The organism is Deltaproteobacteria bacterium (genome assembly GCA_016875395.1).
Lineage (GTDB): Bacteria > Myxococcota_A > UBA9160 > UBA9160 > UBA6930 > VGRF01.
On the sequence record VGRF01000001.1, the window covers coordinates 55,159 to 278,144 of the forward strand.

The 222,986-nt window shown below is 70.3% G+C and carries 226 protein-coding genes, 1 tRNA gene and 2 pseudogenes (2 of these 229 only partly in view); 139 read left to right on the forward strand and 90 right to left on the reverse strand.

Annotated features, from left to right (window positions below; genetic code table 11):
- Positions 1-761: the 3' portion of an LLM class flavin-dependent oxidoreductase gene (locus FJ091_00290; GenBank protein MBM4381781.1), read on the forward strand. Its footprint begins 373 nt before the window's first position; the window shows 761 of its 1,134 coding nt (coding positions 374-1,134); its start codon lies off the left edge, out of view; the stop codon is at positions 759-761.
- Here the strand turns inward: FJ091_00290 and FJ091_00295 are convergent.
- Positions 758-1,006, reverse strand: coding sequence for a hypothetical protein (locus FJ091_00295; GenBank protein ID MBM4381782.1), 249 nt, complete (start codon positions 1,004-1,006; stop codon positions 758-760). The two genes, FJ091_00290 and FJ091_00295, sit on opposite strands and share 4 nt — an antisense overlap.
- A 6-nt stretch (positions 1,007-1,012) precedes the next feature.
- Positions 1,013-1,399 carry a hypothetical protein gene (locus tag FJ091_00300; protein MBM4381783.1) on the reverse strand — a complete coding sequence of 129 codons (387 nt, stop codon included), beginning with the start codon at positions 1,397-1,399 and terminating at the stop codon, positions 1,013-1,015.
- A gap of 86 nt (positions 1,400-1,485) precedes the next feature.
- On the opposite strand from FJ091_00300, the gene FJ091_00305 reads away from it, so the two are divergent.
- Entirely contained in the window at positions 1,486-2,523 is a 1,038-nt protein-coding gene (locus FJ091_00305; GenBank protein MBM4381784.1) for a phosphotransferase family protein, read from the forward strand.
- On the opposite strand, the gene FJ091_00310 is transcribed toward FJ091_00305, so the two are convergent.
- Together FJ091_00310 and FJ091_00315 are read right to left on the reverse strand one after the other, a co-directional pair.
- Positions 2,520-3,704, reverse strand: coding sequence for a cytochrome P450 (locus FJ091_00310; protein ID MBM4381785.1), 1,185 nt, complete (start codon positions 3,702-3,704; stop codon positions 2,520-2,522). The genes FJ091_00305 and FJ091_00310 overlap by 4 nt on opposite strands.
- A 61-nt stretch (positions 3,705-3,765) precedes the next feature.
- The gene (locus tag FJ091_00315; protein ID MBM4381786.1) at positions 3,766-4,941 is read right to left on the reverse strand and encodes a cytochrome P450; all 1,176 of its coding nucleotides are present in this window, start codon (positions 4,939-4,941) and stop codon (positions 3,766-3,768) included.
- 206 nt (positions 4,942-5,147) lie between these two features.
- Between FJ091_00315 and FJ091_00320 the strand changes: the two genes are divergently transcribed.
- Together FJ091_00320 and FJ091_00325 are read left to right on the forward strand one after the other, a co-directional pair.
- Positions 5,148-6,383 carry an amidohydrolase family protein gene (locus tag FJ091_00320; protein MBM4381787.1) on the forward strand — a complete coding sequence of 412 codons (1,236 nt, stop codon included), beginning with the start codon at positions 5,148-5,150 and terminating at the stop codon, positions 6,381-6,383.
- 152 nt (positions 6,384-6,535) lie between these two features.
- Positions 6,536-7,558, forward strand: a complete 1,023-nt coding sequence (locus tag FJ091_00325; GenBank protein MBM4381788.1) for a hypothetical protein — start codon at positions 6,536-6,538, stop codon at positions 7,556-7,558.
- A 132-nt stretch (positions 7,559-7,690) separates the two neighbouring features.
- On the opposite strand, the gene FJ091_00330 is transcribed toward FJ091_00325, so the two are convergent.
- The 11 genes from FJ091_00330 to FJ091_00380 form a co-directional block, all read right to left on the reverse strand.
- A complete protein-coding gene (locus tag FJ091_00330) occupies positions 7,691-8,572 on the reverse strand; it encodes an adenylate/guanylate cyclase domain-containing protein (GenBank protein MBM4381789.1) in 882 nt (293 codons plus the stop codon).
- A 39-nt stretch (positions 8,573-8,611) separates the two neighbouring features.
- Entirely contained in the window at positions 8,612-8,932 is a 321-nt protein-coding gene (locus FJ091_00335) for a hypothetical protein (protein MBM4381790.1), read from the reverse strand.
- A gap of 6 nt (positions 8,933-8,938) precedes the next feature.
- Positions 8,939-9,136: a hypothetical protein gene (locus FJ091_00340; GenBank protein MBM4381791.1), complete on the reverse strand. Its 198-nt coding sequence runs from the start codon at positions 9,134-9,136 to the stop codon at positions 8,939-8,941.
- 24 nt (positions 9,137-9,160) lie between these two features.
- On the reverse strand, positions 9,161-9,532 hold the full coding sequence (locus tag FJ091_00345; protein ID MBM4381792.1) for a hypothetical protein: 372 nt from the start codon (positions 9,530-9,532) through the stop codon (positions 9,161-9,163).
- Between the two features lie 100 nt (positions 9,533-9,632).
- The gene (locus tag FJ091_00350) at positions 9,633-10,868 is read right to left on the reverse strand and encodes a cytochrome P450 (GenBank protein ID MBM4381793.1); all 1,236 of its coding nucleotides are present in this window, start codon (positions 10,866-10,868) and stop codon (positions 9,633-9,635) included.
- 148 nt (positions 10,869-11,016) lie between these two features.
- Positions 11,017-11,403: a zf-TFIIB domain-containing protein gene (locus FJ091_00355; protein ID MBM4381794.1), complete on the reverse strand. Its 387-nt coding sequence runs from the start codon at positions 11,401-11,403 to the stop codon at positions 11,017-11,019.
- Positions 11,404-11,441: 38 nt separating this feature from the next.
- The gene (locus FJ091_00360) at positions 11,442-11,681 is read right to left on the reverse strand and encodes a hypothetical protein (protein ID MBM4381795.1); all 240 of its coding nucleotides are present in this window, start codon (positions 11,679-11,681) and stop codon (positions 11,442-11,444) included.
- Positions 11,668-11,925 carry a BrnT family toxin gene (locus tag FJ091_00365; GenBank protein ID MBM4381796.1) on the reverse strand — a complete coding sequence of 86 codons (258 nt, stop codon included), beginning with the start codon at positions 11,923-11,925 and terminating at the stop codon, positions 11,668-11,670. Before FJ091_00365 ends, FJ091_00360 begins: the two co-directional genes overlap by 14 nt.
- Positions 11,816-12,100: a DUF4345 family protein gene (locus tag FJ091_00370; protein MBM4381797.1), complete on the reverse strand. Its 285-nt coding sequence runs from the start codon at positions 12,098-12,100 to the stop codon at positions 11,816-11,818. Before FJ091_00370 ends, FJ091_00365 begins: the two co-directional genes overlap by 110 nt.
- A 56-nt stretch (positions 12,101-12,156) precedes the next feature.
- The gene (locus tag FJ091_00375; GenBank protein MBM4381798.1) at positions 12,157-13,335 is read right to left on the reverse strand and encodes an amidohydrolase family protein; all 1,179 of its coding nucleotides are present in this window, start codon (positions 13,333-13,335) and stop codon (positions 12,157-12,159) included.
- A gap of 65 nt (positions 13,336-13,400) precedes the next feature.
- Positions 13,401-13,826: a GFA family protein gene (locus FJ091_00380; protein MBM4381799.1), complete on the reverse strand. Its 426-nt coding sequence runs from the start codon at positions 13,824-13,826 to the stop codon at positions 13,401-13,403.
- Between the two features lie 196 nt (positions 13,827-14,022).
- On the opposite strand from FJ091_00380, the pseudogene FJ091_00385 reads away from it, so the two are divergent.
- The 9 genes and pseudogenes from FJ091_00385 to FJ091_00425 all read left to right on the forward strand — a co-directional run bounded on the left by FJ091_00385 (position 14,023) and on the right by FJ091_00425 (position 20,780).
- Positions 14,023-15,231, forward strand: a pseudogene (locus tag FJ091_00385) (NAD(P)/FAD-dependent oxidoreductase).
- Positions 15,232-15,259: 28 nt separating this feature from the next.
- The gene (locus FJ091_00390; GenBank protein ID MBM4381800.1) at positions 15,260-16,261 is read left to right on the forward strand and encodes a cysteine synthase A; all 1,002 of its coding nucleotides are present in this window, start codon (positions 15,260-15,262) and stop codon (positions 16,259-16,261) included.
- Positions 16,262-16,307: 46 nt separating this feature from the next.
- The gene (locus FJ091_00395) at positions 16,308-16,904 is read left to right on the forward strand and encodes a Rieske 2Fe-2S domain-containing protein (protein ID MBM4381801.1); all 597 of its coding nucleotides are present in this window, start codon (positions 16,308-16,310) and stop codon (positions 16,902-16,904) included.
- A gap of 10 nt (positions 16,905-16,914) precedes the next feature.
- Complete coding sequence (locus tag FJ091_00400; GenBank protein ID MBM4381802.1) at positions 16,915-18,651, forward strand: PQQ-dependent dehydrogenase, methanol/ethanol family; 1,737 nt, start codon at positions 16,915-16,917, stop codon at positions 18,649-18,651.
- An 11-nt stretch (positions 18,652-18,662) separates the two neighbouring features.
- Positions 18,663-19,535 (forward strand): SDR family oxidoreductase, encoded by an 873-nt coding sequence (locus tag FJ091_00405; GenBank protein ID MBM4381803.1) that lies wholly within the window; start codon positions 18,663-18,665, stop codon positions 19,533-19,535.
- A complete protein-coding gene (locus tag FJ091_00410; GenBank protein ID MBM4381804.1) occupies positions 19,532-19,669 on the forward strand; it encodes a hypothetical protein in 138 nt (45 codons plus the stop codon). Before FJ091_00405 ends, FJ091_00410 begins: the two co-directional genes overlap by 4 nt.
- Positions 19,666-20,133 carry a hypothetical protein gene (locus tag FJ091_00415; GenBank protein ID MBM4381805.1) on the forward strand — a complete coding sequence of 156 codons (468 nt, stop codon included), beginning with the start codon at positions 19,666-19,668 and terminating at the stop codon, positions 20,131-20,133. Before FJ091_00410 ends, FJ091_00415 begins: the two co-directional genes overlap by 4 nt.
- A 71-nt stretch (positions 20,134-20,204) precedes the next feature.
- Entirely contained in the window at positions 20,205-20,465 is a 261-nt protein-coding gene (locus tag FJ091_00420; protein ID MBM4381806.1) for a ribbon-helix-helix protein, CopG family, read from the forward strand.
- Entirely contained in the window at positions 20,466-20,780 is a 315-nt protein-coding gene (locus FJ091_00425; protein MBM4381807.1) for a type II toxin-antitoxin system PemK/MazF family toxin, read from the forward strand. It begins immediately after the preceding gene.
- A gap of 13 nt (positions 20,781-20,793) precedes the next feature.
- Here FJ091_00425 and FJ091_00430 read toward each other — a convergent pair whose 3' ends face one another.
- Positions 20,794-20,979 carry a hypothetical protein gene (locus tag FJ091_00430; GenBank protein ID MBM4381808.1) on the reverse strand — a complete coding sequence of 62 codons (186 nt, stop codon included), beginning with the start codon at positions 20,977-20,979 and terminating at the stop codon, positions 20,794-20,796.
- Positions 20,980-21,074: 95 nt separating this feature from the next.
- Between FJ091_00430 and FJ091_00435 the strand changes: the two genes are divergently transcribed.
- Positions 21,075-22,379, forward strand: coding sequence for a thiolase family protein (locus FJ091_00435; protein ID MBM4381809.1), 1,305 nt, complete (start codon positions 21,075-21,077; stop codon positions 22,377-22,379).
- 102 nt (positions 22,380-22,481) lie between these two features.
- On the opposite strand, the gene FJ091_00440 is transcribed toward FJ091_00435, so the two are convergent.
- Positions 22,482-23,732 (reverse strand): sulfotransferase, encoded by a 1,251-nt coding sequence (locus tag FJ091_00440; GenBank protein ID MBM4381810.1) that lies wholly within the window; start codon positions 23,730-23,732, stop codon positions 22,482-22,484.
- A 47-nt stretch (positions 23,733-23,779) separates the two neighbouring features.
- Between FJ091_00440 and FJ091_00445 the strand changes: the two genes are divergently transcribed.
- Positions 23,780-24,694, forward strand: a complete 915-nt coding sequence (locus FJ091_00445) for an LLM class flavin-dependent oxidoreductase (GenBank protein ID MBM4381811.1) — start codon at positions 23,780-23,782, stop codon at positions 24,692-24,694.
- Positions 24,695-24,717: 23 nt separating this feature from the next.
- Positions 24,718-25,599 (forward strand): isocitrate lyase/PEP mutase family protein, encoded by an 882-nt coding sequence (locus tag FJ091_00450; protein ID MBM4381812.1) that lies wholly within the window; start codon positions 24,718-24,720, stop codon positions 25,597-25,599.
- Between the two features lie 8 nt (positions 25,600-25,607).
- On the opposite strand, the gene FJ091_00455 is transcribed toward FJ091_00450, so the two are convergent.
- Genes FJ091_00455 through FJ091_00465 form a run of 3 tightly spaced genes read right to left on the reverse strand, consistent with a single transcriptional unit; the run spans position 25,608 to position 28,803 of the window.
- Positions 25,608-26,864: a hypothetical protein gene (locus tag FJ091_00455; GenBank protein MBM4381813.1), complete on the reverse strand. Its 1,257-nt coding sequence runs from the start codon at positions 26,862-26,864 to the stop codon at positions 25,608-25,610.
- A complete protein-coding gene (locus FJ091_00460) occupies positions 26,861-27,952 on the reverse strand; it encodes a dihydrodipicolinate reductase (GenBank protein ID MBM4381814.1) in 1,092 nt (363 codons plus the stop codon). The genes FJ091_00455 and FJ091_00460 overlap by 4 nt, the downstream gene beginning before the upstream one ends.
- A gap of 56 nt (positions 27,953-28,008) precedes the next feature.
- On the reverse strand, positions 28,009-28,803 hold the full coding sequence (locus FJ091_00465) for an SDR family oxidoreductase (protein MBM4381815.1): 795 nt from the start codon (positions 28,801-28,803) through the stop codon (positions 28,009-28,011).
- 190 nt (positions 28,804-28,993) lie between these two features.
- Between FJ091_00465 and FJ091_00470 the strand changes: the two genes are divergently transcribed.
- Complete coding sequence (locus FJ091_00470) at positions 28,994-29,590, forward strand: CDP-alcohol phosphatidyltransferase family protein (protein MBM4381816.1); 597 nt, start codon at positions 28,994-28,996, stop codon at positions 29,588-29,590.
- Positions 29,591-29,627: 37 nt separating this feature from the next.
- Here FJ091_00470 and FJ091_00475 read toward each other — a convergent pair whose 3' ends face one another.
- The 3 genes from FJ091_00475 to FJ091_00485 form a co-directional block, all read right to left on the reverse strand.
- Positions 29,628-31,259 (reverse strand): DUF3459 domain-containing protein, encoded by a 1,632-nt coding sequence (locus FJ091_00475; protein MBM4381817.1) that lies wholly within the window; start codon positions 31,257-31,259, stop codon positions 29,628-29,630.
- Positions 31,256-32,053 (reverse strand): 5'/3'-nucleotidase SurE, encoded by a 798-nt coding sequence (gene surE / locus FJ091_00480; GenBank protein MBM4381818.1) that lies wholly within the window; start codon positions 32,051-32,053, stop codon positions 31,256-31,258. Before surE ends, FJ091_00475 begins: the two co-directional genes overlap by 4 nt.
- A gap of 395 nt (positions 32,054-32,448) precedes the next feature.
- Positions 32,449-34,122: an acyl-CoA/acyl-ACP dehydrogenase gene (locus FJ091_00485; protein ID MBM4381819.1), complete on the reverse strand. Its 1,674-nt coding sequence runs from the start codon at positions 34,120-34,122 to the stop codon at positions 32,449-32,451.
- Positions 34,123-34,224: 102 nt separating this feature from the next.
- Between FJ091_00485 and FJ091_00490 the strand changes: the two genes are divergently transcribed.
- Positions 34,225-34,548 (forward strand): hypothetical protein, encoded by a 324-nt coding sequence (locus FJ091_00490; GenBank protein MBM4381820.1) that lies wholly within the window; start codon positions 34,225-34,227, stop codon positions 34,546-34,548.
- A gap of 74 nt (positions 34,549-34,622) precedes the next feature.
- On the opposite strand, the gene FJ091_00495 is transcribed toward FJ091_00490, so the two are convergent.
- Both FJ091_00495 and FJ091_00500 read right to left on the reverse strand, forming a co-directional pair.
- The gene (locus FJ091_00495) at positions 34,623-35,387 is read right to left on the reverse strand and encodes a histidinol-phosphatase (GenBank protein ID MBM4381821.1); all 765 of its coding nucleotides are present in this window, start codon (positions 35,385-35,387) and stop codon (positions 34,623-34,625) included.
- 4 nt (positions 35,388-35,391) lie between these two features.
- Positions 35,392-36,177 (reverse strand): NUDIX hydrolase, encoded by a 786-nt coding sequence (locus FJ091_00500; protein ID MBM4381822.1) that lies wholly within the window; start codon positions 36,175-36,177, stop codon positions 35,392-35,394.
- Positions 36,178-36,205: 28 nt separating this feature from the next.
- Here FJ091_00500 and FJ091_00505 point away from each other — a divergent pair, with 28 nt between their 5' ends.
- Entirely contained in the window at positions 36,206-36,991 is a 786-nt protein-coding gene (locus FJ091_00505; GenBank protein ID MBM4381823.1) for an alpha/beta fold hydrolase, read from the forward strand.
- On the opposite strand, the gene FJ091_00510 is transcribed toward FJ091_00505, so the two are convergent.
- The gene (locus tag FJ091_00510; protein ID MBM4381824.1) at positions 36,988-37,863 is read right to left on the reverse strand and encodes a sterol desaturase family protein; all 876 of its coding nucleotides are present in this window, start codon (positions 37,861-37,863) and stop codon (positions 36,988-36,990) included. The genes FJ091_00505 and FJ091_00510 overlap by 4 nt on opposite strands.
- Positions 37,864-37,907: 44 nt before the next feature.
- On the opposite strand from FJ091_00510, the gene FJ091_00515 reads away from it, so the two are divergent.
- The gene (locus FJ091_00515; protein ID MBM4381825.1) at positions 37,908-38,435 is read left to right on the forward strand and encodes a hypothetical protein; all 528 of its coding nucleotides are present in this window, start codon (positions 37,908-37,910) and stop codon (positions 38,433-38,435) included.
- On the opposite strand, the gene FJ091_00520 is transcribed toward FJ091_00515, so the two are convergent.
- A complete protein-coding gene (locus FJ091_00520) occupies positions 38,432-38,755 on the reverse strand; it encodes a DUF971 domain-containing protein (protein ID MBM4381826.1) in 324 nt (107 codons plus the stop codon). The two genes, FJ091_00515 and FJ091_00520, sit on opposite strands and share 4 nt — an antisense overlap.
- 26 nt (positions 38,756-38,781) lie before the next feature.
- On the opposite strand from FJ091_00520, the gene npdG reads away from it, so the two are divergent.
- The 4 genes from npdG to sppA all read left to right on the forward strand — a co-directional run bounded on the left by npdG (position 38,782) and on the right by sppA (position 44,542).
- Positions 38,782-39,474, forward strand: a complete 693-nt coding sequence (gene npdG, locus FJ091_00525) for an NADPH-dependent F420 reductase (protein ID MBM4381827.1) — start codon at positions 38,782-38,784, stop codon at positions 39,472-39,474.
- A complete protein-coding gene (locus FJ091_00530; GenBank protein ID MBM4381828.1) occupies positions 39,471-40,205 on the forward strand; it encodes an inosine monophosphate cyclohydrolase in 735 nt (244 codons plus the stop codon). The genes npdG and FJ091_00530 overlap by 4 nt, the downstream gene beginning before the upstream one ends.
- Before the next feature lie 443 nt (positions 40,206-40,648).
- The gene (locus tag FJ091_00535) at positions 40,649-43,420 is read left to right on the forward strand and encodes a vitamin B12-dependent ribonucleotide reductase (GenBank protein ID MBM4381829.1); all 2,772 of its coding nucleotides are present in this window, start codon (positions 40,649-40,651) and stop codon (positions 43,418-43,420) included.
- Between the two features lie 42 nt (positions 43,421-43,462).
- Positions 43,463-44,542, forward strand: coding sequence for a signal peptide peptidase SppA (gene sppA, locus FJ091_00540; GenBank protein MBM4381830.1), 1,080 nt, complete (start codon positions 43,463-43,465; stop codon positions 44,540-44,542).
- Between the two features lie 89 nt (positions 44,543-44,631).
- Here the strand turns inward: sppA and FJ091_00545 are convergent, their stop codons facing one another.
- Complete coding sequence (locus FJ091_00545) at positions 44,632-45,021, reverse strand: hypothetical protein (protein MBM4381831.1); 390 nt, start codon at positions 45,019-45,021, stop codon at positions 44,632-44,634.
- 187 nt (positions 45,022-45,208) lie between these two features.
- Here FJ091_00545 and FJ091_00550 point away from each other — a divergent pair, with 187 nt between their 5' ends.
- The 8 genes from FJ091_00550 (at position 45,209) to phoU (ending at position 53,980) form a co-directional block, all read left to right on the forward strand.
- Complete coding sequence (locus FJ091_00550; protein ID MBM4381832.1) at positions 45,209-45,889, forward strand: winged helix-turn-helix domain-containing protein; 681 nt, start codon at positions 45,209-45,211, stop codon at positions 45,887-45,889.
- 176 nt (positions 45,890-46,065) lie between these two features.
- Entirely contained in the window at positions 46,066-47,382 is a 1,317-nt protein-coding gene (locus FJ091_00555; GenBank protein MBM4381833.1) for a PAS domain-containing protein, read from the forward strand.
- Between the two features lie 116 nt (positions 47,383-47,498).
- Positions 47,499-48,767, forward strand: a complete 1,269-nt coding sequence (locus FJ091_00560; protein MBM4381834.1) for a putative porin — start codon at positions 47,499-47,501, stop codon at positions 48,765-48,767.
- Between the two features lie 109 nt (positions 48,768-48,876).
- Complete coding sequence (locus tag FJ091_00565) at positions 48,877-49,908, forward strand: PstS family phosphate ABC transporter substrate-binding protein (protein ID MBM4381835.1); 1,032 nt, start codon at positions 48,877-48,879, stop codon at positions 49,906-49,908.
- Between the two features lie 43 nt (positions 49,909-49,951).
- Entirely contained in the window at positions 49,952-51,151 is a 1,200-nt protein-coding gene (pstC, locus tag FJ091_00570) for a phosphate ABC transporter permease subunit PstC (protein ID MBM4381836.1), read from the forward strand.
- Positions 51,144-52,412, forward strand: a complete 1,269-nt coding sequence (gene pstA, locus FJ091_00575) for a phosphate ABC transporter permease PstA (GenBank protein ID MBM4381837.1) — start codon at positions 51,144-51,146, stop codon at positions 52,410-52,412. The genes pstC and pstA overlap by 8 nt, the downstream gene beginning before the upstream one ends.
- Before the next feature lie 13 nt (positions 52,413-52,425).
- Entirely contained in the window at positions 52,426-53,190 is a 765-nt protein-coding gene (locus tag FJ091_00580) for a phosphate ABC transporter ATP-binding protein (GenBank protein MBM4381838.1), read from the forward strand.
- A gap of 124 nt (positions 53,191-53,314) precedes the next feature.
- The gene (phoU, locus tag FJ091_00585) at positions 53,315-53,980 is read left to right on the forward strand and encodes a phosphate signaling complex protein PhoU (protein ID MBM4381839.1); all 666 of its coding nucleotides are present in this window, start codon (positions 53,315-53,317) and stop codon (positions 53,978-53,980) included.
- 313 nt (positions 53,981-54,293) lie between these two features.
- Here the strand turns inward: phoU and FJ091_00590 are convergent, their stop codons facing one another.
- The 3 genes from FJ091_00590 to FJ091_00600 all read right to left on the reverse strand — a co-directional run bounded on the left by FJ091_00590 (position 54,294) and on the right by FJ091_00600 (position 59,557).
- A complete protein-coding gene (locus FJ091_00590; protein ID MBM4381840.1) occupies positions 54,294-55,715 on the reverse strand; it encodes a histidine phosphatase family protein in 1,422 nt (473 codons plus the stop codon).
- A 72-nt stretch (positions 55,716-55,787) separates the two neighbouring features.
- Positions 55,788-57,596, reverse strand: a complete 1,809-nt coding sequence (gene ppk1, locus FJ091_00595) for a polyphosphate kinase 1 (GenBank protein MBM4381841.1) — start codon at positions 57,594-57,596, stop codon at positions 55,788-55,790.
- 299 nt (positions 57,597-57,895) lie between these two features.
- Positions 57,896-59,557 (reverse strand): electron transfer flavoprotein-ubiquinone oxidoreductase, encoded by a 1,662-nt coding sequence (locus FJ091_00600; protein ID MBM4381842.1) that lies wholly within the window; start codon positions 59,555-59,557, stop codon positions 57,896-57,898.
- 196 nt (positions 59,558-59,753) lie between these two features.
- Here FJ091_00600 and FJ091_00605 point away from each other — a divergent pair, with 196 nt between their 5' ends.
- Positions 59,754-60,050, forward strand: a complete 297-nt coding sequence (locus FJ091_00605) for a YfhL family 4Fe-4S dicluster ferredoxin (protein MBM4381843.1) — start codon at positions 59,754-59,756, stop codon at positions 60,048-60,050.
- A 55-nt stretch (positions 60,051-60,105) separates the two neighbouring features.
- On the forward strand, positions 60,106-61,041 hold the full coding sequence (locus FJ091_00610; protein ID MBM4381844.1) for a hypothetical protein: 936 nt from the start codon (positions 60,106-60,108) through the stop codon (positions 61,039-61,041).
- On the opposite strand, the gene FJ091_00615 is transcribed toward FJ091_00610, so the two are convergent.
- Both FJ091_00615 and FJ091_00620 read right to left on the reverse strand, forming a co-directional pair.
- Positions 61,038-61,787 carry a prolipoprotein diacylglyceryl transferase gene (locus FJ091_00615; GenBank protein MBM4381845.1) on the reverse strand — a complete coding sequence of 250 codons (750 nt, stop codon included), beginning with the start codon at positions 61,785-61,787 and terminating at the stop codon, positions 61,038-61,040. The two genes, FJ091_00610 and FJ091_00615, sit on opposite strands and share 4 nt — an antisense overlap.
- Positions 61,788-61,833: 46 nt before the next feature.
- Positions 61,834-62,805, reverse strand: coding sequence for a HAMP domain-containing histidine kinase (locus FJ091_00620; protein MBM4381846.1), 972 nt, complete (start codon positions 62,803-62,805; stop codon positions 61,834-61,836).
- Between the two features lie 267 nt (positions 62,806-63,072).
- Here FJ091_00620 and FJ091_00625 point away from each other — a divergent pair, with 267 nt between their 5' ends.
- From FJ091_00625 to FJ091_00660, 8 genes are all read left to right on the forward strand, one after another.
- Positions 63,073-63,603, forward strand: coding sequence for a transglycosylase SLT domain-containing protein (locus FJ091_00625; GenBank protein MBM4381847.1), 531 nt, complete (start codon positions 63,073-63,075; stop codon positions 63,601-63,603).
- Positions 63,604-63,613: 10 nt separating this feature from the next.
- Entirely contained in the window at positions 63,614-64,468 is an 855-nt protein-coding gene (locus FJ091_00630) for a lysophospholipase (protein ID MBM4381848.1), read from the forward strand.
- On the forward strand, positions 64,465-64,953 hold the full coding sequence (moaC, locus tag FJ091_00635) for a cyclic pyranopterin monophosphate synthase MoaC (protein ID MBM4381849.1): 489 nt from the start codon (positions 64,465-64,467) through the stop codon (positions 64,951-64,953). The genes FJ091_00630 and moaC overlap by 4 nt, the downstream gene beginning before the upstream one ends.
- 160 nt (positions 64,954-65,113) lie before the next feature.
- Positions 65,114-65,758 (forward strand): sigma-70 family RNA polymerase sigma factor, encoded by a 645-nt coding sequence (locus FJ091_00640; protein MBM4381850.1) that lies wholly within the window; start codon positions 65,114-65,116, stop codon positions 65,756-65,758.
- The gene (locus tag FJ091_00645; GenBank protein MBM4381851.1) at positions 65,755-66,573 is read left to right on the forward strand and encodes a zf-HC2 domain-containing protein; all 819 of its coding nucleotides are present in this window, start codon (positions 65,755-65,757) and stop codon (positions 66,571-66,573) included. Before FJ091_00640 ends, FJ091_00645 begins: the two co-directional genes overlap by 4 nt.
- 43 nt (positions 66,574-66,616) lie before the next feature.
- Positions 66,617-67,819, forward strand: a complete 1,203-nt coding sequence (locus FJ091_00650; protein MBM4381852.1) for a hypothetical protein — start codon at positions 66,617-66,619, stop codon at positions 67,817-67,819.
- A 33-nt stretch (positions 67,820-67,852) separates the two neighbouring features.
- A complete protein-coding gene (gene radC, locus FJ091_00655; protein ID MBM4381853.1) occupies positions 67,853-68,539 on the forward strand; it encodes a DNA repair protein RadC in 687 nt (228 codons plus the stop codon).
- An 81-nt stretch (positions 68,540-68,620) separates the two neighbouring features.
- Positions 68,621-68,965 (forward strand): TIGR02266 family protein, encoded by a 345-nt coding sequence (locus tag FJ091_00660; protein MBM4381854.1) that lies wholly within the window; start codon positions 68,621-68,623, stop codon positions 68,963-68,965.
- 42 nt (positions 68,966-69,007) lie between these two features.
- Here the strand turns inward: FJ091_00660 and FJ091_00665 are convergent, their stop codons facing one another.
- On the reverse strand, positions 69,008-69,463 hold the full coding sequence (locus FJ091_00665) for a single-stranded DNA-binding protein (GenBank protein MBM4381855.1): 456 nt from the start codon (positions 69,461-69,463) through the stop codon (positions 69,008-69,010).
- A 95-nt stretch (positions 69,464-69,558) separates the two neighbouring features.
- Between FJ091_00665 and FJ091_00670 the strand changes: the two genes are divergently transcribed.
- From FJ091_00670 to FJ091_00720, 11 genes and pseudogenes are all read left to right on the forward strand, one after another.
- A complete protein-coding gene (locus FJ091_00670; protein MBM4381856.1) occupies positions 69,559-70,269 on the forward strand; it encodes a 1-acyl-sn-glycerol-3-phosphate acyltransferase in 711 nt (236 codons plus the stop codon).
- Between the two features lie 59 nt (positions 70,270-70,328).
- Positions 70,329-72,758 carry a DNA translocase FtsK 4TM domain-containing protein gene (locus tag FJ091_00675; protein ID MBM4381857.1) on the forward strand — a complete coding sequence of 810 codons (2,430 nt, stop codon included), beginning with the start codon at positions 70,329-70,331 and terminating at the stop codon, positions 72,756-72,758.
- The gene (locus FJ091_00680; GenBank protein MBM4381858.1) at positions 72,751-73,503 is read left to right on the forward strand and encodes an outer membrane lipoprotein carrier protein LolA; all 753 of its coding nucleotides are present in this window, start codon (positions 72,751-72,753) and stop codon (positions 73,501-73,503) included. Before FJ091_00675 ends, FJ091_00680 begins: the two co-directional genes overlap by 8 nt.
- 614 nt (positions 73,504-74,117) lie before the next feature.
- Complete coding sequence (arc, locus tag FJ091_00685) at positions 74,118-75,842, forward strand: proteasome ATPase (protein ID MBM4381859.1); 1,725 nt, start codon at positions 74,118-74,120, stop codon at positions 75,840-75,842.
- Between the two features lie 63 nt (positions 75,843-75,905).
- Positions 75,906-77,372, forward strand: a complete 1,467-nt coding sequence (locus FJ091_00690; GenBank protein ID MBM4381860.1) for a proteasome accessory factor PafA2 — start codon at positions 75,906-75,908, stop codon at positions 77,370-77,372.
- Between the two features lie 17 nt (positions 77,373-77,389).
- Complete coding sequence (locus tag FJ091_00695) at positions 77,390-77,656, forward strand: ubiquitin-like protein Pup (protein ID MBM4381861.1); 267 nt, start codon at positions 77,390-77,392, stop codon at positions 77,654-77,656.
- Positions 77,657-77,726: 70 nt separating this feature from the next.
- On the forward strand, positions 77,727-78,521 hold the full coding sequence (gene prcB, locus FJ091_00700) for a proteasome subunit beta (GenBank protein MBM4381862.1): 795 nt from the start codon (positions 77,727-77,729) through the stop codon (positions 78,519-78,521).
- A 149-nt stretch (positions 78,522-78,670) separates the two neighbouring features.
- Entirely contained in the window at positions 78,671-79,366 is a 696-nt protein-coding gene (gene prcA, locus FJ091_00705) for a proteasome subunit alpha (GenBank protein MBM4381863.1), read from the forward strand.
- A gap of 108 nt (positions 79,367-79,474) precedes the next feature.
- Complete coding sequence (gene pafA / locus FJ091_00710; GenBank protein MBM4381864.1) at positions 79,475-80,881, forward strand: Pup--protein ligase; 1,407 nt, start codon at positions 79,475-79,477, stop codon at positions 80,879-80,881.
- Between the two features lie 481 nt (positions 80,882-81,362).
- A complete protein-coding gene (locus FJ091_00715) occupies positions 81,363-82,397 on the forward strand; it encodes a rod shape-determining protein (protein MBM4381865.1) in 1,035 nt (344 codons plus the stop codon).
- Between the two features lie 279 nt (positions 82,398-82,676).
- Positions 82,677-83,928, forward strand: a pseudogene (locus FJ091_00720) (phytanoyl-CoA dioxygenase family protein).
- A 75-nt stretch (positions 83,929-84,003) separates the two neighbouring features.
- Here FJ091_00720 and mltG read toward each other — a convergent pair.
- Genes mltG through FJ091_00735 form a run of 3 tightly spaced genes read right to left on the reverse strand, consistent with a single transcriptional unit; the run spans position 84,004 to position 87,046 of the window.
- On the reverse strand, positions 84,004-85,017 hold the full coding sequence (mltG, locus tag FJ091_00725) for an endolytic transglycosylase MltG (protein ID MBM4381866.1): 1,014 nt from the start codon (positions 85,015-85,017) through the stop codon (positions 84,004-84,006).
- The gene (gene ruvX, locus FJ091_00730) at positions 85,014-85,457 is read right to left on the reverse strand and encodes a Holliday junction resolvase RuvX (GenBank protein ID MBM4381867.1); all 444 of its coding nucleotides are present in this window, start codon (positions 85,455-85,457) and stop codon (positions 85,014-85,016) included. The genes mltG and ruvX overlap by 4 nt, the downstream gene beginning before the upstream one ends.
- Positions 85,458-85,462: 5 nt before the next feature.
- Positions 85,463-87,046: a HEAT repeat domain-containing protein gene (locus FJ091_00735; protein ID MBM4381868.1), complete on the reverse strand. Its 1,584-nt coding sequence runs from the start codon at positions 87,044-87,046 to the stop codon at positions 85,463-85,465.
- A gap of 59 nt (positions 87,047-87,105) precedes the next feature.
- Here FJ091_00735 and FJ091_00740 point away from each other — a divergent pair, with 59 nt between their 5' ends.
- The 5 genes from FJ091_00740 (at position 87,106) to FJ091_00760 (ending at position 92,079) form a co-directional block, all read left to right on the forward strand.
- Positions 87,106-87,714 carry a phosphatidylglycerophosphatase A gene (locus FJ091_00740; protein ID MBM4381869.1) on the forward strand — a complete coding sequence of 203 codons (609 nt, stop codon included), beginning with the start codon at positions 87,106-87,108 and terminating at the stop codon, positions 87,712-87,714.
- The gene (locus FJ091_00745; GenBank protein MBM4381870.1) at positions 87,711-88,991 is read left to right on the forward strand and encodes a competence/damage-inducible protein A; all 1,281 of its coding nucleotides are present in this window, start codon (positions 87,711-87,713) and stop codon (positions 88,989-88,991) included. Before FJ091_00740 ends, FJ091_00745 begins: the two co-directional genes overlap by 4 nt.
- Positions 88,988-89,620 carry an RNA 2',3'-cyclic phosphodiesterase gene (gene thpR / locus FJ091_00750; protein ID MBM4381871.1) on the forward strand — a complete coding sequence of 211 codons (633 nt, stop codon included), beginning with the start codon at positions 88,988-88,990 and terminating at the stop codon, positions 89,618-89,620. The genes FJ091_00745 and thpR overlap by 4 nt, the downstream gene beginning before the upstream one ends.
- 22 nt (positions 89,621-89,642) lie before the next feature.
- Complete coding sequence (gene recA, locus FJ091_00755) at positions 89,643-90,704, forward strand: recombinase RecA (protein MBM4381872.1); 1,062 nt, start codon at positions 89,643-89,645, stop codon at positions 90,702-90,704.
- 199 nt (positions 90,705-90,903) lie between these two features.
- Positions 90,904-92,079 carry a type IV pilus twitching motility protein PilT gene (locus tag FJ091_00760; protein ID MBM4381873.1) on the forward strand — a complete coding sequence of 392 codons (1,176 nt, stop codon included), beginning with the start codon at positions 90,904-90,906 and terminating at the stop codon, positions 92,077-92,079.
- Here the strand turns inward: FJ091_00760 and FJ091_00765 are convergent.
- Both FJ091_00765 and FJ091_00770 read right to left on the reverse strand, forming a co-directional pair.
- Positions 92,076-92,501 (reverse strand): type II toxin-antitoxin system VapC family toxin, encoded by a 426-nt coding sequence (locus FJ091_00765; protein MBM4381874.1) that lies wholly within the window; start codon positions 92,499-92,501, stop codon positions 92,076-92,078. The genes FJ091_00760 and FJ091_00765 overlap by 4 nt on opposite strands.
- Positions 92,498-92,734 carry an AbrB/MazE/SpoVT family DNA-binding domain-containing protein gene (locus FJ091_00770; GenBank protein MBM4381875.1) on the reverse strand — a complete coding sequence of 79 codons (237 nt, stop codon included), beginning with the start codon at positions 92,732-92,734 and terminating at the stop codon, positions 92,498-92,500. The genes FJ091_00765 and FJ091_00770 overlap by 4 nt, the downstream gene beginning before the upstream one ends.
- Before the next feature lie 156 nt (positions 92,735-92,890).
- Between FJ091_00770 and alaS the strand changes: the two genes are divergently transcribed.
- Positions 92,891-95,530: an alanine--tRNA ligase gene (gene alaS / locus FJ091_00775; GenBank protein ID MBM4381876.1), complete on the forward strand. Its 2,640-nt coding sequence runs from the start codon at positions 92,891-92,893 to the stop codon at positions 95,528-95,530.
- A 189-nt stretch (positions 95,531-95,719) separates the two neighbouring features.
- A complete protein-coding gene (gene ispG, locus FJ091_00780) occupies positions 95,720-97,753 on the forward strand; it encodes a (E)-4-hydroxy-3-methylbut-2-enyl-diphosphate synthase (protein MBM4381877.1) in 2,034 nt (677 codons plus the stop codon).
- A 7-nt stretch (positions 97,754-97,760) separates the two neighbouring features.
- Here the strand turns inward: ispG and FJ091_00785 are convergent, their stop codons facing one another.
- A complete protein-coding gene (locus FJ091_00785; protein MBM4381878.1) occupies positions 97,761-98,423 on the reverse strand; it encodes a CvpA family protein in 663 nt (220 codons plus the stop codon).
- Positions 98,424-98,551: 128 nt separating this feature from the next.
- Here FJ091_00785 and FJ091_00790 point away from each other — a divergent pair, with 128 nt between their 5' ends.
- Positions 98,552-100,141: an NAD(P)/FAD-dependent oxidoreductase gene (locus tag FJ091_00790; GenBank protein MBM4381879.1), complete on the forward strand. Its 1,590-nt coding sequence runs from the start codon at positions 98,552-98,554 to the stop codon at positions 100,139-100,141.
- Between the two features lie 19 nt (positions 100,142-100,160).
- Here the strand turns inward: FJ091_00790 and FJ091_00795 are convergent, their stop codons facing one another.
- From FJ091_00795 to FJ091_00805, 3 genes are all read right to left on the reverse strand, one after another.
- Positions 100,161-100,532: a VOC family protein gene (locus FJ091_00795; protein ID MBM4381880.1), complete on the reverse strand. Its 372-nt coding sequence runs from the start codon at positions 100,530-100,532 to the stop codon at positions 100,161-100,163.
- Entirely contained in the window at positions 100,533-101,090 is a 558-nt protein-coding gene (locus tag FJ091_00800; GenBank protein MBM4381881.1) for a tetratricopeptide repeat protein, read from the reverse strand.
- Positions 101,091-101,372: 282 nt separating this feature from the next.
- On the reverse strand, positions 101,373-102,152 hold the full coding sequence (locus tag FJ091_00805; protein MBM4381882.1) for an outer membrane protein assembly factor BamD: 780 nt from the start codon (positions 102,150-102,152) through the stop codon (positions 101,373-101,375).
- A gap of 195 nt (positions 102,153-102,347) precedes the next feature.
- On the opposite strand from FJ091_00805, the gene FJ091_00810 reads away from it, so the two are divergent.
- The 19 genes from FJ091_00810 (at position 102,348) to FJ091_00900 (ending at position 118,267) form a co-directional block, all read left to right on the forward strand.
- A complete protein-coding gene (locus FJ091_00810) occupies positions 102,348-102,533 on the forward strand; it encodes a hypothetical protein (protein MBM4381883.1) in 186 nt (61 codons plus the stop codon).
- A gap of 12 nt (positions 102,534-102,545) precedes the next feature.
- Positions 102,546-103,130, forward strand: a complete 585-nt coding sequence (locus tag FJ091_00815; protein ID MBM4381884.1) for a CDP-alcohol phosphatidyltransferase family protein — start codon at positions 102,546-102,548, stop codon at positions 103,128-103,130.
- Positions 103,127-103,447: a DUF1844 domain-containing protein gene (locus FJ091_00820; GenBank protein MBM4381885.1), complete on the forward strand. Its 321-nt coding sequence runs from the start codon at positions 103,127-103,129 to the stop codon at positions 103,445-103,447. The genes FJ091_00815 and FJ091_00820 overlap by 4 nt, the downstream gene beginning before the upstream one ends.
- Positions 103,444-104,397, forward strand: a complete 954-nt coding sequence (locus FJ091_00825; GenBank protein MBM4381886.1) for a 4-(cytidine 5'-diphospho)-2-C-methyl-D-erythritol kinase — start codon at positions 103,444-103,446, stop codon at positions 104,395-104,397. Before FJ091_00820 ends, FJ091_00825 begins: the two co-directional genes overlap by 4 nt.
- A 133-nt stretch (positions 104,398-104,530) precedes the next feature.
- Positions 104,531-104,605 (forward strand) — tRNA-Gln (locus FJ091_00830).
- Positions 104,606-104,665: 60 nt separating this feature from the next.
- Complete coding sequence (locus FJ091_00835; GenBank protein MBM4381887.1) at positions 104,666-105,373, forward strand: 50S ribosomal protein L25/general stress protein Ctc; 708 nt, start codon at positions 104,666-104,668, stop codon at positions 105,371-105,373.
- Positions 105,374-105,402: 29 nt separating this feature from the next.
- Positions 105,403-105,987 (forward strand): aminoacyl-tRNA hydrolase, encoded by a 585-nt coding sequence (locus FJ091_00840; protein MBM4381888.1) that lies wholly within the window; start codon positions 105,403-105,405, stop codon positions 105,985-105,987.
- 106 nt (positions 105,988-106,093) lie between these two features.
- A complete protein-coding gene (locus FJ091_00845; GenBank protein MBM4381889.1) occupies positions 106,094-107,590 on the forward strand; it encodes a PLP-dependent aminotransferase family protein in 1,497 nt (498 codons plus the stop codon).
- 27 nt (positions 107,591-107,617) lie between these two features.
- Complete coding sequence (gene pdxS, locus FJ091_00850; GenBank protein ID MBM4381890.1) at positions 107,618-108,517, forward strand: pyridoxal 5'-phosphate synthase lyase subunit PdxS; 900 nt, start codon at positions 107,618-107,620, stop codon at positions 108,515-108,517.
- A 76-nt stretch (positions 108,518-108,593) separates the two neighbouring features.
- Positions 108,594-109,259, forward strand: a complete 666-nt coding sequence (locus FJ091_00855) for an FMN-binding negative transcriptional regulator (GenBank protein ID MBM4381891.1) — start codon at positions 108,594-108,596, stop codon at positions 109,257-109,259.
- A complete protein-coding gene (gene pdxT / locus FJ091_00860; protein MBM4381892.1) occupies positions 109,256-109,855 on the forward strand; it encodes a pyridoxal 5'-phosphate synthase glutaminase subunit PdxT in 600 nt (199 codons plus the stop codon). Before FJ091_00855 ends, pdxT begins: the two co-directional genes overlap by 4 nt.
- Before the next feature lie 161 nt (positions 109,856-110,016).
- Positions 110,017-110,490, forward strand: a complete 474-nt coding sequence (gene rpsF / locus FJ091_00865; GenBank protein MBM4381893.1) for a 30S ribosomal protein S6 — start codon at positions 110,017-110,019, stop codon at positions 110,488-110,490.
- Positions 110,487-110,903, forward strand: a complete 417-nt coding sequence (locus FJ091_00870; GenBank protein MBM4381894.1) for a 30S ribosomal protein S18 — start codon at positions 110,487-110,489, stop codon at positions 110,901-110,903. Before rpsF ends, FJ091_00870 begins: the two co-directional genes overlap by 4 nt.
- Positions 110,904-110,923: 20 nt before the next feature.
- The gene (locus tag FJ091_00875; protein ID MBM4381895.1) at positions 110,924-111,397 is read left to right on the forward strand and encodes a 50S ribosomal protein L9; all 474 of its coding nucleotides are present in this window, start codon (positions 110,924-110,926) and stop codon (positions 111,395-111,397) included.
- A gap of 107 nt (positions 111,398-111,504) precedes the next feature.
- Positions 111,505-114,279 carry a replicative DNA helicase gene (locus FJ091_00880; GenBank protein MBM4381896.1) on the forward strand — a complete coding sequence of 925 codons (2,775 nt, stop codon included), beginning with the start codon at positions 111,505-111,507 and terminating at the stop codon, positions 114,277-114,279.
- Positions 114,279-115,184: an LD-carboxypeptidase gene (locus tag FJ091_00885; GenBank protein MBM4381897.1), complete on the forward strand. Its 906-nt coding sequence runs from the start codon at positions 114,279-114,281 to the stop codon at positions 115,182-115,184. Before FJ091_00880 ends, FJ091_00885 begins: the two co-directional genes overlap by 1 nt.
- Positions 115,185-115,326: 142 nt before the next feature.
- Positions 115,327-116,472: a serine hydrolase gene (locus FJ091_00890; GenBank protein MBM4381898.1), complete on the forward strand. Its 1,146-nt coding sequence runs from the start codon at positions 115,327-115,329 to the stop codon at positions 116,470-116,472.
- Positions 116,473-116,521: 49 nt separating this feature from the next.
- On the forward strand, positions 116,522-117,901 hold the full coding sequence (locus FJ091_00895; GenBank protein MBM4381899.1) for a UDP-N-acetylmuramate dehydrogenase: 1,380 nt from the start codon (positions 116,522-116,524) through the stop codon (positions 117,899-117,901).
- A gap of 15 nt (positions 117,902-117,916) precedes the next feature.
- A complete protein-coding gene (locus FJ091_00900) occupies positions 117,917-118,267 on the forward strand; it encodes a RidA family protein (GenBank protein MBM4381900.1) in 351 nt (116 codons plus the stop codon).
- Between the two features lie 16 nt (positions 118,268-118,283).
- Here the strand turns inward: FJ091_00900 and FJ091_00905 are convergent, their stop codons facing one another.
- On the reverse strand, positions 118,284-118,778 hold the full coding sequence (locus FJ091_00905; protein MBM4381901.1) for a hypothetical protein: 495 nt from the start codon (positions 118,776-118,778) through the stop codon (positions 118,284-118,286).
- Positions 118,779-118,837: 59 nt separating this feature from the next.
- Positions 118,838-119,650 (reverse strand): bifunctional hydroxymethylpyrimidine kinase/phosphomethylpyrimidine kinase, encoded by an 813-nt coding sequence (gene thiD, locus FJ091_00910; GenBank protein MBM4381902.1) that lies wholly within the window; start codon positions 119,648-119,650, stop codon positions 118,838-118,840.
- A gap of 79 nt (positions 119,651-119,729) precedes the next feature.
- Between thiD and FJ091_00915 the strand changes: the two genes are divergently transcribed.
- Positions 119,730-120,380 (forward strand): hypothetical protein, encoded by a 651-nt coding sequence (locus FJ091_00915; GenBank protein ID MBM4381903.1) that lies wholly within the window; start codon positions 119,730-119,732, stop codon positions 120,378-120,380.
- A gap of 54 nt (positions 120,381-120,434) precedes the next feature.
- On the opposite strand, the gene FJ091_00920 is transcribed toward FJ091_00915, so the two are convergent.
- The gene (locus tag FJ091_00920; protein MBM4381904.1) at positions 120,435-121,088 is read right to left on the reverse strand and encodes a methyltransferase domain-containing protein; all 654 of its coding nucleotides are present in this window, start codon (positions 121,086-121,088) and stop codon (positions 120,435-120,437) included.
- Positions 121,089-121,188: 100 nt separating this feature from the next.
- Complete coding sequence (locus FJ091_00925) at positions 121,189-122,310, reverse strand: Mrp/NBP35 family ATP-binding protein (GenBank protein ID MBM4381905.1); 1,122 nt, start codon at positions 122,308-122,310, stop codon at positions 121,189-121,191.
- Positions 122,311-122,498: 188 nt separating this feature from the next.
- On the opposite strand from FJ091_00925, the gene FJ091_00930 reads away from it, so the two are divergent.
- On the forward strand, positions 122,499-122,786 hold the full coding sequence (locus tag FJ091_00930) for a lipid-A-disaccharide synthase N-terminal domain-containing protein (protein ID MBM4381906.1): 288 nt from the start codon (positions 122,499-122,501) through the stop codon (positions 122,784-122,786).
- Positions 122,787-122,830: 44 nt separating this feature from the next.
- Here the strand turns inward: FJ091_00930 and FJ091_00935 are convergent, their stop codons facing one another.
- Positions 122,831-123,799 (reverse strand): fatty acid desaturase family protein, encoded by a 969-nt coding sequence (locus tag FJ091_00935; GenBank protein ID MBM4381907.1) that lies wholly within the window; start codon positions 123,797-123,799, stop codon positions 122,831-122,833.
- A gap of 9 nt (positions 123,800-123,808) precedes the next feature.
- A complete protein-coding gene (locus tag FJ091_00940; GenBank protein ID MBM4381908.1) occupies positions 123,809-124,654 on the reverse strand; it encodes a PaaX family transcriptional regulator in 846 nt (281 codons plus the stop codon).
- A gap of 81 nt (positions 124,655-124,735) precedes the next feature.
- On the opposite strand from FJ091_00940, the gene FJ091_00945 reads away from it, so the two are divergent.
- The 3 genes from FJ091_00945 to FJ091_00955 all read left to right on the forward strand — a co-directional run bounded on the left by FJ091_00945 (position 124,736) and on the right by FJ091_00955 (position 126,627).
- On the forward strand, positions 124,736-125,248 hold the full coding sequence (locus FJ091_00945; GenBank protein ID MBM4381909.1) for a pyridoxamine 5'-phosphate oxidase family protein: 513 nt from the start codon (positions 124,736-124,738) through the stop codon (positions 125,246-125,248).
- A 63-nt stretch (positions 125,249-125,311) separates the two neighbouring features.
- Complete coding sequence (locus tag FJ091_00950; GenBank protein MBM4381910.1) at positions 125,312-126,079, forward strand: enoyl-CoA hydratase/isomerase family protein; 768 nt, start codon at positions 125,312-125,314, stop codon at positions 126,077-126,079.
- 80 nt (positions 126,080-126,159) lie between these two features.
- Complete coding sequence (locus FJ091_00955; protein ID MBM4381911.1) at positions 126,160-126,627, forward strand: PIN domain protein; 468 nt, start codon at positions 126,160-126,162, stop codon at positions 126,625-126,627.
- Positions 126,628-126,836: 209 nt separating this feature from the next.
- Here FJ091_00955 and FJ091_00960 read toward each other — a convergent pair whose 3' ends face one another.
- The 4 genes from FJ091_00960 to FJ091_00975 all read right to left on the reverse strand — a co-directional run bounded on the left by FJ091_00960 (position 126,837) and on the right by FJ091_00975 (position 131,312).
- Complete coding sequence (locus FJ091_00960; GenBank protein MBM4381912.1) at positions 126,837-128,066, reverse strand: NupC/NupG family nucleoside CNT transporter; 1,230 nt, start codon at positions 128,064-128,066, stop codon at positions 126,837-126,839.
- Positions 128,063-128,692, reverse strand: coding sequence for a thiamine phosphate synthase (gene thiE, locus FJ091_00965; protein MBM4381913.1), 630 nt, complete (start codon positions 128,690-128,692; stop codon positions 128,063-128,065). The genes FJ091_00960 and thiE overlap by 4 nt, the downstream gene beginning before the upstream one ends.
- Positions 128,693-128,811: 119 nt before the next feature.
- Positions 128,812-130,236, reverse strand: coding sequence for a sigma-54-dependent Fis family transcriptional regulator (locus FJ091_00970; protein ID MBM4381914.1), 1,425 nt, complete (start codon positions 130,234-130,236; stop codon positions 128,812-128,814).
- Complete coding sequence (locus tag FJ091_00975; GenBank protein ID MBM4381915.1) at positions 130,233-131,312, reverse strand: PAS domain-containing protein; 1,080 nt, start codon at positions 131,310-131,312, stop codon at positions 130,233-130,235. The genes FJ091_00970 and FJ091_00975 overlap by 4 nt, the downstream gene beginning before the upstream one ends.
- A gap of 366 nt (positions 131,313-131,678) precedes the next feature.
- On the opposite strand from FJ091_00975, the gene FJ091_00980 reads away from it, so the two are divergent.
- From FJ091_00980 to FJ091_00995, 4 genes are read left to right on the forward strand one after another with little or no spacing between them, the layout of a single operon-like run.
- Positions 131,679-132,911 carry a molybdopterin molybdotransferase MoeA gene (locus tag FJ091_00980; protein ID MBM4381916.1) on the forward strand — a complete coding sequence of 411 codons (1,233 nt, stop codon included), beginning with the start codon at positions 131,679-131,681 and terminating at the stop codon, positions 132,909-132,911.
- Positions 132,908-133,510: a molybdenum cofactor guanylyltransferase gene (locus tag FJ091_00985; GenBank protein ID MBM4381917.1), complete on the forward strand. Its 603-nt coding sequence runs from the start codon at positions 132,908-132,910 to the stop codon at positions 133,508-133,510. Before FJ091_00980 ends, FJ091_00985 begins: the two co-directional genes overlap by 4 nt.
- A gap of 5 nt (positions 133,511-133,515) precedes the next feature.
- A complete protein-coding gene (locus FJ091_00990; GenBank protein MBM4381918.1) occupies positions 133,516-133,878 on the forward strand; it encodes a diacylglycerol kinase in 363 nt (120 codons plus the stop codon).
- Positions 133,875-134,396, forward strand: coding sequence for a GNAT family N-acetyltransferase (locus FJ091_00995; GenBank protein ID MBM4381919.1), 522 nt, complete (start codon positions 133,875-133,877; stop codon positions 134,394-134,396). The genes FJ091_00990 and FJ091_00995 overlap by 4 nt, the downstream gene beginning before the upstream one ends.
- A 1-nt stretch (position 134,397) precedes the next feature.
- Here the strand turns inward: FJ091_00995 and FJ091_01000 are convergent, their stop codons facing one another.
- The 5 genes from FJ091_01000 to FJ091_01020 form a co-directional block, all read right to left on the reverse strand.
- Positions 134,398-136,692 carry a carbohydrate binding family 9 domain-containing protein gene (locus tag FJ091_01000; GenBank protein ID MBM4381920.1) on the reverse strand — a complete coding sequence of 765 codons (2,295 nt, stop codon included), beginning with the start codon at positions 136,690-136,692 and terminating at the stop codon, positions 134,398-134,400.
- Positions 136,692-138,980, reverse strand: a complete 2,289-nt coding sequence (locus tag FJ091_01005; protein ID MBM4381921.1) for a carbohydrate binding family 9 domain-containing protein — start codon at positions 138,978-138,980, stop codon at positions 136,692-136,694. Before FJ091_01005 ends, FJ091_01000 begins: the two co-directional genes overlap by 1 nt.
- 90 nt (positions 138,981-139,070) lie before the next feature.
- The gene (locus FJ091_01010) at positions 139,071-140,243 is read right to left on the reverse strand and encodes a steroid 3-ketoacyl-CoA thiolase (protein ID MBM4381922.1); all 1,173 of its coding nucleotides are present in this window, start codon (positions 140,241-140,243) and stop codon (positions 139,071-139,073) included.
- Positions 140,244-140,676: 433 nt separating this feature from the next.
- A complete protein-coding gene (locus tag FJ091_01015; GenBank protein ID MBM4381923.1) occupies positions 140,677-141,156 on the reverse strand; it encodes a nuclear transport factor 2 family protein in 480 nt (159 codons plus the stop codon).
- 25 nt (positions 141,157-141,181) lie between these two features.
- Entirely contained in the window at positions 141,182-142,273 is a 1,092-nt protein-coding gene (locus FJ091_01020; GenBank protein MBM4381924.1) for a hypothetical protein, read from the reverse strand.
- Positions 142,274-142,367: 94 nt separating this feature from the next.
- Here FJ091_01020 and FJ091_01025 point away from each other — a divergent pair, with 94 nt between their 5' ends.
- Positions 142,368-143,330, forward strand: coding sequence for a TIGR03619 family F420-dependent LLM class oxidoreductase (locus FJ091_01025; GenBank protein MBM4381925.1), 963 nt, complete (start codon positions 142,368-142,370; stop codon positions 143,328-143,330).
- Positions 143,331-143,420: 90 nt separating this feature from the next.
- Positions 143,421-143,906: a nuclear transport factor 2 family protein gene (locus FJ091_01030; protein MBM4381926.1), complete on the forward strand. Its 486-nt coding sequence runs from the start codon at positions 143,421-143,423 to the stop codon at positions 143,904-143,906.
- A gap of 58 nt (positions 143,907-143,964) precedes the next feature.
- On the opposite strand, the gene FJ091_01035 is transcribed toward FJ091_01030, so the two are convergent.
- Entirely contained in the window at positions 143,965-144,363 is a 399-nt protein-coding gene (locus FJ091_01035) for a DoxX family protein (protein MBM4381927.1), read from the reverse strand.
- 170 nt (positions 144,364-144,533) lie between these two features.
- Between FJ091_01035 and msrP the strand changes: the two genes are divergently transcribed.
- Positions 144,534-145,505, forward strand: coding sequence for a protein-methionine-sulfoxide reductase catalytic subunit MsrP (msrP, locus tag FJ091_01040; protein ID MBM4381928.1), 972 nt, complete (start codon positions 144,534-144,536; stop codon positions 145,503-145,505).
- Positions 145,496-146,140: a sulfoxide reductase heme-binding subunit YedZ gene (locus FJ091_01045; protein ID MBM4381929.1), complete on the forward strand. Its 645-nt coding sequence runs from the start codon at positions 145,496-145,498 to the stop codon at positions 146,138-146,140. The genes msrP and FJ091_01045 overlap by 10 nt, the downstream gene beginning before the upstream one ends.
- On the opposite strand, the gene FJ091_01050 is transcribed toward FJ091_01045, so the two are convergent.
- Together FJ091_01050 and FJ091_01055 are read right to left on the reverse strand one after the other, a co-directional pair.
- Positions 146,086-146,613 carry a hypothetical protein gene (locus FJ091_01050; protein MBM4381930.1) on the reverse strand — a complete coding sequence of 176 codons (528 nt, stop codon included), beginning with the start codon at positions 146,611-146,613 and terminating at the stop codon, positions 146,086-146,088. The genes FJ091_01045 and FJ091_01050 overlap by 55 nt on opposite strands.
- Before the next feature lie 55 nt (positions 146,614-146,668).
- The gene (locus tag FJ091_01055; GenBank protein ID MBM4381931.1) at positions 146,669-147,169 is read right to left on the reverse strand and encodes a histidine phosphatase family protein; all 501 of its coding nucleotides are present in this window, start codon (positions 147,167-147,169) and stop codon (positions 146,669-146,671) included.
- Positions 147,170-147,241: 72 nt separating this feature from the next.
- Between FJ091_01055 and FJ091_01060 the strand changes: the two genes are divergently transcribed.
- Together FJ091_01060 and FJ091_01065 are read left to right on the forward strand one after the other, a co-directional pair.
- A complete protein-coding gene (locus tag FJ091_01060) occupies positions 147,242-148,327 on the forward strand; it encodes a hypothetical protein (GenBank protein ID MBM4381932.1) in 1,086 nt (361 codons plus the stop codon).
- Positions 148,328-148,372: 45 nt separating this feature from the next.
- Positions 148,373-149,023: a transglycosylase SLT domain-containing protein gene (locus FJ091_01065; protein MBM4381933.1), complete on the forward strand. Its 651-nt coding sequence runs from the start codon at positions 148,373-148,375 to the stop codon at positions 149,021-149,023.
- Between the two features lie 62 nt (positions 149,024-149,085).
- On the opposite strand, the gene FJ091_01070 is transcribed toward FJ091_01065, so the two are convergent.
- Positions 149,086-150,162: an MBL fold metallo-hydrolase gene (locus FJ091_01070; protein MBM4381934.1), complete on the reverse strand. Its 1,077-nt coding sequence runs from the start codon at positions 150,160-150,162 to the stop codon at positions 149,086-149,088.
- Positions 150,159-151,349: an MFS transporter gene (locus tag FJ091_01075; GenBank protein ID MBM4381935.1), complete on the reverse strand. Its 1,191-nt coding sequence runs from the start codon at positions 151,347-151,349 to the stop codon at positions 150,159-150,161. The genes FJ091_01070 and FJ091_01075 overlap by 4 nt, the downstream gene beginning before the upstream one ends.
- A 98-nt stretch (positions 151,350-151,447) precedes the next feature.
- Between FJ091_01075 and FJ091_01080 the strand changes: the two genes are divergently transcribed.
- The 3 genes from FJ091_01080 to FJ091_01090 are packed head-to-tail and all read left to right on the forward strand — an operon-like array spanning position 151,448 to position 154,549.
- Positions 151,448-152,842: a sugar transferase gene (locus FJ091_01080; GenBank protein ID MBM4381936.1), complete on the forward strand. Its 1,395-nt coding sequence runs from the start codon at positions 151,448-151,450 to the stop codon at positions 152,840-152,842.
- Positions 152,843-152,873: 31 nt separating this feature from the next.
- Positions 152,874-154,013, forward strand: coding sequence for an LOG family protein (locus tag FJ091_01085; protein ID MBM4381937.1), 1,140 nt, complete (start codon positions 152,874-152,876; stop codon positions 154,011-154,013).
- 56 nt (positions 154,014-154,069) lie between these two features.
- Positions 154,070-154,549, forward strand: coding sequence for a DUF4188 domain-containing protein (locus tag FJ091_01090; protein MBM4381938.1), 480 nt, complete (start codon positions 154,070-154,072; stop codon positions 154,547-154,549).
- Between the two features lie 10 nt (positions 154,550-154,559).
- On the opposite strand, the gene FJ091_01095 is transcribed toward FJ091_01090, so the two are convergent.
- Entirely contained in the window at positions 154,560-155,051 is a 492-nt protein-coding gene (locus tag FJ091_01095; GenBank protein MBM4381939.1) for a PhzA/PhzB family protein, read from the reverse strand.
- Between the two features lie 137 nt (positions 155,052-155,188).
- On the opposite strand from FJ091_01095, the gene FJ091_01100 reads away from it, so the two are divergent.
- Positions 155,189-155,992 (forward strand): thioesterase family protein, encoded by an 804-nt coding sequence (locus FJ091_01100; protein MBM4381940.1) that lies wholly within the window; start codon positions 155,189-155,191, stop codon positions 155,990-155,992.
- 64 nt (positions 155,993-156,056) lie between these two features.
- On the opposite strand, the gene FJ091_01105 is transcribed toward FJ091_01100, so the two are convergent.
- Positions 156,057-156,935 (reverse strand): TauD/TfdA family dioxygenase, encoded by an 879-nt coding sequence (locus FJ091_01105; protein ID MBM4381941.1) that lies wholly within the window; start codon positions 156,933-156,935, stop codon positions 156,057-156,059.
- Positions 156,936-156,991: 56 nt separating this feature from the next.
- Positions 156,992-158,422, reverse strand: coding sequence for an amidase (locus tag FJ091_01110; GenBank protein MBM4381942.1), 1,431 nt, complete (start codon positions 158,420-158,422; stop codon positions 156,992-156,994).
- A 140-nt stretch (positions 158,423-158,562) separates the two neighbouring features.
- Between FJ091_01110 and FJ091_01115 the strand changes: the two genes are divergently transcribed.
- Positions 158,563-160,248 (forward strand): amidohydrolase family protein, encoded by a 1,686-nt coding sequence (locus FJ091_01115; GenBank protein ID MBM4381943.1) that lies wholly within the window; start codon positions 158,563-158,565, stop codon positions 160,246-160,248.
- An 8-nt stretch (positions 160,249-160,256) separates the two neighbouring features.
- The gene (locus tag FJ091_01120; protein ID MBM4381944.1) at positions 160,257-160,904 is read left to right on the forward strand and encodes a glutathione S-transferase family protein; all 648 of its coding nucleotides are present in this window, start codon (positions 160,257-160,259) and stop codon (positions 160,902-160,904) included.
- A 6-nt stretch (positions 160,905-160,910) separates the two neighbouring features.
- On the opposite strand, the gene FJ091_01125 is transcribed toward FJ091_01120, so the two are convergent.
- Complete coding sequence (locus FJ091_01125; GenBank protein ID MBM4381945.1) at positions 160,911-162,401, reverse strand: NAD(P)/FAD-dependent oxidoreductase; 1,491 nt, start codon at positions 162,399-162,401, stop codon at positions 160,911-160,913.
- 244 nt (positions 162,402-162,645) lie between these two features.
- Between FJ091_01125 and FJ091_01130 the strand changes: the two genes are divergently transcribed.
- The 3 genes from FJ091_01130 (at position 162,646) to FJ091_01140 (ending at position 166,121) form a co-directional block, all read left to right on the forward strand.
- On the forward strand, positions 162,646-164,097 hold the full coding sequence (locus FJ091_01130; GenBank protein ID MBM4381946.1) for an FAD-binding protein: 1,452 nt from the start codon (positions 162,646-162,648) through the stop codon (positions 164,095-164,097).
- A gap of 65 nt (positions 164,098-164,162) precedes the next feature.
- Positions 164,163-164,579 carry a TfoX/Sxy family protein gene (locus FJ091_01135; protein ID MBM4381947.1) on the forward strand — a complete coding sequence of 139 codons (417 nt, stop codon included), beginning with the start codon at positions 164,163-164,165 and terminating at the stop codon, positions 164,577-164,579.
- A gap of 87 nt (positions 164,580-164,666) precedes the next feature.
- Entirely contained in the window at positions 164,667-166,121 is a 1,455-nt protein-coding gene (locus FJ091_01140; GenBank protein MBM4381948.1) for a hypothetical protein, read from the forward strand.
- 33 nt (positions 166,122-166,154) lie between these two features.
- Here the strand turns inward: FJ091_01140 and FJ091_01145 are convergent, their stop codons facing one another.
- From FJ091_01145 to FJ091_01155, 3 genes are read right to left on the reverse strand one after another with little or no spacing between them, the layout of a single operon-like run.
- The gene (locus tag FJ091_01145; GenBank protein ID MBM4381949.1) at positions 166,155-166,406 is read right to left on the reverse strand and encodes a hypothetical protein; all 252 of its coding nucleotides are present in this window, start codon (positions 166,404-166,406) and stop codon (positions 166,155-166,157) included.
- A gap of 60 nt (positions 166,407-166,466) precedes the next feature.
- Complete coding sequence (locus FJ091_01150) at positions 166,467-167,576, reverse strand: Gfo/Idh/MocA family oxidoreductase (protein ID MBM4381950.1); 1,110 nt, start codon at positions 167,574-167,576, stop codon at positions 166,467-166,469.
- Positions 167,573-167,884, reverse strand: coding sequence for a hypothetical protein (locus FJ091_01155; GenBank protein MBM4381951.1), 312 nt, complete (start codon positions 167,882-167,884; stop codon positions 167,573-167,575). Before FJ091_01155 ends, FJ091_01150 begins: the two co-directional genes overlap by 4 nt.
- 39 nt (positions 167,885-167,923) lie before the next feature.
- Between FJ091_01155 and FJ091_01160 the strand changes: the two genes are divergently transcribed.
- The 7 genes from FJ091_01160 (at position 167,924) to FJ091_01190 (ending at position 172,687) form a co-directional block, all read left to right on the forward strand.
- The gene (locus FJ091_01160; GenBank protein ID MBM4381952.1) at positions 167,924-169,342 is read left to right on the forward strand and encodes an amidase; all 1,419 of its coding nucleotides are present in this window, start codon (positions 167,924-167,926) and stop codon (positions 169,340-169,342) included.
- Between the two features lie 51 nt (positions 169,343-169,393).
- Positions 169,394-169,792, forward strand: a complete 399-nt coding sequence (locus FJ091_01165) for a VOC family protein (protein MBM4381953.1) — start codon at positions 169,394-169,396, stop codon at positions 169,790-169,792.
- The gene (locus FJ091_01170) at positions 169,789-170,199 is read left to right on the forward strand and encodes an OsmC family protein (GenBank protein ID MBM4381954.1); all 411 of its coding nucleotides are present in this window, start codon (positions 169,789-169,791) and stop codon (positions 170,197-170,199) included. Before FJ091_01165 ends, FJ091_01170 begins: the two co-directional genes overlap by 4 nt.
- Before the next feature lie 7 nt (positions 170,200-170,206).
- A complete protein-coding gene (locus tag FJ091_01175; GenBank protein ID MBM4381955.1) occupies positions 170,207-170,599 on the forward strand; it encodes a VOC family protein in 393 nt (130 codons plus the stop codon).
- A gap of 140 nt (positions 170,600-170,739) precedes the next feature.
- Positions 170,740-171,447: an SAM-dependent methyltransferase gene (locus FJ091_01180; protein MBM4381956.1), complete on the forward strand. Its 708-nt coding sequence runs from the start codon at positions 170,740-170,742 to the stop codon at positions 171,445-171,447.
- Between the two features lie 75 nt (positions 171,448-171,522).
- Complete coding sequence (locus tag FJ091_01185) at positions 171,523-172,089, forward strand: PepSY domain-containing protein (protein MBM4381957.1); 567 nt, start codon at positions 171,523-171,525, stop codon at positions 172,087-172,089.
- 4 nt (positions 172,090-172,093) lie between these two features.
- Positions 172,094-172,687, forward strand: coding sequence for a hypothetical protein (locus FJ091_01190; protein MBM4381958.1), 594 nt, complete (start codon positions 172,094-172,096; stop codon positions 172,685-172,687).
- 69 nt (positions 172,688-172,756) lie between these two features.
- On the opposite strand, the gene FJ091_01195 is transcribed toward FJ091_01190, so the two are convergent.
- From FJ091_01195 to hemF, 3 genes are all read right to left on the reverse strand, one after another.
- Positions 172,757-173,014: a hypothetical protein gene (locus FJ091_01195; GenBank protein MBM4381959.1), complete on the reverse strand. Its 258-nt coding sequence runs from the start codon at positions 173,012-173,014 to the stop codon at positions 172,757-172,759.
- Positions 173,015-173,079: 65 nt separating this feature from the next.
- Positions 173,080-173,463: an aminoacyl-tRNA hydrolase gene (gene arfB / locus FJ091_01200; protein MBM4381960.1), complete on the reverse strand. Its 384-nt coding sequence runs from the start codon at positions 173,461-173,463 to the stop codon at positions 173,080-173,082.
- A 67-nt stretch (positions 173,464-173,530) separates the two neighbouring features.
- Positions 173,531-174,427 (reverse strand): oxygen-dependent coproporphyrinogen oxidase, encoded by an 897-nt coding sequence (hemF, locus tag FJ091_01205; GenBank protein ID MBM4381961.1) that lies wholly within the window; start codon positions 174,425-174,427, stop codon positions 173,531-173,533.
- A 145-nt stretch (positions 174,428-174,572) separates the two neighbouring features.
- On the opposite strand from hemF, the gene FJ091_01210 reads away from it, so the two are divergent.
- Positions 174,573-175,856, forward strand: a complete 1,284-nt coding sequence (locus FJ091_01210) for a metallophosphoesterase (protein ID MBM4381962.1) — start codon at positions 174,573-174,575, stop codon at positions 175,854-175,856.
- A gap of 22 nt (positions 175,857-175,878) precedes the next feature.
- Here the strand turns inward: FJ091_01210 and FJ091_01215 are convergent, their stop codons facing one another.
- From FJ091_01215 to grxD, 4 genes are all read right to left on the reverse strand, one after another.
- Positions 175,879-176,973 (reverse strand): zinc-binding dehydrogenase, encoded by a 1,095-nt coding sequence (locus FJ091_01215; GenBank protein ID MBM4381963.1) that lies wholly within the window; start codon positions 176,971-176,973, stop codon positions 175,879-175,881.
- A gap of 70 nt (positions 176,974-177,043) precedes the next feature.
- A complete protein-coding gene (locus FJ091_01220; protein ID MBM4381964.1) occupies positions 177,044-179,401 on the reverse strand; it encodes a DNA polymerase II in 2,358 nt (785 codons plus the stop codon).
- A 68-nt stretch (positions 179,402-179,469) separates the two neighbouring features.
- The gene (gene trxA, locus FJ091_01225) at positions 179,470-180,342 is read right to left on the reverse strand and encodes a thioredoxin (protein ID MBM4381965.1); all 873 of its coding nucleotides are present in this window, start codon (positions 180,340-180,342) and stop codon (positions 179,470-179,472) included.
- 5 nt (positions 180,343-180,347) lie between these two features.
- A complete protein-coding gene (gene grxD, locus FJ091_01230; GenBank protein MBM4381966.1) occupies positions 180,348-180,677 on the reverse strand; it encodes a Grx4 family monothiol glutaredoxin in 330 nt (109 codons plus the stop codon).
- A gap of 146 nt (positions 180,678-180,823) precedes the next feature.
- Between grxD and FJ091_01235 the strand changes: the two genes are divergently transcribed.
- From FJ091_01235 to selD, 3 genes are all read left to right on the forward strand, one after another.
- Positions 180,824-181,177 (forward strand): 4Fe-4S binding protein, encoded by a 354-nt coding sequence (locus tag FJ091_01235; protein MBM4381967.1) that lies wholly within the window; start codon positions 180,824-180,826, stop codon positions 181,175-181,177.
- A gap of 92 nt (positions 181,178-181,269) precedes the next feature.
- Positions 181,270-182,307, forward strand: a complete 1,038-nt coding sequence (moaA, locus tag FJ091_01240; GenBank protein MBM4381968.1) for a GTP 3',8-cyclase MoaA — start codon at positions 181,270-181,272, stop codon at positions 182,305-182,307.
- Positions 182,308-182,718: 411 nt separating this feature from the next.
- Positions 182,719-184,866 carry a selenide, water dikinase SelD gene (selD, locus tag FJ091_01245; protein MBM4381969.1) on the forward strand — a complete coding sequence of 716 codons (2,148 nt, stop codon included), beginning with the start codon at positions 182,719-182,721 and terminating at the stop codon, positions 184,864-184,866.
- Between the two features lie 63 nt (positions 184,867-184,929).
- On the opposite strand, the gene FJ091_01250 is transcribed toward selD, so the two are convergent.
- The gene (locus FJ091_01250; GenBank protein MBM4381970.1) at positions 184,930-186,132 is read right to left on the reverse strand and encodes a CoA transferase; all 1,203 of its coding nucleotides are present in this window, start codon (positions 186,130-186,132) and stop codon (positions 184,930-184,932) included.
- A 126-nt stretch (positions 186,133-186,258) separates the two neighbouring features.
- On the opposite strand from FJ091_01250, the gene FJ091_01255 reads away from it, so the two are divergent.
- Entirely contained in the window at positions 186,259-187,017 is a 759-nt protein-coding gene (locus FJ091_01255; GenBank protein ID MBM4381971.1) for a lipoate--protein ligase family protein, read from the forward strand.
- Here FJ091_01255 and FJ091_01260 read toward each other — a convergent pair.
- The 4 genes from FJ091_01260 to FJ091_01275 all read right to left on the reverse strand — a co-directional run bounded on the left by FJ091_01260 (position 187,014) and on the right by FJ091_01275 (position 191,745).
- Positions 187,014-187,511 (reverse strand): hypothetical protein, encoded by a 498-nt coding sequence (locus tag FJ091_01260; GenBank protein MBM4381972.1) that lies wholly within the window; start codon positions 187,509-187,511, stop codon positions 187,014-187,016. The two genes, FJ091_01255 and FJ091_01260, sit on opposite strands and share 4 nt — an antisense overlap.
- Before the next feature lie 4 nt (positions 187,512-187,515).
- Positions 187,516-188,430 (reverse strand): SDR family oxidoreductase, encoded by a 915-nt coding sequence (locus FJ091_01265; GenBank protein ID MBM4381973.1) that lies wholly within the window; start codon positions 188,428-188,430, stop codon positions 187,516-187,518.
- Between the two features lie 36 nt (positions 188,431-188,466).
- On the reverse strand, positions 188,467-190,587 hold the full coding sequence (locus FJ091_01270; protein MBM4381974.1) for an EAL domain-containing protein: 2,121 nt from the start codon (positions 190,585-190,587) through the stop codon (positions 188,467-188,469).
- A 150-nt stretch (positions 190,588-190,737) separates the two neighbouring features.
- Positions 190,738-191,745, reverse strand: a complete 1,008-nt coding sequence (locus FJ091_01275) for an NAD-dependent epimerase/dehydratase family protein (GenBank protein ID MBM4381975.1) — start codon at positions 191,743-191,745, stop codon at positions 190,738-190,740.
- Between the two features lie 108 nt (positions 191,746-191,853).
- Here FJ091_01275 and FJ091_01280 point away from each other — a divergent pair, with 108 nt between their 5' ends.
- On the forward strand, positions 191,854-192,948 hold the full coding sequence (locus FJ091_01280; protein ID MBM4381976.1) for a Zn-dependent alcohol dehydrogenase: 1,095 nt from the start codon (positions 191,854-191,856) through the stop codon (positions 192,946-192,948).
- Between the two features lie 21 nt (positions 192,949-192,969).
- Here the strand turns inward: FJ091_01280 and FJ091_01285 are convergent, their stop codons facing one another.
- A complete protein-coding gene (locus FJ091_01285; protein MBM4381977.1) occupies positions 192,970-193,761 on the reverse strand; it encodes a sugar phosphate isomerase/epimerase in 792 nt (263 codons plus the stop codon).
- A 26-nt stretch (positions 193,762-193,787) separates the two neighbouring features.
- Entirely contained in the window at positions 193,788-194,753 is a 966-nt protein-coding gene (locus tag FJ091_01290) for an endonuclease/exonuclease/phosphatase family protein (protein ID MBM4381978.1), read from the reverse strand.
- 111 nt (positions 194,754-194,864) lie between these two features.
- On the opposite strand from FJ091_01290, the gene FJ091_01295 reads away from it, so the two are divergent.
- The 3 genes from FJ091_01295 to FJ091_01305 all read left to right on the forward strand — a co-directional run bounded on the left by FJ091_01295 (position 194,865) and on the right by FJ091_01305 (position 198,044).
- Positions 194,865-195,971, forward strand: coding sequence for a hypothetical protein (locus FJ091_01295; GenBank protein MBM4381979.1), 1,107 nt, complete (start codon positions 194,865-194,867; stop codon positions 195,969-195,971).
- Positions 195,968-197,119 (forward strand): sulfotransferase, encoded by a 1,152-nt coding sequence (locus FJ091_01300; protein MBM4381980.1) that lies wholly within the window; start codon positions 195,968-195,970, stop codon positions 197,117-197,119. Before FJ091_01295 ends, FJ091_01300 begins: the two co-directional genes overlap by 4 nt.
- Before the next feature lie 121 nt (positions 197,120-197,240).
- Positions 197,241-198,044, forward strand: coding sequence for an SDR family NAD(P)-dependent oxidoreductase (locus FJ091_01305; protein MBM4381981.1), 804 nt, complete (start codon positions 197,241-197,243; stop codon positions 198,042-198,044).
- Here FJ091_01305 and FJ091_01310 read toward each other — a convergent pair whose 3' ends face one another.
- Positions 198,045-198,536 carry a hypothetical protein gene (locus FJ091_01310; GenBank protein ID MBM4381982.1) on the reverse strand — a complete coding sequence of 164 codons (492 nt, stop codon included), beginning with the start codon at positions 198,534-198,536 and terminating at the stop codon, positions 198,045-198,047.
- A 67-nt stretch (positions 198,537-198,603) separates the two neighbouring features.
- Between FJ091_01310 and FJ091_01315 the strand changes: the two genes are divergently transcribed.
- The 9 genes from FJ091_01315 to FJ091_01355 all read left to right on the forward strand — a co-directional run bounded on the left by FJ091_01315 (position 198,604) and on the right by FJ091_01355 (position 208,084).
- Positions 198,604-199,044 (forward strand): hypothetical protein, encoded by a 441-nt coding sequence (locus tag FJ091_01315; GenBank protein ID MBM4381983.1) that lies wholly within the window; start codon positions 198,604-198,606, stop codon positions 199,042-199,044.
- 66 nt (positions 199,045-199,110) lie between these two features.
- On the forward strand, positions 199,111-199,758 hold the full coding sequence (locus FJ091_01320) for a TetR/AcrR family transcriptional regulator (GenBank protein MBM4381984.1): 648 nt from the start codon (positions 199,111-199,113) through the stop codon (positions 199,756-199,758).
- On the forward strand, positions 199,758-201,281 hold the full coding sequence (locus FJ091_01325) for a 4-hydroxyphenylacetate 3-hydroxylase (GenBank protein ID MBM4381985.1): 1,524 nt from the start codon (positions 199,758-199,760) through the stop codon (positions 201,279-201,281). Before FJ091_01320 ends, FJ091_01325 begins: the two co-directional genes overlap by 1 nt.
- A complete protein-coding gene (locus FJ091_01330) occupies positions 201,193-202,650 on the forward strand; it encodes an aldehyde dehydrogenase family protein (GenBank protein ID MBM4381986.1) in 1,458 nt (485 codons plus the stop codon). The genes FJ091_01325 and FJ091_01330 overlap by 89 nt, the downstream gene beginning before the upstream one ends.
- A 128-nt stretch (positions 202,651-202,778) precedes the next feature.
- Positions 202,779-203,648, forward strand: coding sequence for a VOC family protein (locus FJ091_01335; GenBank protein MBM4381987.1), 870 nt, complete (start codon positions 202,779-202,781; stop codon positions 203,646-203,648).
- Between the two features lie 23 nt (positions 203,649-203,671).
- Complete coding sequence (locus FJ091_01340) at positions 203,672-204,520, forward strand: fumarylacetoacetate hydrolase family protein (GenBank protein MBM4381988.1); 849 nt, start codon at positions 203,672-203,674, stop codon at positions 204,518-204,520.
- A gap of 3 nt (positions 204,521-204,523) precedes the next feature.
- The gene (locus FJ091_01345) at positions 204,524-205,561 is read left to right on the forward strand and encodes an aromatic ring-hydroxylating dioxygenase subunit alpha (GenBank protein MBM4381989.1); all 1,038 of its coding nucleotides are present in this window, start codon (positions 204,524-204,526) and stop codon (positions 205,559-205,561) included.
- A gap of 32 nt (positions 205,562-205,593) precedes the next feature.
- On the forward strand, positions 205,594-206,646 hold the full coding sequence (locus FJ091_01350; protein MBM4381990.1) for a zinc-binding dehydrogenase: 1,053 nt from the start codon (positions 205,594-205,596) through the stop codon (positions 206,644-206,646).
- Positions 206,647-206,674: 28 nt separating this feature from the next.
- Positions 206,675-208,084, forward strand: coding sequence for a hypothetical protein (locus FJ091_01355; protein MBM4381991.1), 1,410 nt, complete (start codon positions 206,675-206,677; stop codon positions 208,082-208,084).
- A 6-nt stretch (positions 208,085-208,090) separates the two neighbouring features.
- On the opposite strand, the gene FJ091_01360 is transcribed toward FJ091_01355, so the two are convergent.
- On the reverse strand, positions 208,091-209,122 hold the full coding sequence (locus FJ091_01360; GenBank protein ID MBM4381992.1) for an alpha/beta hydrolase: 1,032 nt from the start codon (positions 209,120-209,122) through the stop codon (positions 208,091-208,093).
- A gap of 66 nt (positions 209,123-209,188) precedes the next feature.
- Here FJ091_01360 and FJ091_01365 point away from each other — a divergent pair, with 66 nt between their 5' ends.
- From FJ091_01365 to FJ091_01380, 4 genes are all read left to right on the forward strand, one after another.
- Positions 209,189-209,563 carry a hypothetical protein gene (locus FJ091_01365; GenBank protein MBM4381993.1) on the forward strand — a complete coding sequence of 125 codons (375 nt, stop codon included), beginning with the start codon at positions 209,189-209,191 and terminating at the stop codon, positions 209,561-209,563.
- A gap of 113 nt (positions 209,564-209,676) precedes the next feature.
- Positions 209,677-210,729, forward strand: coding sequence for a deoxyhypusine synthase family protein (locus tag FJ091_01370; protein ID MBM4381994.1), 1,053 nt, complete (start codon positions 209,677-209,679; stop codon positions 210,727-210,729).
- 7 nt (positions 210,730-210,736) lie between these two features.
- Entirely contained in the window at positions 210,737-211,498 is a 762-nt protein-coding gene (locus tag FJ091_01375; GenBank protein ID MBM4381995.1) for a TerC family protein, read from the forward strand.
- Positions 211,499-211,572: 74 nt separating this feature from the next.
- Positions 211,573-212,772, forward strand: a complete 1,200-nt coding sequence (locus tag FJ091_01380) for an MFS transporter (GenBank protein MBM4381996.1) — start codon at positions 211,573-211,575, stop codon at positions 212,770-212,772.
- On the opposite strand, the gene FJ091_01385 is transcribed toward FJ091_01380, so the two are convergent.
- The 3 genes from FJ091_01385 to FJ091_01395 all read right to left on the reverse strand — a co-directional run bounded on the left by FJ091_01385 (position 212,773) and on the right by FJ091_01395 (position 218,260).
- The gene (locus FJ091_01385; protein MBM4381997.1) at positions 212,773-216,474 is read right to left on the reverse strand and encodes a translocation/assembly module TamB domain-containing protein; all 3,702 of its coding nucleotides are present in this window, start codon (positions 216,472-216,474) and stop codon (positions 212,773-212,775) included.
- Positions 216,474-217,400, reverse strand: a complete 927-nt coding sequence (locus FJ091_01390) for an outer membrane protein assembly factor (GenBank protein ID MBM4381998.1) — start codon at positions 217,398-217,400, stop codon at positions 216,474-216,476. Before FJ091_01390 ends, FJ091_01385 begins: the two co-directional genes overlap by 1 nt.
- A gap of 188 nt (positions 217,401-217,588) precedes the next feature.
- Entirely contained in the window at positions 217,589-218,260 is a 672-nt protein-coding gene (locus tag FJ091_01395; GenBank protein ID MBM4381999.1) for a hypothetical protein, read from the reverse strand.
- A gap of 37 nt (positions 218,261-218,297) precedes the next feature.
- On the opposite strand from FJ091_01395, the gene FJ091_01400 reads away from it, so the two are divergent.
- The 6 genes from FJ091_01400 to FJ091_01425 all read left to right on the forward strand — a co-directional run bounded on the left by FJ091_01400 (position 218,298) and on the right by FJ091_01425 (position 222,217).
- On the forward strand, positions 218,298-218,792 hold the full coding sequence (locus FJ091_01400) for a PaaI family thioesterase (GenBank protein ID MBM4382000.1): 495 nt from the start codon (positions 218,298-218,300) through the stop codon (positions 218,790-218,792).
- A gap of 89 nt (positions 218,793-218,881) precedes the next feature.
- A complete protein-coding gene (locus FJ091_01405; protein MBM4382001.1) occupies positions 218,882-219,775 on the forward strand; it encodes an LLM class flavin-dependent oxidoreductase in 894 nt (297 codons plus the stop codon).
- 7 nt (positions 219,776-219,782) lie between these two features.
- On the forward strand, positions 219,783-220,184 hold the full coding sequence (locus FJ091_01410) for a hypothetical protein (protein MBM4382002.1): 402 nt from the start codon (positions 219,783-219,785) through the stop codon (positions 220,182-220,184).
- 131 nt (positions 220,185-220,315) lie between these two features.
- Positions 220,316-221,539 (forward strand): FAD-dependent oxidoreductase, encoded by a 1,224-nt coding sequence (locus FJ091_01415; protein MBM4382003.1) that lies wholly within the window; start codon positions 220,316-220,318, stop codon positions 221,537-221,539.
- Between the two features lie 31 nt (positions 221,540-221,570).
- Positions 221,571-221,858: a DUF2277 domain-containing protein gene (locus tag FJ091_01420; GenBank protein MBM4382004.1), complete on the forward strand. Its 288-nt coding sequence runs from the start codon at positions 221,571-221,573 to the stop codon at positions 221,856-221,858.
- Positions 221,858-222,217 (forward strand): nuclear transport factor 2 family protein, encoded by a 360-nt coding sequence (locus tag FJ091_01425; protein ID MBM4382005.1) that lies wholly within the window; start codon positions 221,858-221,860, stop codon positions 222,215-222,217. Before FJ091_01420 ends, FJ091_01425 begins: the two co-directional genes overlap by 1 nt.
- 4 nt (positions 222,218-222,221) lie before the next feature.
- Here FJ091_01425 and FJ091_01430 read toward each other — a convergent pair whose 3' ends face one another.
- On the reverse strand, positions 222,222-222,986 hold the 3' portion of the coding sequence (locus FJ091_01430; GenBank protein MBM4382006.1) for an SLC13 family permease. Its footprint extends 996 nt past the window's final position; 765 of the gene's 1,761 nt are visible here — the last part of the coding sequence; its start codon lies off the right edge, out of view; the stop codon is at positions 222,222-222,224.

Sequence of the window (222,986 nt, forward strand, 5' to 3'; positions counted from 1 at the left end):
ACGTCGGCGACATCTCGCCGCAGCTCGAAGCGAGCGCGCGCATGATTCCGCGCATGTGGCGTGAGGATATGTTCGAGCACAGCGGCGATGGCATGGAGATTCCGCGGCGCCCGATTCACCCGAAGCCGGTGCAGCAGCCGCACCCGCCGATGTTTCTCGCGTGCACGCGCGAGGCGACGCTCAACCAAGCGGGCGAGTGGGGCGTGGGAGCGCTGTGCCTCGGCTTCGCGGGCCCCGAGGACATCGCGAAGAAGAACCGCATCTACCGCGCCGCGCTGAAGCGGCGCACGAGCGCGACGCAGGTGGGCGAATTCACGAACGAGCACCTCTCGGCGCTCTGCCCCGCGATCGTGTTAGGGGATCGCGACGCCGCGAAGAAGATCGGTCACCGCGGCCAGCGCTATTTCGCCGAAGCCATCAACCACTGGTACGACCCCACCGGCCAAGCCCCGCAGCCGCGCACGTTCGTCGACGGCGACGACGCGGACGTGCTGCTGCAAACCGGTCAGGCGATCGTCGCGCGGCTCAACGAGGAGAAGATCGAAGTCGGCACCGAGACGACGGGCATGTACAACCCGAACAACGCCTACGGGAACGTCGCCGACGCGATCGAGTACGTGGAGAGGCTGATCGCCGCCGGCGCCGACGAGATCATGTTCCTGCTGCAGATGGGCACCGTCCCGCAGGACGCGATCCTCGAGTCGATTCGGAACCTCGGGAAGCACGTGATCCCGAAGTATCGGAGCGCGCAGCGCGACTAAAGGGTCGCGCTCGCGCGCTTCACGCGCGCCGCGATCCTCAGCGCCATCGCCCCTAACAACGCCGCCACGATGCCGACGTACAGCACCTGGTGGCCCACGCCGAGGTTCTCGAACGCGTGAGGGATCGTGCCTGCGTTCGTCTGCGTGAACACGAACCAGATCCACCACGCACCCGCGGTGTGCAGCGTGTTCCAGGCGCGCGCGCCGATTGCGGCGCGGGCGGCGTCGCTCGAGGTGAGCGCCATCGCGAACTAGAGCGCGAAGCCGAGGCCGCCGCCGATCAGGCCGACGAGGTCGGGCTCGTAGCTCGCGAAGCGGCTGAACAGCAGGACCAGCGAGACGCCTTGTAGGAGCTGCGCGTAGGCGGCGGAGACGCCGAGGTAGCGGCGGTTCGCGAGCAGCCAGCGCGTGGCGTCGTTCTTCACGAACTGGCGAAGCGGGCGCGCGATGAAGGTGAGCAGGAACAGCGCGACCGAGGCGCGCGCGGTGGCGCGAACCCAGGCGCGCACGCTGTTTTCGCTCACGCCGCCGCCCGCGAACAGCGCGACCGACGCGACGCTGAGCACGAGCACGATGCGCAGCGTGAGGCCCCAGCCGCGCTGGGAGGTGGAGGTGTTAGGGGCGGCAGCGCTGGTCATGTCGGCTCCGTGGCGCGCGCAGGCTACCCGCCTCGATGCGGCGCGCGAGCTTGCGGATACTGCGCCGCGATCAGCGAGGAGCGGCCATGGCGGAGGAAGTGCGCGGCATCGATCGAGAGCGCGTCTCGGGGTGGCTCGCGGAGAATCTTGCGGGCGCGAAGGCGCCGTTCGCGTTCGAGCTGATCGCCGCCGGCGGCTCCAATCTCACGTATCGCGTGAGCGACGCCGCGGGCGCGCGGTTCGCGCTGCGGCGCCCGCCCGTCGCCGCGCGCATCGCCACCGCGCACGACATGGCGCGCGAGTGGAAGATCATGGCGGCGCTCGCGAAGAGCGCGGTGCCGGTGCCGTCGATGCTCGCGTATTGCGCTGACGACGCGGTGAATGGCGCGCCCTTCTACGTGATGTCGTTCGTCGAGGGGCTGATCCTGCGCAACGCACAGCAGGCGGCCGTCCTCGATGCGCAGGAGAAAGAGCGCGCGACGTGCTCGCTGATCGCGGTACAGGCCGCGCTCCACACGCTCGACGTGGACGCGGTCGGCCTCGGCGATCTCGCGAAGCAGCGCGGCGGCTACGTGGAGCGGCAGCTCGCGCGCTGGCGCAAGCAGGCCGAGGCATCGACGATGCGCGCGATTCCGCACATGGCCGAGGTGCACGCCCGTCTCGCTCGCGCGATTCCGCGCGAAGTCGCGCGCCCCGCGCTCGCGCACGGCGACTATCGCTTCGACAACGTCGTGATGGACGCGGAGCAGCGCGTGATCGCCGTGCTCGACTGGGAGCTGTGCACGATCGGCGATCCCATCGCCGACTTCTGCTGGTCGCTCATGTACTGGGCGGCGCCGGGCGCGCAGAACACGTGGCTGCAGGATCCGCCCACGCAGGCGCCGGGCTTCTGCACCCGCGCCGAAGTGTGCGAGCGCTACGCGCGCGCGACGGGATTCGATCTCTCGAAGCTCGCTTATTACGAAGCCTTCTCGTGGTGGAAGATGGCGTGCCTCATCGAGGGCGTGTCGGCGCGCGTGAAGGCGGGCGCGACGGGCGGCATGCGCTCGGGCTCGTACGAGAGCGTGATCGAGCGCGCGGACGCGTACTTCGCGCGCGCGGAAGCGCTGTCGCGCGCGCTCTAGAACGAGATCGGCAGCCGCTCGTAGCCCTGCACGAACTCGGTGTCGTGCCGCTTCGCGCGCGAGAGGTCGACGCTGTACTCGCGCGCGCGCGCGAGGATGGCTTCGAGGCAGAGGCGGCCCTCGAGCTTCGCGACGTGCTGGCCGAGGCAGGCATGTTGGCCCGCGCCGAACGAAGCGATGCGCAGCGGCTTGCGCGTCACGTCGAACACGTCGGGGTTCGCGAACTCGCGCTCGTCGCGATTGGCCGAGGGGTAGAGCATCAGCACGCCCTGCCCAGGTGTCAGGGACTGGCCGTGCAGCGAGAGCGGCTTCGTCACGGTGCGGCACAGGAACTGCGTGGGCATGTCGTAACGCACGACCTCGGTGAACGCGTCCGCGATGCCGCTCGGATCGCGCGCGAGCGCGGCGCGCTGCGCGGGGTGTTCCCACAGCCGCACCAGCGCGCTCGCGAGCACCTTCGGGAACGTCACGCTGCCGCCGACGATCAGCTCGCTCACGTGGGATGCGGCCTCTGCGTCGGGCATGCGCGCGCCGCCGAGCTCGATCGAGGCGAGCGCATCGAGCGCGCTGCCGCTGCGAGACGGCGCCGCGCGTTCCTCGCGCACGCGATCGAGGCAGTAGTCATTCAGCTCGCCCATCGCGGCCCAGCCGTCGGCGGAGATGCCTTGCTGCGAAGGGTCGTGCGTGAAGTATCGCTCCACGAGGCGACGCAGGTACTCACCGTCCGCGAGCGGCAGCCCGATCGCGAGGCACGCCACCTTCGTCGAGAGCTTCGAGCCCACGTCCGCCACGATGTCGCAGCCGCCGCGCGCGAACGCGGGCGCGAGCAGTTCCGCGACGAGATCGCGCACGCGCGCCTCCATCTCGCGCAGCTGCTTCGGCAGGAACGCGGGGCGCACCGCGGCGCGCAGCACGGAGTGCACGGGCGGATCCGTGGAGTTGAGCATCGGCGTCACGGGCTGTTCGCGCGTCACGACCTGCGCCGACGCGGTGCCCTTCGAGACGGTGAAGCGCGCGGTGTCGCTCGAGATCGCCCACACGTCTTCGAAGCGCGAGATCGCCCAGCAGTCGTACTTCGGCAGATACAGCGCGGGCGCCTCGTCGCGCAGCTGCTTGTAGATCGGATACGGGTCGCGCAGCACCGCCGACGAGAAAGGGTCGTAGTCGATCACGCGCGTCACTCCAGCTCGGTAGGCGGGCGCGCATCGTGCCCGAGCGCGCGCGGCGCCGCCAGCGAATTTCTCAGAATGCGATCGGGAGCCTCGCGTAGCCCTGCACGAACTCCGTGTTGAAGCGCTCGGCCTGCGCGAGGTCGACCGAGTAGTTAGGGGCTGCGGCGAGGATCGCTTCGAGGCACAGCTTGCCTTCGAGCCGCGCGACGTGCGTGCCAAGGCACGCGTGCTGGCCCGCACCGAACGACGCGATGCGCTGCGGCTTGCGGTTCACGTCGAACACGTCGGGGTTCGCGAACTCGCGCTCGTCGCGATTCGCCGAGGGGTAGAGCATCAGCACGCCCTGATCGGGCCTCAGCGTCTCGCCGTGCAGCACGATCTCGCGCTTCACCGTGCGGCACAGGAACTGCGTCGGCATGTCGAAGCGCAGGATCTCGTCGTACGCGTCGGGGATCCCGCTCGGGTCGCGCACGAGCTGCGCGCGCTGATCGGGGTGCTGCCACAAGCGCACGAGTCCGTTCGCGAGCGTCTTCGGGAACGTCTCGCTGCCGCCCACGATCAGCAGCGTGAGGTGTGACGCGATCTCCTCGTCCGTGAGCTTGCGGCCGTCGAGCTCGGCGCCGCACAGCGCGGGCAGCGCCTGCGGCTCACCGCGGGGCGCGCGCCGCTCGTCGCGCACGCGCGCGAGCGAGTAGTCCGTCATCTCCGTCATCGCGGCCCAGCCGTCCGCGGAGATGCCCTGCTGCGCCGGATCGTGCTGGAAGAAGCGCTGCACGAGGCGGTGCAAGTACTCCCCGTCCGCAGCGGGCAGACCGATCGCCATGCACGCGACCTTGATCGAGAGCCGCGCGGCGACGTCGCACACGATGTCGCAGCCGCCGCTCGCGACCTGCGGCGCGAGCAGATCGGCGAGCATCGCGCGCACCGCGGGCTCGACCTCGCGCAGATGCTTCGGCAAGAAGCACTGCCGCACGACGGCGCGCAGCTTCGAGTGCGCGGGCGGGTCCATCGAGTTGAGCATGGGCGTGACGGGCTGATCCTTCGTAACGACCTGCGCCGAAGCCGTGCCCTTCGTGGCGGTGAAGTGCTGCGTGTCGCTCGACACGCTCCAGATGTCGTCGAAGCGCGAGAGCGCCCAGCAGTCGTACTTCGCCAGGTAGTACGCGGGCGCCTCGTCGCGCAGACGCTTGTAGAACGGGTAGGGATCGCGAATCACGTCGGGCGAGAACGGGTCGTAGGAAAGCATGCGGGGAGCTCCGGCAACACGGCGCTGCGCTGCAAGCGCCGTTCCCCGCACACCGCGCCAAGAAGCGCGCGTGTGAGGCTCTTCGGTGGCGCGCCGCGCCGCATCCGAGGAGCACGCGTGGCGTGCGGCCACGCGGATCGGCCCCGCGAGCCGCGCCGGCAGCGGCACGCGCACTGCAATCGCCGGTGCGCGGTGGAGGTGCTCGTGTGCGCACGATTCTTCGCAGCGTGAACCTGCTCGACGGCGCGAGCCCGCTGCGCACGAACGTCTCGCTGGTGATCGACGGCGAGCGCATCGCGGCGATCGGAACGAACGGCGCAGTCGAGACGCGCCCCGGCGACGTGGTGTTCTCGCTGACCGGCAAGACCGTGATGCCCGGCATGGTGAGCGGCCACTTCCACGCCACGTTCGACGGCGCGACGCTCGACATCTTTCCCCTCGGCGTCGATCAGCCGCCCGGCGTGCTGATGCTGCGCGCCGCCAAGAACGCGCGCCTCGCGCTCGACTGCGGCTTCACGAGCGTGGTCGGCGCCGGCGGCGGCGACGACATCGACGCGCAGCTCGCGCTCGGCATCGCGCAAGGCCTGACGGCTGGGCCGCGCATCGTGCCGTGCAGCCGCAACCTCGGCACGACCGGCGGCTACATCGATCTCGCGCCGTGGTGGTACGAGATGCGGAACATCGGGGCGTGCAAGCTCGGCGACGGGCCCGACGCCTTCCGCGCGATCGTGCGCGACGAGATCCGCCGCGGCGCGCGCATGATCAAGGTGTTCGTGACGGGCGGTCACGGCAACGTGAACACCGCGCAGCGCGAGCTCTCGCGCGCCGAGCTCGCGGCGATCGTCGACGCCGCGCACGAGCGCGGGGCGCGCGTGCGCGCGCATTGCGCGTGGAAGGAGCGCATCCTCGAGTGCGTGGAGCTCGGCGTCGACGTGATCGACCACGGCGACGAGATCGACGCCGAGTGCATCGACGCGATGGCGCGCGCGGGCACGTTCTGGGATCCCAGCGCGCTCTACCTGCAGAAGCTGCTCGAGCTGCCGGCGCTGCAGGGCCCCGAGACCGCCGCGCTGCGCGACGCGACCACGCGCGAGCTCGACAACATCGCGCGCTGGCTCGGGCCCGCGCAGCGCGCGGGCGTGCGCATCGTGCTCGGCGACGACTACGGAACCGCGTTCCTGCCGCACGGCAGCTACGCCGAGGAGCTCACTCATTATGTGAAGCGCCTGGGCGTGGCGCCGCTCGACGCGCTCGCGTGGGCGACGAAGAACGGCGGCGCGCTCGTGGGACTGCCAGATCTCGGCACGCTCGAGGTCGGCAAGCTCGCCGACCTGCTCGTCGTCGACGGCGACCCGAGCGCCGACATCGCGCTGCTCAGCGATCGCAGCAAGCTCCGCGGCGTGATGAAGAACGGGGAGTGGCAGCGCGCGCCGAGCGCATAGATCTGCCGATTCTCGCAGTGCCCTGCCGAGTTCGGCAGACGCTATTCGCCGTTCTCGCGCGAGCGCGCTCGCCGCACGCGGCACCGGCGTTGCAATGCGCGCCTCGCATCGAGCGCGCGGAATCTCCCGCGCGCTCGCACGACGAGGTCGCCATGCTCGAATCCAGCTCCATCCGCAAGATCGCGCGCGCGTCCGCGCTCGCAGCACTCTCACTCGCGCCCGGCGCTGCGCTCGCAGGCTACTGCTCGGACACCGCGGATCTGCAAGAGCTCTCCTGTGAGCACGAGGCGCGCGACGACTACTACAAGGCGCGCGCGATCTGCTTGAACATCGGCGACTCCTCCGAGCGCGCTGCGTGCGACGCCGACGCGACGGACGGCCGGCGCGAGGCGCTGCTCCGCTGCGACGAACAGTCCGACGCGCGCGAAGATCTGTGCGCGATGATCGGCGAGGCGCGTTACGACCCAGACTTCTCGCCCGCGAATTTTCAGAACCCGCGCCAGCCCACGCGCACGAACGCTTACTTCCCGCTGCGTGTCGGCAACACCAAGGCCTTCTCGGACGGAACGGAAACCGTGGACATCACGGTGCGCAACGAGACGAAGCTGATCGAAGGCGTGCAGTGCATCGTCGTGAACGACGTCGTGCGCGACCAGGGCGAGCTCATCGAGGACACCGATGACTGGTTCGCGCTGCGCAGTGACGGCTCGATCTTCTACTGCGGCGAGGAAGTGAAGGACTTCGAGACCTTCCCCGGCGATTCGCCGCCGATTCCGGAGCTCGTCGACATCGGCGGCTCGTTCAAGACCGGTCGTGACGGCGACAAGCCCGGCATCCTCTTTCCCGCGCGCCCGGTGGTCGGTCAGGTCTACGGGCAGGAGTGGTCGGCGAGCAACGCGGAAGACGCCGCGATGGTGCTCACCACGACCTACAGGTACGGCCGCGACGCCGTGCTCGACGCGCTGATGCCGCCCGCGCTCGCGCAGCGCTTCTGCTCGGCGGGCGATTGCGTGGTGACCGCCGACTTCACGCCGATGGAGCCCGGCGTGGTCGAGCACAAGTACTACGCGCGCGGCGTCGGCCGCATCCTCGAGACGAAGCCGAGCACCGGCAAGGCCGTGCAGCTCGTGGGGTGCAACTTCGACTCGCGCTGCGCAGGCCTGCCGCAGCCCTGATGAGCCGCAGCGCTGCTCCCTCGCGCCGCGGCGCGCGCTCACCAGGGGAATCGAGGCGAGTGCCTCGAGCCGGGCGCGGGCCGCGGCGCTCGTACGCTCGACCGTCACGCCGCAGCAGACGCGTGCGGATGCTCAGTCAGCGCGCGCCGAGGAGCGGCCGCGCCGCCCTCGGTTGCGCGCTGCGACGCGGCCACGCGCGCGGCTCGGCGCAGTCTCCGCGAGCCCCTTCGCGCGCACACGAAACAGAGTGATCGGGTCGGGCAAGCCCGGCAGCCGGTGCGCGCCGATGCTCGAGAGGCGAACGCTCGCGGGCCGGACTCCCGCGAGTTGATCGCGCACGTCCTTCGAGACGAGCACTTCGCCGCCACTCCCCACTCGGCAGATACGCGCGACCGCGTGGACCGACAGATCCACGTAACCCTCCTCAGTCAGCGCGGGTTCGCCCAAATGGAGCCCCATGCGCACGCGCACGAGCCCTTCTCGCCAAGCGCGCCGCTCGCCGAGCCGGCGCTGAATCGCGACTGCAGCCTCGATGGCCGCCGCCGGTTGCTCGAAGCTCGCGAAGTACTCGTCGGCGCGCGCATCGACCTCGTGGCCGCCCGCTGCGCGCACTTCGCGGCGATGAATCCTGCGCACCTCGCTGAGCAAGCTCGAGTACGCGCTGCCGAGCGACCGAAGCAACCGCGTCGAGCCCTCGATGTCGCTCATCAAGAACGTCACGACGCCGCGCGGAAGACTCGCCGTGGCGGACGCACGCGCGGCCTTCTCGGTTCGCAACTGTCCGGCGATGAACCCGACCGGCATGAGCTTGAACTTCTTGGCCGCCGTGAGCAGCCGCTTGCGCGCTCGCTCGCGCGAAGCGTCGTCTTCGAAAGCCACTCGCTCGAAGCGCGCGAGTGCGTTGCGGACGTGTGCTTCGTCGTGGATCGGCAAGCGCCGGCGACCCTTCGCATCCACGTAGGCGAATGCTCTGTCGGGGAGCTTCGCGCGTTGTGAGGCGGTCAATCGCGCCATGCGCCGACGATAAGCGTGCCCGAGCCGGACGCGAAGCCGTTAGGCCGCCGCGCTCCCGGGCTCGGCCATCACCGTCACCGGCATCCCCTCCGGCTCGAGGCCCATGATAATCAGGGCCTTCGAGAGCCCGTGGAAGAGCGTGAGGCCCGTCGCGAGCTCGGCGAGCTGCGCGTCGCTGTAGTGCTTGCGCAGCTCGGCGACGTCATCGGGCGCGAGCGCGTGCGGCGTCGTGACGATCGCGTCGGCGAGCTTCAGAGCGGCGCGCTCGTGAGCGGGCAGCGTCGAGCGCGCGTGGTCGTCGGTGATCTGCGCGACGGCCGCTTCGTCGAGCCCCTGGGTTCGCGCCCCGGCGAACCGCACTTGGCGTCAAAGCCCGCAGTCGGTGATGCGCGCGTTGCGCAGCCTCACCACTTCCTTGATGCGCTGCGAGACGACCTGGCTCTGCCAGAACTCGGCGTAGAGCGCGCCGAAGGTGGCGGCGAACTCCGGCGCGTTCGCGAACACGCTGTAGAAGTCCGCGGGCTGGCCGGGGATACCGGAGGGAACGCGGGCGACGCTGGACATGCGGCTCTCCTCGAGCGCGAGTTATCAGGGGCCGGGCCACGCCGCGCCGACGCGGCGATGCGCATCGTGCAGGCACAGCGCCATCACGAGCGGCACGACTTGCTTGTCGGGCAGCAGCGCGCGCAGGGCGACGAAGTCCCCGTCGCTGATCTCCTGGAACGCGAACGGAATCTTCTCCGCGATCGCGTTCACCGCGCGCTCGGCGTCGGTCGCCGGCTTCGGCCACGCGCCGAGCGCGTGCGCGGCGTCGATCACCGCGCGCCCGAACGCGAGCAGCTCCGGCGGCGCGAGCTTCGCTTCGTCGGGCATGCCGGCGAAGGCCTCGTACTTCGCGCGCAGCGCGGGCGTGAGGCTCGCGAGCAGCGAAGCGGGCGGCGAGGACTTCAGCGCGGCCATCGGGTGAGCTCCGTTCGCCTGCGAAGACTTCGGCTCGCTGCGCGCTTCGCTACCGCGTTTGGCTTCGCTCGCCTGCGGCTCGCTGCGCGCTTCGCTTGCATCACGCGGCCTCGTACTGAATCCACAGCTTCTCGAGCCCGCGCAGCGTGAAGCTCGGAACGTGGCGGAAGTCGTTCTTGCCGGCGGAGAAGCGCCAGTTCTTCGTGCTGTCGAAGAGCGTCTCGAACGCGATCTGCGCCTCTTTGCGCGCGAGCGACGCGCCGGGGCAGAAGTGCTCGCCGCGTCCGAACGAGAGGTGCTCGCGCGCGTTCTTGCGCGTGACGTCGAAGCGATCGGGGTCCGCGAACACCGCCGGGTCGCGGTTCGCCGCCGCGTAGCTCACCGCGATGCGCGCGCCCTGCGGAATCGCGACGCCGCCCACTTCGGTGTCGCACTTCGCCATGCGGAACAGCGTCTGCACCGGCGCCTCGATGCGCAGGCCCTCCTCGACCATGTTCGGAATCAGCGAGGGGTCGTCGCGCACGAGCTTTTGCTGGTCGGGGTTCTGGATCAGCAGCATCACGAGCGTGGCGATCAGGTTCGCGGTCGTCTCGTTCCCGGCCACGAGGAACTGCTGCAGGATCGAGAGCATCTCGGACACGTTCAGCGGCTCGACCCCGTCGAGCCGCGCGTCCACGAGATCGCTCAGGATGTCGTCCTCGGCCTTCTTCCTGCGCTCTTCGATCTTGGCCGCGAAGTAGTGCTGCAGATCGACGATCGACTGCGCGCACTCGAGCGCGCGCTCCTTCGTGATCATGCCGCCCAGCGGCGCCACCGAGTCGTCGCTCCACTTCTTGAAGAGCGGCATGTCCTTGCGCGGCACGCCGAGCTGGTCCGCGATCACCGTGAGCGGCAGCAGCACGCCGAACTGCGGCGGCACGTTCATCTCGCCCGCGTGCTTCACGCCCATCGCGAGCTCCTTCGCGACGCTGCGCACGTACGCCTCCATGCGGGCGACCGCGCGGCCCGAGAACGCGCGCGCCACCAGCGAGCGGTAGCGCGTGTGCTCCGGCGGGTCGGCGCTCAGCAGCGTGTCCACCGGCGGGTAGCCCTTGCGCATGATCGCGATCAGCTCTTCCGGCGGATTCGCATTGCCGCCCACGCCCGGTCCCGAGCGCGAAGAGAAGCGCTCTTGGTCGCCGAGCACCTCCAATAACAAGTCGTAGCGCGTGACGATGAAGAACCCGAGGCCGGGCACCTGATAAACCGGCGCCTCCTCGCGCAGCACGCGGAAGAACTCGTACGGGTTCTCCACGACGGCCGGATCGAGCGGATTCAGCGACGCGAGACGTGACATGGGGGCCCCCGAAGTGCGCGCGGTTGAACACGTGCAAGGTGCGCGAGGAGGGGGCTTGGAGTCAACCGCTTACGCGGCGATGCGACGCCGGGCATGCCGGGTTCGAGGGCCAAGCCGCGACTCGGCGTTGGGTGCGCATTTCGGGGCTTCAGAGATCGATGCCACTCAGCAGATCGAGCAAGCCCGCAGCGGCATCGGCAGCATCGAGCGGGCCGGTCAGCAGGTCGAGCCAGTGCCACGCGCCGTCCGAAGCACCGTCCGCGCGCTGCTGAATGGGCACCCAGATGCCGCGACAAGCAGGGCAGCGCGCGAGCACCATCGCGGCTGCGCGGCCTGACTCGAGCGCGGTGCCGTTGCAACGCGGACAGGCACCGGGCGACGCGGCGAGGGTCGCCTCGAAGTGGAGCTGCGCGCGGCGTTCACCCGCATTGTGCGCGCGCTGCTCGCGATGCGCCTCCAGCTCGCCGCGATCGAACCAGATGCCGCAGGTCGCGCACGCATCGAGCTCGACGCCGTGCTCGTGCCGCCGCGCCATCGGCCGGCGGCACGAGGGGCAGGGGAGGCCGGCTGCGCTCACCGCGGGCGGCGCTTGGCGGCCGCTCTTTTTCGCGCGCGAGCGGCGATCAGCCGACGCAATGCAGCATTGACGCGCGCCGACGTGGGAAACGCGCGCCGCACGTCGGGCTCCAAGAGCACGACGTTCGTGCCGGCTCGGTAACTCTCGATGTACTTGCCGACTTCTCCAGGTCCCATCGAGGCAAAGTCGTACTCCGCCCGCATCGGCTTTTCTCTTTTCCTCTTAGCCTTCTTCATGGTGGCGTCGCTCATGCGATGTGGCGGGGCGTGCGCTGATGATGCGAACTAGTTCCCCGCGGTTCGTGTGGATCACGACCAACACTCGCTGCCAGCGCGACGATTCGAAACTAGACGCTCCCGCGCGCCCTGGCTCACGCCAATAACAACCCCGCGATCGCTCCCTCGAACGCGATGCCGCCGAGATTCTTCGGCTCGGTGCTGCGATCCGCGAACACCGACACGAGCCGCCCGAGCGCCGCACCCGCCCACGCGATGCCCGCAGCCGCGAACGCGGCTTCGTGCTGCGACCACATCGCGTACGCGCCGAGCGCGAGGAAGAAGCCGCCGTAGGTGGCGCGTATCTCGGAGACGCCGAGCTTGCCGACGGGCGACATGCTCGTGAACGCGGCCGCGGAGGCCGGGCTCACGACCGCCATCACACCGAGGCCGGCGGTGATGAGCGCTCCCGCGTGGTTCGCGATCTCGGCGAGCGTCACGCGCGCTTCACCAGCCCCGCGCAGTTGTCGCGCATCACGAGCTTCTGCTCGGCTGCCGAGAACGCGCCCAGCTCGCGCACGAAGTCGATCGGGTTGGCGAGGCCCTCGGCGTGCGGCCAGTCGCTGCCCAACAACAAGCGGTCCGCGCCGATCAGGTCGCGCAAGTTCGCGACATCGTCCTCGTGGAAGGGCGAGATCCAGACGTGGCGCTTGAACGTCTCCACGGGGTCCTCGGCGAACTCCTTCGGGCTGATGCCGTAGGCGCGCTTGAAGCTCTGGATCAGCCACGGCACCCAGTTCGCGCCCATCTCGATCGAGCACACGCGGATGCGCGGGAAGCGGTGGAAGAGGCCGTGGCAGACGAGCGCCGCCATCGTGTCGAAGGGCGCGCGCGTGCCGCCGACGACGCTCTTCCAGGCGCTGCCCTTGAACGACTCGATGTCGCCGCCCTCGCCCCAGTCCGCGAAGTAGCGGCCGTAGCCGGAGTCGCCGCCGTGCATCGCGACGGTGATGCCGCTCTCGTTGACGCGCGCCCAGAACGGGTCGTAGTACGGATCCGCGAGCGAGCGCGAGATGCCGGGCAGCCGCACCGGCGCGGGGCGCATCACGATCACGCGCACGTCGCGCGCGAGCGCGCGCTCGAGCTGCGCGATCGCGTTCTCGCGGTCCATCAGCGAGATGTACGGCGCCGCGAAGATCATCTCCTTGTGCGCGTAGCCCCAGTCTTCGTGGAGCCACTCGTTGAAGGCGTTGAACGCGGCGGAGACGGCGGGCGGGTCGTCGCTCAGCGCCTCTTCCATGCCCACGCCGAGCGTGGGGAAGAAGAGCGCGCCGGCGAGCCCTTGCTGCTTCATCACTCTCACGCGCGCGTCGCGGTCGCGGTACTCGACGTGGATCGGCTCGAGCGCGCCGAAGGCGTCCTTGATCGAGAGGCCGCCCTTGTTCTTGCCCTGGTAGTAGTCGTCGAGGCAGCCGGGGCGCGCGACGGGATCGAACGTCGGGTTCGGGATGAAGCGGTTGACGGCGCCCGCCACGAGCAGCTCCTTGCGCCCGTTCACCACCGCCCAGTCCATGCAGCGCCGCCGCATCTTGCGGTCCATGTGGCGGGTGAAGGCGTCCTCGGCCTCGTAGTAGTGGTTGTCGCCGTCGAAGATCTCGTAGGGAAGCTGGGCCATGGGCGGTTCCTCGCGTGAATACCGCGACAGTAGACGCGCGCGATGCGCGCGCTCAATGGGGGGCGCTAAGCGCTCGCGAACGGCGGCAGCTCCGCATGGCGCGGCAAGTCGTCGTCGAGCTGCACCCACGAGATGCGCTTGCTGTCCCACATGTGCAGCTGCGGCGGCAGGCGCTCGGGCTCGTCGAAGCTCGCGATGGTGAGGTCGATCAGGCCCGGCATGAAGTCCGCGGCGAACGAAAGCGTGGTCCCGCAGCGCCCGCAGAAGCCGCGCTCGACTCCGGGCGACGAGGCATAGGTCGCGAGCGCGCCGACCTCGAGCGCGAACGCGTCGCGCGGGAACATCGCCCAAGCCGTGAGGGGCGCGCCGGCCGCGCGGCGGCACAGCGAGCAGTGGCAGATGATGGTCGTGATCGGCTCCGCGCTCACGCGGAAGCGGATCGCGCCGCACAGGCAGCCGCCGGCGAGTTGGTCTTCGTGGTTCGTTTGGATCACGCGGGTCTCCTTGGATTGGGCGCGGATGCAGTCGAGTGCAGCGTCGGACTCCCGCGACGGGAGGGTCGAGGGCTCGGCGCGCAGCAGTCAAAGAATCGTCAGGGTTCTCCTCCACCGGGCGCGTAGGATGCTCTTGTCGCAAGGCGCGTCGCGCCATCGCGCAGCGACGCCTCGCGCGCCCGAGGAGACCGCCATGAGCGAGAGCACCCCGCGCAGCCGTCATCACCAGATCGTCGTCGTGGGCGGCGGCACCGCCGGCATCACGGTTGCCGCGCGCCTCCGCCGCGCGCGAGCGGGCCTCGACATCGCGATCATCGAGCCGGCGAGCGAGCACTTCTACCAGCCGCTCTGGACGCTCGTCGGCGCAGGCGTGGTGAAGAAGGAAGTGAGCCGCCGCGACGAGGAGCCGCTCATCCCGCGCGGGGTGAGCTGGATCCGCGACGCGGTGGAGCGCTTCGCGCCGGACGCGAACCGAGTTGTTACGAAGAGCGGCGACGAGGTGCGGTACGACTGGCTCGTCGTGTGTCCGGGCATCCAGCTCAACTGGGACGCCGTTCCCGGCCTTTCGAAGAGCGTCGGCCGCGAAGGTCTGTGCAGCAACTACGCCTACGACCAGTGCGAGAAGACCTGGGACACGATTCGCGAATTCAAGGGTGGCGTCGCGCTCTTCACCATGCCGCCGCCGCCGATCAAGTGCGCCGGCGCACCGCAGAAGATCATGTACCTCGCCGACGATTGGTTCCGGCGCAGCGGCGTGCGCGACAAGACGAAAATCATCTACGTCGCGGGCACGCCCTCGATCTTCTCGGTGAAGGAGTTCGCCGCGACGCTCGACCGCGTGTGCTAGCGCAAAGGCATCGAGCGGCACTTCAAGCACAAGCTCGTGGAGCTGCGGCCCGAGCGGCGCGAGGCGCGCTTCGTGCACACCGAGACGCAGGAAGAGCGTGTCGTGGCGTACGACATGGCGCACGTCACGCCGCCGCAGGGTGCGCCCGACGTGGTGAAGAAGAGCGCGCTCGCGGACGCCGCGGGCTGGGTGGAGGTGAACAAGCACAGCACCCAGCACGTGCGCTTCCCGAACATGTTCGCGCTCGGCGACGCGAGCAGCCTGCCCACCTCCCGAACGGGAGCTGCGATCCGCTCGCAGGCCCCGGTGCTCGTGGCGAACCTGCTCGCCGCGCTCGACAGCAAGAGCGGCGGCGCGCACTACGACGGCTACGCCGCGTGCCCGATCCCGACGGGCTACGGAAAGCTCCTGCTGTGCGAGTTCGACTACGACCTGAAGCCGTCGCCCACGTTCCCGTTGCTCGACGGCACCAAGGAGCAGCGCCCCTACTACTGGCTGAAGCGCTACGGCCTGCCCGCTCTCTATTGGAATGGAATGCTGCGCGGAATCGCGTGAAGCTCCGCGCGATCAGCGGAGCGCGCGCGTGGAAATCAAGGACGGCCTAACAGGTTCGATCGGCAACACGCCGCTGATCCGGCTGCGCAAAGCGTCCGAGCTCACGGGCTGCACGATCCTCGGCAAGGCCGAGTTCCTGAACCCCGGCGGTTCCGTGAAGGACCGGGCGGCGCTGTCGATCATTCTGGACGCGGAGCAGCGCGGCGCGCTGCGGCCAGGCGGACTGATCGTCGAGGGCACCGCGGGCAACACCGGGATCGGTCTCGCGCTGGTGGGCAACGCGCGCGGCTACCGCACGCTGATCGTGATTCCGGAGACGCAGAGCCAGGAGAAGAAGGACGCGCTGCGGCTCGCGGGCGCGAAGCTGAAGGAAGTGCCCGCCGTTCCGTTCAAGGATCCCAACAATTACGTGAAGGTCGCGGAGCGGCTCGCGCAAGAGCTGGAAGCGACCGAGCCGAACGGCGTCCTCTACGCGAACCAGTGGGACAACCTCGCGAACAAAGACGCGCACCACCGCGGCACGGGTCCGGAGATCTGGCGGCAGACCGAGGGCAGCGTCGACGGCTTCGTGTGCGCGATCGGCACCGGCGGCACGCTCGCGGGCACCGCGGCGTTCCTGAAGGAGCGACGCCGCGAAATCGTGACCGCGTGCGCAGACCCCCTCGGCGCTGCGATGTACCACTGGTTCAAGCACGGCGAGCTGAAGAGCGAGGGCAGCTCGATCAGCGAGGGCATCGGACAAGGGCGCATCACCGGAAACCTCGCCGGCCTCACGCTCGACGAGGCGTATCAGGTGCCCGACGCCGAGGCGCTGCCCGTCGTGTTCGACTTGCTCTCGGAAGAGGGCCTCTGCCTGGGAGGCTCTTCCGGCATCAACGTCGCCGGTGCGATCCGGCTCGCGCGCGACCTCGGGCGCGGCAAGACCGTGGTGACGATCCTCTGCGATTCGGGCCAGCGGTATCAGTCGAAGCTGTGGAACCCGGAGTTTCTGCGCGGCAAGGGGCTGCTGGTTCCGAAGTGGCTGGCCTAATCGATCGCGACGGTGCCAAGCTGCCGCCTCTGCGAGGAGCGGCGGAGTGAGCAGAGACGATCCGGACAGCTCGCTCACGCCCATGCTCTGTACTCGCCGCGCGCTGCTCGGCGGCATCGCGGCCGCATCGTGCCTCGCGCCGCTGCCCGTGCACGCACAAGCGACGAATCCCGCCGCGAAGCTGCGCCCACAGCCGGGCGATCAGCTCGCGTTCGCAGCGGGCGAGCGAGCGGGGCACGCGATCGCGCCGAGTGAAATCGTCGCGCGCGCGGAGCCGCTCGTCGCGTGGCCGCGCGATGCGGCGAGCGGCTTGTTACGGGACGGCTCGCGCCTCAACCAAGTGCGCCTCGTGCGCCTCGACGCGAGCGCTCTCTCGCCGCGCACGGCGCCGCACGCGGCCGACGGCATCGTCGCGTTCGCCGCGATGTGCAGCCATGCGGGCTGCGACGTGTCGGGCTGGGTCGCGGAGACGCGCGAGCTCGTGTGCCCGTGTCACGGCTCGACGTTTCGCGCGGAGGACGGCGCGGCGGTGACGAAGGGGCCGGCGACCAAGCCGCTCGCGCTGCTGCCCCTGCGCATCGAGAACGGCGAGCTGCGCGTGGCGCGCGGCTTCACGCGCAAGGTCGGCTTCACGCCGGTGTGAGAGGAGCGAGATGATGCGAGGAGTGTTCGCTGCGGTCGCGCTGTCGTCCCTAATGACTGGCGCGGCCGGAGCGGACGATGCGCGCCCGTACTCGCCGGTGACGCAGGCGCGCCTCGAGAATCCCGAGCCGCGCAACTGGCTGATGTTCCGGCGCACGTTCGACGCGAACGGCTACAGCCCGCTCGAGAAGATCCACACGCGCAACGTGAAGAAGCTCGCGCCGGCGTGGACGTTCGCGACGGGCCTGCGCGAGGGGCATCAGTCGCCGCCGATCGTGAACGACGGCGTCATGTTCATCACCACGCCGCACAACCACGTGATCGCGCTCGACGCGCGCACCGGCGAGCAGCTCTGGCGCTACGAGCGCGAGCTGCCCGAAGACCTGATGCAGCTGCACCCGACGAACCGCGGCGTCGCGCTGTGGGGCGAGCGCGTCTACATGGCGACGGTCGACGCGTTTCTGGTGGCGCTCGACGCGCGCACCGGCGAAGTCGTGTGGGAGCAGCAGATCGAGGACTACACGCACGGTTATTACTCGACGCTCGCGCCGCTCGCGGTGAAGGGGAAGATTCTCGTCGGCGTCTCTGGCGGCGAGATGGGCATCCGCGGCTTCGTCGCCGCGTTCGACGCCGAGAGCGGCGAGCTCGCGTGGAAGACGCACACGATTCCCGCGCCCGGCGAGCCCGGCAGCGACACGTGGCCCGGCGACACCTGGAAGACCGGCGGCGTGCCGGTGTGGGTCACGGGCGCGTACGACCCGGCGCTCGGCCTGACTTATTGGGGCGCCGGCAATGGCGGCCCGTGGACGGGCGACACGCGCCCCGGCGACAACCTCTACTCGAACTCGACGCTCGCGCTCGACGTCGAGACGGGCCGCATCGTCGCGCACCACCAATACCACTGGAACGATTCGTGGGACTGGGACGAAGTCTCGACGCCGCTGCTGATCGACTACGCGCGCGGCGGCAAGACGATCCACGGCCTCGTGCATCCCGGCCGCAACGGCTTCCTCTGGTTCCTCGAGCGCGCGAAGGACCGCATCCGCTTCGTCGACGCGCAGCCGTTCGTGCGCAACGACGTGATCACGAAGCTCGATCCCGTAACAGGTCGCCCCGATTACGACCTCAGCAAGAAGCCCGCGGTGGGGAAGCCCGCGACGTTCTGCCCCTCGCTCTCGGGCGGGAAGAATTGGCCGCCCGCGGTGTTCAGCCCGAAGACGCGCCTGCTCTACATCCCCGCGAACGACAATCTGTGCGCGACGCTGAATCCCGAGCCCGCGACCTACACGCCCGGGCAGATCTACACCGGCGTCGAGCTGATGATCGGCAGCGAGACGATCGACTTCGTGCTGCACCCCGAAGCGAAGGACCACATCGGCGAGCTGCAGGCGTGGCGCGTCGACGAGAAGCCGCAGCAAGTCTGGGAGCACACGTTCAAGCAGCACCTGTGGGGTCCGCTGCTCGTCACGGGCGGCAACCTCGTGTTCGCCGGCGGCACCAACGACCGCGCCTTCCGCGCGTTCGACGCGCGCACGGGCAAAGTGCTCTGGGAGCAGCGCACGAGCTCGGGCGTCGTGGGCGTGCCCACCACGTACGAGGTGGACGGCGTGCAGTACGTGGCGGTGCTGTCGGGCTGGGGCGTCGACGCGGAGCGCATCCAGGGCGCGCTCAACGCCAAGCTCCCGAAGAGCGAGCAGGTGAGCGTGCCGCAGGGCGGCGTGCTCTGGGTGTTTGCACTCGAGAAGTGAGGAGACCCGCGATGGCGGAAGTCGCAGTTGTTACGGGCGCGAACTCCGGGATCGGGCGCGCGACCGCGATTCATCTCGCGAAGCAGGGCATGCGCGTGCTCGGCACGGTGCGCTCGGAGGGCAAGGCCGAGAAGCTGAACGCGATGGCGAAGCAGGCCGGCGCGAGCGTCGAGCTCGTGGTGATGGACGTTGCGAGCGACGAGTCAGTCCAGCGCGGCTTCGAGGAGATCCACGCGCGCGCGGGCCGCGTCGATCACCTCGTGAACAACGCGGGTGTCGGCGGCAACGCGGTGGCCGAGGAGTGCACGGTCGCGCTCTATCACGACGTGATGAACGTGAACCTCTACGGCGCCGTGCGCTGCATCCACGCCGTGCTCCCGCAGATGCGCGCGCGCAGGAGCGGCACGATCGTGAACGTGTCGTCCGTGGTGGGGAAGATCGCGGCGATCGGGCAGCAGCCGTACTTCACCTCGAAGTGGGCGCTCGAGGGCATGAGCGAGGGGCTCGCGCAGGAGGTCGCGCCGTTCGGCATCCGCGTCGCGATCGTGGAGCCGGGCCTCACCAAGAGCGCGATCTTCGCGAAGAACATCGACGGCCCTAACAAGACCGGCGCCTACGACGCGCACTACCGCCGGCTGTTCCAGTTCTACGCCGTCGGCATCGCCAACGCGACCGACCCCTTCGAGGTCGGCGCGGTCGTGCACCGCGCGATCACCACGCGCGAGCCGCAGCTCCGCTACGCCGTCTCCTGGGGCGCGCGCGAGATGATCGAGGGCCGCGCGCGCATGAGCGATCGCGAGTGGATCGCGCTCGGGGCGATCGAGGACGACACGGCTTACTACGACGCATTCGAGAAGCACTTCGGGGTGAGGATTCACCCTTGAATGCGCTGACGTTCGTCGACCAAGACGACGTGCTGTTCATGCTCGGTGGCACCGAGCGCCGCCTGCGCGAAGTGCAGGCCGCGACCCGTGCGCAGCTCGGCGCCGAACCACCCGCAGGCGAGCCGCAACCGTGACGCTCGAGCAATTAGGGAATCTCGGCGACTTCGTGGCCGCGGTCGCGACCGTGGTGACGCTCGCGTATCTCGCGCTGCAGATTCGCGCGAGCGCGAGCGCGACGCGCGCCGCTTCGCATCAGGCGACGACGGACTCGTTCATTCAGGCGAATCTCGCGATCTCGCAGAACGCTGAGCTGGCACGAATCTGGGTCGCGGGCTGCGCGCAGCGCAGCCCGCTCAGCGCCGAGGATCGGCAGCGTTTCGACACGCTGCTGCTCAGCTACTTCCACATCTTCGACTCGATCCACTACCAAGCGCACGCGGGAACCGGAGAGCGCGAGCTGCTGCGAGCCGAGGAGCGCAGCATCGCCACGCTGGTCGCGATGCCTGGCGTGCGCGAGTGGTGGGCGGAAAACCCATACGCATTCAGCACGGAGTTCCGCGCTTACATCGATGGCCTCATCGCGGGGGCGGCGCGCTGACCGCGCGAACGGCTTGTCAACCCTCGTCGATCTGGGTATTCCCCTGGTCATACCGAGGTAGGAGAGCGGCCATGGGGAAGCCCGCCGCGAAGATCGCGATCAGCATTCCGCATCCGCTCTACAAGGAGCTCGAAAAGGCGCGCCGTGCATCGCGGAAGACGCGCAGCGCAATCCTCCAGGAGGCGCTGCACGAGTGGCTGCAGCGCGAGGTACGTGCCGGCCTCGTGCGCGACTACGAGGCGGGATACGGCGCGAAGCCTGAAACGCGCGCCGAGGTCGAGGCCGCGCTCGCGGCAGCGATGGGCGTCTTCGCCAAAGACGAAGAGTGGTAGATGCGCCGCGGCGAAGTCTGGTGGGCGGAGCTGCCGGCGCCTGTGGGCCGGCGTCCCGTCGTGCTCCTCTCCCGCAACGAGGCGTACGCGGTGCGCGAGCTCGTGATCGTCGCGCCCGTGACGACGCGAGCGCGCAGGATTCCCTCGGAGGTCGAGCTCGCGCTCGAGGACGGCATGCCGCGGCGCTGCGTCGTGAACCTCGACACGCTGACGACGATTCCAAAGGCGGCATTGTCCACGCGGCTCGCTGTGCTGACGCCGCCCAAGCTCGCGGCGGTCGAGCGCGCCCTGAAGTTCGCGGTCGGGCTCGTGTGAGCCGCTCCGCTTGTTAGGGCTTCGGCAGCGGCAGGTTCATGCGCCGCGCGAGGTCGGCGAAGCGCGGGTCGGAGTGGAGCGGGCGGAGCCACGGGTAAATCGTCAGGCGCCGCAAGAGCGGGTCACGTTTCGCGTAAGCGGCCTCGTAGGAGGTGAACGCGGTCTCGTGGTCACCAAGCATCGCGCTGGAGCCCACCACGCGCGCGATTCTCTCTCGGCGCCGGGCTCATTACTAGAGCCGCGATCTCGCGCGGTTAGACTGCGCCGCTTCCTCCCACTCATTAGGAGCCTCTCATGCCCGCTCTCCGCAACGTGGTCCTCGTCGACGGCGCCCGCACTGCATTCGCGCGCGGCGCGAAGGGCAAGCTCGTGGCCACGCGCCTCGACGAAGCCGGCGCCGAAGTGATCAAGGCGCTGCTCGCCCGCAACCCGAAGGTGAAGGGCACGATGGTCGAGGACTGCGGGCTCGGGAACGTGGGCGGCTACGGCGAGTTCACCGGCCTCGGCATGATGGCGCGCCTCGCGGGGCTGCCCCTCGAGATGTGCAGCTTCAACAGCAACCGTCAGTGCGGCTCCTCGATGGAGACGCTCCACCGCGTCGCGATGTCGATCATGGTGGGCACGATCGACTGCGGGCTCGCGCTCGGCGTGGAGCGCATGGGCCGCGGACTCGGCGGCGGGCCGCAAGTTCCGCCGACGCGCGTGACGAAGATGAATCCGCGCTGGTTCCAGATGAACGAGGTGCAGAAGGCGATGGCGCACGATCACGCGCAGACCTTCTCGGTGCCGTTCCCCGACTACATCCTGAACTCGCCGCCGCTGCAGGCGATGGTGCAGACCGCACAGAACGCCGCCGAGTGTTATGGCCTCACGCGCGCCGAGCTCGACGCGTTTTCGGCGCAGAGCCACGTGAAGGCGGCGCGCGCGACTGCCGCCGGCGTCTACAAGGACGAGATCGTGCCGCTCGAGGTCGAGGATCCGGTGTTCGACGCGCAGGGCAACTGGGTCGAGGCGGAGACGGGACCGAAGGTGCTGTTCGACCAGGACGAATGCATTCGCGCGGACACGACCGCGGAGAAGCTCGGCGCACTGCAGCCGGTGAAGGGCGTGCTCAGCTTCGGCGGCAAGGAGATCGTGATCACCGCGGGCAACTCCTGCCCCACGAACGACGCGGTTTCGGCGGCGCTGCTGATGAGCGAGGAGCTCGCGCGCAAGCTGGGCCTGACACCTCTCGCGCGCATCGCGGGCATCGGCGTCGGCGGGGTGAAGCCGCAGGTGATGGGCCTCGGGCCGATTCCGTCGACGCAGAAGGCGCTGAGGCACGCGGGCATCACGGCGGACAAGATCGACCGCGTCGAGTTCAACGAGGCGTTCGCGGCGCAGGTGATCCCGAGCTGCCGCGATCTCGGGATTCCCCTGAGCAAGGTGAACGTGAACGGCGGCTCGATCGCGCTCGGTCACCCGCTCGGCGCGACCGGCGCGCGGCTGGTGACGACCGTCGCGAAGGAGCTGCGCCGCTCGATCACGCGCTACGGCCTCGCCACGCAGTGCATCGGCGCCGGCATGGGCATCAGCACGATTCTCGAGCGCGTGGACTGAAGCGCGGATCGTTCGCGCGCGAGCTCGACTCTCGCGCGCGGCCGCTTCGCGCGAGCCGAGGCACGCGACGCCGCGCACCTCGCGGCTCGCATCGCGTCTCCTTCACTCGTCCGCGATCGCGAACCGTTCCTGATAGAAGCGCAGCGCACGCCTGCGCTCTGCGGCGTCGACGCCGAAGTCCGCGAGGTCGTAGACCACCGTGCCGTGCAGCCCGCGCGGGTGCGTCGCGACGTAGCGCGCGATCGCCTCGCGGCCGGCTGCCGTGAGGGGCTGCCGTGCGAAGGCGTAGACGCGCTCGACCGTCGCGAGGTCGTCTTTCATGAACTCGCTGAAGACCACGTCGAGCGTCTGCTCCTTCGGCAGATGCACGCGCTGTAGGGCCGACGCCCGCAACAAGTCCTCGCAGCGGGCGCTCCAGTCGCGACCGATCTGGAGCGGGTCGATGTTGCGCCCGTTGATGCGGTGGCCGTAGGCGAGCATCGTGAGCAGGGAGACGGTGATGCGCAGCGGGTCGCGGTGGGTCTGCACGAAGTACGCATCGGGGAACACGGTCACGAGCGGACGGATCTGCTCGAGGTGCTGCGGCGACTTCAGCGCCCAGCGCTTCGGACCGCGCAGCCACTGCAGCGCCCGCAGCACGCGCGCGAGATAGCGGTACGCGGGTGTCTGGTCGGTGGCCTTGTACCACTCGCGATACGTCGGCACGCGGTACGCGGACTCGAACAGCATGGTCGAGAAGTCCATCGCGAGCAGCTGGATCTCTTCGTGCGTGGAGTCCGGCGGCATCTCGTGCATGCGCTTGAACAGCGGCATCGCCCAATCCTGAAAGCGCATTGCCTGCTCGCAGCGCGCTACGCGCGGATCGCGCCCGTCCGCGCGCGGCTTCTCGCGCGGGTCGGGGATCGGCTCGAGCGACTCCCAGTACGGGAGCGTGCGCCAGCTCGGGTCGGCGCTGATCAGGTTGTGCAGGTGCGTGGTTCCCGTGCGCGGGAGGCCGGCGATGATGAGCGGGCGCTCGATGCGCTCGTCGTGAATCTCGGGGTGACGCTTCAGCAGGTCTTCGAGCAGGAGGCGATTCGCGAGCAAGCCCAATAACAAGTTGCGCGTGGCGAAGATGCCGAGGCCGCTCAGGTCGGCTTCGCGGCGGATCGCAGCTACGAGAATCCCGAACGGCTCGCGCCACGAGTCGGGGCCGAAGTCGTCGAGGCCGGTCTTGCGCCGCGCGGCCTCGATCAACGCATCCGGCTCGAGCGAGAGGAGCGCGCGCAGGAGCGGGCGGCTCGCGTTCACGAGCCGCAGCGGCAGCGGGAACTGTGGGCGCGCGTAGTCGGTGATGCGGACGGTGCCTTGCATGCGCGCAGCTTGCTGCGGAGCGCGGACGCTCGCACTAGCGTCGCGCCATGACGAACACACCGCTCCCCGCCGTCGCGCTCGCGGCGGTTCCCGGCCGACGCAAGCGCACGCTCGAGCTCGCGCAGGAGCTCGAGCGCCGCAGCTACGCCGGCATCTACTGCGCGAGCTTCGGCGACGCGCTCGGTCTGTGCGAAGCGATCGCGCTCTCGACGACGCGCATCCCGTTCGGCACCGCGATCGTCAACATGTACACGCGCCACGTGATCGACTACGCGCAGACCGCGTCGCTGATCCACGAGTTATCAGGGGGCCGCTTCTACTTCGGCGTCGGCGTCTCGCACGGACCGATGAACGACCGCCTCGGCGTGAAGACGGGCAAGCCGCTGGCCGACGCGCGCCGCTTCGCGGAGCAGTACAAGGCGGCGCCGCGCGTCGGCGATCTCGCGCCGCTCGTGCTCGCCACGCTGCGCAAGAAGATGATCGCGCTCGCGGGCGAAGTGGCGGAGGGCATCGTGTTCGCGAACACGACCCGCTCGACGCTGCCCGACGCGCTCGGCGCACTGCCCGCAGCGAAGCGCGCCGACCCGCGCTTCTACGTCGGCAACATGATCCCGACCTGCATCAGCGACGATCGCGCGGCAGCGGCCTCGATCAACCGCAAGACGTTCGTGATGTACCTGACGCTGCCGAACTACCGGAACGCGTGGCGCGATGCCGGCTACGCGAGCGAGATCGCCGAAGTGGAGAAGGCGCTCGCGGCGGGTGAGCGCGGCGAGAAGCTCTCGGAGCTGATGGGCGAGCGCTGGCTGAAGGACGTCTCGCTGTACGGCAGCGCGAAGGAAGTGCGCGAAGGCTACGAGGCGTGGCTCGACGCGGGCCTGCGCACGCCGATCCTCGTGCCGTCGTCGGCGAAGGGGAACCAGCTGGTTGCGTTCGAGGAGCTGTTCGCGGCGTTCGCCTGAGGAGCGCCGCGAATTTCGCCGCGATGACGAAGCTGCGAGAGCCTGCGCAGAAGCTGAAGGCGCTGCTCGCCGAGCCGCGCCTGCGCGTGATGCCCTGCTGTTGGGACGCGCTCAGCGCGCGCCTGATCGAGCGCGCGGGCTTTCCGCTCACCTTCATGAGTGGCTTCGCTGTGTCCGCCGCACGTCTCGGCGCACCCGACACGCAGCTCATCTCCTACGCCGAGATGCTCGACTCGGCGCGCAACGTCTGCGGCGCGATCTCGATTCCGGTGATCGGCGACGCCGACACCGGCTACGGCAACGCGCTGAACGCGAAGCGCACCGTGCACGGCTACGCGCAGGCGGGGGTCGCGAGCGTGATGATCGAGGACCAGCTCGCGCCGAAGCGCTGCGGCCACACGCGCGGCAAGGAGGTCGTCGCGCGCGGCGAAGCGCTCGCGCGCGTGCGCGCCGCCTGCGACGCGCGCGACGAAGGCGCGGGCGTGCTCGTGCTCGCGCGCACCGACGCGCGCGCCACGCACGGCCTCGACGAAGCGATCGCGCGCGCGCGAGCGTTCCGCGATGCCGGCGCCGACATCCTGTTCGTGGAGGCGCCGACCAGCGAGGCGGAGATGGAGCGCGTCGCGCGCGCGCTCGAAGGCGCGGTACTGATGGCGAACCTCGTGGAGGACGGCGACACGCCGCTGCTCTCGCACGCACAGCTCGGCGCGCTCGGCTTCCGCATCGCGGCGTATCCGCTCACGCTGCTCGAAGTCGGCGCGCGCGCGATCGAGCGCGCGCTCGCCGCGATGGCGCGCGGGGCGCATCCCGCGGACGCCGACCGCCTCTCGTTCGGCGAGCTGCGCGCGCTGGTCGGCTTCGACGCGTACGACGAGGAAGCGAGGCGCTACCGCAGCGACGGCTGAGTCACGCGTCAGCGCCCGAGCCGCGCCTCGCTCGTGTCGAACGTGAAGCCGATCGTCGTGCTGAAGCTCATCAGCTTCGCGCCCACGGGCGGCTTCGCGGGCTCCGTGCCCGCGCTCACGCTGAGCTCCGCGCTCGCGCGCCCGGCGCGCACCTCGACGCCCAGCAGCCGCGCGCGCGGATCGGCGCCCTGCGCGGCGGCCTCGATGCCGCTCGCGTTGCCGCGCGCGAGCAGCCCGAGCCAGCCGGGATGCGCGGCGTCGAGCAGGTCCCCGCGCTGCGCCTCGAGCGCGATGCGCACGCGCTCGCCGTCCACCGTGATCGCGCGCGCGCAGCCGGGCGGAAGCGCGGCGTGAAGCCCTAACACCTGCGCGACCGCGCGTGCCCCGCCGCCCGCGACTCCGAGCGCTCGTGCGAGCCGTGCGCCCGCGTGCCAGCCGACCGCGGCCCACTGCGCGGTGAGCGCCTCGCGCGCCTTGGCCTCGCCGACGCGCTCCGTGAGCGCGATCTCCGCGGAGCACGCGAGCAGGTTCACCTGGACTTGGAACTCGCGCGCGACGGCCGCCAGCGTGGCGCTCGACAGGTGACCGAGCTTGAAGCCCGGCTCGGCGGGCCGCGCATAGTCGACCCAGCCCGTGTCGCGCTCCGGCGCGCGCGCGTTCTCGAGCTGCGCGAGTGGCAGCGCCGCAACGGCGCGCGTGTTCTTCGCGGGCCCGACCGGCTCGTTCGCGGGATCGATCGCGATCGTCCAGTGGCAGTGCGGGTGGCGGTCCTTCGGCGTGCGCGGTGGGCGGTGGATCGGCCGGATGCGCGCGCGCGGGTTGGTGGCGTAGGCCGTCGCGTCGAAGGTCGGATCCTCGATCGTGTGGCACATGCCGATCACGCGCGACTCGCCGTGCGGCTCCACGTCCATCAGCGCGCCGCAGTGCAGCAGGAAGAACTCGCCGTGCGCTTCGTCGATCAGCTTCCAGCCCACGTCCATGTATTGATGGGGGAAGCCGCAGTCGAGCTGGAGGGCCTTCACGATCGCCGGCACGCCGTCGCCCGCGATCTTCATCAGGCTGCGCATGCGGCCCGTGTAGACGGGGCTCGCGCCCATCCACTCGTCGATCGCGACTTGGTCCACCACGTTCACGTCGCGCGTGGCGAGAAAGACCTGCGGCATCAGGGCGCGGTCGATCAGGTGGCCCACGTGCATCGTCTCGAGCGTCGCGCGCAGTAGCGACTCACGCGGCAGCTCGTCGAACGCGGTGCACTGCTTCGTCATCGCGACTCCGATCGCGCTCGCGCGAGCGCGCGGCTGCCGCGCACGAGCGGAAGGTCGAGGAACGTGCGCGGGCCGGGCGGCGCCTCGCACAGCGGCGCGATCGCGTTCACGGCCTGCATGGCGGTGGCGACGTCGGCGGAGTGCACGTGCTCCGCGATCGAGTGCTCGCGGGCGCGCGCGAAGCTCGCAGCGTTCGTGAAGTGCACGCGCAGCGAGGGATCGCCCTCGATCGTCACCGTCCAGCCGTCCTTGGGCTTGGGCCAACTCTCGGGATAGCCCGGCCCGATCGTCCACAGCGCCTCGATCTCGAGGGCAGCGCGTCCGTCGATGAAGCCCGTCCAGCGATAGCGCTGGCCGCACACGCCGCCGCGCTCGACGCGGCCCGCGGCGACCTCGAAGCCTGCGTCGGCGGCGACCAGCTCCTTCGCGACCTCGACGCGCTCGCTCTCGCCGCCGAGCCCGCGCGCTAGCACGTGGAGCTGCTCTTGGAAAATCCCGGAGTTGAAGCGGGCGAAGGGATTGGCGGCGAGCGTGGCGTCCTCCGGGCGGCTTCCGAAGCGCATGTTGTCGAAGGTGATGCGCGGGCTCGCGTAGAAGCTCCAGTTCGCGCGCTCTTGTACGTGCACGCGCGCGGCGCGCCGACACATGCCGGAGAGCACCAGCGGGAGCACTTGGCCCGCGAAGCCGGGGTGAATGCCCGTGCCGTGAACCGAGCTGGCGCCCGCGGCGCACGCAGCCTCGAGGCGCGCGCGGTCCTGCGCGGGCAGCGAGAGCGGGTCGAAGAGGAACGGAGTCGCGACGACGTTCTTGCCGGAGGCCAGCAGCGCGCACACGTCGTCGAGGCTCGCGAGCCGCGGCATGTAGGCGACGCAGTCGGCGGCGAGGCGCAGGATCGCGTCGCGATCGTTCGTGGCGCGAATGCCGACGTGCGGCAGCCCGCAGAGCTCGCCCGCGTCGCGGCCCACCTTGTCGGCTCCATACACGAACACGCCGGCGAGCTCGAGGCCGGGGTGCTCGACGATCGCGCGCAACGCCTCGGCGCCGACGTTTCCGGTTCCCCATTGAACGACGCGGTAGGGCGCGGGCATCGACCCACTCTACGAGGACTTACATTTCGCGTGCAATGTAAATCGCCACCGCTCGCTCAGAAGCCCGGCAGCCCCGGGCAGTGCTTGCCCGCGGTCCAGCCCCCGTCGACCGCGAGCTCGGCGCCCGTGATGCGGCGCGCCTCGTCGGAGAGCAGGAAGCAGATCGCGGGGGTGATGTCGTCGATCGCGACGGCGCCGGGCACGCCGCCTTCGCGCAGCACCGGCGGGGGCAAGTGGCGCAGGTAGCGCTGCACGTCGATCTGGGCGGCGAACGGTGCGCTCATCGCGGGGTTGCCCGACGACGGACACAGGCAGTTCACGCGAATGTCGTCGCGGCCGAGCTCGATCGCGGCGCTCTTCGTGAAGCCGCGCGCGCCCCACTTGCTCGCGGTGTAGGCAGCGACGCTGTTCATGCCGGCGAGCGCCTCGATCGAGGTCACGTTCACGATCGCGCCGCCGCCCGCGGCGCGCAGCGCGGGCACGACGGCCTTCGTGCCGAGCATCGTCCCTAACAAGTTGATTCGCAGCACGCGCTCCATCTGCTCCGCCGGCGTGTGCTCGAGCGCGCCCATCCAGAGCACGCCCGCGTTGTTCACGAGACCATCGAGGCGCCCGAACGCGGCGAGCGCGCTCGCGATCGCGCGCTGCCAACTCGACTCCGATGCGACGTCGAGCGCGACGAAGTGAGCGCTCGCGCCGAGACTCGTGGCGACGGCGCGACCGCGCTCTTCCTGCACGTCCGCGACCACCGCGCGCCCGCCCTCCGCGACGATGCGCCGCACCGCGCCTTCACCCGTGCCCTGCGCCGCGCCGGTCACCAACACGACTTTCCCTGCGAGCCGCCCACTCATGACGCACCTCCATGGAGCGGACGAGATTGGCACGCGCCGTACACGGAATGCCGGGCGCGGCGCCGTGCGAAGCGCCGTCTTCGCCGCGCGACTCTCGTTCTAACCCCGCGAAGGCGCAGGGATTCCCGCGGGCGTGGCGCTCCGGCACGCGCCTTGCGCTGGCAGCCGGCGAACCTCGAAGGAGGCCGCCATGCCGAGCGCCCTGCAGGAAACCCTCTCGCCCCGCAACCTGCCGAACGCCTTCACCGCGACGCGTCTCGCACTCGTGCCGGTGTTGTTGCTGCTCGCCGCCGCAGACCTGCCGGAAGCGTTCGTCGCGCTGCTCGCGATCGCGTTCGCGACCGACGCGATCGACGGCTGGCTCGCGCGCCGCTTCCGGCTCGAGAGCCCGCTCGGTGCGAAGCTCGACTCGCGCGCCGACATGGCGCTGTGGCTGATGCTGCCCGTCGCGACCTGGTTGTTACGGCCCGACATCGTGCGCGCCGAGATCGCGTCGATCGCGGTGCTGCTCGCGAGCCTCGCGCTGCCGCTCTGCGCGGGCCTCGCGAAGTTCGGCCGCGTCCCGAGCTATCACACGTGGCTCGCGAAGGGCACGGCGATCGTGCTCGCCGGCGCGCTGCTCTCGGTCTATCTCGCCGGCCCGATCTGGCCGCTGCACCTCGCCACCGCGCTGGCCGTGCTGTGCGCGATCGAAGAAGTCGCGATCACGCTGCTGCTCCCGGAGCTGCGTGCGGACGTGCGCACCTGGCGCGCCGCGCTGCGGATTCGCGAGGGGAGCCGGTCGTGAAGTCGTGCGCTGCACTCTGCAGCCCCAGCCGAACACGTCACGCGACCCGCAGCACGACGCCCTCGGCGGCGTCCAGCTCCACGCACGCGAGATCACGCGGCAACGCGGCGCCGTGACGCGAGTGCAGGCCGTAGAGCGGGACGCCGCGGCCGAGCGCGAAGCCGATCGACTCGTCGCGGAAATTGAGCGCGACGACGAAGCGTGCGCCGCCGAGCGTGCGCTCGAACGCGAACACGTCGTGCGGCGCGTCGAGCGCGCGCATCTCGCCGCGCGAGAGGGCCGGGTGCGCGCCGCGCAGAGCGATCAGCGCGCGGTAGAAGCTCAGCAGTGAGCCCGCGTCCTCGCGCTGGGTCTCGACGTTGCGATGAGTCGAGTCGTAATGGACGGGAAGCCACGGCTCGCGGTTCGAGAAGCCCGCGTACGGCGTCGCGTCCCACTGCATCGGGGTGCGCTCGGGGTCGCGCGTGGCGCTCGGGTGGAGCGTGAACGCGACGGGATCGCGCAGCTGCTCGGGGTGGATGTAGACGCAGCGCATCCCGATCTCTTCGCCGTAGTAGAGAAACGGCGTGCCGCGCACGAGCACGAGCAGCATCGCGGCGACGCGCATGCGCGCCTCGCCGAGCTCCTCGTGCGCGTAGCGCGTCGCGTGCCGGTGGACATCGTGGTTCGAGAGCACCTGATTCGGCCAACCCTGCGGCGGGACGAGCGACTGGAAGCGCATCACCTCGCGCTTGAAGTGCTCGCCCGACCACTCGCGCCCCAGCAGCGAGAAGTTGAAGCCCTGATGCAGCTCGTCGCCTGCGCCGTAGTAGAGCGCGACGCGGGCGGGATCCATCAGGAACACCTCGCCGATCAGCACGCGCTCGTCGTACTCGTCGACCAACGCGCGCATGCGGCGATACATCGCGTGCGAGTCGGGGTGGTCCTCGTCGTAGAGGTGGATCTGTCCGCCGAAGCCGGCGTCGCTGCTGCCTTCCACGCGCGGATTCGAGCGCAGCGCGGGGTCCTTCGCGATGCGGTGCGCGACGTCGATGCGGAAGCCGTCGACGCCGCGGTCGAGCCAGAAGAGCAGCACGCCGTGCATCGCGCGCTCGAGCTCGGCATTGCGCCAATTCAGCTCGGGCTGCTCCCTCAGGAACGAGTGCAGGTAGTACTGCCCCGTCTCCGCGTCCCACTCCCAGGCCGAGCCGCCGAAGTGGGAGACCCAGTTGTTAGGCGGTCCGCCGTCCGGCGCAGCATCGCGCCACACGTACCAGTCGCGCTTCGGATTCGTGCGGCTGCTGCGCGACTCGCGGAACCACGCGTGCTGGTCCGACGAGTGATTCGGCACGAAGTCGAGAATCACGCGGATGCCGCGCGCGTGAGCGTCCCCGAGCAAGCGATCGAAGTCGGCGAGCGAGCCGAACAGCGGGTCGACGTCGCAGTAGTCGGCGACATCGTAGCCGAAGTCCTTCATCGGCGACGTGAAGAACGGGGAGATCCAGATGCCGTCGACGCCGAGCCACGCGAGGTGATCGAGGTGCTGGCGGATGCCCTCGAGGTCGCCGACGCCGTCGCCGTTCGAGTCGCCGTAGGAGCGCGGATAGACCTGATAAATCACGCCATCGCGCCACCACAGGCGCCGCTCGCTCTCGCGGCGCGCAAGCGGTCTCGAATGCGGCGCGCTCATCGCCCCTCCAGCGCGCCCCGATCTTCGTGCGCCAGCTCGATGCTGTGCGCGAGCTGCACCGGCGTGATCGAGACGACGCCGCGCTTCGCGGCCACGACGTCAGCGCGCTTCAGGCTCGCGTCGCTGCGCCGCACCATCCCGCCGAACTCGTGGAAGTAGACCCCCGGCGTGCGCTCGTAGAAGACGCGGTCGTAGCCGACGCGCCCGAGCTCGGTGACCTCGCGCGGCGTCTCGGGCCCTGCGCCGAATGCGAAGTTCACGTTCAGCAGGTCCGCGCCGCGCGGAATGCCGCGCTTCAGCACGACCTCACAGATTTGCGCCGACAGCTCCGCGCCGCGCGTCCAGCCAGCCTCTGCCGCGGCCGTGCGCGCATGCTCCGCCCAGCCGTCGTGCCCCTCGAGCACGCCCGCCGAGAGCGCGATCGCCGGCAGCCCCGCGATCCAGCCCTCGGTCGCGCCGCCCACCGTCCCGCTCGACATGAAGAACGCGAGACCATGGTTGAAGCCGAGGTTGATCCCCGACACGACCAGCTGCGGCGCTTCTCCGAACAGCGTGTGCACCCCGAGCTGCGTGCAGTCCGCCGGGCAGCCACTCGTGCGCCAGATCTCACAACCGTCGCGATCCGCCCGCTCGACGCGCACATCCTCCCAGCGCGTGATCGCCTTCGCGATCCAGCTCCGCTCCCGATCCGGCACCACCGCCCGCACCTGCCCCAACGACGACAACGCCCGAACCAAAGGCACCAAAGACGGCGACGAATACCCATCGTCATTCGTCACGAGAATGAAACCCACGCAAAACCTCCCGCCCGCCGCGCACCGTACCAACGAAAATCTCCGTCGGATTTCGATCCAAACCCGCGCCAATCAGAACCCTCAGAAAGCGCGGGAGGCGCGGCTCAAAGCCGCGCCGATCCGCGCCCACCCAGGAGACAGCCGCTCCAAAGTGCCGCACGCCGAGGAGCAGCAGGCGCGGGGCCGCAGCGGGGGTCGCGGAGCGAGCGCCCAGGCGCGAGGCGCGCTCACACTCGGATGACCCGCGAAGCAGCTGGATGTCGGCAGGGCAAAGCCTGACGCGCCCGCGCGGCCGAGCGCAGCCGAGCCCCCGCGGAGGGCCCGCGCCAGCGGCGGCGCAACGACCGAGAGCACTCCCGCGAGCGCGCGCGAAGCGCCGCGCACACCCGCCCCGATCAAGCCTCCCCGGACAGCAGCGCCCGCCCGACAACCTTCAGCTCGAGGATCGGCTTCACGCCTTCGAAGATCGGGAGCACCTGCGCATCCACGACGTAGCGGCTGATCGGATACTCCTCGGCGTAGCCCCACCCGCCGTGCATCAGCTGCCCCTGCTGCGACACCTCGACCGCGATGTCGCATGCCAGCAGCTTCGATTGCGCCGCGATTGGCGCGGCCTTGCGCTCGTCCGCGTCCATCGCGACCGCCGCGGCGTAGGTGATCGCGCGCGCCGCGAGCAGCTTCGCCGCCATGCGGCCGAGCGTGTACTGCGTGAGCTGGAACTCGGAGATGGCGTGCCCGAATTGATTGCGGCCCGCGACGTACTTCGCGGTCTCCTCGAGCGCCGCCTGCGCGAGCCCGCACGCGCGCCCGCCAGTCTGCAAGCGCCCCGCCGCGAAGCCCGCCATCTGCAGATAGAAGCCGCGGCCGAGGCCCTGCTCGCCGCCGACGAGATTCGCCGCCGGCACGAAGTAGTTCTCGATGCCGAGCGTGAACGAGTGCATGCCGCGGTAGCCCGGCGTCGCGTCGGCTTTGCCGGTGAGCTTGCCGCCCGCGGGCTGCACCATTTCGAACGCATGACCCGCGAAGCGGCTCTTCGGGACGATGAAGAGCGAGAGCCCGCGCGCCGCCTTCGCCGGATCCGGATCCGTGCGCGCGAGCAGCGCGAGCACGTCGGCGCGGCCGGCGAACGTGCACCACGCCTTCGGTCCGTTGATCAGCCAGCCGTCTTGGCCGCCGGCGCTGCCGCGGGTTGCGCGGCACTTCACGCCCGCGACGTCGCTGCCGATGTCGGGCTCCGTCACCGACACGCCCACGAGCGTCTCGCCCGACGCGAGCTTCGGCAGCCAGTGCCTCTTCTGCTCCTCGGTGCCGCCCTGGAGCAGCGCCTTGGTGAGAATCTCGGGGCGAGTGATTAGGGAGCCGGCGGCGGCGAGCGAGGCGCGCGAGAGCTCCTCGGTGGTGAGGATCATCGCGAGGTTGCCGAGCTCGTGGCCGCCGTACTCCTCGGGGATCGAGAGCCCGAAGTAGCCCAGCTCGCTCATCTTCGAGATGAACGCGTCCGGGATGTCTTCGTCGCGCCGATGGATGCGCTCCGCGTGCGGAACCACCTCCTGCGCGGCGAACTCGCGCACCGAGGCGCGCACCTGCTCGAGCGTCTCGTCGAGCGGCGGCTCGGTGCGGCCCTTCGCAGCGATCGCGTGGGCGCCGATCGCACGCACGCGCGCCTCGCTCGCGAGCGCGCGCAGCATGCTGCGGACGTCGGCGGGGAACGCGGAGTCGAGCGCCGCATCGAGGTCGAGCTCGGCGGCCGAGGGCTCGAGGCGATTGCGCGCGGCCACGACGAGCTCGGCGATCGCGGCGCCGGCCGCGAGCTCGAGCGCATCGCTGCTGCGGCCCTCGGCGCGCAGCGACTTCACGAGTGCAAGCGTCTCGCTGGCAGTGCGCACTTCGGTCGCGGCGTAGGCGACGCGCTCGGTCAGCACCTGCCGGTCGTCGATCCGCTTGCCCTGATCCGTCAGCGTTCGCGCGCGGTCGAGCGCCGGCCCGATCAGGCTCAGACCGGCACCCTCCGCCGCCTCCATGGCCGCAAGCCCCAGATTTCCAACCCCCGACACGTTCGCCAGGCCCATTTTTTGTGATTCCTCTCACAACTTTGCGCAAAGAACGACGTACGATAGCTGCGCCTTGCCGGCGGTTCGCCGGAAGTGACTACACAAAAGTGAGGAGAGGAAATGTCCAAGGGTTCGCTTCGCTTCCTGGTGGGAGCGACGCTGGTTGGTTCGCTTCTGGTGTTCAGTGCCTGCGGTGGTGGTGAAGAGGCGGCTCCGGCTGCGGACGCGGCGGCCGACGCTGCTGCTGCGGCTGGCGACGCGGTCGGCGACGCGACGGCCGAGGCCGTTGACGCGACGGCCGATGCGGCGGCGGATGCCGGCGCTGCGGTCGAAGGCGCGGTCGATGCGGCCGGTGATGCGGCGGCGGCTGGTGACGCGGCAGCCGATGCGGCAGCTGGCGCTGCGGCAGACGCTGCGGCGGCGGTGACCGACGCGGTCGAGTAAGCCTCGATCAGTTCGCTGAGGGGCGTCGTCGCGCGAGCGGCGGCGCCCCTTCTGTTTGCGCGCGCGGCGAGTTGTTAGGCGCGCAGCAGCTCGAGCAGCCGCTCCACGAGTGCCGGGCTCCCGAACACGAGCCCGATGCCCTTGCCGCCAGGCCCCGGCGCGAGCGTCTCGCAGCGGCCGCCGGCCTCGGGCACGAGCGCCTGCGTCGCCGCCGCGTCCCACGGGTTGAGGTTCACGTCGACCATCGCGCCGACGCCCCCTCCGATCACGAGCGCATGACCGAACGCGTCGGTGTAGCCGCGCAGCATGCGCGTGCTCTCGGCGAGCCGCGTCCACCCGCGCTTCATCCCGAACAGCTCGAACGCGAACGGGTCGCCGTGCGAGACGAGCGCGCGCGCGAGCTCCGTTTCCTGCGAGCAGCGCACGCTCGCGCCGTTGCGCCGCACGCCGCCGCCGCGGTGCCCAGAGGTGCGCTCGCCGAGCGAGGGCAGATCGATCAGTCCGAGCACGGGCGCGCCTTCGTCCACGAGTGCGATCAGCGTTCCGTAGAGCGGGAGGCCGCGCGAGAACGAGATCGTCCCGTCGATCGGGTCGACGATCCAGCCGCGCTGACCCGTTTCGCCGCCGTACTCCTCGCCGAGGATCGGCAGCTCGCGGTCGAAGCTCGCGAGCACCTCGCGGATCGCGCGCTCGGCGGCGCGGTCGGCCTCCGTGACGGGCGAGCCGTCGCGCTTGGTCTCGACCGCGACGTTGCGGAAGCGCGGCAGGATCTCGCGGCGGGCAGCATCGGCCGCGGCTTCGGCGCAGCGCAGCGCCTGCGCGAGATCGAGGCGCGGCATCGCGCTACTGCAGATCCGCGAGCGGCGCGGCGGTGACCTCGTAGTTCGCTTCCGCCGGGATCACCATCATCTTCACGCCGCCGCGCTCCTCGACCTGCGGCAGCACCGTCACCACGGGCTCGCTGCGCGCCGCCGCGATCGCCGCCGCGACCGAGTTGTTACGGCCGAGCTTTCGGACCTGCATGAACGTGGGGAAGATGATCGTGCGCCGGCCGGCGGCGCGTTCGGCCGCGGCGTCTTCGGGGCGCGTCCACACCGAGTCCACCGACTCGCCGCCGTCGTGCACCGCGGGCTGATCGGGCGGCGCCGCAACGAGGTAGAAGTGCGTGTCGAAGCGCTTCGGCATGAACACGGGCGTGATCCAGTGCGCGAAATGCACGAGCAGGTCGTTCGCGAGACGCAGGTCCTCCGCCTCCACGACCTCGCGCATCGTTCGCTTGCCCTCGTTCAGCGCAGCGCGGTGGCGATCCTCGATGCCCTTCAGCTGCGCGCCGGGCACGAGCTCGCGGCTGCCCGCGGGCCGCGCGAGCAGCACGCCGCACTCCTCGAAGGTCTCGCGGATCGCGGCGACGTGAAGCGAGCGCAGCGCGTCGCTCACGGGCACGTCGAGGCGCGCTGCGAGCGCGGGGTCCGAGTCCGCGTCGTCCACCTTGCCGCCCGGAAACACCATCGCGCCCGTGGCGAAGTCGATCTGATGGTGGCGCTGCACCATGAACACTTCGAGGCCACTCGCGCCGTCGCGCACGAGCAGGATCGTTGCGGAGGCTTTCGGCTCGGCGGGCGCTTTCATGCGGGCTCCGATGTAAAGAGGAGCGATGGTGGCCGCGCACGGATTGCATGTCGAGACGCACGGAGCGGGGCCTTCGCTCGTGCTCGCGCACGGCTTCGGCGGCAGCGCGCGCAACTGGCGCCCGCAGCTGCGAGCGCTGAAGGACGCGTTCGCGGTGACGGTGTACGACGCGCGTGGCCACGCGCGCAGCGCAAACGTCGCGCGCGCGAGCCAGGCCCGCGCGGAGGCGGTGGTCGCAGACTTCGCGGCCGTCGCGGATGGCGCGAGCGCGGCGCCGCTCGTCGCGGGCGGGCTCTCGATGGGCGCTGCGACCGCGCTGCGCTTCGCGCTCGCGCATCCAGAGCGCGTGCGCGCGCTCGTGCTGATGGCGCCGCCCGCGGGCCCCGCTTCGGGGCGCGGCGTCTCCGCGAGCGCGCTCGCGTTCGCGGACGCGATCGAGCGCGACGGGCTCGAAGCCGCGGGCGCGCGCTTCGCGTGGGGCCCGAACGCCGGTCTCGACGCGCAGGCCGCCGCCTGGGTGCGCACCGGATTCCTCGAGCACGACGCGCAGTCGCTCGCGCACCTGTTGCGGGAGTATCTCGCGCAGCTCGAGACGCCCGCCGAGCTGGCGAACTCGCTCGCGCTCCTCGATGTCCCCGCGCTCGTGGTCGTGGGCACGAACGACGCCGCATCGTTGCCCACAGCGCGCGGGCTCGCCGCGGCGCTGCCCAATGCGCGCCTCGCCGTCGTGCCCGAGGCGGGCCACGTCGTGAATCTCGCGCAGCCCGAGCGAGTGAACGCCGCGCTGCGCGAGTTCCTCGCCAGCCTCGCCTAGCTCCGGCTCGCGTTCTCGATCGCGCGCCAGCGAAACGGTGAGGCGAGCTGCGCCCAATAGGTCTGCGGGAATGCGCCGAGGTTGGGGATGCCGATCTCCTCGGGCGGCTTGCGATCGCGCGGCCAGAAGAAAGTGCCGAACACGAGATCCCACAGGATCAAGTTCGAGCCGTAGTTGGTGTTCGCCTCGCGCAGGTCCTTCGCGTGATGCCAGCGATGCAGCTCGGCCATCGAGAACACGTAGTTGAGTGGCCCGAGCGAGAGGCGCACGTTCGAGTGCTGCAGGTAGCCGAACACCGAGGTGAAGAGCGCGAACAGGGCCTGCACGGGCGCGGGGCAGCCGAGCGCGACGAGTGGGATCAGCCCTGCGGTCGTGTCGACCACGATGTCGAGGGGATGGAAGCGCGCGGCGTTCAGGAAGTAGAGGCGCGGTGCGCTGTGATGCGTGGCGTGGAGACGCCAGAGCGGAGCCCACTCGTGGGAGAGGCGGTGGCTCCAGTACTGGAAGAGCTCCGCGACCACGAGGGCGAGCGGAAGCTGGGCGAGCAGGGGCCAGCTGTTAGGCCACAGCTGCGCGGTGCCGAGCGGGGCGAGCGCTGCGGCGAGCGGCGCCAGCAGCGGAGGCACGAGCTGCAGCGTCGCGAACGAGGCCGCAGTCACGGAGACGACGTGCGCGAGATCGACGGCGACGTCGCGATGCGAGCGCTGCCACGAGGAGAGGTGCGGCCAGAGGCGCTCCGCGACGAGCACGACGAGCGCGCTCGCGAGGAGCACGACTGCGGGCTGGCCGCCGCGCGTGACGACCGCCTCGCCCGCGACGAGCGCCGCGCCGAGCACGACCGGGAAGAACAGCAGCTCGACCGCGCGATTCATCTCCGCTGGCACCTCTTTCCGTGAACGCGCGATCGTATCGCGCGATGCAGATCGTTCCGCTCATCTCCGCAGACGCGATTCGCGCGCGCATCGCCGAGCTCGCGGCGCAGCTCGCGCGCGACTACGCGCACGCGCCGCTCACGCTCGTGTGCATCCTCGAAGGCGCGCGGCGCTTCACGGATGCGCTGGCTATCGAGCTCGCGAAGCAGCGCGTCGCGCCCGAGCGCGTCGACGTGCGCGTGCGGCGCACACAGGGCACGCGGCTCGAGCCCGTTGCGATCGAGCGATTCGATCCCGAGGCGCTCGCGGACCGCGAAGTGATCGTGCTCGACGACATCGCGGACGAAGGCGCGACGCTGCGCGCGGTGCTCGACATCGCCGCGCTCGGCGAGCCGCGCTCGCTGCGCAGCGCCGTGCTCGTCGACAAGCGCGAGCGCCGCGTGGCCGCGGTGAAGCCCGACTACGCGGGCTTCACGGTCGAGTCCGGCTGGGTCGTCGGCTTCGGGATGGACCTCGACGGCGCGTACCGCGAGCTCGACTTCATCGGCGTGCTCGAGGACGACCGCTTCTAGGCGGACGCGTCGCCGAGCTCGCGCAGGCGGCGGAACGGGTAGATCCCGCTGCCGTGGCCGTCGCTCCACTCGATCTGGATCGCGTAGCGGCCGACCCCCGCGATCTTCAACGGATGCACGTCGGCGGGCACGGCGTTCGCGTCGAGGCGCTGCTCGTGGGTCCACTCGTCGACGCACTGCGCACAGCCGCAGGCGAGCCGCAGCGCGCGCACGTCGATGACGCTCTCGGCGCCGTCCGCCCAGGTGACGCCGAGCGTGCGCGGCCCGCGCTGCTCGATTTTCGTCGGAGTCGTCGCGAGTGTGGGCGCTGCGTCGGACATGCGAGCACGATAGCTTGCGCGCCCCTATGACAGACCCGACTCGCGACTCGAACGCAATCGCAATTCTCGGCGGAACCGGCGACCAAGGCCTCGGCCTCGCGCTGCGCTTCGCCGCTGCCGGCCGGCCCGTGCGCATCGGCTCGCGCAAAGAGGGCCGCGCGCTCGCGGCGGCGGAAGAAGTGCGCGCGAAGGTGCCCGGCGCAGTTGTTACGGGCCACGAGAACGCCGACGCGACGCGCCGTGCCGAGATCGTGATTCTCTCGGTGCCGTTCGAGCACACCGCCGGGACCATCAAGGGCCTCGGCGACGCGCTGAAGCCGGGCCACATCGTCGTCTCGATGGGCGTGCCGCTCGCCACCGCGATCGGCGACGGCCCGGTGCGCATGATCGGTGTGTGGCAGGGCTCGTGCGCGGAGCTGGTCGACACGCTCGTGCCCGACGGCGTCGCCACGGTCTCGGCGTTTCAGAACGTCGCCGCGCACCGCCTCCAGCACATGCCCGATCCGGTCGAGTGCGACGTGATCATCTCCGGCGAGAAGGGGCCGCGCGAGCGCGTCAGCGAGCTGTGCAAGCTGATTCCCGGGATGCGCGCGGTGAACGGCGGGCCGCTCGCGAACGCGCGCTACGTCGAAGGCTGGACCGCGCTGCTGATCGGGCTCAACGTGCGATACAAGGTGCCGGAAGGCATGGGCTTCCGGCTGACCGGCCTCCCCGAGTGAGCACGGTCCGCGCGCTCGCGCAGGCGAACTTCGCGCGACATCTGGAGGCGAACGCGTATCCCGGACGCGGCCTCGTGTTGGGGCGCGCGGAGTCCGGCGACGCGTGGCTCCAGGTCTACTGGATCATGGGCCGCAGCGAGAACAGCCGGAACCGCGTGTTCGTCGCGGACGGCGGTGAGCTGCGCACCGACGCAGCGAATCCCGCGCTCGTGAAGGACCCGTCGCTCATCATCTACGAGGCGATGCTCGAGCTGCCGGGCGTCTACCTCGTGAGCAACGGCGACCAGACGCGCACCCTCGCGGACGTGATGGAGAGCGGCGGCCGCTTCGAGGACGCGCTCGAGATGCGCGAGCGCGAGCCGGACGCGCCGAACTACACGCCGCGCATTTCGGGGATGCTCGACCTGCGCCTCGGCGAGCCGGTGCTCGCGCTCTCGATCCTGCGTGCAAACGCCGCCGACCCTGCGCTGACCGATCGCAGCACGTTTCGCCCCGCGCCGCCGCCGCCGGGCTTCGGCCTCGGGCTCACGACTTATCAGGGTGACGGGAATCCGCTGCCGGCCTTTCAGGGCGACCCGCTCTGGCTGCCGTGCGCGGGAAGTGCGCAAGACGTTGCCGACGCTTACTGGGCGGCGATCGATCGAGAGAACCGCGTCGCGCTCGCAGTGAAGTCGATCCACCGCGACGGGCGCAGCGAGATCGCGCTTCGGAATCGCTTCGCGCGCTCCTGATCGGCCTCTCTCTCCGCCGCATCGCGTCGAAACGCCGCGACGCTCTGCGTCAAGCGAGGAAATTCGCGGAGTTACGAGCCCATCCTTCTTGCGGGCAGGTGGAGGTCCCGAGTTTCCGCGTGATCGTCGTCACGGAAGGTGTTCGACCTCCAGGTTTTGTGGTGGTGGACCGATTGAAGCACCACATCTTGTGGAAAATTCCTTGACTCGATCTCTGCGCGCGAGCTAGAACGGCTCCACGGGGATGAAGTCTCTCCGGCGGCCTGGGGGTAAACAGGCGGTTGCCGGAGGGATGGGATCTGAGGTGGGAAGGAGGACCTGCCCAGATTCGGGGGCCCCGGGGCAACCCGGGGCCCCTCTCGTCTCTCGGCGGTGCGAAGCGAGCGGCGGCGCAGCGCGACGGGAAGCAACGTACAAGCGGCTTGGAGTGGACGGTGAGCGACATCGAGCGAGACACGAACGCGGGAGATCACGCAACGTCGGGCGCGGCGAAGCGGAGCCGTACACGCGCGCAGCGTCCCGCCGGTCTCACGATGCAGCGCTTCTTCACGAAGCCCGGCGTGCACCCGTTCGACGAGGTCGCCTGGGAGCTGCGCTCCGCGACGATCGCGAACGAGCGCGGCGAGACGATCTTCGAGCAGCGCGATGTCGAGATTCCCGCGTCGTGGTCGCAGCTCGCGACGAACGTGGTCGTGTCGAAGTATTTCCGTGGCCACATCGGCACGCCCGAGAGCGAGCGCAGCGTGAAGCAGCTGATCGGCCGCGTCGTGAACAAGATTCACGAGTGGGGCGTGCAGGGCGGCTACTTCGCCACCCCCGAGGACGGCGAGATCTTCAAGGACGAGCTCTCGCATCTGCTCGTGACGCAGAAGATGGCGTTCAACAGCCCGGTCTGGTTCAACCTCGGCGTCGTCGGCACGCCGCAGCAGGCGAGCGCGTGCTTCATCAACTCCGTCGCGGATACGATGGAGTCGATCATGGACCTCGCGAAGACCGAGGCCATGTTGTTCAAGGGCGGCTCGGGCACGGGCTCGAACCTCTCGAAGATTCGCTCCTCGAAGGAGAAGCTCGCGGGCGGCGGCACGGCCTCGGGGCCCGTCTCGTTCATGCGCGGCTTCGACTCGTTCGCCGGCGTCGTGAAGTCCGGCGGCAAGACGCGGCGCGCGGCGAAGATGGTGATCCTCAACGTCGATCACCCGGACATCCGCGAGTTCATCCACAGCAAGGCGGATGAAGAGAAGAAGGCGTGGTCGCTGATCGACGCCGGCTACGACGGCGGCTTCAACGTGCCCGGCGGTGCCTACGACTCCGTGTTCTTCCAGAATGCGAATCACTCGGTGCGCGTGACCGACGACTTCATGCGCGCCGCGCTCGATGATCGCCAGTGGCAGACGCGCGCCGTAACGACCGGCGAAGTCGTCGACACGTTCAAGGCGAAAGAGCTGCTGAAAGAGATCTCGGAGGCCGCGCACGTCTGCGGCGATCCGGGCATGCAGTACGACACGACGATCAACCGCTGGAATCCGGTCAAGGTCTCGGGCCGCATCAACTCGAGCAATCCGTGCTCCGAGTACATGTTCCTCGACGACACGGCCTGCAATCTCGCGAGCCTCAACCTGATGCGCTTCGTCGACGAAGCGGGTCGCTTCGAAGTCGCAGCGTTCCGGCGCGCAGCGGCGCTCACGATCCTCGCGCAAGAGATTCTGGTCGACTTCGCGGATTACCCGACTCCGCAGATCGCGAAGAACAGCCACCTCTACCGCCCGCTCGGCCTCGGCTACGCGAACCTCGGCGCGCTGCTGATGAGCCAGGGCCTCCCGTACGACAGCGACGAGGGCCGCAACGTCTCGGCCGCGATCACGTCGCTGATGTGCGGCGAGGCGTATCGCATGAGCGCGGAGATTGCGGGCGCGATGGGCCCCTTCCCGCACTACAAGCAGAACCGCGCGCCGTTCCTCGAAGTGATCGGCATGCACAAGCACGCGGCGGAGTCGGTGCCGTCCTCCGGAGTGCAGACGGATCTCTGGAAGGCCTCGCGCGACGCGTGGTCGCAGGCGCTCGAGCTGGGCACGAAGCACGGATACAAGAACGGTCAAGTCACGGTGCTCGCGCCCACTGGCACGATCGCATTCATGATGGACTGCGACACGACCGGTGTAGAGCCGGACATCGCGCTCGTGAAGTACAAGAAGCTGGTCGGCGGCGGCCTACTCAAGATCGTTAACAACACCGTGCCGATGGCGCTGAGCAAGCTCGGTTACGGCGAGAAGCAGATCAGTGACATCGTCGCCTACATCGACGAGCGCGAGACGATCGAGGGTGCGCCGCACGTGCGCGACGAGAACCTCGCGGTGTTCGACTGCGCGTTCCGAGCGACCAACGGTAAGCGCTCGATTCACTGGAAGGGTCACATCCGGATGATGGGTGCGGTGCAGCCGTTCCTGTCGGGCGCGATCAGCAAGACAGTGAATCTGCCCAACGAGGCGACGGCGGACGACCTTCGCGACGCCTATGTCGAGGGCTGGAGGCTCGGGCTGAAGGCGCTCGCGGTCTACCGCGACGGCAGCAAGCGCACGCAGCCGCTCAACGCCGGCAAGGACGAGGAGAAGAAGAGCAACGTCATCGACCTGCGCGAGCGCCGCGCCGTGCGCGTGAAGCTGCCCGACACGCGGGACTCGGTGACGCACAAGTTCTCGATCGCGGGCCACGAGGGCTACCTCACCGTCGGCCTCTACGCCGACGGCAAGCCCGGCGAGATCTTCCTGCGCATGGCGAAGGAAGGCAGCACGATCTCGGGCCTGATGGACACGATCGCGACCATGACGTCGATCGCGCTCCAGTACGGCGTGCCGCTGAAGGCGCTGACGGACAAGTTCAGTCACACGCGCTTCGAGCCGGCCGGCTTCACGAACAACCCCGAGATTCCGATGGCGAAGTCAGTCACTGACTACGTCTTCCGGTACCTCGCGAATCGCTTCCTGCAGGAGGAAGTGATCGCGACCGACGAGCAAGAGACCGAAGCGGAGCCGACCGGGCTCGCGGAGATTCGGCGCGTCGCGATCGCGGGCGGCTCGGTGGATCGCGCGAAGGGCGAGCGCTCGACCTTCGTGAATCAGGCGGATGCACCTACTTGCACGGAGTGCGGAACCATTACGGTGCGCAACGGCGCGTGCTATAAGTGTCCTAACTGCGGAGCCACGAGCGGTTGTAGCTGATGACGCAGTGGCTTTGATCTAGTGGCGCCTCGAGCTGGGGGGGTGAGAGGCGTCGCGAAGCGCGGAGTCAGGTCGAGGGGCCTGGCTCCGCGCTTCTACTTCGGGCTCGCGTCTCGTGCGCTGCTGTTGTCAGGCATCGCGCTTGCCTCGCTGGCGTGCATCGACGTGAGCATCCCGCTCTTCGCGAGCGGCGGCGCCCTCGAAGAGCGCGTGCTCGACGGAGAGCGCGGGCCGAAGATTCTGCTCGTCGACGTGAGCGGGCCGCTCGGCCTGCGCTCCACGAGCGGGTTGTTGGGTCTGTCGCAGAGCGAGAGCGCGGTGTCGCGCCTGCGCGAAGAGCTCGAGCGCGCCGAGCGCGACGACGAAATCGCGGCGCTCGTCCTGCGCATCGACAGCCCCGGCGGCACCGTGATCGCGAGCGAGATCCTCTACCGCGAGCTGATGCGCCACAAGCGCGCGACCGGAAGGCCCGTGGTCGCGCAGTTGATGGGGATCGCGGCGTCGGGCGGGTACTACGTTGCGATGAGCGCGGACCGCGTGCAGGCGTATCCGTCGACGATCACCGGCTCGATCGGCGTGATCATGCTCGGCTTCAACGCGAGCGGCCTGATGGAGAAGGTCGGCGTGGACTACCAGACCTTCACGACGGGCTCGTTCAAGGACGCCGGCTCGCCATTTCGCCCGATGAGCGACGCCGAGCGCGCTCAGATCCAGAGCGTGGTGACGGACCTGTTCGCGAGCTTCCTCGAGGTCGTCGAGAAGGGACGCCCTGCGCTTTCGCGCGCGGGCGTCGAGCAGCTCGCCGACGGCCGCATCTTCTCCGGCAAGCAAGCCCTGGGCGCCGGGCTCATCGACTCGCTCGGAGACCTCGAGAGCGCGATCGAGGCGGCCAAGACCGCAGCGCGGGTGGATGGGGACGCGCGCGTCGTGATCTACCGCCGGCGGGGCGAGCGCGCGGAGAATCTCTTCTCGGTGCAGGCGCCAGTCACCGGCGACGGCGCCGCGGCTCAGCTGCGCGGCGCGCTGGCAGAGTCGAGCTTTCTCTACTGGTGGCCCGGCGCCGCGAACGGCGCCCTCGTGCAGGGCGCGCTCGGCGCAACGGGCGCCTCGCCGGCGCCGTAACAACTACGCCGGCTTGCGCCCGCGCACGCCGGTCGCGCAGCGCGTTCTGTCGCGGGCGCCCCGCGCCCGTCAACGGGCTGCGCGCGCGATCAGTAGACCCAGCGCCCGCCCTGGAAGCGGAAGATCTCGGTCACCGCGGTGGTCGCGACGACCTTGCAGTCCGAGCCGCCGCCCGCGGCGCACTGGTGCTCCTGGTAGCGGAGCAGCCCCACGTAGGGAGCGGCTGCGCTGCCGGTCGGCTTCAGCTCGATCTTGAAGTCGTCGCCGTAGCCGCGGTACGCGCCGCCCGAGGCCTGCTTCTTCTCGTGCGCCTCGGCGGCCGCCATCTTCTTCATCCAGTCGCTCGCGAAGCTCTGAAAAGCGGCCTCCGCGTTCGCCGCGCCCGGATCACTCGGCGCGATCTTGGCCGGCTCGCCGGCGAACGCCGCAGCGGACCACGCGAACACGCCCAACATCAGTAGTCGACCCACGCTCTTCATCGCTCGCCTCCGTTTCCGGCTCGCTGCGGTGAGCGGCCGCACCATCCGTTTCGGCGGCGGCGAGAGCGCGCGTGTGACCGATCGCACACGCGCGTGGCGACACATCTCCGTGACGCGAACGTGAAGGTCCGAGGAAGCTGCGCGGCGACGCCTGCTCAGCGCGCTCGGCTGCCGATAGATTGCGCGCATGCCGAGTACGATTCTGGTCGTCGAAGACGAGCCCGATCTGGCCGAGCTCGTGCGCTTCCACCTGAGTCAGGCGGGCTTCGCGGTCGAAGTTGCACATTCAGGGAGTGCTGGGCTGACTTCGATCCGCCGCGCGCGGCCCGCACTCGTCGTGCTCGACCTGATGCTCCCAGACTTGTCAGGCACCGAGGTCTGTCGCGAGGTGCGCGGCGATCCCAAGCTGCGCGACCTCCCCATCCTGATGCTGACTGCGCGTGCCGACGAGGTGGACCGTGTGGTCGGCTTCGAGCTCGGCGCGGACGATTACGTGACGAAGCCGTTCAGCCCGCGCGAGCTCGTGCTGCGCGTGCGCGCCATTCTGCGCCGCGCCGAAGGCGAGGCGGAGCCTGCCGCGGTGCTCCGCCGCGGCGCACTGCAGCTCGATGCCGAGCGGCATCGCTGTACGGTCGACGGCGCCGCCGTCGATCTCACGGCGAAAGAGTTCCGCCTGCTCGAAGTGCTGATGTCGCGGCCGGGCCACGTGATGACGCGCCAGCGCCTGCTCGACGACGTCTGGGGCTCCGACATCACCGTCACCGAGCGCACGATCGACACGCACCTGAAGCGCCTGCGCGAGAAGCTCGGCGGCGCGGGCGACTTGATCGAGACCGTGCGCGGCGTCGGATACCGTCTCGCGGACTAGAACCCATCTCAGAATTCCGGACCGAGCCCGGCGCGCGGACTTGGCCGGCTGGCGAGGCGCGCGAGCGAAGGCGTATCCGTGGATACTTCGAGCGAAGCGCAACGAAGCCAGACGGACAAAGACGCGCGCCAGGCGACGGGAGGAATTCTGAGATGGGTTCTAAGGGCGGGTTCCGCATGCGCGCGCGATTCATCGCGGGAGTCGTGGCGATCGCGTTCGCTGCATGGCTTGCGGGCGAGGCGGCGCACGGCCTCGCGGCGCCGCTGCGGGCGCTCGTGGTGTTAGGGGCCGCGCTCGGGCTCGGCGCGCTGCTCGTGCACGCCCACGTTCGCCGCCTCGAAGAAGTGCGCGGCGCGCTCGACGCAGTGCTTGCGGGCGCACCGCGCGCGCGCATCGAGCGCTCGAGCAGCGGCGCGATCGGCGCGCTCTCGCGCGCGGTGGATGCGGTGGGCGCCGCGCTGCGCGTGCGTGACGCATCGGCCGCAGCAGCGCGCGAACGCCTCGAAGCCGTGCTCGACGCGATGGTTGAGGGCGTGCTCGTGCTCGGCCCCGACGGCCGCGTGCAGCTCGCCAACGCGCGCCTGCGCGAGCTGTTCAGCGTGTGGGGCGAAGTCGCGGGCCGCACGCCGCTCGAAGTGATCCGCCGCGCGGACGTGGACGAGCTGTTAGGGCTCGCGGGGCGAACGAGTGAGCCCGTCGCGCTCGACCTCGCGCTCGGCGACGACGGCTCGCTCGAAGTCCACGCGCGCCGCTTCCCCGCGCAGGGAGAGAGGCAAGGCGTCGTCGCCGTCTTTCACGACGTGAGCGAGATCCGGCGGCTCGAGAGCCACCGCCGCGAGTTCGTGGCGAACGTTTCGCACGAGCTGCGCACGCCGCTCACCGCGATTCAAGGCTATGCGGAGACGCTCGCTGCGAACGACCTCGAGCCCGAGCGGCGCAAGCAGTACGTCGAGACGATCACGCGCAACGCCGAGCGGCTGCGCGCGCTGATCGAGGATCTGCTCGAGCTCGCGCGCGTGGAAGGCGGGAAGCGCACGCTCGCGCCGGAGGCGATCGATGCCAGCGCGTTCATCGCCGCGCTGCTGCGCGAGCTGCGCCCGCGGCTCGAGGCGCGGAGGCTTGCGGCTTCCTGCGTGGGCGCCGCTCAGGTGCTCGCCGATCGCCGCGCACTCGAGCAGATCGTGCAGAACCTGCTCGACAACGCGGTCAAGTACACGGAGCCCGGCGGCCGCATCGAGGTGCGCCTTTCGCGCGATGGCGCGCGCGCGCGCATCGAGGTCGCGGACACGGGCATCGGCATTCCCGAGCGCGACCGCGCGCGCGTCTTCGAGCGCTTCTACCGCGTCGACAAGGCGCGCTCGCGCGATCTCGGCGGCACCGGCCTCGGGCTCTCGATCGTGAAGCACCTCGCCCAAGCGATGGACGGCGACATCTTCGTCACCTCCGCCGAAGGCCAAGGCTCCACGTTCACGGTGACGTTGCCCGCGGCTTGACGGCGCGCGGACCGCCGCGATGTCACGAACTCGTCACACGCTCGCCTCCGTGTGGCGCTTCTCGCTCCTTATGGTGCGCTCGAGCTCACCGAGCGTTCACACAAGGAGCAAACTCCGTGAAGAAGTCCGTCCGCTGGATTCTGTTCGCATGCGCCGCATGGTTCGCTGCGACGCCCGCTCTCGCCGCCGACGACGCGGTGATCGCCGAGGTGCTCGCGATCTTGAAGGAGCGCGGCATCGTCGACGACGCAAAGCACGCAGAGCTCGTCGCGAAGAACAAAGAGTACGAAGCGAAGCAGTCGTCGCTGCTGAGCCGCGTGATCTGGACCGGCGACTTCCGCGCGCGCCTCGAGAACTATTGGTTCGACGAAGACGCGCTCGGCGGCGAAGACGACAACCGCCACCGCGCGCGCTACCGGCTGCGCCTCGGTGCGGCGGTTCCCGTGAACGAGTGGCTGACCGCGGGCTTCCGACTCGCGTCCGGCGAGACCGAGAACCGCAGCACGAACCGCACGCTCGGCGCGGGCGACGACTTCGATCGCGACACGTTCTCGCTCGACGAGGCGTACGTGCAGCTGAAGCTGCCGATCGACGTGGGCAGCACCACGGTCGTGTTCGGCAAGCAGAGCAACCCGTTCGTCTGGAAGAACGGCAAGGACTACATGACTTGGGACAACGACTACAGCCCCGAGGGCTTGTCGCTGCGCTGGACGATGCAGCCCTCGTCCTCCGTGAATCTGTTCGGCAATGCCGGCTACTTCATCATCGACGAGAACGGCAGCGCGAAGGACCCGCACTTCTTCGGGCTCCAAGGCGGCGCACACGTGCAAGCCGCGGAAAAGGTCGCAGTGGGCGGCCGCGCGACGTGGTTCAGCTACGGCTCGCTCAACACCGCGTTCTTCACGCGCCACAACGCCTTCGGCAACGTCGGCCTCTCCGACAACTCCGACGGCAGCATCAGCCAGCTCGAGCTGAGCGCCTACGCGAAGTCGACGCACGTGGCCGAGTGGCCCGTGCTGCTCCACGCGCACTTCACGAAGAACCTCGACGCGGTCTCGCTGCCCGGCGAGGGCAAGCAGGACACGGGCTGGGGCGTCGCGCTCGAAGTGGGCGACGCGAAGCAGCTCGCGCTGCTCGGCGTCGGCTACTACGCGCTCGAGGCCGACTTCTCGCCCGCGCTCTACACCGACAGCGACCTCACGGACGGCTTCACGAACCGCGAGGGCTGGGCGTTCTACGCGACGCGCCAAGTGCTCTCGAACACCGAGCTCACGCTCGAGCTGTTCATGTCGGACGCGCTCGAGAAGTCCTCGCCGCTGTTCAACACCTCGATCGCCGACAGCGAGCGCTTCCGCTTGCGCACCGACGTGGTGGTGAAGTTCTGAGCGGCGCGTCTCGCTCGGCGTTCGTCACAGAAACGTCACCAAGCGCCCATCGCCCCGCCGCGCCGCGTGCGTAGGGTCGTCACACACAATGAAACAGAGGAAACACGAGATGAAGACTCTCCCGTTCGTTCTCGCCCTCGGCATCGCGGCAGGGATCGCCGCACCCGCAGCGGCGCGAGACCAGATCCGCATCGTGGGCTCGTCCACCGTCTATCCCTTCTCGACCGCGGTCGCGGAGCAGTTCGGCCGCCGCGGCAAGTTCAAGACGCCAGTCGTCGAGAGCACCGGCACCGGCGGTGGCATCAAGCTATTTTGCTCGGGCGTGGGCGATCAGACGCCCGACATCGCGAACGCCTCGCGGCGCATGAAGGACACGGAGCTCGCGAGCTGTCAGGCCGCTGGCGTGAAGGAAGTCGTCGAGGTGAAGATCGGCTACGACGGCATCGTGATCGCCAACGCGAAGAAGGCGAAGCCGGTCGCGCTGAAGAAGCAGCACATCTTCCTCGCGCTCGCGAAGCAGGTGCCGAAGGACGGCAAGCTCGTCGCGAACCCGTACAAGAAGTGGAGCGAGATCGATCCATCGCTGCCCGCGATCAAGATCGAGGTGCTCGGGCCGCCGCCGACTTCGGGAACGCGCGACGCGTTCGTGGAGCTGGCGATGGAGGGTGGGGCGAAGACCTTCCCGATGCTGGCCGCGCTCAAGGAGAAGGACGAGAACGCCTTCAAGGCCGCCGCTCACGCAATCCGCGAAGACGGCCACTACGTCGAGGCGGGCGAGAACGACAACCTGATCGTGCAGAAGCTCGTCGCCAACCCGAATGCGTTCGGCGTGTTCGGGTACTCGTTCCTCGAGGAGAACACGGACAAGGTGCGCGGCAACGCGGTCGACGGCGTCGCGCCGAGCTTCGATGCGATCGCGGACGGGAAGTACGGGATCTCCCGCGCACTCTTTTTCTACGTGAAGAAGGCCCACGTCGGGAAGGTGCCCGGCCTGAAGGAGTTCATCGCGGCGTTCATGAGCCCCGCGGCGGCCTCCGAGGACGGCTATCTCGCCGACAAGGGCCTGATCCCGCTCGCAGCGGCGGAGCGCGCGGCGGTGGTGAAGAGCGCGACGGCGCTCACGGCCTTCGCGCTGAAGTAGGCTCGCGCCGGCACGGCGTGCTCCGACGCGCCGGAACCTGCTCATGCTGTTCCCCGCACTCGCAACGATCGCCGCACTGGCAGCGCTCGCCTTCTGGCTCGGCCGGGGGCGGGCGCTCGCCGTTTCTCTCGCCGAGGGCCGGCTGCGCGCGCGGCCGAATTATTACGGTGGCTACGTCGCGCTCTGGGCCGCGCTGCCCGCGCTCGCGGCGACGATCGCAGCCGCGCTGTTCGCGCCTGCTGCGCGCGGCGCGCTGCTCGCGGCGCTGCTCGCCGCCGGGCTCGCCGGCGCGTTCTTCGCGCGCCGCCGCGTCACCGCGGCGCTCAACGCGCGCGTGCCGGTGGAGCGCGCGACGCGCATCGCGCTCGGCGCGAGCTCGCTGGTCGCGATCCTCACCACCGTCGGCATCATCGCCTCGCTGCTGTTCGAGGCGTGGCGCTTCTTCGAGCGCGTGCCGATGAGCGAGTTCCTGTTCGGTTTGCAGTGGAGCCCGCAGACCGCGATTCGCGAAGACCAGGTCGGCTCGTCCGGCGCCTTCGGCGCGGTGCCGGTCTTTGCGGGCACGCTGCTGATCACGCTGATCGCGATGAGCGTCGCCGCGCCGATCGGCCTGCTCAGCGCGATCTACCTCGCCGAGTACGCGCGACCGCGAGTGCGTGCGCTCGTGAAGCCGCTGCTCGAAGTGCTCGCCGGCATTCCCACCGTCGTCTACGGATTCTTCGCCGCGCTCACGGTCGCGCCCGCGGTGCGCGGCTTCGGCGAGCGCATCGGGCTCGACATCGCGTCGGAGAGCGCGCTCGCGGCCGGCGGCGTGATGGGCGTGATGATCATTCCCTTCGTGTCGTCGCTGTCGGACGACGTGATTCGCGCGGTTCCGCAGTCGCTGCGGGAGGCTTCGCTCGGCCTCGGCGCAACGCCGAGCGAGACGATTCGCCGCGTCGTGTTCCCCGCCGCGCTGCCCGGCATCGTCGGCGCGCTCTTGCTCGCGGTCTCGCGCGCGGTGGGCGAGACGATGATCGTGGTGATGGCGGCGGGCCTCGCCGCGAACCTCACCGCGAACCCGCTCGAAGCCGTCACGACCGTCACGGTGCAGATCGTGACGCTGCTCGTGGGCGATCAGGAGTTCGACAGCGCGAAGACGCTCGCCGCGTTCGCGCTCGGCCTCGCGCTGTTCCTCGTGACGCTCGTGCTGAACGTGATCGCGCTCGAAGTGGTGCGCCGCTACCGGGAGCAATATGAGTGACGCGAAGCGCGCGCTGCTGAAGAAGCGCTACGCCGCCGAGCGCCGCTTCCGGCGCGTCGGCCTCGCGGCCGTGGGCGTCGCGCTGACCGCCCTCGCGGTGCTCCTCGGCAGCATCGTGTGGCAGGGCGTGCCCGCCTTCACGGAGCACCGCGTTCGGCTCGAGGTCGTGCTCGACGAGGCCGAGATCGATCCGGATGGCTCACGCGACCCGGAGCTGCTCGCCGAGGCGAACTGGGCGGGCCTCCTGAAGAGCGCGCTGCAGGCGCACTTCCCCGAAGTCGAGAGCCGAAGCGAGAAGCGCGAGCTTGCGGAGCTGCTCAGCAGCGGCGCTGCCTACGACCTCGCGGACCGCGTGCTCGCGAACCCGAAGCTGATCGGCACGACGACCTCGCTCGAAGCGCTGCTCTCGGACGACGCGAGCCTCGCGCTGCGCGGCGAGATCGATCGCGACGTGCCGGAAGAGGAGCGCGTGCTCAGCGACGCGCAGCTCGCGTGGCTCGACTCGCTCGCGGAGCGCGGCCTCGCGCGCGAAGCGTTCGCCGCGCGCCTGCTGACATCCGGCGACAGCCGCGAGCCCGAGCTCGCGGGCATTCTCGGCGCCGCAGCCGGCTCGTTCTGGACGCTGCTCGTCACGCTCGCGCTCTCGTTCCCGCTCGGCGTCGCCGCGGCGCTCTACCTCGAGGAGCTCGCGCCGAAGAATCGCTGGACCGACCTGATCGAGGTCAACATCAACAACCTCGCCGCGGTGCCGTCGATCGTGTTCGGCTTGTTAGGCCTCGCGGTCTTCCTCGGCTGGTTCGGGCTGCAGGGTTCGGCGCCACTCGTGGGCGGGATGGTGCTCGCGCTGATGACGCTGCCCACCGTGATCATCGCCGCGCGCGCAGCGATTCGCGCGGTGCCGCCGTCGATCCGCGAGGCGGCGCTCGGCGTCGGCGCCTCGCAGCTGCAGACCGTGTTTCATCACGTGCTGCCGCTCGCACTGCCCGGAGTGCTCACCGGCACGATCCTCGGCATGGCGCGCGCGCTCGGTGAGACTGCGCCGCTGCTCATGATCGGCATGGTCGCGTTCATCGTGGACGTTCCGGCTGGCCCGCTCGATCCCGCGTCCGCGTTGCCCGTGCAGATCTTCCTGTGGGCCGACAGCCCGGAGCGCGCGTTCGTGGCGCGTACGTCGGCGGCCATTCTCGTTCTGCTCACGTTCCTCGTGCTAATGAACCTCGCGGCGGTGCTGCTCCGCAGCCGCTTCGAACGCCGCTGGTGAGCCGGAGCCCAGGATGTCGTTCTTGACCAAGATCTCGGCGCGCGGCCTCAACGTTCATTACGGCGAGAAGCAAGCGCTATTCGACGTGAACCTCGACATCCCGAAGCAGAACGTCACCGCGCTGATCGGCCCGTCGGGCTGTGGCAAGTCTACGTTTCTGCGATGCGTGAACCGCATGAACGACCTGATCGAGATCTGCCGCGTCGACGGCAAGCTGATGCTCGACGGGGACGACCTCTACGCGGACGGCGTCGACGTCGTCGCGCTGCGCGCGCGCGTCGGCATGGTGTTCCAGAAGCCGAATCCGTTTCCGAAGTCGATCTACGAGAACGTCGCGTACGGCCCGCGCATCCACGGCCTCGCGAGCAAGCGCGCAGACCTCGACGAGATCGTGATCACGAGCCTCGAGCGCGCGGGCCTCTACGGCGAAGTGAAGGAGCGCCTGCACGACTCCGGCACGAGCCTCTCGGGCGGCCAGCAGCAGCGGCTCTGCATCGCGCGCGCGATCGCGGTCAGCCCCGACGTGATCCTGATGGACGAGCCGTGCTCGGCGCTCGATCCGATCGCGACGGCCCGCATCGAGGAGCTGATCGGCGAGCTGCGCGAGAGCTTCACGATCGTGATCGTGACGCACTCGATGCAGCAGGCCGCGCGCGTCTCGCAGACGACGGCGTTCTTCCACCTCGGCCGCGTGGTCGAGTGCGGCGACACCGCGCAGATCTTCACCGACCCGCGCGACAAGCGAACGCGCGACTACATCACCGGAAGGTTCGGATGAGCAAGCGGCGCATCGCCGCGCGCAGCGAGGCGAAGTCTTCGGAGCCGAGCGGAGGTCGAACAGTGGCTTCTACATCAGTGAGGACGCGAAAGTCGCGCGCGACCGCGCCGTTGCGAGCTTGCCGATGACGCGGCCCGTCGAGCCCGTGCTCACGAACCTCCGTCAACAGTTGTTACGGATGGGCAGCCTCGCCGAGGCGATTCTCGAGAAGTCGCTGCAGAGCCTGTGGCGTCTCGACGTCGCGCTCGCCCGCGAGGTGAAGATCGACGACCTCGAGATCGATCGGCTCGACATCGCGATCGACGACCTCGTGCTGCGCATTCTCGCGACGCAGGCGCCCGTCGCGGACGATCTGCGAAACGTGATCGCGTGCAAGATGATCGCGACCGACCTCGAGCGCGTGGGCGACCTCGCGCGCAACATCGCGAAGAGCGCCGAGCGCCTCGCCACGCGCGCGAGCGTCGAGACGCCGCCGCGCCTGCGCACACTCGCCGAGGAGGCGCAGCGCATCCTGCGCCGCGCGCTCGACGCGTTCTCGGAGCACGACTCCGCGCGCGCGACGGACGTGCTGGCCGACGACGATCAGGTCGACGCCGACGAAGACGCCGTGATCCGCAGCGCGATCGAAGAGATCGCGACGCACCCAGAGTTCACCGCGCAGGAAGTCGACTTCATCCTGATCGCGAAGAACCTCGAGCGCGTCGCCGATCACGCGACCAACATCGCGGAGGACGTAATCCTCGCGACGCAGGCGCGGAATGTGAAGCACGCAGCGAAGTTGCTCGCCTAGGACTTCGTCTCCGACGCGCGCCTGCTCTTCCATGTTGACTTCGCATCGGCCTCGAAGACTCGGCCGCTGCTGCGCGCTCCGCTTGCGGCCTCGGCCGACATGCTTGGCAGGAGCGTTCGTCATCGAGACTCCTCTGACGTGCTCTCGGCGCGTCAGACTCGGGTGCTTTGGCGAGCGTCGGGGAGCTCCGTGGCGCTGACGCAAGTCGTGGGCAGACCGCACGTGTCGTTGCCGGTTCGTCACGGGTGGGACACCGGGGCGTCGCGAGGGCGCGACGCGGTCTGATGCGACGTTCCTCCGCTGAGCTTCGCGGTTACGACCGCGCGATCGCGTCGAGGATGACGCCTTCGCGCAGGCCCCAGTCGCACACCGCAACCTCGCGCAGCCCGAGTGAGCGCAGGATCTCTCGCACGATCAGCGCGCCGGTGGGGAGAAGATCGGCGCGGCGCGCGGACATGCCGCGCATGCGCATGCGACCCGCGTGCGTGGAGTCCGCGAGCTTCGCGACGAGTGCGTCGAGCTCGCTGCGGCGCAGGCGCGCATCGGGCGGGATGCGGTGCGTGTCCTCGTCGAGCGCGTTCGCGAGCCGATAGAGCGCGCGCACGGTGCCGCCGATCGCGACCGCGCTCTGCGCCGCGAAGCCTTCCACGCGCTCGCGCAGCGGCGCGAGGGAGTCGCGCACGCGCGCAGCGATCGCCTCTTGCTGCGCGCTCGTGAGCGGGTCGTCGCGCCCGAGCTCTTGGTGAATGCGGACGCTGCCGATCGGGAGCGAGCGCTCCCAGCGCACCTCGCCATTCGCGCCGAGCGCGAGCTCGAGGCTGCCGCCGCCGAGGTCGATGCCGAGCGCGCGCTCGTCGTTCAGCGAGAGGCGCTGCGCGATCGCGCGAAAGATCAGCCGCGCTTCCTCTTCTCCCGAGAGCACGCGCACGCGCTCGTCGAGCGCCTCCGACAGGCGCGCCACGACCTCGCGGGAGTTGGTGGCGTCGCGAAGCGCCGCCGTCGCCACGGCGATTACGCGATCGGCGCCTGCGTCAGCCGCGTCCTTGCGCATCTGCGAGACGGTCTCGACCGCAGCATCCGCGGCGGAGCGCGGGATCTTTCCGCCCTCCGTAATCAGTGCACCGAGCCGCAGCATCACGCGCTCGCGTCCGACGCGATGGATCGCGCCGCCGGGCTCGGCGTCCGCGACGAGCAGGTGAAACGAGCTCGAGCCGAGGTCGAGCACCGCGAGGCGCTGCGCACGCGGGCCGCCGACGCGGCGGCTTGGAGCGCCCGAGGTGTCGCGTGGTAGCCAGTAGGTCGCCCGCGGTCGCTCCCCGGCATCCGCCTCGACGCGCCAGAAGGAGCCTTTTTCGCACTCGATCTCGCTCGGCTTCACCCCATCGGCGTCGAGCGAGGCAAGCAGCACGGGCAAGAGATCGCCGTGGCCGCACAGCACGACGGGCTCGGCGGCGAGCGACGCCAACAACAACGCCGCGCCATCGAGCGTCGCGCCCTCCGCGAGCCGAGCGTCCTGCTCGATGCGCAATCCCGTCGTTTGCGCGAGCGGCTCGAGCGTCTGCACGCAGCGCACGTGGGGTGACGAAATCAGCCGCCGCGGGTGCTCCTCCGCGAGCGCCGTGGCGATCGCCTCGGCCTGCAGATCGCCCGCAGGCGTGAGCGGGCGCAGCTCGTCGTCTTCGCGCCAGCGATTGCGGCTAAAGGCCTTGGCGTGGCGGACCAAGAACAGCTTCATCTCGCGCGCTCGCCCCCTCGCGGGCTTGACCCGACTTGCTGGGCGAGTTTCTCGGGAATGCCGGGGCGCTCGTCAACGCGCGCGCTCGGCGGCGGCCGCCTCGTGCATCGCGCGCTGGAGGCTCGCGCCGGCCCGGCGCGCGACGCGATGCCACGCGCCGTCTTGATCGAGCTCCCAGGCGTGATCGTCGTCGCGCCGCGCGGCTTCGATCAGTGCATCGAGCCGGCGCTGGTGCGCCGGCGTCTCGATCGGCACGAGCGCCTCGATTCGTTGCGAGAGGTTGCGGGTCATCAGGTCCGCGGATCCGATGAAATAGCGGTAGCCGCGCCGCTCCGAGCCGAAGCGGAAGATGCGCGAGTGCTCGAGGTAACGGCCGAGGATCGAGCGCACCGTGATGCGCTCGGAAAGGCCGAGCACGCCGGGTCGCAGGCAGCTGATCCCGCGCGAGACCAGCTCGATGCGCACGCCGGCGCGCGAGGCTTCGCAGAGCGCATCGATCATGGCGGCATCCTGGATGCCATTGACCTTGATGAACGCGCTGCCGTCTGGCTCGCGCATCTCGGCATCCAGCTGCTCGACGAGCGCGCTGCGCAGGTTGTGCGGCGCGACCAGCAGCTTCTCGTAGCTCGGCGCGCGCGAGAGGCCGGTGAGATGGTTGAAGAGCAGCGCGACGTCGCGGCCGATCTCGGGGGACGCGGTGAAGAGGCCGAGATCCTCGTACACGCGAGACGTCACCGGGTTGTAGTTGCCCGTGCCGATGTGCGAGTAGCGCTGCACGCCGCCGGGCTCTTCGCGCACCACCAAAGCGAGCTTCGCGTGCGTCTTCAGCCCGATCACTCCGTAGACGACGTGCGCACCGGCGCGCTCGAGCAGCTGCGCGCGCTCGATGTTCGCGCGCTCGTCGAAGCGCGCGCGCAGCTCCACGACCACTGCGACTTCCTTGCCGGAGCGCGCGGCGTGACAGAGCGCGAGCACGACGGGGTTCTCGTTGCCAGAGGCGCGGTAGAGCGTGTGCTTGATGGCGCGCACGTGCGGATCGCGCGCGGCCTGCCACACGAACTCCTCGACCGAGCCGCGAAAAGACTCGTAGGGGTGGTGCACGAGCACGTCGCCGCGCTTCAGCACCGCAAAAAAATCCGGCGCGCGCTCGTGCTCCTCGCCGCGCAGCTGCGGAGGTTGCACGGGGACGAGCGAAGGGAACTTCAGCTCGGGTCGCTCGAGATTCGCGATCTCCCAGAGATCGCCGAGCTCGCCGAGCGCATGGAATTCATAGGTGTCGTCAACGCGCAGCCCGAGGTTTTCGCGCAGCAGCGCGCGCATGCCTTCGGGCATTTCGCGCTCGACCTCGAGACGCACTGGATGGTTCGTGCGCAGGCGGCGCTGCAGGCCCGAGGCGACGGCGTCGAGCAAGTCGTCGGCCTCGCCTTCATCGAGCTCGAGGTCGGCGTCGAGCGTCACGCGGAATGCGTGCTGCTCGAGGATGCGCATGCCGGGAAAGAGCAGATCGAGCTTCGCGGCGATCAGCTCCTCGATCGGCAGCAGCGGCTCGCCGCCGCCAAGCGCGATGAAGCGCGGCAGGTTCGGCGGCACCTTGACGCGCGCGAACGAGATCGCGCGCTGCTGCTCGGGGTTCTCGAGCCACACCCCGAGATTCAGCGAGAGGTTGGAGATCGCGGGAAACGGATGCGCGCTGTCGACGGAGAGCGGCGTGAGCACGGGCTCGACGTGGCTCTCGTAATAACTCGTCGCCGACTCGCGCGCGCTCGCGCCGAGGTCCTTCCAACTCGCGATGCGGATGCCGAAGCTCCCGGCGTCTACCTCTGGGACGAAGACCGCCACGAAGTCGAACGCGCCGCCCGCGACCTCGCCGCCGGCCGTCAACCCGCCCGCCCCACCCGCCGCATGCTGATCATCCCGCTGCAAGAGATCGCAACAGCGATCAACCATTAGGGAACGCAGCGAACGGGAGGCGCCAACGCGCGGAGCACGATGGCTGACGCGCCGCCACCCGAGCCAGATCGGCTCGGATGACGAACGCTACTCCCAAGCGGGTCGGCCGAGGCCGCAAGCGAAGCGCGCAGCTTTCCGCGGAGTCTTCGGAGCGGAAAGCGAAGTAAACAAGGAAGAGCGCAAGCCCCGTTACTCAGACCGCCCACAGAGGCCGCACACCTCGCCGCCGCCTACATCCCTGCGTAATCCGGCCCCTCGCCCCCCTCAGGCGGCGTCCAGGTGATCACCTGATAAGGATCCGCGATGTCGCACGTCTTGCAGTGCACGCAGTTCTCGTGGTGGATGAAGAGCTTCTTCTTCCCGGGCCGCTCGCCGTCGTCGACCATCTCGTAAACGGCCGCCGGGCAGAAGTGCTGGCACGGGTTGCCGTACTCCTCGGCGCACTGGTCGCGACACAGATCGGTGTCGGCGACGACGAGGTGCGACGGCTGGTCGGCCTCGTGCGCAGTGCCTGAGAACTGCACGAGGTGCTCCTTCGAGAAGGTGAGCTTGCCGTCGAACTCGAACTTCTCCTTCTCGCGCTGCCCAGCCGGAAGCTCGGCGAGCTTCTTCATCTCGTGGTGGCCGGCTTCGAACTTGATGTTGTCGACGAGCCCGCGGCCGCCGGAGAGGAACATGCGGATGGGCTCGTTCAGCATGAAGAACGGGAGACCCATCGTGAAGGCGCCGTGGAAGTTGCGCGCCTGGCGGTGCTCCTCGTACGCCCAGCTCCCGCGATAGCGCTCGGTGTAGCCTCCGAGCGTCGTCGTGGTGAAGTCGTCGGCGGCGAGCGCGTCGACGATCGTGTCCGCGGCCATCATGCCGCTCTTCATCGCCATGTGGACGCCCGCGAGCTTCTCCGCATTACAGAAGCCGGCCGCGTCGCCGACGATCAGCGCGCCGTTGCAGTAGAGCTTCGGCATCGAGGACATGCCGCCGATCGGGATCGTCTTCGCGCCGTATCGCACGAGCTCGGCGCCCTCGAGCAGGTCGCGCATGAACGGGTGCGTCTTGAACTTCTGCGCCTCGAGGTGCGGATCGTGGAACGGGCTCGAGGCGTCGAGCGCGCTCACCATACCGTAGGACACGAGGTTGTCCTGCAGGTCGTAGAGCCACATGCCACCGAAGAACTTCGGCAGGTTCGCGGGGATCATCCCGTGGATCACGCGGCCCGGGCGGTGCTTCTCCGGCTTGACGCGCCAGATCTCCTTGATGCCCGTCTCGTAGACCTGCGGGTTCTCGCCCTCGAGGCCGAAGCGCTCGACCAGCTGCTTGGTGAGGCTGCCGCGCACGCCTTCGCCGAGCACCGTGACCTTCGCGCGAATGTCCATCCCGGCCTGATAAGTCCCCTTCGGCTTGCCGTGCTTGTCGACGCCCATGTCGCCGAGCCGCACGCCCACGACTTTGCCGCCCTCGATCAGCAGCTTGTCGCCCGCGAAGCCGGAGTAGATGTCGATGCCGAGCGCCTCGCACTTCTCCGCGAGCCACTTCGCGACCTTGTTGAGCGAGGCCACGTGGTAGCCGCGCTTCGCGAACATCGGCGGATTCAGCGGCGCGCGAATCGCCATGTTGCCCACGAACAAGTACGTCATGTCGTTCGTGCAGATGTGCTCGGTCGGGAAGCCTTGCTCCACGAAGTCCGGCATCAGCTCCGAGATGCCCTTCGGGTTGATCACCGCGCCCGACAGCATGTGGTCGCCGACTGCGGCGCCCTTCTCGATCACGAGCACGGCAGGCTTGTCGAGGCCGCGCTCTTCGCAGCGCTTCACGAGGTGGTAGGCGGAAGCGAGCGTTGCCGGGCCGGCGCCCACGTACAGAACGTCCACTTCCATCACTTCGCGTTCGACGGCCATGCGATCTCCGAGGGCTCATCCGAGCCGGAAAAAGAGGAGCCACGATAGGAGAGGGGGGGAGTGGGTCAAGCAGGTTCCCGCCGTCGGAGAAATCGAAAAAGCCGAGTCGCGTCGCCGCGTTGACCCGCTTTCGTCACTTCCTTATGGTGCGCCGCCTTTCGCCCGAACCGAGTGCGCTCGGCAGCTGGAGAGAACGATGGCGACGATGATCACCGAGGAGTGCATCAACTGCGGCGTGTGCGAGCCGGAGTGCCCGAACGAGGCGATCAGCGAGGGCGAAGAGACGTTCGTGATCGACCCGGCGCTGTGCACCGAGTGCGTGGGCTTCCACGAGACCGAGCAGTGCGCCGAAGTTTGCCCCGTCGACTGCTGCGTGCCCGACCCCAACAACACCGAAGACGAGGCGCTGCTGTTCGAGCGCGCGAAGGCGATTCATCCCGACAAGGCGGCGGGTCTCGCGCTGTCCGCCGAGACGTCGCGCTTCCGCAAGTAGTGCGAGCGATGCGCATGCGCTCGCGGTGTGCGGTGTTCGCGCACTCAGAGTGGGCGTGAGCGCGATGCGCGCAGAGTCGGCCATCGTCGACATCGCGCGCGATTTCTTGGCCGCGCACCGCGCGCTGCGCGCGATCGGCGCGAGCGAGGCGGCGGGCTCGCTGCGCTTCGACGAGGTGCGCGAGTTCGTCGGCGACGACGAGCGCAGCGTGCTGTTCCGCCTGAAGGAGCGCTGCCACGCGCTGTTCCGCGGCGACGACTCGGAGATCGCCACGAGCGCGCTCTTCGATCTCGCGGTGGGCTCGCTCTTCCACGAGGCGATGAAGCTGCGCGAGCACGTCTATCAGGCCGACGTGTACGCGCCGAAGGTCGCCGCGCTGCGCGCGCGCGGCGTCAGCGACGAGAGCGGCCTGCTCGCCGAGTTCGACAAGCTCGTGCGCGACGCGCGCGTGCGCCTCAAGGAGTCGGTGGCGGAGTCGCGCGTGTTGTTAGGGCGGACGACGGCGCAGTTCCGCGTACTGCTGAGCAGTTACGCGGACAACGGGCTGCTGGCGCGCTTCCTGGTCGAGAACGCGGGCGAGCTCGCGCGCGCGTTCGATCGCAGCGAGGACGCCGCGCTGGCCGATCTGCACGGAAGCGCCGGGGCCGCGTGGCGCCGCGCCGCGTGGTCGTACCTCGCGAGCGGCTTCTTCGCGGAGGCGACGCGCGCGCTCGCCGAGGCCGAGCGGCGCGGCGAGCGCGGCCCCGAGCTCGTTCGCCAGCGCGCGTTCGCGGACGGCATGAGCGCGTACCTCGCGGGCCGCTACGACGCGGCGCTGAGTGGCCTCGAAGCGTGGGTGGGCGCGCAGCCCGGCGGCGACGAGCTGCGCCTTGCAGCGCTCGCAGCGTCCGCGATGGCGGGTGCGAAGAAGCTCGCGGCGAGCGATGCCGCGCTCTCTCAGCGTGCGGCGCAGCTCGCGGACCGCCTGCGCGCGCTCTCCTCGCGCGCCTAGTTGTCAGGCGACGCGTGCGCCCTCTGGCGCGCGTAGAGCCAAGCCGCGCCTCCCACGACGACCATCGTGATCCCGATCAGCTGCGCGCCGGTCAGCCCGAACGCCATCGGCGGATTCACACGCAGCGTCTCGACGGCGAAGCGCCCGACTCCGGCGAGCACGCCGTACTCCGCGAACAAGAACGGGCTCGCTTTGCGGCGCCTCCACAGCACGATGCCGATGAAGATCAGCCACGCGGTCTCGTACAGCTGGGTCGGGTGCACGGGCACGACGGTGGGCGGAGCGCCTTCCGGGAACGCGATGCCGTACCACGCGTCGGTGGGCTTGCCGTAGTCGTCGCCCACGAGGAAGCAGCCGATGCGCCCGCACGCTTGGCCGAAAGGGGCCGCATTCGCGACGGCTGCGGCCACGGAAGCGGTCGGGATCTTGTGGAGCCAGGTGCCAACCGTGACACCGATCGTTCCGAGGATCAGCCCGCCAAACCACACCATGCCGGCGCGGGAGAGCAGCGCCGGGAAGAACTCAGCTTCCCCGCGCAGCGTGAACTCGATGGCGTAATAGAGCTTCGAGCCGAGCACGCCGAAGACGACCGCGTAGATCAGGATGGTGGACGACAGCTCGGGATCGAGCTTCATCTCGCGGAAGCGCCGCGCCACGACGTAGTCCGAGACGAGAAAGCCGATCGCGACCATCACGCCGAACGAGCTGATCGCGAAGCCGAACGGCTCCCAAAGCACGGGGTACATGGCGCGGCACCCTAGGAGACTCGACTGCGCGCGTCATCGCGCGCGCTCAGCGCGCGATCGGGATCGTGACGTGTACCGCGGCGCCCTCGCCGGGGATGCTCTCGACCCACGCGCGCCCGCCCCAGCGCGCGGCGAGGTCGCGCACGATCGCGAGACCGAGCCCGCGCGGACGCTCGCTCGCGGCATGCGCGCTGCTGTGGCCCGCCGCGAAGACGCGTTCGCACTCGCTGCGCGGGATGCCGACGCCGTTGTCGCGAACCGTCAGCGTCGCGACGTCGCCTCCGCAGCGAACTTCCACGCAGATCGTCGCATCGACCGGGTCGCCCATGTGATCGATGGCATTGTCGATCAAGTTCGACAGCACGCGATGGAGGCTGCCGGGCGCGCAGGCGAGCGCGGGCGCATCGAGCGGAGTCACGAGGCGAACGCCCTTGCGGTCGAGCTCCTGCTTGCGCTCGGCGCGAATCTCTTCGACCACGCGGGTCACGTCGGCCAGCGGCTGGTGCGTCGGGTCGGCGGCTGACTCGATCAGCGCTTGGAGCGTTCCTGCGAAACGCTCGATGCGCTCGAGAAAGCTCACCGCGCGGGCCGTGTTGCCGCGCGCAAGCTCCTCGCGCGCAAGCCGAGAAAACCCGATCACACCGCACAGCGGAGAGCGCAGGTCGTGGGCGAGCGCGGCGACCCGGTCGGGCGCTGTCTCTTCCCATTCGACGTAGACGAGCGTCGCGTCTCCAAGCCGGGCGCCGTGCGCGCTCGCCCGGCGCGAAGATCCGTCCGCGTGGGCCAGCTCGCGGAGCTGGCGTTTGGGGCCGGCATGCGGGCCAAGGCTCAGGCCGAGCTCCTCAGCGGGACGGCCGAGGACCTCGCACGGGGTCGAGTAGCCGAGACCGCTCGCGATGCGCTCGGTCGCGGCGCGCACGACCCCCGCGGCGTCGACGAGCACGAGGGGCGCGTCGACGTACGCGACCAACTCCGCGAGCGACTCGAGTGCGCCGGTCGCATCCCACGGTTGCTTCACGATCGGCACCTCGATCGCATCGGCTCAGCAATTGCCCCGCAGACACGCCCGCGGGGCATCGAATCCTATCAACGCGGCATTTCGGGGGGAATCTCAATCACCTGAGCGAGGTGCTCGCATCTCCTTCGGAGCGCAGCCGACCGGCAGGCACAGTCTTTGGGAGTGCTCCCTCGCGCGCCCGTCCGATACGGTTCGACACCCCCCGCGATCGAACGCGCGCCCCCGGTCGCGCGATCGGCGTTGGGGGCGGCTTCGGGAGGGTCTTCAATGACCCGAAACCAAGTACTCCTGCTCGTCGCGCTCTCGGGCTTCATGCTGAGCGGCAGTCAGCCGCCCGCGCCCGGTACGCCCGCCGTCTCGGCGGCGCCGCCCGAGCAGCATGAGCGCATCGTGGCCCGCATCGCTGGCCTGAATCCGCACCTGACGCCCGGCCAGCTGGATCGCATCGAGGCGGCGATCGATCGCTACTCGGAGAAGTATGGGCTCGACCCGGTGCTCGTGGCGGCCGTGATCGAGGTCGAGAGCTCCGGCAAGCCGTGGGCGCGCAGCCCGGCTGGTGCGCTCGGGCTGATGCAGGTGATGCCGCACATGATCCGGCCCATGGGGATGGCCGGGAATCCGTCGACCGTCGAGGCAAACGTCGAGGCGGGCTGCGCGATCCTGGCGAGCAACATTCGGCGCCTGGGCGAAGAGGACGGCATCTCGGCTTACTTCTGGGGCGGCAACATCAAGGGCCCCGGCTACCTGAACAAGGTGAAGGCCGCGCGGGAGCGCTTGCGAGCCGAGCTAGAGGCGTGACCTTGCGGCGATGAGCGACCCGGCGCTGCGGCGAATCGAGGGCTGGCACACCGCGCCGGCTGATCTCGCGATCTTCCGCCGCGTCTGGCTCCCGGCGCTCGAGCCGCAGCGAGTGCTGCTGCTGGTGCACGGGTTCGGCGAGCACAGCGGGCGCTATGACGAGCTCGCCGCCTGGTTCGCCGCGCGAGGCTGCGCGGTCTACGCCTACGACCTGCGCGGGCACGGGCGATCGGGCGGCCGGCGCACGCACGTCGCGTCGTTCGACGAGTACCTCGACGACCTCACCGCGATTCACGAGCTCGTGCGCGAAGAGCACCCGGGGCTTCCGCTCACGCTCGTCGGCCACAGCATGGGCGGCTTGATCGGGCTCGCGTATCTCGCGCTGCGCAAGCCCTCGCTGCGCGGCGCGATCATCTCCGCTCCCGCGCTCGCGCCGGATCGCGCGGTGCCCGCGTGGCGCTTGTGGCTGGCGCGCGCGCTGCGCCGGCTCGCGCCGCAGCTGGCGATGGCGAGCGGCCTCGATCTCAGTGGGCTCTCTCGAGACGAGGAAGTCTTCCGGCGCTACCTCGCAGACCCGCTCGTCGTCCGCACGATGACGGCCTCGCTCGGCGCCGAGCTGATCGCGATGGCGCCGCGGGTTCGCGCAAGCGCCGGCGCGATCGACGTGCCTGTGCTGATGATGCACGGCGCCGCGGACCCGATTTGCATCGCATCCGCGAGCGAGGAGTTCGCCGCGCAGCTGCGGGCGCCGGGCAGCGCACTGCGCATCTATCCGAATCTGCGCCACGAGATCTTCAACGAGCCGGAGCGCGAGCGCGTGTTCGGCGACGCGTGGAAGTGGCTCGAAAGTGAGGCGGGGACATGAGCGCGAAGCTCACGCACTTGGACGAGCAGGGCCGCGCGCGCATGCTGGATGTCGGCGCGAAGGAGGTGACCGAGCGCGTGTGCGTCGCGCGCGGCGAGGTGCAGATGGCCCGCGCGACGCTCGAGGCGATCACGAGCGGAGCGACGCCGAAGGGAGACGTGTTCGCGACCGCCCGCATCGCGGGCATCCAGGCCGCCAAGCGCACCGGCGAGTGGATCCCCCTCGCGCACCCGATGCCGCTCGACGCCGTGGAGGTGGTGCTCGTGCCCGATTCCGCCGCGAGCTGCGTGCGGGTCGAGGCGACCGTGCGCGCGCATTGGCGCACGGGCGTCGAGATGGAAGCGATGGTCGCCGTGAGCGCCGCGGGGCTCACGATCTACGACATGTGCAAGGCGATGGACCGGGGGATGTCCGTCACGGCGGTGCGACTCGTGCGCAAGAGCGGCGGCAAGAGCGGAGTGTGGGAGCGAACCGGCGAGAAATAGCTGGCGCCTCGTGCAACTGCGGCGGAGGTTGCTGGTTCGAGACCGAGCGCATCGGCAGTCGCAGCGAATGCCGCGTCCGACGCTTCGTCTGTCATGATGATTTCGCCGGGCGGCGCCGGAACCGGCAGGGGGGCGCGGTGTCAGATCGCGCGTGGCATTCGTGACCGAACCGATTCTCCCGAGGACTGGCGCGACTGCCGCGCCGGCGGCGGCCGACGCGCAGGCGATCGACCCCGATCTTTCCCTGGTCGCGCGTTGGCGCGCCGGCGACGTGGTCGCCTTCAGCGAGCTCGTGCGGCGTCACCAGCGCAAAGTGTTCGGCATGCTCGCGCGCATGCTCGGCGACCGCGACGACGCCGCGGACGCGACGCAGGAGACCTTCCTCAACCTGCACCGGCACGGCCATCGGTTCCGCAGTGAGTCGCGCTTCTCGACATTCGTCTACCGCGTTGCGGTAAACGCGGCGCTGAATCGCAAGCGCAGCCAGACTCGCCGCCGCGCGCGCACCGAGGAGTTCGCGCAGGGTCAGCAGATCGGGCAGGCGCTGCCTTTCACGCCGCGTGGCCCCGAGGATGCGATCGGCGGCGGCGAGGTGCAGCAGCGCGTGCAACGCTGTCTCGCCGCGCTGCCCGAAGCGCTCCGCGCGCCGGTCGTGCTCTACGACATCGAGGGCTTGAGCTACGGCGAGATCGCCGAAATCCTCCAGATCGCGGAGGGCACGGTGAAGTCACGCATCCATCGCGCGCGTCATGCGCTGCGGCGCGAGCTCGCCGACCTCGCGCGCGAAGTCGGGGCCGCGGAATGATGCACTGGCGCGCGCGGCGGCGGCTCTCCGAGTACCTCGATGGCTCGCTGTCCGAACGCGCGCAGCGCGCCGTCGCGATTCACCTCGACGCGTGCGCGCAGTGCCGCCGCGAGCTCGCCGAGCTGCGCGCGACCGTGCAGTTGTTGCGGTCGTTGCCAGAGCTCGAAGAGCCCGCATTTCTCGCGACGCGAATCGAGGCGCGCATCGAAGCGGGGGAAGCTGCGCCGACGTGGCGCGATCGCGTGCGCGATCTCGCGGACGCCGCGCTCGCGAGCAACTGGATGCCGGCCGCGAGCGCAGTCGCCGCGCTGTTCGTGGTCGCGACGGCTCTGCAGGTCCAGGTGAACATTCAGCTGCCGTGGGCAGCGGCTCCGCCGCAGGTTCCGCAAGCACCGGCGGCCGCGCCGGCGCCGTTCTCTGCGCCTTCCTTCTCGCCCCCGCCCGTCACGCTCGTGTCGCGCGCCGAGGTTCCGCCGGGGGCGACGCCCGTACGTGAGCGCCGCCGCTTCGATCACTTCGTGCTGCAAGACGCATCGGGCGTGTGGCGAGCGTGCGCAGCGCGGCCCCGCGATGCCGAGTGCCGCAGCTTCCGGCGCCAGCTCGTCGACCTCGCGCTCGAGGATCCGCCGGTGTTCGTGAACGAAGTCGCAGCCTTCCCGCCGGCTTCGCAAGAGCGCGTGCTCAGCGCGATTTCGATGGAGGCAGCGCGCGCGGGTCATGCCGAGCGCGTCGTCGTGCGGCTGCGCGGCCTGCGCGACCCGCGCGTCGAAGGCATCGTCGTTCGCCTCGAGCGTCCGGCTCCGTCTCGCGAGTGACCGCTTTCCGGCGGAGCGTGTGAGCCGCTGATAGGGTCGCCGCATGCGTCGGCGACTTCTCAGGCAACTTGCTCGGCTCCTCGCAGCCGCGGTGCTGGCGAGTGCGACGCACGCGGAGTCGCGCGTCGATCTCGCGGGAGTTCGCGCCGCGCCGCTGCGCGATCGTCGCGTGGCCGACTCGCTGAGCGACGCAGCACGCGAGCCGCGCGCGCTGCGCATCGACACGCAGCCCAGCGGCGTCCGCGTCGAGATCGCGTACCTGCGCGACGGCGTCGAGCTCGCGCGCGGCGCGGGGGAGTCGCCGCTGATCGCGCAGCTGCCGGCGCTCGCGCGCGCGGGTGAGCGAGATCGGCTGCGCGTGCGCGCCGACTCGGCGGGCTTCAGCTCGGTGGTGCGAACGCTCGCTGCGCGCAGCGCCGAGCCCGTGCTGCACGTCGAGCTCGAGCCGCTCCCGCCGCGCGAGCTTCGGGTCTCGCTGCTCGAGCTCGGCGACGTCGCGGAGCTGCGCATCGCGAGCGATCGCGCGCTCCGTGTGAGGCTCGCCGGAACGCCGCGCGGCGACCGACTCGTCTTCACCGGCGCCGCACGCGAAAGCGCGTTCGCCGCTGCGCTCGAGGCGCTGCACGGCGCTGCGCTCGCGAGCGCGCGCGCGAGGCCGCTCGGCGCGGACCTCGCGCTCGAGCTGGAGCGTGCGCCGAGCCACGCGAGCCACGAGCTGCGCCTGACCGCGCACGCGGCTACCGGCGGCGGACACGAGATCATCGCGCGCTGGATCCCGCCCGATCGCGGCGCCGCGCTGCGCCGTGCAGCGTCGCGCGCGCTGGAGCCTCTGACGGCGCACGAAGTGACGGGCTGTGCGCTCGCGTTCGAGCGCGAGCTCCGCGCCGCCGTCGGGCTCGACTCGATCGCGCGCGCGCTCGCGGGCGAGCAGCGCTTCGCGCGCGAGCTGAGCGCGCTCGCGCTGCAGCGAGTCGCCGAGCTCTCGCCCCGCGGCGAGCTCGGGCTCGTCGACGGCGCGCGGCTCGATCCCGCGCGCGCGCTCGAACGCGAGGTCGCGCTCGCGCGCGTCGCCGAGGTGAATGGCGCGCTCGCCGCGATTCGCGCGCTTGCGAACGGGCTCGCGTCCGCCGGCGCTGAGTCGCGCGCGCTGCACGCGTGGCTCGCGCCCGATCTACCGAGCGAGGCGTTCGCGTCGGCGCTCGCGCGAGCCGCGGCCGCAGAGCGAGCCTGCGCGCCCGCGCAATGACGACTTCGCCCCGTGGTCCCGCGGACGAACCCCATGCACGAAGACGATCGCTCTCGCCTCCCGCGCGAGCGCCTGCTCGCTCACGGCGCCGCGCCGCTGAGCGACGCGGAGCTGCTCGCGCTGTTGCTGCGCACCGGAGCGCGCGGGCGCTCGGCAACTGATCTCGCGAGCGAGCTGCTCGCGAGCGCGAGCCTCAGCTCGCTCGCGCTGGCCGCGCCTGCAGAGCTCGCGCGCATCGCAGGGATCGGCCCTGCCAAGGCGGGCAGCGTGCTCGCCGCGCTCGAGCTGGGCCGGCGCGCCGCGGCCACGCCGCTGCGCCGCGGCGACCGCATCGCGAGTCCTGAGGACGTCCATCGGCACTTTCACGCGCGGCTTCGGGATGCGGTCGCGGAGCAGTTCCACGTCGTGCTCCTCGACGCGCGGCATCGCGTGATCCGCAGCGTGCTCGCCTCGCAGGGCACGCTCACCGCGAGCCTCGTGCACCCACGCGAGGTGTTCCGTCCCGCGCTGCGCGAAGCGGCGGCTGCAATCGTGCTCGTGCACAACCACCCGAGCGGCGACCCGACTCCGAGCCCCGAAGACCGCGAGCTCACGCGCCGCCTCGCGAGCGCGGGCAACCTGCTCGGGGTTCCGGTGCTCGACCACGTGATCGTGGCCGAGCGCGGCTTCGCGAGCCTGCGCGAAGACGGCGAGATCGCGCCGCCACCGCGCGACCCGTGACCCAAGCGGCGACGCGCAGGTGCGAGCCGACGCGCAGCTGGCGCAGTCAAGTCCGCGCGAGTCCTCTCCGAAAAGCGGGCCATGGCTCGCCAGGTCACTCACACGGACCGCCGCCGCTCGCGCCGCGAGGGAGCGGAGATCTCCGTTCAGTACGAGAGCGTCGACGAGCTGTTCAGCGAGTTCACGCGCGACATCAACGAAGGGGGCGTCTTCATCGCGACCGAGCGCCCGCTCGATCTCGACGAACCGGTCTCGCTGAGCTTCCAGCTGCCGGGCGGTGAGCGCGCGATTCGCGTCTCCGGTCGCGTCGTGCGCGTGCAGACGAAGGACGACGACGGTGTCGCTGGCATGGCGGTCGAGTTCGAAGCGCTCGACGCCACCGCGCGCCGCGCGATCGACGACCTCGTTCGCAGCTTGCGCCGCTAGAGAGAACGCGCCGTCGCGCTGAGCCGTGCGCTCGCCCGGTAGCTAGAACGGGATCTCGTCGTCCGCGGGCGGCGGGCCGCCGTCGAAGCCGCCGCCAGCACTCATTCCGCCGCTGCCCTGGCCTCCGCCTTGGCCGCGCGGTGCACCACCACCACCGCCGTCGCGTCCGCCACCGATGAACTGCACGGTGTTCGCGACGATCTCGGTCGTGCGCTGCTTCTGCCCCTCTTTGTTCTCCCACTCGCGCGTCTGGAGGCGGCCTTCGATGTAGACCGTGCGCCCCTTCGAGAGGTACTGCGCGCACAGCTCGGCCGTGCGGCCCCACGCGACGATGCGGTGCCACTCGGTGCGCTCCTCGCGTCCGCTGCCGTCCTTCTTGTTCCACGAATCGCTCGTCGCGATCGAGAAGTTCGCGACCGGCTGGCCGCTCGGCGTGTATCGCAGCTCGGGATCGCGCCCGAGGTTTCCAAGCAGAATGACTTTGTTGACGCTGGCCATTTCGTTTCTCCGACGGAACTCGGGGTGTAAGCGGCATCTTGGTTGGCCGCGCGAGGGGCGTCAAGCAAGGACGCTAGGATCGCGCGCCAATTCGCATGTTCTATTTCGTCCGCTTCTGTCTGATCGCGCTCTACACCGTCTTCTGGGGAGCGCTTGCGACCGTGGTCGCGCCGTTCAGCGGCGAAGCGATCGTGTGGATCGGGCGCAATTGGATCCGCTGGATCTTCGCGACGAGCCGCATCGAGGTGCAGGTCGAGGGGCTCGAGCACGTGCGCGCGACGCCGTGCGCCGTCTACATGTCGAACCACCAGAGCGTGCTCGACATCGGCGCGATCATCGAAACGCTGCCCGTCTCGTGGCGCTTCGTGGCGAAGAAAGAGCTGACTTACGTGCCGTTCTTCGGCTGGGCACTCGCGCTGTCCGATCAGATCGTGATCGACCGCGGCAACCGGCGGCGCTCGGTCGAGAGCCTGCGGCGCGCGGCGGAGCGCGTTCGCGCCGGCGCGAACGTGATCATCTTCCCGGAAGGGACCCGCAGCCCGGACGGGAAGCTCCAGCCCTTCAAGAGCGGCGGCTTTCACCTCGCGGTCGACGCCGGCGTCCCGGTGATTCCCGTGACGGTGTCCGGCAGCGCTGCGCTCACGCCCAAGCACTCGCTGAAGGTGCTCTCGGGCCCCGTGAAGGTCGTGTACGGCGCGCCGATCCCCATCGCGGGCCCGCATGCGCGCGATCGCGAGGCGCTCAAACAGCGTGTCGCTGCGGCGATCGAAGCGGGATACGACGCGGAGTTGCAACGGAATCGTTGACGCTCGCTCGCCGCGCTGGGTAGGCTGCGCGAGTTGCCCATCGCGGGGGTGAGGGGCGCATGGCCAAAGCAGCGGCCGCACGCAAGACACGTGCGCGCGCGTCCTTCCTGGGCGCGCCGGGCGGCGGAGTTGCGCGCGAAGCAGGCGGCGTCCTGCTCGCGGGCTTCGTCGCGCTCGCAGCGGTCGCGCTTTGGAGCTACTCGCCGTCGGACGCGGTGCTCGAGTGGACCCACGTCGAGAACCGGGCGAGCGTCGCGGGCGCCACGGTTGCGGGCCTGCTGCACCGCTTCGCCGGAGTCGCCGCGTGGGGCGTGGTCATGGCGCTCGGTGCGGTCGCGGCATCGCTGCTCACGGCCGGACGCCTCGCGATTCCGCGCCATCTCTGGATCGCCGGCGGCGTCGCGTGGGGAGCGATCGCGACGCTCGCGTCCGTGCTGCCGATGCTCTCGCCGGAGCAGTTCGCGGGCGTGTCGGGTGGCTGGGTCGGCGGCAGCCTCGCGGGGATCGAGTCGCTGCTGATCAGCACCTACGGCGCCTTCCTCGTGAACGCGCTCTTGCTCGCGGTCGGGCTCGCGGGCTTCGCAGGTGTACCCGCGGGCGAAGCGCTCGCGGCGCTCGCGCGCGGCGGCGTGTCGGCTTCGCGCATCGCGGGGCGCGGCGCGCTCGCGTTCGGAGGCTGGGCGCACCGCATGGCGTTCGCGGGCGCCGACGCAGCGCAGCGCGGCTGGACGCAGCTCGAAGTCTGGCGCGAGCGGCGTGCGCGGCGCGAACGCGTCGAGGAGACGCGCGAGCAGCTCGCAGGTGCGGAGGAAGCGGCGGCGCCCCCGGTCGCGATCGCAGGCGAAGAGCCGCTCGCCCCCGCGGTTGCGGCAGAAACGCCGGCGCCCCCCGCGCGCCCGCGTGGCGCTGCGCCGGCGATCGTCGATCACGCGCGCGAGCGCAAGCGCGAGCCCGAGCAGGAGACGTTCACGTTCGCAGAGCCGACGTCGCTCGGGCCCTACGAGGCGCCCGACGTTGCGGAGACCTTCCAAGCGCCGCCCGAGAACGCGCGCAAGTACGACCGCGAGAGCTTGATCATGAACTCGCGGATCCTCGAGAAGAAGCTCGCGGACTTCGGCGTGATGGGCCGCGTGGTCACGGTGCACCCCGGTCCCGTGATCACGATGTACGAGTTCGAGCCGGCGCCGGGCGTCAAGGTCAACCGCATCACGAACCTGTCGGACGACCTCGCGCTCGCGCTGCGCGCGCTCTCGATCCGGATCATCGCGCCGATTCCGGGCAAGAGCGTCGTCGGCATCGAGGTGCCGAACGCGGAGCGCGAGACCGTCTACATCCGCGACTTGCTCGAGGCGCGCTCGTTCCGCGGCGCACCGAGCAAGCTCACGCTCGCGCTCGGCAAGGACATCTTCGGCAACCCCGTCGAGGCCGACCTCGCGACCATGCCGCACCTGCTCGTGGCCGGCGCCACCGGCACGGGCAAGAGCGTGTTCCTCAACTCGCTGCTGTGCTCGATCCTGGTCCGAGCCACGCCCGACGAAGTGAAGCTGCTGCTCGTCGACCCGAAGCTGCTCGAGCTCTCGATCTACGAGAAGATTCCGCACCTGATCGCGGACGTCGTCACGAACCCGAAGCGCGCGTCGGCCGCGCTGCAGGGCATCGTGCTCAAGATGGAGGAGCGCTACCAGCAGATGGCGGCGCTCGGCGTCCGCAACATCGCGCAGTTCAACGCGCGCGTGGACGAGGCGAAGGCGGCGGGCATGAGGACGTACCGCCTGCGCCCGAAGCCCGGCGAGGCGGAGGGGCGCGAGGTCGAGTACGCGCGCATTCCGTACATCGTGGTCGTGATCGATGAGCTCGCGGACCTGATGGTCGTCTCCGCGAAGGATGTCGAGGAGTCGCTGCAGCGCCTCGCGCAGATGGCGCGCGCCTCGGGCATTCACCTCGTGCTGGCGACGCAGCGGCCGAGCGTCGACGTCCTCACCGGCATCATCAAGGCGAATTTTCCGGCGCGCATTTCGTTCCAAGTGTCGTCGCGCACCGACTCGCGGACGATTCTCGACCAAGGCGGCGCCGACCAACTGCTCGGACAAGGCGACATGCTGTTCCTCCCGCCCGGCACCTCGAAGCTCGCGCGCCTGCACGGCCCCTACGTGAGCGAGCGCGAGGTGACGAAGCTCGTCGAGCACCTGCGCCGCCAAGGCGCGCCGAAGTTCGACGAGGAGTTGTTACGGATCCCCGAGGAGGCGGAAGAGGGCGGCGAAGCGATCGATCCCGAGGACGTGGACGAGCACTACGACATGGCCGTGCGCATCGTCGCCGAGACGCGCAACGCATCGATCTCGTATCTCCAGCGTCGGCTCAAGGTCGGGTACAACCGCGCCGCGCGCATGATCGAGCAGATGGAGCGCGAGGGCGTGGTCGGTCCGCAGATCGGCGTGCGCCCGCGCGAGGTGTTCATCGCGCCGATCGGCGAAGACGCCGATGCCTGACACGCGCACGCTGCGGGCCTGCTCGCTCGCCGTGATCCTCGCCGCGGTCAGCGCGAGCGCTGCAGGTGGCGACGACGCGGCGCAATCCGCGCCAGCACCGAAGCAAGCGCCCGCCAAGCCCGCGCAGCCTGCGCCGCCGAAGCCGGCCGCCCCCGCGGACTGCGCGGCTCAGATGACCGCGCGCGTACAGGCGCGTTACGACCGCATGCGCGACCTCGAGGCGCGCTTCACGCAGCGCACGATCAGCCAGCTCTCGCCCGCGGGCGACGTCTCGACCGGTCGCGTCGCGCTCGCGAAGCCCGGCAAGATGCGCTGGAGCTACGAGGCGCCGGAGCCGAGCCTGGTCGTGAGCGACGGCAGGACGCTGTGGATCTACGACGCCGTCGCGCGCGAAGCGCAGAAGCTCGCGGTCGGCGAGCAGTTCATGTCCGGCGCCGCGTTCCAGTTCTTGTTAGGCGACGGCCGCATCGCGGACAGCTTCACGGTGCGCGCTGCGGACTGCGGCGCGGCGCGGGTGAAGCTCGTGCTGACGCCGAAGGGCGATGCCACGTACGAGCACCTCGAGCTCGTCGTCGACGCAGCGAGCGCGGAGGCGCAAGCGACGTCCGTCGTGGACCTGTTCGGGAATCGCACCGAGGTCGAGTTCAGCGAGATTCGTTACGACCGCGCGCCCGGCGCGAGCGTGTTTCAGTTCACGCCCGAACCCGGTGTGCGCGTGATCGAGCTCGACGCCCCTGCGAGCTGACACGCAGCTTTCTCGACACCGCGTCGGAAACTCGGCGCTCTCGATCCGTCCGCGCACGACCTCGCATCTTCGAGTGGCACCCCGCGCGCAGGCCATCGGCAACTTCGCGCGGCGCGCTTGCCGCTGCGCGCGAGACGCGCGCTCGATGCGCTGCGGCTTTGCGCCGCGAGTGTTTGCAGATGAAGTTGCGCATCGCCGAGCGTTGACACTCGAAAACCGCATTCGTAGATTCGCCATTCACCGAAAGTCACGAAAAAACGGGCACTTGGGCGAGCCTTCGCACTTCGAAGCGGAGCCCGGGCAAGCTCGTCGAAGGGACGCAGCGAGGCGCCGCGAGTGATTAGGGCGAGCGGCGCCTGCCGCGGAGTGCGGGACGCGATGACGAGGCGGAGCATCGACACCCAGAGGAGCGACGAGGCGCGACGCGAGCGTCGCGCGGCACATGCCTTGCACAACGCTGTGCCTACCGCCCGCGTCGTGCGCGCGGCCCTCGAAGTGGAGAGTTCGCGATGAGCGAGTTCGACGAATCTGGACGCAGCAGCCGTGGATTCTTGCGCCGCTTCGGCCCCGGGCGCGATGGCGAGGCCGAGGGAGAGCGCGAGCGGGAGCGCACGATGGCGCGCTCGCTCCAGGAGGAGGCCGAGGATCTGCGCGAGGCGCTGCGCTTCTTCGGCGGCGATTCCGCCGAGTTCCGCCGCCGCCTCGATCGCATCCTCGCGGAGTACGAGGCGCAGCGCCGGCGCGCGACGTTGCTGCGCGATCAGCTCGGCGACGCCGAGCGCCAGAACGAGAAGCTCGTCGCGACGCTGCAAGAGGCGAAGCAGCAGATCGAGCTGCTGAAGGAAGAAGTCGACAAGCTGTGCGCGCCGCCGAACGGCTACGGCGTGTTCATCCGCAGCAACAAGGACAGCACGGCGGAGATCATCGTCGACGGCAAGGCGATGCGCGTGAACGTGCATCCGAACGTCGACACCACGACGTTCGAGGAGGGTCAGCTCGTCGTCCTCAACGAGGCGTTCAACGTGGTCGAGGGCTCGGGCTTCACGCAGCGCGGCGAGATCGTCTCGATCTCCGAGATTCTCGGCGACGGCCGCGCGGTGGTGCTCGGGCACACCGACGACGAGCGCGTCGTGACGCTCGCTTCGCCGCTGCGCCGCGAGCGCCTCAAGGTCGGCGACAACCTGCTCGTCGACACGCGCACGCAGTACGCGTTCGAGAAGATGCCGAAGAGCGCGGTGGAAGAAGTCGCGCTCGAGGAAGTTCCGGACGTCACCTACGACCAGATCGGCGGCCTCGGCGAGCAGGTGCAGATCCTGCGCGACGCGATCGAGCTGCCGTATCTGCACCCCGACGTGTTCGCGGAGCACAAGCTCCATCCGCCGAAGGGCATCCTGCTCTACGGGCCGCCCGGCTGCGGCAAGACGCTGATCGCGAAGGCCGTCGCGAACTCGCTCGCGAAGCGCATCGAAGAGCGCAGCGGCCGCCAGACGCCCGCGTACTTCCTCAACGTGAAGGGCCCAGAGCTCCTCAACAAGTACGTCGGCGAGACCGAGCACAAGATCCGCGAAGTCTTCAAGCGCGCGCGCGAGAAGGCGAGCGAAGACGTGCCGGTGGTGATCTTCTTCGACGAGATGGACTCGCTGTTCCGCATGCGCGGATCGGGCATCTCCTCGGACATGGAGGCCACCGTCGTCGCGCAGTTCCTGAGCGAGATCGACGGCGTCGAGTCGCTGAAGAACGTGATCGTGATCGGCGCGAGCAACCGGCAGGACCTGATCGATCCCGCGGTGCTGCGCCCGGGCCGCCTCGACCTCAAGGTGAAGGTGAGCCGCCCGGACAAGCAGGCCGCGTTCGAGATCTTCACGAAGTACTTCACGCCGGATCTGCCCATGCACGCGTCGATGACGTCGCGCTACGGCAGCGACCTCACGAGGGCCTGCGAGCAGATGCTGCGCGAGACGATCGAGAAGATGTACTCGACGGGCGACGACAACAAGTTCCTCGAGGTCACGTACGCGAAGGGCGAGCGCGAGATCTTCTACTTCAAGGACTTCTCGAGCGGCGCGATGATCGAGAACATCGTGGCGCGCGCGAAGAAGATGGCGGTGAAGCGGTTGATCGACGCGGGCGAGCGCGGCATCAAGATCGACGACCTGCACACGGCGGTGCGGGACGAGTTCAAGGAGAACGAGGATCTGCCCAACACCACCAATCCTGACGACTGGGCGCGCATCTCCGGCCGCAAGGGCGAGCGCATCATCAACGTGCGCACGCTCATCACGGGAATCAGCCGGAAGGAACGCTCCATCGAGAACGTCGACTCCGGTCAGTACCTGTAAGCGGCGGGCGGCTCGTGCCCGTCACCCGGAGTTCGTGGAGCGCCGATGGCGATACCGAAGGTGATGGGCACCGAGATCGAGTTCGGAATTGCGGTCCAGAACGACCGCGATTTCGACCCGATCTCGAGCTGCGTGCTGCTGGTGAACGCGTACCGCGAAGATCGCCTCGCGGGCATCCTGTGGGACTACGACCAGGAGAATCCCCTCGCCGACGCGCGCGGCTTCCAGGTCGACGGCGAGAAGTACACGCCGAACCAGCAAGAGAACATCGCGCGCAACAAGACGCTCGAGAACGGCGCGCGTTACTACGTCGACCACGCGCACCCCGAGTACTCGTGCCCGGAAGTGACGAACCCGCGCGAGCTCGTGATTCACGAGAAGGCCGGCGAGCGCGTGATCGAAATCTCGCGCCGCGAGGCGACGCAGCTGCTTCCCGCCGGAACGCAGCTGCTCGTGCACAAGAACAACAGCGACCACAAGGGCAACAGCTACGGCTCGCACGAGAACTACTTGATGGACCGGCGCACGTCCTTCAAGCAGATCGTCGAGCACCTGATGCCGTTCTTCGTGACGCGCCAGGTCTACGCGGGCGCGGGCAAGGTGGGCAGCGAGAACCGCGCGCATCCGTGTCTGTATCAGCTCTCGCAGCGCTCGGACTTCTTCGAGACGGAAGTGGCGCTCGACACGATGGTGAAGCGCCCGATCATCAACACGCGCGACGAGCCGCACGCCGACCGCGAGAAGTATCGGCGGCTGCACGTGATCGTCGGCGACTCGAACATGAGCGAGTACACGATCTGGCTGCGCCAAGGTGTTACGGCGATCGTGCTCTCGATGATCGAGGACGGCGCGATCGACCGCGACCTCACGCTGCGCGATCCGGTTCGCGCGATCAAAGAGGTGTCGCACGACATCTCGCTGAAGCGAACGATCGAGCTCAACTCGGGCAAGAAGCTCAGCGCGGTGCAGCATCAGCGCGAGTTCTACGCGCTCGCGAAGAAGTATCAGGCTGCGCGCGAGCTGCCGGCTTGGGCGCCCGAGATCATGGATGCGTGGCTCGACGTGCTCGACGCGCTCGAGCGCGATCCGCGCGAGCTCGCCGATCGCCTCGACTGGGTGGCGAAGCAGGCGATGATCGAGGCGTTCCTGGAGCGCAAGGGGCTCGATTGGGAATCGCCGCAGGCGCAGATGCTCGACCTGCAGTTCCACGACGTGCGGCCCGAGAAGGGCCTCGCGTATCTGCTCGAGCGGCAAGGCAAGCTGCGCAGGCTCGTCAGCGACGACGAGATCGTGCGCGCGATCACCGAGCCGCCCGAGGACACGCGCGCGTACTTCCGGGGTCAGTGCCTCAAGCGCTACGGTGAAGCGGTGTTCGGCGTGAACTGGGATTCGATCTCGTTCGGCATCGGCGACGAGCCGATCAAGCGAGTGATGATGGCGGAACCGCTCAAAGGCTCGATGAAGCACGTCGAAGAGTTGCTCGACCGCTCGCCGACGGCGGCCGAGCTCGTGCGCAACCTGCGCACCTGACCTCCGAGGAGAACACCATGATTCGCCGAAAGCACTCTCTCGCGAACGACGCGGACCTCGCGGGCTTCGGCGTCGCGCACGCCGCCGAGCAGCAGCAGAAGCAAAAGCAGGGCGGCGGCGAGGGTGAGGGCGGCGCACCGTCCGGCGAAGGCGGCAAGAAGCTCGCCAAGAAGGGCGAGGCGCTGAAGGAAGAGATGGACTCGCTGATGGACGAGATCGACAACGTGCTCGAAGAGAACGCCGAGGAGTTCGTGAAGAACTACGTCCAGCGAGGCGGCGAGTAGGTAGGCCGGAACGCCGCGAGCGGCCGCGGGGGGCGAGCCGAGCGCGGTGTTCGAACACGCTGGAGGGGGCGTGCAGTTCTGGGATGGCTACAAGGGCTCGAGCTTCCTCGAGCTTCTCGCGACGGATCATCCGCAGCTGCGGCCTGATCTCGGCGGCTTGATCTCGCAGATCGGCGCTGCGCCGAACGTTCCGCACGGCACGACCTGCCTCGGTCTTCGCTACGGCGACGGCGCGCTCGTCGCGGCCGATCGGCTTGCGACGATGGGTTATCAGGTCGCGAGCCGCGAGATCGAGAAGCTCTGGGTCACGGACAACACCTCCGTGATGGCGATCGCCGGCGCCGCGGGCCCCGCGATCGAGATGGCGCGCCTGATCGCCGTGCAATTCGAGCACCGCGAGAAGATCGAGGGCGAGCCGCTCGAGCTCGAGGGCAAAGCCAACACGCTCTCGCAGCTGATCCGGCAGAACCTGCCCGCCGCGATGCAAGGCCTCGCCGTGGTGCCGCTGTTCGCGGGCTACGACGCGCGTCGTCGCACGGGCCGCGTCTGGAAGTACGAGATCACCGGCGGACGCTACGAAGAGCGCGAGTACGAGTGCGTCGGCTCGGGCTCGATCTTCGCGCGCGAGTCGCTGAAGAAGAGCTTCCGCGCCGAGTCCTCGCGCGCCGACGCCGTGCTGATGGCGATCGAGGCGCTGAAGGACGCCGCGGACGAAGACCGCGCGACCGGCGGAGTCGACCTCGAGCGCGGCATCTTCCCGCGCGTGAAGACCTGCACCGCGCGCGGCGTCGAGGACGTCTCCGACGACGAGATCGCGCAGGCCTACCAGCAAGTGCTCGAACGCCGCCGCCGCCCGCGCGGTTGAGGCGTCGAGCCGACGCAACTCCAACATCGCCCGTAACAAGAGGACCACGCCCCGCCCGAACGCGGCTCGAGAAGCCGCAAGCCGACCGAGCGAGCCCGCTCGCTCCGTCGGCGCGCAGCGAGGCGAAGCCGAGCGGAGAATCGTAAGAGATGGCGTTTCCGTTCTACGTGAACCCGGAGCAGATGACCGCCGAGAAGGCGGAGTACGCGCGCAAAGGCATCGCGCGCGGGCGATCGATCGTGACGCTCGAGTTCGGCGGCGGCGTGCTGATGGTCGGCGAGAATCCGCTCAAGCTGCAGAAGGTCGGCGAGATCTACGACCGCATCGCATTCGCCGGCGTCGGCAAGTTCAGCGAGTTCGATCGGCTGCGGAAAATGGGCATCCAGTGGGCCGACGTGGAGGGCTTCCGCTTCAGCCGCGACGACGTGCGCGGCAAGGCACTCGCGAACCTCTACTCGCAGGTGCTCGGCGAAGAGTTCACGCGTTCGATCAAGCCGTTCGAAGTGGAGATCGTGGTCGCGGAGGTCGGCGACGAGAATCTCGCGGGCCACGAGAAGAACGCGCTCTACAAGATCGGCTTCGACGGCACGATCCAGGACCAAGAAGGCTTCATCGTGATCGGCGGCAGCGTCGACAACCTCCAGAGCCACATGAACACGCACTTCCGCGCGGGCCTCTCGCTCGGCGCCGCGTTGAAGCTCGGCCGCGACGCGCTGCAGCGCGCAGAGAACGGAAACCCCGACCTCGGCGCGCGGCACCTCGAAGTCGCGCTGCTCGATCGCGCGCGCACCGGCCGCAAGTTCCGCCGCCTCGCGCAGAACGAAATCTCCCAGCTCCTGTCCTGACGGCGCGCGCCCGCAGCGCAGCGGCAACTTCGCTGCGATGCTGTGCAAGTCGCCCGCGCGACGTGCCGATGAGCGATGGGTACATTCGCCAAACCGGGGCGAGGGTCTGTGCAAAAGCGCATCTACGGCGTCGAGACCGAGTACGGAATCATCTTCACGCCCGAGGGGCGGAAGACGCTGCCCGTCGAGAAGGCGATCCGCTTCCTGTTCGAGAAGCTGATCACCACCGAGCACTTCCTCAACGTCTTCCTCGAGAACGGCGCGCGCTTCTACCAGGACACTGGCTGCCACCCCGAATACGCGACGCCCGAGTGCGCGTCGCCGCGCCAGCTGATCGTGTACGACAAGGCCGGCGAGCGCATTCTCGAAGAGCTGCAGGACTACGCCGAAGAAAAGATCCGCGAGGAGCGCATCGCGGGGAAGCTCTCCATCTTCAAGAACAACACCGACTTCGTCGGCAACAGCTACGGCTGCCACGAGAACTACCTCGTCGACCGCGACGTCGACTTCTACTACCTCGCCGAGCAGCTGATCCCGTTCCTCGTGACGCGCCAGATCTACGCCGGCGCGGGCAAGGTGTTCCAGACGCAGGAAGGCGTGCATTACTGCGTCAGCCAGCGCGCGCAGCACATCTATCAGAAGATCAGCGGCACCACGACGAACGACCGCTCGATCATCAACACGCGCGACGAGCCCCACGCCGACCGCGAAAAGTTCCGCCGCCTGCACGTGATCGTGGGCGACTCGAACATGTCGGAGTACACGAACTTCCTGAAGATCGGCGCGTGCGCCGTCGTGCTCCAGATGATCGAGGACAACTACATCAACAAGGACTTCACCCTGCGCAATCCGGTGAAGGCCATCAAGGACATCTCGTACGACACGACTTGCAAGCGCAAGCTGCGCCTCGACAACGGGCGCGAGTATTCGCCGATCGAGATTCAGCGCGAGTACTGCGAGATGGCGCAGAAGTACGTCGAGCAATACCCGGTCTCCGACGAGCTGAAGCAGTCGGTCGTGATGTGGCAGCACGTGCTCGACTGCCTCGACACCGACCCCGACAAGCTCGATCGCCAGATCGACTGGGTGATCAAGCGGCGCCTGATCGAGAACTGGATCCAGGGCCACGACTCGCGCTGGAGCGATCCGCGCGTGTTCATGCTCGATCTGCAGTACCACGATCTGCGCATGAACCGCGGGCTCTACTACTTGTTGGAGCGCAAGGGCGCGGTGGAGCGAATTCTCACCGACGAAGAAGTGGACAAGGCGAAGACCGAGCCGCCGCCGGATACGCGCGCGAAGATGCGAGGCGAGTTCATCAAGCTCGCGCGCCAGAACGGGATCCAATACGACCTCGACTGGTCGAACATCCGCCTCGGCAACCTGCTGAACGTGCGCGTGATCTGTAACAACCCGTTCGAGACGGATACCGAGAAGGTCGCCGAGCTCGTGCGCACGATTCAGAAGACGAACCTCAGGAAGACATCGTTGAGCAAGCTCGTGATTCAGAGCTGATGCGCGATTCCGAGTACTGACGGTCTTCGAGGTTCGCTTTTCTCCTCGTTGACTCCGCAAACCGCTCCGCGGACTCCGCGGTTTGCTGCGCGCTTCGCTTGCGGCCTCGGCCGACTCGCTTGGGAGTAGCGTTCGGCTTCGGGGTTGATCTGGCGGCTCGGCGAACGCGTCGCGCGGTTGAAAGACTCACCGAGGCGGGCATCCATTGCAGCGGCTCCGCCGTTGCATCGAAGCGGAGTTGGTCGCGCGCATCACGCGTACGCAAGTTGCGTGCATCGCTTGCGCATGCGCGGTTGCGCTCCGACGGAGCGTGGCGGCTGGCTGCGTGATGGCTCGCACCGACGGAGTGCGTGAGCGGGCGCGGGTCGCAGTGGGGCGGCAGAAAAGTCGCGCTGAGCGAGCAGCGAGCGCTCAACTCGCGGCGCATCGCGCCGATACGGAACGAGGCCGGAGCGCTGCGCCTTCACTCCGAGAGGATTTCATGCTCGACTCGCTGATGGGGTGGCTCTCGAACGATCTCGCCATCGATCTCGGCACGGCGAACACGCTCGTGTACGCGAAGGGCAAAGGTCTCATCTGTTCGGAGCCGTCCGTGGTGGCGGTGACGTCGGATCCGACGGGGCGCGGCGACAAGGTGCTCGCGGTCGGCCACGAAGCGAAGGAGATGCTCGGGCGCACGCCGGGCTCGATTCGCGCGGTGCGCCCGATCAAGGACGGCGTGATCGCCGACTTCGAGATCACCGAAGCGATGCTCCGCTACTTCATCGCGCGCGCCAACAACAAGCGCCGCCTGGCGCGCCCGCGCATCGTGATCTGCGTGCCGCCCTGCATCACCAGCGTCGAGAAGCGCGCCGTGCGCGAGTCCGCGATGTCGGCCGGCGCGCGCGAAGTGTTCTTGATCGAGGAGCCGATGGCCGCGGCGATCGGCGCCGGCCTCGACGTGACCGCACCTACGGGCAACATGGTCGTCGACATCGGCGGCGGCACCACGGACGTCGCCGTGATCTCGCTCTCCGGCATCGTCTGCTCGCGCTCGATCCGCTGCGGCGGCGACGCGATGGACGAGGCCGTCATCAACTACGTGAAGCGCAAGTACAACATGCTGATCGGCGAGCGCACCGCGGAGTCGGTGAAGATGGCGATCGGCACCGCTTCGCCGACGGCGAAGACCGAGACGATGGAGATCAAGGGCCGCGACCTCGTCGCCGGCATCCCGAAGGTCGTCGTCACCACCAGCGAAGAGATCCGCGAGGCGCTGCAGGAGCCGCTCGCGCAGATCGTCGAGACCGTGCACCTCACGCTCGAGCGCACGCCCCCGGAGCTCGCGGCCGACATCGTCGATCGCGGCATCATGCTCGTCGGCGGCGGCTCGATGCTGAAGGATCTCGACACCGTGCTGCGCCAGGAGACGAAGCTGCCGATTCTGCGCAGCGAGGATCCGTTCACGGCGGTCGTCTACGGCGCTGGCAGAGCGCTGGACAACCTGGATCTGCTGAAAGAGGTCGCGATTCCGTAGGCGCGTGTGACCCCGGGCGGGGACTGCCTCGTCCAGATTCCCCGTGCTTCGCCCGCCTCCGCGCCCTCCGGCCCGCTGCGCGCCGAGTTACGCATCAGGCTCTCGCCTGCGCGGCGCTCGCGGCTTGCTGCACACACCCTGCTCCGCGCCGAACTGATCTGGTTCCGCAACGACGACGCGGGTGCGCACGACGAGGTCCTCGCGTACACCGCCGGCCGGCGCACGCTCAGAGGCGCGATCCCGTTGCGTCGTGATACTAATGCCGCCGGGAGGTCGACCATGACGACCGGTGCCGAGGGCTCTGCTCTCCCGTGGGTCGAGGCCATCGCCCGTTCCTTCGAGCCGATTGCGTTCGACGCCTTCCACCGCGATCGGCTGCCCGCGCTCGTCGCGCGCCACGGCTCCCTCGTCGCTCGGGACCTCGACGGCGCCGCCCCGCTCGCGTTTCGCGTCGGCTCTGGCGCGGCGTACACCTGGTTGCCGTCGCCCGATGGTCTGCGCGTCGCCGTCGGCGATGCGGCCGCCGAGACCGTCGTCGCGCTCGACGAGCGAGTCTTCTCGGAGTTCGTCCACCAGCTGGTCACGGCCTCGGGTGCCGTCATGACAGGGCGCGCGTCGCTCGTGCGCGGGAGCCTGGCGGGCTGGCAGCGCTTCGAGCCCGCGCTCCAGTCGCTGTGCGAGGGGCGCGAGATCTACGGCCCTCGCGTCTGGGAGACCCTCGTCGACCGCGACGGCAAGCCGCTCGACCTGCGCCGCCGCTTCTCGGTCGACGACGACCGCGAGGAGCTGCGCCACTTCTTCGAGGTGGCGGGCTATCTGCATCTGCGCGCCGTGTTCCGCCCCGACGAGGTCGAGCGATTCGGGCGCGAGGTCGAGCACGCGAGGTCGAAGACGACACCGGGGGATCCGTTCTCGTGGTGGTCCGTCGACGCGAGCGGGCGCGAGGTGGTGACGCGAATCAACTACCTGGGCCGGCACTCGCCCGAGCTCCAGGCACTCTCCCACGATCCGCGGCTGGCGCGTTTTGCGCGGCTCGCCGGCGAGACGCTCCGCGTCTGCGACGACCGGCTCGATGGGCCGATGGTCTTCATCAAGAACTCGAACGTCGTCAAAGGCAACGGCGATCTCGGCTGGCACGTGGACGATGGAATCGGGGGCCACCAGGTGATGTGCCCGCTGATCCAGGCAGGCATCCAGCTCGATCGCGCCAATCCCGAGAACGGCCAGCTCAAGGTGCTCGCCGGCTCCCATCGCTACTCGAAGCATTGGATCGGCTGGGGCGAGGAAGGCAACTTGCCGGACGTCGCTCTCGAGACCGAGCCCGGCGACCTCACGCTCCACTTCGGCGATGCCATGCACGCACACGACGCCGCCAACGACCGGACCGGACGCCGGTCGGCGAGCGCTCTACTACAAGTTCGCCGAGCCGAAGACCTTCGATTGGATTCCGGCAGCCTGTCACTACAACGACGCGCTCTTCCGGCCGGACGCCAGCGGCCGGACGGCGAGTCGAGCCGCGACAGAAAACTGACCCGCGAACGAGGCGATCGCGGCCTCCCGTCGCTCTCCGTCCGCACGGCGCGTAGCGCGGCGAGAGAACGCGCCCTCAACGCCTCTCGCGCCTCAGCTGCCAGCGGTTCACGGCGTTCACGTGGTCGCGGTAGTTCGTCGTGAACTCGTGCGTGCCGTCGCCGCGCGCAACGAAGAAGAGGAACTCGACGCCGGGTGTCGGCTCCACCGCGGCGCGCAGTGAGGCGAGGCCGGGGTTGGCGATCGGGCCCGGGGGCAGCGCGGGGATGCGGTAGGTGTTGTACGGGTTGGTTTCGTCTTCGAGGTGGATGCGGCGCAGGTTGCCGTCGAAGTTCGGGATGCCGTAGATCACCGACGGGTCGGTCTCGAGACGCATGCGCTTGCCGAGTCGGTTGTGGAAGACGGCGGAGATCAGCGGGCGCTCCTCGGGCGCGCCCGTCTCCTTCTCGATCAGCGAGGCGAGGATCACGACGTCGCGCTTCGCCATGCCGCGCTTCTGAGCGAGCGGCGCGACTTCAGCCCAGGCGCGATCGAACTGCGCGAGCTGCGCCTCGATCACTTCGCGCGCGCCGGCGCCGCGCGGGAAGCGATAGGTCTCGGGAAACAGGAAGCCCTCGAGCGTGTCGCCGGGCACGCCGTGTTCTTTCGCGACCGCCGGGTCGCGCGCGAGCGTGGCGTAGTCGCTCGCTGAACCGAAGCCTGCGTCGGCGACGCGCTGCGCGATCTCGACGAGCGTGAGGCCCTCGGGGATCGCGACGCCGTGCAGGCGCACACGGCCCGAGACGAGCAGGTCGAGCACCGCGCGCGCGTCGAGCCCGGGCTCGATCTGGTACTCGCCGACCTTGAGCGCGCCGTCTTTCTTCTCGATGCGCGCGAGCCAGCCGAACGCGCGCGCGTCGCGGATCACGCCCTGCGCTTCGAGCTGCGCGGCGACGGAGCGAAACGAGGCGCCGCTCGGCACCTCGACGATCGCGGCTTCGCTGCGCCCCGGCGCGCGGAGGGACTCGCGCCACCAGCGCTGCGCGACGACGACAGCGAGCGCAGCGCCGAGCAGCACGAGCAGCGCCAGTGCGGCGAGCGCGCGCTTCACGAGCGAGGCTCGTCGCGCTTCGGCTGCGCCCCGCCGCGCTCCAGAAAGCTCCGCAGCAAGAGCGTCGCCGCGATCGCGTCGACCTCGCCGCGCTCGCGCTTCTTGCTCGTGCGTCCCATCTCACCGAGCGCGCGCTCGGCTTCGCGCGAAGTCCAGCGCTCGTCCTGAAGCTCGACGCGCACGCCAGTTTTTTTCGCGAGCTCGGCCGCGAAGCGCTGCGCCGCCTCCGCCTCGGGCCCGCGGCGCCCGTTCATGTGGATGGGCAGGCCGACGACCACGCACTCGGCGCCGCGCTCCTTCACGAGCGCGGCGATCGCAGCGACGTCCTTCGCCGCGCCGCGGCTCTCGACCGCGCCGGCGGGGAACGCGATGCGCGCGTCGGGATCGGAGACCGCGAGGCCGATTCGCTTCGAGCCGAGGTCGATGCCGAGCACGACCACGGCGGTCAGCGCTGCGCGCTGCGCGCGACCGCCTCGGCGCGGCGATCGAGCGCGCGCTGAGCGGCCTTGCGCAGCGGCTCGTCGCGCGACTGCAGTGCCTCGGCCAGCAGCGTGACGGCCTGGTCGCCGGGCACGCTGGAGAGCGCCGTCGCCGCGGCCACCTTCACGTCTTTCAGCCAGCGCCCCGTGAGGCCCGCCTTGCGGTGCATCAGCGAGCCGAAGATCACGTTCGCTTCGGGCCGCCCGAGGCGGCCGAGCGCGCGCACGATCTCCTTCGCCAGCTCGATGTCCTTCGTTTCGAGCGCGCGCTCGAGCGCGTGGCCGAGCGGCGCCACCGCTTTCGGGCTCGCGGTTCCGGCGAGGTGCTGCACCGAAGAGATCACGACGCTGCGCTCGCTGCGCAGGCCGCGCGCGAGGCCCGCCACCGCGTCCTCCGTGCCGATGCGCACGAGCGCGCGCGCAGCCTCCTCGCGCAGCACCGGATCAGCGCCGACCGCGAGGTCCGAGAGGCGCGGCACGGCGGCGGGATGCTGCAGCATGCCGAGCACGTGCGCGGCGCTGCGCGCGATCGCGGTATCGGGGCGATCGAGGCGATTCAACAGCTCCGGGGCAGCGCGCTCGCCGAGCGCGAGCAGCAACGGAATGATGCGCTCGCGCTGAATCGGCTCGGGGTAGGCGGGCATGCGATCGAGCACCGCCGCGGCCGCGGGCTCGCCCACGAGCGCGATGACCTGCGCGGCGCGCACCTGCTCGGTTCCGCTGCCGCGTGCGGTGCGCTCCAGCAAGTCGCTCAGCGCTGGCCCCATCACGAGCGGCGTGAGGAAGCCGCGCGCGCTCTCGCTGAGGCGCTGCTCCTTCGTCTCCACGTGCTCGGCGAGCACGCCGATCAGGCGAAACATCACGTCCGCGTCGCGCGCGCGCTCGGCTTCCGTGACCGCGCGGCGCATGCCGTCGATGTAGGAGCTCGGGCTCGCGCACTCGTCGAGCTCGCTCAGCAGCTCGTCGAGCGGCGAGAGCGCCGGCTCGTTGCCGAGCGGCTCGGTGTCCGAATCGGGATCCGCGAGCGCCTGCGGCTGCGGCGGCGGGGCCGCCGCCTGCGCCACCGGCGAGACGTGCGGCGGTGTCTCCGCTGCGGCGGGTGCTTCCGGCTCCGCGGCGATGCCGATCGGCACCCACGCGCGCAGGCGCTCGACGAACGCGTCGCCGCGCAGCCCGCGCGCGTTCGCGTCGGTCAGCAGGTGGGCGAAGCCTGCGAGCGCGTCGCCGTCCATCTCGGGGTCGAAGCGCAGCACGCGGAGCTGGCGCAGGCGGAGCTCGCCGAGGATCTCGCTGAGGCGATCGTGCTTCAGCAACCCGCTCGCGCCTTCCTCGCGGAAGCCGTCGGCCTCGATTTGCAGCGCGAGGGGGCCCGTGCGGGCGAGGTCGCTGCGCCAAGTGCGCAGGCAGCGCTCGAATGCGGCGGTGAGCTTCGGGTCGCCCGGCACGAGCAGCGTGCGCGCCTTCACGATGCTCGCGAGCTCGAGCAGCAGCACCGCGAGCTCGGGCGCAGTTCGGCCCGCAGATGCGGCGGCGCTCGCTGTGCGCGTCATCGTTCCCCCCGAAACGTCGCGAAGCCGCGCGCATTCTGACGCGAGATTGCGACGCGCGCTTGACGCATCGCTTCTCCGTCGGAGAAACTCGCGCGATCGAGTTCCCCCACTCGGTCTCCCCGAAAATCCTCCGCGGTCCCGAAGCGGAGTCCATCATCGAAACGAAAAGTGGAGATCGCCCGGCGCAGCCCCGGGCGTTCGTTGCGCTCGCGCTCGCGACGGGGCTCGGCATCGGCTTCGCGCCGTTCGCGCCGGGAACTTTCGGCTCGCTGCTGGCTGCAGCGATTTTCGTGTTACTTTCGCAGTCGATCTGGGGCGTGATCGGCGTGTGGGGGGCGAGCGTGGGGCTCGGAGTCTGGGCGGCCGGCGAGGCGCAGCGCGCATTCGGGCGCGAGGACGACTCGCGCATCGTGATCGACGAGATCGCGGGCCAGCTGCTCGCGCTCGCGCCGCTGCTCGCGTTGCCCGCAGCGAGCCGCGGAAATTTCTTCGCGCTTGTGACCGCATTCGTCGCATTCAGGCTGTTCGATATCTGGAAACCGGGGCCGGTCGGCGCCGCAGAGAAACGATTCCAAGGAGGGCTCGGCGTGATGGCGGACGATCTCGTCGCAGGCGCGCTCGCGGCTGCGGTCGTAGCCGCGCTGGTCGCGGGCGGGGTGCTCGCGTGAAGGCCGAGGTCCTCACGATCGGCGACGAGCTGCTGCGCGGCGAGATCGTCGACTCGAACAAGTCGTTTCTCTCCGAGAAGCTGCTCGGCATCGAGGTCGAGACGCGCTTTCACGCCTCGGTGAACGACGACCCCGCCGACATGCGCGACGCGTTTCTGCGCGCGGCGGATCGCAGCGAGATCGTGCTCGTCTCGGGCGGCCTCGGTCCGACGCGGGACGACCTCACGGTGGAGGTGCTCGCGCAGACGTTTGGGCGCGCGCTCGTGCAGCACGAGCCTTCGCTGCGCCGCATCGAGGAGTTCTTCGCACGCAACCAGCGCGCGATGTCGCCGAGCAACGCGAAGCAGGCGCTCGTGCCGGAGGGCTGCGAGGTGCTGCCGAATCCGGTGGGCACCGCGCCGGGCTGCATGCTCGACGTCGGGCGCGCCGTGTTCTTCTGCATGCCCGGAGTGCCGCGCGAGCTGTATCGCATGATGGAAGAGCAGGTGCTGCCGCGCGTCGCTGCGCGGCTCGGCGGAAGCCGCGGCGTGATGCGCGCGGCGCTGCTGCGCACCTTCGGGCTCGGCGAGTCGAACCTCGAGGACACGCTCGCCGATGTCGGCCGCGAGGAGGGCGTGATCCTCGGCTTCCGCACCGCGTTTCCCGACAACTTCCTGCGCCCCGTCGCGCGCGCGAAGACGGCCCCGGAAGCCGACGCGAAGCTCGCGCGCGCGAGCGCAGCGATCGAGGCGAAGCTCGGCCCGCTCGTCTACACGCGCGGCGATGAGACGATGGAGTCGGTCGTGGGCCGCATGCTCGCGGAGCGCGGCCTCACGCTCGCGACCGCCGAGAGCTGCACCGGCGGTCTGATCGGCGCGCGCCTCACCGCGGTGGCCGGCTCCTCGCGCTACTACCGCGGCGGCGTGGTCGCCTACGCGAACGAGGCGAAGCGCGACTTGTTGGGCGTGTCCGAGGCGCTGCTGCGCGAGCACGGCGCCGTGTCCGCGCCGGTTGCGCGCGCGATGGCGGAAGGCGCCCGCGCGCGGCTCGGCGCCGACCTCGCACTCGCCACGACAGGCATCTCGGGCCCCGACGGCGGCACGCCAGAGAAGCCCGTGGGTCTCGTGTGGATCGCGCTCGCGTCGAAGGACGGAACCGAGGCAGAGCAGATGATCTTCCCGTTCGACCGCGAGCGGCACCGCGTGATCACGGCGCAAACCGCGCTCGACTGGGTGCGCCGCTCGCTGCTCGGTCTCCCGCGCTTGGTGCCGCGCTACGTGCGGGGAGCGACGCGATGAGCGTGCAATGGGAGCGCGAGTCGCTCGGGCCGTCGGCCCGAAAGAACGGCGCTGCCGTGCGCGCGTTCTTCGCGATCGGGCTCGGGGGGCAGCTCCGCGAGAGCACTGCGGCGCTCGCGCGCGACCTCGCGGCGCGGGTGGGCGGCGAGGGCGTGCGCTGGACTGCGCCGGACTCGTATCACCTCACGCTGCGCTTCCTCGGCAACGTGCCGAGCGCCGACGTCGCGCTGCTCGCCGAGCGTGCGCAGGACGCGCTCGCGCCGTGCGCGCCGTTCGTGCTCACGCTCGGCCCCGCGCTCGCGTTCCCGTCTGCGCGCCAGCCGCGCGTGATCGCGCTCGCGGCGCAACCGGAGGGCCCGCTCGCGGATCTCGCCGCGCGGCTCGAGAAGGTCGCGGTCGAGCTCGGCCTGGCGCCCGAGGAGCACGCCTTCCGCGCGCACCTCACGATCGGCCGCGTGCGCGCGCGCCGCGCGCCGAAGCTCGATGCGCCCGCGCCCGCCGGCGCACTCGAAGTGCGCGAGGTCGTGCTGTTCCGCACCGACCTCGCGCGCGAAGGCGCCCAGTACACGCCGCTCGCGACGCTGCCCCTCGGCGCGTCCGCGGCTCCGCTCTCACCCGGTTCCAACTGAGAAAACACCAAGGAGCAACTCAATGGCGAAGGCAGAAGTTCAGCAGCAGGCCGGCGAAGCGAAGCGCAAAGCGATCGACATGGCCGTGTCCACGATCGAGAAGCAGTTCGGCAAGGGCGCGATCCTCACGATGGGTGAGGACTCCGTGGACAAGGAGATCCCGAGCTTCTCGTCCGGCTCGGTGGGCATCGACGTCGCGCTCGGCATCGGCGGCTACCCGCGCGGGCGCGTGGTCGAGATCTACGGCCCCGAGTCGAGCGGCAAGACCACGCTCACGCTGCACGCGGTGGCCGAGGTGCAGAAAGCCGGCGGCGTGGCGGCGTTCATCGACGCCGAGCACGCGCTCGACGTGAACTACGCGCGGCGGCTGGGTGTGAGGGTGGAGGACCTGCTCGTCTCGCAGCCCGACACCGGCGAGCAGGCGCTCGAGATCGCGGACGTGCTGCTGCGCTCCGGCGCGGTCGACCTGGTCGTGATCGACTCGGTGGCGGCGCTCGTGCCGCGCGCCGAGATCGAGGGCGAGATGGGCGATCAGCACATGGGCCTGCAGGCGCGGCTCATGAGCCAGGCGCTGCGCAAGATCACGGGCACCGTCGCGAAGTCGCAGGCCACGGTGATCTTCATCAACCAGATCCGCATGAAGATCGGCGTGATGTTCGGCAACCCCGAGACCACGACCGGCGGCAACGCGCTCAAGTTCTACTCGTCCGTGCGCCTCGACGTGCGCCGCATCGCTGCCTTGAAGGAAGGCGACGAAGTGATCGGCAACCGCACCCGCGTGAAGGTGGTGAAGAACAAGGTCGCGCCCCCGTTCCGGCAGGCAGAGTTCGACATCCTCTACAACGAGGGCGTCTCCTACGAGGGCGATCTGCTCGACCTCGGCACCGAGGCCGGCATCGTGGAGAAGAGCGGCTCGTGGTTCTCGTACGGCGGGGAGCGCATCGGCCAGGGCCGCGAGGCCGCCCGGCGCTTCCTCAAGGAGAACGTGGACGTGCGCGGCCGGCTCGCGGAGGCCGTGTATGCCGCGAAGGGCATCAAGCGCCCCGTGCCCGCGTCCGCGCCCCGGGAGAGCAAGGAGAAGTAGGCCCGCCTGCCATCGGGCCTGCCTGATCTGGGAGACCCCCCGGATCGCAGGCGGGGCTGGCCAATCCGGCCGGTTCCCGCCTGCTTTGGCTCCCTGCCGCCGCGCCTTTGCCGCCTCAAGGGAACCCCTCGCGCCGCCGAAACGGACGTGACGCCGTGGCTGGATGCGGACGAAGCGAGAGGGAACCCACGCGATGGCTCTGAACCTCGACGAGATCCTGAAGGTCGCTCTCAAGGGCGGCGCTTCGGACATCCATCTGAAGTCGGGCCTGCCGCCGATGTTCCGCGTCGATGGCGCCCTGGTTCCGCTGAAGAACGGCGAGCGCCTGCTCCCCGAAGAGACCACCCGCATCGCGACGTCGATCATGAACGACGTGCAGCGCGCGCGCTTCGAGGAGAAGCGCGAGTGCGATCTCGCGTACGGCATCGCGTGGCTCGGGCGCTTCCGCGTCAACGTGTTCCAGCAGCGCGGCACCACGGGCTGCGTGTTCCGCGTGATTCCGTTCGGCGTGAAGACGATGGAGCAGCTCCACCTGCAGAAGGTGATCGAGAAGATCGCGATGGAGCATCGCGGGCTGATTCTCGTCACCGGCACCACGGGCTCGGGAAAGTCGACGACGCTCGCGTCGATGATCGACTACATCAACACCAACCGAACCTGTCACATCATGACGATCGAGGATCCGATCGAGTTCCTGATCCGCGATCGCCGCTCGATCGTGAACCAGCGCGAGATCGGCGTCGACACGCAGACCTTCTCGAACGCGCTGCGCGCGGCGCTGCGCCAAGACCCCGACGTGATCCTCGTCGGCGAAATGCGTGATTTCGAGACGATCGAGACGGCGCTCACCGCGGCCGAGACCGGCCACCTCGTGATGAGCACGCTGCACACGCTCGATGCGACCGAGACGATCAACCGCATCATCTCCGTGTTCCCGCCGTACCAGCAGAAGCAGGTGCGCATCCAGCTCGCCTCGATCCTCAAGGCCGTGATCTCGCAGCGCCTCGTGCCGCGCGCTGACGGCAAGGGCCGCGTGCCCGCGCTCGAGGTGATGATCGCCTCCGCGCGCGTGAAGGAGTGCATCTCCGACAAGGACCGCACGAAGGAGATCCACGAGTCGATCGCGAAGGGCTTCACGTCGTACGGCATGCAGACCTTCGACCAGTCGCTGATGGCGCACGTGAAGAACGGGCTCGTCACCTACGACGAGGCGCTCAAGCACGTCTCCAATCGCGACGACTTCGCGCTGCGCTTCAAGGGCATCGCCTCGACGTCGGACGGCACCTGGGACGACTTCGAGGGCGAGAAAGAAGAGAAGAAGGAGAGCGGCGGCGGCAAGGGCGGCGCCGGCGACGATTTCTTGGAGCGCTTCTAGGCGGCGGGCATCGCGACCCCGGGAGCGATCAGTTCGACATCCGGGAAGTAGGCGCGTACGCGCTTCGCATCGCGGGTGAGAAGCGAGAGCCGCGAGATCGCGGCGTGGGCCCCGATGAAGAAGTCCGGCAGCGGCGCGCTGCGTGCGCCCACGCGCCGCCGGTACTTCACGAAAGCCTTGCCGGCGAGGAACCCGGCGTCCCACGGCAACGGCAAGCGACGAAACTCGCGCTCGGGCAGCACGGCATCGAGCTCCTCGATTCGTGCGAAGCGGATCGAGACCTCCGCGTAGACGATGGGGTTGATCGCGAGCTCGCCCTCGCTTGCGCAGTGCTCGAGAGCAGCCGCGGACCACGAGAACCAGCGAGGGTCTTCCGTCAGCACGTCGAGTAGCACGCTGCTGTCGACGAGCACGACGCTCATCGTGGCCCGCGCGTCAGCGCAAGAATCTCGTCGGTCGTCAGGCGCACGCCGCCTCTACCGCGGAGGCGCTCGACGAGTGAGCGGCCCCGCGAAGACTTTTTCGCGCGCCGCGCCCGGCGAATGCGAACGGCGTTGCCGCTCAGCTCGAACTCGACCTCGCAATTCGGCAGCAGCCCGAGCTTCTCGCGGATTTCGACCGGGATCGTGACTTGGCCTTTCGCCGTAACGCGCATCGCAGCCTCCGAACCGGGTTGGAATTTGCGAAGTCTTACTCGGCGCCGAGGCGCGTCAACGTGAACGCGCGTCCACGAGCGCCCGGCTCTGCGTGTGGCCCTCGGCCCGGAGTCGTCCTGTTACTCTGCGCGCCTTCACTCTCCGAAGGGGTTCCCGTGTCCGCGCCGCGCTCTGCTCACGACATCCGCGAAAGCTTCCTCGCGTTCTTCGAGTCGAAGGGGCACACCCGCGTCGCGAGCGCGTCGCTCGTTCCCAGCGACCCGACGCTGCTGTTCACGAACGCGGGCATGGTGCCGTTCAAGCGCGTGTTCACGGGTGAGGAGACGCGGCCGTACAAGCGCGCGACCACGACGCAGAAGGTCATGCGCGTGTCGGGCAAGCACAACGACCTCGAGGAGGTCGGCCGCAGCGCGCGCCACCACACCTTCTTCGAGATGCTCGGGAACTTCTCGTTCGGCGACTACTTCAAGCACGAGGCGATCGAGTTCGCGTGGGAGCTGATTACGCAGCACTGGAAGCTCGAGCCGAAGGACCTCGTGGTCTCGGTGTTTCGCGAGGACGACGAGGCGGCTGCGATCTGGGAGCGCGAGATCGGCGTCCCCGCTTACAAGATCTATCGGCTCGGCGAGAGCGAGAACTTCTGGCAGATGGGCGACACCGGGCCGTGCGGCCCTTGCACCGAGATCCACATCGATCGGGGCGAGATCGCGGGGGTGCCGAACGACGACCCCTCGAGCGCCTCGGGCCGCTTCCTCGAGTTCTGGAACCTCGTGTTCATGCAGTTCAACCGCGACGCGAGCGGCAAGCTCACGCCGCTGCCGAAGCCCTCGGTGGATACGGGCGCCGGGCTCGAGCGCGTGGCGCAGGTGCTGAACGGCTTCCGTAACAACTACGAGACCGACCTGTTCACGCCGATCCTGGCTCACGCGCAGTCGCTCTCGGGCGTGAGGCTCGGCCGCGCCGCGGAGAGCGACGTCTCGCTGAAGGTCGTCGCGGATCACGCACGCGCCGTCACGTTCATGATCGGCGACGGCGTGCTGCCCGCGAACGAGGGCCGCGGCTACGTGCTGCGCCGCATCCTGCGCCGTGCGGCGCGCCACGGCGTCTTGTTGGGGCTCGATCGCCCGTTCCTGCACGAAGTCTCGAACACCGTGATCGACGAGATGTCGCGCGCGTTCCCGGAGCTCGCCGAGCGCCGCGCCTACATCACGAGCCGCGTGCGCCGCGAGGAGGAGCGCTTCCTCGCCACGCTGAAGAGCGGCCTCGCGCTGCTGAACGACGAAGTCGCCGCGCTGAAGGCGAAGGGCGGCACGACGCTGCCCGGCGCCGTCGTGTTCCGGCTCTACGACACGTTTGGCTTCCCCGTCGATCTCACGCAGGACGTGCTGAAGTCGCATGCGATGACCGTCGACGAGGCGGGCTTCGCGAGCGAGATGGAGACGCAGCGCGCGCGTTCGCGCGAGCACTGGAAGGGCAGCGGCGACACGGGCGTGGCGCAGATCTATGGACGCATCGCCGCGGACGTCGCGACGGAGTTCACGGGCTACGACACGCTCAGCGGCGAGTCCCGCGTGCGCGCGCTGCTCGTGAACGGCGCGCCGGTCGACGCCGCGAGCGAAGGCGCCGAGGTGGAGATATCCGTCGACGAGACGCCCTTCTACGCCGAGAGCGGCGGCCAAGTCGGCGACCGCGGCGTGATCGAGAGCGACGCCGCGCGCATCGAGATCACCGACACGCAGCGCCCGAGCGGCCAGCTCGTGATGCACCGCGGCCGCGTCGCGCGCGGCACGCTGCGCGCGGGCGACGCGGTGCGCCTCGCGGTCGACGCCGAAGCGCGCGCGGCCACGGTCCGGAATCACTCGGGCACGCATCTCCTTCACGCGGCGCTGCGCGAAGTCGTGGGTCCGCAGGCGATGCAGAAGGGCTCGCTCGTCGCGCCCGATCGCCTGCGCTTCGACTTCACGAACGACGCGCCGCTGAGCGAGGTGGAGATCGAGCGCATCGAGGATCTCGTGAATCGCTGGATCGAGGCGAATGACGGCGGGCGCACACGGCAGATGGCGTACAAGGAGGCCATCGCGGCCGGCGCCATGGCGCTGTTCGAGGAGAAGTACGGCGACGAGGTGCGCGTCGTGTCTTTCGGCGGCGTCTCGACCGAGCTGTGCGGCGGCACGCATGCGAAGGCGACGGGCGACATCGGGCTGCTGAAGATCATCAGCGAGTCCGGCATCGCCGCGGGGGTTCGGCGCATCGAGGCGCTGACGGGCCTCGGCGCCCTCGCGCACCTGCGCGCGCAAGAGAAGAAGCTGCGGCGCGTGAGCGAGGCGCTGAAGGTGCCGGCGGATCAGGTGGGCGATCGCGTCGAGAAGCTGCTCGACGAGCGCAAGGCGGCGGAGAAGCAGATCGCGGAGCTGAAGCGCGCGCAGTTCTCGGGCGGCGCGCAGAGCGCGGCGCAGACGCGCGAGATCGCCGGCGTGCAGGTGCTCGTGCGCCGCGCGGACGGCCTCGGCGGGAACGATCTGCGCGGGCTCGTCGACGATCTGCGCGGGCAAGTGAAGAGCGGGATCGTGCTCGTCGCTTCGAGCGAAGAGGGCAAGGTGGCGCTCGCGCTCGGCGTGAGCCCCGATCTCAAGGACAAGCTCAAGGCCGGCGACCTCGTGCGCGAGATCAGCGCGGTGGTCGGCGGCAAGGGCGGTGGGCGGCCCGACTTCGCGCAGGGCGGCGGCACCGACGCCGCGAAGCTCGATGCCGCGATCGAGCGCCTCTTCGCGCTCGTGGGCGAGGCGCGCGCCTAGAACCCGTCTCAGAATTCCGGACCGAGCCCGGCGCGCGGGTTTGGCCGGCTGGCGAGGCGCGCGAGCGAAGGCGTATCAAAAGATACTTCGAGCGAAGCGCAAGCGGAGCGCGCAGCGAGCCGGAGGCGAGCGGAGTCGAAAGCGAGAGCAAGCCAGCCGGGCAAAGACGCGCGCCCGGCGAAGGGAGGAATTTTGAGCCGGGTTCCGGTGCGGCCGTTCGTCGCTAGTCCGTTCGCGCCGCGGCGCAGGCGGACGCGCGTCGTGCGCGTGGGCGACGTCGCAATCGGCGGCGCGAATCCGATTCGCGTGCAGTCGATGACGACGACCGACACGCTCGACACGCGCGCCACCGCAGACCAGAGCGAGCGCCTTGCCGCCGCGGGCTGCGAGATCGTGCGCATCACCGCGCCGAGCATTCGCGACGCCGAGAACCTCGCGCAGATCAAGGCGGAGTTGTTACGGCGCGGCGTGCGCGTGCCGCTCGTCGCGGACATCCACTTCACGCCGAACGCGGCGATGGAAGCGGCGCTGCACGTCGAGAAGGTGCGCGTCAACCCCGGCAACTACGCCGACAAGAAGCGCTTCGAGACGCGCGAGTACAGCGACGCCGAGTACGCAGAGGAAGTCGAGCGCGTGCAGGCGCGCTTCCGGCCGCTCGTGCAGCGGCTCAAGCAGCACGGCCGCGCGCTGCGCATCGGCACGAATCACGGCTCGCTCAGCGACCGCATCCTGAACCGCTTCGGCGACACGCCGGCCGGCATGGTCGAGAGCGCGCTCGAGTTCCTCGATGTATGCGAGGACGAGACTTACTTCGACGTGATCTTCTCGATGAAGGCGAGCAACGCGCAGGTCGCGATTCAGGCGTATCGCCTCCTCGCCGCCCGGTTCGAGGAGCGCGCGCGAAAGCGAGGCGCTGCGCCGTGGGAGGACGCGTCGTATCCGTTCCACGTGGGCGTGACGGAGGCCGGCGACGGCGACGACGGGCGCGTGAAGAGCGCGATCGGCATCGGCGCGCTGCTCGAAGACGGCCTCGGCGACACGATTCGCGTGTCGCTCACCGAGGATCCCGTGAAGGAGATCCCCGTCGCGCGTGCGCTGGCTGCGAGATACGACGCGCGCTGGCGGCAGGAGGGGGGCAATCCGGGCCCGAGCGAAATCGCCCCTCCTCTTGTGTTCACTCCCGACCCGTATGCGCACGCGCGCCGCGCCACGCGCGCCGCCCACGACTTCGGCGCGGCGCAGCCCGTGCGCGTGCTCGCCTCGCTCGGCCCCGCGCCGTGGGGCGCAGACGCGGTGGCGAACGAAATCGCGCGCGAGCTCGCGCAGCTCGGCGACGTCGCGTGCGAGGGCCTCGCGCTCGAGGTGCGCGACGCTGCCGAGCTCGCGCGCGCCGCGGCGTTCGCTGCGGCGCTCGCGAAGCGCGGCATCGCGACGCCGCTCGCGCTCGAGCTGCCTGCGCGCGAAGCCAGCGCGCTGCTCGCCGCGCGCGGCGAAGCGCTCACCGCGGCGCGCGTCGTGCTCACGCTGCGCGCCGATGACACACCGCCGCCTGTCGCAGGAGCGGAGTGGCACCTCGTCGCGGGAGCCGACGAGCTCGCGCCGCTGCTCGCTCGTGCGCTCGCGTCCGGCGCCGTGCCCGCCGCGTTCTCGGTGACGAGCGCGCTGCCCACGCACGCCGTGCGCATCGTCGCCGCGGAGCTCGCGCGGCTCGGCTACGGCGACGTTCCGCTCGTGCTGCGCCATCGCAGCGATCCCTTCGCGCCCGCGGAGTCCGCGCTGCTCGCAGCCGCCACCGATCTCGGCGCGCCGCTCTGCGACGGCCTCGGCGACGCCGTAGTGCTCGGCGGAATGGGGTCACTCTCGCGCGACGTCGCGCTCGCCTACCGCATTCTGCAAGGCGCGCGGCTGCGCACCTCGTGGACCGAGTTCATCTCCTGCCCGAGCTGCGGGCGCACGCTCTTCGACCTCGAGGAGACGACGGCGCGCATCAAGACGCGCACCGCGCATCTGCCGGGCCTCAAGATCGCCGTGATGGGCTGCATCGTGAACGGCCCCGGCGAGATGGCCGACGCCGACTTCGGCTACGTCGGCTCCGGCCCTAACAAGGTGAATCTCTACGTCGGCCACGAGTGCGTGGTGAGGAACGTGCCCGAGGCGGAGGCGCCCGAGCGGCTGGTCGAGCTGATCAAGGAGCACGGGAGATGGACGGAGCCGCGCGGCTGAAGCCGCGCTAGACGCTCACCTCGTCGCCCGCGCCCGCACTGAAGTCGTACTCGTATCGGGTGTCGACCTCGTCGTCGGCAGGCGGCTCCGCTTCCTCGAACGGCGCCTCGTCCTCAGGCGCGAAGTCGTCGCTCGGTGGTGGCGCGGCGACGTCGGGCAGCTCGCCTGCGAGGGAGCGCGCTTCGGCGAGCAGCTCGATCGAGCGGCTGCCCGCGAGCACATCGTGGTCCGCGCCGACGAAGGCGGTGAAGCCGACCAGTGCGAGGCCGACCAGCAGTGCGCCTTCGGCGCCGCCCAGCGCGCCGCCTAACAAACGGTCGAGCAAGCCGAGGCTGGTGGCATGCACGCGCTTACGCACGAAGCCGCCGACCGCGACGACCACGAGCATCGCGCCGAGGCCGACGAGCAAGCCGCCCGCGATCGATGCTTGTCGCTGCGAGAGCTCGAGCCCGAAGGGCGCGCTGCCCATCAGCCAGGCTGCGGTGGGGTCGGTCCAGAGTCGCACTGCGACGAACGCCGCCGCGAGCGCCGCGAGGGAGAAGGCCTCGCGAAGTAGACCGATCCAGAGGCCGCGGAGCATCGCGAGCGTGACGACGCCGAGCGCGACGCGATCGATCCAACCCAGCTCAGCGAGCCAGCGCACGAACTCGTTCTCGGTGAGAGCTTCCACGGCGCGGCGCAGTCTATCAGTGGAGTTTTCGGCTTCGACTCGCAGGAGTCAGTGAGCGGAGCCCCCAGGCCCTGTTGCCTGTGACGTGGGCGGCGAGCGCCGTGTTCACGCGTCATGCTGGGCGCCACATGTACGACGCGATTCTGATCGGTGGCGGGCACAACGGGCTCACGGCGGCGGCCTATCTCGCGCGCGCAGGTCTGCGCGTGATCGTGCTGGAACGGCGCGAGATTCTGGGCGGCACCTGCGTGACGGAGGAGCTCTGGCCGGGCTTCAAGATCTCGCGCGCGGCGTACGTCGCGGGCTTGTTACGGCCCGCCGTGGTCGAGGAGCTCGGCCTCCTGCGCCGCGGCCTGAAGCTCCTGCCGCGGCGGCCTTCGTCTTGGACGCCCGACGCGAACGGACCGGGCCTGCTGTTCGGCCGCGACGAGGCCGCGAACCTCGCGCAGATCCGGCACTACTCGCCGCGCGACGCCGAGCGCATGCCCGCGTACGAGCGCGTGATCGACCGCGCTGCGCGCGTGATCGAGCCGCTGCTCGACGCGCCGCCCTTCGATCCCGCGCATCCGCGCCTCGCCGATCTCGGGCCGCTGCTGAAGGCGCTGCGCGCAGGGATCGCGCTGCGCAGCGATCTCACCGAGGCGCTCGCACTGGTGCTCGGCTCCGCCACGAACGGGATCAATCGCTGGTTCGAGAGCGAGCCGCTGCGCTCGACGCTCGCGACCGATGCACTGATCGGCGCGCACGCGGGGCCGTCGACGCCCGGCACGGGCTACGTGCTGTTCCACCACCTGATGGGCGACACCGGCGGCGCGCGCGGCGTGTGGGCCTACGTCGAAGGCGGCATGGGCGGACTCAGCGCGGCGCTCGCCGACGCCGCGCGCGAAGCCGGCGCCGAGATCCGCACGAACGCGGAGGTGCGGCGCATCGGGCTGCGGGGCGGGCGCGCGTGCGCGGTAGAGCTCGCGGACGGCGCCTCGCTCGAAGCGCGCGCGATCGTGTCGTCGATCGACCCGTACCACACGCTCCAGCTGTTAGGGCGCGAGCACGCACCCGCGGAGTTCGCCAGCACGGTCGACGCGACCGACTTCCGCAGCCCCGTCGTGAAGATCAACCTCGCGCTCGACTCGCTGCCCGTGTTCCACGCCTGCCCCGACGTGCGCGAGCCGGGGCCGTGGCACCAGGGCACGATCCACCTCGGCGCGGGCACGATGGACGAGCTCGACGCCTCGTTCTCCGCGGCGGAGCGCGGCGAGCTGCCCGAGAAGCCGATGATCGAGCTCACCGTGCCGAGCGCGGTCGACCCGACGCTCGCGCCGCGCGGCAAGTACGTCGCCTCGCTGTTCGTGCAGCACGCGCCGCCGCGGGCCACGGCGGAGTTCTGGGAAAAGAACCGCGAGCGCTTCGCCGACCGCGTGCTCGCCTGCATCGACGAGCTCTCGCCCGGCTTCTCGCGCCGCGTGGTCCACCGAGACGTGCTGACGCCCCTCGACCTCGAGCGGGTGTTCGGCATTCGCGGCGGCAACATCTTCCACGGCGCGATGACGCTCGACCGGCTAGGGCCGATGCGTCCCGCGCCCGGATGGTCCCGCTACGCGACGCCGCTGCCCGGATTTTTCCTGTGCGGCGCCGCCACGCACCCCGGCGGCGGCGTGATGGGCGCATGCGGGCGCAACGCAGCGAAGGTGATCGCGGAGTCGCTGCGCGCGGAACGCTGAGGCCGGCTGGCGCGGGGCACTACGCCGGCTGCGAGAAGCACAGCCGGTACCCGTCGAGATCGCGCACCACGAACTCGACGCGGCCCCATGGCTTCCGCGCAATCGCGTCGACCACGTCGGCGCCGCGGCTCGCGAGCTCTTCGTGCAGCGCGCGCACGTCGTCCACCTCGACGAAGCCATCGAGATGTTCCCCCGCAGCGCGATGCTCGCGCTCGCCGGCGAGCCTCGGCGCGCACTTCAGGTGGATCGTCGCGCCGTCGCGCGAGACGCTCGCGTAGAAGCCTTCGTACACGAAGTCGGCGTGGAAGCCGAGGCGCTGCTCGTAGTGGGCGATCGCGGCGGCGAGGTCGTCGACGAGGAGCTGCGGCGAGATCGCGCGCAGCGTTGCCATCTACTTCTGCGTCATGCGCAGGTACATGCGCACGTCTTCACGCGAGGCGTCGCGCGCGAGCACGGCGTTCCACTCGGCGATGGCTTCAGTGGTACGGCCGAGCGTGAAGTAGGTGAGGCCGAGCTGAACGCTCGCGTCGGCGTATGCGGGGTTCGCGCGCTGCACGCGGCGCAGCTCGGCGATCGACTGCGCGGCGAGGCCCGCCTCGCGGAGCACCGCGCCGAGGCGGCAGCGGATGTCGAGGAATGTGGGCGAGCGCTCGAGCGCCTTCTTGTACTCGCCGATCGCGGCGCGCAGGTCACCGCTCTCGCGGTAGGCGTCGCCGAGCGCGGCGTGCAGATTCGCGAGCTTGCCGCGCGTCGTGCCATCGAGCGCTTCGAGCGCCGGTGCCGAGTGCGACTTCGCGCGCTCGGCGATCTCTCGCGCGCGCTCGAACTGGCCGCTGCGCTCGTACACGCTGCCGAGCGCGAGCGCGCACTCGGCGTAGGCGGGATTGATCTCGAGGGCGCGCTCGAAGGCGCTCGTCGCTTCGGGCAGCCGGCCGCCGCGCTCGTGCACGAGGCCGACGAGGTAGTGCCGTCGGCGTAGCCGGGATTCGTCGCGAGCACGCGCTCGAACGTCGCGAGCGCGCCGTCGGCGTCGCCGGCGTCGAGCAGCGCGCGACCGCGACTCAGCGCAGCGCGCGATTCCGGAAGCATCGCCTGCGTACGCGTCACGCCCGAGCCTCGCTGCGCGCTTCGCTGCCGCGTTGGCCTTCGCTCGCTGCGCCTCGCTGCGCGCTCCGCTTGCGCCGTTGGCCTCGCTCGATTGCACCGCGCCGCGCGCTCCGCTTGCCAGTCGTTACTGCGCGCTGGGGATTTGGTCTCGCGCCTGCTCGGCGACGTTGCTGGCGGGGTAGTTGTCGAGGATCACCTCGAACAGCTGCTGCGCGTCGTCGTCGCGGTTCATGCGGCGGTAGGCGATGCCGAGCTTGTAGAGCGCTTCAGCGTCGAGGCCGAGGCCGGGGAACTCGTCGATCACCGACTGATACCGGTTCGCCGCGCTCTGATACTCCTCGCGGTCGAAGTAGAAGTCGCCCACGATCAGCGCCTGCTTCGCGAGCTTGCGGCGCAGCTTCTTCCAGAGCTCCTCGGCCTCCGCCGTCTCCGGCGCGTTCGGGTAGCGCAGGATCAGCTGATCGAGCGCGGCCACCGCCTCGCGCGTCTGCGTCTGGTCGCGCACCGACTTCTCAGACTGGCGCTCGTGGCAGAGCGCGGTGCGCAGCATGGTGTACGGCACCTTCTCGTGATCGGGGTGCAGCTGCGCGAAGTCGCGGTAGTAGCCGAGCGCTTCTTCCCAGCGGCTCTGCGCGAAGTGCGCGTCGGCGATGCGCAGCTCGGCGAGCACGGCGTATTCGCTGTAGGGGTAGTTGTCGATGATGTCCTGGAACTGGTCGATCGCGTCCTGGTAGTTCGCGAAGTTCACGCCGAGGATCGACCGGTCGTGTTCGAGCATCGCCACGCCTTGCTCGTAGAGCCGATCGGCCGAAGGCACTTCGCTGATCTCGTCGACGCCACTCGACGCGCAACCTGCGAGCAAAGCGACGAAAGCGAGGGCGGTGAGCAGCGCGGATCGGGACATCGCGATCTCCTCGGTGGAAGCGCCGCCACCCTACAAGAGCCGGCTACGCGGAGAAAGCGCTAGTTGCGGGGGAGCGGCGAGACCCGGCGGCAAATCAGCCGCGCCGCACAGCGTCGTCGGCTGTTTTCGCCTTGAATGGCGCCTGGAGCGACCTCGAGCAAGCGCCTAGATTGCGCGCCTTTCCGGAGGACCCCCGTGCAAGAGCACGCCACGAAGTTTCGCCTCGATCGCCGTCTCGCCGCACGCCGCGGCTGGATCGCGCAGGATCAGCTCGACAAGGAGCTGAACACGCTGCCCGATGTGGGGGACAAGGGCGAGATCGTCGAGTCGCCGCAGCAGCCGGCGGGGGACGCGGCACCCGCGGAGGGCGGCGGCGAGTAGCCGCGCGGGGGCGTGCTCAAGTCGCGCTTCGGCATCGAGCTCGACGCGACGCTCCGCCGCGCGCTGCCGTTCCTGTTTCACCCGCGCGTTCACCCGAACGCGCTCACGCTGCTCGGCGCGGCGATCTCGCTGCTCGCGGCTGCCGACTTCGCGGCGGGCGAGCTGCGGCGCGGCGCCGCGCTGGCCGCGGTCGGTGGTGTGTTCGATCTCGTCGACGGCGTCGTCGCGCGCGCACAGGGCAGGGCGACGCGCTTCGGCGCGTTTCTCGATTCCACGCTCGATCGCCTCGTCGACGTCGCGCTGCTGCTCGGCCTCGCCCTTCACTACGCCGAGAGCGGAGAGCGCGCCTGGGCGTGGGTCGCGGGCGCGGCGACGGCCGGCAGCGTGCTCACGTCGTATGCGAAGGCGCGCGCCGAGCTCTGGCTGCGCGACTTCTCGGGCGGCTGGCTCGAGCGCGCCGAGCGCATCCTGCTGCTGATCGCGGGCGGCCTGCTCGGGCTGATGAAGCCGGCGCTCGCGATCGTCGCGATCGGGAGCGTGGCGACCGCCGTGCAGCGCATCATCATCGCGAAACGAAGACTGGAGGCCGAGCCATGAGCGACACACGCGGATTCACGGTCGTGGGGAACGAGGAGCGCCCGGCGGACGCGCTGCCGAAGCCGGACTTCTCCGGCTTCCTGATCTCGCTCGGCACTTCCGCATTCGTGCACCTCGGCCTGATCGCAGATCCCGAGAGCGGAGAGAAGCGCGCGCCGAACGTTCCGCTCGCGCGGCAGACGATCGACATGATCGAGCTGCTCGAAGAGAAGACGCGCGGGAACCTGACGGGCGAGGAGGCGACGCTGCTGCGCAATCTGCTGACGGACCTGCGCATGCGCTTCGTCGAGGTGGCGCGGGGCGCGGCGAAGAAGTGACGCGCGCCGAGCTGCGCGCGCCCGCGAAGCTGAATCTCGGGCTGCGCATCACGGGGCGGCGGGCGGACGGGTATCACGAGCTCGAGAGCCTGTTCGTCCCGATCGCGCTCGCAGACACGCTGCGCGTCGAGCTGAGCGGCGCTCCCGGCGTCCGGCTTCGCGTTTCGGGGGACGCCGCCGTCGGCGTGCCCGAGGACACGCGCAATCTCGCCTGGCGGGCGGCCGAGGCGTTCGCGCGCGAGGCGAAGCTCGGAACCGGCGTCTCGCTCGCGCTGGAGAAGCGCGTGCCCTCGCCGGCAGGCCTCGGGGGCGGATCCAGCGACGCGGGGGCGGTGCTGCGAGCGCTCTCGCGACTCACGGGCAGCCCGGTTGCGCCCCCTCGGCTGGCGGAGATCGCACTCGCGCTCGGCGCCGACGTGCCGTTCTTCCTCGATCCCCGGCCGGCGCTCGTGGAGGGAATCGGCGAGCGCGTCCTGCCCGTCTCCGGCGTCCCCGAGCTGCCGGTGCTCCTCGCGCATCCCGGGTTCGGGCTCGAAACACGGGCCGTGTATGCCGCTTTCGACGCCCAGAGTTCGTTGACTGCCCAAAACCACCCCCTTACCTTGCGCGCCCTTCTCGCCCTTGGTGAGGAGGCGGGCGCCGTCGAGGCGCGCTTTCCGAGCGACGACGCCCGGTTGCGCGAGCTGGTCGCAAACGACCTCGAGCCGGCTGCCACCCGCCTTCGCCCCGAGGTCGCGAAGCTGCGAGAGGAGCTTTCACGAACCGGCGCGCGCGCGGTCGGAATGTCCGGCAGCGGCCCCACGCTGTACGCGATCTACGCGAGCGAAGCCGCCGCGCGGATCGCCGAGCCACAAGTCGCCGCAACCGGCGCGCGCACCTGGCTGACGAGAACGCTCACGAGCGGCACCGAACAACTCGAACCACGCGAAAGAGACAGAGCCTCCGAGTAACGATCGACCCCAAAGGCCGTCGCAAACGCAAGCGATCCGAGCGGCGCAGCCGCTCAGATCGCGCGCAGCGAGCCGGGCAGCTCGCGGTGCCACGTGGCAAGGCCAACGAGGCGAGCGAAGCTCGAAGAAAGCTTGGGGCGTCGCCAAATGGTAAGGCAGCGGCCTTTGGAGCCGCCTATTGCAGGTTCGAGTCCTGCCGCCCCAGCCAAGTTTTTTCCGCGAGCTCCCTAATCACTCAGCAATCAGCTTCGAAGACTGGAGAACGACCGTGGCAGAGAACGCACTCAGCGCCGAATCCCGCGAAGGCACCGGCAAGGGCGTCGCCCGCAAGCTGCGCCAGAAGGGCCAGATTCCGGCGGTGATCTACGGCCGCAAGCGCGCCGCGCAGTCCATCATCGTGAACCCCGACGCGCTGCGGAAGCTGCTGCGCGGCGAGGCGGGCCTGAACACGCTGATCGACCTCACCCTCGCCGGCGCCACGAGCACCGTCCTCGTGAAGGGCCTCGAGCGCGACCCGGTGCGCGGGACGTACCTGCACGCGGACTTCTACGAAGTCGACCTCACGCAGAAGGTCACGGTGTCGGTGCCGGTGCACCTCGTCGGCAAGGCCGCCGGCATCGAAATGGGCGGCATTCTCGATCACCCGCTGCGCGAGCTCTCGATCGAGTGCTTGCCGCGCGAGATCCCGAAGAGCATCGATGTCGACGTGACGAGCCTCAACGTCAACGAGTCGATCCACGTGAGCGACCTGAAGCTCGCGGCGGGCCTCACGATCAAGACCGACGGATCGCTCGCGGTTGCATCGGTGGTTCTGCCCCAGGCTGAGGAAGCGGCGGCAGCGGAGACGACCGAGGTTGCGGCCGAAGGCGAGGCGGCGGCGGCGGCGCCCGCTGCGGACGCGGCGAAGGGCGACGCGAAGGCGGCTCCCGCGAAGGCGGACGCCAAACCCGACAAGGGCGGCGACAAGAAGAAGTAAGCGGCGAGCAGCGCGCTCGGAGCCCGCTCGTGAAGCTGATCGTCGGCCTCGGCAACCCCGGGCCGCGCTACGCGCTCACGCGCCACAACATCGGCGCGCGCGTCGTGGGCGCGCTCGCCGCGGAGCTGCGCGTTCCGCTCGCGGAGGAGCGCTTCTTCGGGCGCTTCGGCGCGGGCGAGATCGCGGGCGAACGGGTGGGGTTGTTATTGCCCGAGACCTGGATGAACGCGTCTGGGGGCAGTGTCGCGGAGGCAGTCGCGGAGCTGCCGATCGAAGACGTCTCGCGCGATCTGATCGTCGCGCTCGACGACGTCGACCTGCCGTTCGGGCGCCTGCGCCTGCGTGCCCGCGGCAGCAGCGGCGGACAGCGCGGCCTCGCGGACGTGCTCGCGGTGCTCGCGCGCGAAGACGTGCCGCGCCTGCGCATCGGTGTGGGGCGCAGCGCCGAGCCGGCGCGCGACACGAAGGACTACGTGCTCGATGCGTTCAGCCCCGAGGAGAACGCCGTGCTGCCTGCGCTGATCGCGCGCGCCGGCGACGCGCTGCGCTGCTTCGCGACGGCGGGCATCGCCGAGGCGGCGAATCGCTTCAACGGGGTGGGGCCGCCGACCTGACCGACGAGGCCAGGATTGGCTGGGCTATGGCCTGGGCAATTCCTGACTTCGATTCCGGATTCGTCACGATTGTTCGGCTGGTGGCCTGGGTCTAGTCTCCCTGGCGATGCACCTCGACCTTCAGCGCGACGACGCCTCTGGGCGCAGTAGCGAGCCGGTTTACCGGCAGATCGCTGCGCAGATCCGTGCGCGCGTAGATCGCGGCGAGCTCGCCGAGGGCGACCGGCTGCCACCGATCCGCGAGCTCGCAGCGCAGCTGCGCGTCAATCGCGAGACGGTGAGCAGCGCGTACGAAGAGCTCGCCGCGCAGGGCGTGGTCGACGCGCACGTCGGGCGCGGCACGTTCGTGCGCGGGCGCCGGCCGCGCGCGCTCGCGCCTGTCGCGCCGGCGCCCGCGCCGCTCTCGGCGCGCGCCGAGCGGCTGCTCGAGTTCGAGCGCTCGCGCGTGAGCTACGGCGCCGGCCGCGGTGCGATTCGCCTGCACGCGCTGAAGCCCGACCCGCGCCACTACCCGCTCGATGCGTTTCGCCGCTCGCTCGCGCGCGTGCTCTCGGAGCTCGGCGGCGAGGTGCTCGATTACGGAGACCCGCAGGGTTATCAGGGCCTGCGCGCCGCGATCGCGGAGCGCTTGCGCGCGAACGGCGTCGTCGTGGGCGCGGAGTCGCTCGTGCTGTGCCAGGGCGCGAGCCAGGGCATCGAGCTCGTGCTGCGCCTGTTCGCCGATCCCGGCGATGCGATCGCGGTCGAGGAGCCGACGTATCCGAATGCGCTCGCGGCGATGGCGGCGCTCGGCCTCCGCACGGCGCCGGTGCCGATGCGCAAGGGCGGCGCGTGCCTCGACACGCTCGACCGCGCGCTGGCGCGCCCCGACGTGAAGGCGCTCTACACCATCCCGACCTTCCACAATCCGCTCGGCCTGACTACTTCGCTCGAGCACCGGCGCGAGCTACTCGCGATCGCGGCACGCCACGGCAAGGCCGTGATCGAAGACGCCTACGAGATGGACCTGCGCTACGCGGGCAAGCACGTGCCTTCGCTCGCAGGGCTCGACGACGAGGGACAGGTGGTGCAGCTGCTCTCGTTCTCGAAGTCGCTGTTCCCGGGCGTGCGCATCGGGGCGGTGGTCGCGCGTGGGCGCCACGTCGACGCGCTGCTCGCGCTGCGCCACGCCGCGGATCTCGGCGGTGCGCTGCCGCTGCAGGCCGCGCTCGCGGACTTCATGAACACGGGGGCGTACGAGCGGCACCTCGGGAGCCAACGCAAGCGCCTGCGCGCGCGGCGCGACGCGCTCGTCGCCGCGCTGAAGCGCGAGATGCCGGAAGGCGCGACGTGGGCGGAGCCCGAGGGCGGGCTCCAGCTTTGGCTCGAGCTGCCCGAGCCGCTCGACTCGCGCGAGCTCTACGCCGACGCGATGCGCGCGGGCGTGCTCGTATCGCCCGGCTTCCAGTTCAACTGCGACGGCCGGCCCTCGCGCGGCTTCCGGCTCTCGATCGGATCCGTGAACGAGGAAGAGATCGCCGAGGGCATTGCGCGCTTCGGCAAAGTGATTCGCGAACGACTCGAGTCGGGCGACTCGGACGGGCGCGCGTCGATCCACATCTAGATCCCCTAACAAGTGCAAGGAGAGGCGATGAGCGAGGGCAAGCGCGAAGGCGCACAGTCGTACGAGCTCAAGGTCGGGCTCGCGGAGATGCTGAAGGGCGGCGTGATCATGGACGTGACCACGCCCGAGCAGGCGAAGGTCGCGGAGGATTCGGGCGCTGCCGCCGTGATGGCGCTCGAGCGCGTGCCGGCCGACATCCGCAAGGAAGGCGGCGTCGCGCGCATGGCGCAGATCGCGGTGATCGAGGGCATCCAGAAGGTTTGCTCGATCCCGGTGATGGCGAAGGTGCGCATCGGCCACTTCGTCGAGGCGCAGGTGCTCGACGCGCTCGGCGTCGACTTCATCGACGAGAGCGAAGTGCTGACGCCCGCGGACGAGGCGTTCCACGTCGACAAGCACGCGTTCCGCTCGCCGTTCGTGTGCGGCGCGCGCAACCTCGGCGAAGCGCTGCGCCGCATCGCGGAAGGCGCGGCGATGATTCGCACCAAGGGCGAGGCCGGCAGCGGAAACATCGTCGAGGCGGTGCGCCACCTGCGCCAGGTGAACGGCGACATCCGCGCGATCCAGGCGCTGCGCGGCGACGAGCTGTTCACCAAAGCGAAGGAGCTCGGCGCGCCGATCGACCTCGTGAAGTACGTGCACCAGCACGGGAAGCTGCCGGTGCCGAACTTCGCGGCTGGCGGCATCGCGACGCCGGCCGACGCCGCGCTCTGCATGTCGCTCGGCGCCGAGGCCGTGTTCGTGGGCTCGGGCATCTTCAAGAGCGACGACCCCGAGGCGCGAGCGCGCGCGATCGTGCACGCGACCACGCACTGGAAGGACGCGCACGAGGTGCTGAACGCGTCGCGCGGCCTGAAGGGCGCGATGGCGGGCCTCGAGATGTCGACGATTCCCGAGAGCGAGCGGCTCGCGAATCGCGGCTGGTAGTCCCCGACAAGCCCGCTCGAAAAAGCGGGCGGCTGCGTGGAGCTCGCGCAGCCGCCCGTCGCATTCGGAGCTCGCCATGTACGTCCCCGAGCACTTCGCCGCGACCGATCTCGCCGCGCTGCAGGCGCTCGTGCGCGCGCACGCGTTCGGGACGCTGATCACGGCGCGCGCGGGCGAGGCGCCGTTCGCGACGCACTTGCCGCTCGCGCTCGACGCTGCGCGCGGCGAGCTGGGGACGCTCATCGGACACGTCGCGCGCGCGAACGGCCAGTGGCGTGCGTTCGACGGCGAGACGCAGGCCCTCGCGGTGTTCAACAGGCCGCACGCGTACGTGTCGGCGCGCTGGTACCCCAGCGCGAAGCAGGTGCCGACGTGGAACTACGTGGCGGTGCATGCGAGCGGGCGCCCGCGCGTGATCGACGACCCCGCGCGCAAGTTCGAGCTGCTGCGCGCGCTGATGCTCGAGCACGAGGGCGCACTGCCCGAGCCGGCGCGCGCGCTCGGCAAGGGACCGCGCGACTTCGCGGACATCCCGTTCGCGCATCTCGACAAGTTGTTGCGGGGGATCGTGGCGTTCGAGCTGCCGATCGAGCGCATCGAAGGCAAGCGCAAGCTCTCGCAAAACAAGAAGCTCAGCGAGCGGCGCGCGCTGATCGCGGGCCTCGAGGCGACGGGCGCTGCCGACGCGCGCGCGATCGCGGCGCTGATGCGCGTCGAGCTCGCCGCCGAGGAGCCTGCGTGAAGCGCGTCGGCGTGCTCGCGATTCAGGGCGACTACGAGGCGCACGCGAAGGCGCTCGCTCGCGCGGGCGCGGAGGCCGAGCTCGTGCTTTGGCCCAAGCAGCTCGCGGCGCTCGACGCGCTGATCCTGCCGGGCGGCGAGAGCACGACCATCGCGAAGGGCCTCGCGCGCCTCGCGCTCTACGAGCCGCTGCGCGAGCGCATCCGCGAGGGCATGCCGGTGCTCGGGACCTGCGCGGGCGCGATCCTGCTGGCCGCGCGCGTCGAGAACCGCCCAGTCGAGACGCTCGGCGTGCTCGACGCGACCGCCGTCCGCAACGCCTATGGCACCCAGGTCGACTCCTTCGCCGCGCCGGTGGACGCGGGCGCCGCCCCCGCGCTCGCGGGCCTGCGCTGCGTCTTCATCCGCGCCCCGCGGCTGAAGGACCTCGGCCCCGAGGTCGAGGTGCTGGCCCGCGTCGATGGGGCGCCGGTACTCGTGCGCCAGGGCAACGTGTTCGCGGCGACGTTCCACTCCGAGATCACGCGGGACGACCGCGTGCACCGTCTGCTGATCGAGGCGGCAGCAACGCGAGAGGAGCGTCAGACGCCTCGATGACGTTCGGGGGAGCCCGAGATTTCTCGTCGGCCTGCCTTCCTTCCCCGAGCCGCCTCTGCTAAATCGCCGCGTCTTCTCGGTCCCGGTTCGTGCGGCCACCCGCGGCGCGCGCGAGGTCTCCGGGGCCCGGCCTACGGGCCGCCCACGAGAAGGAGGATGAAATGCGGGAATACGAGACGACTTTCGTCGTGCAGCCGGAAATTTCGGACGAGGGCTGCACCGACCTTTGCAACCGCGTGAACGCGGTGCTGGAGCGCGCGGGCGGCGTGCCGCTGCTCCACGACGACCAGGGCAAGCGGCGCCTGGCGTACGACATCCGCAAGTTCCAGAAGGGCCGCTACGTCACGGCCTACTACCTCGATGTCGAGGGCAAGGGCGTCGCCGAGATCGAGCGCCTGCTGCGCATCGAGGAGTCGATTCTGCGCTTCCTCACCGTGCTGCGGCCCGGCGAGGTGACCGACATCGAGAAGCGCAAGGTCGAGGCGGCGGAAGAGCAGCGGGTTCGCGCCGAGCGCGCTCGCGAGCGCGCCGCGCGCGAGGCGGAAGAGGAGCGGATGCGCGCGCAGATGCGCGATGACGACCGCGACCGGGATCGCGACCGCGACCGCGACGACGACATGGGAGACGACGAATGAGCGAGGCAGGCGCACCCGGCGGCTTCGGCGGCGGCGGTGGTTTCGGCGGCGGCCCGCGCGGACCGCGGCGTGACTTCGATCGAGGCGGCCGTGGCCGCGACGATCGCGAGCCGCGCGGCCCGATGAGCGTGAAGGCGCGGCTGCGCGCCAAGGCGCGCAAGAAGGCGCGCAAGGCAGCCAAGAAGAAGGGCAGCTTCAATCGCAAGAAGGTCTGCCGCTTCTGCGCCGAGCCGCGTACGGGCATCGACTACAAGGATCCGAAGGGCCTGCGTTACTTCGTGACCGAGACGGGCAAGCTGATCCCGTCGCGGATCTCGGGCAACTGCGCGAGCCACCAGCGCGAGATCGCCGTCGCGATCAAGCGCGCGCGGCACCTCGCGCTGCTGCCCTTCGCGTCGCAGCACGCGGGCTGAGGAGTAGGGCCATGGCTCAGGTGAAAATCATCCTCCGCGAGGACGTGCACGGCCTCGGGCATGCCGGCACCGTCGTCTCCGTTCGCCCCGGCTACGCGCGCAACTTCTTGCTCCCCGAAGGCAAGGCGGTGCTCGCGACCGAGGCCGGCGTCAAGGAGCTGGAGCATCACAAGCGCGCGATCGCCGAGAAGATCGCGAAGGAGATGAAGGGCCACGCTGGCGTGAAGGCGCGGCTCGAGAGCCTCAAGCTCGCCATCTCCGTGCAGGTGGGCGAAGAGGGCAAGCTGTTCGGCTCGGTCACCGCGCGCGAGATAGCGGACCTGATCGCCGCGCAGGGCGTCGAGATCGACCGCCGCAAGATCGACCTGCGCGACCCGATCAAGGAGGCCGGCACGCACACCGTGCCGGTGCGCCTGCACCGCGAGGTGATCGCGAACCTGAAGCTCGAGGTGACCGCAGCGAATCCTCCCGGCGAGGAAGCGGCGAAGGCGTAAGCGGCGTCACGAACTGAAGCGCGCCAAGTTCCGTCGGAGCTTGGCGCGTTTTCCGTTTCGAGCGCGTGCGCTGCGTGCGAACATGCGCGCCACGCGTGGGGTGAGGGGTGACGGTCAGCGACTACACGGCGACCTCTTCGGCTTCGGGTGGACGCCGCCGGCGAACCCGCGAGGCCGAGGCGCCCGCCGACGCGGCCGCGTTCGCCGGTCGCGTGCCGCCGAGCGATCTCGGCGCCGAGAAGGCCGTGCTGTCCTCGTTGTTGTTGGACGCGCGCGCGTTCCACGAGGTGCTGGTCGAGCTCTCCGGCGACGACTTCTACCACCCGGCGCATCAGCTGCTGTTTCGCGCGATGTCGACCGTGCACGACTCCGGGCGGCCCGTCGACCTAATCACTCTGGCCGAGCACCTGACGCAGCAGAAGCAGCTCGACGCCGTGGGCGGCCCGGTCGCGCTCGCCGAGATCGCGGACTACGCGGCCACCGCCGCGAACGTCGTGCACCACGCGCGCATCGTGCGCGACAAGGCGGTGAAGCGGCGGCTGATTCGCGTCGCGACGGAGATCGTCGAGACCGGCTACGACGAGGCCGAGACCGCGGACAAGCTGCTCGACTTCGCCGAGTCGAAGATCTTCGACGTCTCGAAGCAGCAGAGCCGCTCGACCTTCCAGAACGTGCACGACGAGATGCCCGGCGTGTTCGATTACGTCGAAGGCATCATGAACCGCGCCGGCGCGCTCTCGGGCCTGCCGACCGGCTACGACGACCTCGACGAGATGACCGGCGGCCTTCAGCCCGGCGAGCTGATCATCATCGCCGCGCGTCCGAGCATGGGGAAGACGGCGTTCGCGCTGAACATCGGGCGCAACGCCGCGGTCGATCACGGCAAGAAGGTCGCGGTCTTCTCGCTCGAAATGACGACCCGCAGCCTGATCATCCGCCTGCTGTCGTCCGAGGCGCGCATCGACTTCTCGAGCCTGCGCAAGGGTTTCCTGCCGATGGCCGACTACCGGCGCCTGCAGGAAGCCGCCGATCGCCTCTCGCACGCGAAGATCTGGATCGACGACTCGGGCTCCGCCTCGATCCTCGAGATCAAGGCGAAGAGCCGCCGCCTGCAGGCCGAGCACGGCCTCGACCTCGTCGTCGTCGACTACCTGCAGCTCGCCTCCGGCGACGGGCGCAAGGACCGCAAGGACCTCGAGATCGCCGAGATCAGCAAGGGCCTGAAGGCGCTCGCGAAGGAGCTCTCGATCCCGGTCGTCGCGCTCTCGCAGCTGAACCGCGGCCCCGAGCAGCGCGACCCCGACAAGCGGCGGCCGATGATGGGCGATCTGCGCGAGTGCGTGACCGGAGACACGCGCGTGTGGCTCGCCGACGGCCGGCGCGTCCCGATTCGCGAGCTCGTCGGCGCGACGCCCGAGGTGTGGGCGCTCGACGAGCGCCAGCGCGTCGTTCGAGCACACGCGGACAAGGTGTGGCGCGTCGGCACGCGCCCCGTGTTGCGCTTGCAGCTCGCGAGTGGGCGCTCGATTCGCGCCACGGCGGAGCATCGCCTGCTCGCGGGCCAGGGCTGGGCGACCGTGTCGCAGCTCGCGGCGGGCGATCGCCTCGCGCTTTCGCGGCAGGTGCCGGCGCCCGCGACGCCGCAGCGCTGGCCCGAGCATTGGCTGGTATTGCTCGGTCACCTCGTCGGCGACGGCAGCTACCTGAAGCACCAGCCGCTGCGGTACACGACCGCATCCGAGGAGAACAGCGCGGCCGTCCGCGCGGCGGCCGAGGCGTTCGGCTCGCGCGTCACGCGCCATGCCGGCCGCGGCGCGTGGCATCAGCTCGTGATCGCGGGCAACGGCAATCGCTGGGCGCCTGCGGGCGTCGGCGCGTGGCTTAAGTCGCTCGGTGTGTTCGGGCAGCGCTCGCACGAGAAGCACCTTCCGGGCGAGGTGTTCACGCTCGCGGACGATCAGATCGCGCTGTTGTTACGGCACCTGTGGGCGACCGACGGATCGGTCACGCTACGAAAGACCGGTCGCGGCGCGCCGCGCGTTTACTTCTCGACGAGCAGCCGCGCGCTGGCCGAGGATGTCGCGGCGCTGCTGCTGCGCCTCGGCATCGTCGCGCGCATCCGCACGGTGCACTCGCAACGCGGTCGGCCCGTGCACACCGTCGACGTGAGCGGCGCAGCCGCGCAGCGGCGCTTCGCGGCGCGGGTCGGCGGTTTCGGCCCGCGCGCGGAGGCCGTGCGCGCGCTCGAGATGCAGCTCGCGCACGTCGAGGCGAACCCGAACGTCGACACGCTGCCGCTCGAGGTCTTCGCGCACGTGCGCGAGCGGATGCGCGCGCGTGGCGTCTCGACGCGCGCGATGGCGCAGCTGCGCGGCACCGCATACGGCGGCGCCGCGCACTTCCGCTTCGCGCCGAGCCGCGAGACGCTCGCGAGCTACGCCGAGCTGCTCGACTCGCGCGAGCTCGGAGTGTGGGCGGAGTCGGACGTGTTCTGGGACCGCGTCGTCGCGATCACGCCCGACGGCGAGGAGGACGTGTTCGATCTCACCGTGCCCGGCCCGTCGAACTGGCTCGCGGACGGCATCGTCACGCACAACTCCGGCGCGATCGAACAGGACGCAGATCTGATCGCCTTCATCTACCGCGACGTCGTCTACAACAAAGAGACCGACGATCCGCGCTGCGCGGAGATCATCATCGAGAAGCAGCGCAACGGGCCGACGGGCACGGTGAAGCTCGACTTCGACGGCAAGTACGCGCTGTTCGGCAGCCGCGCGAATCGCGATGCGCCGGGCGGGCCACCCGGAGGGTCGGGCTTCGTTCCGCCGGACGACAACGGCGGGAGCTTCGGCTCGTCGTTCGGCGAGGAGCCGCCGTTCTAGTGCGCTTGTTATTGCCGCGTGCGCTGCCGCGCGGAGGCACGATCGCGATTGCGGCGCCCGCGTTCTGGGTCGAGCCCGCGCGCGTGTACGCGATGGCGGAGAAGCTGCTCGCCGCCGGCTACCAGGTGACGTGGCGCGAGGACGTGTTCGCGCGCCAGGGCTATCTCGCCGGCAGCGCAAAGCGGCGCGCCGCGGAGCTGATGCAGTGGGTTCGCGACGACTCGGTGGACGCGATCCTGTGCGCGCGCGGCGGCTGGGGCTGCCACCACGTGATCCCGCGCCTCGACGCGCGCGCGTTCCGCAAGGCGCGCAAGCCGCTGATCGGCTTCAGCGACGTGACGACGCTGCTCGGCTGGCAGCGCGAAGTCGTGGGCCTCGCGGGCGTGCACGGTCCGATGTGCGTGCGCGACGACGGCATCGCGCCGAACGAGCTGCGCGCGCTGCTCGCACTCCTGCGCGGCGAGGCGCCGGCGCCGCTGCGCGGCCGCGGCGTGGTGCGCGGGCGCGCGGAAGGCGTGCTCGTCGGCGGCTCGCTCACGCTCGTCGCGGACTCGCTCGGCACGCCGTGGGAGATCGACACGCGCGGCGCGATTCTCTGCCTCGAAGAGATCGGCGAGAAGCCCTACGCGATCGACCGCCAGCTCTCGCACCTCCACGCCGCGGGCAAGCTCGAGCCCGCAGCGGGCTTCGCGATCGGCCACTTGATCGGCTGCGTCGACCCGAAGCGCGCGCGCCCGACGGCGATGCAAGTGATCCACGAAATCCTCGGCGCGCTGCGAAAACCGCTCGTCACCGGCTTGCGATTCGGACACGTCAGCCCGAACTTGCCCTGGCCCGTGGGCGTCCGCGGGCGGCTCGACGGCGGGAAGGGTGAGCTCGCCGCGCTGGGGCCAGCGACTGATTAGGGTGACGTGTGCGTGCTCCGGGAAAGCGAGAAGGGACGATGACGCAGCGACCGGACGCGGCTCGGGAAGCGCAAGCCGTCCAGCGGCGCGAGCGCCGCAGGCGGCGCGCAGCGAGCCGAAGGCGAGCGGAGAGTCGTAAAGGATGAGGCACGCGGCGATCCGGAAGAAGTTGCAAAGGGTCGATCGCGCGCTCGACAAGGCGATCGACGCGGCCGAGATCCCCGGCGCCGTCGTGCTCGCGCGCATGCAGCGCGAGGGCGAGACGCTCGAGCACTGCTCCGTGCGCGGCCTCGCGCTGTCGCGACCGGAGCGCATCCCGATGGCGCGCGAGACCGTGTTCGATCTCGCCTCGCTGACCAAGGTGCTCGCCACGACCACCGCGTTCATGCGCCTCGTCGAGGCCGGCGCCGTCGCGCTCGACGACCCCGTCGCGAAGGTGCTGCCGCACTTCGCCGAGCGCGAGAAGGAGGCGGTGACGTTCCGCCACCTGCTCACGCACAGCTCGGGCCTCAAGCCTCTGCGCGATTTCCACGAGCCGCTCGCCGAGCGCGAACGAAAGAGCGGCGAGCGCCTCTTGTGCACGCCCGCAGCGAAGGCTTGGGTGATCGAGAGCATCTGCCGCTCCGCGCTCGTGCACGCGCCGGGCGAGGCGGTGGTGTACGGCGATCTCGACTTCATCACGCTGGGCGCCGCGGTCGAGCAGCTCGTCGGGAAGCCCCTCGACGAGCACTGCGCCGAGACGATCTACGCGCCGCTCGGCCTGACCAGCATGCGCTTCCTGCCGCTGGCAGCGCCGATCGGCGATGCCGAGCGCCGCGGCATCGCGGCGACCGAGAACTGCCCGATTCGCGAGAAGATCCTGTGGGGCGAGGTGCACGATCCCAACGCGTGGACGATGGGCGGTGTCGCCGGCCATGCGGGCCTGTTCGCTTCCGCGGACGATGTGCTGAAGTTCGGGCAGACGCTGATCGACGTGTGGCACGGGCGCAGCGACGCGTTCCCGCGCGCGCGCCTCGCCGAGTTCGCGGCGAAGCAGAACATCCCGCCAGGCTCCGACTGGGCGCTCGGCTGGGACACGCCCGCCGCCCAAGGCTCGAGCGCGGGCCGCTACTTCTCGCGCAACTCGATCGGACATCTCGGCTTTACCGGCACGTCGATCTGGATCGACCTCGACGCCGAGTGCGTGGTCGTGATGCTCACGAACCGCATTCACCTCGTCGCCAAGCGCAGCAAGTTCGCGCTGCGCGCCGAGATCCACGACCTCGTCCGCGAAGCGTTCGCCGAGTAATCAGGGGATTTCGGTGCACGTCCACTTCATCGCGATCGCGGGCACCGCGATGGGCTCGCTCGCGGGGCTGCTGAAGTCGCGCGGGCACACGGTGACGGGCAGCGACGAGGGCGTGTATCCGCCGATGAGCACGTTCCTCGAGCGGCTCGGGATCCCCGTCACGATCGGCTTCAAGCCCGAGAACGTGCTCGCGCAGCGCCCCGATCTCGTCGTGATCGGCAACGCCGTGCACACGACCAACCCCGAGGCGAAAGCCGCGATCGACGCGGGCCTGCGCTACGCCTCGCTGCCCGACGCGCTCTACGAGCACGCGATTCGCGGCAAGCACTCCGTCGTGATCTGCGGCACGCACGGCAAGACCACGACCACGAGCATGGTCGCGACATTGTTGTTGGAGGCGGGCCGCGACCCGAGCCTGCTCGTCGGCGGCATCGCCGCGAACTTCGATGGCACCTTCCGCGACGGCGCGGGGCCGGAGTTCGTCGTCGAGGGCGACGAGTACGACACCGCGTTCTTCGACAAGACCCCGAAGTTCTTGCACTACGGCCCCGAGACCGCGGTGATCACCTCGATCGAGTTCGACCACGCCGACATCTACCGCGACCTCGCGCACGTGCAGGGCGAGTTCGCAAAGCTCGTCGCGAAGCTCGGCGCGAGCGGCACGCTGATCGCGGCGGCCGGCCCCGCGACGATCGATGCGGTGTGCGCGGGCGCGCGCTGCAAGACCGTGCGCTACGGCATCGAGTGCGAAGCCGATTTCGCCGCCCGCAATCTCGAGGCCGACGCCAGCGGCACGCGCTTCGACGTGAGCGTGCGCGGCGCGAAGGCGGCGCGCGCACTGCTCCCCGCTTGGGGCAAGCACAACGTCGCGAACGCGCTCGCGGCGCTCGCGGTGTGCGAGGCGCGCGGCGTCCCCGTTGCGCGCGCCGCGGAGCTGCTGCCGCGCTGGCAGGGCGTGAAGCGGCGCCAAGAAGTGCGCGGCGAAGTCGCGGGCGTGACCGTGATCGACGACTTCGGCCATCACCCGACCGCCGTGCGCGAGACGCTCGGCGCGCTCGCATCGCGCTACCCCGGCCGGCGCATCGTCGCGGTGATGGAGCCGCGCTCGAACACGAGCCGCCGCGCGATCTTCCAAGAGGAGTACGCGCGCGCCTTCGACGGCGCCGGCCTCGCCGTGATCGCGCGCGTCGCCGACGCGAAGATCTACAGCGCGTTCGGCGGCGACCCCGAGCGCCTGAACGCGGACAAGCTCGCGGCGGACCTGACCGCGCGCGGCATCCCGACCGTCGCGCGCGCGAGCGTCGACGAGATCGTCGACCACCTCGCGCGCGAGTGCCGCGCCGGCGACGTCGTGATCACGCTCAGCAATGGCGGCTTCGGCGACATCTGGACGAAGCTGCTCGCGCGCCTTCAGTCGCGCACGACCTAACAAGCAGGAGCAGCCATGAGCAGCATCACCCGCCTCCAGCCCGGCAAGCGCCTCTCGCAGGGCGCCGTGCACGGCGATCTCGTCTACAGCGCCGGCATCGTCGCCGACGACCCGGTGCCCGACGCGAAGAAGCAAACCGAGCAGATCCTCGCGCAGATCGACCGCCTGCTCGCCGAAGGCGGCAGCCACAAGAGCAAGATCCTCACCGCCACGATCTGGCTCAGCGACATCCGCCACTACGCCGCGATGAACGAGGCGTGGGATCCGTGGGTCGTGCCGGGCAACACGCCCGCGCGCGCGTGCGTGGAAGCGAAGCTCGCGGCGCCGCAGTACTGGGTGGAGATTCGGGTCGTGGCGGCGCGCTGACTGTCGCGCGGCGAGCTCAGTCCGGGCGCGTTCCCGCTTTCGCTTCGCCGGGCGTGATGCCCGTGGGCTCCACGTGGGTCGGATCCCAGCCGATCTTCACCTTCGCTTCCCAGTCCTTGGTGGCGATCGCAGTGTCGATCGCGCCGCGCAGCGCAGCGGGAACTCCCCAGCGGATTCCCGTGGTGAGCCCGTGCTGTTCCGCGGCGGCGGCTAGCCGCAGCAGATACTTCTTTCTCGACGCGAGCGGGCTGTCGTCGTCGAGCAAATCAACCGCGAGGGATTCCTTCGCGCCACTCGGCGCCGTCACGTTGTGGAAGCCGAACTTCAGCTTCGAGTGCCCCGACAGGAAGGCCTTCATTTGGTCGTCGGGCGAGCGCCACGCATCCTGGATGCGCGGGCGGAAGCCATCCGCCTCGAGGGCTGCGATCACGCGCTTCAAGCGCACCCGGAAGGTCGGGTAGAGCTCGAGAAGACGTTCGGCGTTGCGTTGTCGGCGAAGCTCTTCCTTCATCGGTGTCTCCTTCGCCGCGAAGCGTCTCGCGTGTGCGGGGGCGCGCGCGATGAAGTGGCTCACACCACCAGTGAGCCGCCGAACCCGAGCACCCGCCTCCCGCCGCCGATCTCACGCGCGCCCGCGATGCCGGCGCGCACGAACGCGCGCGCAGCCTCCACCGCGGCGAGCAGCTCGTCGCCGCGCGCGAGCTGCGCCGCGATCGCGGCGCTGAGCGCGCAGCCGGTGCCGTGCACGTCGCCGCCGGGGATGCGTTCGCCCGCGAGCCAGCGCACTTCGACGCCGCTGGGGGTCCTGTGCGCGAGGCAGTCGTCGGCGTCGCGCTCGCGGTGACCGCCCTTCACGAGCGCGGCGGCTGCGCCCAGCTCGCTCACGAGATGCTTCGCCGCGCTCTCGATCCCCGCGCGCGTCGAGACGTCGCGCTCGCACAGCACTTCGGCTTCGGGGAGGTTCGGCGTCACGATCGCGGCGCGGCCGATCAGGTTGCGCAGGCCCGGGATCGCGCGGCGCTCGAGCAGCTCGCGCCCGCTGCTCGCGCGCAGCACCGGATCGATCACGATCGGCACCGGCAGGTTCCGCAGCACGTCGAGCCCGAAGTCGACGGCGCGCAGCACGTCGTCGCTCGCGAGCATGCCGAGCTTCACCGCGTGCGGCGGCACGTCCTTCAGCAGCACGCGCAGCTGCTCCGTCATCACGTTCGGGAAGAGCGGCAGAACGCTGTGGACTTTGGCGGTGTCCTGCACGGTCAGCGCCGTCGGCACTGCGCAGCCGTGCACGCCAAGCGCGCGAAAAACCTGAAGGTCGAGCTGGAGGCCCGCGCCTCCCGTCGGATCGGAGCCTGCGATGGAGAGCGCGACGCGAATGGGCGGCATGAGGGGCGATGGTAAGGTGCGCCGCCCTTCGCGACAGCGCGCCGCGCGGCGAAGCCTTCCCTCACACGCCGGAGCTTCCATGGTTCGCGCCGCCGCCTTGTTACTGGCTTTCACCGCCGCCGCGGCCTCCGCGCAGTCGTGGCACGCCGAGCGCCTCACGGCGGGCGGCGGTGCGCCGCCTCGCGTCGAGCGGCTCTGGTCGAAGGGCGCGTGGCTGCGTGCCGAGGTGACGCTCGGCGGCCACCCGATCCAGACGTTCGTGAAGGGCGACCGCTACGTGATCGTCGACGCGCTCACCAACAAGGGCATCTCGATTCAGCGCAGCGCGAAGTCGATCGCCGAGGACGCGAAGCGCGGCCGGCCCTTTGCGCAGGAGCAGCGCGCGATCGTCGCGGCCGGCGGCGAGAAGGTGAAGACCGAGGGTCATGGCGCGGGCGCGTGCGATCTCTATCGCCTCACCGATCAAGCCGGCCGCCGCGAGGTGTGCGTGAGCACGAGCGAGGACAAGGTGCCGCTCGTCGCGCGCGCGTGGAGCCGGCAGTCGGGCGCCGAGACCGAGCTCACGTATCTCGCGTGGGCGAAGGAGGTGCCGGCGGACGACGCCTTCTTCGCGCCGGACCCGCGCGTGCAGCTGGAGAGCTTCACGACCGACGCGTACGTCGCGAAGGCGCGCGAGGGCGCCGTCGGCCCCGCGCCCGTGCTGTATCCCGAGCTCCTGCTGGGGAACTAGAACCCATCTGCCAGATCCGCGCGCCGGGCTCGGTCCGGAATCCTGAGACGGGTTCTAGGCGCGCAGCGAGATGCGGTCGCTTGCAGCGCTCGCCTGCGGGGCGCGCGCCGGCCCGCCCACGTGCCAGCGGAGCACGCGCAGCGGGGGGATGTTGAGGAGCTCGAGCGTGACATCGGGCTCCCCGAGCAGCGGCGTGGCGCGATCCGCGACGGCGCCGCGCACCTGATACGCGACGAAGCAGCCGCCCGGCGCGAGCACGGCGCGAATCGACTCGACGATGCGCGTGCCGATCGCCGCGGGGATCACCGAGAAGGGAATTCCGGAGATCACGACGTCGGGTGCCGAGAGACCGTGGGCCGCGAGGATGTCCGGCAGATGCTCCGCGCTGCCTTCGTGCACGATCAAGCGCGGATCCGTCTCGCGCTTCAGCAGCCGCGCGAAATCGGGGTCGAGCTCGATGCAGAGCAGCCTCGCGTCGGCAGGCAGCGCGGCGAGGATCGCGCGCGTGGTGCCGCCGGTGCCGGGGCCGAGCTCGACCACGAGGCGGGCGCGCTTCACGTCGGCGAGCGAGACGAGGCGGCGCTCGAGGAAGCGCGAGCTCGGCACGACCGACGCCACCTGCCCCGGCCGCCGCAGGAAGCCCTGCAGGAACGCGATGCGCTCGTCGCGCAGCAGCCTCTTGGCCTCGATCCGCGGCAGCTTCGGCATGTCCCCTCGCTTCGTGTGTTCGAGACTGCGCGGCGAGCGCGGTCGCTTCCTCGATCCTGAGTCCGCCGATCTCCGCTTGCGCGGCGAAACGCCGCTTGCGCTAGTTGGTGCTCGTCACCCACGAGATGTTCGGGTCCGCGATCTTCGGCGTGCGCTCGGCGAGCACCGCCAACTTGCGCGCCACGCGCCCCGCGATCATGCGCAGTGCTGCGGCTGCGGGCGACTCGGGGGCGTGCACGAGAATCGGGCGACCCACGTCGCCGCCCTCGACGACGCGCGTGTCGATCGGCACCTCGCCGAGGAAGTCCACGCCGAGCTCGTCCGCGACGCGCTTGCCGCCGTCCTTGCCGAAGATGAAGTACTTGCGATCCGGCAGATCGGGCGGAACGAAGTAGGCCATGTTCTCGACGATGCCGAGAACCGGCACGTCCACCTTCTCGAACATGCGCAGCCCCTTGCGCGCGTCGATGATCGAGAGGTCGTTCGCGGTGGTGACGATCACCGCGCCCGAGAGCGGCGCGTTCTGCGTGAGCGTGAGCGCCGCATCGCCGGTGCCGGGCGGCAGATCGATCACGAGGTAGTCGAGCTCGCCCCACTGCACGTCCACCAGGAACTGGCGGATCAGGCCGTGCACCATCGGGCCGCGCCAGATCACGGGCGAGTTGTCGTTGATGAAGAAGCCCATCGACATGACTTTCATGCCGTAGGCCTCGAGCGGGAGGATGATCTTCTTGCCGTCGCGCTCTTCGCTCACCGGCCGCGTCTTCACGCCGAGCAGCAGCGGCAGCGAGGGGCCGTAGACGTCGGCGTCGAGCACGCCCACCGTCGCGCCGGTCTCCTTCAGCGCGAGCGCGAGGTTCACCGCGGTCGTGCTCTTGCCGACGCCGCCTTTGCCCGAGGCCACCGCGATCGTGTTGCGCACGCCGGGCAGCACGTCGCCGCGCTCGGCGCCGGGCAGGCCGCCGCGGCCGCGCGTGTTCGCGGTCATGGTCACGGCCACGCTCTCGACGCCGGGCAGCGCCTTTACGCGCTCGTTGGCGGCGCGCTCGAACTCGGCCTTCACCGGGCAGGCGGGCGTGGTCAACTCGATCGCGAACGACACCGCGCCGCCGTCGACGCGCAGGTTCTTGATGAACCCGAGGTCGACGATGCTCTTGCCGAAGTCCGGGTCGACGATCGGGCGCAGCGCGGCCAAGACCTGCGCGGGGGTGACGGCGCTCATGCGGGCTCCCAGGGCGAAAGGCGCGCAGAGTCGGGGAGGGGGCGAGGAGCGTCAAGCGAGATTGCGGGGCCCCAGGGCGGGCGCAGGCGGACGTCTGCGGACGCGCGCGAACGCGAGCGAGGCGCAATGCTGCGCGCCCGCGACGCGAGCGCTCGCGAGGGGACGCCACCGCGCGCGAGGAGACCTGGATGCCCGCATTTCTCGATCCCGCGACATGGACCCTCTGGACCGCGATCGGCTTCCTCGGTCAAGGCATGTTCTTCTCGCGCTTCGCCGTGCAGTGGCTCGTGTCCGAGCGCCGCGGCGAAAGCCACGTCCCGGTCGCGTTCTGGTGGCTTTCGCTCGCCGGCAGCCTCGTCACGCTCGCCTACGCCATCCACCGCGGCGATCCGGTGTTCGTGCTCGGCCAAGCGTTCGGCTGGATGGTGTACTCGCGGAACCTCGTGCTGATCTACCGCGGGCGCGGAGCGGAGTGAATCGGCGGGATCAGACCCTGCGTAGTCGCGTTCTGCGCGAACGCTCACGCCGCGCTCGGCTTCCCCGCCGCGCGGCGCAGGATCGCCGCGTAGCCCTCGCGCTCGACGCAGGCGCGCGCGAGCAAGCCGCGCTCGCGCAGCAGCTCGTGCATCCGCGGCAGCTTGTAGTGCGGCACGGTCATCAGCAGGTGGTGCTCGAGGTGGTAGTTCACGCGGTTGGGCGCGATCAGCAGGCGCTCCCACCAGCGCGCGAGCGTGGTGCGCGTGTTGTTCAGCGGGTCGTCGGCGTTCGGCGTGAGCGCATGTTCGGCGATCGAGCGAATGCGCGTGACGAGCGTGTTCGTCGTGAGCCACGCGCCGACCCATAACAAGTACAGCTCCGCGTGGCCGAGCGCGGCGAGCGCGCCCAGCAAGAGCGCGTTCGTCGCGACGAAACCGATCGCCGCGCGGCGGCCGTCGGGATCGCTCCAGCGCGCCATCGAACGCTTGAAGCCGGCGCGCGCGAACTTCACGCCGGTTTGCCCGGACAAGTCGCGCCAGATCTTGCGCCGCAAGCTCGTGCGCGTGATCGGGAACGGCATCACGAGCCCGAGATCCGGATCGCGCTGCGTCCCGGTGTGCGCGTGGTGCTGCAGGTGATACGGGCGATACACGGAGCAGTCGCTCCAGATCGGATACGCGCACAGCCACTGCCCCGCCCAGTCGTTGACGCCGCGATCGGCGAACAGCGAGCGATGCGCCGCCTCGTGCATCAGCACCGCGAAGCCGAGCTGGCGCGCGCCGATCACGAACAGCGCGACGAGAATCGGCGCGACGAGCGTCGGCCCGTGCGGCCACGTTGCCACGAGCGCCATCGAAGCGAACACCGCGAGCCAGTTGAACGCGATCGACCACCAGCTGCGCCAATCCTCGAAGCGCAGCAGCTCCGCGATGTCCTCGCGCGTGAGCTGCTCGCGCCAGGAGAGGTCGCCCTCTGCGGTGTGGCGCTCGACGACGGCTTCGGCTGCGGCCATGACTCTCTCCTAAGCGATCGCGAGCGACAGCGTGCGCTCGCCATGGGCTGGTGCGGAGACGTGCGGCGCGCCGTAGCGCGCCATGAAGCTCGCCCAGGCGCGCTTTCCGGCGCGGTCGTAGCCGCGCATCGCGGCGACGACCGCGCGGCGCTCGGCTTCGGGTGCGAGCGGCTCCGGAAGAAGCGGATCGAGCACGAGCTCGCGGATCACGCGGCCGCCCAACAAGAACGACTCCACCATCGCGCGCTCCTCGGGCAGCGCAGCGAGGCGGGCCTCGCTCGCGAGCAGCTCCGCGAGCGAGCGGCGATACGAAGCCGCGAGCTTCTCGCGCTTCCAGAGCGCGCGAGCGCGGGCGTCGCTCTCGGCGTCGAGCTCGCGCACGAGCGCAACCATCGCGTCGCGCTCGAGCCCGAGCTCGCGCAGCTCGCCGCGCAGCTCCGCGAGCGACGCGCGCAAGTTGTCGGGGCGCAGCGCGATGCCGGGCGCGAGCTCTGCGAAGCCGAGCAGCGCGAGCGCGCGCTGGCGTTGGCGCCGCTCGTGCGAGCGCGCCGGCGCGAGCGTTCCCGCGCGCACCATCCACCACCCGCCTGCCCACTTCGTGATGCGCAGCTCCGCCGCGCGCCAGCCCAGCACGCGCTGATCGATCGCGTGCGCCGCTTCGCCGAGCCGATACTGCCCGCGCTCGTCGCGCACGATCTGCCCCGCGGCGAGCAGGCGCGTGATCGCGACGCGCAGCGCGTTCTCGTCGATGCGGAAGAGACGCGCCGCGGCGATCAGCGCCGCGACCGGCATCGCGGCCCCGCGCAGCGAGGAAAGCAGGTCGAGCGTGAGGCTCTTGGCGGTGGGCTTGCTCACGAGAGAACATTACTCCTGCGACGATCATCGAGCAATCGGTGTAATGTCGTGAGGGAACGCCACGGACCGAGGAGGGGCGCCTTGCACGAGACCGCCGAAGAGCTCGCCGAGCTGCAGCGCCTGCTCGACGCGAGCCACGCCGCCGCGAACTCCCACATGGCCTCGATCTTCACGCCCGAGCGCCGCGCGAGCGCCGCCGAGACTGCGCAGCTCTTGCGCGGAGCCTGCGTGCTCGCGCTCGCCACCGTCTCGCCTGACGGCTCGCCGCGCACGGCGCCGGTGGACGGTCTGTTCTTTCGCGGGCGCTTCACGTTCAGCACCTCGCCCGAGTCCGCGCGCATGAAGAACATTCGCCGCGACGCGCGCGTCAGCGCGAACTACAACCGCGGCGAAGAGCTCTGCGTGATCGTGCACGGCGCGGCGCGCGAGATCGACCAGCGCTCCGCCTGGGGCCTCGCGCTGCGCGACTACAACCGCGAGGTCTACGGCGAGGCCTGGGACTCGTGGGGTTACTGGGGCAAGGCCCCGTACACCGCGATCGAGCCGAGTCGCATGTACGCCGCGCTGTTCAACCGCGCGCTGCTCGGCGCCTGAAGCGCGCCTCACGAGCGAGCTAGCGTCCACGCCTTCCATCGAGTCTCAACCACAGGAGTTCCCATGAGCGAGCTGCTCGTCGAGAAGCAAGGCGGCGTCACGATCCTCACCCTGAATCGCCCCGATCGCATGAACGCGATCAGCGGCCCGATGCTCGCCGCATTCAGCGAGCAGCTGCTCGAGGCGAACCGCGACCCGGAAGTGCGCGTGGTCGTGATCACCGGCGCCGGCCGCGCTTTCTGCGCGGGCCTCGACCTCAAGGAGCAAGCGAGCGGCGGCAACCTCGGCGGCGGCTTCGACCTGCGCGAGGCGCCGCCCGTCGTGCTGCACCAGATGGACAAGCCCACCATCGCCGCGATCAACGGCGGCGCCGCGGGCTACGGCATGGACCTCGCGATCGGCTGCGACATCCGCCTCGCCTCCGACGCCGCGAAGCTGAGCGCCGCGTTCACGAAGCGCGGCGTCATCCCCGAGAGCGGCGGCACCTGGCTGATGCCGCGCCTCGTCGGCTGGGCCAAGGCGAGCGAGATCTTCTTCACGGGCCGCACGCTCGGCGCCGACGAGTGCCTCGAGCTCGGCCTCGTCTCGAAGGTGGTGCCCGGCGAGCTGCTCATGAAGGAAGCCCTCGCGCTCGCCCACGAGATCGCAGCCAACGCGCCGCTCGCCGTGCAGGGCACGAAGCGCATGATGCGCATGGCCCTAACAGAAACCTTCGAAGCGAACGTGCACCACGTCTACCTGCAGCTGCTGCCGCTCTTCCGCAGCAAGGACTTCAGCGAGGGCGTGAAGAGCTTCCTCGAGAAGCGCCCGCCGAAGTTCGAGGGGAAGTGAGCCTCGATTTCGGCGCGCTTCGTCGCACTTTGACGCTTTTTCGCGGCGCTGTGAGGAACGCCTCCTCGTAGCGTCGCGGCATGCGTCGCTTTCGCGTGTACGTCGACACTTCGGTGATCGGCGGCTGCTTCGATCCCGAGTTCGCCGAGTGGTCGCGGCTGCTGGTCGAGGACTTTCGCAGCGGCCGACTGGCGCCAGTGCTGTCCGATGTCGTTGCGACTGAGATCGCGCCAGCGCCGCCAAGGGTCCGCGCGCTCCACGACGAGTTGCTCGCCCTCCCAGCGTCGCAGCTCTTCGTGACCCAGGTCGTGATCGACCTCGCGCGCGCATATCGAGACGAGAGGGTTCTGCGCGAGCGCTCGTGGGAGGACATGTTGCACGTCGCTCTCGCCAGCCATGCGAGGGTCGACGTGCTCGTCAGCTGGAACTTCCGACACTTGTTGCGGCCGGATAGAATTCGCGCGTTCAACGCGGTAAATGCGCAGCGGGGAGTCGGCGGCCTCGTGATCGCTTCACCCCGCGAGGTGACCTTCTATGGCGAGACGTGAAATCCGCGCGGTCGAGATGGTTCGCAAGATCCGTGAACAGATCGCGGCGCAGCTCGTAGGGAAGTCGGACGAGGAGGTGATCGCGTTCTTCAATGCGGCGGGCCGGAGGGCTGCGAAGCGCGCAGACGCACTCCGCGCGCGGAAGGCCACCGCTGCGAAGCGTCGCGTTGCCCGGAAGGCGAAGCGCAAGTAGCGCCACTCCTCGCTACCTACACCAACACCGCCACCACGCTCGCAGTCATCAGGGTCGCGAGCGTGCCGGCGAGGATCGCTTTGAGCCCGAGCTCCGCGATCTCGGGGCGGCGCTCGGGGACCATCGCGCCGACGCCGCCTAACAAGATCGCGAGCGAGCCGAAGTTCGCGAAGCCGCACAGCGCGTAGCTGCTGATCACGGCGGCGCGCGGTGAGATCGCCTGCTCGGCGATCAGCTTGCCGAGCGCGTCGTAGGCGAGGAACTCGTTGAACACAGTCTTCACGCCGAGCAGCGAGCCGACGCTCGCGGCCTCGCTCGGCGCGACGCCGATCAGCAGCGCGAACGGCGCGAACGCCCAGCCGAGCACGCGCTGCAGCGTGAGGTCCGCGATGCCGAGCCAGCCGCCCACGACTTCGAGGCCCGCGTTCGCCATCGCGAGCAGCGCGATGAACGCGATCAGCAGCGCGCCCACGTTCGCGGCGAGGCGCAGCGCGGCGCTCGCGCCGGCGGCGGCCGCGTCGATGGTGTTCACCGTGGCGATCGGGACGGTCGCGGCGGCGGCGTGGCTCGTCTCCGGAGCGCCGGTCTCGGGCACCATCACCTTCGCGAGCAGCACTGCGGCGGGCGCGGCCATGAAGCTCGCAGTCACGAGGTGGCCCGCGTAGTCGCCGCCGAGCATCTGCGCGTAGGCCACGAGCACCGAGCCCGCGATCGTCGCCATGCCCGCAGTCATTACGGTGAACAGCTCGCTGCGCGTCATGCGCGCGAGGTAGGGGCGGATCAGAAGCGGCGCTTCGGTCATGCCGACGAACACGTCGGCGACGGTGCTGAGGCTCTCGGCGGCCGAGATGCCCATCGCGCGCGAGAGGCCGCGCGCGAGAGCGCGCACCACGAGCTGTACGACGCCCCAGTGGTAGAGCACGGAGAAGAGGCTCCCCATCACGACGATCACGGGCAGCACTTCGAGCGCGAACGAGAAGCCGGTCTCGCGCAGCGAGCCGAACACGAAGCTGGTGCCGGCGTCGGTGAAGCGGATGAAGGCGCTGACCGCGTCGTTCACGCCCACGAAGAACGCGCGGCCCGCCGGGCTCCGTAACAACACGAGCGCGAGCGCGACTTGCAGCCCGAGGCCCCAAGCGACGACGCGCAGCGGGAAGCGGCGGCGGTGCTCGGAGAACACCCACGCGATCGCGATGAACGCCGCGATGCCGAGCACCGCCGCGGCGCGCGAGGCTGGCTCGCTCATCGCGCGCCGCCGAACGCGGCGACGAGCGCGCGCACCGCGGCGACGGGGTCCGCCGCATTCGCGACGGCCGAGATCACCGCGACGCCGTGCGCGCCCGCGGCGCGCGCCTGCGCACAGTTCGTCGCATCGATGCCGCCGATCGCGACGAGGGGCAGCGGCGCGCACGTGCGCGCGATCTCGCGCAGCGCGGCGAGGCCGCGCGCGTCGTAGCCGGTGTCCTTGCTCGCGCTGCCGAAGAGCGGGCCGTACGCGACATAGTCGATCGGCTCCGCCAGCGCGCGCGCGAGCTGCGCGGCGTCGTGGGTCGAGCGCCCGATCGCGAGGCGCGGCGCGATGCGGCGCGCGTCCGCGGGCGGCAAGTCGTCTTGGCCGAGGTGCACGGCGTCGGCCTCGCACGCGAGCGCGATGTCGACGCGATCGTTCACGACGAACACGAGGCCCGCCGCGCGCGTGAGCGCGCGAATCTCGCGCCCCCAGCCGAGCGCCCGCGCGTCGGTGGCGCGCTTCGCCCGCAGCTGCACCGCGCGCGCACCGCCCGCACACGCCGCGCGCGCTTGGGTGACGGGATCGTGCTTCCAGCACGGGTCGTCGTCCGCGAGCACGTGTACGCCGGCGAAGCTCTGCATCGCGCGCAGTGTTCCCGGGATCGTGCGCGACCGCGACGGGGGCGGACGCGAGCAGACTCAGGCGAACGGCGGCGAGGCGTTCTCGGTCATTTCCACGGAACCCAAGTGTTCCGCTGCGCCTACGGCCGATCCGGCACGTCGATGCCCAGCTCGACGATGCGCTTTCGCAGGGTGTTGCGGTTGATGCCGAGCAGCTCGGCGGCGCGCAGCTGATTGCCTCCGGTCCGCGCGAGCGCAGCCTCGATCAGCGGCTTCTCGACGCGCGAGAGCAGGGCCGCATGCACGTCGGCGGGCGCGCCCGAGTCGAGAGCGGCCTCGGTCTCGGCGCGGACCAGCGCTTCGAGCGACAGCGCGGTGCGCTCGCCCGCGCCGCCGCCATCGAGGAACGCGAAGTCCTCGGCACCGATCACTTCGGCGGCAACGAGCACGAGCGCGCGCTTGATCGCGTTCTCGAGCTCGCGCACGTTGCCCGGCCAGGCGTGACGCACGAGCTTCTCGATCGCGTCCGGCGAGATCACGTGCATGCCGCCCGTCAGCTCCGCGTCGTAGCGCGCGAGGAAGTGGTCGATCAGCGGGGGAATGTCCTCGCGGCGCTCGCGCAGCGGCGGTACCGCGATCGGCACGACCCGCAGGCGGTAGAGCAGATCCTCGCGGAATGCGCCGCTCGCCACGGCCGCATCGAGGTCGCGATGCGTGGCTGCGAGGATGCGCACGTTCACCGCTTCGGCGCGGCGCCCGCCCACCGAAGTCACCTCTCCCGTCTGCAACACCCGTAACAACTTCGCCTGCAGGTCGACCGGCATGTCGCCGATCTCGTCGAGGAAGAGCGTGCCGCCGCTCGCCTCGCGGAAGCGGCCCGCGCGCGCCTCGACCGCGCCGGTGAACGCGCCGCGCTCGTGGCCGAACAGCTCACTCTCGAGCAGGTCGCGCGGGATCGCGGCTGCGTTCACCGCCACGAACGGCGCGGCTGCGCGCGAGCTCGCGGCGTGGATCGCACGCGCGATCAGCTCCTTGCCAGTGCCGCTCTCTCCCGTCACGAGCACCGGCACGTCGGAGCGCGCCACGCGGCCGATGGTCTTGAACACGTCGAGAAGCGCGCTGCTCTTGCCCACGAGCCGCTCGCTCGCCGGCGCGCCCTTGCCGAGCGCGCGGCGCAGGGCGCGCACCTCGGACTCGAGCGCGCGCGAGCGCAGCGCCTTCTCCACGAGCGCGAGCACTTCCTGCGTGCCGAAGGGCTTCGCGAGGTAGTCGAAAGCGCCGCGCTTCATCGCCTCGACGGCGTTCTCGAACGTGTTCTGCGCGGTGATGATCACGATCGCGGTGTCGCTGCCGACCGTGCGCGCGCGCTCGAGCAGATCGAGGCCGCTCGCGCCGGGCATGCGGATGTCGAAGAACGCGAGGTCGAAGCTCGCCTCGGTGAGCGCGCGCAGTGCGTCGTCGCCGTTCGCGACGTCGGTGACGGCGTGCCCGGCGCTCTCGAGCGTCTCGCGCAGCACGAAGCGGATCGACGGCTCGTCGTCGGCGATCAGGACGCGCGCACTCACGAGGGCTTCCTCAGCGGCAGCGTGACGCGCACGCTGGTCCCCACGTTCGGCTCCGACTCGAGATGCAGCGTGCCGCGGTGCTGCGCGATCCAGTAGTCCGCAACCGCGAGCCCGAGCCCCGTGCCGCCCGGGCGCGCGCTGAAGAACGGCGTCGTGGCTTGGCGCAGCTCGTCCGCGCTCATCCCGCGGCCGGTGTCGCGGATCCACACGGCGAGGGTCGGCAGCGGCTTGCCGTCATCGAGGGCGATGCGGTGATCGAGAGTCATGCGCGTCGTCACCGTGACTCTGCCCCCGCGGCCTTCGAGCGCCTGCAGCGCGTTCCGTAACAAGTTGAGGAACACCTGGATCAGCCGGTCGGCGTCGGCCCCGAACTCCGGGATCGAGGGGTCGTAGGCGCGCACGATCTCGACGGCTTCGCCGAGGGGATCGTGCGAGAGCAGCGCGAGCACGCCGTCGAGCACGCGGTGGATGTTCGTGGTCGCGAGCCGCAGCCTGTCGCGCCGCGCGAAGACCATGAAGTCGTCGACGAGCGCCGCGATGCGCGTCGACTCGCGCACGATCAGCTCCGCGGTCTCGCGCGTCTTCGCGTCGCCCGCGCGCAGGCCGAGGATCTCGCCGGCGCCGCGAATGCCGCCGAGGGGATTCTTGATCTCGTGTGCGAGGCCGGCGGCGATGCGCCCGAACGCCTCGAAGCGCTCGCGCTCGGTCTCGAGCTGCGCGAGCCGGCGCTGCGCGGTCTGGTCGCGCAGCACCACGACCGCGCCCTCCGTCGCGCCCGACTCGGACTGCAGCGGCGACGCGCTCACGTCGAGCGGGATGCGCTCGCCGCGCTGCGGCTCGAGCTCGCAGTCCGCGGCCGAGATCGCCGCGCCGCGCGCCAGCACGCTGCGCGCAAGCTGCGCGACCGCGTGACGCGGCGGCACCAGCTCCTCGATCGCGCAGCCGAGCGCGGTCTCGCGCGAGCGCCCGAGCAGCCGGCACGCGACCGAGTTCAGCTCTTCGACGCGCCCCGCCGGCCCCACGACGATGACGCCCGCGAGGATCGCTTCGAGCACGTCTGCGAGGTCGCGGCGCATAGGGGTACGACGATAGGGGCTGAGCCGACGTGGGCGAGACGCTGGCGGGCGCGAGCGGACGAAAGCGCGCGCGTGCCCAGGGACGTTCCGCAAGAAAGTAAAGAAACCCCAGCTTTACTTTCTTGCGGAATGTCCCCGGGAGATGCGTTCCCGGGAAGCGTCTCTGGGAAGTGCTGCCGTGGGCGAGACGCCGGCGGACGTAAGCGCGCGCTTGACCAGGGACGTTGACCAGGGACGTTCCGCAAGTAAGTAAAGAAACTCCCGCTTTACTTTCTTGCGGAACGTCCTCGGGAAGTGCGTCCCCGGGAAGCGCGGCCGTCCCCGACCGCGCTCCCCGCCCGCGCCTCATCGCGATACGTTGCCGCGATGCGCACCGGCATCAGCGTTCCCGAAGCGCGCGCGATCGTGCTCGAACAGGCTCACGCGCTCGCGCCCGAGATCGTGGCGTTCGAGGCGGCGCTCGGGCGCGTGCTCGCGGAGGAGGTGCGCTCGGATCGCACGCTGCCCCCCGCGGACTGCTCGGCGATGGACGGCTATGCGGTGCGTGGCGCGGATGTCGCCGATGCGGGCGCGAAGCTGCACATCGCCTACGAGGTCGCCGCCGGCGGGGCGGCGCCGCGCGCGCTCGCGGCGGGCGAGGCGGCGCGCATCTTCACCGGCGCACCGATTCCGCGCGGCGCCGACACCGTGGTGCGCCAAGAGGACACCGAGGCGCGCGCGGATGAGGTGCGCGTGCTCGTGTCCGTTCCGCGCGGCGAGAGCGTGCGCGCTTCGGGCGAGGACGTGCGGGCGGGCGATCTCGTGCTCAGCGCGGGTGTGCGCGTGAGCCCCGCGGAAGTGGGGATGCTCGCGTCGCTCGGGCGCACGCTCGTCCACGTGCACCGCCGGCCCACGGTCGCGGTGCTCTCGGGCGGCGACGAGCTCGTCGAGCCGCACGAGACGCCGACGAACGGGCGCATCGTCTCGTCGAACGCCTACTCGATCGCTGCGCAATGCCTCGAAGCGGGCGCGCTTCCTAACAATCTCGGCATCGCGCGCGACACGCCCGCGGATCTCGAGCGGCTGCTCCGCGCGGGCCTCGGCGCGGACGTGCTGGTTTCGAGCGCGGGCGTCTCGGTCGGAGATCACGACCACGTCCGCCCCACGCTCGAGAAGCTCGGCGTGCGCCTCTTCTTCTGGGGCGTCGAGATGAAGCCGGGTTACCCGATCACGTTCGGCCGCGCCCAGGACGGCGAGGGCGCGTTCGTGTTCGGTCTCCCTGGCAATCCCGTCTCGGCGATGGTCACGTTCGAGTTGTTCGTGAGGCCCTTGTTGTTACGACTCGGCGGACGCAGCGACCTCGCGCGGCCCGAAATCTCCGCGGTCTGTGGCGAGCGCTTCAGCAAGAAGCCTGGCCGCGAGCACTACGTGCGCGTGTTCCTCGAGAAGCGCGCGAGCGGAGACGTCGTCGCGCGCACGACGGGCAACCAGAGCAGCGGCGTCCTGCGCTCGATGACCCTCGCCGACGGCCTGCTCGTCTTCCCCGCCGACGCGAGCGAGATTGCCGACGGTGGGCGCGCGCGCGTGATCGTGCTCGACGCGAGCTTCTTCGCGCGATGACGCACTCGCGACTCGCGAACGTGAGCGCGGCGCTGCTGCTCGGCGGTGCCTCCACGCGCATGGGCCGCGACAAGGCGCAGCTCCTGGTCACGGGTGAGCCGGCGGCGACGCGGCTCGCGAAGATGCTCGCGAGAATGTTCGAGGACGTGCTGCTCGTAGGCGGTGACGCGCCCGGGGATGCGCCGGGCAGGCGCGTCGCCGATCTCGCTGGACCGCGCTGCGCGCTGCGCGGCCTCGTCACGGCGCTCGCGGCCGCGCGCGAGGAGCGTGTGCTCGTGCTCGCGACGGACCTGATGGCGATGACACCCGACGTTTTGCTCGCGCTCGTCGCGTACCCCGAAGCCGACGCTGTGGTGCCGCGGCGCGATGGCTACGCGCAGCCGCTGTGCGCGCTGTATCGACGAGCCCCGGCGCTCGCCGCCGCGCAGCGTGCTCTCGCAGCCGAGGAGCTCGCACTGAAGCACGTGCTCGCGCAGCTCAGCGTGCGTTGGCTCGAAGGGGACGATCTCAGCTCGGTCGATCCTCGCGGCTTGGCGCTGGGGAACGTCAACACGCCCGAGGACTACGCGCGCATGGTTGCGAGCGAGGCGTGCGCGTGAGTTGGCTGCGCGCGCGCGCGGCGAGCTTCGCGTTCGCAGCTCGCGGGCTCGCGGCGTTCGCGCGCGAGCCGAACGCGCGCATTCACTTCGCCGCCGCCGTCGCGGTGCTCGCGCTCGCCGCGTGGCTGCGCGTGTCGCGTGCGGACGCCGCGCTGCTCGCGCTCGCGATCGGCCTCGTGCTCGCCGCTGAGGCGCTGAACACCGCGCTCGAAGCGCTCGCCGACCGCGTCGCGCCCGATCATCACGCGCTCGTGGCGAAGGCGAAGGACGTGGCCGCCGCGGGCGTGCTCCTCGCCGCGCTCGCGGCAGCGGTGGCGGGGCTGCTGGTGTTAGGGCCGCCGCTGCTCGCGAAGCTCGGCCTCGCGTGAGCGCGGTTCGCATTCGCCCTTACTCGCTCGGCGACGCGGAAGCGCTTTGCGACGCGGTGCTCGAGTCGCGCGCGCAGCTCTCGCAGTGGATGGACTGGGCGCATCCCGCGTACTCGATCGCGGACTCACGTCCCTGGGTGGAGGCGAGCGTGGAGAAGTTCGCGGCGGGCACGGAGCTCAACTTCGTGATCGAGTCGGACGCGGGCCGCTTTCTCGGTGGCTGCGGCCTGAACGACTTCACCCCGGGTGGGCCGCGCGCGAATCTCGGCTACTGGGTGCGCAGCTCAGCGACGAGGGGCGGGGTGGCGAGCGCGGCGGCGCGGCGACTCGCAGCGTGGGCGTGGGAGAGCACGAACCTCGTGCGGCTCGAGGTGCTCGTCGCAGTCGGCAACCTCGCGTCGCTGCGCGTCGCGGAGAAGATCGGCGCGCAGCGGGAGGGCGTGCTTCGCAAGCGAGTCGCTGCGCACGGCACGCTGCACGATGCGGTGATGCACTCGCTGATCAGGCCGGCTTGTTAGGTCAGAACCGCAGCGTCCAGGAGACCTTGCCCGTCAGCCCCGTGCTCTGGAAGCGGAAGTCGTGGCCGCTCACGTCGACGCCTTGGTTCCACACGAACGCGAACTCCTGGCCCGGCTGATAGATCCAGCGCACCCGGCTGTTCCAACCCACGGTGTCGCTCAGGTTGTCGTACTGGACGAACGTGTCCCAATTGAGGTCGGGGCTGAGGATCACCTGCGCGCGCAAGCGCACGAGGCGCTGCGTGAAGTCGCCCTGACACGCGGCGCCGCTGCACGTGGCGAGGTCCGCGAAGCTCGCGGGCAGGTCGGCCTTGTTCTCGATGTATTCGAGCTGCCCGAAGAAGTGTTTGCTCGCGCGCCACTCGAGCGTGGCTTCGATCGAGTGCAGCGTGCCGTCGAAGAAGTCGCCGTACGAGTAGTCGACGAACGCGGCGAACGGGCGCGAGGGCGCGGTGCCGAAGCCGATCTGCCCGCGGCCCCAGTCGTACCGCTCACCCCCGTTCGGGTCGCCGAACACGAGCACGCCGGGTGCGATGAAGAACGACTCGAACAAGATCTCGCTGCGCGCTTCCGCGCCGACATAGATGTAGTCGTCGAGCTGGTTGTGAATCTCGATGAAGGTGGGGTTGAGGATCAGCGTCTCGAGCTTGCCGTCGGTGTTCTGGACGAGCTGGCCGTTGAGGTATGTCTCGAAGAAGCGAATGCGGCCGGCGGCGGGCCGCCAGCGCCGCGCGAAGTTCCACGAGAACTGCTCGACGCCGGGGCGGTTGATGAAGCCGAGCTTCGGGTCGTAGTCCTCGCCCACGTGGGACCACGACACGTCGGCGAACCAGGTGTCGTTCGGGTAGCGGAAGCGCAGGCCGTAAGCGTCGTCGTCGCCGCGCACGCCGGGCGTGAACGTGTGCAGCATGAAGCCCATCAGCTCGATGTTGTTGCCCTTGATCAGCTCGTGTGAGCGCAGGCGGAAGTCGCCGCCGATCGTCGTGCCATCGCCCGAGCTGTTCGGGTCGCCGTTGGTCGCGATGAGGCCGATGGTGGACGCGCTGCCGACGTTCACCTTGGCGCGCGCGACCGCGAGGTTCTTGTGCCCGATGTCGTCGGGGTCTTCCATCTGCACGTCGAGCACGCCGAAGTTGAGGCGCCCGACGCGGCCGGTGACTTTCGCGCCCGCGCGGATGTCGACGATCTCGCCGCCCTGATAAATGCCGATCTTCCGCGTGAAGAACGGCATGCCGTTCGGGTTCGAGATCTCCATGAAGTTGACTTGTTCGCCGAGGCCGCCGAAGTCGAAGATGCCCGCGTCCTGCAGGAAGAAGTCGCGCGTCTCGGGGAAGAACAGTGCGAAGCGGTCGAGGTTCACTTGGCGCGCGTCGACTTCGGCATCGGAGAAGTCGGTGTTGAAGGTGAGCGCGCCGGTGACCGAGGGCGTGAGCTTGTAGAACACGTCGAGCGTGGGATCGACGGTCGAGTAGTAACGGTGATCGACGCTCGCCGACCCGTCCGTGGCGAGCGTGCGCTGGCGCTCGCGGAAGCCGCCGATCGCGCCGCCGGGCACGACGTCGAGGCCGATGCCGCCGATGTCGCCCGTGATGCCTTCGAGCGTGCCCGCCTCGGACATGTCGGGCGGGAACTTGTTGATGCGCCACGAGGCCCAGCGGCTCTCTTCGTTGAGGCGCCGGATGCTGCGTGAGACGTTGAAGCCCCAGCTCGTCTTCTTGGGATCGAACGCCAGCGACTGGAACGGGAACGCGAACTCGCAGGTCCAGCCTTCCGCGTCGACTCTGGCCTTCGCGTACCAGATGCCGTCCCACTCGACCTTCGGCGGCTGGTTGTTCTCGATGATGCCTTCGTACCGCGCCGAGTTCGGATTGGTCGAGAACATGTATCCGTTCCGCTTGTCGTGGAACGTGTCGATCGTGATCAGGATGCGGTCGTCGGGGCGCTGGCTCGTGTCGCGCCGCATCGTCTTCATGATCAGCTTCTCGGGCTCCGGGTCCCACGCGCGCACCGAGACGTAGAAGAACTCGTCGTCGAACAGCACCTTCACGTCGGTGGGGTAGGTGGGCTCCGCGCCCTCGTACGGCTGCTGCTGCGTGAACGGCCCGAGCGCGGTCGCGTGCTGCCACGCGGCGTCGCTGAGCCGCCCGTCGATCTTCGGCGGCTTCACGCCGGCGGGCAGCTTCGTGAGCTGCGCCTTCGGCGACATCTCGCGATTCGGCGCCAGCGGCGGCCGCTGCGGCGCCTGCGCGAGGGCGGCGCTCGCCAATAACAACACGGCCGCGGCGAGGGCTCGCATCAGAAGCGGAAAGTCCACGCCAGCTTGCCAGTGAGGCCCGTGTTCGTGAAGCGGAAGTCGTGTCCCGTCACGTCCACCGCTTGATTCCACACGAACGTGAGGTCGTTGCCCGGTTGAATGATCCACCTCACGCGACTGTTCCAACCCACGCTGTCGGTGAGGTTGTCGTATTGGACGAACGTGTCCCAGCTCAGGTCGGGCGTGAAGATGTACTGGGCGCGGATGCGTACCAGACGCTGCGTGAAGTCGCCCTGACACGCGGCGCCTGCGCAGGCGTTCGGACCGGTCGTGACCGCGAAGCTCTCGGGCAGATCGGCCTTGTTCTCGACGTACTCGAGCTGGCCAAAGAAGTGCTTGCTGAGGCGTAGCTCGAGGTTGCCCTCGATCGAGTGCAGCGTGCCCCCGAAGAAGCCGCCATACGAGTACTTGAAGAACAGCGCCGCTGGACGCGACTGCGCCATGCCGAGGATCAGCTGGCCGCGTCCCCAGTCGTAGCGCCGTCCGGCTGCCGTCCCCGGGATCACGATGCCCGGTGCGATCGGGAACGGGCGGAACAACACCTCGCTGCGCGCTTCGCCCGCGACGCCGACGTAGTCGTCGAGCGCGCTGTGCACTTCGACGAACGTCGGGTTGATGATCAGCGTCTCCAGGTGCCCGTCGAGGTTTTGTGCGAGCTGGCCGCGCAGCAGGCTGTCGTAGTAACGCACGCGTCCGCGCGAGGGGCGCCAGCGGCGGCGCGTCGTCAGACGGAAGTGATCGACGCCTTGGCGATTCACGAAGCCGAGCCGCGGATCGAAATCCTCGCCGACGCGCGACCACGACGCGTCCACGAACCAGGTGTCGTTCGGGTAGCGGAGCCGCAGGCCGAACGCCTGATCGTTCACGCGCTCGTCGCCGAGCCTGCGGAACTCGCGCGACTCGGCCGAAGTCTCGGTGTGCTGCGCCCAGCCGATGAGCTCGAGGATGTTGTTGCCGCGCACGTGGCTGGAGCGCAGGCGGAAATCGGCGCCGAACGTGGCGCCGGCGCCGGGCGTCAGGGGGTCGCCGTACGTCGCGATGAAGCCCACGGTCGACTCCGCGCCGACGTTCACCTTCGCACGGCCGACCGAGAGGTTCTTGTGCCCGATGTGGTCGGGGTCTTCCATCTGCACGTCGAGCAGGCCGAAGTTGAGGCGCCCGACGCGGCCGGTGACCTTCGCGCCGGCGCGAATGTCGACGATCTCGCCTCCGGTGTAGATGCCGATCTTGCGCGTGAAGAACGGCATGCCGTTCGTGTCCGCGAACTCGTTGAAGCTGACCTGCTCGCCGATGCCGCCGAAGTCGAAGATGCCCGCGTCTTGCAGGAAGAAGTCGCGCGTCTCGGGGAAGAACAGCGCGAAGCGATCGAGGTTCACCTGACGCGCGTCGATGTCGGCGTCGGAGAAGTCGGTGTTGAAGGTGAGCGCGCCCGTCACCGAGGGCGTGAGCTTGTAGAAGACGTCGAGGCCGGGATCGAGCGTCGAGTAGTAACGGTGCTCGACATCACCTGTTAGGGGGTCGCGTTGGCGCTCGCGGAAGCCGCCGATCGCGCCGTAGGGGATGACGTCGAGCTCGAAGCCGAGCTCGACGGGCTCGTCGCCGGTGAGCGTCCCGGCCTCGCTCTGGTCCAGCGGGAACTTGTTCTGCCGCCACGAAGCCCAGCGGCTCTCTTCGTTGATGCGCCGCACCGTGCGGGCGACGTTGAAGCCCCAGCTCCGCGTGTCGGGATTGAACGACAACGTCTGCAGCGGGAACGCGAACTCGCAGGTCCAGCCCTCGGCGTCGACTCGCGCCTTCGCGAACCAGATGCCGTCCCACTCTTGACGAACGCTCTGGTTGTTCTCGATCAGCGCGTCCCAGCGCGCGCCATTCGGATTCGTCGAGAACATGTACCCGTTGCGCTTGTCGTGGAACGTGTCGAGCGTGATGAGGATGCGGTCGTCGGGCCGCTGGCTCGTGTCGCGCCGCATCACCTTCGCGATCAGCTCCTCGGGCTCCGGATCCCACGCGCGCACGGCGACGTACGCCGTGTCGTTGTCGTACAGCACCCAGACATCGGTGGGATACGTCGGCTCGGCGCCTTCGTGCGGCGTCTGCTGGGTGAGCGGGCCGAGCTTCGTCGCGTGCTGCCACGCCGCGTCGTTGATGCGTCCGTCGATCTTCGGCGGCTTCACGCCCTCCGGCAGCTTCGTCAGCTGCGCGCTCGGCGACATCTCGCGGTTCGGCGCGAGCGGGTAGGCAGGCGCGGGTGTCTCGCCCAGCGCGGACATGGCGCAGAGTGCGAGCGCCGCCGCGAGTGCGAAAGCCGCACACGCGGCGCGGACGCCGCTCTCTGGCCGAATCCGCATCCGGGCGACTCGTCAGAGCCGCTCGATGATCGTGCCGGTGCCGAGGCCGCCGCCGCAGCACATCGAGATGAGGCCGTAGCGGCCCTTCGTGCGCTCGAGCTCGTGTAGCGCGCTCGTGATCAGGCGATCTCCCGTCGCGCCGGTCGGGTGACCGAGCGCGATCGCGCCGCCGTTCGGGTTCACGCGCGCCTCGACGGGCTTGCACTCCTTCTGCCACGCGAGCACCACCGACGCGAACGCCTCGTTCACCTCGTACACGTCCATGTCCTCGATGCGCAGCTTCGTGCGGTCGAGCAGCTTGCGCGTCGCCGGGATCGGGCCCTTCAGCATCGTCTCGGGATCGACGCCCACGATCGTCGAGTAGACCATGCGCGCGCGAGGCTTCAGCCCGAGTCGCTTCACGCCCGCCTCGCTCGCGAACAGCACCGCAGACGCGCCGTCGGTCACCTGCGAGCTCGTGCCCGCGGTGTGCAGGCCGCCCTCCATCACGGCCTTCAGCGCCGCGAGCTTCTCGAGCGAGGTCTCGCGGATGCCTTCGTCGCGCGCGACGCGCACGCTCTCGCCGGTGGGCTTGCCCTCGGCGTCGACGACCGGCGCGTCCTGCGCCACGACCTCGCGCTCGAAGCGCCCGTCGGCCCACGCGCGCGCGGCGTTCTGCTGGCTGCGCAGGCCGAAGCGGTCCGTGTCCTCGCGCGTGATGCCGTACTCCTTCGCGATCAGCTCCGCGCCCTGGAACTGCGAGTTGAAGGCGTACTTCGCGAAGTACGACTTCGGCACGGGGCGGCCGAGCTTCTTGTCCGAGAAGTTCGCGCCGAGCGGCACGCGGCTCATCATCTCGACGCCGCACGAGAGCACCACGTCTTCCAGGCCCGAGCCCACGAGCCCAGCCGCGAGCGTGCTCGCCTGCTGCGACGAGCCGCACTGCGAATCCACCGTGGTGGCCGCGACCTCGAGCGGCAGCCCAACTGACAACCACGCCGTGCGCGCCACGTTGTACGACTGCTCGCCCACCTGCGACACGCAGCCGCCGATCACCTGCCCGACCTCGCGCGCCTCGATCCCTGCGCGCGAGATCGCGGCCTTCACCACGTTCCCCAACAGGTCGGCCGCGTGCATCGTCGACAGCCCGCCTCCGCGGCGGCCGAGCGGCGAACGAACAGCTTCGACGATGAACACTTCGGGCATACGAGATCCTTTCGTTGCGTCCAGCGCGCGGGGCGCAGCTGCTGGCGCAGAGAGAGCCGCACCGTAGCCCCTCGCTGCCGCCTCCGCGCCCCGCGCAGCGCGCTCGAAAGCTCCGCCGAACACACCAAAACGAGAGGGAAGCCGCGCACGACTCGATGGCCGACGCGCAAAGGGGAGGCAGGAGCGACCTCGATGACGAACGCGACTCCCAAGCGAGTCGGCCGAGGCCGCAAGCGAAGCGCGCAGCGAGCCGAAGGCGAGCGAAGCAAACGGGGAAGATTCGCCGACGCGCTCCCTGGGTCGCGTTTGCCTCGGTGCATCGGCGCGCGTCGGCGAAGCGCGCAGCAGCGGGCGAGTCTTCGAGCCCGATGCGAAGTAAACGTGGCGAGAGTCCCAACTCGCTGCCGCAACCCGGCAGAAGTGCCTCGCCCACCTACCTATGAATCATCCGCACCTGCTCCCAGGCGCGCAGCTTCCCGCCCGCCTTCACCCACGCCTTGAACACGCGGCCCGCGTCGCGCGCGGGGTTGTAGATGTCCTCCTCGGACTTCCATTTCAGGTTCCCGGCGTAGACGAGCCGCGACCAGTTCGGGAACGAGTACGGCTCGCCGTTCTCCTGGAACGGCGCGGGGAACGCGTTGCGCACGGCCCAAACGATCGCGCCTTTCTCTTCGTCGACGACCATCCAGTCGATCGGGAACGTCATCGTGGGATACGGCGCCATCACGCCGCAGATCCACTGGCGGATCGCCTCGCGCCCCTGCAGCTCGCCGTAAGCATGCTCGACGTAGTGAGAGTCCTCGGCGAAGCAGTCGGCCCACACGTTCCAGTCGCCCGTCTGCGACGCGATGTCGCGGCGGCGCTTGTAGTCCTCGAACGCTTCGAGCAGCTCGGCGCGTGTGTACTTGCCCATGGGTTCTCCCGGCGAAGCGAGCAGCCTACTTCAGGTACGGCACGTCGAAGCAGCGCTCGGGCTCGGTCACGTCGTACTTCGCGAGCGTCGGGTTGTACTGGCGCACGCACACGTTCGGCCGCTTCGGCCACGCCGTGACGTCGATGCGCACGAGCACGAGCGTGCCGGCGATCTCGCGCATGCCGTTGGTCTGGAAGTTCGAGAACAAGCTCAGCACGGGCCGCTCGGCGAGCGTGACGCTCCCGTAACAACTGAAGTTCGGATCCTGCACGTAGTGCCCGCCCGCGATCGCGAACACGCCGCCGCGCGCGGCGAGCTGCGTCGCGCGCTCGGGGTGCCCGGGCTCCGCGGCACCGACGCAGCTCGGTGAATCGCCCGGGCGCGCGGCGGAGTGCCCTAACAAGATGAAGTGCGTGTTCGCGCCGTGCTGCGCGAACGTGTCGCGCGCCCAGTCCGTCTGCTGCTTGCAGTCCACGTACCAATCGAGCGAGAGCGCGGCGAAGCGCTCGGCGAAGCGGATCCAGCCGTTGCGGCTCGGCGCGCGCGTGTCGCCGCCGAGGCCGCAGCGCGCGTGCGCCGCGCGAATCTCGGGGCCCGCGCCCTGCCACTCCGGCTGCTTCGCCGCGCGCGCGGCCACGAAGCGCGAGAAGTTGCCTGCGCGATCGCCGCCCGCCGGCAGCCCGCAGCCGCGCGCGCCGGCATCGCAGTCGTGATTGCCGAGCGGTGCGAGCCACGGCACGCCGCACGCTTCGAGGCGGTCGAACAGAATCGCCGCGTAATCACATTGCGTGCGCACGCCGCGCGGCTGCGCCTGCACCACGTCGCCGAGGTGCAGCGCCGCAGCGATGCGCAGAGTGTCGCGCTGCTCGCAGATCCACTCGGCGTTGCGCTTCAGGCGCGGCAGCTGCCACGGGAATTCGAGCGCGGTGCCGCCATCGGGCTGCGTGTCCACCTCGTGCTGCGTGTCGGGCACGAGCACGATCGTGAAGGCCCCGTCGTCGGGATCGATCGCGGCGCGCGCGGGCGGCTCGGGCTCCGCGTCAGGCGCCGCGTTCGCGACGGCGAGAGGCAGGAGCGCGAGCAGCGCGGCGAGCAGCAGCTTCGGTGTGCGTGTCACGGGTCCTCCGCGCTCGCGCGTGAGACATTTCGGCCGGGCCGAAATGATCGGCCTCGCGGCGCGCAGTCTAGGCAGCGGCTTATGCTGGCCCGCCATGCGCGCTCGCAAGATTCGCTGCGGCTTCGGCGTCTCCAGCTTCGGCTTCGACTCCGCGCGCGACTGGTTCGCCTACGCACAGCAGTGCGAGGCCGGCGGCGTCGACTCGCTCTGGCAGACCGACCGCCTCGTGGGCGCCGACGCGCAGCTCGAGCCGATGGCCGCGATGGCCGCGCTCGCGGGCGCGACCGAGCGCATCAAGTTCGGCATGAACGCGGTGGTCGTCGCCTACCGCGATCCGCTCGTGCTCGCGAAGGAGTGCGCGACGATCGACTTCCTCTCGAACGGGCGCCTGCTCCCAGTCTTCGGCGTCGGCTTCGAGGGCGACCCGACCTGGAAGGCGACCGGCCGCGATCCCGCGGCGCGCGGCAAGCGCTCCGACGAGACGCTCGAGATCATGGCGCGGCTCTGGAACGGCGAGAGCGTCGACTTCGCGGGCGCGCACTTCACTTATCAGGGCGCGCGCATCGCGCCGCTGCCGGTGCAGAAGCCGTTGCCGCTCTGGATCGGCGGCCACAGCCCCGCCGCGATTCGCCGCACCGCGCGCATCGGCACGGGCTGGCTCGGCGGCCTGATGCCTCCGGGAGAAGTGGCGGGCGTGGTCGCCGCGATCCGCGCCGAGTGCGCGAAGCAAGGCCGCGCGATCGACGAGGACCACTTCGGCGCGACGCTGCCGTTCCGTTTCGGCAGCGAGGACGACCCGATGGTGCAGCGCTTCGCCGCGCGCGCCGCGCAGCGAGCTGGTGGAGCCGACTCACAAATCGTGGTCGGCAAGCCCGCCGATCTCGTCGCGCGCATTCAGACCTACGTCGCCGGCGGCGTCTCGAAGTTCGTGCTGCTGCCGCTCGCGCAGGGCACGCGCGAGCTGCGCGAGCAAACCGCGCGCGCGATCGCCGAGGTGTTGCCCGCGGTCGAGAACCGCGACGCAAGCGAAGCGCGCAGCGAGGCGGAGTCCTCGTAGCCGAGCGGAGATCGAACAGTGGCCTCGCTGCAACGCTGGGCCCAGACCGGCGCACTCCTTCATCGAAACGAAACGGAGAACCCCATGCCGATCGATCTGCAAGCGCTCGAAGAGATCAAGCAGCTCAAGTACCGCTACGTGCGCTGCGTCGACCGCAAGCTCTGGGCCGAGCTGCGCGAGACGCTCGCCGCAGACGCCACCAGCTCCTACGGCGGCGGCAAGTACAGCTTCACGGGCCGAGACGAGATCATGGCGTTCCTCGAGAAGTCGATGGCGTCGACGAAGTTCCTCAGCAGCCACACCGTCCATCAGCCCGAGATCACCTTCGAGAGCGCCACGCGCGCCCGCGGCGTCTGGGCGCTGCACGACACCGTGATCAACCTCGAGCAAGGCTGGAGCCTGAACGGCAGCGCCTTCTACGAGGACGTGTACGTGAAGGGCGCCGACGGCCAGTGGCGCATCCAGCACACCGGCTACACGCGCACCTACGAAGAGGTGACGCTGCGCGCGAAGACCGGCGCGAAGGTGACGGACTCGTTCTGGGGGGAGCGCGAGCTCAAGTGGGATGCGGTGTGACTTCGCCTCGCATCCGGGTGGCGGTCAAGGCAATGCCGCGCCTTCCCGCTCGTCCGGACTATCTCCCGGCGCGCGCCGCGTCCACGCTCCAGATCCCGCTCCCCTTCGCTGCGATGAAGAGGAACGCGAAGCAGTAGAGCGCCGCGAGCTCACCTTGATTGACGATGGGGAAGATCGACTTCGGGTTCGAGATCACGAAGGCGTGGAAGGCAAAGGCGAAAGCCATCGTGCCGCTGGCGATGAACGCCGCGGGCCCCGCGAAGAGACCGAGCGCCACGAGCGCGCCGCCGGCAAGCTCGATCGTCCCGGCGCCGTAGACGATTGCGGCCGGGGAGCCATCCGGGGTTCCGCCGAACCAACCGAACAACTTCTGGAAGCCATGTTGCACGAACATCAGGCCCGCCATGAAGCGGAAAGCGGCGTAGATCCTCTCGGTGTGCGGTGCGAGGAAGCCCATCGGGATGTCTCCAGTCGTTCGGTATGGGGTGTTAGGGAGAAGCGGGTGCGCGGGAGCATTCTATGTCGGCTCTGTGGCGAGTTGGCGCAGGAAGTTGCGGGCGCGACGCTGGCGCGGTGTACGTAACCCCGAGGCGTCCCGCGGCGTTCCAAGGACGTGAGGAGAGTTCGATGCGCTTGATTCGACCCAGCCTGCTGCCCGAGCGCGAGGCGACGCCGGAGCGCGTCTACCTCCAGCGCCGCGAGCTGCTGCGCGCGGCGGGCGCGTTCTCGGCCGTGGCGCTGTTCGGCTGCGGCGAGGACACCTCGGCGCAGGCCGCGCCCGCGTCGCCGGCTGCGCTCGCGAAGCTGCCCGGCGTGATCCCCGCGCCCGCGGGCTACCGCACGGACGAGGCGCAGACGCGCTACGAGGACGCGACCGCCTATAACAACTTCTACGAGTTCGGGACGGGCAAGGAAGACCCCGCCGCGAACGCGCACACGCTGCGCATCCGGCCCTGGACGCTGGCGGTCGAGGGGCTCGTCGCGAAGCCGGGCGCGATCGACATCGACACGCTGCTGAAGGCGTACCCGCTCGAGGAGCGCATCTATCGGCTGCGCTGCGTCGAGGCGTGGTCGATGGTGATTCCGTGGGTCGGCATTCCCCTCGCGGACGTGCTGAAGCGCTTCGCGCCCACGAGCGAGGCGAAGTACGTCGCGTTCGAGACGCTCGTGGACGAGGAGCAGATGCCGGGGCAGCGCCGCGGCTATCTCGACTGGCCGTATCGCGAGGGCCTGCGCCTCGACGAGGCGATGCATCCCCTCGCGATCCTCGCCGTGGGCATGTACGGCCGCGTGCTGCCGAGCCAGAACGGCGCGCCGCTGCGCCTCGTGGTGCCGTGGAAGTACGGGTTCAAGAGCATCAAGTCGATCGTGAAGCTGAAGCTCGTGGCGCGCATGCCGCGCACGTCGTGGAGCGACGAGAACGCCGCGGAGTACGGCTTCTACGCGAACGTGAACCCGCGCGTCGATCATCCGCGCTGGAGCCAGAAGAGCGAGCGCCGCATCGGCGAGTGGCAGAAGCGCCCGACGCTCGAGTTCAACGGCTACGCGGAGCAGGTGGCGGGGCTCTACAAAGGGATGGACCTGCGCCGGTGGTATTAGGGAAGCGCGGCGCGCACGCCGCAGTCGTCGCGCTCTCGCTCGCGCCGCTCGGCTGGCTCGCGCTCGGCGCCGTGCGCGGCGATCTCGGCGCGAATCCCGTCGAGACGATCACGCACGTCACCGGCGAGTGGGCGCTGCGCTTTCTGCTCGCGTGCCTCGCGGTGACGCCGCTGCGCCGCGTGTCTCCTCGCTTCGCCGCGCTCGCGCCTTACCGGCGCACGTTCGGGCTGCTCGCCTTCGCGTACGCCGCGCTCCACGCCGCGACCTTCTTCGCGCTCGATCTCGGCTTCGCGTTCGCGCTGCTCGCGGAGGAAGTCGCGGAGCGCCCGTACGTATCGCTCGGCTTCGGCGCGCTCGCCCTGATGACTCCGCTCGCGCTGACCTCGACGCGCGCAGCGCAGCGCCGCCTCGGCCGCCGCTGGATCACGCTGCACCGCGCCGTCTACGCCGCGGGCGTGCTCGCTGCCGCGCACTTCGTGTGGCTCGTGAAGGCGGACCTACGCGAGCCGTTGCTCTACGCCGCAGTGCTCGCAGCGCTGCTCGCAGCGCGCGCGATTCCTGCGCTCCGGCGCGCGAACGCTCAGCGCGCGGGGAGGCCGAGCTCGCGCGCGAACGCTTCACCCACGTCGCAATAGCTGGCGGTGGTCGCGCTCGATCGCACTTCGCGCCACACGAGCGAGGCGCTCGGCTCGTCGGGCGCGAGCTCGAGCCAGCGGAACGTGACGGGGCGAGCGTCGGCGTAGCTCTCGCCGAGCTCTCGCTCGGCGACGACCAGCGAGAAGCCCTTCGCGCTGGGAACGAGGCGGAGGTCGCGCAGCTGGCAGTCTGCTCCGTTCACCGCGCGCAGCGACAACTCCTCGCCTCCGCGTTTCCAGCGCAGCGGCACGATCTCCCAACGGGCGTTCGCGCCGACGCGAACGAACGAAGTCACGAGGGCACTGTGCGCGTTGCCGAGCTCGTGCATCGCGACGATCACGGCGTCGCCCTCGCCGTCGCCGTCGAGGTCGAGCGCGTTCACACCGCGGCGCAGCGCAGTCGCGCCCGTCTGGGTGGTCTCCGCCGCGGCGACGCTGCAGAGCATGAGCGTCACGGCGATCACGAGACGCATCGGCAGTCTCTCCCCTGGGCCTCGGAACCCGCGCACACGAGCGGCGTTCGAGCGCTCAGGGCTGGACGAACGCCACCAGCTCCGCGCACGTGGGCATTGCGGCTTCCCAGCGCGCGACATCGAGCTCGAGGGCGGCGAAGGCGCCGGGCGTCAGGCCCCGTGCGAGGCCAGCGCGCGCCTCGGGTGCGGCGCGGCGCATGAGCTGGCGCACAAGCTCGCCGAGGCCGGGCTGGTGCGCGACGACGAGCAGGCACGCGTCCGCATCGGGCGCGCGGTTCACGGCGCTCAGCAGCTCGCCCGCGCTCGCGAGGTAGAGCCGCGCGCTGAAGTCGACCTCGCGCAGGGCGGGGAGCGCGGCCTGCGCAAGCTCGAGCGTGGCGCTCGCGCGCAGCGCGGTGGAGCAGAGCGCGTGCGTGGGCGCCCACCCGGCGCCGAGCGCGGCGATGCGCTCGCCCGCGCTGGCGGCTTCCCTGCGCCCGCGCACGGAGAGCTCGCGCAGCGCATCGTCGCGCGCGTCCTCTGCGCTCGCGTGTCGGAGCAGAATCAGCCGCCGCATCGCCTTCGCCCTAACTAACGCAAAACGGGACGCCTATGATGGCCAACCGCTGAACGAATTGTGGAGGTGAGCGTGAAGCATCCGCTTCTCGAGCGCGCGCAGAGCGCGGAGGTGCGCAACGCGAAGGGCTTCAAGGCCGTCGCGGCTGCGATGACGGGAGAGAGCGTCGCCGCGGATTGGGCGGCGGAGCGCGACGGCGCGCCGCGGCGCGCGGAGAGCGGGCGCAAGCACCTCGTCGCCGCGAACAAGAAGCTCGCCGCGGAGCGCAAGCCCGCGCGCGACAGCGAGCACCTCGCGCTCGCTCTCGTCACGCGCGCGAGCGAAGGTGGCGCTGCGCTCGAGCTGCCCGAGGGCGGCGCGTTCACGGCGCTGCACGCGGGCGCCGTGCTGAAGAGCGCGCAGCCCGATCCCGCGGCGGGAACGGAAGACTCAAATTGGGGCGCCGAGCCGATCGACCTGCTCGGCGTCGGCGCGGATGGGCGAATCACCGTGGCGGTCGTGCGCTGGCTCGCGCCGAGCGCGACGCGGGTGCAGACCGGCGACACCCCGCTGCGCGCGCTCCTCGACGGGCTCGCCTGGACCGCGGGGGTCGAGGCGAACCGCGAATCCCTGACGGCGGAGCTCGCGGAGAAGACGAGCACCGCGATCTCCGCTGCGCCGCCCGCGCTGCTGCTGATCGGCAGCTACCGCTGGTGGGAGCTCTCGCGCAAACGCGAGGCGCAGAAGGGCGCGGCCTGGATCAAGGAGCTGGAGCGCCTCGCGCGCGAGATCGGCGCAAAGCTCGACATCCCCATCCGTTACCTCACGCTCCGCACGCCCGGCGATCCCGGCTTCTCACACGACACGGGCGCGCCGCGCCTCGATGGCGACCCGCGCTTCGAGCCCGCGTTCGAGCTCGGTGCGGACAAGGTGCGCCCGAAGGCTGCGCCCAGCGCTCGCAAGAAGAAGGCGGCGGGGCCCGCGGCGCCGGTGAAGATCGAGGCCGACCTCTCGCGCCCGGTTCGCAGCTACGTCTCGAGCGAGCACTTCGCTGCGGGCGACCGCGTGCAGCACGCAGCGCTCGGGCTCGGCGTGGTGCAAGGGAGCGCGGGGCTCGGCAAGGTGCGCATCCAGTTCGAGTCGCGCGAAGCCGTGCTGGTGCACGATCGCCGCGCCTAACAAGCCGAGCGGAGGTCGCAGCGTGGCCTCGAAGCAGCGTGCGAGATGAGCGCACCGGAGGCGCCGGAGGGCCCGCGCGCGAGCCTCGCGCTGCGGCTCGGTGCGAGCGCGACCGCCGGCATCGCCGCGGCGCTGTTCGCGCTCGCGTGCGCGAACTTGCCGCCGCAGCAGCTCGACGATCTGTGCGGGCTGTTCGCCGAGAAGCCGGAGTGGGCCGCGGCCGCGGAGCGCGCGCGCGAGCGCTGGGGCGTCGATGCCTCCGTCTCGATGGCGATCCTCCACCAGGAGTCGCGCTTCCGCGCCAAAGCGCGGCCCGGCTGGCGCAAGGCGTTCGGCGTGATCCCGATCGGCACCGCGTCTTCCGCCTACGGCTATGGCCAGGTGCAGGACGCCGCCTGGAGCGACTACCGCGAGCGCACCAACAACCGACACGCCAAGCGCGACGACTTCGCCGACGTGATCGACTTCGTCGGCTTCTACGCGGACCTGCTCTCGCGCGCCCACGGCATCGCGAAGAGCGACGCGTTCCACCTCTATCTCGGGTACCACGAAGGCCCGACCGGCTACGCGCGCCGCAGCTTCGACCAGAAGCCGTGGCTGTTCGGCGTCGCGCGCAAAGTCTCCGAGCGCGCCGCGGGGTATGCCGCGCAGCAGCACGCCTGCCCGTACCCGCGACGCTCGGAGTCGAGCACGTGAGCTACGTGCCCGCTCCCTTCGTCGCGGGCTTCATCGCAGGTCCCCCGCTCGACGCGCCATCGTCAGTCCGAGTTCTTCTCGCGGCTCGGTAACGCGCGCGTCTCGCCCACGCTCAGCAGCGCGACCTCGTCGTCGCGCACGCGCTCGGCAGCGAGCTGCCGGCGCAGCTCGCGCGGCGCTTCGTCGGGCGGCTCGTCGGTCAGCTCGAACGTGCCCCAGTGCATCGGGAAGAGCGTGCGCGCGCGCAGCTCGCGGAAGGCGCGCAGCGCCTCGGCGGGATCCATGTGTTGGAAGTCCATGAACCAGCGCGGTTCGTAGGCGCCGATCGGCAGCAGCGCGGCGTCGATCGGCCCGAAGCGGCGACCGTACTCGGCGAAGCCGTGGAAGTAGCCCGTGTCGCCGGCGAAGAAGTACCGGCGCTCGCCCGAGTCGACGAGCCAAGCACACCAGAGCGTCTCGTTCGTGGCGTGCTCGAAGCGCTTCGACCAGTGCTGCGAGGGCAGGCACGTGATCGTGAAGCGCCCGCGCTTCGCGCTCTGCCACCAATCGAGCTCGACGACGTTGCTGCGCCCGCGCTCGCGGAACCACTCGGCGAGGCCCATCGGCACGAACCACGCGACGCTCGCGGGCAAGTGGTCGACGGCGTACGCGTCGAGATGGTCGTAGTGGCTGTGGGAGACGACGGCGAAGGCGTCCGGCGGAATCGCTTCGAGCGGAATGCCCGGGGCGACGAGGCGTTTCGGGAGCAGCGCTCGCGCGCCGAAGTGCGGGTCGGTGAGGAAGACCGCGTCCCCGTCGTGCACTGCGAACGTCGCGTGGCCGACCCAAGTGAGCTCCGCTTCGCCGCGCGGCAGGGCGCGCGCGAGCGAGGCGCCGTCGTTCGCGACGCGCGGCGCGGCTCCGCGCGCCATCCCCGCGTAGGCGTTCCTCGAGAACTGCCAGCGCAGGAACGAGAAGCCGCCGCGCGCGTCGTCGCTCGCCCACGGCACGAAGTAGCGGCCGTCGGCGCGATGGGGAGCGTGCAGCGAGGCGGCTTCCGGCGCCGCGGCGAGCGGCGGCAGCGGCTCGCCGCGTGCGAGCAGCGCGGCGGCCCCAAACAACAGCGCGAGTCCGCCGCCCGCGGCGAGCGCGCGAATCACGACGTCACTCGGAAGCGCACGAGCTCGCGCATGCGCGTCATCACCAAGCCGAGCACGCCGAGGCACGCGACGCCGCCGAACACCACGCTGAACACCGCGCTCGTGTAGTGCGCGAGGATTCCCGACTCCGCGGCGCCGAGCTCGTTCGAAGCGCCGACGAAGATCTGGTTCACCGCGGAGACGCGACCGCGCAGCGCGTCGGGCGTACCGAGCTGAATGATCACGTTGCGCGCGACCATGCTGACCTCGTCCGCCATGCCGGCGCAGGCGAGGGCGACGACCGACAGCGCGAACGACTGCGAAAAGCCGAACACGATCGTCGCGAGCCCGAACAGCGCGACGGAGATGCAGAGCGCGCGGCCGGCGCGCGCGATCGGCGGCGCCACGAGCAGCACGAGCGACATCGCCATCGTGCCGATCGGGAGTGCCGCGCGCAGGAGCCCGTAGCCCTCCGGGCCGACTTGCAGGATGTCCTTCGCGAACACCGGCAAGAGTGCGGTCGCGCCCGCGAACAGCACGGCGAACAGGTCGAGCGTCATGGCGCCAAGCACGGCCTGCGAGCGCCACACGAACGCGAGGCCCTCGAAGAACGCGCGGAGGCTCACCTCCCGGCCGGTCGGCTGCGCGGCGGCGCGCGGGATGCGCAGCACCACCAGCGAGGCGATGCCGACGAGCGCGCCGGCGAGCGCGTACGACGCCGAGTAACCGAGCGCGTCGAACACGAAGCCCGAGACGCCGTAGCCCGTCGCCCAGCCGAGATTGCGCAGCGTCGCGATCAGCGGCACCGCGCTCGGAAACAGCTCGCGCGGCACGAGGTTCGGCAGCACCGTCGCGAGCGCGGGGAACTCGACGGCGCCGCACACGGCGATTCCCGCGGCGCCGCAGAGCAGCAGCGCGGTCCCGTAATCACTCTGCAGCGCGAGCGCGAAGCACACCGCCGCGAACGCGGCTTCGGCGATCGACGTGAGCCGCACACGGTCCGTGGTGTCGGCGAGCGCGCCCGCGAAGGGCCCGATCAGCAGCACCGGCACGAACTCGACGAGGCCGATCATGCCGAGCGCGAATTTCGAGCCCGTCACCTCGTAGACGTGCCAGCCGAGCACGGACGCGAACAGCGTCGCGCCGCAAGCGCGCGAGAAGCGCGCGAGCGCGAGCGCTTTGACGCCGGGATGAGCGAGTGCTTGCAACGTCGGGTGCTGAGGCACGGGGCGCGCAGCGTGCGCGGCACATCGCGCGTGCGCAACAACGTCTCTAGTACTCCGCGCGGAATGCCGAAATGCGCTGGATGTTGAGAGCTCTGTCGCGGGAGATCGCAGCCGCGCTGCAGTTGGCGGACGTGGTCGTCAGCGCGGCGCTGTTCGTGCTGATCGTGCGGATCCCGCACTTTGGCGTGGCCGATGCCGGCCTCGCACTGCTGCCGCTCGGGCTCGCGGCGGCGCTGGTGTGGCCGATCTCGCTGCGCCTCATGCATCTCTACGACTCGCACCGGCGCGATCCCATCAGCGCGGTCTCGCTCTTGCTCGCGCTGGCGGCGCTCTCGTCGGCGTTCGGCCAATCGGCCGTCGCCTTCGCGACCGGCTTGGAGCTCGATCCCACGTTCCCGATCGTGATCGCATGCGCGCAGCTGGGCGTGCTCGGCGGCCTGCGCATCGTGCTGTTGGGAGCCGCGCGCCTGTTCCGCCGCGCCGGTCACAACACGCGCAACGTGCTGATCGCCGGCTCCGGGCCGCGCGCCGCGTACGTGGAGGACGTGATCGCGCGGCATCCCGAGTGGGGCCTGCGCGTGATCGGCTTCATCGATGGGGGCTTTCCCGAGCGCGGCCCCGCCGTCGCGCCGGACCGCGTGTTCCCGCTGGATTCGATCGACGACATTCTCGCGGACCAGGTGATCGACGAGGTGATCGTCGCGGTGCCGCGCTCGAAGCTCGAAGAGAGCGTGCGCGTCGTCGACGCCGCGACCAGCGCCGGCGTGCCGATCACGCTGCTCTCGGACGTGTTCGGCGATCTGCTCCCGACGCCGCGCGTGAAGCGCTTCGGCGCCTTGCCCGCGCTCGCGTTCGCGCCCGTTCACCATCCGGCCGGCTGGCTCGCGGTGAAGCGCGCGATCGACGCGGGCGGAGCGGCCGTGTTGTTATTGGCCGCGGCGCCGGTGCTGGCGCTGTGCGCGCTCGCCATCAAGCTCACTTCGCCGGGCCCCGTGTTCTTCCACCAGGTGCGCTGCACGCTGAACGGGCGGCTGTTCTCGATGCCGAAGCTGCGCACGATGCTGGTGGACGCGGAGGAGAAGAAGCTCGCGCTGGCGGCGCAGAACGAGATGAGCGGCCCCGTGTTCAAGATGCGGAGCGATCCGCGCATCACTCCGGTGGGCCGCTTCCTGCGCCGCTACAGCCTCGACGAGCTGCCGCAGCTGTGGAGCGTGCTGCGCGGCGACATGAGCCTCGTGGGCCCGCGCCCCGCGATTCCCAGCGAGGTGGCCGAGTACCGCACCGCCGAGCGCCGCCGGCTCTCGATGCGCCCGGGTCTCACGTGCCTCTGGCAGGTGAGCGGCCGCAACAAGATCGGCTTCGAGGATTGGGTGCGGCTCGATCTCGAGTACATCGACACCTGGTCGCTCGCGAGCGACTTCACGATCTTGCTGCGCACGCTGCCTGCGGTGCTGCGCGGAGAGGGCGCCAGCTAGGCAAATGTCTTCCGCCGCTAAACCTCCGCGCATGAACCGCCCGCGCCGCCGCTACGAGCTCCGCAGCGATGCACTCAACCAGGCCGTCGACGCGCTCGTCGCGCAGGCGCGCGAGCAGTTCGGCGGACGCGACGACGACGCGGCCGAGTACGCGCGCCAGATGGTCGTCACCGCGCTGCGCTTTCTGCGCGACGACCCGGCGGACGGCGACTTCAAGCTCGTGAACGCCGCGATGAAGGAGCTCCGCCACGCGCTGCGCGTGTTCGCGCCGTACGAGAGCGTGCGCAAAGTCTCGGTGTTCGGCAGCGCGCGCACGCTGGCGGGCGCGCCGGACTGGGTGCAAGCCGAGCGCTTCGCGGAGGCGATGGCGCGGCGCGGCTGGATGATCATCACGGGCGCGGGCGGCGGCATCATGCAAGCGGCGCAGGGCGGCGCGGGCCGCGACGCCTCGTTCGGCGTGAACATCCGCCTGCCGTTCGAGCAGGCTGCGAACGAGGTCATCGCGGGCGACGCGAAGCTCGTGAACTTCCGATACTTCTTCACGCGCAAAGTCAGCTTCGTGCGCCACTCGCACGCGATCGCGCTCTTTCCTGGCGGCTTCGGGACGCACGACGAGGGCTTCGAGGCGCTCACGCTGATCCAGACCGGCAAGAGCGAGATGCTGCCCGTCGTGTTCGTCGACGCACCCGGCGGCGACTACTGGCGCGACTGGGCGCAGTACGTGGACGAGCATTTGTTAGGGCGAAAGCTGATCTCGCCGGACGATGTCGCGCTCTTCCGCGTGACCGACTCGGTCGACGAAGCGGTCGCCGAGGTGACGCGCTTCTACCGCAACTACCACTCGAGCCGGTACGTAGGCGACCGCCTCGTGCTGCGCGTGCAGGAGGCCCCGAGCGGCGACGCGCTGGCGGCGCTCTCGCGCGAGTTCGCGGACCTGCTCGTGGGCGGTGCGATCGAGGCGAGCGGCGCGCTGCCGGAAGAAGGCACGGACGCGGTGGGCCTCGCGCGCCTCGTCTTGCGCTTCGACCGCAAGAGCACGGGCCGGCTGCGGCGGCTGATCGATCGTGTGAACGAGATCGCGCCGCGAGGCGAAGCGGCCGCGCGCGCGGCGGCGCACCAGATCGTGCCCGCGGAGATGCCGGCGGACGCGGAGCGCGAAGAGGCGGAGTAGGCCGGCCTTCCCGTCGCCTCCCCGCTATGCTGCGCGCGGCGCGCGAGGGGGTCGAGATGGCGGAGATTCGTGCGGAACGCCTGACAGCCGAAGTCGACGGTGAGTTCGTCGTGTTCCTGATCGGCATGCGCGTGAACAAGCTCTGGAAGCTGCACAAGTGGCTGCCGGTCGCGTTCGCGATGGGGCGCATGCTGCAGGAGATCGAGAAGGATCGCGCCACGGGCTTTCTCGGCGTCGAGCAGTTCGGTTTCCTGAGCGGAGTGCTCGTGCAGTACTGGCGCTCGTTCGATCACCTCGATAAGTACGCGCTCGACAAGCAGCGCGCGCACTTGCCGGCGTGGAAGGCGTTCAACCAAGCCGTCGCGTCGAACGGCGACGTCGGCATCTGGCACGAGACGTATCACGTGCGACCGGGCGACTACGAATGCGTCTACAACAACATGCCGCTGTTCGGGCTCGCGAAGGCGACTCGCGCGGTGCCTGCGACGGGGCGGCGCGAGTCCGCGACGGGGCGCATGGGCAACGCGAACGTCTAGGTCGGGCGCGTCACTTCACTGGCGGTAGGACGATCGGATCCGGCTTCTGCGAGGCGGGCCACGGCTTGTTATGGCGCGCCATGATCGCCGCGGTCTCGCGCTCCCAGTGCTCGCGACCGAACGCCTTGTACGTCTGGAACGGGTTGCAGTACTCGCGCATGCGGAACGCCTGCCCGTCCTTCGACGTGACCTGCGAGAAGTAGCGCTGCGTGTAGTCGCCGCCGTTCACCGTGGGGCCGCCGCCGTGCGACTCGATGATGATCGTGTCGGGGTCGGACGTGTGATAGAAGCCGACGACCTTGGTCGAGAAGCGCGGCACCACCGAGAGCAGCAGCTCGAAGAAGCGCCCCACCGCCTCGCGCCCGACGAAGACCACGGGCGTCTCGAACATCGGCCCCTCCCAGATCGCGTCCTCGTGCAGCGCGTCGGGCCAGATCTCGCGCTGCTGCGCGAGCGTCGTGAGCTGCCCGCCGAATGCGTCGCCGATCGTCTTGCGTGCCATCGGAGCCCCCGAGTCTCGAGCAGTCGATGCTAGGCGCTCTCGACCGCCGCCGGACGGGGTGTGCAAGGTCTGACCCTGCAGGTTCTGCGCGCGGCGGCGCGGCGCGGCGCACGAAAATTCCTAGCCTCCCGCGCCTCATGCAGAACCAGCCCGCCCTCGATCTCTCCCGCGTCTTCCGCCTCGAGCCGCACGGCCCCGACACGTACCTCGCCGAGAGCCCGCACTATCCGTGGGGCCGCATCTACGGCGGCCTCGTGATCGCGCAGGCGCTGTGGGCCGCGACGCAGACCGTGCGCGCGGAGCACGCGGTCCACTCGCTGCACGCGTACTTCATTCTCGGCGGCGAGTTCGCGGAGCCCGTGCGCTACGAAGTCGACCGCGTGCGCAACGGCCGCTCGTTCACGACGCGCCGCGTGATCGCGCGCCAGAGCGCGGGCGCGATCCTCACGCTCGAGTGCTCGTTCCAGCGCTTCGAGGAGGGCGTCGAGTCGCAGCCGCTCGCGATGCCGAGCGGCGTGCCCGCACCCGACACGCTGCCGCCCGTGTACGACGCCGGGCTCGATCGGCGCGAAGTGGCGGTGCCCGCGCCGCGCTCGCTGATCTGGGGTCGCTTCCCGCTGCCGCTCGGCGACGATGCGCGCCTGCACGCCTGCGCGCTCGCCTACCTCAGCGACATGAACGCGATGGACGCGATCTCGAACTCGCGCGCGGGCGGCCCGCCGAGCGGCGAGCCGGGCTCGTTCGACTTCATGGGCGCGAGCCTCGACCACGCCGTGTGGTTCCACCGCCCGCTGCGCGCGGACGAGTGGTTGTTGATGGAGATGACCGGCCACGGCCTGATCCGCACGCGCGGCCTCGCAACCGGCCACGTGTTCGACCGCAGCGGCGTGCACGTCGCGACGATTGCGCAGGAGGGGTTGCTGCGGCCGAAGAAGGGGTGACGCGCACCTGGGACGTACGCGCACCAAAGCGCGCACCTGGGACGTACGTGCACCTCGCTCCCGGCTACTCGCCCTTCGCGCCGCGCTGCTGCTCGTACCAGCGGAGCAGCACGCGGTCGTGGCGCGTCTGCGCGCTGCGCAGGCTCGGCTTCCACGCGGGCCAGCGCGGCTCGTTGCCCTTCACCTGATCGCCCATGATCGTGACGCGCTGGATCACGCGCTCGCCCACGAAGTCCGTAACGACACAGTGCTGCGTGACGCGGTTGTCCCACATGCCGATCGTGCCCTCGCTCCAGCGGTAACGGACCACGAAGCGCTCCTGCTGCACCCAGCTCGTGAGGAAGCCGAGCAGCGCCGCGCTCTCGGGCGCGGACAGCTCGACGATGCGGCGCGTGAAGTGCTCGTTCACGTAGAGCGCGCGGCGGCCGGTGTCGGGATGCACGCGCACGACGGGGTGCACCGTCATCTTGTCGGGCTGCCCGTGCGGCTCCGCGTTGTGCAGAGCGGTGAGGCCGTCGCACAGCTCGCGCAGCGGAGCGGAGAGCGCGTCGTACGCGGCGCACAGGCTCGTCCACATCGTGTCGCCGCCGACCGCGGGGCACTTCACCATGCGCAAGATCGAGAGCTGCGACGGCGAGGGCAGGAAGGTGAGGTCGGTGTGCCACTCGTCGGCGATGCCGCCGTGCGTGGCCGCGAGCTCGAACAGCTCGGGATGCTGCGTGTACGGATTCTTCAGGTGCGGGTGCGCCTCGAGCGGCCCGAAGTGCCGCCCGAACGCGACGTGCTGCTCCACCGTGAGGTTCTGCGCGGGGAAGAACAGCACGCCGTGCTCGAGCAGCAGCGCACGAATGCGGTCGGCATCGGACGCAGTCGCACGCGCGAGGTCGATCCCGCGCACCTCGGCGCCCAGCGCGCCGGCGAGGCGGGTGATTTCGAGGGGCATCGTCGTGTCCTCCGGTGACGGGGTCAGACCCTGCGTCGTCGCGTCCCGCGCGGCCGTCACGAAGCTCGCGCCGGCGTACGCGTGAACCACGGCCGCGCCTGCTCGAGCTGCGCGGCAAGGCGGAAGAGCGTGGCCTCGTCGTTGTGGCGGCCGATGAACTGCACGCCGATCGGGAGCCCAGCCGCGTTCCAGGAGAGCGGCACGCTCATCGCCGGCGTGCCCGCGCTGTTGGCGAGCTGCGTGTACCCGATCGCCTGCATCAACCCCGCGGTCTGCTCGGCGAAGTTCGGGTTCGAGAGCGACAGCACGCCGAGCTTGGTCGGCGGCGCGCCCATCGTGGGCGAGAGCAGAACGTCGTAGCTCGTGAGGAACTGCGCGAGCTCGCGGCCGGTGCGGTGCAGCACCTTGATCGCCGCCGCATACGCGACCGAGTCGAGATTCTTCGAGATGCTGGCGGTGAGCCACGTGCCGGGCTCGACGTCGTCCTGCTTCGGCTCGCGCCCGAGCTTGCGCGCGCCTTCCTCGATCGCCCAGCGGATGTTCGCGCTCACGACGGTGAGCGTGCTCTTGCGCAGCTCCTCGATCGACGACGGCGCGAAGCGCGCGCGCTCGACGTGATGCCCTAATGACTCGCACAGCTTCGCCGCGTCTTCCGCCGCCGCGCGGCAGTCCGGGTGCGTCGGCGCCTCGTTCCACGTCTCGGTGTCGAGTGCGATGCGCAGCCGCCCCGCCGGCGCGCCCACTTCCGCGAGCCACGGCCGCAGCGGCGGCTGCGCGGCGTAGGGCGCACCGAGATCGGGGCCGGCGGTGGCGTCGAGCAGGGCGGCGCTGTCGCGCACCGATCTCGTGACGGCGTGCACGCAGCTCATGCCGCTCCAGCCTTCGCCCGAATCGGGCCCGAGTGGCGTGCGGCCGCGCGTGGGCTTCATGCCGAACAACCCGCAGCAGCTGGCGGGGATTCGGATCGAGCCGCCGCCGTCGCTCGCGTTGGCGAGAGGTGTTAGGCCGCCCGCGACCGCCGCACTCGCCCCGCCCGAGGAGCCGCCGGAAGTGTGCTCGAGGTTCCACGGATTCTTCGTCTGCCCGAACAGCCGCGACTCAGTCGTGCACGTCAGCCCGAACTCCGGCGACGCGCTCTTGCCGAACGTGATCAGCCCCGCGCGCCGGTAGCGCGCCACCAGCTCGCTCTCGCGCATGGGCACGTTCTCGGCGTAGAGGTTCGAGCCGTTCGTGGTGCGCACGCCTGGCAGGTTCAGGTGCAGGTCCTTCAGCAGAAACGGCACGCCCTCGAACGGACCGCGCGGAACCTCCGCCTTCGCCGCGGCGCGCGCCTGTTCGAACATCGGAACCACCACCGCGTTCAGCTCGCTGCGCTTCTCGCAGCGCGCGATCGCCGCCTCGAGCAGCTCGCTCGCGCTCACCGCGCGCTTCTTCACCAGGGCCGCGAGGCCGAGGCCGTCGTGGGAGTCGTAGTCGTTCATGGAGATCCCTCCGGAAATCGCGGTTTCGGCGTCTGACGCTGCACCGCGATCTTGCCGCAACTTCGTCGCCAACTTCGCGAGTCTCGCATTGAGGTAGGCTGCCTCGCACAACGGCCTGCGCTCGCGCGGCCCACCCGGAGGCGCCCATGCACGACCTCGTGATTCGCGGCGGAACCATCGTCGACGGCTCGGGAGGCGCGCGCTTCAGCGGCGACGTCGCGATCGCGGGCGGTCGCATCGTGGAAGTGGGCGCGGTCTCGGGTCGCGGCAAGCGCGAGCTCGATGCGCGCGGCCTGCTCGTCACGCCGGGCTGGGTCGACGTGCACACGCACTACGACGGCCAAGCCACGTGGGACTCGCTGATCTCGCCCTCGTGCTGGCACGGCGTAACAACTGCCGTGATAGGCAACTGCGGCGTCGGCTTCGCGCCGGTGAAGCCCGGCACGCACGACTACTTGATCAAGCTGATGGAAGGCGTCGAGGACATCCCCGGCACCGTGCTGTGGGAAGGCGTGCAGTGGGCGTGGGAGAGCTTCCCCGAGTACCTCGATGCGCTCGCCTCGAAGCCGCGCGCGATCGACATCGCCGCGCAGGTGCCCCACGCCGCGCTGCGCTTCTACGTGATGGGCGAGCGCGGCGCCGACCACACCGAGGCGCCCACGCCGGCCGAGATCGACGCGATGGGCGTGCTCGCGCGCGACGCGGTGCGCGCCGGCGCGCTCGGCTTCACCACCTCGCGCACGAAGAACCACCGCGCGAGCGACGGCCGCTACACGCCGAGCCTCACCGCGCCGAAGGACGAGCTCGTCGGCATCGCGCGCCGCATGGGCGAAGCGGGCAAGGGCGTGTTCGAGATCGTGTCGGACTTCGCCGGCCGCGACGCCGAGTGGGAGATGTTCCGCGAGATGATCCGCGTCTCGGGCCGTACCGCGTCGCTCTCGCTCGCGCAGGCGGACCAATCGCCGGAGTCGTTCCGCGGCGCGCTCGCGCAGCTCGACGCCGCCAACGCCGCGGGTCTGCCCTTCAAGGCGCAGGTTCCCGCGCGCGCGATCGGCGTGATGCTCGGCTTCGAGGCCTCGCTGAATCCGTTCTGCGGCCACCCGAGCTGGCAGGAGCTCGCGAAGCTCGCGCCGAAGGAGCGCCTCGCGAAGTTGCGCTCGCCCGAGGTGCGCGCGCGCTTGTTAGGCGAGAAGTCCGCGGCGCCGGGGCTCGCGGTGCTCGTGTGCGCGTTCGACAAGATCTTCCGCAGCGGCGACTACGAGCCGACCGCGGAGCAAAGCTGCGCCGCCGAAGCGAAGCGCCGCGGCGTCGCGCCCGAAGTGGTGGCGTACGACTGGCTGCTCGAGGACGAGGGCCGCGCGCTGCTCTATCGCCCCTTGCTCAACTACGCGAACTACTGCCTCGACGCGACGCACGAGATGCTCCAGCACCCGCACGTGGTTCCCGGCCTCGGCGACGGCGGCGCGCACGTGGGCCTGATCAGCGACGGCTCGTTCCCGACCTTCCTGATCTCGCACTGGGCCAAGGACCGCACGCGCGGCCCGAAGCTGCCGCTCGAGAAGCTCGTGAAGGCGCAAAGCGCCGACACCGCCGCGCTCGTCGGCCTCACCGATCGCGGCCGCATCGCGGTCGGCATGAAGGCCGATGTGAACGTGATCGACTTCGACGCGCTCGGCGTGACGAAGCCGGAGATCGCGTACGACCTGCCCACCGGCGGCAAGCGCCTGATCCAGCGCGCGCGCGGCTACGTCGCGACGGTGTGCAGCGGCGCGGTCACGTTCGAGCGAGGGGAGAGCACGGGGGAGTTGCCGGGCGTGCTGGTACGGAGCTGAGCGCGTCGGTGAAGCTCTACGACTCGCATCTCTCGCCATTCTCCTCCCGCGTTCGCATCGTTCTCTACGCGAAGAACCTGCCCCACGAGCAGCTGAAGCCGCCGGGAGGGACGGGCTCGCCGGAGTACAAGGCGATCAACCCCACCGGCAAGGTGCCGGCTCTCGTACACGACGGGCGTGTGCTGCCCGAGTCGGGCGTGATCTGCGAGTACCTCGAGGACCTGCACCCAAGCCCCGCGCTGCGTCCTGCCGACGCGCGTCAACGCGCGGACATGCGCGTGCTCGCCGCGATGCCCGATCTGTACCTAATGCCCGAAGTGTTCCCACTGTTGCGCAACCTGAGCCGCAAGGGGCGCGACGAGGGCGCGGTCGCGGCGGCGCTCGCGAGCGTCGCGAGCGGCTTCGATCGCCTCGAGCAGTTCCTCGTCGCGGATCCACACGCCGCGGGCGGCGAGTTCACGCTCGCCGACGCGAGCGTCGTGCCGAGCACGCACTTCATCACACGCGTGCTCGCGCGCTTCGACGCGCCCGCACCCGCTGCAGCGCGGCCGAAGCTCGCGCGCGTCATGGAGGCCGCCGCCAAGAACGCCGCCGCTGTGCGCGTTCTCGGCGAGATGACCGCTGCGCTCGACGAGCGCATCCCGCTGCCGCGCTGAGCGGCGCTACCCGTACACGAACTCCTTCCCGCCGAGATCGATCGCCGGAATCTCCTCCTTCTCCCGCCAGTAGTCCTGCGTGTGCTGCCACTCGGGCCTGTCGAGGCGCTGCGGGAGCTTGTCCATCGCGCGCATCAGGTAGCCCGGGTTGAAGTTGTCGGGCGCGATCCACGGGAGGCGCGGCAGGCCCCGATCTTCGGGCCGCAGCGTCACGTCGACGCGTTTCTTGCCGGTGCGGTCCATGTGGTTCAGCAGGCGGCACACGAAGTCGGCGAGCAGGTCCGCGCGCAGCGTCCACGAGGCGCGGAAGTAGCCGAAGATCCATAACAAGTTCGGCACGCCGGTGAACATCATGCCGCGGTAGGTGACGCTCTCGTGCAGGTCGAGCGGCTTGCCGTCGATCGTGTACGCGATGTCGCCCAGGATCGCGATGTTGAAGCCGGTGGCGGTGACGATGATGTCCGCCTCGAGCAGCTTGCCGGACTTCGTGAGCACCCCCGTCTCGGTAAAGCGCTCGATCTCGTCGGTCACCACCGAGGCCTTGCCCGCGACGATGCCCTTGAACAGGTCGCCGTCCGGGATGAACGCGAGCCGCTGCTGCCACGGGCGGTACTTCGGCGTGAAGTTGCGCTTCACCTCTTCCTCGCCGAGGAACGCGCGCGCCGCGGTGAGGAGCTCTTCCTTCACAGCCTCGCCCTCGTTCATGCAGCGCTGCGTCTGGATGTGCTGATCGTGCAGGATCTTCCGCCGCACGATCTCGTGGATCCACATCTCGTCGATGTCGAGCTCGCGCAGCGTGTCGGCGAGCTCGTTCTTGTTAGGAGCCGGCATGAAGTACGTGGGCGAGCGCTGCAGCACGGTCGTGTGCGCCGTCTCGGCCGCGATCGCCGGCACCACCGTGGCGGTGGTGGCGCCGGAGCCGATCACGAGCACGCGCTTGTTCTTGTAGTCGAGGTCCTTGGGCCACGACTGCGGGTGCACGAGCACGCCGCGGAAGCGCTCCATGTCCTTCCACTCCGGCGTGTAGCCCTTCGCGTGGTGGTAGTAGCCCTGACACATCCACAGGAAGCTCGTCGTGAAGCGGAACTTCTCGCCCGTGTCGGTGCGGTGCGCGTCGACGGTCCACAGGTTGGTCTTGCTCGACCACGAGGCGGCGTCGATCCAGTGCTTGTACCGGATGTGCCGCGCGAGATCGTTCTCCGCGATCACCTCGCCCATGTACTTGAGAATCTCGTCGGCGGTCGCGATGGGCGCGTTCGTCCACGGCTTGAAGCGGTAACCGAAGGTGTAGAGGTCGCTGTCGGAGCGGATGCCCGGGTAGGTGTGCGTGAGCCAGGTGCCGCCGTAGCTCTCGAGCGCATCGAGCACGACGAAGCTCTTGCCGGGGCACTGGTCTTGGAGGTGCTTCGCGCCGCCGACGCCCGAGATGCCCGCGCCCACGATCAGCACGTCGAAGTGCTCCACCCGCTGCGCCCCGCCGCCGTTCGTTCCCGCCATGCCGCGTCCCTCTCTGATGATTCGCGCGCGCGCTGCGCGTCGCGATCCGCGTTCGTTCCGCATCGGTGCAAGCGATGTGCCCCGCGCGGCGCACGAGGGATCGCACAAGGCGAGGCGGGGCGCTGCGCCGATGCGCCACAGCTGAGGCGATGCGCTACCGCGTCGACTTCGCTGGGCTTCGGCTCGCTGCTCGCCTCCTCTGCATTAGCCTGCGCGACTTCCCGCTGCTCAGGAGCAAACTTCGATGGCCGGCCACGACTACCGCGTGCTCGACGCACGCGAGATCACGAAGTGGGACGACGAGGCCGACGTCGTCGTCGCGGGGCTCGGCTGCGCGGGCGCGTGCGCCGCGATCGAGGCGCGCCTCGCGGGCGCGAGCGTGCTCGTGCTCGAGCGCGCGAGCGGCGGCGGAGGTGTTACGGCGATGGCGGCCGGCCACGTCTACATGGGCGGCGGCACGCGCGTGCAGAAGGCGGTCGGTGTCGCGGACAGCGTGGAGGACATGGAGAAGTATCTCGTCGCGAACACGCCCGATCCCGATCGCGACAAGATCCATCTCTATTGCAGCGAGTCGGTCGCGCACTTCGATTGGCTCGTCGCGCAGGGCGTGCCGTTCAAGGACTCGATGTACAAGGGCAAGCACGTGCTCCAGATGACGGACGAGTGCCTGATCTGGAGCGGCAACGAGGAGGCGTGGCCGTATCGCGAGCAGGCGAAGCCGGCGCCGCGCGGGCACAAGGTGGCGCTCGAGGGCCACGCCGGCGGCGCGAAGATGATGGAGCTCCTGATCGAGCGCGCGAAGTCATTAGGGGCGCGCATCGAGATCGATTGCTGGGTGCGCGAGCTGGTGCGCGACGGCGCGCGCATCGTCGGCGTGCGCTACCGGCGCGACGGCGCGGAACGCACGGTGCGCGCGCGGAAGGGCGTGGTGCTCGCGACCGGGCACTTCACCAACAACTCCGAGATGCTCGGGAAGTACGCGCCACACCTGCTCGACGAGCGCTACGAGCGGCAGTACACGCCGAGCGACGACGGCGCGGGCATCCAGCTCGGCCTCGCGGCGGGCGGCGAGGCGCTGCACATGGCCGGCGCCCTGATTACTTATCCCTTCTATCCGCCCGAGCATCTGCTGAAGGGCGTGCTCGTGAACAAGCTCGGCAAGCGCTTCGTCGCCGAGGACGTCTACCACTCGCGCTCGAGCATCGAGATCACGCTGCAGCCCGATGCCGAGGCGTATCTCATCGTCGACGAAGAGACGTTCGGGCGGCCGGAGTTCGGCGGCTGGGACGTCGTCGACGCGTGGGAGGACTTCGCGTCGATGGAGGCCGACCTCGGCATGCCGAAGGGCGCGCTGCAGAAGACGCTCGCCGAGTACAACGCGAACGCCGCGAAGCGCGAAGACCCCGAGTTCCACAAGCACTACAAGTGGCTGAAGCCTCTCGACAAGCCGCCGTTCGCTGCGCTGCGCGGCTCGCTCGGCAGCGGCGCGTTTCGCACGTTCACGCTCGGCGGCCTGCGCGTCTCGCGCGATGGCGAGGTGCTGCGGCCTGATGAGTCCGCCATTGCCGGCCTCTATGCCGCGGGCGCGTGCGCCTCGAACATCGCGCAAGACGGGAAGGGCTACTCGAGCGGCACGTGCATCGGGGAGAGCACGTTCTTCGGGCGCAGGGCGGGGCGGAAGGCGGCGGCGAGCTGAGGTCGAATCGCGCGCACCTCGCGCGTCGTTCGTGAGAACGTGAGCACGCCGACCCGAGGTGACGCATGCCGTACGACGAAGGACTCGCTCAGCGCATCCGTGAAGTCGTCGATGACGACCCGCGCATCTCCGAGAAGCGCATGTTCGGCGGCGTCGCGTTCATGGCGAACGGCAACATGGCGGTGGGCATCATCCGCGACGAGCTGATGGTGCGCGTCGGGCCCGAGGCCTACGACGCTGCGATCGCGCTGCCGCACGCGCGACCGATGGACTTCACCGGCCGCCCGATGCGCGGCTTCGTGCAAGTCGCGCCCGCCGGCTTCGAGGACGACGCGGACCTGCGCGCGTGGATCGCGCGCGGCGTCGCGTTCGCGGTGACGCAGCAGAAGAAGCCGACGCGCGCGAAGGCCGCGAAGAAGGGCGGGAAGCCTGCGGCGAAGAGGGCTCAGCGCGCGAAGGCAAAGCCCGGTCGTAAGCGCTGAACCCTACGAACTGTCAGGCCGCTGTGAACTACTTAACAGCATGCCATCGCCGCCACGGCGCAGGCTGCGCTCCAAAGGAGATTCGCCTTGCGGATAGAGTTGGCCGTCGCCCTCGGAATCGCGCTTGCACCGGTGTCGGTGGCTGCAACTGGCACAGACGCGTTCTCCGCGTTCAAGCAGGTGCGCAAGCTGCTCGTCGAGAACGATTGCGCCTCGTTCGTCGACATCTTGGTCGAGATCGACGAGCCGCCGTCGGACGCCGTCCGGCGCTTCGACACGATCGCCAAGGACTTTGAGGCGCGACCACAACTCGCGCGGAGTCTCTATCCGTGCGGAGATGCGAAGGCGACGCCCGCGGCGGCAATGGGAGAGCGGGCGAAGTCCGCGATCGCCGCGCCTGCCACGCCGCGCGAATCCACGCCACCCGCGGTTGCCTTCGCGCGAGTGGCGGCGACACCAGACGCCGCTGCCGGACTGGATGCTGCGCCCACCTCCGACAATTCGTCCGATGAGGGCGGCAGTCAGGAAAGCGCGAGCGGAGACAACAAGAAAGAAGCCACCGACGATCCATCCGCGTGGAGTCGGCTCCACATTGGGCTCGGGCTCGTCTATCTGAATCCGTTCAGTCTCGAGCGAGTCAACACTGTCCCGCCCACGATCCCGCGTGAGTTCTCCTTCTCCGAGGAAGACACGAAGCTGCGTCCGTTCTTCGAGATTGGTTGGAAGCGCCGCGCCGCGTGGGACGCACTCAACGAGGGCGCTGGAGAGGAGTCTTGCTTCGGGCTTGCGGCCGTCAGTGCCGACTGCAGTAAGGCCAAGGCGGTTACGCGAATCGACTTCGAGGCGCGCGCTGGAGTCATCCTGAACCCCGACGACAAGGCCTCGGGCTCGTCCCTGTCCGGCTCGGGCGAAGGCTGGATCGAGGCCGCTCTCGGGTTCCCGCTGGTCTCGTGGGGCGACCGCCGTTCCCGAATGTCGGCGAACCTCGAGGTTTTCGGGAGCATAGTTGCGGACGCCGGAGCGGAGGACTTGCACTCGACTTTGTTACTCGGGCCCTCGATTGTCTTCTCATCGCGACTCTGGAAGCGCCCGGTGGAAGGGCTTCTTCGCGTGGGAGGCGTGTGGACAGACCTGCCGCGCATCATCCCGAATCGGTTCGATGCAGAGGGCGACGCGCTCGTGAGTAGCGAGAACGGATTCCCTCACTTCAAGAACGAGTGGGGCGCGGTCGGGACGCAGTTTCAAATTCAGATCCCTCTCAAGCCCCCTGCAGAGGACAGCAAGACCACCGGCCTCGCTTTCTTCCTGCGCGGCAATTACTACGCGGGCTTCGACCCGAACCCGTGGACGGTGCAGTTTGGTCTCACGAGCGACGGGTCCTTCTTGACCGGGTTGATCCCGCCTGCACTGACCAATCTCCTTGGCGGCACGGGAAACGGAGACGGCAAAGAGGGCGAGGAGGGCGCCCAGGACATTCCCGATTCGAAGGAAGCGGAAGGCACTGAGAACACCCCGGACGAAGCGGACGAGACTGACGCGTAAAGCTGCGGCTCGGGAAGGTGAGTTGCTAACTCTCTACTCCGCACCCCCGCCCTTCGTCTTCAGCTCGCTCGCGTGCTGCGAGATGAAGCCGCGAATCTCGTCGCCCATGCCGAGGATGCGCTCCCACTCCTCGCGATAGAACGTGATCGGGAAGCGCCTCATCCCGTACAGCGAGACGCCGCCCTTCTCGCTCACCTTGAGGTACGTGCCGCGCTTCTCCTTGGCCTTGAGCGCTTCGTTCTCCGCGCGCAGTCGTTCGAGCTCCGCCTTCATGTCTTCGCTCATCTCGTCCCTCCTCGAGTTGTTACGTCGAGCACCGTAGCGCCGCGCTCACTCGCTTCGAGGTCACATCACCTCGCTCGTCTCCACCGGCCGCTTCTCCCGCGCACTGCGTTCTGCCGCAACGCCGATCGCCACCGCGCGCAGCCCGTCCTCCGCACTCACCTCGACGCGCGCGCCCTTCGTCACCGCGTCGAAGAAGCGCAGGTGCTGGAAGTAGGTGGAGCCGTGGTGGTGGCCCGCGGCGAGCGCGCGTGCGTCCACCGCGATGTGCTCGCTCGCGACGCTGCGCGGTGAGCGGCGCCCGATCACGAGTGTCGACTCGGGGATGAAGCACTCGACCTTGCCGCGCTCGCCGACGGCGCAGATCTCCTCCTGATTGCGCGAGGCCTCGGCGAACATGCACAGGTCGAGCATTGCCCGCGCGCCGTTCGCGAAGTCCACCGTGACGAATGCGTTGTCGAGGATGTCGGGCGTCTCGCCGGCGTAGCGCTCGTCCTTGTGATTCACGTCCTGCGCGGCCGACGCGTAAACGCGCGTTGCCTCGCTCCCGCACTCGACTCCGCTCGCCTTCGCCCCGCTGCGCGCTTCGCTTGCCGCGACCACGAGGCGCATCAGATCGAAGAAGTGGCAGCACTTTTCCACGAGCGTGCCGCCGGTGTTGCGCGCGAAGCGGTTCCAGTCCCCGACTTTCGGGAGGAACGGGAAGCGGTGCTCGCGGATCGCGAACATGCGGAGCTGCCCGATCGTGCCCGCGCGCACTTCGTCGAGCAGCCGCGCGACGGGCGGCATGTAGCGGTACTCCATCGCGCACCACACCGGCGCTGGGTGTGCGGCCGCGCGCTCCACGGCCCAGCGCGCGTCGGCGATGGTGGTGCAGAGCGGCTTCTCGACGAGGATCGGCAGCTTCGTCGCGAACGCGGCATCGAGCACTGCGCGATGCGTGTGGTTCGGCGTCGCGATCACGAGCGCGTCGACGCGCGCATCCGCGAGCAGCTCCTCCGCGCGCTCGTACTCGCGCGGGCCGTCGCCCGTAACAACTCGCGCCCAGCGTCGCGATTCGGCGTGCGGGTCCGCGAACGCCACCACTTCGGCGCCGGGAATCAGCGCGAGGTTCTTCAGATGCTCGATGCCCATCATGCCCGCACCGATCAGGCCGTAGCGGAGCTGCGTCACTTCCGGCGCTCCTTCTCCATCACCACGCCGTAGGCGACGCCGCTCTCCGGGGGCAGCAGCGCCGCGATGCGCCAGCCGGTACCCGAGAGGGCGCGGCGCAGCTCCGCCGGAGACGCGAGCCAGTAGTCGAACCACGGCGTTGCGAAGAAGCGATGTCGAACGCGGATGCGCAGCTGGCCGCCGAGCCTGCCTCGCGCGCGGTTCAAGCGGTGGTAGCGGCGGTGATCCGGGACGATCTCATGCCCGGGCCGGCCCCCGAGGTGGTCGAGCACGAGCTGGCCGTAGGCGTCTTTTTCGCGCGACAACATCCGCGCATCCTGCCAGAGAGCGGGCGTAGAATCGCGCCCATGGACAAGACACTCTCCCTCACGCTGACCGAGCTCATCGCGCGCCTGCGCCTCAAGAAGCTCTCGCCCGTGGAGCTGATGACGGCGGTGCTCGCGCGCATCGACGAGACCAACGGCGATCTCAACGCCGTGGTCTCGATGCGCGACCGCGACGTGCTGCTCGCCGACGCGCGCGCAGCCGAGGCGCGCATCCAGCGCGGCGAAGCGCGCGCGCTCGAGGGCATTCCGCTCGGCGTGAAGGACCTCGAGTACGCGGCGGGCCTGCCAGTGACGTTCGGCAGCCTCGTCTACAAGGACAAGGTCGCCGATCGCGACGAGGCGCAGATCGCGCGGCTGAAGGCCGCCGGCGCGATCGTCGTCGGCAAGACGAACGCGCCCGAATTCGGGCACACCGCGATCACGAAGAATCTCGTGTACGGCACGACGCGCTCGCCGTGGAACCTGGACGTCACGCCCGGGGGCAGCTCGGGCGGCTCCGCGGCGGCGCTCGCCGCGTGCGTGCTGCCACTTGTTACGGCGAGCGACGGCGGCGGCTCGATCCGCATCCCCGCGAGCTTCGTCGGCGCCTACGGGCTCAAGACTTCGTACGGGCGCATCCCGCACGACATGCTCGATCTCTGGGAGACGGGCGACACGGCGGTCGCGGGTCCGCTCACGAAGAGCGTGGCCGACGCCGCGCTTCAGCTCGACGTGACGTGCGGCCCGCATCCGCTCGATCCCAACTCGCTGCCGCATCCGGGCATCTCGTACGTCGAGGCGCTCGCGGAGGAGCTGCCCGCGGGCACGCGCTTCGGCTTCTCGCCGGATCTCGGCTACGGCGTGGTGCAGTCCGACATCGCGGCGGTGGTGGAAGACGCCGCGCAGGCATTCGTCAAGGCGGGGCACCGCCTCGTCCCGATCGCGGGTGGGCCACCGATGCTCGGGGCAGCGTGGGGAATGCTCGGCGCGTTCGCGCAGCTCGGGCGTCTCGCGCAGTTCCTGCCCGAGAAGGAGCAGCTCTTCACGCGCGCGTTCCTGACCGGCATCAAGACCGGCTCGAAGCTCACGCCGGAGCGCGCGGGCGAGATCAACCGCCTGCGCAACCAGCTGAACGCGTGGTGCGCCGACGTGTTCTCGCGCGTCGACTTCCTCATCACGCCGACGGTTCCGTACGACCCACCGCCGGCCAAGGGTCCATTCCCCGAGGAGACCGAGGGGCGCCGGCAGCCGCCCGCGGGCGTCGCGGCGTTCACGATTCCGTTCAACCTCTCGTGGCACCCCGCGGCGACGCTGCGCGCCGGCTTCTCGAAGCGCGGCTTGCCCGTCGGTCTGCAGATCGTCGGCCCGCGCCACCGCGAGGATCTCGTGCTGCAGGCGTCGCTCGCGTTCGAGCGCGAGCGTCCGTGGCACCCGAAGTGGGCGACGAGCTGGAGCCATTAGGAGGGGTCGACTCGGCATGCGCGATCACCGCACTTCGAGGCTTCGCTTGCCGTGCACCGCTCGCGGCTGATCGGCGTGATCGTTGATTGCCAGCGCGACGACTTCGCGCGGGGCGTTGGCTTCTGGGCTGGCGCACTCGGCGCGACGGCGACGCAGGAGCCGAACGGCAGCCGCTTCGTGCGCCTGGGCGGCGTGCGCGGCGCGCTCGAATGGCTCGCGCAGCCGATCGACCCCGCGGAGCGCGCGTTTCACGTCGATTTCGAGACCGACGACCTCGAAGCCGAGGTGCGTCGCCTCGAAGCGCTGGGCGCGACGCGCAAGAAGCTCGTGCGCGGTGTGCACTGGGTGATGACTGCGCCGACGGGTCACGAGCTCTGCGTGCTGCCGGTGCAGAGCCCGGATTGGCCCGCGGGCGCTATGACGTGGACGCAATCGGGAGAGAAGCGATGACCGTCCGCATGGCCGTGACTTATCAAGGTGACCTCCACTGCGAAGGCGTGCACGAGCCCTCGGGCACGCGCATCGAGACCGACGCGCCCAAGGACAACGAGGGCCGCGGCGAGCGCTTCTCGCCCACCGATCTCGTCGGCGCCGCGCTCGGCAGCTGCATGCTCACCGTGATGGGCATCGTCGCGCGAAGGCACGCGTGGGACATGACGGGGGCACGCGCCGACGTGGAGAAGGAGATGGTCGCGCAGCCGCTGCGGCGCATCGGCCGGCTCGGGCTGCGCATCGAGATGCCCGCGGGCATTCCGCAGAGCGCGCGCGCCGTGCTGGAACGCGCCGCGCACACCTGCCCGGTACACCAGAGCCTGCATCCCGACGTGAAGATCGAGCTCGCGTTCGTGTGGAAGTGAGGCGCGCGTGATCGACCACCTCTCGACGTACGCGACGCGCTTCGACGCGACGAAGCGCTTCTACGAAGCGGCGCTGGCAGTGCTCGGCTCGAAGCTGCAACGCGAGATGGTCACGAGCTGGGACGCTTCGTTCCCGACGCGGCGCATGTGCGCGTTCGGTTCCACGCGCCCGATCTTCTGGGTGATCGAGGTGCGCGAGCCTGCAACGCCGCGGCACACCGCCTTCAGCGCGAGCTCGCGCGCGGAGGTCGACGCGTTCTACCGCGCGGCGCTCGCCGCGGGCGGACGCGACAACGGCGCGCCGGGCGTGCGCGCGATCTATCACCCCGACTACTACGGCGCGTTCGTGCTCGATCCCGACGGCAACAACGTCGAAGCCGTTTGCCACGCGCCCGCGTGACGCGCGCTCGCGAGAAGATCTCGCGCGAGCGCGTCGCGAGCGAGGTGCCTCTGGGCGTGCCGCCCGCGCTGCTACAGGATCTGCACCTGCTCACGCGCGAGGGCGATCTCAATGCCGACGCGCGCCGCAAGCTGAAGCAGATCAAGCATCTCGTAGGCTTGTTGGGACCCGCGCTCGACGACGTCTACGCGCGCCACGAGCAGCCGCAGCTGGTGGACTGCGGCGCGGGCAAGAGCGCGCTCGGCTTCTTGCTCTACGCGCTGCGCGTCGGGCCTGCGGAGCGCGGTGCGCTCACGGCGATCGAGGCGCGCTCGGATCTCGCCGCCGCGGCGAAGGAGCGCGCCGCGCGGTACGGCTTCGCGCGCATGCGCTGCCTCGCGAGCGAGATCGCGCACGCGGCGCCCGAGCTGCCCGAGCGCGTGCACGTGCTCACCGCGCTGCACGCCTGCGACACCGCGACCGACGACGCGCTCGCGCTCGCGATCGCGCGCGGCGCGGACTGGGTGGCGGTCGTGCCGTGCTGTCAGGCCGAGGTCGCGCGCGAGCTCGCGAAGGCGAAACCCGAGGACGCCGCTGCGCGCGAGCTGTTCGCGCACGCCTGGCACCGCCGCGAGTTCGGCGCGCACCTCACGAACGTGATCCGCGCGCTCGCGCTCGAGGCGCGCGGCTATCAGGTCACGGTCACCGAGCTCGCCGGCTGGGAGCACTCGCTCAAGAACGAGCTGATCCTCGGCAAGCGCGTGAAGCGCTTCGACGCGGGGGCCCAGCAGCGGCTGGGCGCGCTCCTCGAGCGGTTCCAGGTGCGGCCCGCGCTCGTGCGCCTGCTGGACGAGACCGCGGCGAGCTGACGCGCGGCAACGCGCGACGTTGCGGGCGCGCGCTCGCTCGGCATGATGCGCCGACTCTGCGTGAGCGAGGGGTGAATGCGGCGCTGGCTCGTGGACCTGCACCTGTATCTCGGGCTCATCTCGCTGCCGTACGTCGTCCTCTTCGGCGTGAGCTCGATCCTCTGGAATCACGACGTTCGCGGGACGCGCACGAGCGAGGTGTGGGAACGTGTGGTCGCAGCGCCGCACGACGGTAAGCCGCGCGACCGCGCGGTCGCCGTACGCGACGCGCTCGGCCTTCACGGCCTCGTGCACGAACGCGACGTGCGCCAAGCGCCGGACGGCGGGCTGCGCTTTCGCGTGATCTACCCGGCTCGCCGCGCCACGGTCGAAGTCGACGCCACCGGCCACGCGCGCGTGAACGAGACCTATTACGGGTTCGCGGAGGTGATCCGCGCCCTGCACGGGTTCCACGGCTGGGACGTGTCCGCGTGGGGCTATTCCTGGATGCTTTTCACCGATCTCTCCGTGGGCGCGTTCGCATTCTTCATCGTGACCGGCGTCTGGCTCGCGTGGCTGCGCGTGAACGCCCGCGCGCCGCTGCTGGGGACCGGCGCGCTCGCGGCGGTGGTCACGGGCGCGCTCGCCGCGTGGATCTGGTAACGCGATGTACCCGCTGATCCGCGACATCCACGCCTATCTCGGCGTCGCGCTCGCGGCGCTGCTCGCGATCTACACCTGGACCGGCTTCGAGATCGTGCACGGCGGAGGAAAGCGGCCGCGCGAGATCGCGCGCAGCGAGCCGAGCGTCACGCCGGTGGGCGGCGCGAACGACGCGATCGCGCGCGTCGAAGCCGCCGCGCGCGCTGCCGCGGAGCAGGCGGGCCTCGCGGGCGGCGCCGTCGTTCGCGCGCGCTTCGAGAAGGGCGCATGGCGCGCCCGCGTCGAGCGCGTCTCGCAGTACGCCGAGGTCACGCTCACGCCCGGATCCTCGAGCGCGGAAGTGCGTCTATGGCGCTACCCGGCGCGCGGCGGCGTTACGCAGCTCCATCACGTGAGCCTCACCGACGCGCGCGGCGCGCGCTTCGCGTGGGCGATCGCGATCGACGTGCTCAGCGTGGCGCTGATCGCGTTCGCGCTGACGGGCGTGCTGCTGTTCCTCGCATTGAAGCGGGAGCGGCGACTCGGCTGGGCGCTGCTCGCGGCGAGCACGCTGTACACGCTGGGGTCGATCGCGCACCTGGTGACCGGTGCGCCGTGAGAGATGAGGGCCACGCGTCCTTCGACGCGGCGAGCACTCCGCGAGAAGCCCTGCTCGCGTCAGGCTCGGTCAGTCTCCCTCGATCGCGTCCGCCACGTCTTCGCGCACGTCCTCGACCTTGTCTTTGATCTCGTCCTTCGCGTCGTCGAACGCGTCGTCCATCTCGCGGCCAGCGCGCTCGATCGGGCCCTCGTTCGGGTGGAGCAGCTTGTCCACGGCTTCGTCCATCTTGCGCCCCGCCTTCTCGGCCGGGCCTTCTTCCTTGCACGCCGCGCCCGCGATCGCGAGCGAAGTGATTAGGGCGAGTGCGAGTCGCGAGCGGGTCATCGCCGATCCTCCAAGCGGTCTGCGCAGGCTCGCAGACAATCGCGAGCGATCAACTGCGGCTCGCGTCAGTCGTGATCGTCGCGCCGCACGCGCCCGCGCTGCTGCTTGCGCGCCGCGGACGCGCGCTTCTCGCCGAGCCGGCGCTCGCGGCTCGCGCGCGTGGGCTTCGTCGCGCGGCGAGGGCGCTGCGTCGCGAGCGCGGCGGCGAGCAGCGCCTCGAGGCGCAGGTGCGCGAGCTCGGCGTTGCGCGCGCGCGAGCGCGTCTCGTCGCAGGCGACGCGCACGCGGCCCTCGGCGTCGAGGCGGTTCGCGAGCTTCGCGCGAATGCGCGCCGCGGCGTCGTCGCCGAGCGCGCGCGCGGCCTCCGCGAGATCGAGGCTCAGCTCGACGCGCGTCTCGACCTTGTTCACGTTCTGCCCGCCGGGCCCGCCCGAGCGGCTCGCGCGCATTTCGAGCGCGCGCGCGGGAATGCGGCGGCCACCCGAGAGCGCGAGGTCGCGCGTGTCCGCCACGCAGTTACTCGCTCGCCCATTCGCGCGGCACGAGGAAGTGCTCGGTGAGGCGCGCTTCGGGCGAGCCCGGCTCGGCGCGGTACTCGTACTCCCAGCGCGCGAGCGGCGGCATCGAGGCGAGCACGTTCTCGACGCGGCGACCCGACTGCATGCCGTACTTCGTGCCGCGGTCGTAGACGAGGTTGAACTCGACGTAGCGCCCGCGCCGGTAGAGCTGGAACTGGCGCTCGCGCTCGCCGTGCGGCGTGTTCTTCCGGCGCGCGAGGATCGGCTGGTACGCGGGCAGGAAGGCGTCCCCGACGCTGCGCACGAAGGCGAGGCACGTCGCGAAGTCGGGCTCGGCGAGGTCGTCGAAGAACACGCCGCCGATGCCGCGCGGCTCGCCGCGGTGCGGCAAGAAGAAGTACTCGTCGCACCACTTCTTGAAGCGCGGGTAGGCGCCGGGGCCGAGCGGCGCGCAGGCGGCGCGCGCGGTGCGGTGCCAGTGCGCGCAGTCGCCGTCGTCGCCGTAATAGGGCGTGAGGTCGAAGCCGCCGCCGAACCACCAAGTCGCGCCCGCGCTGAAGAGGCGCAGGTTCATGTGCGTCGTGGGCGCGTACGGATTGCGCGGGTGCACGATCAGCGAGAGCGAGACCGCCTCGAACGGCTGCCCCGCGAGCTGCGGGCGGCCCTCGGTCGCGGCGGGCGGAAGCGCCGGGCCCCGCGCGTGGGTGAAGTTGACGGCGGCCTTCTCGACGACGGCGCCGCCTTCGAGCACGCGCGGGCGCGAGAGCACGCCGCCGGCGCCGCTCACGTCCGCGCCGCGGAACCTCGCCGCGCCGTCCTCGGCTTCGAGCGCGGCGCAAATGCGCGCCTGCAGTTCGCTCAGGTACTCGTGCATCGCGTTCGGGTCGGCGGACATGGCGCGGCAATCTACCTCGCAGCTGTGGACGCAAGCCGCAACGCGACACGGCTCGGTGTCGCTTCGTGCACGTTGCGGCGGACTCTCCGCACAATTGCACGCGCCGAGCCGACAACTCGCGCGCGTCGCCTACCTTGCGACGCCCATGTTCGCGCCGCCCGACGCTCTGTTGCCCTCGCTCGCTGCCGCGATCGGCGTGGGCGTGCCGCTCTTCGCCGCGAAGGCCCGTGGGCGCACGTACGCGCTGTTCGCGCTGGTGCTCGTCACGCTCTCGTTTCCGGCGGGCGTGATCCTCGCGCTCCGGCTGATCGAGCTGTCGGGGCCGCGCTTCGGGCCGCTCGTGGGCTGGGCGTTCGTGTACGGCATCGCCGCGACGGGCCTGCACATGGCGTCGCTGGTGCGCGCGCGGCTGCGGCAGCGCTGGGTGCGCTACGCGATGAGCGTGCCGGGCATGACGATGCTCGCGCTCGGCGCGCTCGCGCTGCCGTTCCTGCTCGCGCTCGCGCCCGTGCGCGGCTTGTTAGGGCTGGCGGACGCGCACGGCGCGCTCGCGGCCCTCGCCTACGCGGACTGGCTGCCCGTGCTCGCGATCGTGCACGCGCTCGCGACCTCGTTCGGCGCGCGGCGCGAGTTCGTGCGCATCGACCTCGCGCAGGGCGGCGAGCCGGCCGCTCTGCAGCGCGTTCCCGTCGAGCGACGAAGCTCTGCGTTCGAGGCGCACAATCCGCGCCCGCTGCGCATCGTGCAGATCACCGACCCGCACATCGGCCCGTGGCAGCCGGTACATCGCCTCGAGCGCCGCATCGAGGAGCTTGCCGCGCACGAGCCAGACCTCGTGCTGCTCACCGGCGACTTCCTCACGATGGAGAGCAACGGCACGCCCGGCGCGCTCGCCCGCGCGCTCTCACCGCTCACCAAGCTGCGCGGGCGCTGCTTCGCGATCTTCGGCAACCACGACCACGAGGCGCCCGAGGAAGTGCGCGAGGCGCTCGCGGCCACCGGCATCACGCTGCTGGTGGACGACGAAGTTGTTACGGAGACGCCGGCCGGGCCGGTGCAGATCGTCGGCGCCGATCACTACTGGGAGGAGCGCGAGGAGCGCATTCCCGCGCTGCTGAAGCGCTTCCCGCGGCGGGCGGGGCATTTCCGCTTGTTCCTGCTGCACGACCCGCTCGGCTTCCGCAGCGTCACGCCGGGCGAGGTCGACCTCACGCTCTCCGGTCACACGCACGGCGGCCAGCTCGGCCTCGTCTCGTTCGGCTTCGACTGGACCGTGCTCTCGCGCTCGCGCTGGCCCGACCAAGGCCTCTTCGCGCTCGGCGCGAGCCGCCTCTACGTACACCGCGGCACGGGCTTCTACGGCTTCCCGCTGCGCGTCGGCGTGCCCGGCGAGCTCTCGCTCGTCGAGGTGATCCCGCGCGCGCGCTAGCGAGCGAAGGCGAACGGCCCGATCAGAACGTCAGGATCGCGCGCCCGAAGATCTGACCCGACTCGAGCGCGTGTGTCGCCTCGTTGATCTTTTCGATCGGGAAGCGCGCGGTGACGAGCGCATCGAGGTCGAGCTTCTTCGACGCGTGCCAGTCGAGGAAGACCGGGAAGTCGCGATCGGGCACGCACGAGCCGCCGATGCTGCCGATGTACTTCTTCTCGTGCAGCAGGATCTCGATCGGCGGAAGCGTGAGCTCCTGCGTCGGCACGCCCACCAGCACCGCCGTGCCGCCGCTCTTCCAGCCGAAGCTGCCGCTGCGACACGCCATCAGAATCTGCTGCATGGTCTTCACGACGCCGATGCAGTCGAACGCGTGATCGACGCCCGACACGGGCGTGCCGAACATCGTGAGCTCGTTCTTGCGCTGCGTGAGCCGGTTAATCTCGGCGACCGCGTCCACGCGCGCGGCGTTGATCGTCACGCTCGCGCCGAACTTGCGCGCGAACGCGAGCTTCTCATCGTCGAGGTCGACGACGATCAGCGGATCGGCGCCGGCTTCGCGCGCCGCGGCGACGGCGCTGAGCCCGACGCCGCCCGCGCCGAAGATCGCGACGCTCTCGCCGCGCTTCACCGCGGCCGTGTTCATCACCGCGCCGGCGCCCGTCATCACCGCGCAGCCGATGATCGCCGTCACGTCGCGCGGCGCGTCGGCGCGCACTTTCACCACGTATTGCTCGTCGGCGACGGTGTGATCCGCCCAGGTGTAGACGTTCTGCGACTGCGCGAGCGAGCCGTCCGCGAGCGGAAGCGTCGCGGGCTCGGCGAAGCGCGGGTTCTGCGGCTTGTTACGGGGAACCCACGTCACGAACACGAGGTCGCCCTCGCGCACGTGGGTCACCTTGCTCCCCGCCGCGAGCACGACGCCGGTCGACTCGTGCCCGAGGACCACCGGCGCCTCGCGCGGCGAGTGCATCTGGTGGAGCTGGCTGTGGCACACGCCGCTCGCGAACTGCTTCACCACGACCTGATGCGGGCTCGGATCGGGCAGGCGCAGCTCGTGCAGCTCGAGCGGGCCGGGGTTCTTCGGAAGCACGACGACGCGGGCGCGGACGCTCATGGGGGGAACCTCCGCTCGGAGGCGTAGCACCGCGCGCTTCAGCGCCCCTGCGTCTCGCGAGAGATGGGTTCTAGAGCAGCGAGAGCTGCTGCGGCGCGCCGAGCGCGGCGTCGAAGCTCGTCCCGAGATCTTCGAACATGCTCTCGGCGACGGGGCGCAGCACTTTCTGCACGTAGTGCTCGCGGTCGATGCGCGGCGGCAGCGGGCGCCCCAACAACGCGGGCTCGGCGCCGGTCGCGGTGATCACGTAGCGGATCGAACGCCCAGGCTTGCCGCCCAGCTTGCGCGCGGCCTGCACGTGCGGCGCGTTCGCGCTGTAGCGATCGAGCCCGCCCTTGCGGATGCGCTTCGTGGTGACGAGCTCCGCGTCGAGCGCGCCGCTGCGCACGCTCGCGACGAGCTCGCGCACGAAGGGCGCGGGATCCTCGTCGGCGAACACGCGCTCCAGCATGCCGTGCTGCAGGCGCTGCACGACCTCGGGGTAGTCGCTGCGCACGGCTTCGAGCCCGATCACGTGAAGCTTCCCGGCGCTGAAGCCCGCGTAGCGCTTCTTGCTCCCCGCCCGCCCGCCGCGCACGCGCGGCAGCCAGAGCCGATCGAAGATCTCCTCCAGCTCGAGCACGAGCCGGGGCAGGGCGTCGTACTCGCGCCGCACGCGCTCTGCGATCGCGCGCTCCACGTCCACCCGTAACGACTCGGCGTCGTCGTGCGCGCGGAGCTGCACGAACACGGAGTCGGTGTCGCCGTACAGCACGGCGACGCCGCGCGCCTCGAACGCCTCCTTCGTCCAGCGCAGCGTCTGCTGTCCGAAGCTCGTGATGGCGTTCGCGATGTCCGGGTCGAAGAAGCGGCACGCGGTGGCGCCGAGCACGCCGAACATCGCGTTCATCAGGATCTTGATCGCCTGATCGGCGTGGCGGTCGCCGCGCGCCTTCGCCGCCTCGCGCTGCGACGCGAGCTCGCCGAGCGCCGCGGGCAGGATCGACTCGCTGCGCGAGAAGCGTGCGCCGTTCGGCGCCGTGATCGCGTCGTCGCCCGCGCGCGCGTGCGCCAGCGGATCGAGGCCGAACGTGCGGATCAGGCTCGGGTAGAGGCTCTTGAAGTCGAACACGGCGACGCGCTTGTGGAAGCCCGGCGTCGAGTCGATCAGGGCGCCGCCCGCGACCGCGACCGGCGCGCGCTCGAGGACGCTCGGCGCGACGAAGCCGCGCCGGCGAAGCTCGGGCAGATAGAGCGCGTCGAACGACGCGATGCTCGCGCCGACGCGATCGAGCTGCATGCCGGTGAGGCGCGAGCGCGAGATCGCGAGATCGAGCAGGCCTTCGCGCGCGAGAATCTCCGGCACGAGCCGCGCGTCTTCGAGGTTGTAGGCCGCGAGCGCCTCGGGCTCCTCGCGCCAGAGGCGCAGGATCTCGGCCGCCGCGTCGGGCACTTCCTGATCGATCTTCTTGCCACGCCCGAGCACGGAGCGCGCCACGGTCTCGAGCCGGTAATCCGGCAGCTTCAGCGCGTCGCGCACGAGCGGGATGCCGTCGAGCACCATGCGCCCCGGCACCTCCGCGCGCGACTGCGCGAACGGCCCCTGGTCGACGATCAGCCGCGGCGGCTCGCGCGTGCGCCCGATCGCGCACGGGATGCGCAGCGCGGTGCAGCGCGCGAGCAGCACGCGCAGGTCGAAGTCGACCACGTTCCAGCCTAACAACACGTCGGGATCGAGGGCGCGCACGCGCGCGACCAAGGCCGAGAGCAGCGCAGGCTCCTCGGGGTGCACGATCGCGCCGGGCACCGCGCGCGCGGCCACGAGATGCACCTCCTCCACGCCACAGCCCGCGATCGCCGCGGCGAAGATGCGGCTCGCGTCGGGCGTCGTCTCGAGATCGAGCGAGAGCGTGCGCAGCGCGACCCGCGGCGCAGGCGAGGGCGCGAGCTCCGGATTCGTGAACACGACGACGCCGTCGGGGCGCTGCACGCCGCGGCCCGTGATCTCGCACGTTGCGCGGATGCCGCGGTCGATCAGGAACCGGTAGGCGAAGCGCAGGTCCGCCTCGTAAGCGACGCCGCCCGCTCGCTGCACGGCCTCGCGCAGCGCCGGCACCGCGCCGGGCAGGCTCGCTTCGACGCGCACGACCGGGTCGCCCGCGAGCGTGCGCAGCGCGCATTCGCTCACCGCGCCGCCCGCGAGGCGCGCCGCGTTCGCCGCCGCAGGCGAGGCGAAGAAGTACGGGCGCACGCGGTCGTCCTCGACGAGAAACGCGTCGCCGCTCTCCGCGCGCCCGTACAGCTGCACGACCGCGACGCCTTCGCGAACGCGGTAGGTCGGCTGAACGATGAAGCCGCGCAAGGCTGGCCCTTCCGAATCTCCGCTCGCCTTCGGCTCGCTGCGCGCGATCTGCGCCGCTTCCTCGGCGCTGGATCGCTGGCACTTCACGAGCCGCGATCGGGCGCTGCATTGTCACCTGAACGGGCGCGCGGATCACGCGGTCTCTTGGCGAGGCCCTACCGGAACAGCACTCGCGCGAGCAGGCTGCGGTACTCCTGCGTGAGATCGTGCTCGCCGCCGAGCACGCCGAACACGTCTAGCATCGCCTTGCGCGCGGCGTCTTCCTGGAAGTGCGCGTCAGCCTCTACGCACGCGAGCAGCTCGGCGAGCGCGGCCTCGTAGCGGCGCGCGGCGGCGAGCGCGCGCCCGTACTCGATGCGGGCCCCGAGGTCGTTCGGGTTCGCGCGCGCCTTCGCTTCGAGCGCGGCGAGATCTCCCGTGTCCGACGGCGCGGCGGCGCGCGTGCGCAGCTCCGCGGCGAGGCGCTCCGCTTCCTGCTCCACGGCGGGCGCGCCCACGACGCGCTCGAGCAGCGCGAGCGCTTCTTCCGTGGCGCCGCGCTCGCCGAGCACGCGCGCGAGCCCGACCAGCGCGATCGGGTGCCGCGCATCTTCCTTCAGCGCGCCGCGGAAGCGCTCCTCGGCCGCATTCGCGTGGCCGGCCAATAACATCTCTCCGCCTTCCTTCGCGAGCCGATCGGCCTGCGTCGGCAGGATCGCCGCGAGAAAGCGCTTCACTTCGCTCTCGGGCTGCGCTCCCACGAACTGGCTGCGCGCCTGGCCGTCCCGGAAGGCGATCACGAGGGGAATGCTGCGCGCCTGCGCGGCGGCCGCGATCTGCGGGTTCTCGTCGACGTTGATCTTTGCGAGCACGAATGCGCCGTTCTGCTGCACGGCTTGGCGCTCGAGGATCGGCCCGAGCGTGCGGCACGGGCCGCACCACGGCGCCCAGAAGTCGACGACGACGGGCACTTCGCGCGAGCGATCGAGCACCTCGCGCTCGAAGGTCGCGTCGGTGACGTCGATGACGTGAGGATTCGCGGCGGCCATCTCGCTTACTGCGCGACCTTCTCGCGCATCAGCGTTTGCAGCTCGCCGCTCTGGAACATCTCGGTGACGATGTCGCAGCCGCCGATGAACTCGCCCGCCACGTAGAGCTGCGGAATCGTCGGCCAGCTCGAGAAGTCCTTGATGCCCTGGCGGATCGCGGGGTCCGCGAGCACGTCGACCGTCGTGTAGTCGGGCACCAGCCGGTCGAGCATCTGCACCACGCGCGCGGAGAACCCGCACTGCGGGAAGTCGCGCGTGCCCTTCATGAACAGCACGACGCGATCGGAGCCGATCGTGTTCTGGATCTTCGTGCGCGTCGCTGCATCGATCGCCATGAATCTCTCCTCGTGGCCGCGGCCGTCCGCGCGCCGCGGCTGCGCACTCGTGTTCGCGCGCTGCCAGCTTGCTCGCAACCTAGAACCTGGGTTAGCAATCGGTCAACGCGTTCGGCCCTCCAACTCATCGAGGATGAAGAAGAAAGATGCCCTGGGTCATTACGAGCCTCTGCCGCGATTGCGTCGACCAAGCCTGCGTCGAGGTCTGCCCCGTCGACTGCATCTACGAATACAAGGGCGAGGACCGCGACTCGTTCCCGAACCAGCTCTTCATCGATCCGGAGGAGTGCATCGACTGCGGCGTGTGCGAGCCGGAGTGCCCGTGGGAGGCGATCTTCGAGGACGAGCGCGTGCCGGACGTCTTCACCGCCGACGTGAAGCTCAACGCCGCGATCACCGAGACCAAAGACGACTTCGAGGTGCCGACGCACATCGAGAAGGGCAAGCCGACGCCGGAGCAGGTGGCGGCGAACAAACAGAAGTGGGGCTACGCGGACTAGCCCGCTCGCTGCGCCGCGCGAGCGGCGAAGCGCCCGGCCGCGTCGCGCGTCGCTGACGAGGAGCTCGAGGCGTGGCCGCAGCGAATGATTCCATCGGCGAGCGCGCGGAGAAGTCTCCCGCGCTCGCCGACGCTTTCGGCCGGAAGCTGCGCGACCTGCGCATCTCCGTCACCGATCGCTGCAACTTCCGCTGCCCGTACTGCATGCCGGCCGAGACCTTCGGCCCCGGCTTCAAGTTCCTTCCGCGCAAAGAAGTGCTCACGTACGAAGAGATCGCGCGGCTCGCGCGCCTCTGCGTCTCGCTCGGCACGCGGAAGCTGCGCATCACCGGCGGCGAGCCGCTCGTGCGCGCAGACCTGCCCGAGCTGATCGAGCAGCTCGCGGCGATCGCCGGCGTCGACGACATCGCTCTGACGACGAATGGCCACTTGCTCGAGAAGTTCGCCGCGCCGCTCGCGCGCGCGGGGCTGCGCCGCGTGACGGTGAGCCTCGACAGCCACGACCCCGAAGTGTTCAAGAAGATGAGCGGCGGCATGTCGGCGCCCGACAAGGTGCTGCGCGGGATCGACGCGGCGGTTGCCGCAGGCCTCGGCCCGATCAAGATCAACTGCGTCGTGCAGCGCGGCGTGAACGACCACACGCTCGTCGACCTCGCCGCGCACTTTCGCGGCACTGGTCACATCCTGCGCTTCATCGAGTACATGGACGTGGGCACCGCGAACGGCTGGGAGATGGCGCAGGTGGTGCCGGCGCGCGAGATCGTGGCGCGCATCGCCGAGTGCTCCCCGCTCGAGCCCGCGGGCGCGAACTATCAGGGCGAAGTCGCGAAGCGCTGGCGCTACGCCGACGGCGCCGGCGAGATCGGCGTGATCTCGTCCGTCACGCAGCCCTTCTGTGGCGACTGCACGCGCGCGCGCCTCTCCGCCGAAGGCTCGCTCGTGACCTGCCTGTTCGCGACCACCGGCCGCGACCTCAAGACCCCGCTCCGCGCCGGCGCCAGCGACGCCGAGCTGCGCGAAGTGATTACGGGCACCTGGCGCGCGCGCAAAGACCGCTACTCCGAGGAGCGCACAGAGCTCGCACGGCACCGTGCCTCTACGCGCATTGAGATGTTCAAGCTTGGTGGGTGATCAAGGATTGGGTGCCGCTCGCTCTCTTCCTTGTTTACTCCGCGTTCGGCTCCGCAGACTCCGCCGAACGCTGCGCGCTTCGCTTGCGGCCTCGGCCGACACACACCGAGTTGCGCTCGACATCCAGCCCGCTCCGCCACTTCCGCGCCGCGGCAAAGCAGCGAGGCGGCGACACGCGCGGAGTCACCTCGCTGCATTGCCGCGTTCGCGATCAGGCCGGAAGAACCTCGAAGTCGAACGCTCCTGCCCAGCGCGTCGGCCGAGGCCGCAAGCGAAGCGCGCAGCATCGGGCGAGTCTTCGAGCCCGATGCGTAGTAAACAAGGAAGAGCGTGGCCTCTCGGAGCCCCGATCGAGTGAGGCAGCCCCGCACAACCTCCGAGGTCGTCCTCATAGGCGGAGGCCACGCGCACGTGCAGGTGCTGCGCGCGTGGGCGATGCGGCCGGTGGCGGGCGCGCGGCTCAGCGTCGTCCTCGATCGCGCGGAGGCGCTGTACTCGGGGATGGTGCCGGGGCTCGTCGCGGGTGATTACGGCGCGAGCGAGTGCGAGATCGACGTGGTGCCGCTCGCGCGGCGCGCGGGCGCGCGCGTGATCCTCGCGGCGGCGACTGCGGTGGACGCGAAGGCGCAGCGCATCGCGCTCGCGGGACGCGCCGCGATCGCGTACGACGTCGCGAGCCTCGACGTGGGATCGAGCGTGCGCGGGCTCGAGCTGCCCGGCGTGCGCGAGCACGCGCTCGCGACGCGGCCGATTCGCGACTTCGTGGATCGCCTCGATCGCGCGCTGGCAGGTGCGCGCGAGCGCGCACGAGCGCGCGGCGAGGCGGCGCTTCGCATCGTGGTCGTGGGCGGCGGAGCGGCGGGCGTCGAGCTCGCGTTCACGGTGGAGGCGCGGCTGCGCGCGGGCGGGAATCGCGCCGAAGTCACGATCGCGAGCGACGGCGCGGAGGTGTTGCCCGGCGCGTCGGGGGCGCTGCGGCGCCGCGCGCTCGCGGAGGCGGCGCGGCGCGGCATCGCGCTGCGGGTCGGCATGCGCGTCGCGTGCGTGAGCGAAGCCGGCATCGAACTCGAGAGTGGCGACGAGATCGCGTGTGACCTCGCGATCTGGGCGACCGGCGCGGCACCGGTGCCTGTCGTTACGGCGAGCGCGCTGCCCACGGACGAGCGCGGCTTCGTGCGCGTGAGGGACACGCTGCAGGTCGATGGGTACGACGGGCTGTTTGCGGTGGGCGACTGCGCTTCGCTCGCGAGCGCGCCGTGGCTGCCGAAAGCGGGCGTCTACGCCGTGCGCGAGGGGCCCGTGCTCGCCGACAACCTGCGCCTCGCGCTGAGCCGCGAGCCGCTGCGCGAGTACCGGCCGCAGCGGGACTTTCTCGCGCTGCTGAACCTCGGCGAACGCCGCGCACTCGGCGGCAAGTGGGGCACGGCGTTCGCGGGCAAACGCGTATGGCGGCTCAAGGACGCGATCGACCGCCGCTTCATGCGCCGCTTCCAGGTGTTAGGGGCGGACGGCGCGCCGACGCTCGAGTTCCCGCCGATGCCCGAGAGCGAGGCGATGCAGTGCGGCGGCTGCGCGGCGAAGGTGTCCGTGCGCGGTCTCGCGGAGATGCTCGCGGCGCTGCCGCCCGCACCGCCGGATGCGCGCGTGCTGCTCGGCCTGGATGCGCGCGACGACGCCGCGGCCGTGCGCACCGCGCGCGGCGACACGCTCGTGGTCACGGTGGACGGCTTTCGCGCGTTCTCGCAGGACGCGTGGCTCGTCGGCCGCGTCGCGGCGCTGAACGCGGTCTCGGACGTGTACGCGAAGGGCGGCACACCGCGGCACGCGCTGTGCTGGGTGACGGTGCCCGAAGGCGGCAGTGAGCGCGCGCTCGGCGAGGTGTTAGGGGGCGTGCGCGCGGGGCTCGACGAGCTCGGCGTGTCGCTGATCGGGGGGCACTCGACGCTCGGTCCCGAGCTCGCCGTCGGCCTCGCGGTGTTAGGGGATCTCGCGGACGGCGAGACGCCGCTCACGAAGGCCGGCCTCGAGCCGGGCGACCTGCTCGTGCTGACGAAGCCGCTCGGCACCGGGATCGTGCTCGCGGCCGACATGCGCGGGCTCGCGCGCGGCGCTTGGGTGCAGGCCGCGCATGCCTCGATGCTGCGCCCGAACGCAGCCGCAGCGTGGGTCGCGCGCCGCTTCGCGCGCGCGTGCACGGACATCTCGGGCTTCGGCCTCGCGGGCCACCTCGGCGAGATGCTCGCCGCGAGCGGCGCCGGCATCGCAGCGCAGCTCGACGCAAAAGCGCTGCCCGCGCTGCCAGGCGCACGCGAGCTGCTCGCGCGCGGCATGCGCAGCACCTACGCCGCGCAGGCGGCGGAGGCCGCGCCGCCGCTGCTCGGCGGCGACGCGATCGCCCACGCGCTGCTGTGCGACCCGCAGACGAGCGGCGGGCTGCTGTTCGCGGTGAAACCCGAGCGCGCCGCCGACGCGATCGCAGCACTTCGCGACGCAGGCGACACGGAAGCGGACGCGATCGGACGCGTCGTAACGGGAGCGGGCGCGATCGAGCTCGTGTAGCGAGGAGGAATCGAGGATCCGGCGTCTGACGCCAAGTTGGCGATTCGCCCCGCGAGTGTGCCCTCACACCACCGCGCCGCTCGCCCGCAGCGCCGCCAGCTGCGCGTCGCCCTTGCCCAGCTCGCGCAGCACCTCGTCGCTGTGTTGGCCGCGCGTTGGCGCCATCCAGCGCGGCGACCACGGCGTGCCCGCGAAGTCGGCAGGCGTCGCCGGGAAGGTCGTCGTCGTGCCGTCGTCGGGCACCTCCACGAAGCCGCCGGCGGCGCGCGCCTGCGCATCGGCGATCACCTCCTCGAGGTCCTGCACCGGCGCCCACCACATGTCCTCGATGGCGTCGAAGATCTCTGCCCACTCCGCGCGCGTTCGCTTCGCGAACTCGGCGTCGAGCAGCGCGATCAACACCTCTGCGTTCTTGGCGCGATCGCGCGGCGTCGCGAAGCGCGCGTCGTCGATCCACTCGGGGTGGCCCGCGGCGCGGCACAGCGGCGGCCAGTGGCGGTCGGCCTCGAGTCCCACGACCCAGAACCACTTCCCGTCCTTGGCCTGGTAGTTGTTGATGCAGGGGTTGCCCATCGACTTGCGGCGCGCCACCGCGAGGCCGGTGCCGAGGCGCAGCGCCGTCGCGAGGTCGAACGAGAGCGTGTACATGCCCTGCCGCAAGAGCGACGTGCTGACGAGTTGGCCCTTGCCGCTCTGCGCGCGCGACACGAGCGCCGCGCAGATCGCGCCTGCGAGCACCATGCCCGTGCCGTGGTCGCCCATGCCGCCGCGCTGAAACGGCGGGTGCGAGCCCGGCTGCGTGAGCATGTGCGCGATGCCCGAGCGCGCCCAGAAGCCGCTGATGTCGTACGCGGCTTTGTCCTTCTCCGGACCCTCGGTGCCGTAGCCCGTGATGAGGCCGTAGACGAGCCGCGGGTGTTTCGCGCACAGCGCCGCGGCGTCGAGGCCGAGCCGCGCGAGCGCCGCGGGCCGCACGTTCGTGACGAACACGTCGGCGCGCGCGATCAGCTCTTCGGCGAGCGCGCGGCCCTCGGCGCGCGCGAGGTCGATGCCGATCGAGCGCTTGCTGCGGTTGTCCATCTCGAACGGCGGGTTGAAGGGGAGATCGCCGCCGAGCATGAACTGGAACAGCCGCGCAGGATCGCCGAGGCCCGGCGGTTCGATCTTCACGACGTCGGCGCCCCAGTCCGCGAGGATGCCGCCCGCCGCGGGCCCCGCGATCCACACCCCGAGCTCGACGACGCGAATCCCTGCGAGCGGTCCCATGCGCGGCTTCTCCTTCGTGCGCGACGGCGCGGCGCACGACGGTATCGCCCGCCGTGCGACAAATCGGCCCGGCCGGATCGTCTCACCCGCAGCTCGCCTAGCCTGCCGCTCTCCGGAGCCGCTGCCTTGTCTCGCGTGATCTCGCTCTACACCGAGTCGTTTGCCGATCGCCCCGCGTTCGACACGGGCGTGTCGCGCGCGCTGCTGCACGCCGCGGCGCGCGGCGAGGCGCGCGAGTCACTGCGCCTCCACGTGCCGCCCGACGTCGTCGCGTTCTCGGTGCTCGATCGCGCGCGCCCCGGTTTTCGCGAAGCGGTGGCTGCGGCGCGCGGGCAGGGCTGGGAGGCTGTGCTGCGCCTCGCGGGCGGGCGCGCGGCGGTGTTTCACGCGGAGACGGTTGCGTTCGCTTGGTGCATTCCCGATCCCGAGCCGCGCGGGTCGATCGCGAAGCGCTTCGACTGGATCGCGGCGGCGGTCGCTCGGGCGCTCGAGTCATTAGGGGTCGACGCGCGCGTCGGCGCGGTGCCGGGCGAGTACTGCCCCGGCGATCACAGCGTCAACGCGCGCGGCGCGGTGAAGCTGATGGGCGTGGGCCAGCGGCTCGTGAAGAACGCGGCGCACGTGGGTGGCGTGATCGTCGTGCGGCACGCGGCGCGCGTGCGCGACGTGCTGGTGCCGGTCTACGACGCGATGGGCGTCGCGTGGAGGCCCGAGACGACGGGCGCGGTCGAGGACGAGGCGCCCGGCGTCACGCGGAGCGAAGTCGCCGCTGCGCTAGAGCGCGAGTTCGCGCGCGAGGCGGAGCTCGCGCCCGATGCGCTCCGAGCGAGTTGGCTCGCAGAGGCGGAGCAGCTCGCGAGCGAGCACGCGATCGAGGCGAGCTAGTGCCGAGCGCGGCCGAGCCGTCGGAGCGCTGCGATTCCGCCTGCAATGCCCGGGGCGCCGAGGCAGAGCGCAGTTCCGAGGAGGGCCATCAGCCCGTACGCCCAGATCGTGGGGTCGCGCCAGTTTTCAGGGTCGATCGCGAGACTCGAAATCGCCTCGGGAACGCCCCACGCGATGCCGCTCACCGCGAAGTAGGCGCCCACGCCCACGAGCGCGAGCCGCGCCGGATCGGCGTCATCGTGTTGGAGGCTCGGTTCAGCGGGCGCGCCGCGCGCGAAACTCGCCAGCCGCCGTGCGCCGACAAACGTCAGCCCTCCGAGAAAAAGAGCGCCCGCGAGCGGAGCGATCGGCCACGCCAGCCTGCGCAAGTCGAGGTCATCCTCCGAATCCGCCAGCAGTTGCGACAACACCCCGACGAACTCGAGAAGCGCGTCCAGCGAAACGTAGAGTCCGACGGCTGCGATCAATCCCGACGCGAAGTCGCGTGCGCTCACGCGTTCACCCCTTCGGCGCGAGCTTGCGCACCACGGCGGCCTTTCCGGTGCTGCCCCAATCGAGTCCGACGAAGTCGAAGTGCTGCGCGATGTCGTCGCGCGCAGTCGGCTTGCGGCGGCGCACGAGCGACGGGCCCGCGGCGGTGAGGCCGCCGTCGACGACCAGCGCTTCGCCCGTCACGAACTCGCTCTCGTCGCTCGCGAGGAAGAGCGCGGCGTTCGCGATGTGCTCACCGCGGCCGTGCGCCGGCCACGGCTGAAAGCGCTCGAGGCGGGTCTTCGCGCTCTCCTCGTCGCCGCGGTGGATGAGCGGAGTGAGGATGCCGCCGGGGCAGATCGCGTTGACACGGACGCGCAGCGGCGCGAGCTCGAGCGCGGCCGCGCGCGACAAGTTGATCACGGCGGCCTTGCAGGCGGAATAACAAGCGGGGCCGGCGCCGCCGGAAAGGCCCGCGACCGACGCGGTGTTGATGATCGAGCCGCCGAGCCCGGTCGCCTTCATCGCGCGGCCCGCGTGCTTGATGCCGAGGAAGACGCCGCGCAGCAGCACCGCGCAGGTCGCATCCCAGTCGTCGACTTCGGTGTCGAGCAGGCTGCCGAGCGCGCCGCCGATGCCGGCGTTGTTGAACATGCAGTCGAGCCCGCCGAACTCGAGCGCGCGCTCGACGGCGGCGGCGACATCGTCTTCATCCGCGACGTTCGTGCGCACGAACGTGATCCGCTTCGCCGCGCCGAGCTTCGCCGCGAGCTCGAGCGTCTCCTTGCCCGTGCCCTCGTTCATGTCCGCGATCACGACGCACGCGCCCTCTTCGAGAAAGCGCAGCGCGGTCGCGCGGCCCATGCCGCTCGCGCCGCCCGTGATGAGGGCGACCTTGTCTGCGAGCCGGCCAGTGGGTTTCCGCGGCGACTTCTTCGGCATGAGCATTCTCCCGCGCGTCTCGGCGCGAGGAAAACGCTAGTGCAGCGCCGCCCTCGCTCGCTGCGAGTGCGGTCCGCGCTCGCGCCAGAGTCGCTCCGCTTCGGGCGCCGGAACGGGGCGGCTGAACAGGAAGCCTTGCGCCTCCTCGCAGCCCCAGATGCCGACGAGCTCGCGCTCGGATTCCTGCTCGACGCCCTCGGCGACGACGCGCAGCCAGAGCGCCTTCGCCATCGCCACGATCGAGGCCGTGAGCGCCGCGGCGTCTTCGCGCGTCGCGATCTCGCGCACGAACTCGCGGTCGATCTTCACGATCTGCACGGGCAGCCTGCGCAGATAGGAGAGCGAGGAGAAGCCCGTGCCGAAGTCGTCGAGCGCGAGCTCGATGCCGAGCTCGCGAAGGGCCTTCAGCTCGCGAATCGCGCGCTCGGGGTCGTCGAGCAGCGCGGTCTCGGTGATCTCGATGCCGAGCGCATGCGCGGGAGCGCCGCTTTCCCGTAACAACTCTGCGACTCGCGCGGCGAGGCCCTCGCGGCGCAGCTGCTGCGGCGAGACGTTCACCGCGATCGGCACGTCGCCGAGCCCGGCGTCGCGCCAGGCGACGATCTGCCGGCAGGCTTCGCGCATCACCCAGTCGCCGAGCCGGCCGACCAGGCCGCTCTCTTCGGCGATCGGCACGAACTCTCCCGGCGCGAGCATTCCGAGCTCGGGCTCGTCCCAGCGCACGAGCCCCTCGAAGCCCGTAATCACTCCGTTGTCGAGTGCGAGCTTCGGCTGGTAGTGCAGCACGAGCTCGCCGCGCTCGATGGCAGTGCGCAACCGGCTCGCGAGCGTGAAGCGGCGCAGCGTGGCGGCACTCGTCTCGGCGCTGTGCGCTTGCACGCGCGGGCCGCCGCGGCGCGCCTGTGCGAGCGCGCGCTCGCCGGCGCGCAGCAGCGCCTCGGCGTCGCCGCCATCGTGCGGAAAGCGCGCGACGCCGGCGCACGTGGAGAGGTAGACCTCGTGACCGCCGACGCGGAACGGCGCGTCGAGCAGCGCGAGTGCGCGCTCGCCGCTGGCGTGCGCCGCTTCCGCGCTGGCGGGGCTGGATGAGACCAGCGCGAAGCTCGCCTCATCGACGAGTGCGACGAAGCCCTCGAGATTGCCCGTGAGGCGTCGCGCGGCTTCGCGTCGCAGCTCGGCCGCAGCATTCGCGCCGAGCGTCTCGGCGATGCGCTCGCTCCCATCGAGCCCGAGCGCGACGAGCGAGATCTCGCCCTGCGTCTCGCGCGCGCTCGCGATCGAGCGTTCGAGCGCCCGCAGCAAGCTCGCGCGATTCGGCAGCGAGGTGGCGACATCGTGGTCGGCGAGGAACTGGGCGCGCGTCTCCGATCGACGCCATGCGCTCACGTCCTGAACGACGCCTTCGAGCGCGACGGGCTCGCCGTCTTCGCTCAAGGCGAGGCGCATGCGGTAGCGGAGCGCGCGCGCGTCTGCGCCGCTCGTCGCGAGCAGCAGCTCGCCGCCCACGACGCGCCCGCTGCGCAGGCACTCGCGCATGTTCGCCTCGAGCGACTCGCGTTCCGCCTCCGCGATCGCGGGCAGCACGCCGCGCGCCGTCCCCAACAAGCGCCACAGCTCTGCGCCGCCGGAGAGCGCGCGCATCTCCAGCGCGAAGCGCCAGCTCGCGAGCCGCGCGAGATCCTGCGCGTCGCGCAGCCGCGCCTCACTCGCGAGCAGTGCCGCACGGTCGCGGTGCGCGCGCAACAGGAAGCGCGCGCGGTGCACGAGCGCCGCGAGCGGCTCGCTCTTGCGCGCGAAGTCCGAAGCGCCGGCGTCGAAGGCGCGCGCGAGAGTGTCACCCGCGTCGCTGCCCGTGAGCAGAATGATCGGCAGATCTCGGCCGCTCGGCTGCGCGCGCAGCTGCTCGCACAGCTCGATGCCGTCCGCGTCGGGTAAGCCGAGATCGAGCACCGCGAGATCAGGCGCGCGATCCGCGAACGCACTCAGCGCCTCGCGGGCCGAGCCGACGGCGGTGACCGAGAGCCCGTCGCGCTCGAGCAGGCGCGCGAGCGCGCGGCGAATGCCCGCGTCGTCGTCGACCACGAGCACACGCGCGCGCTTCTGCGCCGCGTCTGCGCCCTCACGAACCGGCGTTTCCCGCTTCCAAGCCGTTGCCATTGCGAAGCTTTTCGGGCGGGCGCAGGCCGAGCTTGAGGGCAGGGCGATCACTTCGGCCGGGCCAAAACGAGCGGGGAGTGACAAACCGGCCGGGCCAAAATGACCGGCCGATGCGACAAATCGGCCCGGCCGAAACGTCTCGTCGCTCGCCTACTCCCCGAGCCGCCCCGCCAGCTTTCGCGGGATGTGGCCGGCGCGCGCGAGCCAGCGGATCGTGTCGGCGTACGTCTCCGCCACCGGCCGGAAGCGCAGTCCGAGCTCGCGGGTGGTGCGGCTCGCGTCGACGCCGGGCCACTGCGTCGCGAACACCATCGCGTCGAGCGTGAACGGGAACGAGAAGTCGACGACGCGCTTCACCACGTCGCCGATGCGCCCTAGCGTGCGCATGCGCTTGCCGGAGATCGCGACGCGCATGCGGAACTTGCGCCCCGTCACGCGCTCGATCACAGCGTAGTTCTCGGCCCAGCTCATCATCGGACCCGCGGCGGCGTAGCGATGCAGGCCGTCCGGCAGCTCGAGCAGCTTCACGTGGAGGGCCGCGACATCGCGCACGTCGACCGGCTGGAAGCCGCCCCCGGTGTCGATCGCGCTCTGCGCGATCCAAGCGCGCATCGCGTTGTTGCCGTCTGTCAGGCCCGGATCGTCGGGGCCGATGATGCCGGCGGGATACGAGATGCGGATCGGCGCACCCGCTTCCTGCAGCCGTCGCACCGCGATCTCGCCGTCCACCTTCGACTGCGAGTACGCGCTCGCAGCCGGCACGATCGGGCTCTCAGGTGTTAGGGGCGCGGGGCCCGGCTTGAAGAACACCGACAGGCTCGACACGTACACGATGCGGGGCACGCCGCGCTTCGCCGCGCCGCCCACCACGCGCTCCACACCCGCAGCGTTCGTCTCGAGCACGCGCGCCGCCATCTTGCGTCGCAGATCCACCAGGGCTGCGACGTGCACGACGGCGTCGCAGCCGCGCATCGCCTCGGCGACGGAGCTGTCGTCGACCACGTCCCCTAACACCAGGTCGCTCGGCATGAAGGCGTCGCTCGCGAAGACTCGCTTCACCTTTTCGCGATCGCGCACGAGCAGCCGCACCTCGTGCCCCGCAGCAACCAGCGCACGCACCGTGTGCGAGCCGGTGAAGCCCGTTCCGCCTGTGACCATCACGCGCAATTGCAGCACCTCGAAGCCCGGCATCGTAGGCGGACGTCGTCGATTCGCGCGCGCGATCGCCCTACGTTGCCGCGCTTCACGTCGAACGAAGGAGCCGCCATGCGCGCCGCGCTGCACGTCGAGAAGGGAAAGCCCGTCCAGTTGGTGGACGATGTCGAGATTCGCGACCCGCGCGCGGGCGAGGTGCTGGTGCGCGTGCACGCGTGCGGCATTTGCCACTCGGACGTGACGGTGATGGACGCCGGCATGACCACGCCGATCGTGCTCGGGCACGAGGCCGCGGGCGTCGTGGAAGCAGTGGGCGCGGGCGTCACGACGCACAAGCCGGGCGACAAGGTCGTGCTCACGCCGTGCCCGCCGTGCGGCACTTGTTACTGGTGCGTGCGCGGCGAGTTCAGCACGTGCAAGCTCGCGATGGGCGTGATGACGGGCGCATTTCCGGACGGCACGACCGGGCTCTCGCGCAAGGGCGAGAAGGTGTGGCGTGGCCTCAACGTCGCGGCGTTCGCGGAGTACACCGTGACGCAAGCGACCGGGGCGGTGGTGGTGCCGAGCGACACGCCGCTCGACGTCGCGTGCGTGGTGGGCTGCGCGGTGCAGACCGGCGTCGGCTCCGTGCTCAACGCCGCGAGAGTGGAGGAGGGCGCGACCGCATTCGTTACGGGCCTCGGCGGCATCGGCCTCTCGGTCGTGCAGGGCGCGCGCCTCGCGAACGCGGCGCAAGTGATCGTGAGCGACCCGGTCGCCGCGCGGCGCGAGACGGCGAAAGCGCTCGGCGCGACGCACGCGATCGACCCGACGAAGGAAGATCCCATCGCCGCCGTGCAGCAGCTGACGAGCGGCATCGGCGCCGACTACTGCTTCGAGGCCGCCGGCGTCGCCGCGCTCGTCACGCAGTGCTTCTTCGCCGCGCGCATGGGCGGGACGATCGTGGTCGTGGGCGCGCCGCCGATCGACCAAGCCGTCACGCTCGCCCCCGCCGCGCTCGTCGCCAGCATGGGCAAGAAGATCCGCGGCACGCTGCTCGGCGACTGCAACAGCGTGCGCGACATCCCGCGCCTGCTCTCGCTGTGGCGCGCGGGGAGGCTGGATCTCGATGCCCTCATCACCGCCAAGCGCCCGCTCGGCGAGATCAACGAGGCGCTAGCGGATCTGCGCGCGGCGAAGGGCGTGAGGACGGTGCTGGCGATTTGATCGAACGCGTCAGTCGCTCGATCACGTCTCGGTCGAGGTCGCGGACGGAGAGCGCGCAGACGCTCCCTCGGCCGCTCGCGGCAAGCGAAGCCACTCCGCGCTCCTCCTCACCGCTTCCGTCATCTCCCCCGCGCACTGATCCAGCTCCACCAGCATCCAGTCCGCGCGCGTGGCGGCTTGCATCGCGCTCGTTAGGTCCACCACGCCGTCGCCGAGCGCGACCATCGGCGACTCGAACTTGTCCGCGGGCCCGTCCTTGAGGTGCACACGCGTCACGCGCGGCCCCAGCTCCCGGATCAGCGCGGCGGGATCGCGCTTCGCGGTGGTCGCCCAGTACACGTCGAGCTCGAGCTCGACCCGAGGATCGAGCTGCGCGACGAGCGCGTCGTAGGCTTTGCGCCCGTCTTCGAGCGCGCGCCACTCCCAGAAGTGGTTGTGGTAGCCGAGGCGCAGGCCGTGCTTTCGCGCCGCCTCGCTCGCGGCGTTCAGCTCGCTCGCGAGCTCGGCCACTTCGCGCGCGCTCGCGAAGCGATTCGGGTGTGCGAAGGGCACGACGACGAGCTGCGCGCCGAGCTCACGCGCCATCTCGAACGCGCGCGGAGCTTCATCGCCGAACGCCATCGCGTGCATCGACGCGACCGCGAGGCCGTGCGCGTCGAGCAGGGCGCGGAACTGCCGCGCGCCGAGGTCGTGCGTCGACGCGACTTCGACGCCCGCATAGCCGCAGCGCGCGACGAACGCGAGCGTGCCTTCGAGGTCGCGCGCGCAGTCGTCGCGCAGGGTGTAGAGCTGGAGCCCGTAGCGAGGTGCCATGCGGCCACGCTATCGCGGCGCGCTCTTCAAACGTCGAACGGAACCACCACTGCGCAGTGGTCACTCGCTTCCGTGTGCTCCGGCCCGATCGTCGGGAAGCGGTTGCCCGTGTATTGCTTGCACTTCGTCGTGAGGCCGTCGCGCACGATCTCGATCGGCCCGGCGGTCAGCGTCTTGTCCGCCAGGATGTAGTCGAGGCGGCTCACGGATTTCTTGGACGCGTAGTAGTGCGTCCAGTCGCCCGCCGGGTCGGTGTCCGCGAGCTTCTTGTGTTTCACGAGAGGGTCGAGCGACTTGTCGTACTGCTTCGCCTTCGAGTCGATGTTGAGGTCGCCAAGAACGATGGGCTTGCGACCCGCCGCAATGTTCGCGTCGACCAGCGCAGCGACCCGCTTCGACTGATTGAGCCTGCGCGTGACGGAGCTCGCCTTCCCATCCTGAGCCTTCAGGTGATTGGCGAGCAGCGTGAGCACCACGCCGCCGACCTTCACGTCGACTTCGAGGCAGTCGCGCGAGAAGATCGCGTTGCTCGCGGTGAAACCGAAAGCGCGATTCGCGGAGCGCTTCACTCCGCCCTGTTTGCCGTTCTTGTTGTCGTCGATGTGCGTACGCACGCCGACGATCTCCGCCTGGAAGCCGGCGCGGATCAGGAGGCCGACGTCGATGCCGCGCGGGTCGTTGCCATCCACGAGCACGAGCCGGTCGAAATAGTCGTCGAGGTATTTGTCGTTGAAGGTCCGTAGCGCGATGAGGTTCTCGACCTCCTGCACGACCAGGATGTCGGGCCGTGCGTGCTCGATCGCGAGCGCGGTGTTGTTGCGCTGAAGCTGCGTGAGCTCGTACGACACGAGGTCGCCGTCGCGGCTCGCTATCGAGGCGATGTCGTATGCCGCCACCACTTTGTCGTAGTCGCGGTTCTGCCAGGGCTCGTCGAGCAGCGCGTAGCGGTTGAAGAGGTTCTCGAGATTGAACGAGCCGACCCGTACCTGCATCGCTGCTCCTTTGCGAAACCCGCGCGGATCATCCGCCGCAGAGATCGCTTCACGATGTGAATCCGTTCACACCCAGCGCGATAAGCTGGGCCGCTTCGCGAGGAGAGAGCGATGAGCCAGCAAGATCCCGTGCAGCGCGTGATGGACGGCCGCGCGTGGGAAGAGTTCTGCGACACGCTGAAGGCGGCGGGCGCGGTAGTGCTCGCGGGCTCCACGCCGAACGATCCGCTCGATCGTGCCGAGGGCTATCGCTATCTGACGCGGTTGTTACGGGCAGGGCTCGAAACTTACGTCGAAGCCTCGGACGCGGAGCATCCCGTCTTCCAGCGCACGACGGGCGAGACGGTGAAGATGGGCATGGACAGCCCGGACAACATCTATCTCAACGCGCCGGTGAACGGCGCGCACGACTACCGCATCTGGGGCACGCGCGGGTCCGTGCACTACCTCGGCTTCGGCTCGCAGAAGGGCAACTACGCCTCGACCGGCTCGCTGCAGACGACGGGCTACCTCGAAGCGAAGGACATGAAGCTCGGCGCGGGCGGCGCGTTCGAGATCGTCGCGAGCCATGAGAAGCCCGCGGGCGAGGTGAACTGGCTCCCGATGGAGCCCGAGTCGCGCATGATTCAGATCCGCCAGACGCGCCTCGATCACGCGAAGGAAGAGCCGGCGCAGGTGAAGATCGAGCGCATCGGCGGCGCCGCGCCTGTGAAGCCGCTCGATCCCGTCCGCTTCGACCGCATGCTGCAGGGCGCGGCGAAGATGGTGTTAGGGACCTCGAAGCTGTTCCAGAAGTGGAGCGAGGGCTTCACGAAGCACACGAATCAGCTGCCACGTTTTCCGCACGAGGTCGCGTTCGCGGCCGGCGGCGACCCGAACATCGCCTACTACCACTCGCACTGGGTGCTCGCGCCCGACGAAGCGCTCGTGGTCGACCTCGCGCCGCCCGAGTGCGACTTCTGGAACTTTCAGCTCGCGAATTGGTGGATGGAGTCGCTCGACTACCGCTTCGCGAAGATCCACATCAACAAGCACACCGCGCAGTACGCGGCGAACGGAACTGTTAGGGCGATCGCCGCGCACCGCGATCCGGGCCTGCCGAACTGGCTCGATACCTGCGGGCACTCGAGCGGCACGATGTGCGTGCGCTGGATTCGCGCGAAGTCGCATCCCGATCCGCAGGCGCGCGTCGTGAAGCTCGCGGACGTCGCGAAATGAGCGCGGCGACGTTCGCCGCCGAGGTGCTGATCGCGGAAGCGCGCGCCGCTGCGAAGCTCGAGGACTTCGGCGGCGACGACTTCCTGCCGGGCCTGCGCGCGCTGTGCGCGACGTACGAGTCGCCCGCGTGGAGCGAGAAGGGCCGCACACGCAATCGGCGGCGGCTCGTGAACCTGCTCGCGACGCGCCTCAAGGTGGAGGCTGCGCTCGCGCAGCATCCCGAGATCCTCGCGCGCCCCGTGAAGCAGCCCGTCGTGCTGACGGGCCTGCCGCGCTCGGGCACGTCGGCGCTGTTCAGCTTGTTAGGGGCGGACCCTGCGGCGCGCCCGCTGCGCCTCTGGGAGACGCAGTGCCCCGATCCCCTCGCGCTGCCGCCCGGCACACCCGATCCGCGGCGCGCCGCGATCGACGCTTATTACGCCCAGGGCCGCGAGAAGCGCCCCGAGTTCACGAAGATCCACTTCACGAGCGCCGACACGCCGGAGGAGTGCGTGCTGCTGCACGCGTACGCGATGCACGGCGTGCAGATGGGCGTCGAGATCTTCGTCGAGCCGTACGCGAGCTGGTTTCAGGCCGAGGCCGCGGATCTGCGCGGGCTCTACGCGTACCAGAAGCGGCTGATGCAGCTCCTCGACTGGCAGCGCCCGGGCGAGCGCTGGCTGCTGAAGGCGCCCGCGCACTTGTGGGGTCTCGACGCGCTCGCCGCGACGTTTCCCGATGTCGCGATCGTGTGGAACCACCGCGATCCCGTCGCGTGCATCGCGTCGGCGTGCTCGATGACCGAGGCGCTGATGGCGACGCTCGACTTTCCGCGCGATCAGCTCGGCCCTGCGGTGATGGAGTTCTACGCGCGCTCGCTCGACCGCGGCCTCGCGGTGCGCGAGAAGCTCGATCCCGCGCGCGTCTTCGACGTGCCATACGCCGACTTCACGCGCGATCCGCTCGCGTGCGCCGAGCGCATCTACGCGCACTTCGCGCTGCCGCTGCCCCGCGCTGCGAGTGAGGCGCTGCGCGCGTTCGCGGCCGAGAACCCCGAAGGCAAGCACGGCAAGCACGAGTATCAGCTCGCACAGTACGGCCTCGACGAAGCGCGCGTGCGCGCGCGCTTCGCGGGCTACACGGCGCGCTTTGGGGGGCTGCACGAATGACGGCGGTAGCCATCGGTGCCAGGCACCCATGGCCATGCATCGCGGGCGGGTGGGTCGCGGCGCGCGAGAGTTCGCGCGGTAGCCATCGGTGCCTGGCACCGATGGCTGCACGGTCCCTGCGATGACGGACTTCGCGGCTCGCTACGGCCCACACGGTGTCGTGCTCGGCGCGGCGCAGGGCATCGGCTTCGCGTTCGCGGAGGAGATCGCGCGGCGCGGGCTGAACGTGCTGCTCGTGGACGTTCGCGACGACCTGCTCGACGCGGCGGGCGATCGCGTGCGCGCGGCGAACGCCGCAGTCGAGGTGGAGACTGCGCGCCTCGATCTCGCGGCGCCGGATCTCGCGGAGCGCCTGCCGCGCGTGCTCGGGCGCCTCGACGTCGGCCTCGCGGTCTACACCGCGATGCTGCCGCTCTCGGGCGCGTTCCTCGCGCAGCCGCTCGCGCGCCACGAGCAGGCGGTGCGCGTCGGCGTGAACGGCGTGCTCGCCGCGAGTCACGTGCTCGGCGAGCGGCTTGTTAGGCGTGGACGCGGCGGGCTGGTGCTCACGTCGTCGCTCGCGGGCTTTCAGGGCACGGGCTGGGTCGCGGAGTACGCCGCGGCGAAGGCGTTCGACCTCGTGCTCGCCGAGGGGCTGTGGTGGGAGTGGCGAGAGCACGGCGTCGACGTGGTCGCGCTCTGCCCCGGCAACACCGACACGCCTGGCCTGCGCAATAACAAGCCGCTCGTCGACCCCGCGACTTTCGCCGCGCCTGCCGACGTCGCGCGCGAGGCGCTCGACCACCTGACGAACGCGCGCGAGGCGGGGCCGATCTGCATCCCAGGCGAGGACAACCGCGCGGTGCGCGCGCAGTTCGATCGCATGCCCCGCAAGCAGGTGGTGGAGATCATCGGCGCGAGTACGCGGAAGATGTTCGAGGGGTGACTACCGCCGGCCGTGCGGTGGCGACGATCGCCGGAGCGCACGCGTCCCACGGAGCGTCAAACCGAGCGCGGCGATCACCAGCAATCCGCTCGCCGCCGGCTCGGGCAGCCCGCCGGTTGTCCCGAAGGAGAGCGTGAGGTCCCACGACCCGGTTGCGGCGTCGAAGGCCACGCCCGACGTGGCGGTACGGGCGGCCACAACGTCCGTGCGTGCCCACAAGAAATAAGACTGATTCGCGAGCAACACGCCCTGCACGCTGCCCGACTGCGCTCCGCTGACGGTCGTCGCGTCAAACAGCAGGACATCGTCGGGGCCGTAAAGCTGAACGAACGAGGTGCAACTACCGGAACAGTCGACGCTGCCGCTCAGTGAGAAAAGGAGGTCGACGTCGGAAAAGAACGAGACGCGCAGAGCCGAATTTGCATTTGCTCGGGCGACCCCCGGCGGCTCCAAAATCTGAGCGCTGGTCTGCGATAGCGAGACAGAGAACACACCGACTGGAGATACGAACGTGCTCTGGTATGCGGAGCCGAGGGCGGACGCGTGAGCGCCGGTGGTGGTGACCGTCTCGATCGCGGGCTTCGCGGCGATCGTCGAAGTGGTGGGCAAGCGCGACTCGCGCTGGGATCGCGACGAGTTCAACGGCATGGTGTTCCACGCGCTGATCGCCCTCGTGTTCTCGCTCACGCCGCTCGCGCTCGACGAGCTCGCACTTCTTTCGGAGTGGGCGTGGCGAGCGCTTTGCGCCGTGCTCGGCGCGCTGATGGCGCTGCACGTGGTCTCGCTGCTCGCGTTTTTCCTGCGGCCTGGTGACCGCGGCGTTGCTGCGTGGCTCTTGCTCGCTCCGGGCGCCGTCGGCCTCGCGCTGGTGGCCACTGCGTTCGGCTGGCTCGAGCTACGCCCGAGCGGCGCGTATCTCGTGGGTCTGTGCCTCCAGCTCGTACAGGCCGCGATCCTGTTCTTCCGGCTCGTCTACCAGCGCGAAGTGCTGGGCGGCTGAAAATTCTGCTTGACGCGAGGGCCGCTTCGCGAGAAAACTGAGCGCACTCAGTTTTTGCGAGCCCCGATGTCCGTCGCTCTCGACCTCCCCAAGCGCGAACGCAACAAGCAAGAGAAGCGCGCGCGCTTGCTCACCGCGGCGCGCGGCTTGTTCGCGAAGAAGGGCTTTGCCGCGACCACCACCGCCGAGGTCGCTGCGCGGGCGGGCGTCGGCGCGGGCACGCTGTTCCTGTACTTCGCCTCGAAGGAAGATCTGCTCGTCGACTTGTTCCGCGCGGAGATGGACCGCGTGATCGAGCGCGCCTTCGCGACGCTGCCGCGGCGCGCGTCGCTGATGACGGAGCTGCTGCACGTCTACGGCGCGATGATCGAGCACCACGAGCGCGATCCGGAGCTCGCGCGCGCGTTCGTGAAGGAGATGCTGTTCGTCTCCGCGCCCGATCGCGCGCAGGTGTTCGACTTCATCGACGGCCTGGGCGCGCGCGTCGCCGAGCGGATCGCGCTGCGCCAGGCGCGCGGCGAGCTCGACGCGGGCGTCTCCGCGCAGCTCGTCGCCGAGAATCTGTTCGCGCTGTTCATCGCGCGCCTGCAGAAGTGGCTCGGGGCCGAGGGTGGGCTCGAGGCTGCGTCGGCGCTCGCCCGATTGAGCGACGCGTTCGCGGTGCAGCTGCGCGCGCTCGAGCCGCGTACGCCGGCGCGAAAGAGGAGGCCCTGATGCCTGCACGAACGGGTGCGCAGTTTCTCGCGGGGCTGAAGGACGACCGCGAGCTGTGGGTCGACGGCGAGCGCGTGCGCGACGCCGCGAGCCACCCCGCGTTGGCCGGCGCCGCGCAGACGATGGCCGAGCTGTTCGATCTGCAGCACGACCACGCGGCCGAGTGCCTGATGCCCGACCCGGAAACCGGCGAGCCGATCAACGTGAGTCACATGATTCCGCGCTCGCGCGAGGACATCGCGCGCCGCCACGCATGCCTCCAGCGCATCGCCGAGCACACCGTGGGCCTGATGGGGCGCTCGCCGGACTACATGAACGTGACCTTCGCAGGCTTCGCGGGCCGCGCGGACGAGTGGGCGCTGCACGGCAACGAGCGCGGCGCTGCGAGCCTCGTCGCGTTCCAGAAGGAGCTGCGCCGCAAGGACATCTCGCTCACGCACACGATCATCCACCCCACCGTGAACAAGGCGCAGCCCGACGTCGCGGCGGGCGGCGGCGATGTCGTGCTGCACAAGGTCGCGGACACCGAGCACGGCATTCTCGTGCGCGGCTCGCGCGTGCTCGCGACGCTCGCGCCGTTCGCGGACGAGCTCGCCGTCTACCCCGCGCACCCGATCCCGGCGGACGGCTCCCGCTACGCGCTCTCGTTCTCGATCCCGATGGCGACGCCGGGCGTCAAGTTCCTGTGCCGCGACAGCGTCTCGCGCGGCCGTAACAAGTTCGATCATCCCCTATCGAGCCGCTTCGACGAGCAGGACGCGTTCGTGATCTTCGACGACGTCGAGATCCCGCGCGAGCGCTTGTTCATCGACGGCCAGGTCGACGTCTACAACCAGGTGATGACGACCGGCTGGTTCCCCAACGTGATGCAGCAGACGATGATCCGCGCGCAGACGAAGCTCGAGTTCGCGTACGGGCTCGGCTGCCGCATGGCGAGCGCGATCGGCGACAAGGGCCAGCCCACCGCCGAGATGCTCGGCGAGCTGTTCGGCTACGCGGAGCTGACGCGCGCCGCGATCGCGACCGCCGAGGCCGAGGCGTTCCACTTCGGCAACGGCGTGTGGTTCCCGAACGGCACGCCCCTCAACCAGATCAAGCAGTTCATGCCGTTCTGGATGCCGCGCGTGAACGAGATCCTGCGCCTGATCGGCTCGCACAACGTGCTCGCGACGCCCACCAAGTCGCAGATCGACGACGCCGAGCTCGGACCGCTGATCGCGAAGTACCTGCAGGGCGCGGACGTCGACGCCGAGCGGCGCATCCGCATCTTCCGGCTCGCCTGGGACTTCGCGGCGACCGCGCTCGGCGGGCGCGGGGAGCAGTACGAGCGCTTCTATCTCGCCTCGGGTGCGCGCAATCGCATGCAGGCTCATTTGCTCGCGCCGAAGGAGCGCGCGCTCGCGCTGGTCGAGAGCTTCTTGAAGGAGAGCCCCGATGAGTTCCGTCAAGGTCGCGAACGTCGACGTGTCGACCGACCACTGGATCAACGGCAAACGCGCGGGATCGAGCCGGCGGTTCGCTGATCTCTCGCCGATCGACGGCTCGCATCTCGCCGACGTCGCCGCCGGCGGCGCGGCCGAGGTCGATGCTGCCGTCGCCGCCGCGCGCGCGGCGTTCCCGGCGTGGGCGGAGCTCGGGCCCCAGGGCCGGCTCCCGATCCTGCAGCGCTTCGCGAAGGGCATCGAGGCGCGCGGCAAGGAGCTCGCGGCGGTCGAGACCGCGGACAACGGCTCGCTGTTGTTAGGCAACTCGCACCGCGTCGTGCCGCGCGCGGCGCTCAACATTTCGTACTTCGCCGAGTTCGCGGCGACGAAGCTACAGGGCCAGACGATCGATTCGCCCGAGGTCGTGAATCACGTGCGCTTCGATCCTGCGGGCGTGGCGGCGCTGATCACGCCGTGGAACGCACCGATGATGCTGACGACGTGGAAGATCGGCCCCGCGCTCGCGGCGGGGAACACGGTCGTCGCGAAGCCGCCGGAGTGGGCGCCGCTCACCTGCTCGCTGCTCGGCGACATCGCGCACGAGGCGGGCGTGCCGGCCGGCGTGCTGAACGTGGTGCAAGGCATCGGCGAGGAAGCGGGCGCAGCGCTCGTCGCGCATCGCGACGTCGACCGCATCTCGTTCACCGGCTCGACCGACACGGCGCGTCTGATCGGCGAAGCCGCCGCGCGCTCGATCACGCCGCTCGCCGCGGAGCTCGGCGGCAAGTCGCCGTTCATCGTGTGCGCGGACGCCGATCTCGACGCCGCCGCACAGACGATCGCGGGGCAGTATATGAACGCGGGGCAGGTGTGCCTCGCCGGGACGCGCGTCGTGGCCCATCGCGACATCGCGGAGGAGCTGCTCACGAAGGTGCGCGCCGCCTGCGCGCACATGGTGGTGGGCGACCCGCGCGATGCGAAGACGCGCGTCGGACCGCTCATCACCGCGGAGCACTTCGCGCGCGTGCAGGGCTTCGTCGAGCGCGCGAAGGACGCGGGCGCGCGCGTGCTGTTCGGCGGCGCGCGCGACAAAGCCGGCGCGCTCTACTTCGAGCCCACGCTGTTCGACGGCGTGAAGCCAGACGCCGAAATCTCGCAGCGCGAAGTGTTCGGCCCCGTGCTCACGTGGCAGACCTTCGGCAGCGACGACGAGGCCGTCGCCTTCGCGAACAACACCCGTTACGGCCTCGCGGGCGTGCTCTTCTCGCGCAGCGAGAAGCGCGCGATGGCGATCGCGGAGCGCGTCGTCGCGGGCACGCTGTGGGTGAACTGCTTCTTCATCCGCGATCTCGCCGCGCCCTTCGGCGGCTCGCGCGACTCCGGTCTCGGCCGCGAGGGCGGGCACTGGAGCTTCGACTTCTACTGCGACGTGAAGAACATCTCGGTCAGGAAGGGCTCGTTCGCCTAGCAAGCGCAGCGCGCAGCGAGGCGAAGTCTTCGGAGCCGAGCGGAGTTCGAACAGTGGCCTCACGGTGGGTCGAGCCGCGGCGTGCGTGCTCGGGCATGCTTGGCCGGAAACGAAGCGGAGGAATCGCCATGGTTCAGGTCACGGAGCTCGGGTACTTCGGCATCGGCGTGAAGGACGTCGCTGCCTGGAAGCAGTTCGCGCGCGAGATCCTCGGGCTCGAGGTGCGCGAGGAGCCGGGCGAGTCGGATCGCTTCTACCTGCGCATGGACGCCTGGCATCACCGCTTCGTCGTGCACGCGAACGGCGACGACGACATCGCGTACCTCGGCTTCCGCGTCGCGGGCGCGGAGGAGTTCGCGGAGATGCAGAAGCAGCTCGCGAACGCGGGCATCGAGTTCCGCGTCGGCTCGCTCGCGGAGGCGGAAGAGCGCCGCGTGCTCGAGGTGATGAAGCTCGCCGACCCGGGCGGCACGCCGATCGAGATCTTCCACGCGCCGCTCATTCAGCCGAGCCGCCCGTTCCATCCCGGCCGCGGCATGCACGGCCGCTTCCTCACCGGCGACGGCGGCGCAGGCCACTGCATTCTGCGCGAGCCCGATTCGGACGCCGCGACGCGCTTCTACCGCGCGCTCGGGATGCGCGGCGGCGTCGAGTACAAGTTCGGCCTCGGGCCGAGGGCGCTGCAGCTGCGCTTCATGCACTGCTCGCCGCGCGATCACTCCGTGGCGTGGGGCGTGCCGCCGGGCGAGAAGCGTCTCAACCACATCATGCTCGAGGTGGACAACCTCGACGACGTGGGCCTCACCTACGACCTCGTGAAGAAGGCGAACATCCCCATCGCGATCGAGCTCGGGAAGCACGCCAACGACGCGATGTTCTCGTTCTATTTCAAGAGTCCGTCGGGCTTCAACTTCGAGTACGGCTTCGGCGGTCGCCCCGCGACGCACCAGAGCGAGTACTACGACGCCGACACCTACGGGCACAAAGGCCTCTTCTGAGCCGCCTGCGCGAGGAGCATCCCATGAGCGTTCTTTCCGGCCCCCGCATCGAGACGCGCCGCATCCTCCACCAAGGCACCCCGCAGTGGGTGACGCTCGCGGGAGACGAGTTGTTACTGGGAGACGGCCGCCGCGTGCGCGAAGCCGACGCGACCTACCTCGCGCCGTGCGAGCCCACGAAGATCCTGTGCATCCATCTCAACTACGAGTCGCGCCGCATCGAGTTCCAAGCGCCGGAGCTCGTCACGCCCACGTACTTCCAAAAGCCGACGACCGCGCTGAACGCGCACCGCGGCGTGCTGTGTCGCCCAGCGAACTGCCAGTACCTGAACTACGAGGGCGAAGTCGCGGCCGTGATCGGGCGCCCGATGCGCAACGTCTCGCGCGACGAGGTGTGGGACTACATCGCGGGCTTCGCGCCGGCGAACGACGTGGGCGCGCAGGACTTCCGCGACACCGACGCCGGCTCGATGCTGCGCGTGAAGGGGCAGGACGGGTTCTGCCCGATCGGGCCCGGCCTCGTGCGCGGCGTCGACGTGCGCGAGAGCGTGCTGCGCACCTACTTGAACGGGCGCGTCGTGCAGGAGGGCAAGGTCTCGGAGATGACCTTCGGCATCGACTACCAGCTCGCCGACTTGTGCCGGCACATCACGCTGCTGCCCGGCGACATCGTGCTCACCGGCACGCCCGCGAACTCCCGGCCGATGCAGCCGGGCGACGTGGTCGAGGTCGAGGTGACGGGGCTCGGTCGCCTGACGAATCGCGTGGTGGAGATTCCGGCTCCGAAGCACGACGTGGGGCACCAGCCCACCGACAGCAAGGCCGTGCGCTCGGTCGCGCTCGGGAGCGACTCGCGGAAGCCCAGCGCGTAGGTCGTGAGCGGCTTCATTCGCAACCTCTGGTACGTCGCGGCCTGGAGCCACGAGCTCGCCGCGGGCGCGCCGATCGGGCGGGTGATCCTCGGCGAGCCGATCGCGCTGTACCGAAGGCGCGACGGCTCGGTCGTCGCGCTCGAAGACCGCTGCCCGCATCGTCACGCGCCCTTGTCATTAGGGACGATCGAGGGCGACGAGCTGCGCTGCGGTTATCACGGGCTGCGCTTCGACGCGCGCGGCATGTGCACCGCGATGCCCGCGCGCAGCGCGCCGCCTCGGCTCAGCGTGCGCGCGTACCCCGTCGTCGAGCGCTGGAGCTGGCTGTGGGTGTGGATGGGCGACGCGGCGCTCGCGGACCCTGCGCGCATCCCCGACGCGTTCGGTCTCGACGACCCGCGCTGGGTGATGCGCGCGGACGTGATGGACTACGACGCGAACTGGGAGCTGCTGAACGACAACCTGTGCGACCTCTCGCACCTCGACTTCTCGCACGCGACGACGCTCGGCGGCTCGAGCGGCGTCTCGTGGTCGGCAGAAGTCCCGCGCATCACGAAGCTCGAAGACGGGCTGCGCATCGATCGCTGGTACCCCGACTCGCGGCTCGCGCCCGGTCACCCCACGCCCGTCGACACGCTGAGCTCGTACCGATACCTGCTGCCCGGCCTCTTCCTGATGACGACCGCGTGGTATCCGCTCGGTGCCGCTGCGCGCTGCGGCTTCGGCGTGCCCGACGAGAAGCCGCTCTCGCACCGCGCGGAGCAGCAAGCGGTGACGCCCGTCTCGGCGAAGCGCTCGCGGTACTTCTACGCGACGGGCTTCGCGGCGGAGAACGCCACGCCCGAGCGCGTCGAGGGCATCTTCGCGGTCGTGAACGCCGCGTTCGCCGAGGACAAGCGCATCATCGAGGGCCAGCAGCGCATCCTCGACCTAACAGCTCCCGGCACGCGCATGGCCTCGACTCCGCACGACGAGGCGCCGCTCGCGTTCCGCCGCCTCGTGCGCGAGCGGCTCGCGCGAGAGCAGGGCGAGACGCGCTGAGCGAAGCTCACGCGGAGCCGTGAGGAGCAGCGATGGGCGAGGACACGATGCGCGCGTGGCGAACGCATCAGTACGGGCCGCCGCTCGAAGCGCTGCAGCTCGACCTGGTGCCCATACCCGCGCCCGGTCCCGGCGAGTTGTTGGTGCGCGTGCAGGCGATCCCGCTGAATCTCAACGATCTCGAGCGCATCAACGGCGGCAACGTGATGGTGCGCCACGAGCTTCCGTATGCCGCGGGGATGGAGGTGTTCGGCGTGGTGGAAGCCGCGGGCGCCGGCGCCGAAGCGCGCGTGGGGCAGCGCGTCGCCGCGATGACGAAAGGCGCGATCGGCGGCTACGCCGAGTACGCGATCTGCCCGGGTCACTCCGCGTTCGAGATCGACGCCGCGATCCCACTCCCCGACGCCGCGGCGCTCTACTTCCCGTTCCATCTCGCGTGGCTCGGCCTGTTCGACCGCGCGCAGCTGAAGCGCGGCGAGAGCGTGCTGATCCACGCGGCGGCGGGCGGCTCCGGCAGCGCCGCGATCCAGCTCGCCGTGAACGCCGGCGCGCGCGTGTTCGCGACCGCGGGCGGCGCAGACAAGGTCGCGCTCTGCCGCTCGCTCGGCGCGGAAGTCGCGATCGACTACGCGAGTGAAGACTTCGCCGCGATCGTGATGGAGAAGACCGCGAATCGCGGCGTCGACGTGGTGTTCGACAACGTGGGCGCGGCGGTGTTCGAGAAGTCGCTCGCCTGCACCGCCTACGACGGCCGCTACTTGATGATGGGCTTTGCTTCGGACAAGACCGTGCTCGACGAGAAGTTCATCGTGCCGCGCCGCGTGATCGTGGGGAACCTGAAGCTGTGCGGCGTTCTGCTGGCGTACGCGCCGGAGCCCGTGATTCCGATGATGAAGAAGGGCATGGGCTGGAACTTTCTGCCCGCGAGCCGCGGCGCCGAGATCACGCGCGAGATCACGGCGCAAGTCGCCCGCGGGAAGCTGAAGCCGGTGATCGGGCGCGTCGCGAAGTTCGACGAGATTCCGCGCGAGATTCACGCGCTCGCGACGCGCGCCACGACGGGCCGCACGATCGTAATGCTCTGAGGCGCGCGCCGCGCGCGGAGGATTCGCCATGGCCGATCTCGATCTCGCGACGCTGACGATCACGCGCGCCGCGCAGGCGCTGCGCAGCAAGGAAGTCTCCGCGCTCGAGCTGACGGACGCGTACCTGCGCCGCATCGAGCGGCTGAACCCGCGCGTGAACGCGTACGTCACGGTGACGGCGGAGCGCGCGCGCGAGGATGCGAAGCGCGCGGACGCGGAGCTCGCCGCGGGCCGCGCGCGCGGGCCGCTGCACGGCGTGCCCATCGCGCACAAGGATCTCTACGAGACGGCGGGCATCCGCACGACGGGCGGCGGCAAGTTCCACGCGAATCACGTGCCGAGCGCGGATTGCAGCGTGGCGCGCAAGCTGCGCGAGGCGGGCACCGTGTTGTTAGGGAAGCTCAACACGCACGAGTACGCCTACGGCGTGACCACGACGAACCCGCACTACGGCGCGACGCGCAATCCGTGGAACCTCGCGCACATCCCGGGCGGCTCGAGCGGAGGCTCGGGCGCCGCGATCGCCGCGGGCCTCGCGACCGCGACGACGGGTACCGACACGGGCGGCAGCATTCGCATGCCGGCCTCGGTGTGCGGCGTCGTGGGCATGAAGCCCACGTACGGGCGCGTGAGCAAGCAGGGCGTGCTGCCGCTCTCGTATGCGTTCGATCACGCCGGACCGCTCACGCGCACGGTGGAGGACGCCGCGCTCGTGCTGAGCGCGATCGCGGGCTACGACGCGAACGACGCGACGACCGTGCGCACGCCGGCCGAGGACTACACCGCGCAGCTCGGCGCTGGCGTGCGCGGCCTGCGCATCGGCGTCCCGCGCGCGTGGTTCTTCGAGCGCTGCGACGAGGAGGTCGCGGCCGGGGTGGAGGCCGCGCTCGCGGAGCTGCGTCGGCTCGGTGCGGACGTGCGCGAGATCGAGCTGCCCGGCGTGGCAGAAGGTGTCGGCGCGACCTTCGCGTTCGTGCTCGCGGAGGCGCAGGCGATTCACGCCGATGCACTGCGCACGCGGCCCGAGGATCTCGGCGCGGACGTGCGCGCGCTCCTGCAAAGCCCTGCGCCGAGCGGCGAGGCCCTCATGACTGCGCTGCGCGCGCGCGACGCGCTCACCGTGACGGTGCGCCGCGCGCTCGAGAGCGTCGACCTGCTCGCCACGCCCGCGACGCCGATCGTCGCCGCGCGCATCGGAGACGACACGATTCGCATGGGCGGAGCGAACGAGAACGTGCTCGCCGCGATGATCCGCTGCACCGCGCCGTTCAACGCGACGCGCCTGCCCGCGCTGTCCCTGCCGTGCGGTTTCACGCGCGCGGGGCTGCCGATCGGCCTGCAGCTCGCGGGCAGACCGTTCGACGAGGCGACTGTGCTGCGCGCGGGCCACGCCTACGAGCGCGCGACGGAGTGGCACGCGAGATTCCCGAGCTTGTAGGGCGCCTCACTCCCGCGCGAAGGCGGCCAGATCGCGCGCCGTGTCGCGGCTGATCTCCGGGCACGCGACGGTGAAAATCTCCGTGCCATGAATCGTGCCCATCACTTGGCGACAGCGCGCCGGGACGCCGTTCGCGAGCAGCAGGCGGTAGAAGCCGATGCCTTCGTCGCGCAGCGGATCGCACTCGTTCACGCTGATCACGGTGGGCACGAGGCCCTTCACGTCGTCGTCGCTCGCGAAACCCGGCCAGGCGAGCGGATTGCGCTTCTCGAGCTGCTCGATGCCGTAGGCCATCGCGCCGCGGTTGTTGTGGAGCTCGAGCAGGATGCCGTTGTTCTCCACGCTCGACGGGTTCTGCGGCAGGGGCCACACGCCGGCGATGTACGGGCACAGCGCGTAGAGGCCCTTGATCAGGCCGAGCTCGCCGTCGCGCTTCAGCTTGAGTCCGGTGGCGAGCGTGAGGTTCCCGCCGCCGCTCTCGCCCGCGATCACGATGCGCTTCGGGTCGATGCCGAGGCGCGCGGCGTTCGCCGCGAGCCATTTCACGCCGCTGACGCAGTCGTTCAGGCCGGCTGGGAAGGGCGCGACCTCGGGCGCGGACGAAGGCGTGAGGCAGTTGCGGAAGTCGACCATCGCGACCGCGACGCCGTAGGAGGCGATGATCTTCCCCCACGCGCGGTAGTTGCCGTAATAACACGACATGCTCTGCATGCCGCCGCCGTGGATGTAGTAGACGCACGGCTGCACTTCGCCGCTGTCGGCGCGGATGAACTGGACGTTGATCGCGTTGCCGTCGGGCTGCGACGCGAAGCGCTCGGTGGTGATGCGCAGGCCCTTCGACGGCGCGATCTGCTCGTTGTCGATCGCCTCCATCATCGCCTTCATCGCGTCGGCCATCTGCTTCGCCTGCGGCGTGTTCGCCTCCGCGAGCAGCTGCTCGCGGCTCTCCGCGTTCGGCGCGGCGGGCATGCTGAGGTTCCCGAGCAGGGCCTTGATGCGGGGGTCGATGCGCGGATCGTCGAGCCACTTGGCGGCCATGGGAGTCTCCTTGGAACGGGCGCACGCTAGTTCAAGCACGCGCTGCGCCGCGCCGATTCGCGGCGAATGGAGTGCGCCGAACATCAGGGCCGCGCCGCGATCGGCATCTGCCGCGCGTGCATGCGCGGCGTCTGCAGCGAATGCGCGGCGCCGCAGCGCCTCGGACTCGCCTGCCGCGGGCGCTGCGAGGCGGATGTCGCGGCGCTCGCCGCCACGCTCGAGCAGAGCATCAAGACCGCGGCGATCTCGGCGGGGATGCTGCAGCACACGCCGCGGCTGTGGGTCGGCCTCGGCGTCGTCGCGCTCGCGGTCGGCGTGGGGGTGTTCGCGCTCGGCTTCACGCTTCCGCAGCTGGGCGGCGCGGTCTCCGCGCTCGGTCTCCCGTTCCTCGCGATCGGCGCGCTCGTGCTGCTCGCGGCGAGGCGGATCCGCAAGCCCTGAGCGCGCCGCGCGCAGTGACGCGGAGCCGAGCGAAGTCGACGCGGCAGCTTGCGCCGCCATCCCGTTTCCGCTCCCCTCCGCCGCACTTTTTCGTCGGGGCGCAGGGGGACGCGATGGCAATCCGCGAATTCATCGAGACGCACTTCAAGCACTTCAACGCCGCCGCGCTGGTCGACGCCGCGAAGGCCTACGAGACGCACATCGCGGGCGGCGGGCGCATGCTGATGACCCTCGCGGGCGCGATGAGCACCGCAGAGCTCGGCAAGTCGCTCGCAGAGATGATTCGCCAAGGCAAGGTCCACGCGATCTGCTCGACCGGCGCGAACCTCGAGGAAGATCTCTTCAATCTCGTCGCGCACGATCACTACGTGCGCATCCCGAACTATCGCGATCTCTCGCCCGCGGACGAGAAGGAGCTCGAGAAGGCGGGGCGCAATCGCGTGACCGACACGTGCATCCCCGAGGCCGAAGCCTTTCGCGCGATCGAGAAGCCGATCCTCGACTTGTGGACGCGCGCCGAGCAGCGCGGCGAGCGCTTCTTCCCGTACGAGTTCTTCTACCAGTTGTTACGGGAAGGCCGCGTGCGCGACGCCTACCAGATCGACCCGAAGAACTCGTGGCTGGTCGCCGCGTGCGAGAAGGACCTCCCGATCTTCGTGCCGGGCTGGGAGGATTCGACGCTCGGCAACATCTTCGTCTCGCACGTGCTCTCGGGTGACATCAAGAGCTACTCCACGGTGAAGAGCGGCCTCGAGACGATGGGCGCGCTCGCGCGCTGGTACGTGCACACGACCATGGGCAAGACGCTCGAAGAGCTGCCCGAGGTGGAGGGCTCGCACGACGAGGGCGTGGTGGAGATGCGCGCGATCGCGGGCAACGAGGCGCTGCGCACGGTGGGCTTCTTCCAGATCGGCGGCGGCATCGCGGGCGACTTCCCGATCTGCGTCGTCCCGATGATCCATCAGGATCTGCGCCGCCCGTGCCCGTACTGGGGCTACTTCTGCCAGATCAGCGACTCGACCACGAGCTACGGCTCCTACTCGGGCGCGGTGCCGAACGAGAAGATCACCTGGGGCAAGCTCGACGTGACCACGCCGCGCTTCGTGATCGAGAGCGACGCCACGATCGTGGCGCCGCTGATCTTCGCGCACGTGCTGGGCTGGTGAGGTCGCCATGGCTGAGCTGCTGACCTCCGAGAATCTCATCGCGCTGCTGACGCTCGCCGGGCTCGAGATCGTGCTCGGCATCGACAACATCGTCTTCATCTCGATCCTGTGCGGGAAGCTCCCGCCCGATCAGCAGGTGAAGGCGCGCCAGATCGGCCTCGGGCTCGCGATGGGCATGCGCATCCTGCTGTTGCTCGCGATCAGCTGGGTGATGGGGCTGACGCAGCCGCTGTTCTCCGTGATGAGCCACTCGTTCACGGGCCGCGATCTGATTCTCCTGTTCGGCGGCCTCTTCCTCGTCGCGAAGGCGACCTGGGAGATTCACGACAAGCTCGAGGGCGAGGCGCACGGGCCCGAGGGCAAGCAGGCGACGGCTGCGTTCGGCGCGATCCTCTTCCAGATCGTGTTGCTCGACCTCGTGTTCTCGCTCGACTCGGTGATTACGGCCGTCGGCATGGCGAGCGAGATCGCGATCATGATCGCCGCGGTGGTGATCGCGGTCGGCGTGATGCTCGTCTTCGCGGGCGCGATCAGCGCGTTCATCGAGCGCCACCCGACGATGAAGATGCTCGCGCTCTCGTTCCTGCTGCTGATCGGCGTAGTGCTCGTGGCCGACGGCTTCGGTCAGCACGTCTCGAAGGGCTACATCTACTTCGCGATGGCCTTCTCGCTGTTCGTCGAGATCATGAACATCCGCATCCGCAAGCCACACGCGCCGCCGGTTCATCTTCATCAGAGCTACGTGGACGAGGGCGCAGCGAAGTCCTGAGATTCCGCTTGCTCCCGCTCGCGCGCAGCAATTAGGCTGAGCGCATGACGCTGAACGACACCTCGCGGCTTTGACTGCGGCTCTCGCGCGGAGCGCTGATCGCGCTCTTCGCGGCGACCTTCCTCGACGAATTCGCCTCCGGCGTCGCGCCGGTCTCCGCGCCTGACCTCGCGGACGAGTTCGGCCTCGCGCCCGGCTTCGCGTCGGGTCTCGTCATCGCGGCGTACATGTCGCTGGCGCTGCTCGTCGAGGCGCCAATCCTCGCGTGGGCCGAGCGCTGGAGAGTGCGCGCGGTCTCCGCTTCCGCGCTCGCGGTGCTCGCCGCCGCGATGGCGCTCTCCGCTGCGGCGCCGAACGTGTGGGTGCTGCTCGCGGCGCTCGCGCTCTACGGCCCGGCGAGCGGCATCGCGCTCGCTGCGAGCGAGGGCACGCTCGTCGAGGCGCGCCCGCACGAGCGCGAGCGCACGCTCACGCGCCTCACGTTCGCGGGCATCGCGGGCGATGCGCTGGTGCCGCTGCTGCTGCTCGCGGCAGTTCCGCTCGGCCTCGGCTGGCGCGCCGTCGCGTGGCTCGCGGCGGCGGCGGCCCTCGCGCTCGCGGTCGTGCACTGGCGCACGCCGTCACTCGATCGCCCGTTCGCGCTTGACGGCGACGGTGAGGTCGACGACGAAGGCGCAGGCGAGGGCGAGCCGCGTCCACCGCTGCGCGAGCTCGCGCACGTCGTCCGCAACAACCCCGCGCTCGTGGGCTGGCTCGCGGTCGCGCTCGTGTCGGAGTTGCTCGACGAGGTGCTCGTCGCCTTCTCCGCCGCGCACCTCGCCGAGTTCGCGACGCCGCAGCAGCGCATGCTCGTGATCGGCGCCTGGACGCTCGGCGACGTCGTGGGAATCGTGCTGCTGGATGCCGCGCTGCATCGCGTCCGCCCGCTGCGCGCGCTGCGCTTCAGCGCGGTGGTCGCCGCGCTCGCGCTCGTCGCGTTCTGGCTCACGCGCAGCCCCGTGCTTGCCGCGCTCGCGCTCGGCTTCGTGGGCGCCGCGTCGATCACGTTCCATCCGCTCTTGCGCGCGCGCGCCTACGCCGCGCTGCCTGGCCGCCCCGCGATGGTGAACGCCATCAACGCGCTGCTGCAGCCCGCGCACCTCGCGTCACCGCTCGCGCTCGCGTGGATCGCGGGCGCGCACGGAACCTCCGCCGCGATGGGGCTCCTGTGTCTCGCGCCGATCGCGGTGGCGGTCGCGGCGTTTCGGGCGCGTGACGTCCACAGCGCGGCCTGATCAGTCCCAGCTCTTCCGATAGTTCACACCCAGGTTGCTCGTCTCGCCCGTCGTCTCTGCGCGCACGCTGAACGCGCGCGAGAGCGCGTAGTGGAGGCGCACGAGGTGCGAGGCGGCTTCGAGGCCGTACTCGTACTCGAGATAGAGCTTGTCGGTGAGGCGCTTGCCGAGTGCGACCGCGCGGCTCGATGCGTCGGCTTGCGCGCGCTCGCCGGTGTTGCGCAGCGAGATCTCGTCGAGGCCGACGCCGCGCGCGATGCGCTGCGAGATCGGCACGGCACTGTCGCCCTCGAAGATCGTGGCGGCGGCGGCCTGCAGCAGCGCAGTGTCGGCGCTCGATGCATCGGACACGCCGTGGCCGAGCACGATCCACGAGAGCTTCTCGGAATCGGGCACGGGCGGATTCGAGGTGAGGCGCGCGAGCGGCGACTTCAGCGTGCCGGTGAGCTCGACACCCGCCTCGACGGGCAGGTTCTTGCGCAGCGCGAGCGCGTCGAGCGCGGGGTCGTCGATCGCTCCGTTGAAGATCAGCGCGCCGCGCTCGATCTCGAGCTTCTGGCCGAATGCGCGATACGTGCCGCGGCTCGCGTCGATTTCGCCGAACGCGACGAGCGTGCCGTCCGCGAGCGTCTTCACGCGCAGCTTGCCGCGCAGGAACGTGTCGAGGCCGGAGCCGACGACGCGCAGGTCCTTGCCGGCGTCGAGCATCAGGTCGAGGTCGAGGCGCGCGCGCTGCGCCGCGCTCGGCGCGCGCTCGCGGCCGAGCACGACCACGTCGTCGCCGAGCCGAGCTTGCAGCGTGCGCGGCAACTCGAGGTAGCCGCGATCGGCGCGAAGCTCGCCGCGCAACTCGACGCCGCGCAGGCCGATCTTCGCGGACCCATCGCCCGAAACTTCCAGGTTTCGGTCGGGGCGATCGAGCACGCGCAGGCCCTCGGCCTTCCACGCGAGCGTCGCGGGCGAGCCGTCGAGCGGCGCACTCCCGCTCGCCGAGATCGCGCCCTTCGACGCGGTGAACGAGAGCGCGTCGACGTGCAGCGTGTCGGTCGTCAGGCGAGCCGTGAGCTTGCCGTCGCGCAGCGCGATGCCGGCGGTCGGCCAATCGAAGCGCAGCGCTTCGCCGTTCACGTCGCCGCTCAGCGCGGGCTTGCCCGCCGTGCCGCCTGCGCGCAGCGCGAGCGACGCGCGGCCCTCCACGCGCGCGGAGATGCCGAGCAGCCCGCCGAGCGCGCGGATCGAGGAGACCTCGGCATCGAGCTGCGCGTCGAGTGCGGACGTGCGCGCGAGCAGAGCTCGCCCCGGAGCCGCGCGCAGGTCGGCGCGCAGCGTGGCCTCGCCGAGCCGCTCGCCGGACACGCTCGCGGTCACGTGCGCGACGCTCGCTCCGAGCGCGGCGTCGATCCCGAGCGCGCGAACGCCGAGCGGCGCGCCGCCGAGCTGCGCGTCGCCGGAGGCGAGCTCGAGGCGCACCTGCCCGAGCTGCGCGGGATCGCGCGGCACGACCCACACGCCGCGAGCTCGGAGGTCGCCCGCGGCGCTCGCGTCGCCGCCCACGGCCGTGAGGGCATCGGCGAGCGAGAGATCGCTCGCGACGCCCGCAGTCTCGAGGCGGCGCTCGCTCAGCTCGAACGTGCCGACCGCCAGCTCGCCGCCCAGCGCCGCGATGCGCGCGGGGCCGAACGAGACTTCGCCGGGCGGTGCCCAGCGCAGGGCCGCGGGCTCGATCAAGCGAGCGGGCAGGCGGCCCGCGACTTCGAGCGCGAGCGCGCGCCCGGACCAGGCGCCGTCCCAGCCGCCCGCGAGCGAAGCGCTGAGGGAGACGCCGCTGCCACTGGCGCGCAGCTCGAGCGCGTGCGCCGCTAGTGGACCCCGCGCAGTCGCGCTCGCCGCATCGATGGACGCGCCTGCGATCGAGAGCGCGCTCGCCCGGAGCTCGGCGTCGATCTCGCGGGAGTCTCCCGTGATGCCCGCATCGAGCGCGAGCGCGCCGATCGCGACGCCGCCGGGCAGCGCGAGCTCGCTCGCATCCGCGCTCAGCGTGCCGCCGGGCGAGTCGAGCGAGCCGGTGAGCCGAGCCTCGACGCTGAGCTGCCCACGGAAATCGCCGCCGAGCGCGCCGAGATCAGGCGCAGCGATTGTTAGGTCGAGCGCGTCGCCGGGCGCACCGAACGCGCCCTTCGCGAGCAGCCGATTCGCGCCGAGGCGCAGCTCGGCGTCGGCGTCGCGCACGCGCCCCGCTTCGAGCGTCAGCACGCCTCGGCCTTCGAGCGCGCGCCCGCGGTAGCGGCTGCCCGTGAGCGCGTAGTCGAGGCGCGCGTTCCAGCGCGTGCCGAGCTCCCCGGCGGCGTCCAGCTCGCCCGAGAGCATCGCGCTCGGGAAGTCGCCGAGCGCCGCGGGATCGAACTCCGCGAACTTCGCGCGCGCCGAGAACGCGCTCGCGCCGTCCCACGCGCCACTGCCCGCAATCACGCCGCCGCCGATCGCGATGCGCACGTCGTCGGCGCGAACGCCATCGCCTTCGCGCACGAGCAGGCCGGTGATCTCGCGGCCCGGCTCGCGGAGCGCGAGCTGCGCCTCGAGCCGCGCCGCATCGATCGCGATGTCGGCATCGCCGGCGAGCTGCGTCGCGACGAGGTTCTCGTGAAGCGCGCGCAGATCGAGGCGCTCGAGCGCGAGGTCGAGGCGCAGCTCGCCCGACTCGAGCACGCCCGTTCCGCGAGCAGCGCCCGCTGCGCCGAGATCGCCGGCGATCTCCGAGAACGCCAGCGTGCCGCCGTCGACCGCGAGCGCGGCGGTCACGCGCTCGAGCGGCACCCGTGCCTGTGAGACCGGCCCCGCGGCCTCGTTCTCGGCGCGCAGCGCGCCGCGCAGGAGCACGTCAGTGGCGCCGCGCGCGTCGATCGCGACGGCGAGATCGCTGTGCGGCGCGCTCTCGCTCGCCACGAACTTCGCCGTGTCGAGGTGCTCGCTACGCAGCGTGATCGCGCCGAGCCACGGCCGCGCGAAGGAGGAGAAGCCGGCCGCGCCCGTGACGACCGACTCGGCGAGGGTTCCACGCAGCGCGAGCTCGGCGTCCATCAGCGAGCCGCTCGCGACGAGGTGCGCGCGCATGCGCGGCAGCGCGTCTCGCGCGAAGCGCACGTCGCCGCTCAGCGGAAACGGGCGCTCGCCGCCGACTCGCGCTTGTCCGGAGAACCTGCCCCACGGCGCCGCCATCGCGTCGAGCGTGGCTTCCAGTGCGTCCGTGCCCAGGCGCAGCGATCCGCGCACGCCGGAGAACTCGCCGCCGTCGCCGATCGTGAGGCGCGTGATCGCCACGCGCCGGGCCTCGATCGTGAAGGGCATGCCGATCTTCGGGGGGACGGTGGGCGGCTCGTCGCGGCGCGGGCCAGGCTCGACGTGGAGGTGGCCCACGCTGAGCGTGTCGATCGAGAGCCTCTGCTGCGCGAGCGCTCCCCAGCGCGGCGTGATCTCGACGCGCTCCGCAGTCGTCAGCGTCTCGCCGGTCTTCACGAGTACACGTTCCGCGCGCAGCGGGCCTAACAACGAGCCACTCGCCCCTTCGATCGCGACGCGCCCACCCGAGATCGTGGAGACACGCGCGCTGAACCACGCGAGCGCGGCCTCGGACTGCGCCGCCCACACGAGCGCGGCGCCGAACCCCGCGAGCGCGGCGAGCGCGATGAGGAGCGTGCGGCGCATCAGAACGTGAGCCCGAGCGAGAAGTGGAGCCGCACCGTGCCGTCGTCTTGCCCGTACGCGACATCGATGCGCAGCGGGCCGATGGGGCTGCGCGCGCGCATGCCGAGGCCGTAGCCGAGCGCGATGCCGGCCCATTCGTTCCAGGCGCTACCCGCGTCGACGAACGCCGCGGTGCCGAGGCGTTCGTTCCACCAGTGCGTCGCTTCGACGCTCGCGAGCGCGAAGTAGCGGCCACCGAGCACAGCGCCGCTTTCGTCATCCCCCAGCGATTCGAGGTCGTAGCCGCGCACACTCGTGGAGCCGCCCGTGCGGAAGAGCATCGACTGCGGGATTCCGCTCGAGCGCTTCGCGAGCACGCCGCCGGCTTCGACGCGCAGCGCGAGGTCGTCGCGCGGCGTGAGCGGGACGTAGTAAGCGGCGCGCGCAGTCGCGCGGCCGAACGTGCGCGTCGAGACGCCCGGCGGCGCGGCGCCGATCTGCAGCTGCGCCATCCAGCCGCGGCGCGGCGTGAGCAAGTCGTCCGTCGCGCGCCAGGTGTGCGCGTACTCCACGAGGAGCGCGTGGACGGATTCGGAGAGCACGCCCGCCGCCTTCTGGCGCGAAAACGCGAAGGTGGCGCTGAAGGCGGGCCGGCTGAACTCGTCGAGCGCGCTCGACTTCGCGACCAGCGAGACCTCGTCCGTGACGAGATCCTCGATGTCGCTGTGCTCGAAACGCAGCCCCGCGCTGTCCGACCAGCCGAAGCGCTCGGGCAGCGAGAGCTCGGTCTCGACGCCTTGCTCGAGGAAGTCCGCCTCGACGCGCGCGCGCAGGCGCAGCGCGCTGCTCGCGATGTCGTGGTCGCGGAACTCGATCGAGCCGTTGCCGTGGGCATCGGTGCCGTAGCCCGCGCCGAGCTCGATGCGGCGCGCGGGCGCCTCGATCACCGCGACTCGGGGGCCGCCGCGGCGTTCGCAGGGTCGGGATCGATGCCGACGTGTGCGCTCGCGAAGTAGCTCGTCGAGGCGAGGCGGCGCTGGAAGCGGTCGAGGCGCTCGCGGTCGTACGGCTCGCCTGGTTCGTACGGGCGCAGCGTCTCGACGCGGCGCGCGGCATAGCGCTCGAGGCCGTCGACCTAGACTTCGCCGAACGCGAAAGGCGGCCCGCTGTCGATCGTGAGGGACAGCTCCGCGCGCGCCTGCGCTGGATCGAGCTTCGCCTCGTTCGCGACGATCCTCGCCGCGGGCCAGCGGCGGCGCGCGATGCGATCGAGCGCCTGCGCCTTCGCCGCGGTCCAGCGCTCTTGCGTGAAGATCATGCCGTTCGCGAGCGCGAAGCCATCGCGTGCCTCGGCGAGCGCCTGCACGTCGAGTGGATCGCTCGACTCCGCAATCGCACCGCGGATCTCGACGTTCACCACGCGTACGCGCGTCACCGGCCCGCGCTCCACGACGACGCGCACGCGCATCGGCGCCTCGCCCGTGAACACCTCGCAGCGCATGCGCGGCGAGACGTAGCCGCGCGTGGCGAGAATCTCGCGCGCCTGCGTCTCGGCCTCGCTCGCGAGGCGCGTCAGCAGCTCCGCGTCGGGCGGCTCCTCGGCTTCGCGCCAGCGCATCAAGTCGAGGTCGGTCTCGAGCGCCTTCTTCAGCGAGCGCGGCGCCTTGATCTCGACGCGATACGACTCGTCGCGCGCCGCGGCCGGGAGCGCGAACAGCGCCGCGAGCGAGAGCGCGGCCAGCCCTGTGCGCAGCGATCTCAGCGCACACCTCGCACGCAGCGATTCATCGCGATCGGCAACGCGCAAGCTCCAGGCAGAAGTCGAGGAAGAGGCCGCATACGATATGAACTCATCGGCAGAAGGAGAGACGCGCTTGCCTGGCAAAGAAGTCGCCGCGCAGCTCACCCCGCAGAACGACAACTGGACCCGCGCGCTCGGCCTCGAGTTCGTGACGGTCACCCCAAAGCGCGTCGTCGCGAACCTCGAAGCGGGCCCGCAGCACCACCAGCCGTACGGCGTGCTTCACGGCGGCGTCTACTGCTCGATCGTGGAGGCGGTCGCGAGCTACGGCGCAGGGAACGCGGCGCTCGCGAACGGGCAGCGCGGCGTGCTCGGGGTTGCGAACAGCACCGACTTCTTCCGCTCGCACAGCGCGGGCCGCCTCGTGTGCGAGGGCCTGCCCGTGCACACGGGCCGCAGCGCGCACGTGTGGGAAGTGACCGTGAAGCGCGCGAGCGACGGCAAGCTCGTGGCGCGCGGGCAGGTGCGATTCCATGTGCTCCAGGAGCTGCCCGAAGAGCGCCGCCCCGAGCATGCAGACCTCGAAGGTAGGGATTAGTCGTGGCCATCTCGCTGCTGCGCTTCGACCTGCGCCGCGCGCCGTTCTCGCCCGCGGACCACGCCTCGCTGTATCGCGCGGCGCTCGAGATGGCCGAGTACGCCGACGCGCGCGGCTTCACCGCGATCTCGCTCTCCGAGCATCACGCCGTCGACGACGGCTTCTTGCCCTCGCCGATCGTCCTCGCTGCCGCGCTCGCGGCGCGCACGTCGAAGCTGCGCATCACGATCTCGGCGCTGCTCGCGACGCTCTACGACCCGGTGAAGCTCGCCGAGGATCTCGCGGTGCTCGACCTCACGAGCCGCGGACGCGTCTCGACCACGCTCGGCATGGGCTACCGGCCCGAGGAGTACGCGAGCTTCGGCAAGGACTTCGCCGCGCGGGGAAAGCTGCTCGACGAGTGCATTGAGTTGTTACTGAAGGCGTGGAGCGGCGAGCCGTTCGAGTGGCGGGGCCGCACGGTGCGCGTCACGCCGCGCTCGTTCACGCAGCCGCACCCGCCCGTGAACGCGGGCGGCCAGAGCCTCGCGGGCGCGCGCCGCGCCGCGCGCTTCGGCTTGCCCTATCAGCCCGCGAGCAACGACGCCGAGATGATCTCGCTCTACCAGAGCGAGTGCGCGCGGCTCGGCAAGAAGCCCGTCGTGTTGCCCCCCGGAAGCGGCGAGACGTTCTGGGTCGCGCGCGATCCCGAGAAGGCGTGGCGCGAGCTGGGGCCGTACTTGTTGTACGAAGCCACGACCTACTCGAGCTGGCAGCCCGCTTACCAGCAGAGTTCGACGGTGCACTCGCGCGCGAAGTCGATCGAGGACCTCCGCGCCGAAGGGAAGTTCCGCGTGCTCACGCCCGACGAGTGCGTCGCGCGCGCCAAGGCGCAGGGCCCGTGGTCGACGTTCGTGCTCTACCCGCTCTGCGGTGGCACGCCGCCCGAGCTCGGCTGGGAGAGCGTGAAGCTGTTCGCGGAAGAGGTGCTGCCGCGGGTGTGAGGGCGGGATGAAGCGGATCGCGATCGTCGCGCTCGGGCTCGTCGGATTCGCTGCGTCGTGCGTGGCGGCGCACTTCGCCGCAATCGAGCTGGGTCGCGAGGTCGTGACGCTGCGGACCCAGCGCGCCGACGGCACTGGGCAGGCGATCCGCCTGTGGGCCGTCGACGACGACGGCGCCGTGTGGGTCCACAGCGGGGGCGACGACTGGCTGCCGCGCTTTGCGAGCTCCGAGGTGACGCTCGAGCGCGGCGGCGTCGCTCGGCGCTACCGCGCGACGCCGATGCCCGGGCCCCACGAGCGCATCCACGAGTTGTTGCGGGCGAAGTATGGCTGGGTCGACCGCTGGGTTCGCTTCCTCGGTCCAGACGACGAAACCGTGTGCGCGGTGCGGCTGGACCCAATCTCGTGAAGGAGGCGTGCGATGGAGACGCGTAGGGGCGGCTGCCTGCGCGGTGCGCTCTGCTTCGACGTGAGCGGCCCGTCGCGCGCGGACTGGAATCGCGAGGCGCCGGACGCGGTGAGCTTCGACGAGGCGGCGACGTGACGACCCCAATTCTCATCGTCGGCGCCGGTCCCGCGGGCGCCTCGCTCGCCTACGCGCTCGCGGCGCGCGGCGTAGCGGTCACGCTCGTCGAGCGGCAGCGCGACTTCGCGCGTGAGTTTCGCGGCGAGGCGCTGATGCCGAGCGGGGTCGATGCGCTCGCGCAGCTCGGGCTCGGCGACGTGATCCCGTCGGTGCCACACCGCGTGCCCGACGCGATCGAGCTGTTTCGCGGTCGGAAGCTCGTGGCGCGCGTGCGCGCGAGCGAGGTGCTGCCGCCCGGCGTGCACGCCTACACCGTCTCGCAGCCGCATCTGCTCGAAGCAATCGTCGCTCGCGCGAGCCAGCACGCGGGCTTCACGCTGCTGCGCGGCGCCGCGGTGCGCGAGTTGTTACGGAACGCCGCGGGCCGCGTGTGCGGGGTGCGCGTGGACGGGGAGGGCGGCGCGCGCGAGCTCGCGGCGCGCTTCGTGGTCGGCGCGGATGGGCGCGCCTCGGTGGTGCGGCGCGGCGGCGGGTTCGCGGTGACGCAGATCTGGGCGCCCATGGACGTGGTGTGGGCGAGGCTGCCGTGGCCAGCTTGTTATGTGGATGCGCAGCCCGTGCGCGGCTACGTCGGTCACGGCCACCTGCTGATCGCGCTCCCGTCGCCGAGTGGCGGCCTCCAGGTGGCCTGGGTGATTCGCAAGGGCACCTACGGCGACCTGCGCAGCCGCGGCATCGAGGATTGGGTGCGCGCCATGGCGGATCACGTTTCGCCCGATCTCGCCGAGCACTTCCGCGCCAGCGCTGCGGCCGTGTCACGCCCGTTCCTGCTCGATGCGGAGACCGACCGCGTGCGCGGCTGGGCGAAGCCGGGTGCGCTGTTGATCGGCGACGCCGCGCACACGATGTCGCCCGTGGGCGCGCAGGGCATCAACGTCGCGCTGCGCGACGCGGTCGCCGCGCTGAACGCACTCGCGCCCGCGCTGCGCGCGAACGCGAGCGACGCGGAGCTCGACGCCGCCGCGGCGTGCGTCGAGCCCGAGCGCGGGCCCGAGATCGACGAGATCCAGGGGCTCGCGAGGCGTCCGCCCGTCGTCGTGATGGGCACCTACCCGGGCGCCGAATGGGTGCGCGCGCTGCTGCTCGGCCTTGCGACGAGCCCGCTCGGCCGCCGCGCAGTCGCGCGCGTGGGCGCGAAGTTCCTGTGCGGCACGCGCGAGGTGAAGCTGGTGGCGTGAGCGCGGCACACTGGCGGGAGCGAGGTGACCCATGTGCCGCAACATCCGCACGCTGTTCAACTTCGAGCCGCCCGTCACGCACGACGAGATCCACGCCGCGTCGCTGCAGTTCGTGCGCAAGCTCTCGGGCATGAACAAGCCCTCGCGCGCGAACGCGGCGGCGTTCGAGCGCGCGGTGGAGCAAACCGCGCACGTCGCGCACGAGCTGCTGCACGCGCTCGAGACGACGGCGCCGCCGCGCGACCGCGAGATCGAGGCGCAGCGCGCGCGCGAGCGCAGCGCGGCGCGCTTCGGCAAGCGCGGAGCGGTGGGGGCGTGATGCCGAACGCGCAGCGCGCGCACGCGTTCGCGGAGGAATGGGTCGCGGCGTGGAACGCGCACGACCTCGAGCGAATCCTGTCCCACTACACCGAGGACGTGTCGCTGACCTCGCCCGTCGTCGTGCAGCTGCTCGGGGATCCGGCGGGGACCGTGCGCGTCAAGGCCGCGCTGCGCGCGTACTTTCGGCGCGGGCTCGAGGCGTACCCGCAGCTGCGCTTCGTGCCGGAGCGCGTCGCGTGGGGGCTCGCGAGCCTCGTGATCGTGTACGTGAACCAGCGCGGCACGCGCACCGCGGAGTTCATGGAGCTCGCAGCGGACGGGCGCGTGAGTCGAGTCGTCGCGAACTACGACGGCTGAGCGGTCACGCGGTCAGCACGCACGCGACGACCGACGCGATCGTCAGCGGCAGGCCGAGGCGCACGTAGTCGCCGAAGCGGTAGCCGCCCGGGCCGTAGACCATCGTGTTGGTCTGGTAGCCGATCGGCGTGAGGAAAGAGTTCGACGCGCTCACGGCGATCGCGATGGCGAAGGCGCGCTCGTCGGCGCCCAGCTGCTGCGCGGTCGCCATGCCGATCGGGAACATCAGCGCGGCGGCCGCGTTGTTGCTGATGAACTCGGAGAGCGCGACGGTCGCGATCACGATGCCGAGCAGCACGACGCGCCAGCCGTAGCCCGAGAACGCGTCGATGATTCCGCTGCCGAGCGACGCCGCGAGGCCGGACTGCTCGATCGCAGCGCCGAGCCCGAACGACGCCGCGATCACGATCAGCACGTCGATCTCGACGGAGTCGCGCGCGGCGCCGGCGCTGAGCGCGCGCGTCGCCACGAGCACGACCGCGGCCAACAGCGAAGCCTGGAGGATCGGCAGCACGCCGCTGCCAGCGAGGCCGACGACCGCGAACGCGACGATCCCCACCCACGCGGCCCTGCCGCGCTGAATCTTGGGCTCCTCCGCTTCGCCATCGAGCGGATTGATCACGAGGAAGTCGGGACGGCCACGCCAGCGCTCGCGAAAGCCCGGATCGGTCAGCAGCAACAAGGTGTCGCCCGTGCGCAGCTTCACTTGGCCGAGCTTGGCGATCAGCGGCTGACCCTCGCGGTGAATCGCGACGATCGCGGCCTGATA

What these genes read in the sequence shown, in the direction of transcription:
- FJ091_01360 (MBM4381992.1), bottom strand. Translation starts at nt 209,122, where the DNA reads ATGGCCGCCAAGTGGCTCGACGATCCGCGCATCGACCCCCGCATCAAG.
- FJ091_01000 (MBM4381920.1), bottom strand. Translation starts at nt 136,692, where the DNA reads ATGCGAGCCCTCGCCGCGGCCGTGTTGTTATTGGCGAGCGCCGCCCTC.
- FJ091_00495 (MBM4381821.1), bottom strand. Translation starts at nt 35,387, where the DNA reads ATGCCGCGCCTCGATCTCGCGCAGGCGCTGCGCTGCGCCGAAGCCGCG.
- FJ091_00630 (MBM4381848.1), top strand. Translation starts at nt 63,614, where the DNA reads ATGAGCGACCCGGCGCTGCGGCGAATCGAGGGCTGGCACACCGCGCCG.
- FJ091_00665 (MBM4381855.1), bottom strand. Translation starts at nt 69,463, where the DNA reads ATGGCCAGCGTCAACAAAGTCATTCTGCTTGGAAACCTCGGGCGCGAT.
- FJ091_00920 (MBM4381904.1), bottom strand. Translation starts at nt 121,088, where the DNA reads ATGCCGAAGCTGCCGCGGATCGAGGCCAAGAGGCTGCTGCGCGACGAG.
- FJ091_00795 (MBM4381880.1), bottom strand. Translation starts at nt 100,532, where the DNA reads ATGGCAACGCTGCGCGCGATCTCGCCGCAGCTCCTCGTCGACGACCTC.
- FJ091_01385 (MBM4381997.1), bottom strand. Translation starts at nt 216,474, where the DNA reads ATGCGCCGCACGCTCCTCATCGCGCTCGCCGCGCTCGCGGGGTTCGGC.
- FJ091_00855 (MBM4381891.1), top strand. Translation starts at nt 108,594, where the DNA reads ATGTACGTCCCCGAGCACTTCGCCGCGACCGATCTCGCCGCGCTGCAG.
- FJ091_00555 (MBM4381833.1), top strand. Translation starts at nt 46,066, where the DNA reads ATGCGCGCGCGATTCATCGCGGGAGTCGTGGCGATCGCGTTCGCTGCA.
- FJ091_00470 (MBM4381816.1), top strand. Translation starts at nt 28,994, where the DNA reads ATGCCGAGCGCCCTGCAGGAAACCCTCTCGCCCCGCAACCTGCCGAAC.
- FJ091_00400 (MBM4381802.1), top strand. Translation starts at nt 16,915, where the DNA reads ATGATGCGAGGAGTGTTCGCTGCGGTCGCGCTGTCGTCCCTAATGACT.
- FJ091_01300 (MBM4381980.1), top strand. Translation starts at nt 195,968, where the DNA reads ATGAGCGCGGCGACGTTCGCCGCCGAGGTGCTGATCGCGGAAGCGCGC.
- FJ091_00460 (MBM4381814.1), bottom strand. Translation starts at nt 27,952, where the DNA reads ATGCCCGCGCCCTACCGCGTCGTTCAATGGGGAACCGGAAACGTCGGC.
- FJ091_00935 (MBM4381907.1), bottom strand. Translation starts at nt 123,799, where the DNA reads ATGGCCGCAGCCGAAGCCGTCGTCGAGCGCCACACCGCAGAGGGCGAC.
- pdxS (MBM4381890.1), top strand. Translation starts at nt 107,618, where the DNA reads ATGAGCGAGGGCAAGCGCGAAGGCGCACAGTCGTACGAGCTCAAGGTC.
- FJ091_00305 (MBM4381784.1), top strand. Translation starts at nt 1,486, where the DNA reads ATGGCGGAGGAAGTGCGCGGCATCGATCGAGAGCGCGTCTCGGGGTGG.
- FJ091_00735 (MBM4381868.1), bottom strand. Translation starts at nt 87,046, where the DNA reads ATGACGCGCACAGCGAGCGCCGCCGCATCTGCGGGCCGAACTGCGCCC.
- FJ091_00690 (MBM4381860.1), top strand. Translation starts at nt 75,906, where the DNA reads ATGGGCACCGAGATCGAGTTCGGAATTGCGGTCCAGAACGACCGCGAT.
- FJ091_00565 (MBM4381835.1), top strand. Translation starts at nt 48,877, where the DNA reads ATGAAGACTCTCCCGTTCGTTCTCGCCCTCGGCATCGCGGCAGGGATC.
- FJ091_00350 (MBM4381793.1), bottom strand. Translation starts at nt 10,868, where the DNA reads ATGTCACGTCTCGCGTCGCTGAATCCGCTCGATCCGGCCGTCGTGGAG.
- FJ091_00295 (MBM4381782.1), bottom strand. Translation starts at nt 1,006, where the DNA reads ATGGCGCTCACCTCGAGCGACGCCGCCCGCGCCGCAATCGGCGCGCGC.
- phoU (MBM4381839.1), top strand. Translation starts at nt 53,315, where the DNA reads ATGACGCGGCCCGTCGAGCCCGTGCTCACGAACCTCCGTCAACAGTTG.
- FJ091_01065 (MBM4381933.1), top strand. Translation starts at nt 148,373, where the DNA reads ATGAGCGCACCGGAGGCGCCGGAGGGCCCGCGCGCGAGCCTCGCGCTG.
- FJ091_01090 (MBM4381938.1), top strand. Translation starts at nt 154,070, where the DNA reads ATGGCGGAGATTCGTGCGGAACGCCTGACAGCCGAAGTCGACGGTGAG.
- FJ091_00895 (MBM4381899.1), top strand. Translation starts at nt 116,522, where the DNA reads ATGGGCTCGCTCGCGGGGCTGCTGAAGTCGCGCGGGCACACGGTGACG.
- FJ091_00925 (MBM4381905.1), bottom strand. Translation starts at nt 122,310, where the DNA reads ATGAGCGCCGTCACCCCCGCGCAGGTCTTGGCCGCGCTGCGCCCGATC.
- FJ091_00375 (MBM4381798.1), bottom strand. Translation starts at nt 13,335, where the DNA reads ATGGCCCAGCTTCCCTACGAGATCTTCGACGGCGACAACCACTACTAC.
- FJ091_01350 (MBM4381990.1), top strand. Translation starts at nt 205,594, where the DNA reads ATGGGCGAGGACACGATGCGCGCGTGGCGAACGCATCAGTACGGGCCG.
- FJ091_01095 (MBM4381939.1), bottom strand. Translation starts at nt 155,051, where the DNA reads ATGGCACGCAAGACGATCGGCGACGCATTCGGCGGGCAGCTCACGACG.
- FJ091_01285 (MBM4381977.1), bottom strand. Translation starts at nt 193,761, where the DNA reads ATGGCACCTCGCTACGGGCTCCAGCTCTACACCCTGCGCGACGACTGC.
- FJ091_01280 (MBM4381976.1), top strand. Translation starts at nt 191,854, where the DNA reads ATGCGCGCCGCGCTGCACGTCGAGAAGGGAAAGCCCGTCCAGTTGGTG.
- FJ091_01160 (MBM4381952.1), top strand. Translation starts at nt 167,924, where the DNA reads ATGGACAAGACACTCTCCCTCACGCTGACCGAGCTCATCGCGCGCCTG.
- FJ091_01005 (MBM4381921.1), bottom strand. Translation starts at nt 138,980, where the DNA reads ATGTCCGCGCTGGGCGAGACACCCGCGCCTGCCTACCCGCTCGCGCCG.
- FJ091_00360 (MBM4381795.1), bottom strand. Translation starts at nt 11,681, where the DNA reads ATGAAGAAGGCTAAGAGGAAAAGAGAAAAGCCGATGCGGGCGGAGTAC.
- recA (MBM4381872.1), top strand. Translation starts at nt 89,643, where the DNA reads ATGGCGAAGGCAGAAGTTCAGCAGCAGGCCGGCGAAGCGAAGCGCAAA.
- FJ091_01305 (MBM4381981.1), top strand. Translation starts at nt 197,241, where the DNA reads ATGACGGACTTCGCGGCTCGCTACGGCCCACACGGTGTCGTGCTCGGC.
- FJ091_01420 (MBM4382004.1), top strand. Translation starts at nt 221,571, where the DNA reads ATGTGCCGCAACATCCGCACGCTGTTCAACTTCGAGCCGCCCGTCACG.
- FJ091_00955 (MBM4381911.1), top strand. Translation starts at nt 126,160, where the DNA reads ATGCGTCGCTTTCGCGTGTACGTCGACACTTCGGTGATCGGCGGCTGC.
- FJ091_01010 (MBM4381922.1), bottom strand. Translation starts at nt 140,243, where the DNA reads ATGCCCGAAGTGTTCATCGTCGAAGCTGTTCGTTCGCCGCTCGGCCGC.
- FJ091_00450 (MBM4381812.1), top strand. Translation starts at nt 24,718, where the DNA reads ATGACGAAGCTGCGAGAGCCTGCGCAGAAGCTGAAGGCGCTGCTCGCC.
- FJ091_00950 (MBM4381910.1), top strand. Translation starts at nt 125,312, where the DNA reads ATGAGCGAGCTGCTCGTCGAGAAGCAAGGCGGCGTCACGATCCTCACC.
- FJ091_01025 (MBM4381925.1), top strand. Translation starts at nt 142,368, where the DNA reads ATGCGCGCTCGCAAGATTCGCTGCGGCTTCGGCGTCTCCAGCTTCGGC.
- FJ091_00440 (MBM4381810.1), bottom strand. Translation starts at nt 23,732, where the DNA reads ATGCAAGGCACCGTCCGCATCACCGACTACGCGCGCCCACAGTTCCCG.
- FJ091_00615 (MBM4381845.1), bottom strand. Translation starts at nt 61,787, where the DNA reads ATGTACCCCGTGCTTTGGGAGCCGTTCGGCTTCGCGATCAGCTCGTTC.
- FJ091_00695 (MBM4381861.1), top strand. Translation starts at nt 77,390, where the DNA reads ATGATTCGCCGAAAGCACTCTCTCGCGAACGACGCGGACCTCGCGGGC.
- FJ091_00960 (MBM4381912.1), bottom strand. Translation starts at nt 128,066, where the DNA reads ATGAGCGAGCCAGCCTCGCGCGCCGCGGCGGTGCTCGGCATCGCGGCG.
- rpsF (MBM4381893.1), top strand. Translation starts at nt 110,017, where the DNA reads ATGCGGGAATACGAGACGACTTTCGTCGTGCAGCCGGAAATTTCGGAC.
- FJ091_00715 (MBM4381865.1), top strand. Translation starts at nt 81,363, where the DNA reads ATGCTCGACTCGCTGATGGGGTGGCTCTCGAACGATCTCGCCATCGAT.
- moaC (MBM4381849.1), top strand. Translation starts at nt 64,465, where the DNA reads ATGAGCGCGAAGCTCACGCACTTGGACGAGCAGGGCCGCGCGCGCATG.
- FJ091_00905 (MBM4381901.1), bottom strand. Translation starts at nt 118,778, where the DNA reads ATGAAGGAAGAGCTTCGCCGACAACGCAACGCCGAACGTCTTCTCGAG.
- FJ091_01115 (MBM4381943.1), top strand. Translation starts at nt 158,563, where the DNA reads ATGCACGACCTCGTGATTCGCGGCGGAACCATCGTCGACGGCTCGGGA.
- FJ091_01270 (MBM4381974.1), bottom strand. Translation starts at nt 190,587, where the DNA reads ATGGCAACGGCTTGGAAGCGGGAAACGCCGGTTCGTGAGGGCGCAGAC.
- FJ091_00845 (MBM4381889.1), top strand. Translation starts at nt 106,094, where the DNA reads ATGCACCTCGACCTTCAGCGCGACGACGCCTCTGGGCGCAGTAGCGAG.
- npdG (MBM4381827.1), top strand. Translation starts at nt 38,782, where the DNA reads ATGACAGACCCGACTCGCGACTCGAACGCAATCGCAATTCTCGGCGGA.
- FJ091_01100 (MBM4381940.1), top strand. Translation starts at nt 155,189, where the DNA reads ATGCAGAACCAGCCCGCCCTCGATCTCTCCCGCGTCTTCCGCCTCGAG.
- FJ091_01085 (MBM4381937.1), top strand. Translation starts at nt 152,874, where the DNA reads ATGAACCGCCCGCGCCGCCGCTACGAGCTCCGCAGCGATGCACTCAAC.
- FJ091_00660 (MBM4381854.1), top strand. Translation starts at nt 68,621, where the DNA reads ATGGCTCGCCAGGTCACTCACACGGACCGCCGCCGCTCGCGCCGCGAG.
- thpR (MBM4381871.1), top strand. Translation starts at nt 88,988, where the DNA reads ATGAGCGTGCAATGGGAGCGCGAGTCGCTCGGGCCGTCGGCCCGAAAG.
- FJ091_00980 (MBM4381916.1), top strand. Translation starts at nt 131,679, where the DNA reads ATGCGCACCGGCATCAGCGTTCCCGAAGCGCGCGCGATCGTGCTCGAA.
- FJ091_01405 (MBM4382001.1), top strand. Translation starts at nt 218,882, where the DNA reads ATGGCCGAGTACGCCGACGCGCGCGGCTTCACCGCGATCTCGCTCTCC.
- FJ091_01130 (MBM4381946.1), top strand. Translation starts at nt 162,646, where the DNA reads ATGGCCGGCCACGACTACCGCGTGCTCGACGCACGCGAGATCACGAAG.
- FJ091_01375 (MBM4381995.1), top strand. Translation starts at nt 210,737, where the DNA reads ATGGCTGAGCTGCTGACCTCCGAGAATCTCATCGCGCTGCTGACGCTC.
- FJ091_00985 (MBM4381917.1), top strand. Translation starts at nt 132,908, where the DNA reads ATGACGCACTCGCGACTCGCGAACGTGAGCGCGGCGCTGCTGCTCGGC.
- FJ091_00345 (MBM4381792.1), bottom strand. Translation starts at nt 9,532, where the DNA reads ATGGCCGCGCTGAAGTCCTCGCCGCCCGCTTCGCTGCTCGCGAGCCTC.
- FJ091_00890 (MBM4381898.1), top strand. Translation starts at nt 115,327, where the DNA reads ATGAGGCACGCGGCGATCCGGAAGAAGTTGCAAAGGGTCGATCGCGCG.
- FJ091_00545 (MBM4381831.1), bottom strand. Translation starts at nt 45,021, where the DNA reads ATGAAGAGCGTGGGTCGACTACTGATGTTGGGCGTGTTCGCGTGGTCC.
- FJ091_00355 (MBM4381794.1), bottom strand. Translation starts at nt 11,403, where the DNA reads ATGGCGCGGCGGCACGAGCACGGCGTCGAGCTCGATGCGTGCGCGACC.
- FJ091_01035 (MBM4381927.1), bottom strand. Translation starts at nt 144,363, where the DNA reads ATGGGCTTCCTCGCACCGCACACCGAGAGGATCTACGCCGCTTTCCGC.
- FJ091_00370 (MBM4381797.1), bottom strand. Translation starts at nt 12,100, where the DNA reads ATGGCGGTCGTGAGCCCGGCCTCCGCGGCCGCGTTCACGAGCATGTCG.
- FJ091_00490 (MBM4381820.1), top strand. Translation starts at nt 34,225, where the DNA reads ATGTCCAAGGGTTCGCTTCGCTTCCTGGTGGGAGCGACGCTGGTTGGT.
- FJ091_01235 (MBM4381967.1), top strand. Translation starts at nt 180,824, where the DNA reads ATGCCCTGGGTCATTACGAGCCTCTGCCGCGATTGCGTCGACCAAGCC.
- FJ091_00550 (MBM4381832.1), top strand. Translation starts at nt 45,209, where the DNA reads ATGCCGAGTACGATTCTGGTCGTCGAAGACGAGCCCGATCTGGCCGAG.
- FJ091_01015 (MBM4381923.1), bottom strand. Translation starts at nt 141,156, where the DNA reads ATGGGCAAGTACACACGCGCCGAGCTGCTCGAAGCGTTCGAGGACTAC.
- FJ091_00930 (MBM4381906.1), top strand. Translation starts at nt 122,499, where the DNA reads ATGCCCGCATTTCTCGATCCCGCGACATGGACCCTCTGGACCGCGATC.
- FJ091_00510 (MBM4381824.1), bottom strand. Translation starts at nt 37,863, where the DNA reads ATGAATCGCGCGGTCGAGCTGCTGTTCTTCCCGGTCGTGCTCGGCGCG.
- FJ091_00425 (MBM4381807.1), top strand. Translation starts at nt 20,466, where the DNA reads ATGCGCCGCGGCGAAGTCTGGTGGGCGGAGCTGCCGGCGCCTGTGGGC.
- pstC (MBM4381836.1), top strand. Translation starts at nt 49,952, where the DNA reads ATGCTGTTCCCCGCACTCGCAACGATCGCCGCACTGGCAGCGCTCGCC.
- arc (MBM4381859.1), top strand. Translation starts at nt 74,118, where the DNA reads ATGGCGCGCTCGCTCCAGGAGGAGGCCGAGGATCTGCGCGAGGCGCTG.
- FJ091_00445 (MBM4381811.1), top strand. Translation starts at nt 23,780, where the DNA reads ATGACGAACACACCGCTCCCCGCCGTCGCGCTCGCGGCGGTTCCCGGC.
- FJ091_01370 (MBM4381994.1), top strand. Translation starts at nt 209,677, where the DNA reads ATGGCAATCCGCGAATTCATCGAGACGCACTTCAAGCACTTCAACGCC.
- FJ091_00790 (MBM4381879.1), top strand. Translation starts at nt 98,552, where the DNA reads ATGTACGACGCGATTCTGATCGGTGGCGGGCACAACGGGCTCACGGCG.
- FJ091_01275 (MBM4381975.1), bottom strand. Translation starts at nt 191,745, where the DNA reads ATGGTCACAGGCGGAACGGGCTTCACCGGCTCGCACACGGTGCGTGCG.
- FJ091_00605 (MBM4381843.1), top strand. Translation starts at nt 59,754, where the DNA reads ATGGCGACGATGATCACCGAGGAGTGCATCAACTGCGGCGTGTGCGAG.
- FJ091_01325 (MBM4381985.1), top strand. Translation starts at nt 199,758, where the DNA reads ATGCCTGCACGAACGGGTGCGCAGTTTCTCGCGGGGCTGAAGGACGAC.
- FJ091_01340 (MBM4381988.1), top strand. Translation starts at nt 203,672, where the DNA reads ATGAGCGTTCTTTCCGGCCCCCGCATCGAGACGCGCCGCATCCTCCAC.
- prcA (MBM4381863.1), top strand. Translation starts at nt 78,671, where the DNA reads ATGGCGTTTCCGTTCTACGTGAACCCGGAGCAGATGACCGCCGAGAAG.
- FJ091_00870 (MBM4381894.1), top strand. Translation starts at nt 110,487, where the DNA reads ATGAGCGAGGCAGGCGCACCCGGCGGCTTCGGCGGCGGCGGTGGTTTC.
- FJ091_00485 (MBM4381819.1), bottom strand. Translation starts at nt 34,122, where the DNA reads ATGGGCCTGGCGAACGTGTCGGGGGTTGGAAATCTGGGGCTTGCGGCC.
- FJ091_00405 (MBM4381803.1), top strand. Translation starts at nt 18,663, where the DNA reads ATGGCGGAAGTCGCAGTTGTTACGGGCGCGAACTCCGGGATCGGGCGC.
- FJ091_00420 (MBM4381806.1), top strand. Translation starts at nt 20,205, where the DNA reads ATGGGGAAGCCCGCCGCGAAGATCGCGATCAGCATTCCGCATCCGCTC.
- FJ091_00590 (MBM4381840.1), bottom strand. Translation starts at nt 55,715, where the DNA reads ATGAAGCTGTTCTTGGTCCGCCACGCCAAGGCCTTTAGCCGCAATCGC.
- FJ091_01330 (MBM4381986.1), top strand. Translation starts at nt 201,193, where the DNA reads ATGAGTTCCGTCAAGGTCGCGAACGTCGACGTGTCGACCGACCACTGG.
- thiD (MBM4381902.1), bottom strand. Translation starts at nt 119,650, where the DNA reads ATGCCGCCCATTCGCGTCGCGCTCTCCATCGCAGGCTCCGATCCGACG.
- FJ091_00475 (MBM4381817.1), bottom strand. Translation starts at nt 31,259, where the DNA reads ATGAGCGCGCCGCATTCGAGACCGCTTGCGCGCCGCGAGAGCGAGCGG.
- FJ091_00500 (MBM4381822.1), bottom strand. Translation starts at nt 36,177, where the DNA reads ATGAAAGCGCCCGCCGAGCCGAAAGCCTCCGCAACGATCCTGCTCGTG.
- FJ091_00900 (MBM4381900.1), top strand. Translation starts at nt 117,917, where the DNA reads ATGAGCAGCATCACCCGCCTCCAGCCCGGCAAGCGCCTCTCGCAGGGC.
- FJ091_01320 (MBM4381984.1), top strand. Translation starts at nt 199,111, where the DNA reads ATGTCCGTCGCTCTCGACCTCCCCAAGCGCGAACGCAACAAGCAAGAG.
- FJ091_00315 (MBM4381786.1), bottom strand. Translation starts at nt 4,941, where the DNA reads ATGCTTTCCTACGACCCGTTCTCGCCCGACGTGATTCGCGATCCCTAC.
- FJ091_00805 (MBM4381882.1), bottom strand. Translation starts at nt 102,152, where the DNA reads ATGTCCCGATCCGCGCTGCTCACCGCCCTCGCTTTCGTCGCTTTGCTC.
- FJ091_01195 (MBM4381959.1), bottom strand. Translation starts at nt 173,014, where the DNA reads ATGACCCGCTCGCGACTCGCACTCGCCCTAATCACTTCGCTCGCGATC.
- FJ091_01080 (MBM4381936.1), top strand. Translation starts at nt 151,448, where the DNA reads ATGTTGAGAGCTCTGTCGCGGGAGATCGCAGCCGCGCTGCAGTTGGCG.
- radC (MBM4381853.1), top strand. Translation starts at nt 67,853, where the DNA reads ATGCACGAAGACGATCGCTCTCGCCTCCCGCGCGAGCGCCTGCTCGCT.
- FJ091_00975 (MBM4381915.1), bottom strand. Translation starts at nt 131,312, where the DNA reads ATGCGCCGCGACCTCGCAGACGTGCTCGAAGCGATCCTCGCGGGCGTC.
- FJ091_01410 (MBM4382002.1), top strand. Translation starts at nt 219,783, where the DNA reads ATGAAGCGGATCGCGATCGTCGCGCTCGGGCTCGTCGGATTCGCTGCG.
- FJ091_00600 (MBM4381842.1), bottom strand. Translation starts at nt 59,557, where the DNA reads ATGGCCGTCGAACGCGAAGTGATGGAAGTGGACGTTCTGTACGTGGGC.
- FJ091_00680 (MBM4381858.1), top strand. Translation starts at nt 72,751, where the DNA reads ATGCCTGACACGCGCACGCTGCGGGCCTGCTCGCTCGCCGTGATCCTC.
- hemF (MBM4381961.1), bottom strand. Translation starts at nt 174,427, where the DNA reads ATGTCCGCCGACCCGAACGCGATGCACGAGTACCTGAGCGAACTGCAG.
- FJ091_00820 (MBM4381885.1), top strand. Translation starts at nt 103,127, where the DNA reads ATGAGCGACACACGCGGATTCACGGTCGTGGGGAACGAGGAGCGCCCG.
- grxD (MBM4381966.1), bottom strand. Translation starts at nt 180,677, where the DNA reads ATGGCGATCGATGCAGCGACGCGCACGAAGATCCAGAACACGATCGGC.
- trxA (MBM4381965.1), bottom strand. Translation starts at nt 180,342, where the DNA reads ATGGCCGCCGCGAATCCTCACGTCATCGACGTCACCGACGCGACCTTC.
- FJ091_01335 (MBM4381987.1), top strand. Translation starts at nt 202,779, where the DNA reads ATGGTTCAGGTCACGGAGCTCGGGTACTTCGGCATCGGCGTGAAGGAC.
- FJ091_01125 (MBM4381945.1), bottom strand. Translation starts at nt 162,401, where the DNA reads ATGGCGGGAACGAACGGCGGCGGGGCGCAGCGGGTGGAGCACTTCGAC.
- FJ091_00645 (MBM4381851.1), top strand. Translation starts at nt 65,755, where the DNA reads ATGATGCACTGGCGCGCGCGGCGGCGGCTCTCCGAGTACCTCGATGGC.
- FJ091_00465 (MBM4381815.1), bottom strand. Translation starts at nt 28,803, where the DNA reads ATGAGTGGGCGGCTCGCAGGGAAAGTCGTGTTGGTGACCGGCGCGGCG.
- FJ091_01105 (MBM4381941.1), bottom strand. Translation starts at nt 156,935, where the DNA reads ATGCCCCTCGAAATCACCCGCCTCGCCGGCGCGCTGGGCGCCGAGGTG.
- FJ091_01050 (MBM4381930.1), bottom strand. Translation starts at nt 146,613, where the DNA reads ATGCGTCTCGTGATCGCCGTGACGCTCATGCTCTGCAGCGTCGCCGCG.
- FJ091_01170 (MBM4381954.1), top strand. Translation starts at nt 169,789, where the DNA reads ATGACCGTCCGCATGGCCGTGACTTATCAAGGTGACCTCCACTGCGAA.
- FJ091_00435 (MBM4381809.1), top strand. Translation starts at nt 21,075, where the DNA reads ATGCCCGCTCTCCGCAACGTGGTCCTCGTCGACGGCGCCCGCACTGCA.
- FJ091_00770 (MBM4381875.1), bottom strand. Translation starts at nt 92,734, where the DNA reads ATGCGCGTTACGGCGAAAGGCCAAGTCACGATCCCGGTCGAAATCCGC.
- pstA (MBM4381837.1), top strand. Translation starts at nt 51,144, where the DNA reads ATGAGTGACGCGAAGCGCGCGCTGCTGAAGAAGCGCTACGCCGCCGAG.
- thiE (MBM4381913.1), bottom strand. Translation starts at nt 128,692, where the DNA reads ATGCAGAGCTTCGCCGGCGTACACGTGCTCGCGGACGACGACCCGTGC.
- FJ091_00625 (MBM4381847.1), top strand. Translation starts at nt 63,073, where the DNA reads ATGACCCGAAACCAAGTACTCCTGCTCGTCGCGCTCTCGGGCTTCATG.
- FJ091_00515 (MBM4381825.1), top strand. Translation starts at nt 37,908, where the DNA reads ATGCAGATCGTTCCGCTCATCTCCGCAGACGCGATTCGCGCGCGCATC.
- FJ091_01055 (MBM4381931.1), bottom strand. Translation starts at nt 147,169, where the DNA reads ATGCGGCGGCTGATTCTGCTCCGACACGCGAGCGCAGAGGACGCGCGC.
- FJ091_01290 (MBM4381978.1), bottom strand. Translation starts at nt 194,753, where the DNA reads ATGCAGGTACGGGTCGGCTCGTTCAATCTCGAGAACCTCTTCAACCGC.
- FJ091_00455 (MBM4381813.1), bottom strand. Translation starts at nt 26,864, where the DNA reads ATGACGAAGCAGTGCACCGCGTTCGACGAGCTGCCGCGTGAGTCGCTA.
- msrP (MBM4381928.1), top strand. Translation starts at nt 144,534, where the DNA reads ATGCGCTTGATTCGACCCAGCCTGCTGCCCGAGCGCGAGGCGACGCCG.
- FJ091_01190 (MBM4381958.1), top strand. Translation starts at nt 172,094, where the DNA reads ATGTACCCGCTGATCCGCGACATCCACGCCTATCTCGGCGTCGCGCTC.
- FJ091_00765 (MBM4381874.1), bottom strand. Translation starts at nt 92,501, where the DNA reads ATGAGCGTCGTGCTCGTCGACAGCAGCGTGCTACTCGACGTGCTGACG.
- FJ091_00670 (MBM4381856.1), top strand. Translation starts at nt 69,559, where the DNA reads ATGTTCTATTTCGTCCGCTTCTGTCTGATCGCGCTCTACACCGTCTTC.
- FJ091_01135 (MBM4381947.1), top strand. Translation starts at nt 164,163, where the DNA reads ATGCCGTACGACGAAGGACTCGCTCAGCGCATCCGTGAAGTCGTCGAT.
- FJ091_00330 (MBM4381789.1), bottom strand. Translation starts at nt 8,572, where the DNA reads ATGGCGCGATTGACCGCCTCACAACGCGCGAAGCTCCCCGACAGAGCA.
- FJ091_00675 (MBM4381857.1), top strand. Translation starts at nt 70,329, where the DNA reads ATGGCCAAAGCAGCGGCCGCACGCAAGACACGTGCGCGCGCGTCCTTC.
- FJ091_01155 (MBM4381951.1), bottom strand. Translation starts at nt 167,884, where the DNA reads ATGTTGTCGCGCGAAAAAGACGCCTACGGCCAGCTCGTGCTCGACCAC.
- FJ091_01185 (MBM4381957.1), top strand. Translation starts at nt 171,523, where the DNA reads ATGCGGCGCTGGCTCGTGGACCTGCACCTGTATCTCGGGCTCATCTCG.
- FJ091_00300 (MBM4381783.1), bottom strand. Translation starts at nt 1,399, where the DNA reads ATGACCAGCGCTGCCGCCCCTAACACCTCCACCTCCCAGCGCGGCTGG.
- FJ091_00580 (MBM4381838.1), top strand. Translation starts at nt 52,426, where the DNA reads ATGTCGTTCTTGACCAAGATCTCGGCGCGCGGCCTCAACGTTCATTAC.
- FJ091_01145 (MBM4381949.1), bottom strand. Translation starts at nt 166,406, where the DNA reads ATGAGCGAAGACATGAAGGCGGAGCTCGAACGACTGCGCGCGGAGAAC.
- FJ091_01250 (MBM4381970.1), bottom strand. Translation starts at nt 186,132, where the DNA reads ATGGGACCGCTCGCAGGGATTCGCGTCGTCGAGCTCGGGGTGTGGATC.
- FJ091_01295 (MBM4381979.1), top strand. Translation starts at nt 194,865, where the DNA reads ATGAGCCAGCAAGATCCCGTGCAGCGCGTGATGGACGGCCGCGCGTGG.
- FJ091_00915 (MBM4381903.1), top strand. Translation starts at nt 119,730, where the DNA reads ATGGTTCGCGCCGCCGCCTTGTTACTGGCTTTCACCGCCGCCGCGGCC.
- FJ091_01425 (MBM4382005.1), top strand. Translation starts at nt 221,858, where the DNA reads ATGCCGAACGCGCAGCGCGCGCACGCGTTCGCGGAGGAATGGGTCGCG.
- FJ091_01210 (MBM4381962.1), top strand. Translation starts at nt 174,573, where the DNA reads ATGTTCGCGCCGCCCGACGCTCTGTTGCCCTCGCTCGCTGCCGCGATC.
- FJ091_01355 (MBM4381991.1), top strand. Translation starts at nt 206,675, where the DNA reads ATGGCCGATCTCGATCTCGCGACGCTGACGATCACGCGCGCCGCGCAG.
- FJ091_01365 (MBM4381993.1), top strand. Translation starts at nt 209,189, where the DNA reads ATGGAGTGCGCCGAACATCAGGGCCGCGCCGCGATCGGCATCTGCCGC.
- FJ091_00325 (MBM4381788.1), top strand. Translation starts at nt 6,536, where the DNA reads ATGCTCGAATCCAGCTCCATCCGCAAGATCGCGCGCGCGTCCGCGCTC.
- FJ091_01265 (MBM4381973.1), bottom strand. Translation starts at nt 188,430, where the DNA reads ATGCCGAAGAAGTCGCCGCGGAAACCCACTGGCCGGCTCGCAGACAAG.
- FJ091_01215 (MBM4381963.1), bottom strand. Translation starts at nt 176,973, where the DNA reads ATGAGCGTCCGCGCCCGCGTCGTCGTGCTTCCGAAGAACCCCGGCCCG.
- FJ091_01400 (MBM4382000.1), top strand. Translation starts at nt 218,298, where the DNA reads ATGAACTCATCGGCAGAAGGAGAGACGCGCTTGCCTGGCAAAGAAGTC.
- FJ091_00340 (MBM4381791.1), bottom strand. Translation starts at nt 9,136, where the DNA reads ATGTCCAGCGTCGCCCGCGTTCCCTCCGGTATCCCCGGCCAGCCCGCG.
- FJ091_00520 (MBM4381826.1), bottom strand. Translation starts at nt 38,755, where the DNA reads ATGTCCGACGCAGCGCCCACACTCGCGACGACTCCGACGAAAATCGAG.
- arfB (MBM4381960.1), bottom strand. Translation starts at nt 173,463, where the DNA reads ATGCGCGCGAGCCGCTCGGGCGGGCCCGGCGGGCAGAACGTGAACAAG.
- FJ091_00650 (MBM4381852.1), top strand. Translation starts at nt 66,617, where the DNA reads ATGCGTCGGCGACTTCTCAGGCAACTTGCTCGGCTCCTCGCAGCCGCG.